The sequence below is a fragment of the Candidatus Eisenbacteria bacterium genome, from assembly GCA_020847735.1.
Classification (GTDB): Bacteria; Eisenbacteria; RBG-16-71-46; order RBG-16-71-46; family RBG-16-71-46; genus CAIXRL01.
Genome location: JADLBL010000021.1, coordinates 57,672 through 226,485 on the forward strand (window position 1 = coordinate 57,672; position 168,814 = coordinate 226,485).

General features: G+C 69.0%; 138 protein-coding genes and 4 tRNA genes (1 of these 142 running past the window's edge). 107 read left to right on the forward strand and 35 right to left on the reverse strand.

Translation table 11 applies throughout. From position 1 onward, the window contains the following. On the reverse strand, positions 1-83 hold the beginning of the coding sequence (locus tag IT347_11135) for a cytochrome b/b6 domain-containing protein (protein MCC6350130.1). 730 nt of this gene lie to the left of the window's left edge; only the first 83 of its 813 coding nucleotides appear in the window; the start codon lies at positions 81-83; its stop codon lies beyond the left edge, outside the window. A gap of 210 nt (positions 84-293) precedes the next feature. Here IT347_11135 and IT347_11140 point away from each other — a divergent pair, with 210 nt between their 5' ends. The 6 genes from IT347_11140 to IT347_11165 all read left to right on the forward strand — a co-directional run bounded on the left by IT347_11140 (position 294) and on the right by IT347_11165 (position 10,210). Beyond that, entirely contained in the window at positions 294-1,220 is a 927-nt protein-coding gene (locus IT347_11140) for an acetyl-CoA carboxylase carboxyltransferase subunit beta (GenBank protein MCC6350131.1), read from the forward strand. A 22-nt stretch (positions 1,221-1,242) separates the two neighbouring features. Continuing rightward, positions 1,243-2,562, forward strand: a complete 1,320-nt coding sequence (locus tag IT347_11145) for a bifunctional folylpolyglutamate synthase/dihydrofolate synthase (protein ID MCC6350132.1) — start codon at positions 1,243-1,245, stop codon at positions 2,560-2,562. Further along, the gene (locus IT347_11150) at positions 2,559-6,086 is read left to right on the forward strand and encodes a hypothetical protein (protein ID MCC6350133.1); all 3,528 of its coding nucleotides are present in this window, start codon (positions 2,559-2,561) and stop codon (positions 6,084-6,086) included. The genes IT347_11145 and IT347_11150 overlap by 4 nt, the downstream gene beginning before the upstream one ends. Next, complete coding sequence (locus IT347_11155) at positions 6,073-7,344, forward strand: hypothetical protein (protein MCC6350134.1); 1,272 nt, start codon at positions 6,073-6,075, stop codon at positions 7,342-7,344. The genes IT347_11150 and IT347_11155 overlap by 14 nt, the downstream gene beginning before the upstream one ends. Positions 7,345-7,431: 87 nt before the next feature. After that, complete coding sequence (locus IT347_11160; protein ID MCC6350135.1) at positions 7,432-9,756, forward strand: copper-translocating P-type ATPase; 2,325 nt, start codon at positions 7,432-7,434, stop codon at positions 9,754-9,756. 115 nt (positions 9,757-9,871) lie between these two features. Then, positions 9,872-10,210, forward strand: coding sequence for a cupredoxin domain-containing protein (locus IT347_11165; GenBank protein MCC6350136.1), 339 nt, complete (start codon positions 9,872-9,874; stop codon positions 10,208-10,210). A gap of 58 nt (positions 10,211-10,268) precedes the next feature. On the opposite strand, the gene IT347_11170 is transcribed toward IT347_11165, so the two are convergent. Next, on the reverse strand, positions 10,269-11,090 hold the full coding sequence (locus tag IT347_11170) for a metallopeptidase family protein (protein MCC6350137.1): 822 nt from the start codon (positions 11,088-11,090) through the stop codon (positions 10,269-10,271). Between the two features lie 143 nt (positions 11,091-11,233). Here IT347_11170 and IT347_11175 point away from each other — a divergent pair, with 143 nt between their 5' ends. The 12 genes from IT347_11175 (at position 11,234) to IT347_11230 (ending at position 24,394) form a co-directional block, all read left to right on the forward strand. Beyond that, a complete protein-coding gene (locus IT347_11175) occupies positions 11,234-11,527 on the forward strand; it encodes a hypothetical protein (GenBank protein ID MCC6350138.1) in 294 nt (97 codons plus the stop codon). A gap of 215 nt (positions 11,528-11,742) precedes the next feature. Then, complete coding sequence (locus IT347_11180; protein ID MCC6350139.1) at positions 11,743-11,904, forward strand: hypothetical protein; 162 nt, start codon at positions 11,743-11,745, stop codon at positions 11,902-11,904. A gap of 78 nt (positions 11,905-11,982) precedes the next feature. After that, positions 11,983-13,170 carry a hypothetical protein gene (locus IT347_11185; protein ID MCC6350140.1) on the forward strand — a complete coding sequence of 396 codons (1,188 nt, stop codon included), beginning with the start codon at positions 11,983-11,985 and terminating at the stop codon, positions 13,168-13,170. Between the two features lie 202 nt (positions 13,171-13,372). Beyond that, positions 13,373-14,764, forward strand: a complete 1,392-nt coding sequence (locus IT347_11190; protein ID MCC6350141.1) for a pyridoxal-phosphate dependent enzyme — start codon at positions 13,373-13,375, stop codon at positions 14,762-14,764. Continuing rightward, positions 14,764-15,936: a PLP-dependent transferase gene (locus tag IT347_11195; GenBank protein MCC6350142.1), complete on the forward strand. Its 1,173-nt coding sequence runs from the start codon at positions 14,764-14,766 to the stop codon at positions 15,934-15,936. Before IT347_11190 ends, IT347_11195 begins: the two co-directional genes overlap by 1 nt. Before the next feature lie 281 nt (positions 15,937-16,217). After that, positions 16,218-16,430 carry a hypothetical protein gene (locus IT347_11200; protein MCC6350143.1) on the forward strand — a complete coding sequence of 71 codons (213 nt, stop codon included), beginning with the start codon at positions 16,218-16,220 and terminating at the stop codon, positions 16,428-16,430. A 148-nt stretch (positions 16,431-16,578) separates the two neighbouring features. Then, complete coding sequence (locus tag IT347_11205) at positions 16,579-17,553, forward strand: DUF4097 family beta strand repeat protein (protein MCC6350144.1); 975 nt, start codon at positions 16,579-16,581, stop codon at positions 17,551-17,553. Position 17,554: 1 nt separating this feature from the next. Next, positions 17,555-18,808 carry a hypothetical protein gene (locus IT347_11210; protein ID MCC6350145.1) on the forward strand — a complete coding sequence of 418 codons (1,254 nt, stop codon included), beginning with the start codon at positions 17,555-17,557 and terminating at the stop codon, positions 18,806-18,808. A 94-nt stretch (positions 18,809-18,902) separates the two neighbouring features. Beyond that, on the forward strand, positions 18,903-19,430 hold the full coding sequence (locus IT347_11215; protein ID MCC6350146.1) for a VTT domain-containing protein: 528 nt from the start codon (positions 18,903-18,905) through the stop codon (positions 19,428-19,430). Then, positions 19,414-21,459, forward strand: coding sequence for a hydantoinase/oxoprolinase family protein (locus IT347_11220; protein MCC6350147.1), 2,046 nt, complete (start codon positions 19,414-19,416; stop codon positions 21,457-21,459). The genes IT347_11215 and IT347_11220 overlap by 17 nt, the downstream gene beginning before the upstream one ends. Next, complete coding sequence (locus IT347_11225) at positions 21,456-23,165, forward strand: hydantoinase B/oxoprolinase family protein (protein ID MCC6350148.1); 1,710 nt, start codon at positions 21,456-21,458, stop codon at positions 23,163-23,165. The genes IT347_11220 and IT347_11225 overlap by 4 nt, the downstream gene beginning before the upstream one ends. 2 nt (positions 23,166-23,167) lie before the next feature. Beyond that, the gene (locus tag IT347_11230; GenBank protein ID MCC6350149.1) at positions 23,168-24,394 is read left to right on the forward strand and encodes a hypothetical protein; all 1,227 of its coding nucleotides are present in this window, start codon (positions 23,168-23,170) and stop codon (positions 24,392-24,394) included. Between the two features lie 62 nt (positions 24,395-24,456). Here IT347_11230 and IT347_11235 read toward each other — a convergent pair whose 3' ends face one another. Continuing rightward, positions 24,457-24,828 carry an N-acetyltransferase gene (locus tag IT347_11235; protein MCC6350150.1) on the reverse strand — a complete coding sequence of 124 codons (372 nt, stop codon included), beginning with the start codon at positions 24,826-24,828 and terminating at the stop codon, positions 24,457-24,459. 206 nt (positions 24,829-25,034) lie between these two features. Then, the gene (locus IT347_11240; protein MCC6350151.1) at positions 25,035-26,465 is read right to left on the reverse strand and encodes a glycoside hydrolase family 3 protein; all 1,431 of its coding nucleotides are present in this window, start codon (positions 26,463-26,465) and stop codon (positions 25,035-25,037) included. A 208-nt stretch (positions 26,466-26,673) separates the two neighbouring features. On the opposite strand from IT347_11240, the gene IT347_11245 reads away from it, so the two are divergent. From IT347_11245 to IT347_11260, 4 genes are read left to right on the forward strand one after another with little or no spacing between them, the layout of a single operon-like run. Beyond that, positions 26,674-27,297 (forward strand): hypothetical protein, encoded by a 624-nt coding sequence (locus IT347_11245; GenBank protein MCC6350152.1) that lies wholly within the window; start codon positions 26,674-26,676, stop codon positions 27,295-27,297. Continuing rightward, on the forward strand, positions 27,294-28,478 hold the full coding sequence (locus IT347_11250) for an aminotransferase class I/II-fold pyridoxal phosphate-dependent enzyme (GenBank protein ID MCC6350153.1): 1,185 nt from the start codon (positions 27,294-27,296) through the stop codon (positions 28,476-28,478). Before IT347_11245 ends, IT347_11250 begins: the two co-directional genes overlap by 4 nt. A gap of 20 nt (positions 28,479-28,498) precedes the next feature. After that, positions 28,499-30,118 carry a S41 family peptidase gene (locus IT347_11255; GenBank protein ID MCC6350154.1) on the forward strand — a complete coding sequence of 540 codons (1,620 nt, stop codon included), beginning with the start codon at positions 28,499-28,501 and terminating at the stop codon, positions 30,116-30,118. Then, positions 30,115-31,659, forward strand: a complete 1,545-nt coding sequence (locus IT347_11260; protein ID MCC6350155.1) for a glycosyltransferase family 39 protein — start codon at positions 30,115-30,117, stop codon at positions 31,657-31,659. The genes IT347_11255 and IT347_11260 overlap by 4 nt, the downstream gene beginning before the upstream one ends. A gap of 45 nt (positions 31,660-31,704) precedes the next feature. Here IT347_11260 and IT347_11265 read toward each other — a convergent pair whose 3' ends face one another. The 3 genes from IT347_11265 to IT347_11275 form a co-directional block, all read right to left on the reverse strand. Next, positions 31,705-33,777, reverse strand: a complete 2,073-nt coding sequence (locus IT347_11265) for a S9 family peptidase (GenBank protein ID MCC6350156.1) — start codon at positions 33,775-33,777, stop codon at positions 31,705-31,707. 87 nt (positions 33,778-33,864) lie between these two features. Further along, a complete protein-coding gene (locus IT347_11270; protein MCC6350157.1) occupies positions 33,865-34,665 on the reverse strand; it encodes an SAM-dependent chlorinase/fluorinase in 801 nt (266 codons plus the stop codon). Positions 34,666-34,852: 187 nt separating this feature from the next. Beyond that, positions 34,853-35,869: a glycosyltransferase family 9 protein gene (locus IT347_11275; protein ID MCC6350158.1), complete on the reverse strand. Its 1,017-nt coding sequence runs from the start codon at positions 35,867-35,869 to the stop codon at positions 34,853-34,855. A gap of 116 nt (positions 35,870-35,985) precedes the next feature. On the opposite strand from IT347_11275, the gene IT347_11280 reads away from it, so the two are divergent. From IT347_11280 to IT347_11355, 16 genes are all read left to right on the forward strand, one after another. Continuing rightward, positions 35,986-37,197 (forward strand): aminotransferase class I/II-fold pyridoxal phosphate-dependent enzyme, encoded by a 1,212-nt coding sequence (locus tag IT347_11280; protein ID MCC6350159.1) that lies wholly within the window; start codon positions 35,986-35,988, stop codon positions 37,195-37,197. A gap of 121 nt (positions 37,198-37,318) precedes the next feature. Then, positions 37,319-37,939, forward strand: a complete 621-nt coding sequence (locus IT347_11285) for a tetratricopeptide repeat protein (protein ID MCC6350160.1) — start codon at positions 37,319-37,321, stop codon at positions 37,937-37,939. A gap of 111 nt (positions 37,940-38,050) precedes the next feature. Continuing rightward, positions 38,051-39,205 carry a cysteine desulfurase gene (locus IT347_11290; protein MCC6350161.1) on the forward strand — a complete coding sequence of 385 codons (1,155 nt, stop codon included), beginning with the start codon at positions 38,051-38,053 and terminating at the stop codon, positions 39,203-39,205. Next, positions 39,202-40,335 carry a tRNA 2-thiouridine(34) synthase MnmA gene (mnmA, locus tag IT347_11295; GenBank protein MCC6350162.1) on the forward strand — a complete coding sequence of 378 codons (1,134 nt, stop codon included), beginning with the start codon at positions 39,202-39,204 and terminating at the stop codon, positions 40,333-40,335. The genes IT347_11290 and mnmA overlap by 4 nt, the downstream gene beginning before the upstream one ends. After that, positions 40,332-41,237: a class I SAM-dependent methyltransferase gene (locus IT347_11300; GenBank protein MCC6350163.1), complete on the forward strand. Its 906-nt coding sequence runs from the start codon at positions 40,332-40,334 to the stop codon at positions 41,235-41,237. Before mnmA ends, IT347_11300 begins: the two co-directional genes overlap by 4 nt. A 66-nt stretch (positions 41,238-41,303) precedes the next feature. Beyond that, the gene (locus IT347_11305) at positions 41,304-42,317 is read left to right on the forward strand and encodes an ABC transporter ATP-binding protein (GenBank protein MCC6350164.1); all 1,014 of its coding nucleotides are present in this window, start codon (positions 41,304-41,306) and stop codon (positions 42,315-42,317) included. Beyond that, the gene (locus IT347_11310; protein MCC6350165.1) at positions 42,314-43,138 is read left to right on the forward strand and encodes an ABC transporter permease; all 825 of its coding nucleotides are present in this window, start codon (positions 42,314-42,316) and stop codon (positions 43,136-43,138) included. The genes IT347_11305 and IT347_11310 overlap by 4 nt, the downstream gene beginning before the upstream one ends. Next, positions 43,135-43,977, forward strand: coding sequence for an ABC transporter permease (locus tag IT347_11315; GenBank protein MCC6350166.1), 843 nt, complete (start codon positions 43,135-43,137; stop codon positions 43,975-43,977). Before IT347_11310 ends, IT347_11315 begins: the two co-directional genes overlap by 4 nt. A 142-nt stretch (positions 43,978-44,119) precedes the next feature. After that, positions 44,120-44,205: transfer RNA gene (locus tag IT347_11320), tRNA-Ser, on the forward strand. Between the two features lie 10 nt (positions 44,206-44,215). Beyond that, positions 44,216-44,307, forward strand: a tRNA-Ser gene (locus IT347_11325). Between the two features lie 43 nt (positions 44,308-44,350). Further along, positions 44,351-44,427: transfer RNA gene (locus IT347_11330), tRNA-Arg, on the forward strand. Between the two features lie 63 nt (positions 44,428-44,490). Next, entirely contained in the window at positions 44,491-45,195 is a 705-nt protein-coding gene (locus IT347_11335) for a hypothetical protein (GenBank protein MCC6350167.1), read from the forward strand. Continuing rightward, positions 45,098-45,739: a nucleoside deaminase gene (locus IT347_11340; GenBank protein ID MCC6350168.1), complete on the forward strand. Its 642-nt coding sequence runs from the start codon at positions 45,098-45,100 to the stop codon at positions 45,737-45,739. Before IT347_11335 ends, IT347_11340 begins: the two co-directional genes overlap by 98 nt. 126 nt (positions 45,740-45,865) lie before the next feature. Beyond that, entirely contained in the window at positions 45,866-46,180 is a 315-nt protein-coding gene (locus tag IT347_11345) for a hypothetical protein (GenBank protein ID MCC6350169.1), read from the forward strand. A gap of 120 nt (positions 46,181-46,300) precedes the next feature. Continuing rightward, complete coding sequence (locus IT347_11350) at positions 46,301-47,836, forward strand: aminotransferase class V-fold PLP-dependent enzyme (GenBank protein MCC6350170.1); 1,536 nt, start codon at positions 46,301-46,303, stop codon at positions 47,834-47,836. A 55-nt stretch (positions 47,837-47,891) separates the two neighbouring features. After that, positions 47,892-48,083, forward strand: coding sequence for a hypothetical protein (locus tag IT347_11355; protein ID MCC6350171.1), 192 nt, complete (start codon positions 47,892-47,894; stop codon positions 48,081-48,083). Positions 48,084-48,110: 27 nt separating this feature from the next. On the opposite strand, the gene IT347_11360 is transcribed toward IT347_11355, so the two are convergent. Next, positions 48,111-49,022 carry a dienelactone hydrolase family protein gene (locus IT347_11360; GenBank protein ID MCC6350172.1) on the reverse strand — a complete coding sequence of 304 codons (912 nt, stop codon included), beginning with the start codon at positions 49,020-49,022 and terminating at the stop codon, positions 48,111-48,113. Positions 49,023-49,181: 159 nt separating this feature from the next. On the opposite strand from IT347_11360, the gene IT347_11365 reads away from it, so the two are divergent. The 3 genes from IT347_11365 to IT347_11375 all read left to right on the forward strand — a co-directional run bounded on the left by IT347_11365 (position 49,182) and on the right by IT347_11375 (position 53,869). Further along, positions 49,182-50,114 (forward strand): proline dehydrogenase family protein, encoded by a 933-nt coding sequence (locus tag IT347_11365; protein ID MCC6350173.1) that lies wholly within the window; start codon positions 49,182-49,184, stop codon positions 50,112-50,114. Between the two features lie 61 nt (positions 50,115-50,175). After that, a complete protein-coding gene (locus IT347_11370; protein ID MCC6350174.1) occupies positions 50,176-52,413 on the forward strand; it encodes a C1 family peptidase in 2,238 nt (745 codons plus the stop codon). Between the two features lie 139 nt (positions 52,414-52,552). Continuing rightward, positions 52,553-53,869, forward strand: coding sequence for an SMP-30/gluconolactonase/LRE family protein (locus IT347_11375; protein MCC6350175.1), 1,317 nt, complete (start codon positions 52,553-52,555; stop codon positions 53,867-53,869). A 23-nt stretch (positions 53,870-53,892) separates the two neighbouring features. Here IT347_11375 and IT347_11380 read toward each other — a convergent pair whose 3' ends face one another. Next, positions 53,893-54,345 (reverse strand): ferritin-like domain-containing protein, encoded by a 453-nt coding sequence (locus tag IT347_11380; protein ID MCC6350176.1) that lies wholly within the window; start codon positions 54,343-54,345, stop codon positions 53,893-53,895. A gap of 157 nt (positions 54,346-54,502) precedes the next feature. Between IT347_11380 and IT347_11385 the strand changes: the two genes are divergently transcribed. Next, complete coding sequence (locus IT347_11385) at positions 54,503-55,183, forward strand: phospholipase (GenBank protein ID MCC6350177.1); 681 nt, start codon at positions 54,503-54,505, stop codon at positions 55,181-55,183. A 104-nt stretch (positions 55,184-55,287) separates the two neighbouring features. Here the strand turns inward: IT347_11385 and IT347_11390 are convergent, their stop codons facing one another. Continuing rightward, positions 55,288-57,579 (reverse strand): protein kinase, encoded by a 2,292-nt coding sequence (locus IT347_11390; GenBank protein MCC6350178.1) that lies wholly within the window; start codon positions 57,577-57,579, stop codon positions 55,288-55,290. A gap of 250 nt (positions 57,580-57,829) precedes the next feature. On the opposite strand from IT347_11390, the gene IT347_11395 reads away from it, so the two are divergent. From IT347_11395 to IT347_11405, 3 genes are all read left to right on the forward strand, one after another. Beyond that, positions 57,830-61,402, forward strand: coding sequence for an FG-GAP repeat protein (locus tag IT347_11395; protein MCC6350179.1), 3,573 nt, complete (start codon positions 57,830-57,832; stop codon positions 61,400-61,402). Between the two features lie 214 nt (positions 61,403-61,616). Beyond that, the gene (locus IT347_11400; GenBank protein MCC6350180.1) at positions 61,617-62,288 is read left to right on the forward strand and encodes a methyltransferase domain-containing protein; all 672 of its coding nucleotides are present in this window, start codon (positions 61,617-61,619) and stop codon (positions 62,286-62,288) included. A gap of 137 nt (positions 62,289-62,425) precedes the next feature. Then, entirely contained in the window at positions 62,426-63,160 is a 735-nt protein-coding gene (locus IT347_11405; GenBank protein ID MCC6350181.1) for a hypothetical protein, read from the forward strand. A gap of 82 nt (positions 63,161-63,242) precedes the next feature. On the opposite strand, the gene IT347_11410 is transcribed toward IT347_11405, so the two are convergent. Then, positions 63,243-64,031, reverse strand: a complete 789-nt coding sequence (locus IT347_11410; protein MCC6350182.1) for a hypothetical protein — start codon at positions 64,029-64,031, stop codon at positions 63,243-63,245. Between the two features lie 336 nt (positions 64,032-64,367). On the opposite strand from IT347_11410, the gene IT347_11415 reads away from it, so the two are divergent. Beyond that, on the forward strand, positions 64,368-65,924 hold the full coding sequence (locus tag IT347_11415) for an FAD-dependent oxidoreductase (GenBank protein ID MCC6350183.1): 1,557 nt from the start codon (positions 64,368-64,370) through the stop codon (positions 65,922-65,924). A gap of 48 nt (positions 65,925-65,972) precedes the next feature. Here the strand turns inward: IT347_11415 and IT347_11420 are convergent, their stop codons facing one another. The 10 genes from IT347_11420 to IT347_11465 form a co-directional block, all read right to left on the reverse strand. Beyond that, positions 65,973-67,088: a tellurite resistance/C4-dicarboxylate transporter family protein gene (locus IT347_11420; GenBank protein MCC6350184.1), complete on the reverse strand. Its 1,116-nt coding sequence runs from the start codon at positions 67,086-67,088 to the stop codon at positions 65,973-65,975. Then, positions 67,088-67,315, reverse strand: a complete 228-nt coding sequence (locus IT347_11425) for a hypothetical protein (GenBank protein ID MCC6350185.1) — start codon at positions 67,313-67,315, stop codon at positions 67,088-67,090. Before IT347_11425 ends, IT347_11420 begins: the two co-directional genes overlap by 1 nt. Then, positions 67,312-67,857, reverse strand: a complete 546-nt coding sequence (locus IT347_11430; GenBank protein ID MCC6350186.1) for a Rieske (2Fe-2S) protein — start codon at positions 67,855-67,857, stop codon at positions 67,312-67,314. Before IT347_11430 ends, IT347_11425 begins: the two co-directional genes overlap by 4 nt. Next, positions 67,854-68,495 carry a 4Fe-4S dicluster domain-containing protein gene (locus IT347_11435; protein MCC6350187.1) on the reverse strand — a complete coding sequence of 214 codons (642 nt, stop codon included), beginning with the start codon at positions 68,493-68,495 and terminating at the stop codon, positions 67,854-67,856. The genes IT347_11430 and IT347_11435 overlap by 4 nt, the downstream gene beginning before the upstream one ends. Before the next feature lie 11 nt (positions 68,496-68,506). Further along, a complete protein-coding gene (locus tag IT347_11440) occupies positions 68,507-70,813 on the reverse strand; it encodes a molybdopterin oxidoreductase family protein (protein MCC6350188.1) in 2,307 nt (768 codons plus the stop codon). Continuing rightward, the gene (locus IT347_11445) at positions 70,806-71,969 is read right to left on the reverse strand and encodes an MFS transporter (GenBank protein MCC6350189.1); all 1,164 of its coding nucleotides are present in this window, start codon (positions 71,967-71,969) and stop codon (positions 70,806-70,808) included. Before IT347_11445 ends, IT347_11440 begins: the two co-directional genes overlap by 8 nt. 106 nt (positions 71,970-72,075) lie before the next feature. After that, positions 72,076-74,085 carry a 3-deoxy-7-phosphoheptulonate synthase gene (gene aroF, locus IT347_11450; GenBank protein MCC6350190.1) on the reverse strand — a complete coding sequence of 670 codons (2,010 nt, stop codon included), beginning with the start codon at positions 74,083-74,085 and terminating at the stop codon, positions 72,076-72,078. Between the two features lie 240 nt (positions 74,086-74,325). Beyond that, positions 74,326-76,188, reverse strand: a complete 1,863-nt coding sequence (locus IT347_11455; protein ID MCC6350191.1) for a CocE/NonD family hydrolase — start codon at positions 76,186-76,188, stop codon at positions 74,326-74,328. 397 nt (positions 76,189-76,585) lie between these two features. Further along, positions 76,586-78,160, reverse strand: coding sequence for a tetratricopeptide repeat protein (locus IT347_11460; protein MCC6350192.1), 1,575 nt, complete (start codon positions 78,158-78,160; stop codon positions 76,586-76,588). Between the two features lie 289 nt (positions 78,161-78,449). After that, positions 78,450-78,953: a VOC family protein gene (locus IT347_11465; GenBank protein ID MCC6350193.1), complete on the reverse strand. Its 504-nt coding sequence runs from the start codon at positions 78,951-78,953 to the stop codon at positions 78,450-78,452. Positions 78,954-79,164: 211 nt separating this feature from the next. Between IT347_11465 and IT347_11470 the strand changes: the two genes are divergently transcribed. Both IT347_11470 and IT347_11475 read left to right on the forward strand, forming a co-directional pair. Continuing rightward, entirely contained in the window at positions 79,165-80,409 is a 1,245-nt protein-coding gene (locus IT347_11470) for a radical SAM protein (protein MCC6350194.1), read from the forward strand. Position 80,410: 1 nt separating this feature from the next. Continuing rightward, entirely contained in the window at positions 80,411-82,327 is a 1,917-nt protein-coding gene (locus IT347_11475; GenBank protein MCC6350195.1) for a hypothetical protein, read from the forward strand. Positions 82,328-82,416: 89 nt separating this feature from the next. On the opposite strand, the gene IT347_11480 is transcribed toward IT347_11475, so the two are convergent. After that, positions 82,417-83,178 (reverse strand): hypothetical protein, encoded by a 762-nt coding sequence (locus tag IT347_11480; protein ID MCC6350196.1) that lies wholly within the window; start codon positions 83,176-83,178, stop codon positions 82,417-82,419. A gap of 112 nt (positions 83,179-83,290) precedes the next feature. Further along, positions 83,291-85,021 carry a DNA methylase gene (locus IT347_11485; protein ID MCC6350197.1) on the reverse strand — a complete coding sequence of 577 codons (1,731 nt, stop codon included), beginning with the start codon at positions 85,019-85,021 and terminating at the stop codon, positions 83,291-83,293. A 98-nt stretch (positions 85,022-85,119) separates the two neighbouring features. Here IT347_11485 and IT347_11490 point away from each other — a divergent pair, with 98 nt between their 5' ends. The 5 genes from IT347_11490 to IT347_11510 all read left to right on the forward strand — a co-directional run bounded on the left by IT347_11490 (position 85,120) and on the right by IT347_11510 (position 90,603). Beyond that, entirely contained in the window at positions 85,120-85,383 is a 264-nt protein-coding gene (locus IT347_11490; GenBank protein MCC6350198.1) for a helix-turn-helix transcriptional regulator, read from the forward strand. Continuing rightward, positions 85,383-86,855 (forward strand): HEAT repeat domain-containing protein, encoded by a 1,473-nt coding sequence (locus tag IT347_11495; GenBank protein MCC6350199.1) that lies wholly within the window; start codon positions 85,383-85,385, stop codon positions 86,853-86,855. The genes IT347_11490 and IT347_11495 overlap by 1 nt, the downstream gene beginning before the upstream one ends. Before the next feature lie 193 nt (positions 86,856-87,048). Then, positions 87,049-88,497, forward strand: a complete 1,449-nt coding sequence (locus IT347_11500) for a hypothetical protein (protein MCC6350200.1) — start codon at positions 87,049-87,051, stop codon at positions 88,495-88,497. A 41-nt stretch (positions 88,498-88,538) separates the two neighbouring features. Beyond that, the gene (locus IT347_11505) at positions 88,539-89,351 is read left to right on the forward strand and encodes a DNA adenine methylase (GenBank protein MCC6350201.1); all 813 of its coding nucleotides are present in this window, start codon (positions 88,539-88,541) and stop codon (positions 89,349-89,351) included. A gap of 394 nt (positions 89,352-89,745) precedes the next feature. Beyond that, positions 89,746-90,603: a hypothetical protein gene (locus IT347_11510; protein MCC6350202.1), complete on the forward strand. Its 858-nt coding sequence runs from the start codon at positions 89,746-89,748 to the stop codon at positions 90,601-90,603. Positions 90,604-90,637: 34 nt separating this feature from the next. Here the strand turns inward: IT347_11510 and IT347_11515 are convergent, their stop codons facing one another. The 3 genes from IT347_11515 to IT347_11525 form a co-directional block, all read right to left on the reverse strand. Further along, complete coding sequence (locus tag IT347_11515; GenBank protein ID MCC6350203.1) at positions 90,638-93,136, reverse strand: hypothetical protein; 2,499 nt, start codon at positions 93,134-93,136, stop codon at positions 90,638-90,640. 142 nt (positions 93,137-93,278) lie between these two features. After that, a complete protein-coding gene (locus IT347_11520; protein MCC6350204.1) occupies positions 93,279-94,934 on the reverse strand; it encodes a recombinase family protein in 1,656 nt (551 codons plus the stop codon). 47 nt (positions 94,935-94,981) lie between these two features. After that, entirely contained in the window at positions 94,982-95,236 is a 255-nt protein-coding gene (locus IT347_11525; GenBank protein ID MCC6350205.1) for a hypothetical protein, read from the reverse strand. A gap of 116 nt (positions 95,237-95,352) precedes the next feature. Here IT347_11525 and IT347_11530 point away from each other — a divergent pair, with 116 nt between their 5' ends. The 9 genes from IT347_11530 (at position 95,353) to IT347_11570 (ending at position 106,668) form a co-directional block, all read left to right on the forward strand. Further along, positions 95,353-95,709: a DUF3024 domain-containing protein gene (locus IT347_11530; protein ID MCC6350206.1), complete on the forward strand. Its 357-nt coding sequence runs from the start codon at positions 95,353-95,355 to the stop codon at positions 95,707-95,709. 140 nt (positions 95,710-95,849) lie between these two features. Then, a complete protein-coding gene (locus IT347_11535; GenBank protein ID MCC6350207.1) occupies positions 95,850-96,479 on the forward strand; it encodes a hypothetical protein in 630 nt (209 codons plus the stop codon). A gap of 591 nt (positions 96,480-97,070) precedes the next feature. Continuing rightward, complete coding sequence (locus IT347_11540; protein ID MCC6350208.1) at positions 97,071-99,308, forward strand: TerB N-terminal domain-containing protein; 2,238 nt, start codon at positions 97,071-97,073, stop codon at positions 99,306-99,308. Next, positions 99,305-100,654: an ATP-binding protein gene (locus IT347_11545; GenBank protein MCC6350209.1), complete on the forward strand. Its 1,350-nt coding sequence runs from the start codon at positions 99,305-99,307 to the stop codon at positions 100,652-100,654. The genes IT347_11540 and IT347_11545 overlap by 4 nt, the downstream gene beginning before the upstream one ends. Continuing rightward, a complete protein-coding gene (locus IT347_11550) occupies positions 100,626-102,860 on the forward strand; it encodes a DEAD/DEAH box helicase (protein MCC6350210.1) in 2,235 nt (744 codons plus the stop codon). The genes IT347_11545 and IT347_11550 overlap by 29 nt, the downstream gene beginning before the upstream one ends. A gap of 262 nt (positions 102,861-103,122) precedes the next feature. Then, entirely contained in the window at positions 103,123-103,599 is a 477-nt protein-coding gene (locus IT347_11555; GenBank protein MCC6350211.1) for a hypothetical protein, read from the forward strand. A 12-nt stretch (positions 103,600-103,611) separates the two neighbouring features. Further along, positions 103,612-104,487: an FRG domain-containing protein gene (locus tag IT347_11560; protein ID MCC6350212.1), complete on the forward strand. Its 876-nt coding sequence runs from the start codon at positions 103,612-103,614 to the stop codon at positions 104,485-104,487. Positions 104,488-104,560: 73 nt separating this feature from the next. Further along, positions 104,561-105,256: a hypothetical protein gene (locus IT347_11565; GenBank protein ID MCC6350213.1), complete on the forward strand. Its 696-nt coding sequence runs from the start codon at positions 104,561-104,563 to the stop codon at positions 105,254-105,256. Positions 105,257-105,711: 455 nt separating this feature from the next. Beyond that, positions 105,712-106,668: a hypothetical protein gene (locus tag IT347_11570; GenBank protein ID MCC6350214.1), complete on the forward strand. Its 957-nt coding sequence runs from the start codon at positions 105,712-105,714 to the stop codon at positions 106,666-106,668. Here the strand turns inward: IT347_11570 and IT347_11575 are convergent. After that, positions 106,645-106,986 (reverse strand): hypothetical protein, encoded by a 342-nt coding sequence (locus IT347_11575; protein ID MCC6350215.1) that lies wholly within the window; start codon positions 106,984-106,986, stop codon positions 106,645-106,647. The genes IT347_11570 and IT347_11575 overlap by 24 nt on opposite strands. 134 nt (positions 106,987-107,120) lie before the next feature. Here IT347_11575 and IT347_11580 point away from each other — a divergent pair, with 134 nt between their 5' ends. The 7 genes from IT347_11580 (at position 107,121) to IT347_11610 (ending at position 111,300) form a co-directional block, all read left to right on the forward strand. After that, positions 107,121-107,399, forward strand: a complete 279-nt coding sequence (locus IT347_11580; protein ID MCC6350216.1) for a helix-turn-helix transcriptional regulator — start codon at positions 107,121-107,123, stop codon at positions 107,397-107,399. A 260-nt stretch (positions 107,400-107,659) separates the two neighbouring features. Next, positions 107,660-107,926 (forward strand): hypothetical protein, encoded by a 267-nt coding sequence (locus tag IT347_11585; GenBank protein MCC6350217.1) that lies wholly within the window; start codon positions 107,660-107,662, stop codon positions 107,924-107,926. A 12-nt stretch (positions 107,927-107,938) separates the two neighbouring features. Then, the gene (locus IT347_11590) at positions 107,939-108,469 is read left to right on the forward strand and encodes a hypothetical protein (GenBank protein MCC6350218.1); all 531 of its coding nucleotides are present in this window, start codon (positions 107,939-107,941) and stop codon (positions 108,467-108,469) included. Further along, complete coding sequence (locus IT347_11595) at positions 108,456-108,971, forward strand: crossover junction endodeoxyribonuclease RuvC (protein ID MCC6350219.1); 516 nt, start codon at positions 108,456-108,458, stop codon at positions 108,969-108,971. Before IT347_11590 ends, IT347_11595 begins: the two co-directional genes overlap by 14 nt. A 118-nt stretch (positions 108,972-109,089) precedes the next feature. Further along, the gene (locus IT347_11600) at positions 109,090-109,608 is read left to right on the forward strand and encodes a crossover junction endodeoxyribonuclease RuvC (protein MCC6350220.1); all 519 of its coding nucleotides are present in this window, start codon (positions 109,090-109,092) and stop codon (positions 109,606-109,608) included. Between the two features lie 32 nt (positions 109,609-109,640). After that, the gene (locus IT347_11605) at positions 109,641-110,561 is read left to right on the forward strand and encodes a hypothetical protein (GenBank protein ID MCC6350221.1); all 921 of its coding nucleotides are present in this window, start codon (positions 109,641-109,643) and stop codon (positions 110,559-110,561) included. Beyond that, entirely contained in the window at positions 110,551-111,300 is a 750-nt protein-coding gene (locus IT347_11610) for a hypothetical protein (protein MCC6350222.1), read from the forward strand. The genes IT347_11605 and IT347_11610 overlap by 11 nt, the downstream gene beginning before the upstream one ends. Here the strand turns inward: IT347_11610 and IT347_11615 are convergent. Next, on the reverse strand, positions 111,287-112,438 hold the full coding sequence (locus tag IT347_11615; protein MCC6350223.1) for a pentapeptide repeat-containing protein: 1,152 nt from the start codon (positions 112,436-112,438) through the stop codon (positions 111,287-111,289). The genes IT347_11610 and IT347_11615 overlap by 14 nt on opposite strands. Before the next feature lie 159 nt (positions 112,439-112,597). Between IT347_11615 and IT347_11620 the strand changes: the two genes are divergently transcribed. From IT347_11620 to IT347_11640, 5 genes are all read left to right on the forward strand, one after another. Beyond that, positions 112,598-113,299: a hypothetical protein gene (locus tag IT347_11620; protein MCC6350224.1), complete on the forward strand. Its 702-nt coding sequence runs from the start codon at positions 112,598-112,600 to the stop codon at positions 113,297-113,299. Next, positions 113,271-114,113, forward strand: coding sequence for a PD-(D/E)XK nuclease family protein (locus tag IT347_11625; GenBank protein MCC6350225.1), 843 nt, complete (start codon positions 113,271-113,273; stop codon positions 114,111-114,113). The genes IT347_11620 and IT347_11625 overlap by 29 nt, the downstream gene beginning before the upstream one ends. A gap of 103 nt (positions 114,114-114,216) precedes the next feature. Next, entirely contained in the window at positions 114,217-114,708 is a 492-nt protein-coding gene (radC, locus tag IT347_11630; protein MCC6350226.1) for a DNA repair protein RadC, read from the forward strand. A gap of 12 nt (positions 114,709-114,720) precedes the next feature. Beyond that, entirely contained in the window at positions 114,721-115,134 is a 414-nt protein-coding gene (locus tag IT347_11635) for a hypothetical protein (GenBank protein MCC6350227.1), read from the forward strand. Positions 115,135-115,145: 11 nt separating this feature from the next. After that, positions 115,146-115,874, forward strand: a complete 729-nt coding sequence (locus IT347_11640) for a DUF932 domain-containing protein (GenBank protein MCC6350228.1) — start codon at positions 115,146-115,148, stop codon at positions 115,872-115,874. A 123-nt stretch (positions 115,875-115,997) separates the two neighbouring features. Here the strand turns inward: IT347_11640 and IT347_11645 are convergent, their stop codons facing one another. Further along, entirely contained in the window at positions 115,998-117,650 is a 1,653-nt protein-coding gene (locus IT347_11645) for a serine/threonine protein kinase (GenBank protein MCC6350229.1), read from the reverse strand. Between the two features lie 868 nt (positions 117,651-118,518). Between IT347_11645 and IT347_11650 the strand changes: the two genes are divergently transcribed. From IT347_11650 to IT347_11725, 16 genes are all read left to right on the forward strand, one after another. Then, a complete protein-coding gene (locus IT347_11650) occupies positions 118,519-118,962 on the forward strand; it encodes a hypothetical protein (GenBank protein MCC6350230.1) in 444 nt (147 codons plus the stop codon). A gap of 224 nt (positions 118,963-119,186) precedes the next feature. Next, the gene (locus IT347_11655) at positions 119,187-119,618 is read left to right on the forward strand and encodes a hypothetical protein (protein MCC6350231.1); all 432 of its coding nucleotides are present in this window, start codon (positions 119,187-119,189) and stop codon (positions 119,616-119,618) included. Between the two features lie 101 nt (positions 119,619-119,719). After that, on the forward strand, positions 119,720-120,781 hold the full coding sequence (locus IT347_11660; protein MCC6350232.1) for a hypothetical protein: 1,062 nt from the start codon (positions 119,720-119,722) through the stop codon (positions 120,779-120,781). Positions 120,782-122,399: 1,618 nt separating this feature from the next. After that, positions 122,400-123,071 (forward strand): hypothetical protein, encoded by a 672-nt coding sequence (locus tag IT347_11665; protein MCC6350233.1) that lies wholly within the window; start codon positions 122,400-122,402, stop codon positions 123,069-123,071. A 10-nt stretch (positions 123,072-123,081) separates the two neighbouring features. Beyond that, complete coding sequence (locus IT347_11670) at positions 123,082-123,366, forward strand: hypothetical protein (protein MCC6350234.1); 285 nt, start codon at positions 123,082-123,084, stop codon at positions 123,364-123,366. A 31-nt stretch (positions 123,367-123,397) separates the two neighbouring features. Next, positions 123,398-123,850: a hypothetical protein gene (locus IT347_11675; protein ID MCC6350235.1), complete on the forward strand. Its 453-nt coding sequence runs from the start codon at positions 123,398-123,400 to the stop codon at positions 123,848-123,850. 3 nt (positions 123,851-123,853) lie between these two features. Next, entirely contained in the window at positions 123,854-124,747 is an 894-nt protein-coding gene (locus tag IT347_11680) for an SH3 domain-containing protein (GenBank protein ID MCC6350236.1), read from the forward strand. Between the two features lie 21 nt (positions 124,748-124,768). Continuing rightward, positions 124,769-125,992 (forward strand): hypothetical protein, encoded by a 1,224-nt coding sequence (locus tag IT347_11685; protein ID MCC6350237.1) that lies wholly within the window; start codon positions 124,769-124,771, stop codon positions 125,990-125,992. A gap of 59 nt (positions 125,993-126,051) precedes the next feature. Further along, on the forward strand, positions 126,052-127,002 hold the full coding sequence (locus IT347_11690) for an alpha/beta hydrolase (GenBank protein ID MCC6350238.1): 951 nt from the start codon (positions 126,052-126,054) through the stop codon (positions 127,000-127,002). 124 nt (positions 127,003-127,126) lie between these two features. Then, on the forward strand, positions 127,127-129,307 hold the full coding sequence (locus IT347_11695; GenBank protein MCC6350239.1) for a hypothetical protein: 2,181 nt from the start codon (positions 127,127-127,129) through the stop codon (positions 129,305-129,307). Then, positions 129,301-130,161 carry a hypothetical protein gene (locus IT347_11700; GenBank protein MCC6350240.1) on the forward strand — a complete coding sequence of 287 codons (861 nt, stop codon included), beginning with the start codon at positions 129,301-129,303 and terminating at the stop codon, positions 130,159-130,161. Before IT347_11695 ends, IT347_11700 begins: the two co-directional genes overlap by 7 nt. A gap of 77 nt (positions 130,162-130,238) precedes the next feature. Continuing rightward, positions 130,239-130,994 carry a hypothetical protein gene (locus tag IT347_11705; protein MCC6350241.1) on the forward strand — a complete coding sequence of 252 codons (756 nt, stop codon included), beginning with the start codon at positions 130,239-130,241 and terminating at the stop codon, positions 130,992-130,994. Positions 130,995-131,664: 670 nt separating this feature from the next. After that, entirely contained in the window at positions 131,665-133,674 is a 2,010-nt protein-coding gene (locus tag IT347_11710) for a hypothetical protein (GenBank protein MCC6350242.1), read from the forward strand. Positions 133,675-133,679: 5 nt separating this feature from the next. Beyond that, complete coding sequence (locus tag IT347_11715) at positions 133,680-140,936, forward strand: hypothetical protein (GenBank protein MCC6350243.1); 7,257 nt, start codon at positions 133,680-133,682, stop codon at positions 140,934-140,936. A 1,132-nt stretch (positions 140,937-142,068) separates the two neighbouring features. Then, on the forward strand, positions 142,069-142,695 hold the full coding sequence (locus IT347_11720; GenBank protein MCC6350244.1) for a tyrosine-type recombinase/integrase: 627 nt from the start codon (positions 142,069-142,071) through the stop codon (positions 142,693-142,695). Between the two features lie 29 nt (positions 142,696-142,724). Further along, positions 142,725-144,377: a choice-of-anchor D domain-containing protein gene (locus IT347_11725; GenBank protein MCC6350245.1), complete on the forward strand. Its 1,653-nt coding sequence runs from the start codon at positions 142,725-142,727 to the stop codon at positions 144,375-144,377. Positions 144,378-144,908: 531 nt separating this feature from the next. Here IT347_11725 and IT347_11730 read toward each other — a convergent pair. Beyond that, complete coding sequence (locus tag IT347_11730; GenBank protein MCC6350246.1) at positions 144,909-145,094, reverse strand: hypothetical protein; 186 nt, start codon at positions 145,092-145,094, stop codon at positions 144,909-144,911. Then, on the reverse strand, positions 145,091-146,596 hold the full coding sequence (locus IT347_11735; protein ID MCC6350247.1) for a hypothetical protein: 1,506 nt from the start codon (positions 146,594-146,596) through the stop codon (positions 145,091-145,093). The genes IT347_11730 and IT347_11735 overlap by 4 nt, the downstream gene beginning before the upstream one ends. A gap of 423 nt (positions 146,597-147,019) precedes the next feature. Between IT347_11735 and IT347_11740 the strand changes: the two genes are divergently transcribed. From IT347_11740 to IT347_11795, 12 genes are all read left to right on the forward strand, one after another. Next, on the forward strand, positions 147,020-147,373 hold the full coding sequence (locus IT347_11740) for a hypothetical protein (protein MCC6350248.1): 354 nt from the start codon (positions 147,020-147,022) through the stop codon (positions 147,371-147,373). 68 nt (positions 147,374-147,441) lie between these two features. Further along, entirely contained in the window at positions 147,442-148,881 is a 1,440-nt protein-coding gene (locus IT347_11745; GenBank protein MCC6350249.1) for a ThiF family adenylyltransferase, read from the forward strand. Positions 148,882-148,886: 5 nt separating this feature from the next. Further along, a complete protein-coding gene (locus IT347_11750) occupies positions 148,887-149,246 on the forward strand; it encodes a hypothetical protein (GenBank protein MCC6350250.1) in 360 nt (119 codons plus the stop codon). Positions 149,247-149,249: 3 nt separating this feature from the next. Then, complete coding sequence (locus tag IT347_11755) at positions 149,250-150,803, forward strand: hypothetical protein (GenBank protein MCC6350251.1); 1,554 nt, start codon at positions 149,250-149,252, stop codon at positions 150,801-150,803. Between the two features lie 7 nt (positions 150,804-150,810). Then, a complete protein-coding gene (locus IT347_11760) occupies positions 150,811-151,107 on the forward strand; it encodes a hypothetical protein (protein MCC6350252.1) in 297 nt (98 codons plus the stop codon). Next, complete coding sequence (locus IT347_11765; protein MCC6350253.1) at positions 151,104-151,949, forward strand: replication-relaxation family protein; 846 nt, start codon at positions 151,104-151,106, stop codon at positions 151,947-151,949. Before IT347_11760 ends, IT347_11765 begins: the two co-directional genes overlap by 4 nt. Before the next feature lie 23 nt (positions 151,950-151,972). After that, positions 151,973-152,194 (forward strand): helix-turn-helix domain-containing protein, encoded by a 222-nt coding sequence (locus IT347_11770; GenBank protein MCC6350254.1) that lies wholly within the window; start codon positions 151,973-151,975, stop codon positions 152,192-152,194. A 3-nt stretch (positions 152,195-152,197) separates the two neighbouring features. After that, positions 152,198-153,190, forward strand: coding sequence for a tyrosine-type recombinase/integrase (locus IT347_11775; protein ID MCC6350255.1), 993 nt, complete (start codon positions 152,198-152,200; stop codon positions 153,188-153,190). 19 nt (positions 153,191-153,209) lie between these two features. Further along, positions 153,210-153,299, forward strand: a tRNA-Ser gene (locus IT347_11780). A 603-nt stretch (positions 153,300-153,902) separates the two neighbouring features. Further along, positions 153,903-155,282 (forward strand): IS21 family transposase, encoded by a 1,380-nt coding sequence (locus tag IT347_11785; protein MCC6350256.1) that lies wholly within the window; start codon positions 153,903-153,905, stop codon positions 155,280-155,282. Beyond that, on the forward strand, positions 155,282-156,124 hold the full coding sequence (locus tag IT347_11790) for an ATP-binding protein (GenBank protein ID MCC6350257.1): 843 nt from the start codon (positions 155,282-155,284) through the stop codon (positions 156,122-156,124). The genes IT347_11785 and IT347_11790 overlap by 1 nt, the downstream gene beginning before the upstream one ends. Before the next feature lie 120 nt (positions 156,125-156,244). Continuing rightward, on the forward strand, positions 156,245-158,989 hold the full coding sequence (locus tag IT347_11795) for an AAA family ATPase (protein MCC6350258.1): 2,745 nt from the start codon (positions 156,245-156,247) through the stop codon (positions 158,987-158,989). Between the two features lie 38 nt (positions 158,990-159,027). Here IT347_11795 and IT347_11800 read toward each other — a convergent pair whose 3' ends face one another. From IT347_11800 to IT347_11810, 3 genes are read right to left on the reverse strand one after another with little or no spacing between them, the layout of a single operon-like run. Continuing rightward, positions 159,028-160,497, reverse strand: a complete 1,470-nt coding sequence (locus IT347_11800) for a ThiF family adenylyltransferase (GenBank protein MCC6350259.1) — start codon at positions 160,495-160,497, stop codon at positions 159,028-159,030. Between the two features lie 3 nt (positions 160,498-160,500). Further along, positions 160,501-160,905 carry a hypothetical protein gene (locus tag IT347_11805; GenBank protein ID MCC6350260.1) on the reverse strand — a complete coding sequence of 135 codons (405 nt, stop codon included), beginning with the start codon at positions 160,903-160,905 and terminating at the stop codon, positions 160,501-160,503. Further along, entirely contained in the window at positions 160,902-161,198 is a 297-nt protein-coding gene (locus tag IT347_11810; GenBank protein MCC6350261.1) for a hypothetical protein, read from the reverse strand. Before IT347_11810 ends, IT347_11805 begins: the two co-directional genes overlap by 4 nt. 123 nt (positions 161,199-161,321) lie before the next feature. Here IT347_11810 and IT347_11815 point away from each other — a divergent pair, with 123 nt between their 5' ends. The 5 genes from IT347_11815 (at position 161,322) to IT347_11835 (ending at position 168,516) form a co-directional block, all read left to right on the forward strand. After that, positions 161,322-161,729, forward strand: a complete 408-nt coding sequence (locus IT347_11815; GenBank protein MCC6350262.1) for a helix-turn-helix transcriptional regulator — start codon at positions 161,322-161,324, stop codon at positions 161,727-161,729. Positions 161,730-161,751: 22 nt separating this feature from the next. Further along, a complete protein-coding gene (locus IT347_11820; protein ID MCC6350263.1) occupies positions 161,752-162,243 on the forward strand; it encodes an ImmA/IrrE family metallo-endopeptidase in 492 nt (163 codons plus the stop codon). A 57-nt stretch (positions 162,244-162,300) separates the two neighbouring features. Beyond that, positions 162,301-163,701, forward strand: coding sequence for an ImmA/IrrE family metallo-endopeptidase (locus IT347_11825; GenBank protein ID MCC6350264.1), 1,401 nt, complete (start codon positions 162,301-162,303; stop codon positions 163,699-163,701). Positions 163,702-163,722: 21 nt separating this feature from the next. Beyond that, on the forward strand, positions 163,723-165,405 hold the full coding sequence (locus tag IT347_11830; protein ID MCC6350265.1) for an adenylosuccinate synthetase: 1,683 nt from the start codon (positions 163,723-163,725) through the stop codon (positions 165,403-165,405). 1,155 nt (positions 165,406-166,560) lie between these two features. Then, positions 166,561-168,516 (forward strand): ATP-dependent helicase, encoded by a 1,956-nt coding sequence (locus IT347_11835; GenBank protein MCC6350266.1) that lies wholly within the window; start codon positions 166,561-166,563, stop codon positions 168,514-168,516. A gap of 54 nt (positions 168,517-168,570) precedes the next feature. Here the strand turns inward: IT347_11835 and IT347_11840 are convergent. After that, positions 168,571-168,814, reverse strand: a 244-nt coding sequence (locus IT347_11840) for a hypothetical protein (protein ID MCC6350267.1), incomplete at its 5' end; no start/stop codon positions are given.

Consider the following 168,814-nt stretch of genomic DNA (forward strand, 5'->3'; position numbering starts at 1 on the left):
AGGGCGTGGTGCTTGCGGGCGATGCGCACGGACTCGGGCGGCGGTGTCCGTGCGGCCGGAGCCCGGGCCGAAATCTCGGACATGCACGGCACTGTGAGGGGTACTCCGGGCACGGCGCAAGGCCGCCGCGGCGGGGCGCCGTCGCGCCGGCGCGGGCCGGCCGGCCGGTCCGGCGCCGCCGGGCGCGCGGGGCTGGCCCTGTCCCGTGCCGCCGTAATAAGGTGTCCCGGCCCGCGGCGGACGCGGGCCGGCGCCGACGGGCCGCCGCTCCCCGAAAGGGATTCCCGAACCGCATGTCGTGGCTCAAGCGCGAACGCACCGGCATCAAGAGCAGCCCCAGGCCCGAGCGCCCGGACCTTCCCGAGGGGCTGTGGACCAAGTGCGACAGCTGCGGGGAGGCCCTGTTCCAGACGGTTCTCGAGGAGAACCTCTGGACCTGTCCGAACTGCGACCACCACTTCCGGGTACCCGGCCGCCAGTACGCCGGCTACCTGCTGGACCCGGACAGCTTCGCCGAGCGGCACGCGGACCTCGAGGCGGCGGACCCGCTCGAGTTCCGTGACGCCCGGATGCGTTACCCCGACCGGCTCGCCGCCGCCCGCAAGGAGACCGGCGAGAAGGACGCGGCCATCGCCGGCGTCGCGACCCTCGGCGGTGTCCCGGTGAGCGTCGCGCTCATGAACTTCTTCTTCATGGGCGGCTCGATGGGCTCGGTGGTGGGCGAGAAGGTGGCGCGGGCGATCGAGGACGGCATGCGGGAACGCCGTGCCGTCGTCATCGTGTCGGCCACCGGTGGCGCGCGCATGCAGGAGGGCATCCTGTCGCTCATGCAGATGGCGAAGACGAGCGTGCTGCTCGCCCGCCTGCGCGAACAGCGGCTGCCGTTCGTCTCGGTGCTGACCGATCCGTCCACGGCCGGCGTGCTCGCCTCGTACGCCTCGCTCGGCGACGTCATCGTGGCCGAGCCGCGGGCGCTGGTCGGCTTCGCCGGCGCGCGGGTGATCCGCCAGACCATCGGCGAGGATCTGCCCAAGGGCTTCCAGCGCGCCGAGTTCGTGCTCGAGAAGGGCTTCGTGGACCGCATCATCCACCGCAAGCAGATGCGTGTTGAAGTGGGCGAACTGCTGCGCTACTTCTGGCATTCGACGCGCGGCTTCGCGCCCGAAGGCGGTTCCTCCCCGCACGCGTACGATCCCAACGCCCCCCGGTCGGACTCCTGAACTCCCGAACGGCAGCATCTCCGTGAGCTCGACGCTTCAGCGGCAGCTCGAAGCCCTCTACGGCCTCGAGCGCCGTCGCGACAAACTGGACCTCGAAGGCACCCGCAGCCTGCTCGGCGCGCTCGGCGACCCGCAGGACACCTTCCGCGCGGTGCACGTCGCCGGCACGAACGGCAAGGGCTCGGTGTGCGCGCTGGTCGAGGGCGCCCTGCGCGCCTGCGGGCTCGAGACGGGCCTGTTCACCTCGCCGCACCTGGTGGACTTCCGCGAGCGCATCCGGGTGAGCGGCCGCTGGCCGGACGAAGGTCCGCTGGCGGAGCGCCTGGCGGCGATCGAGGCGCTGCCCGTCGCGCGGGACCGGACGTTCTTCGAGGTGGCGACCGCGCTCGGGTTCGACTGGTTCGCCCGCCACGGCGTGCGCTGGGCGGTGGTCGAAGTGGGGCTGGGCGGCCGTCTCGACACCACCAACGTGCTGCGCCCGCAGGTCTGCGCGATCACCAGCATCGGCCTCGACCACGCGGAGGTCCTCGGCGACACGCACGAGCGCATCGCGATCGAGAAGGCGGGGATCCTCAAGCCCGGAGTGCCCGCGGTCTCGGGAGTCGAGCACGACGTCGCCGCGAGCGCCGTCGCGCGCGTCGCCCGCGAGGTCGGCGCGCCGCTGCACCAGGCGCGCGACCTGGTGGACGTGACGCACGCGCAGTACGGCGGCTGGGGCACGCGACTCACGGTCGAGTGCGAACCGTGGGGGACGTTCCGGCTGCAGACCACGCTGCGCGGCCGCCACCAGCGCGCCAACGCGCGCGTCGCGCTCGCGGTGCTCTCGCTGCTGGCCCGGGGCGGCGTTCCGATCTCGCTGAACGCGCTGCGCGAAGGCTTCGCCCGGACGCGCTGGCCGGGCCGGCTCGAGCCCTCGCCCGCGGTGCGACGGCTGTGGTGGGACGGCGCCCATAATCTCGACGGCGTTCGCGAGCTGGTGCACGCCTGGCGCGAGGACCTGGGTTTCGAGCCGCCGGTCGCGATCGTGTTCGCCTGCGGGCACGACAAGGACGCGCGCGCCATGCTCCAGCGCCTGCAGGCGTTCGCGCCACAGGCCCGCCTCGTGCTCGGCCGCACGCGCAGCGAGCGGGCGTTCGAGCCGGCGCGGCTGGCCGCGATCGCCCGCGGCCTCGGGATCGAGGCCGAAACGGCGCCGGGAGTGCGCGAGGCCCTCGCTCCGTGGCTGGACCACGGCCCCGACGGCCGCGGGACCGCGCCGGGCCGCGTGCTGCTGTGCGGTTCGCTGTTCGCGGTCGGCGAGGCGATGGAGGCGTTCGGCGGCGCGCCGGGCGAGCAGCAGTGAGCGCCCGGGCCCGCCGCCACCGGGCGGCGGCCGCGCTGGCGCTGGCGCTGGCGCTGACCGCGCCGGGCGCGGCCGCGGCGCCGGCCGAGCCGCCGTTTCACATCACCGCCGACAACATGACCGGCGGCCGCACCGAAGCGGGCGACGTCCTGTTCCTGAACGGCAACCTGCGGGTGACGCGCGGCAAGACCGTGCTGACCGCCGACAACGGCCGCTACGAGCGCAGCAACGGCCTGATCGACCTGACGGGGAACGTCCGCCTGGTGGACAGCACCACGACCGTGACCTGCCGGCACGCGACCTTCTCGGAGAACGACGACCGGCTCAACCTGGACGGCGACGTGGTGATCGTGGACCGCGAGGCGGTGTTGCGCGCGCCCTACGGCTGGTACGACCGCTCGACCGGGACGGCCCATCTCGGCGGTGGCGTGACCGGTCACGAGAAGAAGCAGCGGCTGAGCGCCGACGAAACCACCTACCTGCGCGACTCGATGCTCGTGAAGGCGCGCGGCAACGTGCATGGCTGGGACGACGAGAACGACGTCGAGCTGGCGTCGCAGCGCGTGGACTTCGACCGCCGCTCGCGCGTCGCGGTCGCGACCGGCGGGCCGGTCATGACCACGCGCGACAAGGACGGCGCCGTCACGACCATGACGGCGCTGCTGCTGCGCCTCGACTCGGCCCGCAAGATCGCCGAGGCGGTGGACTCGGTGCAGGTCACGCGCGACACCATGCGCGTGCGCGCCAATCGCGCGGTGTTCAACGACTCGACCGGGCACGGCTTCCTGTACGGCAGCCCGCGCGCCTGGGACAACGAGACGGTCGTGACGGGCGACACGCTCGAGACCGTCGCGGTGGACCGCCGCCTCGAGCGGGTCGTCGTGCACGGCGACGCGGTCATGGACTACGCGGGCGGGCGCGCCGACAACGCCGGCGAGACGAGCCGGCTGACCGGGCGGCGCGTGGACGTTTTCGTGACCCGCAACCGCATCGACAGCCTGCTCGCGGTCGGGGCGGCGCGGAACGAGTACACCGCCCCGGCCACGGCGGGAAGGACGCAGGAGCGGAACCTCGCCAACGGCGACTCGATCCTCGTGTGGTTCAAGGACCGCAAGGTGGATCGCGCGCGCGTCGTCGGTCACGCGCAGGGCGAATACCGCTCGCCGGTGGACCCGAAGGACTCGCTCGCGGTGGCGAACGAGGTCGTGAAGTACGACGGCCGGGTGATCGAGTTCGTGGTGCCGAAGAACCAGATCGTGCTCGAGGGGCAGGCGCACCTCACCTACCGCGAGCTCGAGCTGAGCTCCCGGCGCGTCGAGTTCGACAGCGAGAAGCAAACGCTCGTCGCCCAGGGCAGCCCGGTGCTGCTCGACAAGGGCGACCGCGTGGACGGTCACCTGATGACCTACGACCTGGAGTCGCGCACCGGCACCATCTACCAGGCCGAGACGAAGTACGAGCAGGGGCTCTACCGCGGAGACCGCATCCGCAAGGCGGGCGAGAACCAGCTCGACGTCCTGCACGGGTCCTACAGCACCTGCGACCTCGATCATCCGCACTATCACTTCGCGGCGCGGCAGATGAAGATCTACCTGAAGGACAAGCTGGTCGCGAAGCCGGTGGTCTTCTACTTGCGCAACGTGCCGGTGCTGGCGCTGCCGTTCTACGTGTTCCCGATCAAGCCCGGGCGGCACTCGGGCTTCCTGTTCCCGACGTTCGAGTTCGGCTTCAGCAACCGCACCGGGCAGTTCCTGCGCAACGCCGGCTACTACTGGGCGATCAACGACTACATGGACCTGTCGCTGTCGGGCGACTACTACCAGGCGCAGCCGGCGTGGGCGATCCGCGGCGAGGGCAACTACAAGCTCCTGTACGCGTTCGACGGACGCTTCAACGGCCGCTTCGAGCACAACGACGCGACGCGGCGCGACGACTACGTGTTCGAGGCCGACCACCAGCAGGACCTGACGCCGCGCACCCGGCTCGTCGCCCGGGGCAACTTCACCTCGAGCCGCGACTACAGCGCCAGCCCGCTGTCGGGCGCGACGCTCGCGCAGCGGCTGAACCGCTTCCTCAACTCGAGCGTCTCCGTTTCGCACAACGCCGACTGGGCGGCGTTCAACGGCGCCCTGAGCCGCATCCAGGACCTCGACGCGGACGAGGCGATCAAGGATCCCGACGGAACCGGCCCGCTGCACGGCCCGGACCCGGGCACGTTCGCGTCGCTGCCGAACCTGACGACCTCCACCCCGAGCTTCGCGTTCGTGCTGCCGACCCGGACGCTCGGCAGCTGGGGGCTCTTCAAGGACACGAAGGCCGAGACCGCGCTCGCGACGACCTACTTCAGCCTGAGCGCGAACTTCCTCAGCTACGGCACCCGCCGGGCGTTCGTCGCCGGGCGCACGTACCTGTACGACTCGCTCGGCGCGATCCGCGACTCGACGACCACCCTCGGCCAGCAGCGGACGCTCCGGCGGGGCTTCCAGACCTCGCTGTCGCTGTCCGACTCGCGCCGGCTGTGGGGCTGGCTCAACGCCTCGCCGACGCTGTCCAGCAACGCGGCGGTGTTCGATTTCGACGAGCTCGGGCACCGCATCGTGCCGGCCGCGACGTGGTCGAGCCAGCTCGGGCTGAGCAGCACCTTCTACGGCACCTTCAAGCCGCCCGTGCCGAAGCTCGCCGGCCTGCGCCACATCGTCACGCCGAGCGCGGCGGTCGTGTACAGCCCCGAGTTCAAGTCGCTGCAGTACCGCGACACGACCGGGACGCTCCGGAACCGCTTCAACAGCTTCGGCGGCATCGGCGTCTCGGGCTTCGAGGCCGCCTACCTGCAGTTCGGCGTGGACCAGCGCTTCCAGCTCAAGTTCCGGGACGGTGACAAGATCACCCGGCTCGACAACCTGCTGTCGTGGATGACGAGCGGCACGTACGACTTCCTGTGGAGCAAACGGCACGCGCCCGGCACCCACGCCTTCGGACCGCTCAACTCCTCGCTCGTCCTGCAGCCGCCGGGCATCGCCGCCGGCGCGCTGTCGAGCGTCGTGGACGTGTATTCGCCGCGGCCGCTGCGCACGCTGTCGTACAACATCGGCGTCAACCTGGCGAGCAGCGGCGTCCGGCGGCAGCCCGCCGCGCTGGCGGTGGACCAGACTCTGCGTTCCGATCAGCTGGTCTCCGACGACGACTTTCGCGAGTCGTGGCGGCTGTCGGTCGCGTATTCCTACAGCGGCGGCTACGCCGGCCCCTCGTGGAGCGCACAGAAGTCGGCGAACGCGGTGCTCGCCTACGAGCTCTCGCCCAACTGGAAGTTCGACTATTCGACCGCGCTCGACGTGACCCGCCGCCAGATCCTCTCGCAGCGCTTCAGCCTGACCCGCCGGCTGCACTGCTGGGACGCGGTCTTCACGCGCTCGTTCATTCCGGGCGGCGAGGCCGAGTACTACTTCCGGCTCGGGGTGCACGACCAGAAGGAGATCTACTTCGAACGCGGCACGCGCGTGCAGAGCTTTGGTGGCATCCAGTAGCCGGGGGCGCGCGCGGCTCGCGTGCGACGCCTGCGCGGTCGGGGCATGGATCGGCCCGCTCCCGGCCCCGCGGGGCGCGGCCGGAGAGGACGGCGGGCGCGAAAGCCGCGACGCCTGGTGCGAGGCCTGCCAGCGCCCGCAGCTGCTGGCCGCGGGAGCGGCGCCGACCTGCCCGGCGTGCGGCGGCGCGCTGACGACGGGCGCGCCGCGCTTCGCCGAGCTGTGGGGCCGGCTTCAGCACCTCGACGCCACGCTCGCCGCCTGGGAGGGCGACGCCGGAGCGCTGATGGCGCTGCTGCCCGCGCGGCCGCGCTTCCTGACCGACCTGACGCCGCCGCCGGTGCGCGACGGCGACGCGCCGCCGCTGGCGGAGGCGCTGGCCGCCGCGGCGCGCGGCGCGTGGAGCGCGGTGCTCGCGGCCGGCGGGAGCGACGAGCCCCGATCGCACGCGGCGCGCGCGATCGCGCGCGAGCGGCTCGGCGACCCGGGCGGCGCGCTCGAGGAGTGGACGAGGGCGCTGGCGCTGGCCGAGGACCCGCGGGCCCGGCTCGCGCGCGGCGCGCTGCACGCGAAGGCCGGGGACTGGGAGTCGGCGGCCGCCGACCTGCGGCTGGCCGGTGACGGCCGCGAGGCCCGTTGGAACCGAGCCTCGCTCCGCGTGCACCGCGCAGTGCTCTCGACGCCCGGCCGGCCGGACGCGCAGGCCATCGCGGAGGCGCGTGCCGAGGCGGGCGCGGCGCCGGATTACTGGAGCGAAGCCACCGTGGGCCGGCTGGCCTTCGCGCTGCTGGCCGAACGCACGCTCGCCCGGCGCGAGGGCGGCGAGCTGGGCGATCCCGACCTGGTCTCGCTGCGCGAGGGCGAGGACCTGCTCGAGCACTCGACCTTCTGGGACCGCGCCCTGGTTCTGGCCGCCTGGGCGCGCCTCGGGCCGGAGGGCGCTGGCGACGCGGCGCGCGTGGCGCAGCCACTGGCTCGCGAGCTGGCCGCGGCGCTGCTCGCCGAGCCGCCGATGCGGGGGGCCGCGCTCGCGGACGCGAACGCGGCCGTGGCGGGCGCCTGGGACGCGATCGCCGCCTTCGAGCCGCGCGCGGCGCGCGCCGCCATCGCGCCATGGCTCGCCCATCCCGCGCTGCGCCGCTACCGGCTGCCGTGTGCCGCGTGCGGGCGGGGCTCGATCGGGCTCGAAGCCTGGGACGACGCGGCCGGAGAGGCCGAAGGGGCCGGGGGCGCGGGCGCCGCGGTTCCGCCCGTGTAAGGTTCCGGCCTAGGAGGCGTCGGCCGTGGCGGGAGAGGAATCCCCACCCGAAGCACGCGACTCCAACCGGTACGGAAAGGTCCGATCATGTCCTTCGTTCCCCTGCAGACCCTGCGCCGCGAAACCCAGACGCCGCCTCCGGTGGTGGACACCGTGCGCCTGCGCGTCTCCGGCATGCACTGCGCCTCGTGCGTCGCCCGCGTCGAATCGGCGCTCGCTTCGGTGCCGGGCGTCGCTTCCGCGGCGGTCAACCTCGCCACGCATCGCGCCGAAGTCGGGCTCGCGGGCGTGGTGGACGCCGGGGCGCTGACGGCCGCCGTCCGCGGCGCCGGCTACGATGCGCACGTCGTCAGCACCCCGGTCGCCGACGACGCCGAGCGGCGCGAGCGCGACCTCGAGGTGCGGGACGTGCGCCGCCGCTTCGCCATTGGGCTCGGATTCGGCGCGGTCGTGTTCGTGCTCGCGCACGTGGACCTGGTCCTGCCCGGGCTGCTGCGCCTGCGGGGCGACACGTCGAACCTGCTGCAGCTGCTGTTCACGATTCCGGTCCAGTTCGTCGCCGGCTGGGGATTCGTGCGCGGCATGGTGAAGGGTTTCGCCCGCCGCGCCCCGGACATGGACACGCTCGTCGGCCTCGGCACGCTGACGGCCTTCACCTACTCGGCGGTCGCCACGCTGTGGCCGGCCGCCGTCGGCGAGCATCACGGCGCGCACGTGTACTTCGACACCGCGGTCACCATCGTCGTGCTCATCCTGCTCGGGCGGCTGCTCGAAGCGCGCGCGAAGGCCCGCGCCTCGCGCGCCATGCGCGCGCTGCTCGACCTGCAGCCGCGGACCGCGCGGCGGTTGCGCGATGCCGCGGACACGGCGGGCGAGGACGTGCCGCTCGACGCGGTGCGGTCGGGCGACCTGCTGATGGTGCGGCCGGGCGAGCGCGTGCCTGTGGACGGCGTGCTCGAGGACGGCCGCTCGGCCGTGGACCAGAGCATGCTGACCGGCGAGAGCATCCCGGTCGAGGTCGGGCCCGGCTCGCGCGTGACCGGCGCGACGCTCAACGGCACCGGCGCGTTCCGCATGCGCGCCGATCGCGTCGGCGCGGATTCCATGCTCATGCAGATCGTGGCCATGGTGGACCGGGCCCAGTCGAGCAAGGCGGCCGTCCAGTCGCTGGCCGACCGGATCGCCGCCGTGTTCGTGCCCGCGGTGATCGCGATCGCGCTGCTCGCGTTCGTCGTCTGGCTCGCGACCGGCGCCGGCCTGACCACGGCGCTGCTGCGGCTGGTCGCGGTGCTGATCGTCGCCTGCCCGTGCGCGCTCGGCCTCGCGACCCCGACGGCGATCATCGTCGGCACGGGCAGGGGGGCGGAACTGGGCGTGCTGGTGCGCGACGCGCGCGCGCTCGAGGCGGCGGCAGGCGTCGGCGCGGTGGTGTTCGACAAGACCGGCACGCTGACGCGTGGCGCGCCGCAGCTCACCGACGTGGTGACGGCGCCGGGCGTGGATGAGGTCCGGCTGCTGCGCGCCGCCGCGACCGCCGAGGCGCGCAGCGAGCACCCGCTGGCGACCTCGGTCGTGCGCGGTGCGCGCGAGCGCGGCGTCGAGCCGCTCGAGACGGAGGACTTCGGCGCCACGCCGGGCCGCGGCGTGTGGGCGCTCGCGGGCGGGCGCGCGCTCGTCGCCGGGCGAGGGGCGATGCTCGCCGACTACGGCGCCGACGACTCGCCACTGGCGCGCGAGCGCGAGTCGCTCGAATCGCGCGGGCGCAGCGTCGTGGCGGTCGCCGAGAACGGCGAACTGCTCGGCCTGCTCGGGCTCGCGGACACGCCGCGCCCGGACGCCGCGGCGACGATCGCGGCGCTCGGCCGCGACGGGCTCGAGGTCTGGCTCGTCACCGGCGACCACGCGCGCACCGCGCAGGCGATCGCCGACGGCGCCGGCATCGCCCGCGAGCGCGTGCTGGCGGACGTCCTGCCGGCCGACAAGCGGGCGAAGGTTTCGTGGTTGCAGGCGCAGGGCCGCCGCGTGGCGATGGTCGGCGACGGACTCAACGACGCGCCGGCGCTCGCGCAGGCCGACGTCGGGCTGGCCATGGCCAGCGGCACGGACGTGGCGATGGAGGCGAGCGGCATCACGCTGGTGCGCGGCGAGCTGATGGCCGTGCGCGACGCGCTCCGGCTCGCGCGCCGCACGATGCAGGTGATTCGCCAGAACCTGTTCTGGGCGTTCGCCTACAACGTCGTCCTGATCCCGGTCGCCGCCGGCGTGCTCGCGCCGCTGCTGGCGGGCAACGGCCCCGGCGGCCCGCTGTGGGGCTGGCGGGGCACGCTGCACCCGATGCTCGCCTCGCTGGCGATGGCCCTGTCCAGCGTCAGCGTCGTCACGTCGTCGCTGCGCCTGAGGCGATTCTCCTGAGGATCGTGCGCGGACGCCGGCGGGAATGCTATCGTCCGCGCCGGACGTCCGCCGCGCACCGCGCGGCGCTTCCGACCCACGCAAGGCCGCGCGCGGCGCGGCGGGAGGTGGTGGCATGAAGCGAACACTCGCCGGCATGGCGGCCCTCGCCGCGGCGCTCCTGCTCGCCGGCTGTGCGGCCTCGAACGGTCCGAAGGAGATCCAGGTCAAGGCCAGCGCGGACGGGTTCGAACCCGCCCGGGTCTCGTTCAAGGCCGGGCAGCCCGCGGTGCTGATCATCACGCGCACCGACGACGCGACCTGCGCGACCGAGGCCATCTTCGTCGAGACCGGGCTCAAGTACGACCTGCCGCTCAACGAGGCGGTGCGGATCAGCATCCCGACCGACAAGCCCGCCACGTTCCACTACGCCTGCGGCATGAACATGTACAAGGGCGAGGTGGCGGTGAAGTAGGAGCGCGACAGCTCGAGGCGGACCGGCCGCGGACCGTGCGCGCTCAGGGCCGGCGTCGCTACGCCAGCCCCCAGTCGTCCAGCTCGTCCTCGTCGAGGCCCATCAGGTGGCCGACCTCGTGCCGGACGGTGATGCGGATCTCCTGCTCCAACTCCTCGCGGTCGCTGCACGAGCGAAGCAGGTTGCGACGGAACAGGTAGATCGCGCCCGGCGCCTCGGGAGGCTCCGAGGTCGAGCGGGCGAAGATGTGCCGGCCCGCGAACAACCCCAGCAGGTCGGGAGTGAGCGGCGGCTCCTCTCCGGTGAGCATCGTGCGATCGGGCAGGTCCTGGACCAGGACCGGCAGTTCGTCGAGCTTCGCCCGGACCGGCTTCGGCAGCTCTGCGACGGCCTTCTCGACGAGCTCGTCGAACTCCCCGGCCGGCACCTCGAGCGCCGGCGGAAAGCCTTCCGGGTCGATCTCCTGCGCCTGCGTGGCGGCGGCCGCGGCGCCCTCGGGATCGCCGAGATGTTCCTTCACCCGCGACAGCAGATCCCAGGCGTGCGCGTAGTCGGGGTGGATCGCGAGCGAGCGTTCGGCGTCGGCGAGCGCCTCCTCGAAGCGGACGAGGTCGTAGTGCGCGGCGGCGCGCAGGTAGAAGTAATGGGCGGGGTCGGCCGAGCGTTCCGCGCCGTTGAGCGAGGCGAGCGCTCGGGCCGCTTCGCCCTCCTCCAGGTGGAGCGTGGCGTCCACGATCCTCAGGTCGGGCTGGCGAGGGCGCTTGCGCAGCAAAGCGTCGAGCGCGACGCGGGCCTCGTCGAGTTCGCCTTCGTCCATGAGATCGTGGATGCGCTCGACCTGGACCCAGTCGAGTTCGCTGAGCGCGTCGTAGGAGGCCATGGGGCGGTGACACTAGCGCGGACGCTTCCCGAACCGCCAGCCGGGAGTGCCGCCGCGCGACGGCGCCGGTCGCGAGCGGCGTCGCGCGGAGGCTCTGCTACAGTGCCCGTCGGACCCCGCGAAGTCCGCGAGGAGGAGGCTGCATGACCCAGACCCGCACGTTGAACCGCCTGCGCCGGCAGCACTGGCGCTCGCTCGAGAAGCTCTGCCGCGAGGCCTACCAGGACGGCATCGAAGCCGGGCTCGCCCGCGCCCACGGACAGCGCCGGCGCGGGCGGACGATCCGCGCCGACGCGACGGTCGAGGGCCTCGTCCGGCTCATCGAGCGCCACTTCGGGCTCGACCGCTACGGTTTCGAGGTTCGAATCGTGCATGCCGCCTCGGGCCGCCGGGTTCCCGGCGCGAGTCTCCTGCGGCCGTTCCGCATCGAGGACTGAGCTGGTCGCTCCTGTGCTCACGAGGCAGGCGAGGCGGCCCCGGGGAGCCGGCGAACCCCGCGGCGCGAAGGACGGGCCCTGTCCAGACCCCGCCAAGTCACCTTCCGGTCGGGCTCGACTCTTGACCGGGGCGGGGCCGTCTCCCTAGACTTCCCCGCAACTTCCGTTCGCGCGGCGTGACCGCCCCCTTTCCTCCTTCGGAGAACACCCCGCTCATGAAGTCGCTCGCCGTTCGCCTGACCGCGCTGCTCGTCGCCCTCGTCACGATGGCGATGCTGGCCGGTGCGGCCTCCAGGTCCGCGAAGATCCTCGAGCCCGACAAGCTGGTCATCCTGTCCACGACCGACGTCAAGGGCAAGACCAGTCCCTGCGGCTGACACACGCCCAAAGGGGGCCTCGCCCGGCGGGCGAGTTTCGTTGACAGCATCGCGGTCCAGTACGGCCAGTATCTGCTCGTGGACAACGGCTTCTTCTTCCCCGAGGCCGAGGACTGGGAGCAGGACGCCTGGTTCCTCATGGACGCCATGAAGCTCCTGCACACCGACGCCGTGAACGTGAGCGAGAAGGAGCTTCGCTACGGCCGCAGCTTCCTGCTCGCGAACTGGAAGCGGTCGAAGCTGCCGCTGGTGTCCGCGAACCTGTGGGACAAGACCACCGGCAGGACGCTGGTGGACCCGTACGTGATCGTGAAGAAGGGCACGGTGACGGTCGGCATCTTCGGCGTGACCAGCGACAAGGTGGACCTCGGCATGTCGCGCGATTCGCTGAAGGTTTCCGACCCGACCGAGGCCGCGAAGCGCACCGTCGCGGAGCTGCGCAAGAAGGGCGCGACGGTCGTGGTGCTGCTCTCGCAGCTGGGCAAGGTCGAGAGCGAGGATCTCGTCGCCACCGTGGACGGCATTGACGCGGTCATCGTCGGGCGCAACATCGCCGTGATGCCCAAGGGTCGGCTCATCAAGAACACCATCGCCTGCTACGGCGGCGAGCAGGGCCAGTACATCGGCCGGACGATCCTCACGCTCGACGCGCAGAAGAAGATGGTCAATGGCGACTGCGAGACCTTCCTGCTCGGTCCCGAAGTGGGCGAGAAGCCCGAGATCCTCGCGCTCGTCAAGAGCTTCGAGGACGCGTTCAACGACTTCCTGCGCAAGAAGGAGAAGGAAAAGCAGGTGGCGACCGACGCGGCCCGGCTCGAGGGCGGCGCGGAGACGGCGGTGGACCACTACGTCGGCGACCAGGTCTGCCAGCGCTGCCACCAGGCCGAGTACGACCAGTGGAAGACGACGCTGCACGCGAAGGCCTGGCAGACGCTCGTGGACGTGAAGAAGGACGCGGACACCGAATGCATCAAGTGCCACGTCGTCGGCTACCAGCAACCCGGCGGCTTCCGGACCGGCGACGACGCGGCGAAGCTCGGCAACGTCCAGTGCGAGGTCTGCCACGGCATGGGCACGCAGCACGAGGCCTATCCCGCGCAGGCGCGAAAGATCACCGAGGCGACGTGCAAGCAGTGCCACACCACGGACAACAGCCCGACGTTCGACTTCGCGACCTACGAGCCGCACATCCTGCACCGCGTGCCGGCGGACCTGCCCAAGCTGCCGGACAATCCGAACAAGGCGAAGATGATGCAGGGCCACTGAGCCCGCGGCGGGACGACGGCCCCCGGACATGCGTCCGGGGGCCGTCGCGCTTTGATTCGCCCGCGCCGGCCTTGACGCGCCCGAGCGGGGCCGCCTAGTTTGTCGCCCGGCCCAGAGCACGCGGCCCCGCCTCCTTCCTCGCGGGGTGCGCCGGCCGACTCCGACGCCTCATCCCTCCCGCGCAAACCTCAGCGAGGCTCCCGTGAGCAAGGTCCTCGACGGCGTCCAGTACTTCGAGTCCATCCTCGACACGGTCGGCGGCACGCCGCTGGTGCGGATCCGCGAAGTCGCGAAGGGCCTGCCCTGCCCGGTGCTCGGCAAGGTCGAGTTCTTCAACCCGGGCGGGAGCGTCAAGGATCGCATCGGCCTCGCCATGGTCGAGGACATGGAACGCCGCGGGCGGCTGAAGGCCGGCGGCACGATCGTCGAGTGCACCTCGGGCAACACCGGGCTGGGGCTCGCGATGGTCGCGGCCGTGAAGGGCTACCGGGCCGCGTTCTGCATGCCCGACAAGGTCTCCAGCGAGAAGGTGAATCTGCTCAAGGCCTTCGGCGCCGAGGTCTTCCTGAGCCCGACGGCGGTCGAGCCGTCGCACCCGGATTCGTACTACTCGGTCGCGCGGCGCATCGCCACCGAACGCCCGGGCGCGGTGCTGATGGACCAGTACAACAACCCCGCCAACCCGGCTGCGCACTACGCCACGACCGGCCCCGAGTTGTGGAAGCAGACGGCCGGCCGGATCACCCATTTCGTCGCGGGCATGGGAACGGGCGGGACCATCAGCGGCACCGGCCGCTACCTCAAGGACCAGAACCCGAAGGTTCAGGTGATCGGCGCCGACCCGGTCGGCTCGATCCTCAAGCACTACAAGGAGACGGGCCAGATGAGCGAGGCCCGCACCTACAAGATCGAAGGCGTCGGCGAGGACTTCATTCCGGGGGCCCTCGATTTTTCGGTCGTGGACCGCGCCGTGCAATGCGACGACTGGAACGGGCTCAACACCGCGCGCCGCCTCGCCCGGGAGGACGCCATCTTCGTCGGCGGCTCCGCGGGCATGGCGACCTGGGTCGCGCTCGAAGTCGCGAAGGCGTGCGGGCCGAACGACCTCGTGGTCGTGCTCCTGCCGGACACGGGCGAGCGCTACCTGACGAAGGTGCACAACGACGAGTGGATGCGCGACAACCACCTGCTCGACCTGTCGGCGACGCGCGTGGCCGGGCTGGTCTCGGGCAAGGCCTCGCGGGTGCGCCAGCTGATCTCGGTGGAATCGGGCGAGCCGCTGCGCCGGGCGCTGACGCTGATCGAGCAGCACGACGTGTCCCAGCTGCCGGTGATGCGCGGCGACGAGGTGGTCGGAACGCTGGAGGAGGGCGAAGTGCTGCGCACCGCGCTCGCCAATCCCGGCCGGCTCGAGAAGCAGGTGGACGAGTTCATGGCCCCGCCGCTGCCGATCGTCGGCGGGGACGAGCCGGCCGAGGCGGTGACGAAGCTGCTCGCCTCGCGCAACGCCGCGGTGCTCGTGCGCCACGGCGGGACCGTGTCGGGCATCCTGACGCGCTTCGACATGCTGCAGTTCATCGCGGGAGGCGAGTGATGGCGGGCGAGACGCTCGGTCCGGACGCGGGATTCGCGACCCGTGCGGTTCACGCGGGGCAGGAGCCGGACCTGGCGACGGGCGCGGTGATGACGCCGATCTACCAGACCTCCACGTACGCGCAGGAGTCGCTCGGTCACCACAAGGGCTTCGAGTACGCGCGCACGCACAACCTGACCCGCTCGGCGCTGGAGAAGAACCTCGCGGCGCTCGAAGGCGGGCGGCACGGCTTGAGCTTCGCCTCCGGCCTCGCGGCGACGAACGTCGTCATGCAGACGCTCTCCGCCGGCGACCACGTCGTCTGCGGAAACAACACCTACGGCGGAACCTTCCGGCTTTTCGACAAGGTCTGGAAGCGGCACGGACTCGAGTTCTCGTTCGTGGACTGCACCGATCCGGAGCGGGTGGAAGCCGCGTTCACCCCGCGCACGAAGCTCGTCTGGACCGAGACGCCGACGAACCCGCTGATGCAACTCGCGGACATCCGCGAGATCTCGGCGCGGGCGAAGCGCCGCGGTATCCGCACGCTCGTGGACAACACCTTCATGACGCCGTACTTCCAGCGGCCGCTCGAGCTGGGGGCGGACGTCGTCCTGCACTCGGTGACCAAGTATCTGAACGGCCACAGCGACATGGTCGGTGGGGCGCTGATCACCTCCGACGACGATCTGGCCGCGAGCCTGCGCTTCCTGCAAAACGCCGCCGGGGCGGTGCCGGGGCCGATGGACTGCTTCCTGTGCCTGCGCGGAACCAAGACGCTGGCGGTCCGCATGCGGCAGCACCAGGCCAACGCGCTCGAACTCGCGGCCCTGCTCGAGCAGCATCCGAAGGTCTCGCGCGTGTACTACCCGGGGCTCGCCTCGCATCCCCAGCACGCGCTGGCCCGCTCCCAGGCGTCCGGATTCGGCGGCATGATCTCGATCGTTCCCGGCGACGGCTCGCACGCGGCGGGCGAGGCGGTCTTCAACCGCTTCCGGCTCTTCACGCGCGCCGAGAGCCTGGGCGGCGTCGAGAGCCTGGTTTGCCACCCGGCCTCGATGACTCATGCCTCGGTGCCGCGGGAAACGCGCCTTGCGCTGGGCCTGGTGGACGGCCTGCTCAGGCTTTCGGTCGGCATCGAGGACGTCGCCGATCTGAAGGCCGATCTGGTGCATGCGCTGCAAATATTGTGATGGCAGCCACTTACCGGCAGTCTTCCGGGTGAAAAGTGCGAGATTCCAGTTGACAAGTGGGGAAGCCATCCCTAGCCTGCGCTCGCTTCACGTCGCGCGATGTTCTCGCTAGGTCCGCGCGCGCGCGGTGCATTCGGCTACGAATAGGACGAGCACAGGGAAGCTGCTTGCCACGCACCGCTCTCCGACCCCGGGCTGTTGAGATCACCAATTAACCTGACGAATCCCATGAAGATGCACGGCCGTCGCCGGAACTGCCGGCGCGGTGGACGTGAGAGGAGGTGACGAAGAACACGATGCGTAAGCTTTTCGCTCTCTCGATGGTCGCCCTGCTGGCGCTGACCCTCGCGATCGCCGCGCTCGGCTGTGGCCAGAAGGCGGAGGAAACTCCGGCTGCCACGGAAACCCCGGCTGCTGGGACGATGACGGACAGCTCGGCTGCCATGACGGATTCCGGCGCTGTGATGCAGGCGGATTCGACCGCGGCTCACTAACGCGGCGGATTCCCGACTCCGAAGGGGGAGACGCGATAGCGGCTCCCCCTTTTGCTTGCCTGCCGCAAGCCTCTACGGTGGCGCAACCTGCACGAGGGACCGGCCGTAGGCACGGCATCCGCCGCTCGGACGTTGAGGAGGTTCCGCCGTGAGACTCTGGACAGTCGGCCTCGTGACCTGCGCCGCGCTCCTCGCGGCGGCATCGCCCGCGCCCGCGTCGGTCCGCTACTCGGAGCGCAGCGATCAGACGCTCGAGGCGCGGGGCGTCCGGGCCCTCGACGTGGACAATGCCCGGGGGGACGTCGAAGTCACGCCCAGCACCGACGGGCGAATCCACGTCACGGCGCTCAAGACCTGCCGGGGCCGCGACCGGGCCGAGGCGCGGCGTTTCGCGGCCGATCTCAGCGTCACCAGCCAGGCCGAGGGTGCGCGCCGGGTTCTCAGGGTGAACTATCCGCGGCGGGTGGACGTTCGCGTCAACCTCTGGGACCTCCTGTCGGGCCGCGACGACGCCGGGGACTTCGGGCCGTCACACGAGGTGCGCCTGCGCATCGAAGCCCCTGCGGACCTCGAGCTGAACCTGCACGCCGTCAGCGGCGATCTCTCGACGGACGGCATGGCCGGCGTCCAGCGGCTGCGGACGACGAGCGGCGACTGCACGGTCGGGTCCGCCGGCGGCCGGGTGGACGCCGGCACCGTCAGCGGTGACATCCGCCTGCGGGGCACGGGACGCGCCCTCGCCCGCACCACCAGCGGCGAGCTGTCGGCGACGTTCGCGGGCCCGCTCGATGCCAGGTCCGTGAGCGGCGACCTGACGGTCGAATCCGCCGTGGACACGTTGACGCTCGCGTCCACCAGCGGCGATATCTCGGCGCGCCTTGCCGCCCGACTCGCGGCCGCGGACCTTACGAGCCTCAGCGGCGACATCGTCCTGGCTCTCGATTCGGGCTCCGGCGCCTCACTGGATCTGTCCACCGCGAGCGGCGACATTGATTGCGACGTGCCCGTGACCCTGACGGGCCACGGCAGGCGGTTCATGAACGCGAAGTACGGTCGGGGAGGCGCGGCCGTGAAGGCGCGCACGGTCTCGGGCGACCTGCACGTGACGAGCGGAGGGCAGTGAGATGAAGAACATCCGGGTGCTGTGGCTGTTGGCCGCGATCGCGCCTGTCGCCCTGCTGGCGGGAATCCGGGTCGCGTCCGCGCAGGAATCCATGACCTTCCGGCCCGTGCCGCCCGAAAGCGTCGCGATCCTCGAGCGCTCGGCGACCCGGCCGGTCACGCCCGCGAAGGACGTCGCCTCGGGCTTGAAGGTGAAGGTGAAAGGGCCCGGGGGTGTTTCGGTCACGGTGCCTGACGCACCCGCGGCGCCGGCGGTGCCGGCGGCACCGCCGGTTCCGCGCGCCGAACCGCTCGAGCGCACGGCCGAGATCGTCCGCTTCGGCGGCGACATCGAGGTGCCGCGCGAGCAGGCCGTGGACGGCGACGTGGTCAGCTTCGGCGGCGACATCCGCGTCGAGGGCGTGGTGCACGGCAGCGTGACGGCGATGGGCGGCGACGTGACGCTCGCCTCGAGCGCGGTCGTGGACGAGGACGTCGTGTGCCTGGGCGGCACGCTGCGCGAGGAAGCCGGCTCGATCGTGCGCGGTCAGCGAGTCACCGGTCCGAGCGCGGGGTCGAAGCGGCTGTGGTTCCCGATGTTCAACCTGCTCGGGACGGGCTTCCAGATCGCCGCGCACCTGCTCTGGCTGCTCATCACGCTCGGGCTGGCGTTCCTGATCGTGAAGCTGGCGCCGGGCCGCACGGCCGCGGCGCTCGAGTCGCTGCGCCGGGAGGCGGGCACGAGCTTCCTGATCGGCCTGCTGATCCTCGGCCTCATCATCCCGTCGGTGATCGTGCTGGCGATCGTGATCGCGATCCTGTGCATCACCATCATCGGCATTCCGCTGGCGGCGGCGGTCGCGATCGGCTACGTCGCGTTCTTCATCATCGCCGGCATCTGGGGGGCCGTGATCGGCTACGCGCTGCTCGGCTCGCAGCTCTTCTCGCGCCTCAAGGGTGGGACCGTGACGCTGGTGCAGGCCACGCTCTGGGGAGTGTGCGCGGTGCACGGCATGCGGATCGTCGGCGACCTGTTCTCGGTGATGCCGGTGTTCGGCTTTCTCGGCGGGCTGCTGAAGTTCGTGTACATCACCGCCCTGATGCTGCTCGGGGTCTTCGGCGCCGGAGCGCTGGTGCGTTCGGAATACCGGCGCCGGACGGTGCAGGACTGGTGGAGCCGGATCCGCGGCGGCCGGCCGCTGACCCGCGACGACGATCTGCCCCCGCCGCCCGCTCCTCCGGCGGACGAGATGCCCGCGTCGCCGCCGATCGCCTGAATCACCCGCTCCGTTCCGGCGGCCCGATCCTGCGCGCGAGGACCGGGCCGCGCGCGTTTGCGGGCCGCCGCGGCATGCGGCAGGGTGGCGCGCCATGACGGTGGACTCGCTGTGGATGCTGTGCCTGCTGCTGTTCCTCGACGGCGCGACGACGGCCGCGTTCACCACGCCGCTGCTGCTGGCGTACGCGAAGGCCTTCGAACCCTGGCAGGTGGCGCTCGCCGGCGGAGCCGCGAGCGCGGCCGGCAGCGTCGTCCAGCTCGCGATCTTCCGCTGGATGCTGGGGCACGAGCGGCCGTGGATGGGGCGCTTCCTGCCGTCGAAGCAGAAGCTGGAGGAGACGCTGAAGCGCTACCCGTCGGCGTCGTTCCTCGCCATCGCGGTCGCGCGCGCGACGCCGCTGCCGGACGCGCCGCTCAAGCTGGTCGCGGCCGCGATCGGGTACCCGCTCGAACGCTACTTCGTCGCGGTGCTGACCGGGGCGCTGCCCTACTACGCGCTGCTGGCCTGGGCGGGACACGAGCTGCCGATCCCGCCCTGGCTGATCGCCGCGCTGTTCGGCGTGGTGGCGATCGCCTTCGTCGTGGACCTGATCCGGAAGAGCCGTGCCGCGCCGCGCTGAACCGTCCGTGCCCGGCGCGACGCGCGTCGGCCCGCGGGCCCGCCCGGTCCGCGCCGCGGTGGCGATCGGCATTGACACCGGCGGTACGTTCACCGACGTGGTCGTGTGGGACGGCCGGCGCCGCACGGCGTTCAAGCTGCCGTCCACGCCGCGGGAGCCGGCGCGTGCCGTGCTCGCCGGCCTGGCGCGCGCCGGCGCGGGGCCGCGCACGCGCGTGCGTCACGGCTCGACCGTCGCGACCAACGCGCTGCTCGAGCGCAAGGGCGCGCGCGTCGTCTTCCTGACCACCGCGGGCTTCGAGGACGTGCTCGAGATCGCGCGGCAGGACCGCCCCGATCTTTACGCGCTGGCGCCGCGCCGGCCCGCGCCGCTGGTTCCGCGCGCGCGGCGGCTGGGCGTGCGCGAGCGCCTGGCCGCGGGCGGCGCGCCGCTCGTCGCGCTCAGCCTCGCCGAGGCGCGACGCGCGGCCCGGCGGGCGAAGGCGGCGCGGCCCGAGGCGGTGGCGATCGGGCTGCTGCACGGCTACGCCGATCCCGCGCACGAGCGGCGGCTGGCCCGCGCGCTGCGCGGCCTCGGCGTTCCGGTCAGCGTGGCGAGCGAACTGGCCCCCGAGATCCGCGAGTACGAGCGTTTCGCGACCGTGTGCGCGAACGCCTTCCTCGCGCCGCGGATCGCCGGGTACCTGGGGGCGCTCGGCGCCGCGCGGTGTGGCCGCATCGAGGTGGTGCTCTCGCACGGCGGCACGGCGCCGCTCGCGCGCGCGGCGCGCGAGCCGGTGCGCCAGCTTCTCTCGGGCCCTGCCGCGGGGTTGCGCGCCGCGCTCGCGGCGGCGCGCGCGTGCGGCTTCGGCACGGCGCTGACGCTGGATGTCGGCGGGACCTCGACCGATTGCGCGCTGCTCGGCGCGCGCGAGGCGGGCGGCGACGGCCTGCCACGCCGCCGGGCTCGCGAGGTCGGAGGGATCCCGGTGCTGCTGCCGGCGCTCGACGTCCACACGGTGGGCGCCGGCGGTGGTTCGATCGCGCGCGTGGACGCGGGCGGCCTGCTGCACGTCGGGCCCGGGAGCGCGGGCGCCGACCCGGGGCCCGCCTGCTACGGGCGGGGTGGACCCGCCACCGTCACCGACGCGCTGGCCGTTCTCGGGTTGCTGCAGGGCGAAACGCTCGGCGGAGGCACCCTGGCCCTCGATCGCGGGGCCGCGCACGCCGCGATGTCGAGGCTCGCCGAAGCGCTCGGGCGGCGCGACGCGCGGGCGGCCGCCGAAGGCGTGCTGGCCGTCGCGAACGCGCGCATGGAGGCGGCGCTGCGCGCCGTTTCGGTCGAGCGCGGCGAGGACCCGCGCGAAGCGGCCCTGGTCGCCTTCGGCGGCGCGGGCGGCCTGCACGCCTGCGCGCTCGCCGAGGCGCTGGGAGTCCGCGCGATCGTCTGGCCGCGGCACGCCGGCGTGCTGTGCGCGCTCGGCGCGCTGGAAGGGGGCTCGCGCCGCGAAGCCAGCCGCAGCGTGTTGCGCGCGGCGGACGACGCGACCGCGCTGGAGCGGGCGTACCGCGCGCTCGAGCGCCGGGTGCTCGCGGGCTTCGGCGCCGCCGAGCGGCGGGGCGTCCGGATCGAGCGCCGCGCCGAGGCGCGTTACCGCGGCCAGGCGCACGAGCTGAGCGTGCCCGGCGAACCGCTCGAGACGCTGGCCGAACGCTTTCACCGCGCTCACGAGCGTCGTTACGGATTCTGCGACCGCGCACGCGAGGTCGAGGTCGTGACGCTCGACGTGCGCGGCGAGCTGGCCGCGCCGCTGCCCGCCGAGCGGCCCGCGCGTGGCCGCGCCGGCCGCGCGCGGACCGTGCCGGTCCACGACCGCGGGCGCACGCGCGCCGCGGCGCTGTGGTCGCGCGCCTCCCTGCCGGCCGGAGCCCGCATCGCGGGGCCGGCCGTGATCGCCGACGAGGGCGCGACGCTGTGGCTGGCGCCGGCCTGGCGCGCCCGCGTGCACGAAGGCGGCGTGCTGGTGCTCGAGCGCCGGGGCCGGCGATGAGCCCGCGACGCGGGAGCGCGCTCCGCGCGCGCGGAGCGGGCGCCGGCCGGCCCGCGCCCCTGGACGGCGTCGCGCTGTCGCTTTACCAGGGACTGTTCGCGGCCTGCGCCGAGGAGATGGGCGCGACGCTCATGCGCGCGGCGCAGTCCCCCAACATCACGGAGCGGCTCGATCACTCGTGCGCGCTGTTCGATGCTCGCGCGCGGTTGATCGCCCAGGCGGCGCACATTCCCGTCCACCTCGGCAGCATGCCGCGCGCCGTCGAGGCGGCGCGCGCTCTCGCGCCGTTCACGCGCGGCGACGTCGTGCTGCTCAACGACCCGTTCGCGGGCGGAACGCACCTGCCGGACCTGACGCTGGTTTCGCCGGTCTTCCTGGCCGGAGACCGTCGGCCGTCGTTCTTCGTCGCCAGCCGCGCGCACCATGCCGACGTCGGCGGCTCGGCGCCCGGCTCGTTGCCGCTCGCTCGAGAAGTGTTCGAGGAGGGGCTGCGCATTCCGCCGGTCTTCCTGCGCCGTGCCGGGCGGCCCGTGCGGGATGTCGAGGCGCTGGTGCTCGCGAACGTGCGCACCGCCGCCGAGCGTCGCGCCGACCTCGCCGCGCAGCTCGGCGCGCAGGCGACGGGCGAAGCCCGGCTGGTCGGGCTCTCGCGGCGCGCGGGCGCGGAGGCGCTGCGCGCGGCGGCGGCCGCCCTGCTGGCGTCCACCGGCCGGCGCACCCGCGCGGCGCTCTCGCGCCTGCCGCGCGGGCGCTGGCGCTTCGCCGACGTCCTCGACGGCGACGGGCTCGGCTCGGGACCACTGCGCATCGCGGTCGCGCTGTCGCTCGACGGCCGCGCGGCCCGGCTCGACTTCACGGGCACGGCGCCGCAGGCGCGCGGACCGGTCAACGCCGTGCTCGCGGTGACCAGGGCGGCGGCGCTCTACGCGATCCGCTGCGCGCTGGGCGAGGATCTTCCGGTCAACGACGGGCTGCTGCGCTGCGTCGAGGTGCGCGCGAAGGAAGGCTCGCTCGTCCACGCCCGGCTGCCGGCGGCGGTCGGCGCCGGCAACGTCGAGACGAGCCAGCGCATCGTGGACGTGGTGCTGGGCGCGCTCGCGAAGGCCCTGCCGGGCCGCATTCCCGCGGCGAGCAGCGGGACGATGAACAACCTGCTGATCGGCGGAACGGACCCGCGCACCGGCGGGCCCTTCGCGTACTACGAGACGCTCGCCGGCGGGCACGGCGCGGGCCCGACGTGGGACGGCGCGAGCGCGCTGCAGGCGCACATGACGAACACGCGCAACACGCCGATCGAGTCGCTCGAGCACGCCTATCCGCTGCGCGTCGCCTCGCTGCGCGTGCGCGCGGGCAGCGGCGGCGGGGGGCGACGGCGCGGCGGGGACGGGATCGAGCGCGCGATCGAATTGCTCGCGGACGCGCGCGTCACGGTGATCGCCGAACGCCGCGACCGCGGACCGTGGGGACTCGCCGGCGGAACGGCCGGCCGGCCGGGCGCGGCCACCCTGCGGCGGCCCGGCCGCGCGGCCGAGCCGCTGCCGGCCAAGTTCACGATTGACGCCCCGAAACACGCGGTGATAACCGTCACGAGCCCCGGTGGTGGTGGCTGGGGCCGGATCGCCGCGGACCGGCGTTCGCGGCGCCGCGGCGTGACGCGAAGCGAACGGAAGCGGGCCCGACCCAAGGAACGCCCGACACGGAGGTAGCCATGCTGCGCCTGCCGCGACTCGCACCGCTGCTCATCCTCGCCGCCGCGCTGTCCGGTCTGGCCTTTCTTCCGCGCACCGGCAAGTCCGTGCCGCTCTACGCGGCGCGCACCGGCCTGATGTGCCAGTCGTGCCACTTCGATCCCAACGGCGGCGGGCCGCGGAACGAGTTCGGCTTCGCCTACGCGAAGAACCGCCATTCGCTCGAGCCCGACACCACCGGCGAGTGGAAGGACCTCGCGCTGCGCAACCGGGTCGGCGACGACTTCCCGCTCTACTTCGGGCTCAACCAGCGCTTCATGCTGCTCGCCAGCCGCCAGGACGAGCCGGTCGGCGATCCCATCGACCGGGTCGGTTTCTGGAACATGCAGAACTCGATCTTCGTGACCTTCCAGCCGCACCCGCGGCTGACGCTCGTTTACAACCTCGAAGCCGTGGGGTCGAATGTCGAATCGCGCGACGCGTTCGCGTTGCTGGGGCTGGGGGCCGAGAGCTACCTGAAGGCGGGGCAATTCCGCAATCCCTTCGGGCTGCGGATGGGGGACCACACCGTCGCGACGCGCAATTCGTTCCTCGACTACCAGACGCAGGGCCGCTTCCTGCCCTACGACCCGCGCCGCGTGGACCGCGGCATCGAGCTGGGGGGCACGCACGGGAACTACTTCGCCCGCGCTTCGTTCACCAACGGCACGAGCGCCAACACGCCCCCGCGCGACGATCAGCATCCCCAGACCGTGGCCGCCAAGCTGGGGTACAACCGGGCCGGCTACCAGGGAGGCGTGTCGGTTTACGACTCATGGGCCCGCAGTTCGTTCGATGCCTCGCGCAGCAATCGCGCGAGCCGCTGGGGCTGCTACGCGCTCGCGCACCACGGCCCGGTCGCGCTGCTCGGCGAGATCGCGGCCGGGACCGACCAGGCGTGGGCCGCGGGTGCGGTGAGCCGCACGAACAGCCTCGCGGGCTTCATCGAGGCCGACTGGGCGCCGCATCGCGCCTACAACCTGCGCGTGCGCTACGACCGGCTGGAGCTGGACCGGTCGAGCGACGAGGCCGTGGACGCGCTCAACAGCTGGAACCGTTACGCGCTCGAGGGCGAGTGGGTGCCGGTGCCCTTCGCCGAGCTGCGCTGGACCCTGCGCGTGATCGACCCGATCGCCGAAAGCGATCCGTTCGGCACCGAGCTGAAGAGCGAAAAGCAGGCGTACCTGCAACTGCACCTGTCGTACTGAACCGTTCGCGGCCCGGGATCCTTCCGCGTCCCGCGCGTCGGGCCGCCACCCGTTTGCGAGCCTCAGGCGCGCGGGCGCCGGCGCTCGCCGGGCGGCTGACCTCCCTCGGACTCCCAGCGCTCCATGGCGGTCCGGTCGAGGGCGGACGCGGCCGGCTCCAGATACTCGCGGTGCTTGCGCAGGTACGCCTGCACGAACGGACAGACCGCCTCGATGACCAGTCCCTCGGCCCTGGCGTGCTCCAGCCCCGCGTGCGCGAGTTGCTGCGCCATGCCCCTGCCGCGGAGGACTTCGGGCACGTAGGTGTGCAGGAACTCGATCCTGCCGGGCGCGAGCCGGTACTCGAGCACGGCGGCCTCCGCGCCGCTGCCGGCGCGGAATCTCTGTCCGGCGACGTCGTGGGTCACCGTGATTTCTTCCCGCTGCGCATGCATGAGCGACTCGTGCTCCGGGAAGCTTCGTGGCGCTTCGCTTCATCCGGAGATTCGAGGACGCGGCCGGAGCGGCCTTCGACGCGCGCGACTCTATCACCACCGCGTCCCGGCGGGTCCCGGCGTTCCCCGACCGGCTCACGCCGGCCGCACGGCCGAGCTCCGGCGCCCGCGCGCTTGCATCGGCGTGCCCTGTCGGAGGCGCGGGGTCAGGCCGGGCGGCGCAGCTCCGCGAGCCGCGCCGCGACGACGCGGCGGGTGAGGGGGGTGCAGTCGCAGGCCGACAGACGGACGGCCGCCTCGGGCACGTGCGCGAGGAACGCGTCGTTCTGCAGCCCGACGAGGATCGTCGGCCGCGCGGCGCAGCGGCCGCGCAACGCCGACAGCGCCTCGCCCGCGAGGGGCACGCGCTGCGCGATCGCGATCACCTGCGCGGCGGGAGCCGCTCCTCCGACCGGCACGCCCGCCGCCGCGATCTCGGAGGCGAGCGTCGGGCCGTGCTTGAACCCGGGCTCCTCCACGCTCCATGAGCCGGCGAACGCGGCGGCGGGCAGCGCGCCCTCGAGCCGCAGCCCGCGCGCGACGATGCCCGCGAGGCGCGCCTCCCAGCCGGCGGGGGTGAGCGACTCGAACGGCGTCGCGAGCTCGGCGTCCGAGGGCGCGGGCCGGCCCGCGTCGAACGCCGCGAGCCGCGGGCGCGAGGCGTCGAACCGCGCGCGCCCGATGCGTCCCTCCACGAGCGCGTCGGCCAGCTCGAGCCGCGCGCGGCGCACGCCCTCGCTCCAGTTCGCGTACAGCAGCAGGTCGCAGCCGGCCGCGAGCGCGAGCGCGCCGGCCTCGGCCGGCGTCCGGCCCGCCGCCGCTCCCTGCATCTCGAGCGCGTCGGTCACGCACACGCCCGCGAAGCCGAGCCGCTCGCGCAGCAGCGTCGAGGCGATCGCGGCCGAAAAGGTGCCCGGTTGATCGGCGTCGAGCGCCGGATAGACCACGTGCGCCGTCATCACCGAATCGGCGGCTGCGAGGTGCGCGCGGAAGGTCGCGAGCTCGCGCGCTTCGAGCGTCGCGAGGTCGGCCCCGCACACGGGCAGCGCCAGGTGCGAGTCGGTGCGCGTGTCGCCGTGCCCGGGAAAGTGCTTGAGGCAGCTCGCGACGCCGGCGGCGCGGAGCCCCGCGAGCACCTCGGCGATCGCCCCTCCGGCCGAGGCCGGCGTCGTGCCCCAGGCGCGCGGCCCGATCACGGGGTTGTCCGGCTCGCTGTGGACGTCGGCGACCGGAGCGTAGTTCCAGTCGAACCCCAGCGCGCGCAGCCGTCGCCCCGTGACCTCCGTGAGCCAGGCGATGTCTCCGGGCGCGGCGCCGCGCGCGAGCAGCGCCGCGTTGGGTGGCACGACGAGGTGGCCGGCGAGCTGCGAGACCCAGCCGCCCTCCTCGTCGAGCGCGACGAAGATGCGCCTCGAACCGGCCAGCGCGCGCAGGCGGCGGGTCAGTGCGCGGAGCCCGTCGAGGTCCGCGAAATCGCGCGCGAAGACGATCACGCCGGCGGGTGGATAGGCCGAAAAATCCCGCTCCCACGCGGGCGTGAGGCCTCCGGGCGGCAGGCCGAGGACGGTGCGACGGGCGATGGCGCGCTGGGCATCCATGGGGGCGCGCAGCGTGCGTGAGCCCCGCGGACGTGTCAACGACGGGACACCCGCCGTGTCGGTACGCTGCGCCTGCCCGTCCTCGCGCGCGGGCACGCCGCGCGGCCCCCGTCCGTCGGTGGTTCGGCGGCGGTCGTGCAAATCGCTCGTTGGGCCGCGCCCTCCGGCGGTCTACACTCCATGCGAACCTTCCCCGGCCCATGACCTCATGGAGGTCCCGCTGACCCCGAACCCATCGTTCCGCGCCGTCCTTCTCGCGCTCGCGCTGGCCGCGCTGCCCGTGGCCGCGGCCGCCGCCGCCCCGGCGGGCAGGAGCGGCCCCTCGGCGGCCGCGCCGTCCGGCGAGTTCACGATCCTCTACGGCGACGACCATGCCTTCGGCATCACGCCGCCGGCGGGCTGGAGCGTGGACGACACCTCCGGCCTCGGCTCGCGCATCCGCGTCGTGCTCTACCCGCGGGGTCAGAAGTGGAACAGCGCGCCGACGGTGATGTACGTGAATCCGCTCCATCAGAAGGTGGAGGCGCGCCGCACGCTGCGGCAGATGATCGAGCACGACGTCGCCGAGTTCATGAAGCAGGCGCCCCGGGGCCGCGTCACCGCCGGCCGGCCGCTGCGCACCGGCAAGGCGCAGGTGGCCGAAGTGCGTTACTTCGCGCCCGCGGGCGAGCAGCCGCTCGAAGCGGTCGCCTACGTCCCCGAGCAGGACCTGGTGATGCTGCTGGTGCTGCAGTCGCGCGACGCCGCCGGCTTCAAGAGCGCCCTGCCGGCCTTCGAGTCGCTCGTCGCGAGCTACCAGTTCGTGGCGGGCGGCATCCAGACGCCGCGATGAACGGGCCGCGCGTCTCGCGCCGCAGCCTGCGGTTCACCGAGAGCGTCATTCGCGAGATGACGCGGCTCGCCAACGCGCACGGCGCGGTCAACCTGTCGCAGGGCTTTCCGGACTTTCCCGCCCCCGAGCCGCTCAAGCAGGAGGCGACCCGCGCGGTGCTGGCGGACGTCAATCAGTACGCCATCACCTGGGGGGCGAAGCGCCTGCGCGACGCCCTGGTCGCCAAGCACCAGCGATTCTCCGGCCTGTCGTTCGACCCCGAGCGCGAGGTGACGGTCTGCTGCGGCGCGACCGAATGCATGGCGTCCACCCTGCTCGCGCTCGTGGATCCGGGCGACGAGGTGATCGTGTTCGAGCCCTACTACGAGAACTACGGGCCCGACGCGATCCTCTCGGGCGCGACGCCGCGCTTCGTACGCCTGCGCGAGCCCGACTGGGCGTTCGACCCGGCGGAGCTTTCGGCCGCGTTCAACGACCGCACGCGGGCCATCGTCGTGAACACGCCGAACAATCCGACGGGCAAGGTGTTCTCCCTCGCCGAGCTCGAAACGATCGCGGCCCTGTGCCGCAAGTGGAACGTGATCGCCGTCACCGACGAAATCTACGAGCACATCGTCTACGAGGGCGAGCACCGCTCGCTGGCGGCCCTCGACGGCATGCGCGAGCGCACCGTGACGATCTCGGGGTTGTCCAAGACCTGGAGCGTCACCGGCTGGCGCATCGGCTGGTGCCTCGCTCCGCCGGCGCTCAGCGACGCCGTGCGCAAGGTGCACGACTTCCTGACCGTCGGCGCGCCCGCCCCGCTGCAGGAGGCGGCGGCCGTGGCGCTGTCAATGCCCGACGAGTACTTCGCCTCGCTCGCCCGGGGCTACCGCGAGAAGCGCGACTTCCTCGTGCCGGCGCTGGCCGCCGCGGGCTTCGGCGTGTTCGAGCCGGGCGGCGCCTACTACTGCATGACCGACATCTCGGACTTCGGTTTCGACGACGACGTGACGTTCGCGCGATTCCTCGTGACGGACGTGGGCGTGGCCGCCGTGCCGGGCTCGAGCTTCTACTCCGATCCGGCGTCCGGCCGGCAGCGTCTGCGCTTCCATTTCGCCCGGAAACGCGAGACGCTGGCCGCGGCCGTCGAACGGCTGCAGTCCCTCAAGGCCCGCGCCGCGGCGGGCCGGATCCGCTGACCCGGGGAGTTCCGATCACCATGCCGAAGAATCGCTCGAACCTCGGGCCGCTGGCCGTCGCGATGGCGCTCTCGCTCCTGCTCGGCTTCGGCCTCGCCCGCGCCCTGCGGGCGACCGACGACCTGCGGAGCAACCTGGACCTGTTCGGCAGCGTGCTCTACATGGTGCAGAACAACTACGTGGACGTGCCCGACAACGAGAAGCTCATCATGGGCGCGATCAACGGCATGCTGCGGACGCTCGATCCGCACACGCAGTTCCTGCCCGAGAAGCGCGCCCAGCAGATGGACGAGACGTTCCACGGCGAGTACTCGGGGATCGGCGTCCAGTTCGACATCATGGACAACAAGATCGTCGTGATCTCGCCCATCGAGGGCACGCCGGCCTTCCGCCTCGGCATCCGCGCGGGCGACAAGATCTTCGAAATCGACGGGCAGCCGCTCAAGAAGGGCCTCACGAACGACGACGTGTTCAAGGCGCTGCGCGGACCGAACGGCAGCACCGTGCAGGTCACGATCGAGCGCGAGGACGAGACCGAGCCGCTGCACTTCACGATCGAGCGCGCCAAGATCCCGATCGAGAGCGTGCCGTACGCGTTCATGATCCGCCCCGGCGTCGGTTACGTGCGCATCGTGCGATTCGCGCAGACGACCGGCGACGAACTCGAGAAGGCGCTCGACCAACTCGAGGCGCAGGGCATGAAGAGCCTGCTGATCGACCTGCGCTCGAACTCCGGCGGCCTGCTGTCACAGGCGGTGGACGTGCTCGACCAGCTCATCCCGGCCGAGAAGCGGCTGGTCTACACGCGCGGCCGCATTCCTTCGGCCAACGCCGACTACTACTCGACGACCCGCCCGGGCAAGTGGACGCAGGGCCCGCTCATCGTGCTCGTCGAGCACGGCAGCGCCTCGGCCAGTGAGATCGTGTCCGGCGCGGTGCAGGACCTCGACCGAGGCCTCGTCGTCGGCATCAACACGTTCGGCAAGGGGCTCGTGCAGAACCAGATGAACATGTCGCAGGGCAAGCTGCTGCTGACCATCGCCCGCTACTACACGCCGAGCGGCCGCGGCATCCAGCGCGATTACGGCAAGTTCGGCGACCAGTCCGAGTACCAGATGGACGCGTTCAAGGAGGACGTGCCGTCGGATTCGGCTCTGCACGCGCGGCCGAAGTTCAAGACGGCCGCCGGCCGCGTCGTGTACGGCGGCGGCGGCATCTACCCCGACGTCGTCATCAAGGACCCGCCCAACCTGACGCGCCCGGAGGTCGAGTTCATCACCAAGCGCGTCGGCTTCGAGTTCGCCACCCATTACTGGCTGCCCCGGCATTCGGCCGAGAAGCTGACGCCGGCCTCGTTCGACCCGCGCTTCACGTTGAACGACGCCGAGTGGAAGGACCTGCACGGCGTGCTCGACCAGAAGAAGGTGGCGATGAACGACTCGACGTGGACCGCCGAGAAGGGCTTCATGCTGCGCCAGGTCCGCGCCGAGCTCGCCAGCGCGCAGTTCGGTTCGCTCGAACGCTACAAGATCGCGATCGAGGACGATTCGCAGCTGAACGCGGCGCTCGACCTCTTCCCCCGCGCGCAGAAGCTGATGGCCGAGGCCGCGCAGGTGCAGAAGAAGTCCCCGGCGCGTTGAGCCGTCGTTCGCGCAGGATCGACACCCCGGCGGACCGCACCGCCGGGGTGTCGCCGCGTCCGGCGGGCTCGTGGCCGGACCGCCTGCTCGAAGGCGCGGCGGCGCTGCTCGCGCTGACCGTGATCGCGCGCCTCGCCGTGTTCGCGACCGGGGCGCGGCTCACCTCGGACGAGTGTTTCCACGCCTGGATGTCGGAGTGGATCGCGGCGCACGGCACGCTGCCGGCGACCGTCGAAGGGCTGTACGGCGGCTTCAAGTACTTCTACCCGCCGCTGTTCCATCTGCTCGGGGCGCTGGCCGTCCGGCTCTTCGGAGCGCCGGCGTTCCACGAGCTGAACGTCGTGCTGCTCGCGGCCCTGTTCGCCGCGACGTGGTTCGCGCTGGCGCGGATGTACTCGCGCGCGACCGCCGCCATCGCCGTGCTCGCGCTCGCCGCCTATCCCGGGCTCGTGCTGCAGGGCGTTCGCCTGTACGTCGAGTGCCTGAGCGCGGCGCTCGCGGTGGGCATGGTGCTGGCGCTGCTGGCCACCGGACAGCGGCCGACGCGGACACGCGCGGTGCTGCTGGGCGTGCTCGCCGGACTCGGCGTGCTGGCGAAGCAGTCGGGCCTGATCGCCCTGCCGGTGCTCGGCGCGCTGGCGCTGCTCGCGCTGTGGAGCGGCCGGCGCGAGCACGTGGTCGCGTACGCGCTCGCGCTGGCGGTCGCGTGCGCGCTTGCGGCGCCGTACTGGATCCGCAACGCGGCGCTGTTCGGCAGCCCGCTGTATCCCGTGTTCGGGCGCGACCTCGATCCGCGCCTGCTCGAGCTGAACGTGAAGGGATTCTCGCCCGGCTGGGGCCGCTTCTTCACCGCCACGCTCCAGCAGGCCGGCTGGATCGTGCCTGCGCTGGTCGGCGCGGGCCTCGCGATCGCCGCCGTCAGCCGCCGCTCGCTCGAGCACCCGTTGCTGCTCGGCGGCGCGCTGCTCCTGGCGCTGGCGCCGCGCGTGCCGATGCTCGATTCGCGCCACGCGATCCCGCTCGTCGCGGTGCTGGTCGTGCTGTCCGCCGTCACCGTCGCGGGCGCGCTCGAACGCGCGGTCGTGGCGCGCCGGACGCTGCTCGCGGCGCTGCTCGCCGTGACCGCCTGGGGCGTCGTGACCCTGCCCAACCTGCGCTCGGGGCTGAACCTCGCCGCGTCCATGGACGAGGTCTGGGCGGCGATCCGCGCGAACGTGCCGCGTGACGAGACGATCCTGTGCATCCAGACCTACGACACGTTCTACTACACCGGGCGACGCGCGACCTGGCCGATCCCGTGGGGGCAGGTGGACCCGCCGGTCGAGATGTTCGACGAGAAGGACCCGGCCACGATTCTCGCGCAGCTCCGCCGCCACCGCATCGACTGGCTGCTGGTGCCGACTGTGGCGCGCGCGACCGTCTTCAACTCTGCCAACTTTCCCTACGGATTCATGCTCGGGCTGCAGCGGCTCGGCGAGCAGGGAAAGCTCGACTACGTGTGGGGCCGGCGCGACCTCGCGCTCCTGCACGTGAAGCGCTGACGGCGCCCCCGCCGCGGCCGTTCGCGGCCGCCGTCCGCCGCGGCCCTACGCGGACGGCGAGACCCCGGCGAGCCCGACCGTGTGCAGGATCCAGGCGTAGTCGAAGGCCACGTCGCGCAGCGCGTCGTAGCGCCCGCTCGAGCCGCCGTGTCCGGCGCCCATGTTGCACCTGAGGAGCACCGGGTGGGAGTCGGTCTTCAGCGCGCGCAGCCTCGCGACGTACTTGGCGGCCTCCCAGTAGCCGACCTGCGAGTCGTTCAGGCTGGTCTTGACCAGCATGGCCGGGTAGGCCTTGCGCTCGAGGTTGTCGTAGGGCGAGTAGCGGCGGATCCAGCCGTACTGCTCCGGGTCGCGGGGGTTGCCCCACTCCTCGAACTCGCCGACGGTGAGCGGCAGCGATTCGTCGAGCATCGTGTTGACGACGTCCACGAACGGCACCTGCGCCAGCACGCCCCGGAACAGTTCGGGCCGCAGGTTCGCGACGGCGCCGACGAGCAGCCCTCCGGCGCTGCCGCCCTGGATCACCAGCCGGTCCGGCCGGGTCCAGCCGCCGTCCACCAGCGCCTGCGCGCAGTCCACGAAGTCCGTGAACGTGTTCATCTTGTTCGCCATGCGCCCGGCGTCGTGCCACGGCTTGCCGAGGTCGCCGCCGCCGCGGACGTGGGCGAGCGCGTACACCATGCCCCGATCCACGAGCGAGAACCGATTCGAGTTGAACGTGACGTTGCTCGGCATGCCGTAGGAGCCGTAGGCGTACAGCAGGCACGGCGCCGAGCCGTCACGCGGCAGCCCACGGCGGTGCAGGAGCGTGACGGGCACGCGCACGCCGTCGCGGGCCGCGACCTCGATGCGTTCGCACTCGTAGTGCCGCGGGTCCCAGCCGCCCGGCACCGCGACCCGCTTGAGCAGGGTCGCCCCGAGCGTGACCAGGTCGAGGTCGAAGACGGACGGCGGGGTCACGAACGACTGGTAGGAGTAGCGGAAGCTCGCCGTCTCGAAGTCCTCGTTCGCCGCGGGGCCGACCGAGTAGGCGGCCTCGGGGAACGCCGCGCGCCGGAGTGCGCCGCTCGCGGGGTCGAGCGCCGCGAGATGCGGCAGCGCGTTCTCGCGCTCGGCGAGCACGACGTGATCGCGAAAGCAGTGGAGCCCGGCCACCATGACCGAGGCGCGGTGGGGTACGACCTCGCGCCAGTGGTCGGGGTCCGGCATCACCTCGGGGGCCGTCACGACGCGAAAGTTGCGGCCCGCGTCGTTGGTGCGGATCCAGAACTCCTCGCCGCGGTGGTCGAGGTCGTATTCGACGTCCTGCCGCCGCGGCGCCACGACGCGCCACTCGCCGTCGGGCCGGTCCGCGTGCAGTACCGCGACCTCGCTGGTGGTGTGGCTCGAGCGGTTCTGGACGAGCCAGCGTCCGCTGCGCGTGAGCGCGACGTGCACCTCGAAGCGTTCGTCCGCCTCGACGTGGACGAGCTCGTGCGCGCCGCCCGGGCGGTGACGGAAGAGCCGGTCGCTGCGCTTGGAGACCGGATCCTCCTGCGTGTAGAAGAGCGTCGAGCCGTCGGCGCTCCAGGCCACGCTGGTCACGCGCTCGGCGAGGCCCGGGTTCGTGGCGCCCGTGACCAGGTCCTTCACGTGCAGCACGTACTGCCGGTAGCCGGTCGCGTCGGTCGTGTACGCGAGCCGGTTCGCGTCGGGGCTCGCTTCGTAGTCGCCGAGCGCCAGGAACGCGTGTCCGCTGGCGAGCCCGTTCAGGTCGAGCACGATCTGTTCGCCGTCGCCCCCGTACGGCCGGCGGCAGTGGATCGGGTACTGCAGGCCCTCGACCGTGCGCGCGTACCAGAGCCAGCCGCCACGCCGGTAGGGGACGGTCAGGTCGGTCTGCTGGATGCGGCCCAGCATCTCGGCGTACAGCTGCTGCTCGAGCGGCTGCCAGTCGCGGGTGAGGCGCTCCGTCCAGGCGTTCTCGGCCTCGAGATGGGCCAGCACGCGGGGGTCGGACTTCTCGCGCATCCACGAATACTCGTCGTCCCGCGCCTCGCCGTGCAGTTCGGTCGGGTGCGGGATGCGCTCGGCGACGGGAGGGGCCGCGGGCGTGGCGGCGGTTTGCGGTCGGGTCATGTCGGGCGTGATCGCGTCGGTCTCGGGAGCGGCCGGGGGTGCCGCGGGCATGGAACCGCGGCAGCATGGCGGCGCGGCCGCGCCGGCTCAAGTCGAAAGATGGACGCGAACCGGATCGTCGAGCCCCATGCCCAGCCGGTCGGCGGCGTCGCCGCCCACCTGCGCGATCTCCAGGCGGCCGCTCGAGCCGACGATCGCGAGCAGCGTTCCGACCGGCGCGTCGCCGTACGAGCGCGCGAGCCCGCGGATCACCCTTCCGGGCAGCGTCACCACGAGCCGCTGGTCGGGCGGGCCGCCGAAGGACTCGCGCAGCGCCTGGTCGGTCAGGTCGGTGAGCGCGTTGCCGAACCGGTCAATGAACACGATGCGGCCCTCGATCGCGTCGCCGTCGCGCCGCGGATGCGGCTGTCGCAGCCGCACGGGATCGGTGACGCGCGGCCCGAACCCGGCGAGCGGGGCACCGAGCGCGAGGTGCGCCGCGACGGGCGCGAAGACGTCGCGACCGTGGAACGTGCGGCTCACCGGCCGGCGGAACCAGCGCTCCTCGAGCAGCGTGTGCGCCTCCGCGCCGGGGGCCGCGAGCGCCCACTCGAGCAGGCCGTTGTCGGGGCCCACGAAGTGCTGCCCGCGCGCGGACACCGCGAGCGCCCGCCGCGAGGTGCCGACGCCCGGGTCCACGACCGCGAGGTGCACGGTGCCGGCCGGAAAGTCGCCGGAGGCGGCCTCGAGGATGAACGCGCCGCGCACGATGTCGCCGGGGGAGATGGCGTGATTCAGGTCCACGACGATCGCCTCGGGCGCGAGCGCGCCGAGCACGCCGTGCACCACGCCGACGAACCAGTCCTCGTGGCCGAAGTCCGAGGTGAAGGTGACCAGCGGACGAGACATGGCATTGCTCCGTGTCGGGGGTTGGCGCCGCCGCCGGCCTCGGGGCGCGCGTCGCGGGCGCAGATTAGCACGCGCCAATGCCCGCGGTCCGTGCTTCGCGCGCGGGCGCTCGCGCGGGTCGCGGCGTGCGCGGTCGGGGCCGCGCGAGGCGCACGCCGCGCGCCGGCCGACCGGGCCGCGGCGCGCGTCAGCGCGCGGCGGGCGGGGACTCCAGCATCGGCTCGAGCAGCACCCAGGCGCCGTCCACGTCCAGGCGCGTGAGGCATCGCAGGTCGTCGCACTGGTCGCGGTCGCAGGGGCTGCACTCGACCCGGGCCCAGTGCGCGCGGTGTCCTTCGGACTCCGGGTAGGGAAAGAACATCGCCGGCCGGTTGCGGCTCATGAGCCCGAGCGTGCGCGCGCCGCCCGCCACCGCGGTGTGCAGCGGGCCGGTGTCGCCCGAGACGAACGCCGCGCACAGCGACTGCAGCGCCACGAAGCGCGGCAGCGGCCAGCGCTCGATCGCGAACGCCCGCCCGGCCGGCAGCGCCGCCACGCACTCGCGCGCGAGCGGCTCCTCTCCGGGGCCGGCGGTGAAGAGCGCGCAAAGATCCGCGCGCGCATCGAGTGCCCGGGCGGCGAGCGCGACGAAGCGCTCGGGCGCCCAGCGCCGGGTCGGCCAGCGGGCGCCGGCATGGAAGCCGGCGAGCAGCGCGCCCCGCGGGACACCGAGGTCGCGCAACCGAGCGGCCGCCTCCTCGCGGCGCGCGTCCGAAACGTGCAGGCGCGGCGTCGCGGGTCTCGCCGGGACCGGCCAGCCGAGCGCCGCGAGGGAGGCGAGGTGAAAGCCGGTCGCCGACAGCGTGCGCGGCCGCGCGTGGTGCGTGTAGAGCGCCGATCGCCAGCCCTTGTTCGGGTAGCCGACGCGCGCGCGGGCGCCGCTGGCGTACGACCAGAGCGCGGTGCGCGGGTTGCAGAAGCAGTCGAACAGCAGGTCGGGCGCGAAGGCGCGCAGACGCCGGAAGATCTCCACGGTCTCGCCCGCTGAGGGTTTCGCGGGAACGCCGATCACCTCGTCCACGCGCGGATCGCCGGACAGCAGGGGCGCCAGGGCGCTCTCGACGACGTAGCCGACCCGCGCCTGCGGGCAGGCCGCGCGCGCCGCCTCGAGCAGCGGCAGCGTCAGGCAGACGTCCCCGAGGAAGCGCGGGCGGACGAACAACATTCTGCGGACCGACGCGGGTTGGACGGGCCTCACGCGGCCCACCTTGGCTAGAATGGGCCCCGATCGCAACCGCACCCGCCGCGCCGCACGCCGGGCGCCCGACCCGAGGAGGGACCGTGAGCCACGAGAACGAAGCCCCGCGCCCCGCGAACGAGACCGACGCCGTGCACGGACCGCACGGCGCGGGCACCGGCGCGGTGAGCACGCCGATCGTCCGCAGCGCGACCTTCACGTTCGGGAGCCTCGAGGCGATGATCGAGCAGCAGACGGCGGGAACCGCGGGCGCCTTCTACCAGCGCCGAGGCCACCCGACGATCCACGCCACGGAGGAGCGGCTCGCGCACCTCGAGGGAGCCGAGGCGGCGCTGTTGTTCCCGTCGGGCATGGCGGCGATCTCGAGCGCCTTCCTGTCCGTGCTCGGAGCCGGCGACCACGTCGTGTGCGTGAACCCGTGCTACGGCGGCACGCAGGCGCTGCTCGCGTGGGGCGAACAGCGCCTCGGCTGGAGCTTCACGCTGGTGGACGCACGCGAGCCCGGCTCGTGGCGTGAGGCCTTCCGCCCGAACACGCGCCTGCTGCACCTGGAATCCCCGATCAACCCGACGCTCACGATCCTCGACCTCGCCGGGGCCGCGCACCTCGGGCACGAGTTGGGCGCGGTCGTGACCTGCGACAACACGATCGCCTCGCCGCTCGGACAGCGCCCGCTGGGACTCGGTGCGGATCTGTCGCTCTACAGCGCGACCAAGTCCATCGGCGGCCACAGCGACTTGCTGGCCGGTGCGGTCATGGGGGGCGCCGCGCGCGTCGCCGAAGTCGCGCGGGTGCGCGAGGTCTTCGGCCCCGTGCCCGATCCCGACACGGCGTGGCTGATCGAGCGGAGCCTCAAGACCCTGCCGCTGCGCGTGCGGGCCGCGAACGCCAACGCGCTGGAACTGGCGGGCCGGCTCGCGGGGCACCCGCGGGTGGCGCAGGTCTTCTATCCCGGACTCGCCTCGCACCCGAACCATGCGCTCGCCGCCCGGCAGATGCGCAACGGCTTCGGTCCGCTGCTGAGCTTCGAGGTGCGCGGCGGGGCGGACGCGGCACTGCGGGTCGTGAACCACCTCGGCCTCATCCGGCACGGCGCGAGCCTGGGCGGGGTCGAATCGCTGGCCTCGCTGGCGGCGTGGACGTCGCACAAGGTGATCGGTCCTGAGGGACGCCGGCGCGCCGGGATTCCCGAGGGCCTCGTGCGGGTCTCGGCGGGCATCGAGAACGTCGAGGACCTCTGGGCCGACCTCGATCGGGCGCTCGCGCTGGCCGCCGCCGCCGCGACCAGCCGCTGAAGCGCGCGCGCTCGTCAGGCCCGCGTCAGGTCCGGCGCCGCGATTGCCGGGAGGGCGCGGCCGCATGCTAGACTTCGCGCCGCTTTCCGCCGCCTTCCCGAGCCTACGGAGGTCCCCGACCGTGAAGCGCCTCGTCGCGACGTTCCTCGCGCTGCTGGGTATTGCCGCCGCCACCCCGGCCTTCGCCGCCGACGCCAAACCCGCCGCGACGCCCGCCGCCGTGGACAGCCTGGGGCTCCTCGAGAGGGCGGTCGCGCGCGACTCGAGCAAGTTCGACAATCTTTACCGGCTCGGCGTGATGTACCTGGACCGCGAGCGCATGGTCGAGGCCTCGAAGGTGCTCGGCAAGGCGAACCAGCTGCGGCCGAACGACCTGAAGACCATGGTCAATCTCGGCATCGCGGCCGACGCGCTCGGCAGCGCCGACATCGCGCAGGGCTGGTACGGCAAGGCGCTCCAGGTCGCGCCCGACGACTCGGTGGCGATGTGCCGCATGGCCAGCTCCAAGTACGCGCAGGGCAAGTTCGACGAGGCCATGGGACTGCTGCGCGAACTCATCCGGCGCAAGCCGAACGCCTACTGCGCCTACTTCACGCTCGGCGTCTCGTTCGCCGACGCAGGGCTCTACCGCGACGCGATCCGGCAGTGGCGCAAGGTCGTCGAGCTGGCGCCGACCTCGCCCGAGGCCGTGAGCGCGAAGGAATCCATTGACGTGCTGGAGAAGTTCCTGCAAGGCCACTGAGCCGCCCGCCCACCGGACGCATCCCGCGAGCCTTCCGCCGCGGCGCACCGGCCGGTGCGCCGCGGTTTCGTTCCCGCCCGCACGATCCACCCTCCGTTCCGGGAGGCCACGATGATCTACCTCGACCACAACGCCTCGACGCCGGTGCGGCCCGAGGTCGCCGACGCGATGCACGCGGCGCTGCGCGATCTGGGCGCCAACCCCTCGAGCGCGCACCGCGAGGGCCAGCGCGTGCGCGCGGCGGTCGAACGCGCGCGCGAGCAGGTCGCGCGGCTGGTGAACGCGCGGGCCGACGAGGTCGTGTTCGTCTCGGGCGGCACCGAGGGCGACCACCTGGCGGTGATGGGCGGGGCCTGGGCGCGGCGTGACGCCGGGCTGCGCGTCGCCTACGCGGCGATCGAGCATCACGCCGTGCACGGCGCGGTGGACGTGCTCGCCGAGATGGGCTGGCAGCACGAAACGCTTCCGTGCGACGGCGACGGCCTCACCGTGCCGGGGGCGGTGGACGCGCTGCCCGCCGACACGACGATCGTCTCGCTGATGTTCGCCAACAACGAGACCGGTGTGATCCAGCCCGTCGCCGAGATCGTCGCGCGCGCGAAGGCGCGCGGCATGCTGGTCCATTGCGACGCGGTGCAGGGTGCGGGCAAGGCGGTGGTGGACTGCTCCGCGCTGGGCGTGGACTACCTGGTGCTCTCGGCCCACAAGTTCGGCGGACCCAAGGGCGCCGCGGCGCTGATCGCCCGGCGCGGCGCGCCGCTTTCGCCGCTCTTTCGCGGCAGCGGGCACGAGCGCGGCCGGCGCGGCGGCACCGAGAACGTGCCCGGCATCGTCGGCCTCGGGCTGGCCGCCGAACTCGCCGGCGCCGAACTCGCGGTCGAGACGGCGCGCGTGGGAGCGCTGCGCGAGCGCTTTGAGCGGGCGCTGCTCGCGGCCGTGCCGGACGCGGTCGTGCACGGCGCGCGCGCGCCGCGCCTGCCGAACACGCTCGGCGTCTCGGTTCCCGGGGCGCGCAGCGACCACATGCTGCTCGCGCTCGATGCGCGCGGCATCGCCGCCTCGGCCGGCGCCGCCTGCGCGAGCGGCGGCGTCGAGCCTTCGCCGGTGCTGACGGCGATGGGTGTGCCGCGCGAGCTCGCCGTGTGCACGATCCGCTTCTCGCTCGGGCGCACGACCCGCGAGGCCGACGTGCAGGCGGCGGTTCCGCTCGTCGCCGACGCGGTGCGCGCCGCCCGGGCGGCCGCGCCGGCGGGGACTTCCGCGTGACGAAGCTGCGCGTGCTCGCGGCGATGAGCGGCGGCGTGGACTCGGCCGTCGCCGCGGCGCTGCTCGCCGAGCAGGGCCACGAAGTGACCGGCGTGACGCTGCGGCTCGCCTGCTACGGCAGCACGCCCGCCAGCCCGCGGGCCTGCTGCACGCTCGACGCGCTCGACGACGCGCGCCGCACCGCCATGGCGATGGGCTTCCCGCACCACGTGATCGACGCCGAGGAGGTGTTCCGGCACCGCGTGCTGCAGCCCTTCGCGGACGGCTACGCGAGCGGTCGCACGCCGTATCCGTGCGCGCTCTGCAACCAGCACCTCAAGTTCGGCGACCTCGTGACCCGCATGGAGCTGACCGGCGCCGACGTGCTGGCGACCGGCCACTACGCGCAGGTGCGCGAGGCGGCGCCGGGGGAGTTCGGGCTCTACCGCGCCGCGGATCGCGCCAAGGACCAGACCTACGCGCTGGCGCTGGTGCCGTACGCCGCCCTCGCGCGCGTGCGCCTGCCGCTCGGACCGCTCGAGAAGTCCGAGGTGCGCGCGCACGCGCAGCGCCTGGGACTTTCCGTCTGGGACAAGGTCGAGAGCCAGGACCTGTGCTTCGTACCCGACGGCGACTACGCGGGCTACCTCGAGCGCGCGATGGGTGAGACGCGCGGCACGCGGCCTGGCGCGTTCCTCGATGCGACCGGCGCGCGCGTCGGCACGCATCGCGGCCTGATCCACTACACCGTCGGCCAGCGCAGGGGGCTCGGCCTGAGCGCGGCGGAGCCGCTCTACGTGCTCGCGCTCGATCCGGCGGCGAACACGGTGACGGTCGGCCCGCGCGCGCAGCTCGACGCGGCCGGACTCGTGACCGGACGCGTCCACTGGCTGCTGCCGGCGCCGCCCGCCGACGGCGCGCGCGCGCTGGTTCGCATCCGCTACAGTCATGCTGGCGCGATGGCGACGCTGCACGCCCGCGGCGACGGCGTGCTCGTGCGCTTCGACGCGCCGCAGGCGGCGGTGACGCCCGGGCAGCTGGCGGTGTTCTACGACGGCGAGCGCTGCCTGGGAGGCGCCGAGATCCTCCACGGCGTCGCCGGAGCCGGGGCCGCGCCGACGACGGGGCGCGCGGGAGCGCCGGCCGCTTGAAGACGCGCACGCTCGCGCGCTGCCTTGCCTGCGGCCACGAGGGGGATCTGTGGCCGCTGGCGATGACCTACCGCTGGGAGGGCGTCGAGTTTCCCGCGGCCGAGTGCCCCGCATGTGGAATGCGCTTCCTGCGCGTCCAGCCCGAGGGCGACTCGCTCGCCGCGCTCTACTCGGCGGACTACTTCCAGACCGACTTCCGCTGCGGCCGCAGCGCGGCGCACTCGTTCGACGAGGCGTCGTTCCGCGCCGAGAACGAAGGGCTGCTGGCGCGCTTCGAACCGTATCGCGGAGCGGGCCGGCTGCTCGAGGTGGGCTGCGCCTCGGGCTGGCTGCTCAAGCACGCGGCCGAGCGCGGCTGGCGCGCGACCGGCGTGGAGCTTTCGGCGGACGCGGTCGCGCACGCGCGCGGGCTCGGACTCGACGTGCGGCAGGGGACGCTGGCCGACGCGGCGCTGCCCGCGTCGTCGTTCGACCTCGTCTACATGGGCGACGTGCTCGAGCACGTTCCCGACTGCCGCGAGGTCGTCCGCGAGGTGGCGCGCGTGCTCGCGCCGGGCGGGCACTTCTTCCTGCGCGGGCCGGCCACGACCCACTCGCTCGCGCGCTCGCTCGCGCTCGCCGCCTGCGGCGCGATCGGCCGGCCGATCGTCCTGCGCGAGCCGCCCTATCACCTGTGGGAGTTCACGCCCCGGCCGCTGGCCGCACTGCTCGCGCGCGAGGGGCTCGAGGTCGTGGCCCTGGAGCAGGCGAAGATCCCGCCCGGCCGCGCCCACGGCCGCAAGAGCCTCGTGCAGCGCGCGGCGATGGCGGCGCTCGACGCCGTCAACGTGCCCCTGACGCGCGCGTTCAACGTGCTCGGCGACCGTCTGGTGCTGATCGCCCGCCGTCCGCGCGGCGCGTAGGGCCCCGCGCGGGCCGCCCCGCGCGTCTTGGTGCGGCCGCGAGCGCGCTGCTAGGGTCCGCCGGCCATGTCCGCGCCAGCGTCCGATTCCGCCCCCGCCGTCGAAGCCTGCGGTCTGCGCCGCGACTTTCGCACCTCGCGGGGGGCGCCGGCGGTGACCGCGCTCGCCGGCATTGACCTGCGCATCGAGCGCGGCGAGGTCTTCGGACTCCTCGGACCGAACGGCGCGGGCAAGACCACGGCCATCAAGATCTTCAACACGCTGCTCTTTCCGACCGCCGGCGAGGCGCGGGTCGCCGGCTTCGACGTGGTTCGCGAGCCGAACCAGGTGCGGCGCCGCATCGGTCTCGTCTCGGGCGGCGAGAACTCGGGCTACGGCATCCTCACGGTGCGCGAGTGCCTGTGGATGTTCTCGCAATTCTACGGTGTGCCCGGGTCGCTCGCGCGTCCGCGCATCGAGGAACTGATCGGGGTCGTGGGGCTGACCGGTCAGGCGGGCACGCGCATCAATCGCCTGTCCACCGGCCAGCGGCAGCGCATGAACTTCGCGCGCGGGTTCGTCTCGGACCCGGAAATCCTGTTCCTCGACGAGCCGACGCTCGGCATGGACGTGAACGCCGCGCGCGTGCTGCGCGAGTTCGTGCTCCAGTGGGTGCGCGAGCGCGAGGGTCGCACGGTGCTGCTGACCACGCACTACATGGCCGAGGCGGATCAGATGTGCGACCGCATCGCGATCATCGACCGCGGCCGCGTGCTCGCCTGCGACACGCCGGCGACGCTGCGGCGCTCGGTGCAGGGCGGTCAGCACGTCGAGCTCGAGGTGCTGGCGCGCGTGCCCGGGACGCCGCCGGCGGGCGAGGTGCTCGGCATCCCGCTCGCCTGGGGCGCGCCTCATCCGGAGCGCGGCACGCTGTCGCTCAAGCTGACGCTCCCCGAAGGCGGCGTGCTCGGCGACGTGCTGCGCGCGCTGGAGGAGCGCGGCTGGGCGGTGCAGGGCGTCTCGACGCGCGAGACGAGCCTGGAGGACGCGTTCCTCCGCATCGTCGGGCGCGGCCTCGACGACGCCGGGGCGCCGGCGTGAGCGCGTTTCTCGAAGCCCTTGCGCTCGACGCGCGCGCCGCGTACGCGCGCGCCTGGGTGCGGGTCGTGGGCTCGTTCCGCCAGCTCGACTGGATCATCTCGGACGCGGTGCTGCCCAACCTGGGCATGTGCGCGTTCGTGCTTCTGTACCGGGCGCTCGGCGCGCCGAAGAGCTACGAGGCGCTCGCGGTGATCGGCGGCGTGCTCTCGACCTTCTGGATCAACGTGCTGTGGGGAATGGGCGCGCAGCTCTACTGGGAGAAGCAGCAGGGCCAGCTCCAGCTCTACTTCGCCGCGCCCTGCTCGCGCATGGCGATCCTGACCGGCATGGCCGCGGGCGGGCTCGCGGCGACGATCCTGCGCTCGGGCGTGGGCGTCGCGCTCGGCCTGTGGGTCTTCCAGGTGCGCCTCGAGCCGTTCTCGCCCTGGCTCTTCACGGCGGTCTTCCTGCTGACGATGACGGCCCTCTACGCGCTCGGCATGACGCTCGCGAGCCTGTTCCTGCTCTACGGACGCGAGGCGTGGCACACCTGCAACGCGCTCATGGAGCCGGTGTACTTCCTCTCCGGGCTCTATTTCCCGATCCGCACGCTGGGCGCACTGGGGGCCGTCGCCGCGGGCGTGCTGCCGCTGACGCTGGGCGTGGACGCGCTTCGACAGGTGCTGCTCGGCGAACAGGCGCACGGCCTGCTGCCCGTGCACGCCGAACTGGCGGCGCTCGCGGGCTTCACGGTGGTGTTCCTGTTCGCCGCGCGCTTCGCGCTCGGCTGGCTGGAGCGGCTCGCCAAGCGCGAGGGCCGGCTGACCCTGAGGTGGCAGTGAGCGCGGCGCTCGCGCGGGTGCGCGTCGCCGCCTGGCTCGGCTGGCAGGTGGACTCGAACTGGGCCGACCCGGCGCTGTTCGTCATCTACGTCGTCGCCCGGCCGCTCGCGGTCTCGCTCATCCTCGTCGCCATGTACTGGGCGGTGAGCGGGCAGGCGCTGCATTCGGCGGCGTTCGCCGGGTTCTTCGTCGCGAACGCCTTCCACTCGTACGTCAACACCGTGGTCGTGGATCTCGGCTGGGTCGTCTTCTCCGAGCGGGAGGAGTACGAAACCCTGAAGTACGTGTACGCCTCGCCGATGGGTATGCCGACGTTCCTGCTCGGCCGCTCGGCGATCAAGTTCGGGCGCGGCACGATCAGCGTGCTGCTCTCGCTCGCGCTGGGATGGTGGGCCCTGGGCGTGCGCTGGGACTGGAGCGCCGTGCAGCCGCTGCCGCTCGCGCTCGCCCTCGCGCTCGGGCTGTTCGCGACGCTTTGCGGGGCGATGCTGCTCGCGGGCGCCTGCCTCGTGCTGACGCGCGCGGCGATCGTCGTGCTCGACGGAGTGACGCTCGCGCTCTACCTGCTGTGCGGGGTGATCTTTCCCGTGGACCTGCTGCCGCCGCCGCTGCGCGCACTCTCGCTGCTGCTGCCCTGGACCTGGTGGTACGAGGCGATCCGCCGCTTCCTGCTCGGCACGACCGCGAGCACGACGCTCGCGGGCCTGTCCGACGCGCAGCTCCTCGGCGGATTCGCGCTCGTCACCGCCGGCTTCGCGGTGGTGGCCGGATGGTTGTTCCGCTGGTTCGAGAACCGCGCCCGCGCGCTCGGGAGGCTGGATCAGACGACGATGTTCTGACGTCCGCGCGCCGCGAGCGCGTTGCCCCCTCCGGCGTGGCGCCGCCCGAGCTCCGAACGTCCCACCATGCCCCGCGTGGCTTGCCTGCCGGGCGTCGAACGGCTAGATTCCGTCGCCGCCGGTGGTGGGAGGCCGAACTCGCGGAGGGATGGCCGAGTGGTTTAAGGCGGCGGTCTTGAAAACCGCTGAGCGAAAGCTCCGTGGGTTCGAATCCTACTCCCTCCGCCAGCAACGACATGGAGAGGTGGCCGAGTGGCTGAAGGCAGCCGCCTGCTAAGCGGTTGGTCGGGTAAAACTGACCCGGAGGTTCGAATCCTCTCCTCTCCGCCACACGCGAGCCGTCCGAGGTTCGCCGCCGCCTCACGGTCGAGGCGGGCCCATAGCTCAATTGGATAGAGCGTCTGACTACGGATCAGAAGGTTGGGGGTTCAAATCCTCCTGGGCCCGCCATGTCTCTCCCCGCGCCGCCGGGCGCGGTGTGGATCCACGCGCTCCCCGCGCCGAGGTGACGACATGATCCGTGTGCTGACCTGCCTGCTGCTCCTCGCCGCGGCGCTCGCGGCGCCCGCCGCGGCCCAGAAGGGCGGCAAGAAGGTGGACCTGTTCTGGACCTCGCCCGAGTTCGCGGTCCACGAGCCGCGCACGATCGCGATGCTGCCGGTGGCCACCTACGACAACAACACCGAGGCCCGCAAGAACGCCGAACTCGCGATCGGCCGGGCGCTGCGCGGCACCGGCTACCGCTGGGTGTCGGCGCTGGTGACGCGCGACCGGATGTTCAAGGCGGGCGGCGACTCCCTGCTCGAGGCGTTCAACCATCGGTTGCTCGAGGAGCCGCGGCTCGACTCGCTCGAAGCGCCGGGCTACGCGCGCATGATGTTCGCGAACGCGCTGCTGACGGTCCGCGTGGATCGCTACGAGAAGCTCGAGATGGAGTACAACCAGGCGGGCAAACCCACCACGACCGTCGCCCTGACCGCGGCCCTGGTGGATTCGAGCGGCCGGCTGCTGTGGACGGCCAGCGGATCGGAGACGGCCGAGGGTCTTTACCACGACCCGAACACGAATCCGGTCGGGATCGACGCCAGCGGGCTCAACAACCGGCCCATCACCACGCAGGGTGGCGCGCCCAGCTTCTCCGAGACGCTCGGCAAACTGCTCGCCCGCTGGGTTCCGAACTTCCCGGCGAAGCCGGCGGCCGCCACGCCCGCGAACTGAACGCGTGATCGTTCCCGACGACGAAGCCGGGATTCGCGCGGCGCTGCGCGAGGCGGGCGAATCGCTGCGCAAGAACGAGGTGCCGGTGGGCTGCGTGATCGTGCACGACGGGTTGATCGTCGGCCGCGGCCACAACCAGGTCGAATCGCTGAAGGACGCGACCGCGCACGCCGAGATCCTCGCCATCGGCGCGGCGTCGAACGCGCTCGGCGGCTGGCGCCTGAGCGACTGCACGCTCTACGTGACGCTCGAGCCGTGCTCGATGTGCGCCGGCGCGATCGTGCTCGCGCGGCTCGGGCGCGTCGTGTACGGCGCGGCCGACCCCAAGGCCGGCGCGTGCGGCTCGGTGCTCGACGTGCTCGGCGAGCGACGGCTCAACCACCGGGCCGAGCTGACGGCGGGCGTGCTGGCGGGGGAATGCGGCGAGCTGCTGCGCGAGTTCTTCCGCCGCCGGCGCAGGGCGGCGCTGCGCCTCGCCGAGGCGGGCGGGCTCGCCGGCGACGAGCCCGGGGCGGACCCGGCCGGCGGGGACTCCGGGGCCTGAGCCGAACGCACCACGCCGCGGCAGGAGTCGTCCGGCGGCGCCCGCAACTCTGGCCGGGCGTCCCGCGCCTGCGATAGACTTCGCCCGCGAAGGCGGGAGCCGGGCGCGCGAAGAGGGAGGCGGTTCATGCGCAGGTGGCTGATCCCGGTGCTGTTGCTCTCGGGGGCGACGTTCGCGACCGCGCCCCAGGCGGCGAGCTACAAGGGCCGTCGCGTGGACGGCCGATGGTTCGAGGGACGTGTCGTCAACACGACCTTCGGCGCCTACGACTGCCAGGTGCGTTTCAGCGGCGAGCGGGCGCTCATCCGCCTGCCGGCGCTCTCGCTCCAGCTCGAGGGCTTCCTCGAGGACGAGATCATCGCCGACCCGCACGACATCACGGTCGAGGACCCGCGACGCGGAGTCTTCTGGACGCTCAGCGTGTTCAACCTCGGCAGCTGAAGCCCGCACGTTCCGCCCGCGGCGGCCAGGTCCCGGGTCGGGCGCCTGCGCCGCGCTCGCGGAGGGGCGGTTCATGACTTAGCATGACCGCCTGCGCTCCCGCCCCGGAGGATTCCGTTCATGAGCACCGCCGCTCCCGAACCGCTCGTTTCGCTGTCGGGCGAAGTCCCCCTGCGGCCCTTCGAGGCCGCCGGCGCGGCCGGCGAGGAATCGTTTCTCGCACGCGTTCGCGACGGCGTGCTCGGGCACGACGCGCGCATCGAGACCCCGCGGGGAAGCCAGCCGCTCGCCTACTTCGACTACACGGCTTCGGGCCGCTTTCACCGCGAGGTCGAGGACGCGCTCAACCTCGGCGTGCTGCCCTACATGGCGAACACGCACACCGAGACGAGCGCGACCGGCCGGCTGATGACCCGGCTCTACGAGCGCTCGCTGCGCCGCATCGGCGCGTACCTGAACGCCGGGCCCGACGACGTCGTGCTGCCGGTCGGCTCGGGCTCGACCGGGGCGGTGAACCGACTGATCCAGGTGATGGGCCTGCGCCTGCCGAGCCAGCTCGAGGACCGCTGGCATCTTTCGGCCGCGATCCCGGCGAGCGAGCGGCCGGTCGTCTTCCGCAGCCGCATGGAGCACCACAGCAACGACATCAGCTGGCGGGAGACCATCGCCGAGACCGTGTACGTGCCGTTCGACGCGCACGGGCGCGTCTCGCCCGAGCACCTCGACGCGCTGCTCTCGGGCTACGCCGGCCGCGCGGTCAAGATCGGGACGTTCTCCGCGGCTTCGAACGTGACCGGCATCCGCAACGACGTGCACGCGCTCGCGCGCGTGCTGCACCGGCACGGCGCGTGGGCGTTCTTCGACTTCGCGGCGGCCGGGCCGTACGTGGACATGGACCTGCACCCCGCCGGAGCGGACGGGCGGCCGGACCCCGAGGCTTCGCTCGACGCGGTGTTCCTGTCGGTGCACAAGTTTCTCGGAGGACCGCGCTCGCCGGGGCTGCTGGTCGCGAACCGCCGGCTGTTCTCGAACCGCGTGCCGGTCGAGCCGGGCGGCGGCACGGTGCTCTACACCGCGCCCGACGAGCACGTCTACCTGAGCGACGCTTCGCACCGGGAGACGGGTGGCACCCCGTCCATCGTCGGCACCATCCAGGCGGGGCTGGCCTTCGACCTCAAGGCCTCGATCGGCGAAGCGCGCGCACGGCGGACCGAGCACGAATGGCTGCGGCGCTTTCTCGCCGAGTTCTCGGATCACCCCTCGATCGAGATTCTCGGCGACCTCACCGTCGAGCGGCTCGGCATCGTCTCGCTCATCTTCCACGGGCTCCATCACAACTTCGCCGTCGCGCTGCTCAACGACTACTTCGGGCTGCAGGTGCGCGGCGGCTGCATGTGCGCGGGCCCCTACGGGCACGACCTGCTGGGGATCGACGACCAGGTCTCGCGGGGCATCCGCCGCGAGCTGGAGCACGGTCACTGCGGCCTCAAGCCCGGCTGGGTGAGGGTGAGCTTCTCGCCGGTCACGCGCGAGCAGGAGTTCCAGACCCTGCTCGAAGGCGTCCGGTTCGTCGCCCGGCAGGGCCGCCGACATCTCGACGATTATCAGCTCGACGACGCGACCGGCGAATGGAAGCTGCGGAGCGTCGTGGCGTGAGCCACTCCCGGGTTCCCCCGCGGCGTCGCGCGAGCCGGCCCGCGGACGTGCCGACGTGCGCACGCTGACCCGCCGCGCCGCCGCGACGGTGGTGGCGATCGCCCTGCTGCTGTGGGGCGCGGACAACATCGACCGCGCGGGAGTTCTGCAGTGGCTCGGCTACGCCGCGCTGGCGCTGGGAGCCCTGGTCGCCTACTACGCCCTCACCGGCCGCACGCTGCTTCCCGGGCGCGACGAGGGCGAGTAACCCCCGGGCCGGCAGGGACCCCGCGCTTCAGCGGCGCGGCTTCGCGTTGAAGCCGGCCCGCAGGAACGAGAGCGCCAGCGGCCACGCCTCCTGCGTCGCGCGCAGGTTGGCTCCGTCGCGGCCGTCCTGCTGGCGCAGGAAACCGTGGCCCGCGCCCGCGAACTCCCGGTGCTGGTACAGCCTGAGCTTCGCGCCGGCGAGCACGCGGCGGGCCGGCTCGATGGTCGCGTTGACGCGGGCGTCGTCGCCGCCGTAAAGCCCGAGCACCGGAACGCGCAGCTTCAGCAGGCTCGCGCTGTCGGGAGCGGAGCCGTAGAAGACGACCGCCGCATCGAGGTCCGGCCGGCTCGCGGCGTAGGCGAAGCACGTCGAGCCGCCCCAGCAAAAGCCGACCGCCGCGCTGCGCCCGTTCGCGGCCGGAAGCGACTTCGCCCAGGCGCGCACGGCGTCGAGGCGCTCCGCGGCCGTCGCGGGCTTCAGGCGGCGGATCGCGGCGACGACGCTGTCGCGGCCCGGAAACGACGAGGTGCCGCCGCCGCCGGGCCCGAGGCCGGAGAGCAGATCGGGGGCCACCGCGATGAATCCGCTGCGCGCGAGCTGGTCGGCGAGCGCGCGAATCCAGTCCGTGAGCCCGAAGATCTCGTGAATGATCACCACGACCGGCGCCTTGTCGGAGCGCTCGGGATACGAGATCCAGGTGTTCAGCGCCGAGCCGTCCGGCAGCTTCACGTCCTGGTACTCGCCGTGCCGCGGCGAATGCTCGAGCTCGTCCTTCGCCGCCGCTTCGCCGGCCGGCAGGTTCGGATCGCGTGCCGGCGCCGCCACGGCCGGGTCGGTCGCCGCGCCAGGATCGTGGTCGTGCCCGCCCATGCCCTGGGCGGGCGCCACGGCGGGAAGGAGCAGGAGGGCGGAGAGCACGAGCGGGGCCGAAGCGCGCATGACGTTCCTTTCGTTCGGGGTCGGGCCGCCATCATTGGCGGAACGGGCGCAGGCGGGCAACGGGAATCTGGACCGCGGAGCCGCGGCGCGGCCGCGGCGATCACCGCTGGCGATGCGCGTTCGGACCGGGCTACAGTCCGCCGACTCCTCGGGGGCCCCATGCCGCTGATGCGCAAGGTACTGCTGTCGGCTTCGCGGTCGCGCTGGCTGAGCGAGCGCGCGATGCGCTCCCGGGTCGTGCGGCGGGCGACGCGGCGGTTCATGCCCGGCGAGCGGCTCGACGACGCGCTCACGGCCACGCGCGAGCTCGAACGCGCCGGGATGCCGACCATCCTGACGCGCCTCGGCGAGAACCTCGAGAGCGAGGCGGACGCGCGGGCGGTCGGCGACCACTACGTCGAGGCGCACGAGCGCGTGCGCGCGGCCGGGGTGAACGCCGAGATGTCGGTCAAGCTCACGCAGCTCGGGCTCGACCTGTCGCCCGCGACGGCCCGCGCGAACCTCGTGCGCATCGCCGCCGCCGCCGCCGCGCAGGGCCGGACGGTCTGGGTGGACATGGAGGGCTCCGCCTACACACAGGCGACGCTCGATCTCTACCGGAGCGCCCGCGCCGAGCGCGCCAACCTCGGCATCGCGGTGCAGGCCTACCTGCGGCGGACCGCCGACGATCTGGAGGCGCTGATCGCCGCGGGCGCCGCGATCCGGCTGGTCAAGGGCGCCTACGACGAGCCGGAGCGCATCGCGTTCCGCACCCGGAGCGAGGTGGACGCGAACTACGTGCGGCTCGCCGGGCGCCTGCTCGCAGGCGAGGCGCTCGCCGCCGGGGTGTTCCCGGCGTTCGGCACCCACGACGAGCGCATCATCGAGCACCTGCGCGCGCATGCCGCGGAGGCCGGCGTGGCGAAGGAGCGCTACGAGTTCGAGATGCTCTACGGCATCCGCCGCGAGCTGCAGGCGCGGCTCGCGGGCTCGGGGCATCGCGTGCGCGTGCTGATCAGCTACGGCGAGGCCTGGTTCCCGTGGTACATGCGCCGGCTCGCCGAGCGACCGGCCAACGTCTGGTTCGTGGCGCGCAGCGTGTTCGCGAGGTGAGCCGGATGCCCGGGTTCCCGATGGCGACCCGCCCCGCCGAACGCTCATCCGGAGGCAGCGCATGAGTCCGACCCGCAGGAGCGCGCGCACGCGCGCACGCACGTTGTCCGTCTCGGTTCCCGACGACTTCGCGCGCTGGCAGCGCCCGTCGGCCCCGGCCCTCCGCGTCGCGAAGTCGGTGAAGCGCGCGCGCGGGCGGTACCTGCTCGCCGCTCGGCCCGACACGGTGGACTTTCGCGACCGCATGTACCAGGCCTCGCTCGTCGAGGTGCCGCGCGAGCGCCCGCTCGAGGACTTCCTGCGTCTCGGCCTGCCGGTGCTCGATCAGGGCCGCGAGGGCGCGTGCACCGGCTTCGCCCTCGCGACCGTCGTGCACTACCTGCTGCGCACGCGCGCGCCCAGCGGCGACGCCGCCGGGCGGCGGCGCGAGCGGGACTTCGACCGCATCGAGGTCAGCCCGCACATGCTCTACCGCATGGCGCGCCGCTACGACGAGTGGGCGGGCGAGGACGACGACGGCTCGAGCGCGCGCGGGGCGATGAAGGGCTGGTTCAAGCACGGCGTCTGCTCGCTGTCGGCGTGGCCGGCGGCGGATCCGGGCGTCGCGGACACGCTCCTGACCGACGCGCGCGCCCGGGATGCGCTCGCACGACCGCTCGGCGGCTACACGCGCGTCAACCACCGCGACCTCGTGGCCCTGCACGCGGCGCTCGCCGAGGTCGGCATTCTCTACGCGACGGCGTGGGTGCACGCCGGCTGGGAGGCGGTGAAGTCCGATGGCCGCGTGGACCCGCGGCGCGACCGGGGCAACCAGGGCGGCCATGCGTTCGCGATCGTCGGCTACGACCGGGACGGATTCTGGCTGCAGAACTCGTGGGGCGGGCGCTGGGGGCGGAGGGGCTTCGGCCACGTCACCTACGGCGATTGGCTCAAGAACGGCACGGACGTGTGGGTGGGGCGCCTCGGCGCGCCGGTCGGCCTCGCCGCCCGCACGCCGGCCGCGCTGGAGACGGCGGCGAGCCTGGCGGGCGGCGGCGTGAAGACGCCGCTGGCGATCGCCGATCTGCGGCCGCACGTCGTCAGCATCGGCAACGACGGGCGGTTGCGGAACTCCGGGATCATGGCGTCGGACGCGCAGGCGGTGCACCAGCTCTTCAGCGACGACTTCGTCCGGATCACGAAGGGCTGGAAGAAGCGCCGGTTGCTGCTCTACGCGCACGGCGGGCTGTGCGACGAGGACGGCGCGCTGCACCGCATCCAGGACTATCGCCGCGCGCTGCTCGAGGCCGAGGTCTATCCGCTCGCGTTCGTGTGGAAGACGGATTACTGGACGACGATCCGCAACGTGCTCGAGGACGCGCAGCGCCGGCGAAAGCCGGAGGGCATCCTCGATGCGACCCGCGACTTCCTGCTCAACCGTCTCGACGACGCGCTCGAGCCCGTCGCGCGCGCCGCGACGGGCAAGCTCGAGTGGGACCAGATGAAGCAGAACGGCCTCGCGGCGACGCTGCAGGCGAACGGAGGCGCGCGGCTGGTGGCCGAATACGTGCGCCAGCTCGCCGCGCAGGGCGTCGAGGTGCACGTCGCCGGGCACAGCGCCGGAAGCATCTTCATGGCGCCGCTCGTGCGGCTGCTCGCGACCCGCGGCGCGGTGGACTGGACCGGCATGCCGGACGCTTCGGGCCTCGCCCACGCGGACTCCGAGCCGGGGCTCGGCGTGCCGATCGAGAGCGTCACGATGTGGGCGCCCGCGTGCACGATCGACCTGTTCGCCCGCTGCTACAAGCCGGTCGTGGACGCGCGAGGGGTCGGGCGCTTCGCGCTCTTCACGCTGACGGACAAGGCCGAGCAGGACGACCACTGCGCGCACGTCTACAACAAGTCGCTGCTTTACCTGGTCTCGCACGCGTTCGAAGCGACGGCGCGTAATCCCCTGATCCCGGTCGGCGCGAAGGGCCGGAACCTGTTCGCCGCTGGCGTCGGGATCCTCGGCATGGAGTGGTGGCTCACGCGACACCCCGAGACACGGAACTGGTTCCAGCGGCTGGACGGCGCGAGTTCGATGGCCGACGAGGGCGCGGCCGTCTGGGTGCTGTCGCCGAACGCCGTCGGCGAGGGTTCGCGCAACGGCGCGGGGGCGAAGCACCACGGCGACTTCGACGACGACGGCGCGACCGTGCAGGCGACGCTGGCGCGCATCCTCGGCCGTCCGTCGCTGGCGGCGGGCGCGCTCCGGCCGACCTTCGAGCGGACCGCGGCGTCGCGCCGCGACCGGCGCGAGGCCTACAACCGGAAGTAGCTCCCCGGCCGCGCGGCGATTCGTTCGCGGCGATCGTCCGGCGCGGCACGCGGGCCGGCGCCGGCGCGCTCGCGTCACGCGGCGCCGCGCTCGTCACGGCGCGTGCGCCGGGGCTCCGGGCCGTGCGAGAGTGCGGGGCATGAGAGTTTCCGCGCTCCTCGCACTGCCCGCCGCGGTCGTTCTCGCGACGATCGCCCTCGTCCCGGCGCCGCGCGCGGCGGAGACGTCCGACACGCTGAGCTGGCAGTGGCACCTGCGGGCGGCGCGTGCGGCGCTCGCGTCGGGCGATGACGCGCTGGCGCGAGCGCACCTGATCGCGACGGACTCGCTGTCCGGCGGGCACACGGGCGCCAGGTCGGCGCTGGCGACGCTGGCGGCGCGCGCGGGCGACCGCGAGGGCGTGCTGCGCTGGCTGGACGCGTTCGCGCGGACCGGCCTGACGCGCGACGTCGGGCGCGACACGCTGTTCGCGCCCTGGCGGCAGGACAGCGCGTTCCGCGCCATCGCCGCGCGCCTCGCGGCCAACGCCGCGCCGGTGGGGGACCTGTCGCCCGCCGTCGCGCTCGGCGACGCCTCGCTGCTCGCCGAGGACGTCGCGTGGGACGCGCCGCGCGGGCGCTTCCTCGTCAGCTCGATCCACCGCCGCCGGATCCTCGCGGTGGACCGCGCCGGCAGTGTCACCGGCTTCACCGAACCCGGCGCGGGCATGACGTGGGGAGTCTATGGACTCGCGCTCGACGCCGCGAACGGCCTGCTGTGGGCGACGACCGCCGCGGGGCCCGAGTGCGACGCGTACAGTCCGTCCGACTCGGGACGCACGGCGCTGTTCGCCTGCGACCTGCGCACCGGCCGGCTTCGGCGGCGCGTCGAGCTGCCGCGCGCGGCCGCGCGCCAGGTGCTCGGCGACCTCGCGGTCGGACCCGACGGCACGGTGTACGCGAGCGAATCGCTGGGCGGCGCGCTCTACCGACTGCGCCGGGGCGGCGGGACGCTCGAGACGCTCGTGCCCGCGGGCGAGTTCGTCTCGCCCCAGGGCTGCGTTCTCTCGGCGGACGGCGCCCGCCTGTACGTGGCCGATTACGCCCGCGGGATCGCCGCGGTGTCGCTGGCGGGCGGCGGGGTGACGTGGCTGCCGCGACCCTACTCGCTCTCCTCGGGCGGCGTGGACGGCCTCTACCGCGACGGCGATCGGCTGATCGCGATCCAGAACGGCCCGAACCCGAAACGCGTGCTCGAGCTGTCGCTGGATTCGGCCGGCACGCGCATCACCGCCTGGCGCGTGCTCGCGCAGGGCGGCGAGCGGCTGGGCGAGCCGAACCACGGCACGCGGGTCGGACGCGAGTTCTACCTGATCGGCGACAGCGGCTGGGACCGCGTGGGCGAGGACGGCCGGCTGCGCACGGGCGCGGACTCACGGCCGCCCGTGCTGCTCAGGCTGTCGCTCGACCACCGCTGAAGCCGGGCCCGGCGGACACGGGGTCAGAGCGGCCAGTCGCGCAGGATGCGTTCGGTGTCCTCGAAGTGTCCTTCCTCGTCGGCGACGATGTTCTCGAGGTGCACCTGCAGGCCCTTGTCGCCGGACTGCTCCGCCTGCTTCGCCCGCCTGGTGTAGTCGGCGCGGGCGCGGCGCTCGGCCTCGAGCACGGCCACCAGCATGTCGTGGTTGGTGTGCGCGACCGGCACCGGGCGCGGAACGGTGGTCGGCTCGCCGCCGAGGGCGACGATCTTGTTCGCGAGGAACTGGGCGTGCGCGGTCTCGCCCGGGACCTCGGAGAGGAAGAACTGCGAAAGCTGCGGCCGGTAGGGGCCGGTCGTCTTCGCGGCGTAGGTCATGTACTGGATGATGGCGCTGAGCTCGCCCGCCAGATCCTCGTTGAGCAGGGCGATCATCTTCGCGTTCCGGTTCACGGCGGACTTCTTCCTGGCAGCCATGTGGAGCCTCCGTGGTGACCCCCGAAGGGGTGCGGGGTGGGTGCGGCGACGTCGCGAACCTACACCCATCGCACGCCCGGCGGCCCGCGGGGTTGTCCGGAGGGGAAACCGCACGACGTGCCGGCGCGACGCCGCGGCGGTAGTATCGCGCGCGTTCATGCCCGACGACTCCCACGATCCGCTGCTGCGATTCGCGCCCGCCACCGTGCACGGGCGCTACTTCGTGCGTCCGCCCGCCGGGACGGGCGGCGCGTGCTGGCTGGTGGGATTTCACGGCCAGGGGCAGACGGCCGAAGCGTTCTTTCCATCGCTCGCGCGGGTGCCGCGCTCGGGTCGCTGGCTGGTCGCCTCCGTGCAGGGACTCAATCGCTATTACTCCGGCAGGTCCGACGCCGTCGTGGCCAACTGGATGACACGGCAGGATCGCGAGCAGGCGATCGCCGACAACGTCGCCTGGGTGGACGGCGTGTGCGACGCGCTCGAGCGCGAGTTCGGCCCTCCACGCGCGATCGTCTTCGCCGGCTTCTCGCAGGGCGTCGCGATGGCCTATCGGGCCGGCCTGCTCGGCCGGCGGGAGTGCGCGGCCATCATCGTCTCGGGAGGGGATGTGCCGCCCGAGTTCGCCGCCGGCACCCCGCGCCCGTGGCCGCGAGTCCTCGTGGCGACCGGCGATGGCGACGGCTGGTTCACGCCCGCGCGGCTCGAAGGCGACCTCGCCATCGTCCGGCTCTCGCGCCCCGACGCACGCTGGCTGGTCTTCGAGGGCGGGCACGAGTGGAGCGAGGCGCTCAGCGAAGCGGCGGGCGGCCTGCTCGCGGAGATCGAGCGCGGGGCGTAGGACGCGCCCGGTGCGCGGACCCGGGCCCGGGCCGATGCCGCCGAACGGGCTTCGGGTGCGTCCTTCCGCCGCGAACTCCCGGATCGTCCGGTGACGCCGCGCGGCTAGCCTCCGTCGAGCCCCATGCGCTTCACCAGCGCGGGGAAGCGCGGATCCTGGCGAATGCCGTCGAGCCGGGGATGGACGCGCAGGAAGACGAGCCCGGTCGAGCCCTCCTCGAACGCGGTATCGAGCCAGCGAAACGCGTCCTCCACGTCGCCCAGGCAGGCGTGCAGGACGGCGATGCCCCATGCCGAGACCACCTGCCGGCCGCGGGCCGCGGTCAGCTCCGCCAGCATGCGTCGTGCTTCGGCGGCGTCGCCGCGGCTGACCGCGAGATGCGCGAGTCCGAAGTTCGGCCCGGCGACGCCGCCGGCGAGGCGCCGGCCCTCTTCGTACTGCTCGTGCGCCTCGTCGAAGCGCCCCAGCGCCTCGAGCGTGCGCGCGAGGTCCGTGTGGGCCCCGTCGAAGCGCGGGTCCAGTTCGATGGCCTTGCGATACCAGTTCGCGGAGGTCTGGAATTCGCGGCCGTAGTAATAGGCGTCTCCCACGGCGGTGTGCAGGACCATGGACAGCGGATCGAGGCTCACCGCCTTGAGCATGGCCGCCTGCGCCTGCGGGTGCTGTTCCAGGCAGTAGTGGGCGCGGCCGAGGACCTGCCAGGCGTTCGCGAGCCCGGGGTTCAGCTCGATGGCGCGCCGAAGTTCCGCGAGCCCGCCGGCCATGTCCTGACCCCGAAGCCGCACCTGACCGAGCACGACGTGCGCGGCGGCGAGGGTTGGATCCAGCTCGAGCGCACGCTCCGCCGCGCGGCGCGCCTGCCCCATGGCCGCGGCCGGCGGGGCCATGCCGCGCGAGGCGCGCGTGGCGTGGCAGTCGGCCAGTCCGGCCCAGGCGGGGGCGTGGCCGTCGTCCAGCTCGAGCGCGCGCTCGAAGTGGCGCACGGCCAGCTCGATCGCCTGCGGAGACGTCGCCTCGGCCACGTGCGCGCCCTTGAGGTACTCGAGGTGGGCCTCGGGGTTGACTTCCCGGCGCTGCGCGAGCCGCGCGGCCTCGCCCGGACTCACCCGCAGGGTGATCTCACGGGCGACCGCCGCGGCCACGTCGCTCTGCAGGTCGAGCACGTCCTCGAGCTTGCGGTCGTAGCGGCTGCTCCACAGCGTCCGGTCGGCGCGCGCCGAGACCAGCTGCACGTTGATGCGCACGCGGTCGCCCACCAGCAGCGCCGAGCCTTCGATCACCGCGTCCACGTCGAGCTCGGCGGCGATCTCGGTCACGGACTTCTGCACGCCCTTGTACTTCATCGCGCTGCGCCGCGAGATGACGCGCAGGCTCTCGAGTCGGGCGAGATCGGAGATCAGGGCCTCGGTCATGCCGTCGGCGAAGTACTCCTGCGCGGGGTCGCGCGAGACGTTGTCGAGCGGCAGCACGGCGAGCGAGCGGATCGAGGCGCCCGCGGCGGTTCCGGCCGCGGCGCCGGCGGTGGCCGGAACCACCGCGCCGGCCGCGCGCAGGCGCGTCAGCTCGCGGACGATCTCCGTGGCATCGGGGAAGCGGGCCCCCGCGTCCTTCGCGAGGCAGCGCTCGACGAGGCGCGCGAAGGCTTCCGGCAGGTCGGGCCGCAGTCCGGGCAGTGGCGGAGGGGTGTCGCGCAGGATCGCCGAGCTGACGTCGGCGAGCGTCTCCGCCGCGAACGGATGCCGGCCGCTCGCGAGCTGGTAGAGAACGATCCCGAAGGCGAACTGGTCGGTGCGCGCGTCCACCGGGCCGCCGCGCACCTGCTCGGGGGCCATGTAGGGAAGCGTGCCTGCGCCCTGGCCGACCAGCGTGAAGGCCTGGAGCGTGGGGGAGTTGCTGTCGGACGGTCTGCTGGCTTCGCCGGCGGGGCGGGAGAGCCCGAAGTCGAGGACCTTGACGCGGCCCTCCGTCGAAAGCATCACGTTGCGTGGTTTGAGATCCCGGTGCACGACGCCGCGCGCGTGGGCGGCCGCGAGCGCCTCGGCGAGCGGCAGGGCCAGCTCGAGCAGCGGGATCAGCGCGAGGCCGCCGCGCGCCGTGAGCGGCTCCAGCGTCTCGCCCTCGATCAGCTCCATGGTCAGGAAGCGCACGCCGGCGCTCTCCTCGATCGAGTGCAGGACGACGATGTTCGGGTGGCTGAGCGCGGCGACCGTGCGCGCCTCGCGCTCGAAAAGCGCAAGGCGTTCGGGGTGGTCGGCGACCGACTCGGGCAGGACCTTGATGGCCACGTCCCGGCCCAGCTTCGTGTCGCGCGCACGCCAGACCTCTCCCATGCCGCCCGCGCCCAGAGGGGCGAGCACCTGGTAGTGGGCGAGCCGCTGTCCGGGCTGGAGCGGCATGGTCGGGATCTCCGGGGGGGGGCGGGATGAAGGAGCAGGAACCGCGCGGACCGTGCGGTGCGGGGAGCGGCCGGGCGGCAGGATAGCAGGGGGATCGGAGCCCGGCAGCCCGCCTGCGGCCCTTTTCGTGACCGCCGCTGGATCGCGTGTGACGCCCACCGCTTTGCGGCATTCCAGAAAACGTCCGGCACCCGCCGGACGACTCGCCGTGCGAGTTCTCCTGTCCGCCCCACCCGCCCCGGGAGGCCCCATGATCTCCTCGACCGACACCACCCGCCCCCTGCGCGCGGCCCTCCGCGTGGCCGGCGCCATTTCCCTGGCGCTCGCGCTCGCAGCGCCCGCCTTCTCCGCCGAAACCCCGCCCACCGAGCTCGTGATGCCGAAGCTGTGGGAACCCGACCGCAGCGCACAGGCGTTTCCCGGGCTGGCCGAGGTCATGAGCGGCGAGGGGTCGGGCGCGAACCTCACCGCGACCCGCATGGGCGCGCTCGCCGCGGGCCTCAAGCCGCCCGCGCAGCCGTCGCTCGTGGGCACGACTCCCGGCTGGGCGTACGAATCGAACGTCGCGAGCCGCTACCTCGGCAGCTACGCGCACCCGCTGGGCGACCTCAACGGCGATGGCTACGGCGATTTCGCCGCGACCGGAAACGTCAACTCGTTCAACACCGCGCTCTACGTGTTCCTCGGCTCGGCGTCGGGGCCCGCGCTCCAGCCGGGCTTTCCGGTCACGACGCTGCCCGCGGACGCGGCGATCTGCCCGGCCGGCGATGTCAACGGCGACGGCTTTGCCGACATGGCCATGTTCTGGCCGAACAACGGTAACCTGCGGCTCTACTTCGGCAGCGCCGCCGGCCTCAGCATGTCCGGCTTCAACACGCTCAACGCGCACTTCCCGGCGCTCTCGCTCGGCATGAGCGGCGGGCCGGCGGGCGACGTGAACGGCGACGGCTACGGCGACGTCATCTTCGGCATGCCCAACTACGGCTCGATGTTCCCGTGCGGTCCCGCGACCGGCGCCGGGCTGGTCGAGGTGATGTACGGTTCGGCCACCGGACTCACGGCGAGCAGCAACTGGTACGGACCGGGCTGCTTTTCGGTGGGCTCGGGGGCGGGACTCGGCACCTCGGTCGCCGGCGCGGGTGACGTGAACGCCGACGGCTACGACGACATCATCGCCGGCGCGCCTGGCGCGGATCTGCAGTTCGTCGGCGTGGTCGGCAAGGCCTACATCGTGTACGGCTCGGCCAGCGGCCTGCCGCTGATCAATGGCTTCAGCAACGTCGGCTCGATCTCCTCGGGCACCACGATCGCCGGCCAGCACCTCTTCGGAACGTTCGGCAACTCGGTCGCGGCCGCCGGCGACGTGAACGGCGACGGCTACGCCGACGTCGCGGTGGGCTCGCCCTACGACGACAACTACGGCACCGACTCCGGGCTGGCCTCGATCTTCCGCGGCACTTCGGCGGGCGTGGACACCGCGACCGCGAACCGCCTGTGGTGGGACAGCTCCGGCGTTCCAGGGGCGATGTTCGGTGTTTCGCTCGATCCGGCCGGCGACGTGAACGGCGACAGTCATCCCGATCTGCTGATCGGCGAGACCTCGCGCTGGGACCTGCTGCAGAGCGCGGGCAGCGTGATGCTGATCCAGCAGACCCTCGCCAGGCCCAGCACCTACGCGACCGCGCGCACCGCGGGCGACGTGAACGGCGATGGGCTCAGCGACGTGCTCGTCGGCGACACCTACTGGACGAACGGCGAGAACCTCGAAGGGCGCGTGTCCGTCCACTACGGCGCCGGCGGGGCGCCCTCGACGTTCGCCAACTGGTCCGTCACGCAGAGCGCGATCGACAACCCGAACCTCGGCTGGTCGGTGGCGGGCGGCGACGTGAACGGTGACGGCTACGAGGACGTCATCGTCGGCTGCCCGACCTGGTACGACTTCACCACGGGCGGCAGCTACAACAACGGCCTGCTGATGGTGTTCTACGGTCACGTGACGGGGCTGTCGGCTTCCTACGACTGGTTCTACTTCGGCGCCAACGGCGACCAGACCGGCCTCTCGGTCGCGACCGCCGACGTCAACGGCGACGGCTACGCCGACATCCTCGCCAGCGCGCACACCGCGGCGGGCAACAGCGGCCTCGTGCGCGTGTGGTTCGGCAGCTCGAGCGGGCCCTCGGTCTCTGGCCCCAACCAGACGCTCACTGCCCCGGCCCCCGGCGGCTACTTCGGAGCCTCGGTCGCGGCCGCGGGCGATGTCAACAACGACGGTTATCCAGACGTCGTCGTGGGCGCGCCGAACGCCGAGGACCCTGTCACGCCGATCAGCGACCAGGGCGTCGCCTACGTCTACCTGGGCGGCGCGGGCGGCGTGGTGACGCCGCCGGTGTGGTCGCGCGCGGGCGGGCAGGTGAACTCGCACCTCGGCCAGAGCGTCGCCGGCGCCGGCGACGTGAACGGCGACGGGTACGCCGACGTCGTCATCGGCGAGCCGGACTTCGACTCGGTGGATCGGTTGGGCAATCCCTACCCGGACGCCGGACGCGTCCACATCGCGTACGGTTCGGCGGGCGGCCCCAGCGGCTCCTACTTCATGAACACGTTCGCGTCCTGGCGCTTCGGCGCCAGCGTCGCGGGGGCCGGCGACGTGAACGGCGACGGCTACAGCGACATCATCGTCGGCGGTCCGTCCGCCACGAACACGCTCCCGGGCGAAGGCGTGGCTCGCGTTTTCGCCGGCGGCCCATTCGGCCTTGGCGGCCTGCTGTGGTCGCAGTTCGGCGGCGAGGCGAACGGCGGGTTCGGCTCCGCGGTCTCCTCGGCCGGCGACGTGGACGGCGACGGGCTGAGCGACGTGCTGGTCGGCGCCGTGTTCCAGGACATGGGAGGCCCGCAGGATCAGGGCCGCGCCTACGTGTACCGCGGCCCGCTGCCCGCGGGCGCAAGCCCCGTGTGGACCGCGAGCGGCGGCTCGACGTTCGCGAACCTCGGCCATTCCCTCGCCAACGCGGGCGACGTGAACGGCGACGGCTGGAGCGATCTCGTCTTCGGCCTGCCGGGCTACAACGGCACCGGCTACCGCCAGGGCATTGCGCGCACGTACTACGGCTGCGGTTATGGCGGCGCGTTCCAGATCGGCCGCGCCTACCGGTTCACCGCGCCTGCCCACCAAATGCAGCCCTCGACGATGAGCGATCCGGGCGGCGTGTACCTGCTCTCGACCGGCCGGTCGTCGGCGGGCCGCGCCAAGGTGCGCCTGCAGTATCGCGTGGATCCAGTGGTCGGACTGCCGGGTGGAGCCACGGCCGGCTTCACGGGCTGGTACGCGACCGGCGCTCCGGGCGCGTACGGCAGTCTGGCGGGCATGATCGCGGGCGCGGGCGGTCTCACCGCCGGCGTGCCCTACGCGTGGCGGATGCGCACGCTTTCCAACAACATCTACTACCCGACGGGGCCGTGGCGCTCGCCCGAACGCAGCGGCCGGCGCGAGACGGATTTCCGCACGCCGGGAACGTTCCTCGACGTGGCCGACGGGCGCCGTCCCGCCGAACTCCTGCTCGCCGACGTGCGGCCGAATCCGATGCGGACCTCGACCTCGGTGGTGTTCTCGCTCTCGAAGCCAGGTCCCGTATCGCTGTCGGTGCACGACGTGATGGGGCGCCGCGTGCGCGTACTGTCGCGCGGTGACCTCGGCGCCGGCGAACACCGGATCGCATGGGACGGCGCCGGCGACGACGGCCGGGCGGTGAGCGCCGGCATCTACATCGTGCGGCTGGAAGCCGAGGGCCGTGCGCTGAGCCGCAAGGTCGTGCGCATGAAGTGAGACGGGCGTCCGGGCGCGCGGTCATGGGCCGTGCGCCCGGGGGAAACGGACGTCTCACGAACGGCGGCCACCCTCGCGGGTGGCCGCCTCGTTCGCGGGCTCCACGCCGCCCGGCATTGGTGGCTCGCCCCCAACTGCGGTAAGACTCGGGCGAAATCCCAGGCGCGCGCCGGGCCTGACGCCCCGCGCGGCGCCGGGGCGCGGGGAGGCAGGAATGCGCGAGTCGCCGTGGAGCGCGCCGGGAACCGTCGCCGGGTTCGCGCAGTCGCCGCCCAATGCCGTGCTCATGCGCTTCGCCGGGGAGCTCCGTGCCGCGGGAGCGCACCGTGCGCTCGACCTGGGCTGCGGCGCGGCCCGCAACGCGGTCCCGCTCGCCGAAGCCGGATGGGAAGTCTTCGGGCTCGACGATTCCATGCCCATGCTCGACGCCGCGGCGCGGCGTGCCCGTGCGGCCGGCGTCGCCGCGCGCGTACGACTTGCCTGCGCCACGATGGACCGCCTGCCCGTGCGCGCCGGCAGCTTCGATCTCGTGATCGCGCACGGCATCTGGAACCTCGCGCGCGACGGGGAGGAGTTCCGGCGCGCCGTGCGCGAGGCGGCGGCCGCGGCCTCGCCGGGCGCCGGACTGTTCGTCTTCACCTTCTCGCGAAACACGTTCGGGCCCGAAGCCCCGCCGGTGCCGGGAGAGTCGTTCGTGTTCACGCAGTTCTCGGGCTCGCCGCAGGTGTTCCTGACCGGGGCTCAGCTCGTGACCGAGATGGCGGCCGCCGGGTTCGAGCCGCACCCGTCGGTGCCGCTCACGGAGTACAACCGCCCCCCGGCCGGCGCGCTTCGCGCCGGCGGCCCTCCGGTCATCTACGAGGCGGCGTTTCGCCTCGGGGCCTGACGCCGCGGGCCCCGGCGGCGGTCACGCGGCTGCAAACCTTCGAGAATCGTGCTTGGTTCCCCAGGCCGCGCCGGTGCATCCTTTCCGCACGGGCGCGCGGGCCACTCCCCGGTGCGGCGCGCCGAAAGGAACGCGTCGTGAATGGACCGATGAGAGTGGGATTCGTGGGGCCGATCGCGCTGGCCGGTGCTCTGCTCGCGGCCGCGCTCGTGCTCGTCGCGGGCAGCGTCCAGGCGCAGGGAGAGGGTCGCGCCTGGCGCATGAAGGCCGGCGGTGGAGAGCGCTCCGGCGGCGGCGAGGCGCGCTGGAAGGGCGACGGCGGCCGCGTGCGCGGCGGCGGTCCGGGCTGGAGCGGAACCCGGGGCCAGGGTGGCGGCGATGTTCGCTGGAAGGGCGACGGTGGCCGGGTGTGGAACGGCGGCGGCACGCACCGCGACTGGGTGTCGCGCGGCCGCGGTCACGACCACGGCGGGTTTGACGGCTGGCAACACCCGCGCGGCACGTCGCGCTACTACCGCGGGCGCGCCTGGTACCCCCGCACCTCCTACTACTACCGCCATCCACGCCCGCGCGCCTACTTCAGTGTCGGCATCGGGCTGCCCTATTACTGTCCGATCCGCTACCGCAGGGTCGTCGTGCGGCAGCCGGTGGTGAGCCGGTACGAGGACGGGATCAGCGTGGACAACCTGCCGCCGGCGGGTTGCTACTACTGGGATCCTTACTGCGACCGGGAGTTCCCGGACCTCGACAGCTACACCGATCATGTGGACCGGGCCTCGCACCGCCAGACGATCGAGATTCGCGATCGCGACCGGGGCGGGTACGTGCGCACGCTGGTCCTCGACGACGGCTTCTGGGTGGTTCAGGGATAGACCCGCCGGTCCGGCGCCAGGAAGAGCGAGACGCCCGCGCGGGGGATCGCGCGGGCGTCTCGCGTCATGGCGCGGCGCGCTGCTACGGATCGCGGCGGCGGATCTCCGACTCGCGCTTGCGCGCCCAGGCGTCCAGCCAGCGCACCCAGCCCGGCGGCGGCGGAACGGCGAAATCCTTCGCCGTCGCCACGCGGCCCTCGAGCAGCAGTTCGCGGGGCTGATGGTAGGTGCCGAACACCCAGTCGGCGATCGGCAGCGAGAAGAAGCCCGAGATCGCCTCGTTGCACGAGATGTTGGCGTGGTGCATGTGATGGAAGCCGTAGATGCGCCGCCACAACGCGCCGAAGCGCGGGTGTTCGGTCGCCTGCTTCCACCACTCGTAGGGCCGGTGCTCGACGGCGTGCAGGATCTCGTAGAGGCACATGGACCAGGTGATGGCCGCGTACCCGCCCATCAGGACCGGAGCCTTCGGCAGCAGGAACTGGATCAGCAGCAGCAGCGGCGTGAAGAACGCCCAGAAACCCAGGATCGCGTACCAGGGGAACGCCGAGTCGAGGTGCTGCTCCTCCTCGATGATCGGGTAGCGGTTCAGGACGTAGCGGTCATGCCCCTCGGGCGCGGGCTGCAGCTTGATCGGGGTCAGGCCGTGGTGGCTGCGGTGCGCGTTCGCGAACCACCGCAGACGGGTCGAGGTCACCGCGTGCAGGACGTAGCGGTGGAACACCCACTCGAAGAAGCACAGGAACAGGTGCCCGGCGAGGAACGCCAGCGCGAGCGGGCCCCAGCCGGCGGCGAACTGCCGCGCCCACACGTCCGGCAGCAGGAAGCGGAAGGCCACGAGCAGCAGCGCGTACTGGCCGAGCGCCAGCACGGCGAACCAGAAGATCGAGAACTTTTCCTGCGTGCGGGCTGGCGTGTTCAGGGGGACTCCGGCGGGTGCTGGCGGCGGGGAAGTCCCCGGCGGCCCTGGGGCACCCGGGACCGCCTCGGCGGCCGATGCGATTGCGTTCGGTGCTTCGTTGACGCATGAATGTTGCCTGATCCGGCGAACGGGTCAAGCGTGCTCCGACCGGCGCGGCCTCGGCGACGACCGGCGGTGTCGCGGCGGCGGTGGCCCGCAATGACCGCGCACCGAGCCGCGCACGCGGGCATCGAGACAACAAGAGCCGCGCAAGGCGGCGCCATTCGTTCTCAACGGGAGGAAGCCATGAGCCAGTCCGGCGCACCGGAGCAGGGAGCCGACCTCGCGAAGGGGGTCGCGTTCGCGGATCTCGCCGACGGCGGCATGATCGCGGGCCACGTGAACGGCGAGCCGGTGCTGATCGCCCGGCGCGGCGACGAGCTGTTCGCTATCGGCGCCTCGTGCACGCACTACGGCGGCCCGCTCGGCGAGGGGATCGTCGTCGGCGACACGGTGCGCTGCCCGTGGCACCACGCCTGCTTCAGTCTGCGCACGGGCGAAGCCGTGCGCGCGCCGGCGCTCGATCCGGTGGCGCGCTGGAGCGTCGAGCGGCGCGGCGACCGCGTGTACGTGACCGGCAAGCTGCCGGCCGCTGCCCCGCGGCGCACGCTGCCGGCCGGAACGAATGCGCCCGAGTCGGTCGTCATCGTCGGCGGCGGCGCCGCCGGAGCTTCGGCCGCCGAGACGCTGCGGCGCGAGGGCTACGACGGCCCGGTCACCATCCTGAGCGCCGACGCCGACCCGCCCTGCGACCGGCCCAATCTGTCGAAGGGCCTGCTCTCGGGTGGCGCGACGGCGGAGGCCGTCGTGCTGCGTGCGCCGGCCTTCTACCGGGACCTGCGCGTCGAGCTGAAGCTCGGGGCGCGCGTCGCCGGGCTCGACACGGGCCGCCGCACGCTGCGGCTCGAGAGCGGCGAGCGCCATGCGTACGGCTCGCTGCTGCTCGCCACCGGTGCGGACGTCGTGCGGCTCGAGGTTCCGGGCGCCGACCTGCCCCACGTGCGTTACCTGCGCAGCTTCGCTGACGGGCGCGCGCTGCTCGAGCGGGCAACGGCCGCGAAGCGCGTCGTCGTCATCGGCGCCAGCTTCATCGGCCTCGAGGTGGCCGCCTCGCTGCGCACGCGCGGCGCCGAGGTGGATGTCGTCGCGCCGGGCCGGGTGCCGATGGAGCGCGTGCTCGGCGGGCGCGCGGGCGCGGGCTTCCAGCGCCTGCACGAGAAGAAGGGCGTCCGCTTCCATCTCGGCACGAAGCCGGCCGCCATCGCGGCGGACTCGGTGACGCTCACGAACGGCGAGCGGCTTGCCGCCGACCTGGTGGTGGTCGGCATCGGCGTTCGCCCGTCGCTCGAACTGGCCGAGCGGGCGGGCCTCGCGATCGAGCGCGGCGTGCTCGTCAACGAGTTCCTCGAGACCAGCGTCCCCGGCATTTTCGCCGCGGGCGACATCGCGCGCTGGCCCGACCCGCTCAGCGGCCAGCGCATCCGTGTCGAGCACTGGACGGTCGCGCAGCGGCAGGGCAGGACGGCAGCGCTCAACATCCTCGGGCGGCGTGAACGCTTCACCGCGGTGCCCTTCTTCTGGACCGAGCAGTACGACCTTTCGCTCGTCTACGTCGGCCACGCGGAACAGTGGGACGCGGTCGAGTTCGAAGGCGAGGTGGACCAGTACGACTGCGGGATCACCTACCGCCTGGGCGGAAGGAAACTCGCCTATGCCAGCGTCTATCGCGATCACCCGAGCCTGCGGGCCGAGGTCGAAATGGAAGCCGCGGTGGAGGCGCTCGCCGGAGGCGTCAGCCGCTAGTTCCGAAACCAACGGCGTCCGGACGCCGCCGCCGGCCCTGCCGTTCGCCTAACGGGCGGCCGGCTCCGCGTCGAGCGCCCGCGGACCGTCTCCGTGGTGTCCGCCGTGGACAAGGTGCCGGACCAGCCCGATGGCGGTGATCGCCCAGAGCGCGAGCGCGAGAGGCAGGAAGACGCGGGCGAGCGCCTCGAGCGGCGCGAAGGGCAGCGCCTGCGCCAGGCGCCAGGTCGCGGCGGCGTACATGCCGAGCGGGAAGACCATTCCCCAGTACTGCGGATCGTAGGCGAACGGATAGCGCCGGACGGCGTGCCGCCAGATGCCAAGCATCATCAGCAGCGGCACCCACCAGGTGCCCGCGGCCCAGAAGAACAGCGTGAAGCCGAGCAGGAACGGCCGGAGTTCCGCGAGCAGCGGTGAGGCGTCACGGGCGAGCAGCAGCGCCGAGCCGGTGAGGGTCGTGATCGCCACCGCGCCCATCGTGATCCAGTAGGTCGGCGTGAGCGCGACGCTCAACAGCGACACGAACGTGAAGCGGTAGAAGATCAGGGTGATGATCGCGAGGTAGAGCATGCAGCCGATGAGGAAGAAGACGATCGCGCCGAACGCCACCTCCTCCTTAGGCCAGCCGAACGGCGTCCGCAGGGTGATCGCGAGCACCGCGACCGACTGCGTCGCGACCGTCGCGATCAGCCAGGCGCCGTTGATCCCGCGCTCCAGCGAGGGCTTGATCCGCCGGACGATGACGATGGTGAAGAACGAGTACATCACCACGGCCCACAGCACGAGCCCGGCGGCGAGCAGGACCTGCGCCGGCCCGCGCCAGCCGCCGACGATCAGGCACTGGCTGCCGAGCACGCAGGTGCCGGCGACGGTCGTGAAGAAGCCCGAGCCGCGCGCGTGATCGGCGAGGTCGGCGAGCAGCCGCCGGCGATGGAACACGGCGCGGGCGAGCGTCATCAGCACGAGGATCGCGTAGACGGGCAGGTTGACGGCGAGCAGCGCCACGGCCACCGCCCGCCAGCCGAGCAACTCGCCGGCGATCGAGACGATGCCCGTGGCCATGACGAGGGCGAAGTAGCCGGGGAAGAGCCCGGCCACCGCGCGGGCGAGCCGTCCGGAAGGCGCGGAATCGTCGGAAACCGGCAGCAGATCGCCGGTCGTCATCACCGCTCGACCCGGTAGACGTAGCGCAGCAGGCCGAGATTGAGCAGGAAGCAGCCGAGACTTGCGGCCGCGGCGGGCAGCGCGACTCGCCGGTCGCCGCCGAGGTAGGCGTTCATGGTCGCGGTCAGCAGCCACAGCTGCAGCGCCACCACGAGCGCGGCGATCGAGACGATCCCCGAAAGGATCAGCAGGCGCTGGGCGCGCGAGAAGCGCCGCAGGCGGCTCACGACGTGCGCTCCGTGACGCCCACGGCCCACACGACCCCGTCGCGCACTTCGAGGTCCACGCGCGGCAGCGGCCGGCGCGGCGGGCCCGAGAGCGGCCGGCCGGTCGCGAGGTCGAAGTTGCCGTTGTGACACGGGCAGTGGAACCGGCCCTGCTCGACCTGCGGCAGCACCGGACAGGAAAGGTGCGTGCAGCGCTGGTCGTAGGCGACGACCTGGCTTTCGGCGAGGCGCACGAGCAGCCGCGGCTCGCCGGGCCCGGGATACTCGAACTGCAGCGAGCCGCCGATCGGCAGCGCGTCGAGGCGCGTGATCGGCTTCTCGGGGAAGCGCGCGCGGGCGTCGGTGAGGCTCCTGGCCAGAATCCACGCCTGCCCGGCGACGAACGCGAAGCTCGTCAGCGTGAGGAACTTGATGAACTCGCGGCGGGCCACGTAGTGATCCTGCGGAACATCAATCGGAAAGTCGCGCCGCCATTGCGGCTGCTCCGCCGCCGGCCGGCCGTCGGGAGGGATCGTCAGCTCGTCGGGATCGCGCAGGCTCACGGTTCGCTCTCCTGGTAGAGGTTCGCCAGCAGCGGATCGGGCGGGCTGGCGGGGGCCGTGGATTCGAGCGGCTCGGTGATGGCGAGCAACGGCTCGGCGTGGTTCTTCGGCACCAGCATGCGCACGCGCGTCGTCACGACCTGTGCGCCGAATCGGAAGGTGGTGAGCGGCCGGGACGCCGGGCGGAGCGCCTCGATCTCCTCGCGCGTGCCGAAGAACAGCGCCTGGCTCGGACAAACGGAAGCGCACATGGGCTTGAGGCCGCGCGAGGTGCGGTCGTAGCACATGTCGCACTTCATCATCAGGTTCGCCTCGTCGTACATCTTGGGAACCCCGAACGGGCAGGCCAGCACGCAGTTGTTGCAGGCGATGCAGCGCGGCTTGCGCGCGGTCTGGACGACCCCGTCCTCGGTGCGCTTGATGGCGTCCGCCGGGCAGACCTCCGCGCACGTCGGCTGGTCGCAGTGCATGCAGACGACCGGCACGGTCTGGGTCGAGCGCGAGCGATCGATGAAGTCGAGCTGGATCATGGACACGCCCTTGTGCGTGTCGCACTCCGAACAGGCCTGGACGCAGGCGTTGCAGCCGATGCAGCGCGCCGGGTCGAGGTAGAAGTGGAGTTCGCCGGGAACGGGCATGGCGTGCTTCCTCAGGCCCCGGCCGTGGGCCGGGCGGGCGCGCGGCGCGGGGACGAGGCGGCGGCCGCTTCGCGCGCCTCGTCGGCGGTCGCGGGCTGCAGCCGCGCGGCGCAGGCCTTGAACTCGGGGATCTTCGAGATCGGATCCTGCGCCGAAATCGTCAGGCGGTTGACGCTGCGCCGGCCCGGCCAGTGGTAGGGCACGAAGATCGTGTCGGGCCGGATCGTCGCGACCACCCTGGCGCGCAGCGTGAGCCGTCCGCGCCGCGTCTCGGCCGTCACCCAGTCGCCGTCGGCGATGGCCAGGTGCCCGGCGAGGTGCGGATGCAGCTCGATGAACGGCTCGGGGTCCATGTCGAGCAGCGGCCCGATGCGCCGCGTCTGCGTGCCGGAGAGGAACTGGCTGATCACGCGGCCGGAGGTCAGGATGAGCGGGTAGTCGGCGTCGGGCACTTCGGCCGGCGGCGTGTAGGTGGAGACGTTGAACCGCGCCTTGCCGTCGGGGAAGTAGAACGGCCCCGAGCCCTTCGCCACGACGTTCCACGATCCCGGCTCGAACAGCCGCGGCGTTCCCGGATGGTCGTCGGCCGGGCACGGCCAGAAGACGCCCTGCTGGCGCTCGATTTTCTCCCAGGTGATCCCGGAGTAATCCGCCACGCCGCCGCGCGAGGCGGCGCGCAGCTCCTCGAAGATCTCGCGCGGGCCGGCGAACGTGAGGCCGCGCTCGCGCCCAAGGGCGCGGGCCAGGTCCTGCACGATGCGCCAGTCCTCGCGCGCCTCGCCGGGGCAGCTCACCGCCTTGTTGATCTTGATGACGCGACCCTCGGCCGTCGTGACGGTCCCTTCGTCCTCCTCGTGCAGCGAGCCGGGCAGCACGAGGTCGGCGTGGCGGGCGGTCTCGCTCATGAAGAAGTCGATGGCGACGTAGAACTCGAGCCGGTCGAGCATCGCCCGCACGAAATCGCTGTCGGGAAGCGACACCGCCGGGTTGAAGCAGATGGACAGCAGCCCGCGGATCTCGCCGCGCTCGACCTTGCGGAAGATCTCGTAGGCGTCCACGCCCGGCTGCGGCAGCTCGTCGGCGCCAATGCCCCAGATCCCGGCGACGAACTCGCGAGCCTGCGGGTCGGCGAGCTTGCGGCCGCCGGGAAGCTGGTCGCACTTCTGGCCGTGCTCGCGGCCGCCCTGTCCGTTGCCCTGGCCGGTGATCGTCGCGTAGCCGCAGAACTCGCGCCCGATCCGGCCCGAGGCCAGCACCAGGTTGATCGCGCCGAGGACGTTCTGAACCCCGTGGCTCGAATGCTCGATGCCGCGGGCGTGCATCAGGAAGCTGGTCTTCGCCGTTCCCCACCATTCGGCCGCCCTGCGGATCGCCGTCTCGGCGATGCCGGTCGTGCGCGCGGTGCGCGCCGGCGTCCATTCGGCGACGTGCCTTTCGACCTCGTCGAAGCCCACCGTCGAGCGGGCGATGAAGTCGCGGTCCAGCCAGCCGTTCCCGATCATCAGGTGGAGCACGCCGTTGAACAGCGCCACGTCGGTGCCGGGCCGGATCGGCAGGAACAGGTCGCAGGTGCGGGCGATCGGCGTCAGGCGCGGATCCACCACGATCACCTTCGCGCCGCGCTCGCGCGCCTGCCAAACGTAGTCGGTGGTGATGGGTGCGCACTCGGCGACGTTGGCGCCCGAAATCCACACGACCTGCGCGCCGAGGATGTCGCTCCACGGATTCGCCGCCCGGTCCACGCCGAACGCCTTGCTGTTGCCGGCGCCGGCCGAGACCATGCACAGGCGGCCGTTGTAGTCGATGTTCGAGGTCGCGAGCGCCATGTGGGCGAACTTGCCCATCAGGTACGCCTTCTCGTTGGTCAGGCTCGCGCCCGAGAGGATCGCCATCGCGTCGCGGCCGTGCGTTTCCTGGATGCGGCGGATCTCGGCGGCCGCGCGCTCGATCGCGCGCTCGTAGGCCATGGGCCGGAAACCGCCCGGCGCCGTCCCGTCGCGTTCGAGAGCGGTGAGCAGCCGGTCGGGGTGCGAGCCCTGCAGGTAGCGCTTGATGCCCTTGGGGCAGAGCATGCCGCGGTTGAACGGGAAGTCGTAGCGCGGTTCGAAGCCGACCACCTGCTCGTCCTTGACCTTGAGGCGGATGCCGCACTGCTGGCCGCAGAAGCAGCAGTGCGTGTCCACGACGCGGTCGGGCTCGACGCCGGTGTCGAGCCGCTGGCCCGCCGACCATGCCGGGTGCGGTCCGAACGGGTCGCCCGCGGGCGGATCGAGATGCGTGTGGCGCGCGGCCGGCGGGGCCGCGACAGGTTCAGCCATGGAAGTTCTCCGCGTCGGAGCGGCCGAGAGGCCCCTCGCCGATGCCGGGGTTGACGTGCGCCGGCGCGGCGCCCGGCGCGACGAGGATTCCGCCGCGCACCCCGCGCCATGCCGCCCCCTGCGCGGTGGCGAGCAGCGCGCGGCGGCACGGCGGGCAGACACGCTGGTAGTGGTCGGTCCCGCCGCCGCCCGTGCTCTGGATCCGGTAGTCGAATCCCAGGCGGCGCTCGACCTCGATCAGGTCCTCTACATGCATCTTCGACGTGAAGCCGTGCCCGCAGCGGGCGCAGTGTTCCAGCGCCTCCTCGCGCCCGACCTCCTTGTAGAAGCGGACCGCGATCTGCGCCGGGCGCTGGAACACGTGGAAGAACTTGCCGAACGGCAGCCACAGGAACGTGAAGATGACCGTGATGGCGTGCAGGATCGCGAGGAAGTCGTAGGCGTACCCGTGCATCCACGTGTAGCTCGCGGTCAGCATCAGCCCGGTCAGGCTGACCGCGAACAGCAGCACGAGCGGCAGGAAGTCCTCGGAGAAGCTCTGCAGCGCCGCCGCGCCTTCTTCGCGCATGCGCCGGCGCATCGCCAGCATCACGCCCGCGATCACCAGGAACGAGGCCCACACCAGGCCGTGGAAGAGCAGGAAGGCGAGGAGCGAGTCGCTCGGGAAGGCGAACGCCGGAAAGCCGAAGACGATCAGGCGGTACACCGACGGCGAGCCCGCCACCGACTCGAAGGCGAGCCAGCCGAACACCAGCGGGAAGGTGATCGCGACCGCCAGCACGCAGCCCCAGAAGAGCAGCACGTGGGTCAGGCCGCGCAGTCGGCCGCGCGCCCAGATGAAGCGGTTGAGGGCGATGTCGGCGAATGAATGCGCGGCCAGGCCGCCGAGGTGGCGAAAGCGACGCCCGCGGCGGAAGAACACCTGCCAGCCCCGCCGCCAGTAGAAGTCGGTCGGCGGCCGCTTGAGCCACATGGCGTAGCGGTAGGTCAGGCCGAAGGTGGCGAACAGCGCCGCGAACGTGTAGGCGACCAGCGCGGCGTCGAAGTGCGCCAGGTTGCGCGAACCGACGACGATGAGCGCGCCCAGCACGAGCGTCGCGGCGACGCCCCAGGCGATCGGTCCGGCCGAGTCGCGGCGTGAGTTCGTTCGGTTCATGACCTCGCGAGACCTCCGTGTGCGGCTGCGCCGCGAGCGTAACCCGCGCGAGCGGCGCATGGCCAATCGGTGAAGGCCGTCCCCGGTCGGCAGGGCCCGCGGGCCGTCAGGCGATCAGCCCGCACATGAGTTGTTCGAACATCCCGAACGTGAGGGACTGCGGTCCGTCGGAGAGCGCCTGCTCGGGATCGGGGTGGATCTCGATCATGAGCCCCTGCGCGCCCGCCGCCAGCGCCGCGCGGCACAGCGGCGGCACGAAGCGCCGCACTCCGACCGCGTGCGAAGGATCCACGAGCACCGGCAGGTGCGTGCGCTCCCGCAGCACCGGCACCGCGCTCAGGTCCAGCGTGCTGCGCGTCGCGGTCTCGAACGTGCGAATCCCGCGCTCGCACAGGATCACCATCTGGTTCCCGTGGGCGAGGATGTACTCGGCGGCGCCCAGCAGTTCCTCGATGGACGCGCTCATTCCGCGCTTGAGCAGGACGGGGCGGTCCACCCTGCCGACCTCCTTGAGCAGCGAGAAGTTCTGCATGTTGCGGGCGCCGATCTGGAGCACGTGGGCCTTCTCCGCCACCGGCCCGACGTCCGCCGGGTGCAGCACCTCGGTCACGATCGGCAGTCCGGCCTCGGCGCCTGCCTCTGCGAGCCAGTCGAGCGCTTCGTAGCCGTGGCCCTGGAACGAGTACGGCGAGGTGCGTGGCTTGAAGCAGCCGCCGCGCAGCAGGCCGCCGCCCATCTCCTTCACGACCCGCGCGCAGGCGCGGACCTGTTCGCGGGACTCGACCGCGCACGGGCCGGCGATCATCACCGGCCGCGGCCCGCCGATCGTGACGCCCGCCACCACCACGCGCGTGTCCTCGGCGCGGTGGTTCCGGGAGGCCAGCGCTTCGTCGTGCTTCGCTGTGGCCGGCCTCGTCGCGGCGGGCTGCGGCGGCGTGGCCGCCACCGCACGCGAAACCTTCGGCCGCGGCTGAGCGGGACGCGCCTCGGCCGTGGTGCGCGACGGATAGGACCCCAGCGCCTTCACGTAGCCGCTGCGGGCCTGAAGCTCGCGCACCGCGCGGGCCACGTCGGGATCGGCCAGGTTGCCATCGAAGTCCACGTAGAAAAGGTACTCCCACGGGTTGCGAGGCCGCGGGCGCGACTCGAGCTTGGTCAGGTTGAGGTGATGATCCGCGAACACGCCGAGGCAGGAGAGCAGCGCGCCCTGTTCGTGGCGCGTGGTGAACAGCAGCGATGTCTTGCATGGCACGCGCAGATCGCAGACGACGGGCCGCTTCGCGACGATCGCCATGCGCGTGAGGTTCTCCTTCTGGTCGGCGATGCCGCGCGCGAGGACCACGAGGCCGTACAGCCGTGCGGCTTCCTCGCTGGCCACCGCGGCCTGGGACAGATCCTGCTCGTCGCGGACGCGGCGGGCGGCCATGGCCGTGTCGGTGAACGCCTCGACACGACACTCGCCGAGCCCCGCGAGGAAGCGCCCGCACTGACTCAGCGCCACCGGGTGCGAGAAGACCCGCCGAATGCGCGAGAGCGGGACTGGCTCGAGGGCGAGCAGGCAGTGCTCGACCTCCTGGATCTCCTCGCCCACGAGGGCCAGGTCCATGCGGGCCAGCAGGTCGTACGACTGGGTGACGGATCCCGAAGTCGTGTTCTCGAGCGGGAGCACGGCGTAGTCCAGCTCACCGGTCACCACCGCCTCGAGCATCGGTTCGAAGCCGTCGTAGCCGAGGTAGGTGGCCTCCTCCTTCCGCGGCCCGAAATGTCGCCTCGCCGCGCCATGGCTGTAGGCCCCTTCGCTGCCCTGGTAGCCCACCCGGATCGCACCCGCCGCGCCCGTGCCGGCAGTGAGCAGCGCGGACTCCTGGGTGCGCACGGAGTGCCCGAGGATCTCCCGGAAGAGCCGCGTCACCAGGAAGCCGTCGAGGCCGGCGTCGCGGGCGCGCTCCACGGCGCGGGTCAGCACGTCCTCCTCGCGGGGCAGGTCGCGCAGGGCGCCGCCGCTTTCGAGCTTGAGGCGCGCCACCTCCCGGACCAGTCCCTGGCGCGCGGCCAGGGCGTCCACGAGGGTGGCGTCCACCGTCTCGAGCTGCTCACGCATCGTGTTCAGGTCCATCGTCCTCTCCTCGAAGGAATGCGAAAGGCCCGCTCCCGGGTGATTCGGGAGCGGGCCTTTCTGTGGCCGTTCGGCTGAAGGAATCGCTACAAGCGTCCTCCGCCCGCTCCCCTGGAGCGGGTAAAGAGGAAGCCGAAGGTCAGCCGGTCGCGCGTCATGGGACCGGTATTTTCCCCGGCGCCGCGCGGAAACGCAAGCGACTCGCTGTGTCCGGCGACGCCGGAGCGCCGGCCGGTCCGCCTACCGCTGCCCGGAGCCGGACCTTCGCGCCGGGGCCGAAGCGGGCGCCGCGAGCGGCAGGCTCAGGCGGCTGGAGTGCAGCACCTCGATGTGCGCGACACGCGCGTCGGCGATGTTCTCGTAGCCGATCCGGCCGCCGGTGTTGAAGTTCTTCTGGAAGAACGCCGAATTGAGCGGCGCGATCGTCAGCCGCAACCGCGCGCCCGCCGGGATGCGCCACGCCGACCAGTAGAACTCGAACGGGATGTCCACCGTCTCGCCCGGCTTCAGCAGCTCCGACTGGAAGGGGCCGTTGCGGAATCGCGCCCGGCGAATGTCCTCGCCGAGGCGCACCGCCGAGCCGTCCGGCGCGATCATCAGCACCTGCGCCCACAGGTCGAAATCCGGCGCGTCGGCCCTGACGCGCAGGTTCAGTCGCATGTGCCCCGCGACTTCGACGTCGTGCGCCAGCGGCTCGGAGTGGAACACGACCGCCCGCTTCTGGAAGTCGCGGAACTGGCTGGTGAGGCCTTCGTCCGGGAGGGAGGAGAGCATCGCGAGCTCGGGCAGCTCCCGCGGGTCGCTGACAATGACCGTCGGCGGTTCCGCCGCCGGTGGCTCGCCGACCAGACTGCCCGAGTGGAACACGTTCAGCGGCGCGTGGTCCGGCGCCGAAAGATAGAAGCCCAGCGACTCGCCCGACGACGCGGCCGCGAGCGAGGCGGCGTGGCGCCACTCGTCCGCGCCCAGCATGAAGTAGTTGACCTTGTCGCGCAGCAGTGCCGGCTTCGGGCCGCGCCCGAGGATCCAGTCGCACCAACCCGCGTGCAGCGCCTGCATGTCGAGGACGGCGGAGTCCGGAATCGTGAGCCCCATGATGGATTTTGCTGGGCGCTGCGTTCCGCCGTGGTCCCACGGCCCGATCACGAGGACGCTGCGGTCCACCTGCGCCGTGGGCGCATGCGCGAAATAGCTCCGGTAGTAGCGCAGGGCTCCCGGCTGATCGTCGTCGAAGAAGCCGGTCGCGGTGAGGATCGGAAAGCGCATCGCCGCGTAGTCTTTCGCCGCCGGTTCGGCGGCCAGGTTGAACGCCCGGTCGCCGACGTGATCGAGCCAGGTCTTCATGAAGGACTTGCGGAGTCCGGCCGAGTCCGCCATCCACCAGTCGTCCGGAGCGATGCCGATCGCTTCGTCCAGCTCGCTGAACGGGCGGTACCCCGCGTACTGCTCGAGCATCTTGCCCTGCCAGTACGCCGCATTGTCAATGAAGCCGGTGTTGAGGGAGCGGCCCGAGGTGTAGCCCACGATCACCGCCGACCACGCCTGCGGGATGCCGTTGGTGTTCGGCACGTCCCAGCCCGGATAGATCGGAGCGAAGGGCGTGATGCCACTCAGGTGAGGGGGCCTCTGCGCGGCCGTGCGCCACTGCGTCATGCCGACGAACGAACCGCCGTACATGAACACGTGACCATCGCTCCACGGCTGACGAGCGATCCACTCGACGAGGTCATGGCCGTCGCGCCCGACCTGCAGCCCGAGGTCGTCGCTCTTGACCCCGCCTGAGCGCCCGCGCCCGCGCACGTAGGCGAGCACGAACACGTAGCCCCGCCGCGCCATCGCGACCGGTTCCCCACGACGGCCGCCGTCAATGTCGTACTGCGTGAGCTCGAGCACCGCCGGCGCCTTGCCGGCCAGCTTCGAGGGTCGGGTGATCCAGGCCTCGAGCTCGACGCCGTCCCGCATCGGGATCATGCGGCTCAGCTCGATGTCGTAGCCGGGGCCGACCGACTCCGCCGACGCCCCGAGGGCGGCGGTCGTGCCCGCCAGCAATCCCGCCGCCACGAAAACCCGAATGCCCCACAGCCGTGCGAGCACGCCCTTCATGAACGCTTCCTCCTGATCGCGGCACCAGGCCGTAGTCAACGCCCTGCGGAAACCTCGAGCGCCAGCCTAGCGCGCGACAGCGCGTTGCCGCCAGATCGCCGCCCCGCTCGCAGGGCCTTGCGGAAACCCCGCAGGTTCGTGTATCTACGCCCGCGGAGAGGTGCGAGAGTGGTTGAATCGGGCGGTCTCGAAACCCGCTGCGACGCATTTGACGCCTTCCCGCCTCGACGACCGGAACACCGCCAGACACACGTAGTTGCCCGAAGCCCCATCGAGTTAGCCTCGGTGGGGTTCGCCGTGCAGACTGGTCCCTCGTGGACCGGAGTGGCCTCATTTGGTCGCTCATGTCGGCACACTTCCGGCACAGTGCTGCGGCGACATTCGGCCCAGCGGCGCTTCAAGAGGCAGTCGTGCGCGCGGCCAGGCTCTCAAGCAGTGCGGCGCCGCGCGCCAGCGTCAACGCGTGCCTCCGAAGATCCTGCGGGAGCGCGCGCCGGATCTCCACTAGCCACTTAGCCGTCCCGGCTCCTGCCGAGGCGAGCCCCGGACTTGGGACACCGGCAGCCTCCGCGAGCATATCGCCGTGTCGGGACAGCGCGTCAGCGAGCACGTAGCGGTCAGGTGACCGCTTCAGGATCAAGAGGCACTCGGCCAGATGTCGCTCCGCCGTGTGCAGCCTGCCCGCGCGGGCCTCCGTGAGCGAGAGGTTGGCCAATGTCTGCGCCGTCCCGCGGTCGTCGTGCAACCGCCGCTTGATCGCCAGTGAGCGCCGGAAGTTGATTACCGCGTCGGAGTACCGCCCCTCGGCCGCACAGGCCTCCCCGACGTTGTTCAGGATCCTGGCCCTCCACACGCGGATTCCCTCCTTGGCCGTACGCCCTCTCCGCGTACGTGCGAACCGGGCAATCGCCCGCAGGCCTCGCCGGTAATCCACGAGTGCGCTTCTCGCATCCTGATTCGGGCCCTCGATGGCGAGTAGGCCGCGCAGCACGTAAGCCCATGAGAGCGAATCCGCCTCGCGCGGAAGGCGGATCGCGGACTCGCGAAGGGCCGCCGCCAGCAGGCGGGCAGATGGCTCGAATCGCCCCGCCATGCGAAGGCAGTCCACGGCGATGAACGTGGACTTGAGCCGGGTGTGCGGATCGAGCCGGCGGCGGTACCACGCCAGGACCCGCGGCGCGTCCTCGTAGTGCCCCGTCCTCGAGGCGAGATTGAGGAGCGCCGCACAGCGCTGGCCCGCGCGCAATCGCACGACCGGCGCGATCCGGGGGCGGGAGGAGGCGCGCTCGCGGCGGGCCCTCACGCGAAGCAGCGACTCGAGGCTGCCCCGTGCCCAGCGAAAGACCGGCGCGAGCCCCGCCAACGCCCGTGGCGGCTGACCTGCATAACTCAGGAAGCAGATCTCACGGGGCCTCCCCTCGGCGATCGCCTCAAGCACGTCCTGGTCCCTCGCGGAGTAGCCCAGCACGAAGAGGCGCCCGTCCCGGATCGCCCGCCTGAAACTCCGCACCGCTCCCGGCACGGTCCGGGCGAGCCGGAAACTGCGGTTCTGGATCCGTGACGGCCGCAGGACCGACCCGTGCAGGTGCACGACGCGAAGAGCCCGCGCCTGTTCGAAGCAGACATCGAAGTTCGTCGTGAAGACGACGGGGAATAGACCGGCAAGGGCTCTGTGGCAGGCGTTGGGCCGCAAACCAGTCAGCCGTCCGACCATGAGCGAGTCCAGTTCGTCCGAGGCGAACGAGGAGACGTCCTGCAGGAGGCTCTCGGGTAGAAGTCGCCGGTAGGCCTGCGTGTGCATGAGGCTACGAAGCCAGCGCCGCGAGTTGCGATCTGACAACAGTGCCGCGACGCACTCGTCCCTCAGCTTGTCGCCGAGCGGTGCGTTGGTGGGCGCGAGCCTGGATACGCCGGCGCCACAGAGCACCCATCCTCCAGCCTGCATCCGTTCACGGAACGCGCCCAGCGTCATCCTGCGAACTCGTCCACCACCAGACCTGCCATGGGTCATGGTTCTCTCGAGGAGCGAATGATGAGCTGCGAGGACCTTCGCGCGTCACCGCGCGAGCCATTAGTGCTGGCGAGTGCCGTTTGCCCTGACTTCAGCAGTTAAGCTGTTCCACGCCGACTGGAAGTTGAAGGGGGCAACCCGGAGAGGACGAGCAAGGCACTACCGAGCAGACACCCACACCAAATGCGCGTGCTGGCGGCGTCGCGCCTACAAGATGAAGACCCTTAGTATCGCTCCCTGGCGGGCGGTTCTAGCACACAACTGACACAGTCGTCGCCCCGCCTCTCGCCGGCAGTGATAACTTACCCAGAGAGACTGGCCGCAGCTCCAACTCGATGCCGTTGATGATCCATGTCTTCACAAACACCCGAGTGGCACTATCTCGTCGCTTTGCGACAAGCTCTCGCCTTCCCGGCCAGTCCCGCAGCCACTGCTCGTAGTCACTCACGACAAACGCACAATGCTCGATACCAGGCCGCAGGTCGCGAGGCGCTTCCCGCAGTTTGGGTTCGAATACCTCTACCAGCGGCATCTCCCACCCACCGCCGCGCAGCGGACGACGTAGGCGCAGTACGCAGTTCCTTCGCCCGTCGATGCTCTCGCGGCGCACTGGCAGCGCATACGCTCCAACGGTCCGCACGACGTCGTCAAACTCCCGTGCAGACCGCGCCTGCAGTCCGAGATGGTCGCCTGCGAAGCGCGCGCTTGTGAGGTCCACGCCTTCGAGTAACGCGACCGTCAAGGCCAGTCGCATGTACCGTGACGCACACCGCGCCAGAGTCCTCCATGTTGTGATGCCATATATATCCACACCATGCATGTCTACATGATATCGCACACTGGCGCCCTTGTCCCCGACCCACCGAGCCGCGTGTCGTTCCGCCGATGGCTAGACAGGGCGGTAGGCGGCGGCTACACTGCTGGATTGCGCGTAACCGGTCGTCAACTGAACACGTGAGGTCGCCATGGCGCAGTGCCGCATTCTCCTCGTCTGGCCCCCGAAGGTGGAGTACGTCTTCTCAATCCAGAAGCACTTCACCTACTTTGGTGAGACTGCGGCGTTCTTGGGAAGGGAGCCCGATGTCGAAGTCACCGTCCTCGACGGAACGGCCCTTCAGCACTTCGCTTGGGCGTTCATCGAGGCCTATGCGAGCAAGTTCGACTTCGTGCTCGTCTACACTGACCTGCACAACAGCCTCCAGGCCATCCGCGCGGCGCAGGAGTGCAAGCGGATCTCACCGGACTCGCAAGTCGTGTCCTTTGGGGAGGGGACTGCGTTTGCACCACGCACCTACGTTGAGCACGGTTTTGACGCGGCGATCGTTGACGCCATGTACGAGCGCAGTGCCCTTTCCTACATCCGATGGCGTCGGGGAGATCTCGCGGTAGATGGGCTGCACGGCGTCGTGTACGCTGATAACGGAGCGGTGCAGGAGTGCCCGCCTCGGCTGCCGATGACGATCGACGACATCGCGTTCCCTGCGTTGGACCTGCTTCCGGTGGCACGATATGTCGAGATCAGCGGCCGAAATCAACTGTGCTTCACCGTCGCGCGGGGGTGCCCGTATCGCTGCCCGTTTTGCCGCGTCCCAGTCGCTCAGGCCGGAGGTGTGGCGTACCGCGATGCTGAGGCGGTGCTTGACTACATGGAGCAGCAGCGCGCGCGATGGAACTCGATGAAGCTCATCGCCCCGACGTTCACGGCTGATCGGGAGTGGGTGCTAGACTTCTGCAGTCGAGCTGCCGCCCGGCAGTCCGTCGGTAAGTGGATCGTCACGACTCGCCTGGAACGACTTGACCAGGAACTGCTGAGAGCGATGGCACAGGCTGGCTGCATCGCGATAGCCTTCGGGCTGGAGACCCTGGACGTGCGAACCCAAGAGCGTATCGGGAAGCACGTCACCGAGGATGAGCTGAGGAGCCAGGTGGCTCTCATTCACGACGCAGGAATCATTCCCAAGGCGTTCATCATGCTTGGGATTCCAGGGCAGACACGGAGCGAAGTGGAGGCGACGTTTGCCAAGCTTCGTGAGCTCCGGGTCGAGATTCGACCAAAGGAGTACTATCCGTACGAGGTCTTCTCGGCCGCAGCCGACCCGATGGCTCTCTTCGAACGCTTCGACCGACAGGGAGTCTACCGGTCCCCGATGCCTGGTGTGACCGCGGCGCAGTTCGTCTCCTGGCTCCGGGACCGCACGAGTGTCCGCTAGATTGAAGCGGATCGAAGTCGAGGCGGAGAGCGCACTCGCCGGGTTGGGCGCGTTCTGCGAGACGAGTGTGCTGCACTCGACGCACGACGGCCACGCCACGGCTGGCTTCTCGCTGGATCTTGCAGGTGGAACGAGGGGCCGAGTGAGCATCGGCGGGGCCTGCTTGGGGTTGTCGCTGTTCTCCTTCCTCGGCGAGCGCAAGGCGGGGATCGGTGATGCGATCGAGACCTACATCAGGCACCAGTACCTTCCTTGGGGTGGATGGTCGATCACCGCCTTGCGCCGAGACCGTGTTTCGCTTGTCTATACGACGAGCTTCGCCATGCAGGCCTTGGCGCGGTGGAACCGAGATGGTAACCGTGTGCTCCTACGGGATGCTTGGGCCTGGCTTCAGAACGCTCAGAACGCGGATGGAGCGTGGGGGCCGTGCCCCGGTGAAGACAGTCACCTCTACCCCACGTGCGAAGTGCTCTTCACTGCGGCGCTCCTCGGTGATCTGGTGCCACCCGGGGTCGTCAATCGCGCGCTGAAGTGGCTGATGCGGCGCCGAGTGGGACCCTGTTGGACGGACGACTGGCAGCTCCCTTCAGAGTACCTGACTGCTCTTGCGTACCGAGCCGCGACAGCGCATGGGGTCGAGTTCGACGCGAGAGCATCTCGCCAGTGGCTCCTTGAGCGATCACGTGAAGTCGTAGATCGGCGTGAGTGGCGCATGATGATCCCGATCGAGGGAGGTCTGCTTCAGGAGCCGATCTCCGAGTTTCCACGAGCGGCCATCTTCGACGTCCTGTCGCAAGATCGCCACTCATACAACGAAGCTGGCTTCACCGAGCTTGCGCGATCGCTCCTTGGAGCCCGTGACGCCCTGGGGGTATGGCGACACCCCCCAGGTGGTCACGAAGCACCGGCCTTCTTGAACTACCACGTCGCGAGCGGCATCGCTGGGCTTCTGCGGAACAAGGGCGCACTGCATCGTTCGCGCACCGCGGCCCGGTCCGCCGCACCGCTTGGCGATGCGCCGTGGCAGCGGCTCTTGCCGGAGGAGGCACGCGTTCTACGTGAGGAAAGTCTCAACATCTCGTCGTTCCGTGTCGTCGGCTCGTACGCGAGGTGCGACGACGTTGTTCGTCGCCGACTCACCGACGTGACCACGCAGATGCTGGACGCGGTTAAGCGCACAGACAAGTCGCTCGCGAACTACCTGTTCTGGGGTCATCCCGGTCGTGGCAAGAGCTACCTCATCGAGCAAGCGGGGGCATTTGCCTTACGGATTGGAGTCGCTTCCGCCTTCGAGAAGATCGTTCTGCCAGAACTGGATGAGGCGGGACTCTCCCGCCGACTAGCGGAAACCGGTGGCGCGCACACTAGGTCGATCGTCCTGATCGACGAATGCGATGGCAAGCTTCATGAGAAGTGGCCGTTTCCTCTACTGCTGCCCTATCTCGAGGCAAGGCAGAAGGGAGGCGGCAGCCGGGTTGTTGCGCTCGTCGGAAGCTGCGGCGAGAGCATGTCCGCGATGACATCACGGATCACTGAACGCGCGAAGGACGCAAAGGGCCCTGACTTGCTAGACCGCATCCCAGAGGAGAATTGGCATGAGATTCCAGATCCTGATGCCGGAGACCGCGTCGTGATATTCCTGAGCCAGATGCTTGCGGTCGCGGCGGAAGAGGGTCGCCGGGTCACGGAGGTCGAGAAACTCGCACTGCTCTATGTGATGCGACATGCGGGCCTACAAAGTGTTCGACGCCTGACTCAGTGTGCGACCGATGCAGTGCGGCGCGCGGGAAGCAGTCCTATCGTGTGCTACGACCATCTGTTTGAGCCCGGAGACGACACCAACAAGTCATTCTACAATACGCACATCGCTCTCATCCGGACTTTGGGTAGGCCCTGCATGCGAGTGGCTGCAGAGTGAGCCGATTAGGCCAATGTCGGCTGGAGGCTGGCAGTCGTGTTCACAATGAATAGGACTTGCGTGCCCGTGACTATGGCAGCGTGCGGTGGTCAGTAGAGCCTCTTCAGCGTGAATCGGCTCCCCTTCAAACGTCCGACGTAGACAGACTTGAAGCTCCGGTGATGGTCTTGGACGCCCTGCCGTGCCTCCACGATGGCCGCCCGCGAGATCTCGGAGAGAACCGTTTTCACCACGAGAGTGAGCTCCGGCGTCAGATGGCCGTGCCGTTGACGCTTTGTTGCAACGGCTGGGAGCACCTCCTCGTGAAGCTCCGGAATCCGGCAGCCGAGTCGGTCATCCCCGGAGACCAGAGCGCGGGCCGCGCGACGCGTGCTGTCCGCGTGGACAGTCACGTCTGAGAGCGCGGCAGCCACGGGGTCCGCGTACGGGTGGCGCCCGGCTCGCAGGGCGACCATCGGGGCTTCGATGATCGGGGTTCCGTGCACGATGTGGTCGCGCACGCGCTGGGCGAGTTCCTTTCCGAGTGTCTGACGCTCGCGGCGGGTCGTGGGCAGGCGTCGGCCGCGAAGCGACACCCCTAAGCCGGAGACTCCAAGCTGGCGGAGCTCACCGTCCAGCGCGTGGCGAACGTCGCGCAGTTCGGCGCCGGCCATCGCCATCCGTTCGGGAACGACTTGCGCGTGGCTCACGCGCCGGAGGAGAGCACCGCTTCGATCACGGGCTTCGATGTCCCAGCGCTCACTCCTCGACGAGATGTCCACGCAGACCACCGGCCGCCGGAGTTCAAGTGGGAGGACGCGTTCGAGGGCGCGACACAACGCCGCCGCAGTTGTCGGGTCAAGATCGGCCATGTCGCTGGTCCTCCATACCGCCCAGTCCGCGGTCTGGGTTGGCCCGGGCGCATGTGGGCTCGACACTAGTGAAGACTTGCGGAGCTCACGAGCGAATCGACCGTGAGCGCAATCACTTCCGTTCCAGATGGCCCGTTCGCTGGTTCACCGAGAAGCCGAGCGAGCGCAGCGTTGCGAGCACCTCGCTTAGGTGAAGCGACTCGAGGTCGATGTCCCGCCGCACAGCCGCGCGAATCACGTGAAGGTACGCGGTGCTCGGCGTGCGCAGGTCCTTCGCTCCAGCGGCGCTGAGGATCTCGGCGATCGTCTCGCGCGCCGAACTGACCCGCTTCGCTCGTGGGTGGATGGCCTTCATGTCCTTACGGAGCGTGATCACTAGGTCGGCTGTCACGACGTGCTCAGTTCCGCTGGCGAGTCCCTTGACCGAGCGCTGGCCCTTGTCGAGAAGGGCCGTCTCGTCGGGTTCGATCGCGAACCCGCTGGTCCGGATGGCGCGCTGCAGCATGGCCCAGACCTCGCCGCGGCTGTTCGAGAAGACGATTGAAACCGCTCCGCCTGGCTTCAGTACTCGTGCGCACTCGCGGAGTGCGCCTGTGAGGAGCTCTTCATAGGCCCTCGCCGACTGCACGTGCTTGGAGCGCTCGGTCTGGACCACCGCTTCCTTCCGTGGATCGGTGACTTCCCCAAGCCAGGCTTCCTGAAAGAGGCTCATGTCGCTGTAGAAGAGGTTGCTGCCGAAAGGCGGATCGGTGAACACGTAGTCGATGGATCCGTCTGGCAGGTGCATCAATGCATCGGCGGACGCTGTCGTGTATCGGACACGTGAGGGGCGGTTGAAGAGCGTGTCCGCACCGGATTCCTCGAGCAGGTGTTCTTGGGCGCGGAGCGCTGCCGAGACCTTCCGCTCGAAGAGCTCGAAGATGTTCCACTCGTAGAAGACCGGCGCGATGTAGTAGGTCTGGTTCTGCGCGTTGAGCGGCCGCTTCGGGTGCCACTGGTAGCGCTTCGACGCCCGCGGCAGGATGGCCGTGAACGCAAAGAGGAGCTTGCCGCGCAGGCCCTCGTCCTCGACCGCCAGGATCGCTTGATGGAGGGCGGTCAAGGCCACAGCGTTGCGGGGGGAGAAGAAGCTGGCCGTGGAGGTGTTGCCGTGCCGGCCGAGCGCAGAGCGCCGGTACATCTCCCGGTCCTCCTCAATCGGCAGGTTCGGGGTGAGCTTGCGCAGGGGGCTGCGTGCGGCGCTGGCGCCGAGGCGCAGGTCTTCCGGCGCGAGAGGACGCGGCTCCTTGTTGCCGCACGCAGTGCAGGTCACGTACATGAGCACCGGCCGCTCATCGATTCGCTGTGCGCGACGCTTGTCGAATCGAACGTGGCAGGCCGGGCACCTACCACCGCTTTGCCATCGGTTGGCCGCTAGCAAGTCGTAGTACGGAACCTCGGCCTGGCAGGCCGGGCAGGCGTAGACGAACGACCAGACGATCTTCCCAAAGGGAGACTGCTGCCCGCATGCGGCACAGGCGGCCAAGTAGTACTTCCCCGTCTTCGCCTCGGCTTGCTCCACCACTCTGGCGGCCGCGCGCCGAAAGCCCGCCGGATCGACGATGTTCAGAAGGTTCCGGCCGATGTGCTGCCCTAAGACGCTGATGTCACTCAACTCGGCGTTCCGGCCCAGGATGTGGGCCGCCACACCAGTCATACCCGATCCAGCGAAGGGATCGAGGACCGTATCCCCGGGCCCCGTGTGGCGCTCGAGGAACGGCCGGATAGCGGCTTCGGGAACCTTGGTCAGGTAGCCGTGGGCGTTGTAGATCGGGTCCGTGCGTGGCGCGACGATGAGGTTCATAGTGTCTTGCTGCCCAAGTGGTTAGGTTGAACGTGCGGGGGCAGATGTGTAACTTATAGTCTGTAGACGTATGTGTGTCAAGCACCTACCGTGCAACCATGCCGCGAAGCCCCCTGCCGCGATCGGGTTCCCCTACCACCCCGCAAGTCCTTGTTGGCCACAATATCCGCCGCCTGCGCGTTAGCGCCGGGCTGTCACAGGAATCCTTGGCTTCGCTGGCCGGACTCCACCGGACCTATCTGAGTTCCATCGAGCGGGGTGAGCGGAACCTCACTGTGGCCAACATCTACCGCATTGCCGCGGCCCTCGGCGTCGACGCCAGGGATCTCTTGGCGCCGATCGGGCGGAAGGAGACGCGGTAGTGGCGCTGAAGGCCAGCGAGAGCTTCATCCGCTACGTCACGATGGGCGCGGCCAGCGCTCACCGGGCCGTCGAGCTTCTCAACCAGCGCGGCCACGACGTCCGCGAGCTCGAGCGCTACGCCACCTGCAACAAGATCTGGCAGACGAAGATCAAGCGCCTGCGCATGCCGGACCTCTCTTGCCTGCGTTGCGGTCGGCGGTTCGAAGTTCGCGCGAAGACGAAGCTCGAAATCAAGATGAGCGACAGCCCGACCGTGGCCGGTCGCGAGTGGGATGCCGGGCTCCGCGACGAGGACGTGGTCATCTTCGTGCGCTGTGACGGCCAAGCCACGCCGCCAACTCCCGCCGAGCAGATCGCTGGCTTCGAGGTGGGGCAGCTGCGGGCCTGCGTCGACCGTTCGCGGCTCGGACCTCCGAAATCAGCGGGAGAAGGGGCCGAGCGAGATCGGACATGGCCCGCGATTGTCCCTTCCTCGAGCGGCCATGTGCTGTTCGTCGGGGACGAGAAGATCTCTCTCCGGCTCGACACTGGCCGACAACAGACGTTCCAGTTGCGTCGTCGTGGGGCTGAGCTGCTGACTCCCTACGTCGGTGTCGGCGAGCGCATCCAAGGCGAGGTGCAGTTCCTAGCCGGCGCCCCGGCTCGACCAGCGTCGCTTGATTGCAGCGGCGGCGCCTGGGATCCCGTGCGCGGGCTGACCGAGAACGACACCATGAATCGCTTCTCGGCCGTCAAGGCGGCCGGACTTCTGCAGCGAGCCGATGCGGCCGACGCATTGCTTACCATCGCCCACACCGATCCCGATCAGCGCGTTCGACTGGAAGCCGCTGGCAGCTTGCTGCGGTTGAGTCATCCGGGTGCTGCCGATGCAGTGCTGGTGCATTTCGATGCGCCCGAGCGGCCCGACCTCCGCATGGAGAGTGTGCTGCTCGTTGGCGAGGTACGCACGACGGCCGCCAAGAGCCTGCTCGAAACGATGCTGGGCCGACTAGTGGTGGGCACCGAGGAGGAGCTTCGTGCCGCGATTATCTGGTCCCTCGGCCTGTGCGGAGCCGGCGATGTGATTGTTCCGTACCTCAGCGATCCTTCCGACAGCGTGGCCGGACACGCTGCCGTCGCGCTTGGTGCACCGCTGTCCTCCTCGATTCGCGCTCGGCTGATCGCTGTTCTGGCCTCCGGCGATACGCGTGCCGTGGCCAGTGCTGCTTGGGTGCTGACCCGTGACGGAACGGACGTGGTCGGGCCGCTGTTGGAAGCCAGCCAGGATCCCACCGTGCGGGGCTGGGTCGTCTCCATTCTGGGCCGTCGCTCTCCCGCGGAGATCAGCCCGCGCCTCGAGGCGTACCCCGAGATAGGTCAACTCGTCGCTCCTTGGTGGAACCTTTGGCCAGGCAGCAACTGGTCGTCGGCTCCTGAAGGTGTGCGGGTACTGCAGGACTTGGCTCAGCAAGAGATCTTTCAGGCCATCTGAGCACCACCAATGCGTCTTGCTCCACGAGGCCCGTCGGCCTCGTCGACGAACTGCGGCCGTGCTATCATGCGTCCAGTATGCCATTTAGGCCGCCTCGCCCTCATCACACCACTGCTCAGTTTCCGTCTTCGAGGGTCTTGGAGTCGGCGCGCCTCGTGGGCACATGGGCATTTCTCCAAGGAGGGCGAAGTCGATGAGCAGCAGCTGGTCCACCAAACGCTTCCCCGTCGCAAGCCTTCACTTGGACAAGAAGAACCCTCGGCTCGGCCGCGAGACGCTTGCGAGCGCTCCCCGCGAGATCATTCAGTACCTGTTTGACCACGACAAAGCACTCGAGGTGGCTGACAGCATAGCGACTCGGGGGTTCTTTCCGAACGAGCCCTTGCTTGCGGTCAAAGAGGACGGTCGGCTGGTGGTCGTCGAGGGCAATCGACGGCTTGCGGCCCTGAAGGCGCTTCGCGAACCGGGACTTCTCACCGGGTCCTCGTCTCGCCAGGTTGAACGTGTCGCTCGCAAGCTTACCGATCCGCAGTCCATCCTTACCGTGCCGGTCACGATTGCCCCCAACCGGCGCGCAACAGATCGGCAGATTGCAGGGCGACACATCGGAACGCCGGTGCTTGCGTGGCAAGCTGAGAACCGGGCGAGCTTTATTCTCGACAAGCTTGAGGAGGGGTACTCGAACGATCAGCTCAAGGACGAACTCGGCTTTACGTCCTCAGACATACAGAACGCGCGACAGACGAGGGCGATCGCGGAGATGGCGCGGTCGCTCGAACTCTCCGACGAAGTCAAAGCCAAGCTTGAGAGTCCGAGGGCCAAGGTCTTCACCACACTTGAACGTGTCTTCGACTCCTCCGTCGGCCGGGAGTACTTGCGCGTGCAGCCCGATCTGGATCATGGGATTCGGGGGACGACGTCAAGGTCGGAGTTCCAGCGCGCGTTCACGAGGTTGGTGACAGACGTTGCGCTTGGTAAGCAATCGTCACGCACACTCAATAGCGCCGACAACATCCGCGACTACTTTGAGTCGTGGAAGCCGGGTGAACTGCCGGCGGCAAAGCAGGGGGCCTTTGTTCCCGCAGATATCATTCAGGGTCGCTCAGTCGCTTCCTCGCCGAGACGAACCGCCGCCGCCACTCCGACGAGTCGCACGAAGCAAGTAACCCCCTATGTATTGCCGCGTGACCTGCGCGTGCGAATCAACAATCCCCGTCTGATCGACATCCGCAGCGAGCTCGTCAAGCTCGATCGGAGCAAGTTCCCCAACGCCGGGGCGGTGCTCCTGCGCGTGTTCCTCGAGCTATCGGTCACGGACTACTTGAAGCGCACTGGCGAAATGGACTCGCTGGTCAAGAGGCTTCGGGAGATGAACGCTCTGCGGTACGGCACTCCAACGATGAAGCAAATGCTCCCGGAGATCATCCGAATCGCCAAGGCAAAGCTCCCGGCAGGAGAGGCGCTGAAGGTCGAAAAGGCACTCACCTACAACCCGGCCGCGGCATTCTCCATCAGCGAGCTCCATTCGTTCGTGCACGACACCGACGTGCCGAGCGAGCGCGATATCTGGCAGTTCTGGATGCGAACACAGGCGCTATTCAGGCTCATGCTCGAAGACGACGTAAAGAGCGCGAAGCCGTGAAGACGAGTAGCCCCCTACGATATCCAGGCGGCAAGTCAGCGATGGCCGGCCTCCTAGGTGGGATCCGCCGACTCAATGGTCTGGGGGCGCTATCCCTTGCCGAGCCTTTTGGCGGCGGCGCGGGTGCTTCCCTGACCCTCCTCTATCAAGAGGAAACGCCGGAGATCTTCATCAACGACGCTGACGACTCGATCCACGCATTCTGGTGGTCAGTTCTGAATCGCCCTCGCGAGTTCCAGCAGACGCTCAAGAGCACTCGCGTCAACATGACCGAGTGGCGAAGACAGCGCATCATCTACCGACAAGCGACGCGGCAGTCCCGGCTGCGTAAGGGCTTCGCAACCTTCTACCTGAACAGATGCAACCGGTCCGGGATCATCGCGAACGGCGGTCCGATCGGTGGGATTGACCAAGCCGGACCCTGGCGACTATCGGCACGGTACAACAAGGACACGCTGCTCGATCGCTGTAAGAAGCTCGTCGAGTACCGAAGTCGCATCCATGTATCCGGCCTGGATGGTCTAGAGTTCCTATCTCGGCTCGACCAATCATCTACGATGCTGTTCATCGATCCGCCGTACTACGAGAAGGGGAGGACTCTCTACCTGAACGCGCTCAGTGACGCCTACCATGAGTCACTGGCGCAATGGCTCAAGAGTAGGAAGAACGTGGCGTGGGTCGTGACATACGACGACTGCGACGCGATCCGTCGTCTCTATCGCGGCTGGGCTACCGTCCGGCCTTTCTCGTTGAGGTACACGGCGACGGAGCGTCGTAGCGGTCGGGAGCTACTCATCACGCCGAAGTGGCTTCGCCTTCCGCGTAAGCAGGCATCGGAAACGATCGCTTGGTGAACGGCGCCTTGGTGGCGCGGCCATTCACTCGGCCGTGTCCTCGCCAAGCTCCGGCCGACGTCGTTTCTGTCGTACACCGGCCTTGGGCAACTCACGAGATTGTTCGACGCCGTGGCGGCCGAGGTGCCGGAGCTGCCACAGGTGCGAGCGTCCGTGCAGACGATCGACCTGCTCCGGACCACGTGGATCACGCGAGGGCCGACCATGTGGCCGGTGGAACGGCGAGGCTCCCGGGGATCTTCGAGGACTGCTTGAGAATCGTTCGACGACTCTAGCTGTCATCAGGAACTCCGCCCTCGGCCTTTACGGCGCCAGCCGGGCTGCTATTCTTCGCTCATCACCAACCCACATCATGCGCCCATTGCTTTCGAGAGCGACACGAAGGACCTGATCCATGCGTGACAAGCCCTACTATTCCGTCAGAACAGGGAAGAACCTCAGCGGTGGAGCGCTTGACTTGCCGACCACACTCCGCGTGTTCGGCGGCATCCACCAGACACTCGAAGATGAGGGCTACTTCCAGGAGGCCCTCGGCTACGAGTGTGTGGACGCGGGTTCAGTTCCAGGGACTGTGGGCAAGGATGTCGAAGGCTACGTACTCCTTGAATTGCGGAAGTCGGATCTCTTGCCTGTCCGCACCCAGGTCGACCACTACCGCGAGGATGACCTCTTCGACGTGGTCGAGTTCCTCTACGAGCACGTTTCCAAGCCGGTTGATCGGCACTACCACTCCTTCAATGACTGCGGCTGGCACTGCACCTCGTTCGACCGCAGCGAGGGGCGGGCCGAGTTTCGAGAGAAGATGAATCGGATCCTCAGGCGTTACGCCGACGGTTTCGAGCTCTCGGTCGACGGGGAGGTGCTTGGACTTCCCGATGCAGGATTCGAGGCGCTCATGGAAGCTGCACTCCCGGTCGCTGACCCCGAGAACATCGAGGCGCGTGTGGACGCGGCGCGCAGAAGGTTCCGCCGATACAAGGCGTCGCTGGATGAGCGACGTGACGCAATCCGAGACCTCGCCGACGTACTCGAGTACTTGCGACCGAAGCTGAAGGGTATTCTCGCCTCAAGGGACGAGAATGATCTGTTCAACCTCGCAAACAACTTCGGCGTGCGCCACCACAATGCCCTGCAGAAGGTCGGGTACGACCGTGCCATCTGGTACAGTTGGCTCTTCTACTACTACCTCGCCACGATCCACGCTGTTGTGAGGCTCATTCGGAAGAAAGAGGAAACGGACGGCAGGGTGTAGCGAGCTTCGGTCGATCGAGCAGTAGCGCGCACACCTATAGTGCTTCAACTGCCGCGAGGAGCCGCTTCACCTCATCATGGTAGTAGGCGACGTCTTCGGAGATCGGGCACATCAGATGGAATGTCCCCGTATTGTGCAAACCACCAAGCCGACTGATTCCTGAATGCAGGTCTTGCAGCGCATCGATCAGCTCGGGTGGCACGGTCCGGATCTTCTTCAGCCCAGCCCAATCGGTGTGGAGAGCTTCGGGATCGAAGAGCGTCCGCACGCCATGCAGGATGCGCTTGTCGATCAAGACCTCAATCGCACGCCGGGTCAGGAGAAAGCATAGCTCGACCGAATGCTGGTCCAGCGAGCCTGTTCCCAGCATCGCTTGAACGCGATCGAGCAGGTCATTCGCGGTGTCCTTCACGGAGTAAGGGGACACGATGCCGGAGGTGCCCTTGAACGACTCCACCATGTAGTACATAGGGCCACGGCCCGCCATGCCCCTGAACTGCGGGTGGTTCTTGGCGGCTTCGACCAGGCACTGGAAGACATGCTTGTTGTGTGTAAACACAATCACCTGACGGTATTCGGTCTCATCGAGGACCCTATCGGCGACTTGCGCAATGCGCTCCGTGTCCATGCTGCTGAAGGGATCATCGACGAGGAGCACCTCACCCGTGCCACGGTGAGAAAGTTCGGACAAGCAATCAGCGAGCGCCCAGGTAGCAAGTTCGCTCTCGCTGAGGGTCTTGCGAGGTTCTCGCCCATGGACCGCGTAGCGCCTCTCCGTCACGCCCGATGGCGAGGCGGCTTTGAGCCGGAGAGGAAGACGCAGGCGGAGGCGTGAACACTCTGAATCGAAGCGTTCCCTGAAGGCAGCGAGGCCAAGGGCATTCATTGCCTCGGTCCTCGCGGTACTCCAGCCGCGTTTCTGAGTTTCCACCTCCGCCAGGGCTGTGCGAACGGATTCTAGGATCGCCTTCAGCCCCGAAAGTTGAACGAGCTTCTCCGTGTTCTCCTTTGCGAAGCACCGACGCTCGGCCGTCGTTAATAACGGCGCCAGCTTCGCTCGGGCCGCAGAACGCGATTCAGGTGTGGCAAGTGAGGCCAGGGTCTGGCGCTCGCCCTCGAGTTCTCGGGCTACGTCAGCTTTGCTGGAGTCAATGCGTTCACGAGATGGAAGCTCATTTGGCCACGTTGCTTCCTCGATGAGTGCAGGATCTAGCCCAAGGCGGTCAGACAATGAGCGAAGGGCCCCATGCGCTTCGTCGATCTGGGTTGCCAGGGCTGACATGCGCGTGGTGCGAGCGCCACCGACCTCCTGTCGAACACTCTTCAAGAACGCGACCGCCGCCTCGGAGAGACTCTGGCCGCAGTAGATGCAGCTGTCTGAGCCGCTTGGGTAGTCTGCCGACCGCTCCGCGGTGATGACGGACTCGCCTGCCACAACGAGGGCCCGCCACGCCGAGGTGTCCTTGAGTTCAAGCGGCCGCGCATCGAGCAATCCGCGAAGGCCCGCCCGTTCAGCCTGCCTGAGGTCGTCCAACTCCTTCGATGCTGCCGTGAGAGCCGCACCGCTGTGCGTCTCATCGCCAAGCAGCGCCAAGGACTTCGATTCGGCTTCGAGTTCCATGATGCGCTTTCGCGCAGTGGTAGCAGACGCCTCGGCCTGATCGAGGCGGGTTAGCTGTTGTTTGAGTTCGTCCCGCTGCTTTGCGAGTGCCAGCGCATCCACGGTCGCGACGTCTCCGATGTCGGCGACAGCAGCTTCTGCTCGTGGCACGTCCTCAAGATCGAACAGCGCGTCGCGTCCAGCCGTGGCGGCTGTTCGGACTGCAGCGAGGCCGCCTTCAAATGATCGTAGTGCAGCCGTTCCGACATCGAATAGGTCCAGCCCCAAGTGCTGGGGGGCCTCAAGCGTGAGCTGCACGCCGTACTTGTCGACGGTATCCTTATCGAAGAGTCGAAGTGCTACGGGTGTCGCTGGGGCAGCATCCGATGACCATGAGGCGTCGTCGCCGCCTGCGAAGTTGATTGGATTCGCGCGCACGTCAGCGAGCCGGCAGATGCGGAACTTCGCCTGACGAGTCAAGGCGAAGCGGTCCTGCTTCGGATCTTCGTTTGCGCGGCCGGGAACGTCGCCATGCTCGATGGCGCTGCCAAGGACGGCCATTGCGCTGGCGAGGCTGGACTTTCCGGAGCCGTTCCTGCCGTAGAAGACGGTCAGCCAGGGCGAGAGGGGAATCGCCTCCGGGTAGTCGCCGAGGGCGCGGATGTTGTCGCATGCGACGATCTGGAGGATGCAGTTCGGCGCGCCGCTGGGAACAGCAGTCGAGGGTCTGGTCGTGCTGACAGGCGAAAGCGTTGGCTGTGCAAGCCCGAGCTTCGCCAATGGCACAGTCGCGCACCAATGGTCAAATGCCTTCTGGTGTGCAGGTGCGCCGTCTCGCACAGCGTCTGCGAGCACGGCTGGCCAGGTGCCATTCTTCGTCTTGGGGATGTAGTCCTTGGCCTCTTTGTTGGGTTGTGGCGCGTCAACTGTCATGCTGGAAGCACACCACCAATCGTCTCGTCTGTCCAGAGGCGCTGTCGTTCGGGAAGCTCGAGGAATCCGCGTGAGGCAATCGCCACTCACGGGCCTGAGCTCGTCGCCGGAGAGACTGCCGCTATAGCGCTAGTCCGTCTCCCTATCCAACTTCCGCGCATCGTGGCACAATAGCCTTCTCGCGGCTTCTCCTCGCCCACCGGGTGAGCGTCCCGGTCCTCCGTAGCTTCTCTTCCGTCGGGTCGATCTCCGCGAAGATCGGCGGAATCTGGAAGTCGTGCGCCTCGATCCAAGTTCGCAATCGCTCCACCACGGTGCACCAAGAGCGAGTGAGTCCTGCGTTCTCGAAGAACGACCAGGGTTCGTTCGCTTTGTAGAGCGCTTTTCGGTCCCGGACGGTCGGGTTCGCGCAGATGGCGTGGAAGATCTGCCGGCGGCGAACCGCGTCCCCTTCCCGGAAGGCCTGCAGGAGCGAAGCGCTGAAGTTCAGCGCGCCTTCGACGCGCTTCAGGAGTTGCTCCGGCGTCGGGGCGGGCTGGTCGAGCCGGAGGCGCAGCGTGGCCTGACGGTCCAGCAAGCCGAGGCGCCGGCGCTCAAACGTCGCGTCATCGACCTGACCGCGGAGCTTCAGGGTCAGGAGCGCGTCGGATTCCCGGACCGCATCGGCAAGGGATTTCTCCATCTCGCTGCGCTGGGCGGTGCGTTCATTGATCGTGGCGTCGAGCTTGGGTCGGATGTTGTCCTTGATCCAGTCGAGTGCAGCCGGCGGGAGCGTCAGCCGCCGCAGGTCGGCTTCCAACTGTCGCTCGAGTGCGGCTTCCGGCAGGCACGGGTTCGGGCACGGTTCCCCACCCGTGCGTCCCCGGCAGCGGTAGTAGACGAAGCGCCTCCCCGAGCGCTTGACGTGCTCTTCCGGATTGAGCTTTCGACCACACAGGCCGCAGGTGAGCAGGCCCGCGTACGCGAAGACGTGGTGGACGAAGTGCGTCCGGGTCGGGCGGCCGAGGATCGCCTGCGCCTGTTCGAACTCCTCGGGCGTCACCATCGGCGGGTGAGCTCCGCGGTACGCCTCCCCGTTCCTCAACCGAATCAGGCCCATGTAGTAAGGGTTGGCGAAGAGCTTGAAGACCGCCTGGAAGCAGAGCGGCTTACCGCCGAGGCGAGCGGTCTTGCGAGTGCGGAGGCCGTGATCCTCGGCCCAGCGGGCGATCTCCATCGGGTTCATCCGGCGGGAGAGGAGCCGATCCCACATCTCGCGGACGATCGGGAACCGGTCCGGGTCCTTCACGACCACCGTCGTCGACTTGGAGCGGTCCTCGCGGTAGCCGATCGGCGGGCGGAAGTTGGGCCAGCCCTGCTGGAAGCGGGCTCGGTTGCCGCGCCGGACGTTCGCGCGGAGGTCATCGATGAACTTGGTCGCGATGCCAAGCTCGAAGTTTCCGAGGAAGCGGTCGTTCCCATCGGCGGTGTACTCGCGCTCGGGAGTGATGACGCGCGTGAGCTTGCCGTCGGCTAGCGCCTGAAGGACGGTGCCGTGGTCGAAGTGGTTCCGGGCGAGGCGGTCCATCTTCCAGCACAGCACGCCCGCGATCTCGCCCTTCAGGACCCGCTTCATGAGCGAGCCGAAGATGGGCCGACCGGGCGCCTTGGCCGAGCGGGCCTCGGTCAGGACTTCCCGGACATCGAGCCCGCGGCGCAGCGCCAGGACCTGGAGTTCCTGGACCTGAGAGTCGATCGAGAGGACTTGGCGGTCGTCAGACTCCGTGGACTTGCGGGCGTAGATGACGTGGGTGGACATGTGGCGGTGAGGTTGCCATTCAGCAATTCCTCAAGACGGCGCTCCGGTCAAGAGCGAGGATGCGCGAACTCTGCGAACGACTCGCCGGCCGCCGGCATCGCGCCGTGTCCCTGCAGGAGCATCTCGACGAGCGCGAGCAGGGCGATTGCGCGGCCCCATGCTTCGGGCAGCGACAGGCTGACGCCGCATTCGCGCTCGAGAATCGTCTGGAAGCGGCGCACCTCGGCTTCGCTCAGGCCGGCGCCAAAACGCCTGACCAGGGGCGGTTCAGGTGCGTGATCGAAGGCGACGGAATCGGCCATGCCCTCAGCATGGCCGCTTGATCGCCCCATGTGCAGGGGGTGGGAAGCACGGAACCACGGCAGCCCTGTGGACGGGCGCGCACGTCTCCCGACCGCCTGGGCATCGTCGCCGGAGCGTGTACGGTCTGAACATGCTGTCGGAGGCGCAGGCGCGTGAAGTCGAAGCCGTGCTCCGCGAGTTCTGTCGCGGCGAGCCGCCGCCCCACGTACGGCCGGAACTCGAGTACGCCGTGCGCATCGAGGGCAACGCTGTGACGCTCGTCGAGCTGCGTTCGGCCTTCCGTGCCGAGATCGACCGCACCGAGTCTCCGGTGGCGAGATTCCGCTTCATAGCCAAGTACGAGCTCTGGCAACTCTACTACCGGGACCGAAACATCCGGTGGCATCGCTACCCTCCGGCGAGGCCCGTGAAGCGACTCGCCGTACTGTTCGCCGAAGTCCGCCGCGATCCGACCGGGATCTTCTGGGGGTAGCAGGCGGGTATGAAGACGAGTCGGCCGTTCGCACCGGGATCGACCATGCGGCTTGGACGGAATCACAAGTCGCGGTAGGGTAGGGCCTCAGGCAGAAGGTCCTCGCATTCTCGTGCTGGGTCCCTACCCGGAGGTTGGCCGTGAAGCTCTATGCAGCGGTCCTCGCCTCGATCATGCTGACCTCGGCCGCTGCGCATGCCGTCCCGATGCCGCAGCCCACGCCTATGAGCCGGACGGTCTTCACGGGCTCGGCAGCGGTCGAAGCGCTCAGCTCGACGTACTACGAGGTGAGCATCGACTCGGACCGAATGACCTCGCCCACGCTCTCCGGTCGGTTGACGGCCATGGGCGGCTCGGGCAATGACATCGTCGTGCTGGTCATGTCGGATGCGGACTTCATGAACTGGAAGAACGGGCATGAGGTCCGACCCCTCTTCAACTCCGGGCAGGTGACGGTGGCCGATCTTGATGTGGCCTTGCCCGGTCCGGGAAGCTACCGGTTGGTGTTGTCGAATCTGTTCTCCTCCATGACCCCGAAGACTGTGTCCGGGCAGGTGCGTTTGCGCTGGGTGCAGGCCCCTTCGCCGGAGGAGGTCGCGGCCGCCAAGGCGGCCAACAAGGCGGAGCTTGAACGGGCGCAGCGGGATGAATCGAACACGTTGCTCATCGGGCTGCTGGTGGTGCTCGTGCTCGGCGGCCTCATCGGCGGGCTGATCGTCTGGATGGTGGCCGCTCGGAAGACTCAGCACCCCGCTCCGCCGCAGCAGTGATCGCGGGGCCGGGCAAGGAGGTGTCGCAGTCGCCAAAGGTGATCTGGCAGCTCTGAACAGCCGGGAGAGGAGGCGAAAAGAGTGAGCACGCAGGGAGCGAAACAGGGAGCGAGCAAGACACCCGCACGGGCGAAGACGGTGGCAGGGAAGCGTACGCCGGCGAAGTAGCGAAACATGAAGCCCCGGAAGCAAACCTCGCCCGCCGAGCGTCAGCGGCTCCTCGCCGTCGCTCCGCGCGAAGGCCTCATCGCCCTCGGCGTCTAGGAGCGCTTCGGCGTCAAGCCTGTGACGTGCTACTCGTGACGGAAGGTGAGCAAGAGGTCGGCGCGGAGCACTGCGTCCGTGCTCGCGGGCGGCATGGGCGACCAAGCTCGCGCAAGCGTGCAATCACGCGTGTTCACACCCCCAATCGCAATCGTCCGCTAGGAGGTCGCAACCTGCCTCGATGTCGTTCTGTCGGCCCATTCCCTACGTCGTCGTGCCCGGGCACTCCGTCGCGTCGCCAGAAGATGAGCCCATCACCGCAACTTCGGACCCTTGGGCAAAGGAAGTGGGGAGAGTGAGCGGCCCCATCAGATCGGGTGAGTGCTGATGGAACTACTTGTTCTGCTCGGCGTCGCTTCTGCAGCCTGGTTCGTCGCGATGGTCGTTCGCGAGTCTCGGCGTGGCAATGCGGAGGATGACCTGGAAGCCACGCCGCGTGAGCATGCGGTCGAGCTCGCTGCCACGGGCTCGCGGCTTGCTCCGGCCGCCCCTGCGCGGGTCCGCAAACCGGCCCGCTGGATCCCGGCGGGGATCTCGACAGAAGTTCAGGGCTATCTCCTGCCCGGCGGACTCGTGTACGTCGGTGAGGACCTGCAGCAGGTCAGTGGATATGGACTCGAACCTGCGCTCGTTGACCCGACGCGTCCGGTCGATCGCGCAGCTCCGGATCGTATCGGCGCGGGCATGCCGTACTGGCCGACCTATGACGGACTCACGCCGCAATCCCGGGCGGCATTCCTGGAGTGGCTAGCAGGCGGACGCCGTGTCCCGGACTTCGGTATCGGATATGTCTTCCTGTTCTTCTATGGACTCGAACGACGAGTACTGCTCGATGCCTCGCGGTCCGATGAGGCGAAGGTCGATCTGCCGGCGATCCGACAGGAAGTGGCTGAACTTCTCGCGGTCTACGGCTCCAACCGTTCGTTCGAGCGCTATGCCGCCCAGCTCCTCAATGTGCTGGACGTGACCCTGGCCGGCGACCGGGAACTTGCGCCGCCGACCGCCGGACGAAGCTACGAGATGCCACTCTCGCTCCGTGTCGGTCTCGGCAGGATCATCGCCGCCGAGCGACCCATCCCGGCGAGGTGGGCGCTAGCCTGGTTGCTGCATCACCCGGAGGCCGTCCTGCGGACGCCGTCGCGGCGGTGCGCCGCCGAGTTCCAGGCGCTCTTCGCTGCCCGCTACGCCCACGAGTTCGGAGCCGGATTGATCGTCAAGGTGCCCCGATCGAAACTCGTGGCGAGCGTGCAACCGGCCAGCGCTTCCTTCGGTGGACCGATCACCATCGCGTTCGATCTCCCGGACATTGCGCGTCTCGACTCACCGCTGAGCAAGCTCCGGAAGCTGGGCGAGGCCTGCGAAGCTGACCTTGAAGCATACAGCCGTTGGGTTGGCCGCAATCCTGACGCGCCGAAGACCCTGGCCGCCGTGGCGCTCCTGCCGGCGGAACTGGTGGCAACCCACGATGGCGCCGAGGCGCGGGAGCTGTGGCGGTGGATTGGGGATCTGCTAGCGGGAACTCCGGTTGGCTTCTGCGACGGCAGAGACTTGCTTGAGCGGTGCGCATCGCTGTGGGGCGAGAAGCTCGCCAAGGCCGAGGCCGTGCTGCTGGCGCAGCTCCTACAGAAGGGAGGATACGGCCTCGAGCCGGACGTCCGATTCGGCGGCAGTGTCCTCGCCGCAGGCGACCACGTCGCGCTGTTCCAACTCGAGCCCGACGCACCGGCCGCACCGAGCGCCGGATACGCCGCCGCGACCATCCTGCTGCAACTCGCGGTCGCCGTCTCGGCCTCCGACGGATCGATCTCCGAACACGAACGCGATCAGCTCGAAACGCATGTTGAGCAGAGCCTGGCGCTCACTGATGCCGAACGGCGACGGCTGTCCGTCCACCTCGCCTGGCTGATGCGTTCTGATCCGCGACTGACTGGCCTCAAGAAGCGGCTCGAAACATTGGACGCTGGGCAGCGCGCTCTCGTCGCCGACTTTGTGGTCAGCATCGCTGGGGCAGACGATCGGATCGCGCCAGCCGAGGTGAAGACCATCGGGAAGATTTTCGCGTTGCTAGGGATTCCCGAGGAGGAGGTCTACGCGCGTCTGCATTCGGTGACGACCGAGGGGCCGCGGTCGGAACCGCTGCCTGTCGTGCTGCCAGGTGCACTGAGCAGAGGGTTTGCAGTTCCGCCGCCTCCCGCACCAAGGAGTGGGCTCGCCCTGGACATGGACGCCGTGGCGGCGAAGATCGCCCAGTCCGCTTCGGTGGCAGCGGTCTTGAGTGAGATCTTCACCGATGATGCGGCCAGCTCGGCCCCGATACCCCAGGCTGATTCGACCTCGCCGAGTGGCCTCTCACCAGCGTACACTGCGCTGCTTGTGGCGCTTATTCAGCGGAACACGTGGAGCCGCGACGAGTTCGAAGGTCTGGCTGGGCAACATCAGCTGTTGCCGGATGCGGCCGTCGAGGTGCTCAACGATGCCGCTTTCGAGCGGTGCGGCAGCGCGCTCATCGAGGGGGATGACCCGCTCGAACTCGACCTGAGCGTGGCGAAGGAGTGCTTGGCGTGACGAATGGGTCCATCCGACCGCGTGAGCGTGATGCCATCCTGCAGTCGTTGCGGGCAGGCGTCGTGCCGCGCCTGGGCTTGCAGCACATCCAGGTCGGACGTGCGAGCGAAGTGACCGCCCTGATCGACGACCTCGACCGCCTCTCCGATGGTGGTTCCGCCATTCGCTTCGTCATTGGTGAGTTCGGGTCGGGCAAGACTTTCTTCCTGAGCTTGGTGCGGACGATCGCGCTCGAAAAGAAGTTCGTCGCCGCCCAGGCGGATCTGACGCCTGATCGGCGTCTCCACGCGACCGGCGGACAGGCCCGTGCGCTCTACCAGGAATTGGTCCGCAACTTCGCGACCCGCTCCAAGCCGGAAGGCGGGGCCTTGCCGGCCGTGGTTGAACGCTTCGTCGCCTCGGCGATTGAGCGAGCGACGACGCAAGGTGTGAAGCCGGAGGCCGTCATCCGGGAACGCCTGGCCTCGCTGTCCGAGATGGTCAATGGCTACGACTTCGCCAACGTCATCGCCGCATACTGGTCGGGTCACGACAGCGGGAACGAGGCCCTACAGGCGGATGCCATTCGATGGTTGCGCGGCGAGTTCAGTACGCGCACGGATGCGCGCGCGGCGCTCGGCGTGCGTACGATCGTCGATGACGCCACCGTCTACGATCAACTCAAGCTCCTGGCTCGCTTCGTTCGGCTGGCCGGGTTTGCCGGGCTCCTCGTGTGCTGGGATGAGCTCGTCAACCTCTACAAGCTGGCCAACACGCGCGCCCGGAACACCAACTACGAACAGATCCTGCGCATCCTCAACGACTCGCTGCAGGGATCGGCGGAAGGCATGGGCGTGCTGCTGGGCGGCACGCCAGAGTTCCTGCTTGATCCGCGGCGCGGGCTCTATAGCTACCCGGCCCTGCAGTCCCGGCTGGGCGAGAACCGCTTCGCGACGAATGGGCTGATCGATTATTCGGGACCGGTCATGCGTCTGGCGAACCTCAGTCCGGAGGACCTCTACGTGCTGCTGACCAAACTGCGGCACGTCTACGCGGCGGGCGATCCAGCCAGCTACGCCGTACCCGACGAAGCCATCAAGGCGTTTATGCTTCACTGCTCCCAGCGGATCGGCGACGCGTATTTCCGCACGCCACGAAACACCGTGACGGCGTTCATCAACCTCCTCGCGATTCTGGAGCAGAACCCCGCCGCTTCCTGGCAGCAGCTCCTCGGTGGGATCGAAGTACAGCCGGAGTCGAACCCGGACCTGGCACCGCTTGAGGACGAGACGGCTGACGAGGCCCCGAGCCCCATCACGGGCAGTCCGGCCGACGGCGATGACGACCTCGCCTCCTTCAAGCTCTGAGGGCGAAAGGCCGTCGTCCGCCTTTGGCCGGCTCCATCCGCTCATCCAGCGTTGGGTCTGGGACCAGGGCTGGACGGATCTTCGGGAGATTCAAGAGCGAGCCGTTGCTCCGATCCTACGTGGCGACTGCGACGTCCTGATCGCCGCGGCCACGGCTGGAGGCAAGACCGAGGCCGCCTTCCTGCCGCTCCTCTCTCGCGTGCTGACGACCGCCGACCGCGCCGGCGTGCGAGTGCTCTGCGTCAGTCCGCTCAAGGCCCTCATCAACGACCAGTTCGGACGTCTCGAGCTGCTGTGCGAACGGCTCCAGGTCCCGGTGCACCGCTGGCACGGCGACGTCGCCTCGACCGCCAAGCGTCGCCTGCTCGCGGACCCGACGGGGATACTATTCATTACGCCGGAGTCCCTCGAAGCGCTGTTCGTGCTTCGCGGCACGGCCCTGCCCGCGCTCTTTGCGGGCCTCGAGCGTGTGATCGTTGACGAACTCCATGCCTTCATCGGCAGCGAGCGCGGGCAGCAACTCCAGTCTCTGCTGTCGCGGCTTGAGCTGGTGCTGCGTCGCCGCGTCCCGCGCGTTGGCCTGAGCGCCACGCTCGGCGACATGCATCTGGCAGCCGCATTCCTCCGGCCGGGTCGAGAGCTGCCCTGCGAGACACTCGTTTCAAGCGAGCGCGATCACGAGGTCAGGCTCCAGATTCGTGGCTATCGCGTGGATCCATCCGATCCAAGCGGGCAGCCCGAGGGGTTCCCCATCGACCTTGTCGAAGCCGCCGGCGTCGATAGGGTGGCGGAGCATTTGTTCGGCAAGCTGCGCGGCTCGGACAACCTCATCTTCGCCAACAGCCGTCGCCGCGTGGAGGTGCTCGCGGACCGCCTGCGCCGGCTGAGCGAGGCGGCACACGTGCCGAACGAATTCTGGCCGCACCACGGCAGCCTGGCGCGGGAGTTACGCGACCACGCCGAAACCGCCCTCAAGGACCCGGCCATCCCAGCCTCGGTGGTGTGCACGACCACCCTCGAGATGGGCATCGACATCGGCACGGTGGAGATGATCGCCCAGGTGGGTGTGCCGCCGTCGGTGGCGGCGTTGCGCCAACGGCTTGGCCGATCGGGCCGGCGCGGCCAGCCCTCGGTCATGCGCATCTATGTCGAGGAGCCGAAGCTGTCCCCGGACAGCCCGCCCCAGGATCAGCTCCGCACGGAACTCGTGCAGGCCGTGGCCATGGTCCGACTGCTCGTGGCGGGATGGTGCGAACCGCCGAGCATCGGCGCCCTCCACCTCTCCACGCTTGTCCAGCAGGTCTTGTCCCTGATTGCTCAGTACGGCGGGTGCGGGGCCGCCGACGCCTGGCGGATCCTGTGCCGTGACGGTGCTTTTCGAAGAGTGGACCAGGCGACCTTCGCCGCGCTCCTGCGGGACCTTGGACAGCACGATCTGATCGTCCAGGCCACCGACCACACGCTACTGCTGGGTGGGCGTGGCGAACAGCTAGTCAACCACTACAGCTTCTACTCCGCATTCGTGACCGAGGAGGAGTACCGGCTCGAATCGGGTGGCAAGGCGCTCGGTAGCATTCCGATCTCGCATCCGCTTACCGAGGAGAGCTACGTCATCTTCGCCGGCCGTCGCTGGCATGTCGTACACATCGACATCGAGCGGAAGGTCATCGAGCTCGCCCCGGCCCCGGCGGGCCGTGCCCCGCAGTTCACCGGGTCCGGCGTGGAAGTGCACGGACGCATTCGCGAAGAGATGAAGGCCATCTACTCCTCGAGCGACACGCCGACCTTTCTCGACCCGAGCGCGGCAGAGCTGCTGCGGGAAGGGCGAGCGGCGTTTCTGCGCTACAAGCTCGACCGCACGAGCTTCGTAGAGTACGAGAGCAACGTGGCGTTCTTCCCGTGGGCCGACGACATCGTCGTCAATACGATCGTCGTCATGCTCCGAAAGCTTCAGCTGCCGGTTGCTCGCGATGGCATTGCCGTGATCGTCAGCGGGATTGGCAGAGATGAGCTTGTGCGGAAGCTCGCACGCACAACTACGATTGCAGATCCGCAATTACTGGCAAGAGCCGTGGTGAATAAGCGCTCCGAGAAGTACCACCCGTTTCTCGGGGACGAACTGCTGGCGCTCGACCACGCGAGTAGCAAACTCGATGTCCCCGCCGCCCGGCGGGTGATCGATCATCTCACGCATTACGCACCCTGACGGGGCAGGCGACGCGTAGCGCCCGAGATGCCGTCGGCTCGCAGGCCGCGACCCAACCACACGTTGCCCACACTTCCGCTCGATTCACCGACGTGCCCCCGGTGAAGGTACCAGCCCCTACGTGAGTCCGATCGCCCCGGTACGGGACGTGTGAGTCCGCCACAGGCTGAGTCGGGCCGCAGCGCCGTCGATGCTAGACGTGTCTCCTATGATGACCTATCGTCCGACACGGGCCACATCCAATCCCCCGGAGGAAACACCCATGGCCACGGAAGCCACGCAGGAAGCGGCGAAGTCGACGTCCACCAACTCGGCGAAGCGTTCGGGTCGCAAGGCGGCTCCGGCAGATGCACGCAAGAAGCCAGCGCCGAAGAAGGCGTCGAGGAAGGCAACAGCCAAGCGAGCCCGCCGCAAGCAGTCCAGCGCCGGCGAGCGGCAGCGCATCCTGGCGACGGCGGAACGCGAAGGGCTGACCGCGCTGCAGGTCCAGAAGCGCTTCGGCGTGAAGCCGGTGACGTACTACTCGTGGCGGAAGAAGGTCGGGTTGAAGGGGCGGCGCGGCCGGAAGCCGGCGAAGTCGGGACGGCCCGGGGCGGGCGCAGGTCTCCTTCGTGGGCCTGACCTCGCTGGACAGGTTCGGCAGGCGCTGCGGGCGGAGATCGCCCGGATGCTGCCGGAGCTGATCCGGAGCGAAGTCGAGGGAATGATCGGCGGGACGGGCGGTCGGCGCCGGAAGTGACCGAGGGCGAGAGTGTCGACAGACAAGTTGAATTTGGCCAGCGTGGACGGTTGGGATTCGACACCCGTCGAGTCTGCTGAAGCACTGCTTTCCGCACTACTCGAACTTCGCGGAAGGCGCTGGCTGTTCCGAGGGCAGTCGCGACCGCACGGCACCATCTTCCCCTCGATCGACCGCTGCCCGATGGAGAAGTTCGAGCGCGTCCAGAAGCTCGCTCTCGAGCGTCAGAGCATCGACACCTTCCGCTCCGCCGCGAAGGTGTTCGGCCACCCCGGAGAAGAAGTCGCGCGCGTGGACGACATCATTGCCCTCGCGGTCCTGCGTCACTACGGCACCCGCACGCGGCTGCTCGACTGGTCGCGATCACCCCACGTCGCTGCGTTCTTCGCGGCATGCTCGAACCTGGATGCTGACGGCGAGGTTTGGGCGTTCGATGAACCTCTTTACGAACCCGAAGGGCATAAACAGTGGCAGAAGTGGCCAGAGTGCACGGTCGACGGTGACGGGCAGACGTTCCAGGCACACCTCACCGCGTTTCTCGCGGAGGAGCCGCCCGACTGGTTCATCTGCGTTTTCTACGATCACCTGTTGGCACCACAGCTCAACGCTTTCCCACGGCAGGTTGCCCAAAGCGGTGCCTATTCCATGACCGCGCGCTTCGGCCAGGACCACGCAGTCCACATCGCCCGACTTCTCGGCGACGACTCTCACTGCAAGCGGTTCGTGCTACCAGCCCAGCAAAAGCCGGATGTGTTGCGCCAGCTACTCGAAAAGCACGGGATCTGGCGCGGGGCTTTGTATCCCGATGCTGCCGGAGCTGCCGAGACCGCAGGTGCACTATTCCCGCGCTGCCCGACCATGTGCGCACCCCACGAGCGGAAGCAGTAATCCGTCCCGTGGACGGAGGACCGAGGCCTGACCAATGAAGTACCGAGATGGGCGAGTTCAGAAGTTCCATGTCGTGGACGAGAAGTTCCAAGAGGCCGACTTCTTCTTCGAGAGGTTCGCGTCCCCAAAGGAGAGCACTCAAGAGCGTCGCTTCTTCCTCAGCGCATTCGCGTCGGCCGCTCGGAGCGTCACCTTCTGCGTTAAGTGGGCGATGACTGGTATCCCCGGTTTCGATGAGTGGTATGAGCCTTGGCAGCGGCGGTTTCGTGACAACCCCGCAGCCAGGTACTTCCAAGGACTTCGGAACGAAACGCAGAAGCGTGGTTCGAACCCGGCGTATCGCTGGCTCTTCGATGACGACACGGCAACCGACGAGCTGTTTGCATTCCACATGTACGGCGAGCCGGATGCTCCCGCCCCAACGAGCGACCTCGCGAGTGCCGCTCGCGAATACATGCGGCTGATCGCCGAGTTGCTGTTCGAGGCCTACTCGAAGTTCGGTCACTTCATTGACCGCGACGTCGCGTGGACCGTGGAGGGCGCGGCCCGAGCGGGAATCACGGTCGACGAGATCACAAGACAGGCCCACGGGATCGTCTACGGTCGCGGGAGTGACGAGGAACGCCTCGCCCGCGCTCGCCGCAATGACTTCGGATCCCAGATCGATGGCCTCCTCCTGAAGTGGCTCGGACATGATCGGTTCGGCTCCCCGGCTGCGCGAGCATCGAGACCAGGCAGCGCCATGCGAGGCTCACGAACGAGGCGGTGATGCCGCAGGCGGCCAAGTTCAGAGGGCGGAGGACGGCAAGTGCAGCCAACTAGCAGAGAGGCACAAGCAGTGCGAGACGCGTTCGACGACGTTCGTAGGGCGTTCAAGCGGCTTGAGGACGGTCGGACGCTGAAGCAGGACATCTACGTGCAGGAGGGGATCGAGAGACTCAAGCGTGCGCTTCGCGACTTGGAGGATGCGGTCGATCAGCTTCGTTAGCTGGCATGCGACCGTAGCCACCAGCGCAATCATGCCCACGCGGACCATTGCGGCGAGTGCCACCGTGACCCCACGCAATCCGAAGTCGCACAAGTGAGTTGCCCGCCCGCCGCATCGAGGGATGTAGAGCGTGAGCGAGTGTTCCGTAGGCCGATGTCACCAACGCGCCCGATCGGCGCTCCCACTCGCGGACTGAGAGCCAAACGTGCAGATACCGCATTCCACGGAGCGACGCCGTGCCGACCGACGCCCATCCCAACATCCTCGACCGCGAGATCGCCGTCAGCCATTCAAAGCCGGCGAGTGAGAGCGCGGCCCAGCTGATTCACGAGATAACCAACTTCGGCACGCAGATCCTGCAGCGCTCGCAGGTCGCGACGATGCAGGACGCGGAGGCGAGTTTCGCTCCCCTCGCGCTCTACCGGCACATGCTGGAGTTGACGGACGCGGTCGAAGTGCTGGTCAGGAACAGCTGCGTCGTACCAGCGGCGCCCTTGGTGCGGGCGAGCTTCGAAGCCCTGCTGGCCCTCGCCTTCATCCACCAGGATGACGCCGCGTTCCGCAGTCGGTCGTTGGCGTGGTCGTACATGGACGCAGTGCAGCGCGTGCGCTCACTCGAACGATGGGTGCCGGGGTCTGCCTTACATTCCGAGTTCGAGCGCGAACGGCAGCAGGATCCGTTCAAGGACTTGCTCGGGAATCCCGAGCCGGAGCGTCTGACGAGAGAACTGCAGATGGCCCGAGCCATGCGGGACGAACCGAGCTTTGCTCCCTGCGCGGCCGAGCTCGAGCGTATGCGACGCGCAGGCAGGCGTGGAACTCCGCCGTGGTACGCCCTCTTCGATGGACCCGGGTCGCTCAAGGAACTCGCCGAACGTGTTGGACTCCTGATGCACTACCGTTTCCAGTATCGGCACTGGTCCAAGTTCGTGCACGCGGCGGACCCGTCGCAGTACGTGGACGCGATGCCGGACGGGCGGGTGGGTGTCCGCCCGCTCCGGCAGGCGAACGAGGTCCTGAACATCACGCAGAGCGCGGCCAACCATGCGATTCACGCGATGTGGCTCACAATCCGGAGGCTCTGCCCGCAGGAGAATCCCGCCGCCCGAGAGTGGTACGCGCGCGAAGTGAGGCCGTCCCTCGTTGCGTTGAGACAAGCGCTTCGGGCGTCACGACGCTGGTCCAAGCCCTGAGCCGGTCGGCTGCCCACGCGCCCTCGACGGCCGGTACGGCACGCGCCTGATCGTGCTCGCCAACGCCCGATTCGTCGCCAGGTAGTCCGCCGGCGCCGGCGGGTTCCGCCGGATCCGGTGCGCGAGCCACGGGGTCGCCGCCCAGGCGGGGAGCTTCGCGCGGAACCCGACCTCGTGGTCGTAGAAGTCGATCTGGCGCGCGAGACGCTCCTGCGCGTACTTGCGCAGGTACAGCAGGGCCGTCCGGCCCCTAACGCCGCGCTCGATCAGGGCGTCGAGCAGCAGCAGGGATCTTCGGCTGAGGCGGGGGGTGTGCATAAGGTGTGGGCGTATGAAACGGCACCTTATCAGGACCGCCGGTGCTGTAAAGCAGTGGTTATCCACAGCCATGCGCGCCAGTGCGTGAGTTCCACCCCCTGTCCGGCGCCGCTTCGGGTGAGTATCATGGCGCTATGCCGCCGCAACGCTCCCCGCGGTTCCCCCGAGTTCCACCCAAGACCCCGAACGAGATCCGGGCGTACCGGCTCAGGCTGAACCTCACCCAGCGGGACGTGGCGGCGCTCCTCGGCATCCGCCCGAGCACCGTGTCCACGTGGGAGCGGGGCCTCGCCTGCCCGGCAGGCCCGGCGCTCCTGGGCCTGGCCAAGGCGCTGAACACCCTGGCCGAGGCCCTCTACCCGCAGTTCTACCGCCGACGCGAGGACGCCACGCCGGTCGCTGCACGGCCGTGAGCGCCGGAGTTCTGGCCGCGCTCGCGACGCACGCCAACCCCCGCGGCCTGGTGCTCGCGCACGAGCGACGGCTCCGGGCGGCCACCGGGCTCGGGCGGTCGGCGATCGCCAAAGAGGTCTCGCGGCTCGCAGGTGCCGGTGCCGTCCGGGTGCTCTCCCCGCTTCCCTTCCTTGTCTGCAAGCTCCTTTCGTGGTCTGGTGAGCGCCCTCCCCGGACACGGCATCCGCAGCAATCAGGACCGATGCCGCGATTCGTGCCCATGGATGTACCCGTCAGCAGCGCTGCTGCAGGGATATATAAATACAGCAAGCAGCAGCTGGATGGGGGTGCGGGGGAAGGGGCGCTGCTGGGCCGCGTCCTGGCCGTGCTCGGCCCGGAGGCCGACCCGGCGGAGTTCCGCGAGCTCGTCGCGCAGGCCGATCCCGACCTTGTCCGCCGGTGCCTCAGGCGCGTGCAGGCCACGCGGGCGATCCGCGTCTCGCGGGCCGCGCTCTTCCGCTCGCTCCTCGGCCGGCTCCGCCGCTGACTTCCTCACCCCATGCCCACGCCCTCGTCCATCCGGTTCACCCTCGACCGCCGCCTCCTGCGCCATCCGCGGGCCTACCACCTGCGACGCATGCGCATGGGGATCTGGCTCTACCTCGACCTGCTGGGCCGGCTGCCGGCCGGCGCTGACACGCTCGAGATCGAGCCCGCGGCGGTCGCGGGCGAGCTGGGGGTCGAGGAAGGGTTCGTGCGCTCCTGGCTCGGGCACCTGAACAAGGCCGGGTACCTCGACGCCGCCCGGCTCAATGGAAAGGTCCGCGTCACTGTGAAGCACGCGGCCGTTCCGGAGGAACCTCGGCCGGCGCCCAAGCCCACGCGCTTCTTCACGGCCGCCAAGCTCCAGCGGGCCCTGGGTGATCCGTCGAACGGGGACGCATTCGAGGCCGCGCTCGGGGAACACGCCGACGCGGCGATCCGCAAAGCGCTCGCCGGTGCGCTGGCCGTGCCGGAGCACCAAATCCGGCGCTCCCGCACCGCGCTCTTTCTCTATCTGCTCAAGCAACACGCCCATGCCCCACACTGACCGCACCATCCTCGCCTTCGATCCCGGGCTCCGCGAACTCGGATTCGCCGCGATCGCCGGCCGTCGACTCGTCGCCGGCGGGGTCATCGCGCTCCGACTGGTCCCGAAAGCACGGCGACTCGCGGAAGCCCGCCAACGCATCGCCGCGCTCGTCGCCGCCCACCGGCCCAGGGTGATCGTGGTCGAGCGGACCTACCGCCACCCCGTGCCGTGGCTCGACGATCTCCACCGGTTAACGCTGTCGGCAAGAAGACTGGCGAGGACGCGGCGCATCGCATTCGCCACCTACTCGCCGCAGGCCGTGCGCAAGGACGTGGCCGGCAACGGCAAGGCGAAGAAGCCCGAGGTCGCGATCGCCGTCGCCCAACGCTTCCCGCAGCTCCGCGTCTACCTCACGCAGGACCGCCGGTGGAAGGAGCGTTTCTGGCTCAACATGTTCGACGCCGTGGCGCTCGCCCTCCGCCATCAGGCGCAGACACAACCGCCCTCCCGCAGCCGGTGATCCGGCTGGCAACTGGCGCGTCAGGCTTGCCCCGGCGCCACCGCTCCCGGCCGTCGTTCCCGAGCAAGGGGAGACGGCGGGCGGCCCTCGGGAGGGCCTTCGATTCCCTCACCCGTCAATGCACACGAATCCGCCCACCATCCTTGGCCTCGATCCCGGTACGCGCTTCCTCGGCGCGGCCGTGCTGCGTGGCCGAGAGCTGCTCGCCTACGGCGTCCACGAGCTCAAGAACGGCGAGCGGCCGTACGACGTCATCGGCCAGGCACGTCGCGTGGTCTTCCGCTACATCGAGCGGCACGCGCCGCAGGTCGTGGCCATCGAGGCGCCGTACTTGATCGCGACCGAACGCGGCGCGGTACTCACGACGCTGGCGCGCGAGCTCCACGAGAGGGCGAAGGAACTCGGGCTCGAGGTGGGGGAGCGCACACCCGAGCAGGTGCGCGCGGCGGTCACGGGCAACCCTAGGGCGACCAAGTACGAGGTGGCGCAGAGGCTCGTGGCGAGCGGGTTCGGCGAACTAGCTGCACTCGCGCCGCAGAGGCCCAAGACGCCGGCGCTCTGGCTCACGGCCAAAGAGCGGTACTGGCTCCACGCGTTCGATGCCTTGGCGCTTGCCACCACCGGTTCGGCCCCGTAGCCTCGCTCGATCCGCCGACATAGGAGGCCAGAGTGCCCGCCCGCCGCCACGTCTTCCTTACGGAACAACAGCGCGCCAGTTTCGAGGCCCTAAGTCGGGCCTGGGGCGGCTCGCACCGGATCTTCTATAACCTGCCATTCGAGGCCGTGTTCGATCTTGGTCTCGTGGCAGACGCGAACTTCCGAACCGCCCTCACGTCCTCCAGCATTCCCTACACGCTCTGCGAGCGCGACGGCGCGCCGCGGCTGTGCGTCGAGTTCGACGAACTCGGTGAGGGCATCAGTATCGGCGACTCGTATGAGTCCACGCTGCCCACATCGGCGCAGCACGGACGGCTGATTCGACTCAAGTTGGCCGTCGCGCGTGCGAACGGCTTCCCGTACGTCGTCGTCTCCTCGATGTACTTCAATGCGCTCTCCGAGCAGACCGAGAGCTCGATCCTCGACGGCATCATCGGGGAGGTCCTCGGGGGCCAAGTGGTACGGGAGCGGGTGGCTTCCTTCAGCCCGGCGGAACTCAACCTGTCCCCGGAAGAATTCGAATCCCTGGCCGATGCGGAGCGGGCAGAACTCGTGCAGGACTGGGTGACCGGCCTCGAGGTTGAAGCCGAGCTGGCATTGAATCCGATTCATCGCCGCACCTCCGAACTCGCCGCCCGCGCCGGCCATCCGCCGCATGCGCGCATGGGCCTCACTCGACCCGAGCCTCCACCGGGTGCATCGTTCGAAGAGCGCCTCGAGGCGCTCCAGCACGCGACCCACGAAGGCGGTCGGGTGTGGGTGGGGGATGGTCCGGACGGGCGCGTCGAATGCGACGTGTGGCTTTCGCGCTTCGACCTCCCGGGGTACTCGGGGCTCGCGATCGCTCAGGAGATCGCATACCTCTGTGCCCTCGAGCTGTTCATCACTCGAGAGCCACAGGCGCCAACTCGGCCGCACGGCGATGACGATTGACTCAAGTTCGACGCGTACGGCGGGCGAGCCGGGCATCCTGGACTTCGGCCCCGTCGTCCTGATCTTCACTCGGGACGAGAAGGTGATCGTCCAGGTCAAAGGGGAGTCGAAACACCTGACGATTCACCTTGGTGGGCGTTCGGGCGTGCTCGACGCGCACCTGACCGACGGTGGCGAGCACCCTTCCCACCGGACGCTTGGTGGGCTGCGCCTCACGGATCTTGGCGCAGCGCTCGAGCAGGCGCAGCCGACGCTGGAAAGAATCCTCGAACGATTGATACGCCGCACCATCCGGCGGGTGCGGTTCGGGTGGCTGCGCCATCAGGGACTGCTCGCCTTTCGAACCTGGCCGAGCGGACCGGAGGGCTTGTACGAGCTTGGGCATCGACGCGGTCGGCGATGGCGCGTGGATCTCGATCTCGTGTCCCGACACTTCGCCGGGCCGCTCACGCGGCTCGAGGTCGAGGCATCGACGACCGTGGCGTACTTTCTCATCAGGCGGGGAGCAGTGTCGGACCTGCCTTACGGCATCCTGTTTAAGCTGCCATTCCCGGATGGATCCGTACACTACTGCTGGGTGAAGACGAGCCGGATGCTCGCGGAGATTGAGAAGCTCTGGATCGGGTACCGGCCCCTCGTCGAGAAGTACTTGCTCACGCCGGATGAGGTCCTGTCTGCAATCGACGCGACGCGTGTCGCGCAGCCGGATGACACACGCACGACTGCTAGCCGCGGATGACCTTCTTCGCGAAGCTCACGACGAAGAGGCTCGAGAGCAGGATGCCGAGCAGGGCTTCGCAGCCCGCGAGGTACTCTCCAGCGGCGCCCGTGGGATAGCGGTTGCCGTAGCCGAGAGTAGCGAAGGTGATCAGGCTCAGCGAGAGCCCGTCGAGGAAAGGGCGCAGCGTCAACGGCCAGGTCAGCACCGTCCGCGTCGCATCCGGGTTCCTGATCCCGGCCAGCGGGAAGACGACGAGGCCCCAGACGAGGATGACCCCGAGCGCCCATCGAAACGTCCACGTCGGGCGCTCCCCGTACCCGCAGAGCGACTTGAAGAAGATGGTCCAGACCAGCCGCCGGCGCCAGGAAAGCTGGCGGCGGATGCTCTCCATCTCGCGATAGAAGAACTCCCCTGCCGCGTGGTAGTCGCCGGCGTCCTGCCGGTGCTGCTTCAGGCCGCGGTACGCCGTCTCGGCATTCGAGTGCAACCCCTTGCGTTCGGTCGCGAGGATGTGGTCCCGCCCCCAATCGACGCCATCCAGCCGCGTGCCGTTGTCGAGCTCCGCGTCCCAGAACTCCGCGCCGGCCAGCACGGATCCCTCGAAGTCGCAGCCGAACAGGTGGGCGCCCATGAGGTCGGCCCCCGACAGGTCGGTGGCCGCGCAGAAGGCCGCCTCGAGGTGGGCCGATCGCAGGCTTGCGCCCCTGAGGATCGTGCCCTGCAGGTACGCGCCTGGAAGGTAGGCGACGTCGAGCACGGCCCCGGAGAGATCGAGCGGACCGTGGGGCCCGTCGAGGTGCGTGCCGGGCCCGCCGCCGCTCAGGAATGCGCCGCCCAAGTAGACGCCCTGCTTCACGGCCGCTTCGAGGCGTGCCTTCAGGTCCAGGTCGCCGGCCTTGTCGGGGTCGCTCCTGTGCCAGTAGCAGAGCCTGTCGCCGGCTCGATCCTGAGGCAATCCGCACTTCCGGCCCCGGGGCAGCAGGAGTCGAACCTGACCACTCGGTTCCGCCCGGTTGATCTGCACGTCGACCAGGAAGACGTATTCGCAACGCCTCCCGTCCGGCCCGTGGTTCACGAACTCCGGCCCAGCGTCGGGCACGCCCGTGGGAGCGCGCCGATCAGGCACCTGCTGGGTGTTGCGTGCGCGACGCTTCACTCGCTGCTCCCTGAGATGGCCTGGCGCGATTCGTCCACAGGCTGGTGCGTGGAGGCGCGCGTCAGCCCCCCTACAAGACACCTCGGTGGCGAATTAGACTGCCAACCGCGACTCTGGATTGTTGCCGCACCACCCGCCCCCTGACAAGGAGGCCTTCCCATGAAGGCCCAACCGCCACCTCCCCGTAACGGGGACCCCGCCGAAGCCCGCGAAGGCGTCGCCTACGCGGAACTCCTCAAGATGGCCCACGAGGAGGGCCTGAAGTCCATCGCCACCGAACTGCTCCTGCAGCCCTCGGAGGACAACGGCCGCCAGTGCATCGTCAAGGCGACCGTCGAGACCGAGCGCGGGCGCTACGAGGGCCTCGGCGACGCCGACCCCGGCAACGTCGAGGACTTCCTCGTCCCGCACCTGATCCGCGTGGCCGAGACCCGGGCAAAGGCCCGCGCCCTCCGCGACGCCGTCAACGTCGGCGTCATCTCCCTCGAGGAGCTGGACGGCGTCCGCCTGGACCGAGGCTCGAACCCCGGACCGGGTGCCTCGCCGCCCCGGCCTCCGCGCCACACCCGCACGGCCCCGCCGGCTGCGCGCCCGCGCAGCAGTGCTCCCGCCCGCCCCGCGTCCGCGGGCAACGGCGACGAGCGCATGAGCGAGGCCCAGCGCCGGTACCTGTTCCGCATCCTCGCGGGGCAGGGCTACCAGCGCGAGGCCGCCGAGGAGCGCCTCCGGGAGCTCTTCGAGGTCGACGCCCTGACCGGGATCACCAAGGTCGCGGCGACGCAGATGATCGATCGGCTGCTGAACCCCGTCCCCGCCAGAGCGGGAGGCGGGAATGGAGCCGACGCGCGTCCTCAGCGTTAGCCAGGTCAACGCCTACCTCGGCTGTCCCCTCAAGTACCGCTTCCAGTACGTGGAGAAGATCCCGAGACCGTGGCGCGTCGCCGCCATGGCCTTCGGCACGTCGGTCCACGCCGCCGTCGAGTGGTTCCACAAGGAACGGCTCGCCGGACGAAGCCCTGAGCTGACGCAAGTCGTCCAGGTCTTCGACGCCGACTGGTACGCGCAGAACACGGAGCCGCTCGTCTTCTCCGAGCGCGAGTCCCGCGAGGGTCTCGCCGAGAAGGGACGGGCCATGCTCCAGCTCTACGTGGAATCCACGAATGGCGTGAAGCCGATCGCGGTCGAGCAGGGCTGGGAACTGGACCTCGCCGATCCCGAGACCGGGGAACTCCTCGACGTCCGCTTGCGCGGCATCATCGACCTCATCGAGGAAGGTGACGTTCTCGTGGACCTCAAGACCGCCGGCCGGACACTCGAGTCCGGCGGCCTGGAGCGCCACCTGCAGCTGTCCACCTACGCCCTCGCGTTCCTGCTCCTTCACGAGCGGATGCCGAAGCTCCGGCTGGACATGCTGCTCAAGACCGCCAAGCCCCGACTCGAGCGGCACGAGACCACCCGCTCGCTCGAGGATCTGTCCTGGACCGCCCGGCTCATCCGCGAGGTCTCGCTCGCCATCGAGACCGAACACTACTTCCCCAACCCGTCCTGGCGCTGCACCGAGTGCGAGTACTTCGCCCACTGCCAGCAGTGGCGCGGTACCTGGCCGCTGCCCCAGGACGACGAAATCATCGTCATCGAAGACGGGGAAGGTGTCGGCGAGATCGCTGGCGCGTAAGGCCCGAAGGGGTCGTCGCGTGCTATCGGGGGCCACGGACGGCCGTTGATCGGCCGAAGCGTCCGCGACTCGTCGCACCTTCCCTTAGTCCCACGTTCGTTTCATTCCACCCGGGGCTCCGTCGCGTCTCTGCTGCGGGGCCCTTCTTCATTCCCGCCCCTGCTGGAGAAGCCCGGTGTACGTCCGTGAACTCACCCGCCGCCGCTATCGGGGGAGGAAGCCCGTCCCGATCCGCGGCCCGGAGGATGTCGTCAGGCTGCTGCCGCGCCTCAAGCGGCTCGAGCGAGAGCACTTCCTGGTCGTGCTCCTGAACGCCCGCCACGAGGTGGACGCCGTCGAGACGGTCAGCGTCGGATCGCTGAATGCCTCGATCGTTCACCCGCGCGAGGTGTTCAAGCCGGCCGTGCTGGCCTCGGCCGCCTCAGTGGTGCTCGTGCACAACCACCCCTCGGGCGATCCCGAACCGTCCGAGGAGGACCTCTCGATCACCAAGCGCCTCGTCGAAGCCGGGGAACTCCTCGGCATCGGCGTCCTCGATCACGTCATCGTCGCTGCTCGCGGTGTCGTCTCGTTCCGCTCGCGCCAGCTGCTCTGAAGGAGGTGCCCCATGGGCTACACCGTCGAACTCGAGGACGCGGACCTGCGGTGCCGCAGCCGCGAGGCCGCCGAGGCCGCGGCGGAGATCGTCAATGCCGATCCGTGGGCGAGTCCCTACCACCTGCAGGTCTCGCCCGTCTGCCGAAGCAACCCACCAAAGGACGCCAACTGGTCGCTGGAGGTCTCGCACTTCCAGGGTGACCACTGGCACGACGACGAGGCCCGCCGACTGTGGGTGGCACTCGCTGCCTCCCTGGCCGACGGCGCGACGATCGAGTTCCAGGGCGAGGGCTTCGAGCGCTGGCGGATCCGCTGGGAAGGAGGCCGCGTCTTCGAGGAATACGTCACCGAGATCGTCTGGGCCGTGGCCAGCGAGCTCACGTCCACGCCCGTTCCACCGGCCCCCGCGAAAGCCGCACCCTGAAGGAGGAAGTCATGTCCAGCTCACTCACCGTTCACCGCGGCGGCTGGGCCGCCACCCGGGGCGATCTCGCCTCGGTCGAGGTCCCCGAGCCCACCGAGTCCTACGTCCCGGTGCCCTACGGGCGTCTCGTCGAAGAGGTCCACCTGCACCTGCCGCGCATCGGGCTCGCGGTCGTGGACGAGCGCTACGCGCTCGCTCGCCACGGGAACCAGATGTTCGGAGTGCTCACCTGCCGTAACGGGAACGCGAGCGACTGGGGCCTGGCCGTGGGGCTCCGGTCCAGCTACGACCGCTCGCTCAGCGTTCAGCTCGTGGCCGGCTCCAGGGTCTTCGTCTGCGACAACCTGGCCTTCCACGGCGAGACCAAAGTGTCCCGCAAGCACACCGCGAACGTCTTCCGCGACCTGCCGAGCCTCATCTACGACATGCTCACGTCGGTGTCGGCGATGAAGGAGAACCTGGCGGCGGAGATCGAGCAGATGAAGCGGCGGACGCTGACGGTGGCGCTCTCGCACCACCTGATGGTCCTGGCGCTGCGCAGCGGCGCCCTGCCGGCCTCGCAGCTTCCCAAGGTCATCGAGAACTTCGACGACCTCGACAACCCCGAGTTCGAACCGCGCAGCGCCTGGGCGCTCTTCAACGCCTTCACCGCCACCATCGCCAGCCGCCACCCGCGGCAGCAGATGGAGGGGACGCTGAGGCTCACGAAAGCGTTCCGCGAGGGGCTCTCGCTCAACTAGTTCGTTTCACCGGGGCCGTCCAGCGATGGATGGCCCCGCTTGCTGCCGTCCTTCGTCCGGTTCGCCGACAAGCAAGTGCATGCCAACCCAACTTGTTCCGAACAGGACACCAGCCCGCTCGCCCTAAAGCGCACGCTGTTCCGCCAAGGCGATCAGGGCTTGTACCAATCCGACGGTCGCCGACGCCAGCGTGACCAACGTCAAGAGAAAGGCAATCTGCTTCTCGCGGCGCACATACCAGGGCGAGAGCTTCGAACTGAGTTTGTCGAGGATCTCGACCGCCTTCATGAGTGCATCTTGGCGCTCGCCTGAACTCGTCGAGTGCCTATACTCCGTGACCATTGCCGCCATGCTTAGGGTCAGGATCCTCTCGTCTGCCCTTTCGCACTGTGCCAGCAGCGAACGAATTTCAATCGCGATCGAGTCAGACAGGCTCGTCACATTGCGGGTTCTCGACAGTAGCGCAGTCGCGACTTGTTGATTCTCTGAACGCTTGCGAGCGATCCAACCTCGGAACACGGCGATGCTGGCAACCCCAGCACCCGCGAGGAGCATCGGAGGAATCACGCCTCGCGCAACTCGTTGGAGATTGGTACGGGGAGTGACCCACGCGATGAAGACGAATGCGAGCATCAGAATCGGCAGCGACACTAGAACCAGCGGCATCCGCCCTAAGCGGTCGGAAAACGACTTCGAGAAGCTGCCGCGATGGGGAGCGGCAAGTACGAGCGTCCTGTCCAAGCCAACAGTCTCTGGCTTCGCCGGGACCTCAGGCAGATCTCGCCGCGCAGCAGCGGGTGCCGAGGCAGATGGTGCAGTTGCTGGCGCGAACGCCATTGGCGGATCGAACCACTGAGCTACGGGGAGAGCCTCGATCATGTCCAGCAAGGCTGAACCGTCGTGGGGTCGCTTCGCCGGATCCTTCTGCAAGCATCTTCGGATGAGCTCATGCCAGGCCTCAGGCAAACCCTCCCGTGCTAACTTGGGTGGTGGCGAGTTGAGGATCTTGGCTACGACCTCGGCGTAGGTATCGCCGACATAGGGCCGGACGCCACCGAGAACCTCAAAGAGTACCAGGCCGAAGGCGTAGACATCTGCGGCAGGACCCTGTGCTTCGCCGAGAAGTTGCTCGGGAGACATGTAGGCCGGGGTCCCAAAGACTTGGCCGGTGACCGTGAGTGAGGTCTCGCGCTGCAACCGGCCGGCGATTCCGAAGTCCGCGAGCTTAGCCTCTGTGAAGGCGGAGGTGCCGTCACGCCTTGGAACGAGGACGTTGCCGGGCTTGATGTCCCGGTGCACGAACCCAGCGGCGTGGACCTCACGAATCGCGAATGCCATGGATCGCGCGAGACGAGCTGCCGCCTCGATCGGCAGCGGCCCGCTCGCGGCCAGGAGCCGCTGCAGAGAGGAGCCGTCCACCCATTCAAGAGCCACGTAGGGGGCTCCCTCACTCTCACCGACGTGGACGACGCCTACGACGTGGGGGGAGTGGATTCGCGCAAACGCTTGGTAAGTGTCCATCACGACCTTCGCGAACGACGAATCCCAAGCTGTTTCCACAAGCGGCCGGTAGTCCTTCAGGGCGACAGTCTGGTCGACGTGCAGGTCGTACGCCTCGTAGACCGAAGAGTGCGCCCCGAGTCGGACGCTCCGCGTGATCAAGAACCGCTTGTCAACCGTCGAGCCCGGCTGCATCAGCGACCTCACGATGGGGGCGTCGGTACAGCGCGCCTGTGTCCAGTCTCCGAAGGTGGCATGGCCGCGCAGTCTGCGCATTTCGTCGCCTCGCCGCCACATCGAACTCGAGGTGTGGCTCGACTGGTGCCATCGGTGCATGTCCGGCGCCTGCCACACATCTGCGCGGGCCGCGGAAGAGGCTGCGCATAGCCTTGAGGCAGACATGCTGGGCTCGCCGTCCGCGTCCCACCCCAGCGTCTGCCCCGCGACGCCCGGGTCGTGGCGACTCGAAGCGACGACTTGGGCAACCCGAGTTCGTTCCCCGGTCCGCCTGGGCGCTCCCCAATGCCTCCACGGCCTCCCTCGGCCGGTGCCAGTCGCGGCAGCAGACGGAGGCAACGCTGCGGCTCACGTAGGCGTTCCGCGAGGGGCTCTCGCTCAACTAGATCGTTCAGCCGCTGGGGCCGCCTTCACCTGACGGTCCCGCTTACCGTCGCCAAGGTGCGCTGGCCGGTCGTTGCCGGCCGAGGTGGGCAGCGGGGCCCCGCCGATGTTCGTTTCAGGCGGGACCAGTTCGCAATGGCGGTATTGCACTGTATACGATTTCAGCTCGCGCAGTGCGGGCCACAATACTCGGTCACACTTCCTGTGAACATTTCCTGTCACGTGGCCGAGGAGCCATCGACCTCATCGAGTACACCGACCTCGGGATCCAATCGGTCACGGCCGCGTGGGGCGTCTACCGACAGGTTCCCCACCCCGAATGTGGACCGCCCCCGGATCACGTCGGTGTGCAGGCGCAACAGGTGTGCGCGAGACAACGACAGCGGTGCGAGACATCCCCCCGGCGCTCACAGTGGATTCTGGCAAGACATGCCCGAGTCCAGGCAGGGAAGCCACGGGTGGCGGCCCGATCGGGCCGCCAGCATGCCGGCCGGGCGCGTGCCAGGTCGGCGGAGGATCGCCCATGCGCAGGTTCCTGATCGCCGTCTTCTCGCTGTCCGCCCTCACGCTGCTCGCGTCGCAGGCCATGGCCGACGTCTGCGCCCCGGCCAAGGTGACGGACCTGACGGTGTCGAACACCGGCTTCCACTCCGTCCGGCTGACCTTCACCGACCCCGGCGACGACTGCTCGACCGGGACGGCGACTTCGTTCGAGATCCGGGTGTCGAGCTCGCCGATCACCGAGGAGAACTACTACAGCGCCTCCGTCCTCGCGACGGGCAGCCCGGCCGGCTCGGCCGGGACCAGCGACTGCAACGCGCCCTACAACGCCACGCTCCTCGGCTGCAACTCGACCTACTACTTCGCCATCACCTTCACCGACGAGTCCGGGAACCGCTCGCCGGTCAGCAACTCGCCGAGCGGCACGATCGACCCCTGCAACTCGCAGCAGATCTCCGACTGCTAGAAGGCGCCGGCGCGGGCGGGGTGCGATCGGCCCGGCCCGCGCCGATCTCGTCCGGGCGCAACCGGACACGACGCTCGACGAAGTGATCGGACAAACCGGGTGAAGTACCGGGCAGACCCGGGGCCCCGCACTACCCTTGAAGCCAAGGAACCACAGCTGCGGCCCCTCGACATGGCCGCCGACAGACCCTCCGCGCCTGGACGCGGTCGGGTGGAGGACTACCCATGCGCAAGCTGATGCTGTCTGTACTGTCGCTCTCGATTCTCGTGATGTTCGCGACGCAGGCGCTGGCCGACGACTGTGCGCCGGCCAAGGTGACGAACCTCGCGGTCGGGACCGGCAAGACGACGGCGGTGTTGGAGTGGACCGATCCGGGGAACGACTGCAACACCGGCACGGCGAGCTCGTACGAGATTCGTCGCTCAAGCTCGACGATCACCGATACGAACTGGCAGTCGGCGACGGTGGTCGCGACCGGAACGCCGGCCGGCAGCAACGGCACCGGGGACTGCCGCCAGATCACGGGCCTGACCTGCGAGCAGACCTACTACTACGTCATCTTCCACTTCGATGCCGCGGGCAATCGTTCGCCCATCAGCAACTGCGTCTCGGGCACGCAGGCCAGCTGTTCGTTCAGCCCCGAGGTGGACTGCTAGGCCTCCCCCGACCCCCTCGGGCGGCCCGTGGTGCGGGCACGGCACGCCGTGCGCGAACCTGCACCACGCCGCCGGGGAGGCGGCCGGCGAGGGCTGACGCCATGCACAGGCTGGTCGGAGTCGGCGGCGGCATCGGGCTGGCCCTGCTCGCCATTGCACGCGTGGGCGACGCAGGCACGCTCGAGGCGCGATACGAGGACCTGGTGCTTCGCCTCGGCGTGTCCGACACCAGTACCGCGACACTCGGGATCTCGGCAGCGCAGCGGACGCAGGCGCTGGCCTTCGAGCGGCGGTGGCAGACGGCGACGCTGGTATTGATTCGGTTGCTGCGGCATTGCCTGTCCGCACGGGCCGCCTCGGCGGCATCCGCAGAGGCGCCATCGACGCATCCGACGATGATCGAGTCGGATGGGCCTGTGCCGAGCGTTCGGGGAATGCTCGCGGCCTACCGCATGCCGCGGCCCGGATCAGCCGGTCCACCACGCAGCTGCGAGGCGCTCGCGGCCTGTCTGGATAGCGTGGTTTCGTACGGGAATGGGGGCCTTGAGCTCGCGATTCGGGTATCCGCGCCGGAGGCTCCCTTGATCGAGTCGCTCACCGGGTTGCAGCGTGCGCTCGAGCGTACGGAACGCGCCGCTCTGCGTCTTCACCTGCGCCTCGGGCCGCCAGTGGATTCTATCGCCTGGGAGTCTCAGGGACAGGAGAGGTCGCTGGCCGAGCGGTGGCACGCGGTGGATTCGCTCGAGCGCGCCCTCCTGCGTGAGCGCGGCGCAAGTTCGGCGGAGCTGGTCGGTTACGTGGACTGGATCGAGCGAGGCGGACTGCGGCTCGGGTGCGCGGGCTCTCCGGCCAGTGGATTCTGGGCAGCCGCTGCCGAGGCCGTGCGCTCGCTTCTGCCGCCCGGCGGCGGGGCGGACCCCGTGAGCCCCACAGCGCTCGGGATGAGCCAGGCGTACTGGCCCGGCCCTCCGGGAATCCTCGGCGAGGCGTCGGAAGAGGAGTGGTATGACGCGATGGGCCGGAGGATCTGGAGTGGACGGGGCTACCCGAATCTGAACGGATCTGGCAACGGCCCGACGCAACCGTTGCCCCGCGGCGTGTACTTCGTCCGCGACCCCGGCCGATCCCGGCGAGGATGCAGGCGCGTCGTGGTGCTCAGGTGAGGAACGTGGCGTCCACCCGCGCTGCGGGAAGTGCGTTCCGCGCGATCGGGCCCTCGACGACGCCATCCGGATGGGGCAGGCGGCAGAAGTCGAAGGGGGCGGGCCTCGATCGCCAAGCGCCGAGCCCGCCCCAGGGTGGCGGTCGGGGGGAAGACACCGCCACGTCGGGCAATTCTGCGGAATTCGGATTCGACCGTCCATGGTTCCTTTGGCCCATGTCCCGTGTCGCGCGACGCATGCCGGACCTGGCGGGAGCCCGGCGCCCCGCGCGATGCCCACCGGCGAGCCGATGGTCGGGCCGACTCTCCGCACGAGTGCGATTCAAGGCGGCAAGGACGACGGCGTAAGGCGCGTGGGCTCAACGTGAGTCCATCCTCTCGAACGAAGCGCCTGTGGACGTGACGCGTGCCACTGCAGCCCGGTCGGCGGTCGCCATTCGCGAAGATTGGATGAACGTGGCACCGATCATGCGTAGGCTGCGTTCCGGGTAGAGGCGAGCGGCCGGTGCGGATCGGTCGGGCGGCCCCCCGACCGGGACGGATGTCGGGGAATGGGGGCGCGAGGCCCTCGTTCGGGAACGGCCGAAGTCGTTCGTGATTCGGCATCGGCGGGCAGACAGCATCGAGCGCAGGCGCCGTCGTTCGAGCGTTGATCGTGGGTATCTCCGAGGAGCCCGCGCCGGCGCGAGTTCGACGGCGCTCTGCCGTTCTGGCAGCGAGGCAGCGCCGGAGTGGCATCATCCGCATCCTGATTGGGAGCGAAGGATCGAACCGTGCCCGCGCATGTGCGAGCCAGGTTGCACGAGCCCGTCCGGGTGAATCGGGCCGATCGCCGACACGGTCCGGCCGATCGCCAGCGCATCTTCTCGACCGCCTTGGCCGACGGCCTTCCGGCCAAGAACGTTCATCGCCGCTTCGGGGGCAATCCGCACACCCACGACGTCTGGAGACGAAAGCACGGCCCGCGCGGCCGGCGTCGGTCGAGGGCGGCCGCCGTCATGTGAGACGGTATGTCGGTCGGATCAGCCTGGCCGTCCCGACCCCCTGCAGGCGGACCGCTTCGGTGCGCTCTGCATGAACCTCCGGGTTGCGCGCGGTCGGCGACTTCGATGCTGCATGTACCGACGATCATCGCGCCGGTCATCGACGCCGGTGACTCGGATTCGCGCCTCGGAACTTGCTGCGTCCGCCCTCACGCCTGACCTTCGGCCAAGAGTGAGGGTCGCGGCGTGCTGAATGCGCGCGGTTCGCCAGAGGTCCGCGCTCAAGGCGATCGTCCACTTCGGCCGCCCGGCGTTCACGTTGCCGAATTCCCGCGGCAGGTCCACACGCCCGATATTTCTCTTGACCCGTTGCCCGGACGGACGGAGAGTTCGCATCGTTCGGGGCGGCGACATCGATACGCCCCTGAATAGGGGTGACCGGTATCCGCCATTGCCTTTGCGGATCCGCTGGCCGCTCCGATCCAACAGCCGTTGTGGTCCTGGCGTCGCAACCCCCGAGTGACGGCGTGGAATGGGAGGACTCCCGTGTCCATGTGCCTCGGCGTGCGTTCCGCGAGACAACCTGCCTTCGAAAGACTCCGGGGGAATTCGTCGCGGGCCGACGGACTGCGCGTCGTGCTCGCCTCACTCGCCTGCGCGATCGGCCTGGCGGGGCTTGCCACCGGCTGCGCGACGATCCCGAAGGAGGCCCCGGAACTCTCCCTCGAGCTCGGGCGCCGGATCAGCGCGATCGAGGTCTCCCACCTCGCACTGCTCGGCCGGTATTTCGACGAGAAGCGGGCTTCGGTGGATCGCTACATCGACGAGGTGTGGATCCCCACCTACTCGGAAGAAGTCATGAGCGAGCCGGCGGTCGCCGCCATCTGGACGCGCGTCTGCCGCGAAGGGACGGACCGCGACCGGTTGGAGTTCCTGAGCCGGATCGGACCCAGGATCCAGCGCCGGATCAACGAGCAACGCCGGTCCATGATCGCACCGCTGGACGAGCTCGAGCGGGCGATCGCCGCGCAGCTGGGGCGCGAGTACGACCAGACGCGGGCGATCAACGGCACGCTGACGAGCTTCCTCGCCTCCGCGGCCGAGGTGGACGCCAATCGTCGGCGGTACCTGGAGATGCTCGGACTTCACGACGAGAAGGTGGCGGGCGTGCTCGAAGAGGTGGACGAAGTCGTCGACGACCTCTCCCGCGACCTTGAGAAGGCCGCCGAGGCCTCGAAGAGGGCGGAGGACTTCCGGCAGCGCATGCAGGGCGCGGTCGCGAAGGCCAGGGCCACATTCAGCAGATAGGAGCGGAGCGATGCCGATCGACTGGGACGAGGCCGAAAAGCAGATCGACGAGGCACTGGACGCAGCCCGAAAGCGCACCAACGACAAACTGGCCGCCACGATCTCGTCGCTCACCCGCCTGACCGACGCGGAGGTCAAGAAGCTCTTCCCGACCCCCGCCGACGTCGAACAACTGGCCACGCTGATGAAGGTCGTCAAGTCCGCGGATGATCGCAACAAGAAGCTCAACCAGATCATCAAGAACGTGGAGAGCATGGCCGGGGCGATCCTCACCATCGTGGACCGATTCGCCTAGACCCACTCGCCCACCCGCAGGGAGGCCGCAGATGGATCCCAACCTCTTCCACCTCGACTGGGAGCGCACCTTCGAGGTCTTGAGCGCGATCGTCATCCTGGCGTTCGTGGCCGAGCGCGCGTTGTCGGTCGTCTTCGAGAACCGCCTGCTCCTGCCGCTCTTCGCCGGCAATGGCGTCAAGGAGCTCACGGCGCTAGCGGTCGCGTTCTTCGTCTGCCGCTACACGGAGTTCGACGCCCTGCGGATGATCGTCCTCGGGGGCACGTCCGAGTGGCCGGGCCAACTCCTCACCGCCGGCATCATCGCGGGCGGCTCGAAGGGCGCGGTCATGCTCTTCCGCGACGTCCTCAAGTGGCGAAGCTCGGCCTACCAGGAGTACCTGGACCTTCGCGGGGCCGGTGTCCCGTCGATGGAGGCCGCGAAAAAGGTGGCCGGCGGCCGCAAGGCCGATGGCGGCGCGGCGGTCCCGCCGGAGAAGAGGTAGCCCGTGCGCGCCGGCCGTCTCACGTTCCTCCTCGCCCTCTGCCTGCTCGCCGCCCCGGCGAGCGCCGACTACCTCAAGACCTCGCGGACGGCGGTCGTCCGGCAGGAGCACGAGTCCGGTTCGACCGAGGTGGCGCGACTGCCCAAGGGCGAGGCCGTCGCACTCATCGGCTCGCGCCAGAGCGCTGGGTACTACCACGTCCGACTTGCGGACGGCGCGGATGGTTGGGTCTACCGCACGTTCGTGCGCCGCTTTCCCGGCCCGCTGCCCGGCGCGAGCGGGGGCGAGACCGAATCCCCGACGCCCGGCGCCGGCGCCCTCGACGCCTCCGCCTTCGCTCCCAGCGACTGCCCGCCCGAGGGCGACACCCAGCTTCCGCAACTGCGCGAACTCAACCGCCTCAAGAATCGGGTGATCGGCCCGGCGCCGTCGGCGGTCGTCGGCACGCCGATCGAGGACCTGGTGTATCCGGGCGACGACCGCACGCGCTGGTCCACCGGCCGGGCGGTGGAGGTCGTGGGCTACGTCCACGACGTCAAGGTCGGCGGCATCGAGACCTGCAACTGCCGCGCGAAGGACGCCGAGGAGCGCGACACACACATCGAGCTCGTCCAGACCCCGGAGGCGACCGACGTGGACGAACGCCTCGTGGTCGAGGTGACGCCGACCTGGAGGCGCTTCATGCGCACGACGCGGGGCGTGGACTGGTCCACCGCCGCGCTCAAGGGCTCGATCCTCGGCAAGTGGGTGAAGGTGCGCGGCTGGCTCCTGTTCGACACCCAGCACGTCCAGAACGCCACGAACACGAACCCTGACGGCTCGAACCTGTGGCGGGCCACCTGCTGGGAAGTGCACCCCATCACCGGGCTGGACGTGGTGGCGGCGCCGGTGCAGTAGGCGGAGGAGGCGAATACACGCATGAACGAGATCCCGGCGGACGAGGGACGGCGTGCCTTCGATAGCCGCTTCACGGTCGGCACGATCGTCACGGGCATGGGCATCGGGCTGGCCGGGCTCGGCCTGTACGCGGCGTGCACCGCGAGGCTCCCGCAGGCGGGCGTCATCGCCAGCTTCGGCCTGCTCACCGCCGGCGCCTCGCTCGCGGTCGGCGGCCTGCTCGGATTCCTCTTCGGCATCCCCCGCTCGCTGCAGCACGACGCGCCGGCCGGGCCGGCGCCCGCTCCTGAGACCGGCGCTCCGACCGGCACCGACAGGACCGGGGCCGGCTACCGTGTGAACACGAACCTCGAGCAGATCTCCGACTGGCTGACGAAGATCCTGGTCGGCGTGGGACTCACACAGCTCGTGACGCTGCCCGCATTCCTGAAGGGCACCGGCGAGTACCTCAGGTCGGGCTTCGGCGGCGGCACGGGCAGCGATGCCGTCGCGCTGACCGTGGTCCTGTACTTCGCGACCTGCGGCTTCCTGCTCGGGTACCTGTGGACGCGCCTCTTCCTGACCGGGCAGTTCGCCGAGTCCGACCTCGCCGCCCAGGCCAAGGAAGCCCGGACGGCGGCCGCCAGGGCGACGGAGCGCGTCCAGGAGCTCGAGAGCCAGGCGAAGGCGGACGCGCGGGCGCTGACGCTCGCCTACCAGCAACTCGACAGCCAGCAGGGCATCCCGACGGTCGATCAGGCCGAGCTCACGGAGGCGATCCGGCGAGCCCGGGCCGAGACGCGCACGCAGATCTTCTACCGCGCCTCGGGCCTGCGCGCCACGAGCTGGGCCAAGGACAAGCCGCTCATGGAGCAGACGATCCCGATCTTCCGCGCGCTCATCGCGGCGGACGAGCAGGACGTCTTCCACCTCAATCACGGCCAGCTCGGCTTCGCGCTCAAGGACCAGCGCCAGCCGGATTGGGTCCAGGCGGAGGGCGAGCTCTCCCGGGCCATCGAACTCAGGGGCGACTGGCGCGTCGGAGGCTGGCTCTTCTACGAGTTCAACCGGGCCCTGTGTCGCATCGCGCAGGATGATGCGTTCCAGACCGACCGGCCGTCCGGCCCCGAGCGGCGCGCGCTGATCCTCGCGGACCTCAAGGAGGCCGCCCACGATCAGCACGTTCGCAGCATCATCCTGCGCGAACCCGTGACCACGAAGTGGATGAGCCTGAACGACGTCGAGGAGGCCGACCTCGACGGGTAGGCCAGCGGCCGGTCGTGTGGGCACCCGGAGCGGATGGGGGACTTGTGCCACGGTACTGGATGATCTCGAATCGGAACGTGACGCCGAACGGCCTGGGCAGGACTCGCAAGGCGCTGTCGTATTGGGTCACCGACGGCCCGGCGGTGGAGGAGTTCCGCAGTTGGGAGAAGGTCTCCGCCGACGCGTTTCAACGCATACTGGCCGAAGCGGCCGGGGCCTACCCGCTGCTCGAGATGGAGCAGCACGAGGAGCAGAAGCACGTCACGCTCTTCGTCCACGGCTACAACAACACTTGGGATGGCGCGGCGCGGGCCTACCGCTCGATCGCCGACCACCTCTTCACCGGCCAGGCCTCGATGGGGACCTGCGTGCTCTTCACCTGGCCCTCGAACGGCAGCCCGGTCGAGTACCTCGCCGACCGCGGGGATGCGGCGGCCTCCGCGCCCGACCTGGCCGGTGTGCTCGAGGCGCTCTACGACTGGCTCGTCGAACGCCAGACCGTGGCCGTGCGCCGGCCCGAGCTCGCCTGCCGCGCCAAGACGTCGATGATCGCCCACAGCATGGGCAACTACGTCCTGCAGAAGGCCATGCAGGCGGTCTGGACGCGCAAGAACCAGCCGCTCCTCGTGAGCCTCCTCAACCAGCTCCTGATGGTGGCGGCCGACGTCGACAACGACCTGTTCGCAAGCGGCGAAACGGTGGACAGGAGCGACGGCGATGCCATCGCCAACCTGACGTACCGCGTCAGCGTCCTCTACACCGGGCTGGACGAGATCCTCGGCGTCTCGGCGGGCCTCAAGCACTTCGGCAAGCGCCGGCTCGGCCGCAGCGGCCTGGATCCCGCCGGCCGCGTCCCGGACAACGTCTGGCAAGTCGACTGCACCCGGTACTTCGACCCGAGACCACCGCACCACGGGGCCTACTTCACGACCCCGGCGGTTCTCGATCTGATGAGACAGATCCTCCGCGGAACCGATCGAGGAGTCCTGACGTCGCAGTGGTTTCGATGATCACGGCTCGCCCGAACCCGGTCGCAGGGCAGGGCTGAGCAATGAAGCTCCGACAGTTCAGTCGCACGGGAGCATGCGGCGTGTCGCCGCCGGCCCGGCTGCGTCGAACGAAGTGAGAGGTCGCATGGCTGACGAAGCGGTCCCCGGCGACACCCAGTGGCGAGCGTTTGTTCGGCAGTTCACGCGGCGACTGCGATTCACCGCTCGCGAAGCCCCCGGCCAGGCCATGGGGATCCTCAGCCTGTGCGTCGTCCTGCTGGCCCTCGCTGCGCTCTGCGGACGGACCGCATACCTGCTCTTCACGGAGTACTACGAGGCCGTGCAGGCGCAGGTCTCCTCGATCACGCGGCAGGCGGAACCGCGCTCCGACCTCGAGTACCCGGCAGTGACCTCGGCCGTGCTGGCGCCGGTCAACGCGAACCTCTCGAAGTGGTCCATCGACAGCCTGGCGCCGGCCAATGGACATCGTGCACGCGCGATACTCCGGACCGCCCAGCTCCTCATGGAGACGGCGGTTGACGCAGGAGCAGCGGGCCCCGACGTCACCGACCCGACGCTCTCGGCGACGATCGAGCACATCGGGCGCGAGGCCGGCTTCGCTCGAACCGCAGGCTGGACCGAGTCGGCGCTGGAGCACGTTCGCATGGTCCGCGATGCCCCGCTGGGCAGCGTCCGCGCCATTCCTCCCGACAGCACGTTGCCGCTCCGGGTCCGCCTGCAAGGACCGTTCGGAACCGAATTGGGCGCGAGGCTCCCGTCGCTCGGTGCATCCACGACCCTCCTGATCCCTTCGACGTTCCTTCTGCCGCGCTGGCTGCTCTCGAGCCCCGAGCCGCGGGAGAGGTCGGGGGTGGCGGACTCCATCCGTCACGAGATGCTGACCGCAGTGGCCGTGTCGCGGCTACTCGAAGACGCGCTCTCGCTCTGTCTGCCACCAGACTCCGCGCGTTCCGGCGCCGACGAGAACGCGCCCGAGATCGTGCAGGCCTACTTCATCTCCGACCGGTCGGTGCTTCGGATCTGGCCGGCGCAGGACCCGAACCAGCTGGGCGTCAACCGCTACTGGGCTGCGGCGCACTACATGCAGCAGTTCTACTCGAAAGAGTTCGAGGGCAAGGACTGGTACGAGTCTCCGCCCTACATCGACCTCGGCGGCAACGGGATCGTGCGGACCATGTGCCAGACGGTCTCGGCCGCATACCGGCAGCGCCCCGGTCGCCTGGTCGGCATCGTGGCCGTCGACTACCGACTTCCGACCACCGTCTACCTGGACTCGCTCGCCGAGCACAACATGCTCTTCGAACTGCACCAGATGGCCGTGCCCTCGGGCTCCACGCTTGGCGATGTCACCAACGAGGAGCAGGTCGAGCTGCTGCGTGCGGCTCGCGCGAATGGGCGGCGCCACCCGCCGCACAAGCCGCGGTGGGGACCGGCGCGCAGTGGCGACCGGGCGCGGCTCCTCGACCTCGCGAGGCAATACGCTGCCCGGGTCACGCCCGCTGAGGCGCGGAGTCGACTGGGCCTCCTCCGCGGGTTCCCCGACCCGGTCTTCATCCTGCCGCTGGCGCGCGGGCCCGGCGGCGCGATGCGCTTCCTCCTCCTCGAGCCGCGCACCCCGCGGCTGCCGGCGGACGTCTACGCCTACGGCCTCCTGGGGATCGTCCTTCTCGTCACCGCGAGCGGGCTGCTCGTCTGGTGGAACCGGCACGCCACGGGCGAGCTCGAGCGACTTCGCCAGGCGACGTTCATCCGCAATCTCCAGTGCGGCGTCATTCGCGTCGATGCCGACGGCTACATCGTCGAGGCCAATCAGGTGTGCGAGTGGCTCTTCGGCGTCACCATGGAGCAGCATGGAGAGCGCGCGCCCGACCTGCGCGGCCGCCGGAAGTTCCGCGACCTCATCGGGGATTGGATCATCCCGGCCGACCCGGCACGTCCGCATTCGCTGGGCGAGCGAGTCGAGCGCTTCGTCGATCACGAGGCCAGGCACCGCGGCCGGCTGGAGTCGACGAGCTACTTCGCCTTCACGCGTCCCCGAACCGAGGCAGATCCCGAGGATGCGCGCGAGTCGTCCGTCCTGTTCATCTCCGGAGGGCCGATCATCCAGCAGCCGCCGGCGCATCCTCGGCGACCTTTCCCACTCGCCGGTTTCGGCCTCTGGGCCGCGCCGGGCGGGGCCGAGGGGGGTCGGGACTTCCGAGTCCAGACCGGCGGCGTCGTCAGCCGCGTCACGGACGAGGCCACCCTCAAGGCCGCGCGCGACCAGCTTGCGGCCGATCCACGCACGAGGGCCGACGGATGCTAGCGCCCCTGATCGACTACGTTCTCAGCCCGACCGTCCTCGTGGGCCTCGGTGCCAGACTGCTCACCATCCTCCTCCGGCACCGCATCTACCTTTACGCCACGGGGGTGCCCGTCGGCGCGACCGAGGGGACGCTCCGCCACGTCTTCGTGCTGCAGAACATGGAGCCGAACGACTTGCAGGTCCCGTTCCAGATCCAGGTCAGCACCGTCAATGGAGCCGGGCACATCAAGTCCGTGCGACTCTACTGCGGAAGGCAGGGTCCCTTCGGGCAGGTGTTCGAAGAGAGCGGACACGAGCGGCACGTGTTGACGTCGCCCGACTTCAGCGCACTGGAGACCTGGAAGGTCGTGTGCGAGACAAACGAAGACGCCGAGGAGATTCGGCTGATCCTCGCGGGTTGGGACCTCCGCCGCCGGATCCGACGCTGGTGGGCACCGGCGATTCCGCAGGGCGGGCTGCGCATCACGAGTCGCCGCGGCGAGCCCACCCGCGCCTACTCCCGCGAGCCGGAGACCATCTTCTGGGTGGCCGTCCTCATGCTCGTGGTCGGCTACGTGGCGGCCGTGCGACTCGGGGCGGGTGTCGAGCCGCCTACCGGATGGGTCTGGCCGTTCCAGCAGATCGTCGACTACTGGTACGGCCTCGGCGCGAAGTGGCGCCCCGGGCTGGACTGGCCGATCCTCGCCGCCCTCCTCGTCCTCGGGTGGATCGTCCGGCGGATCGCCGACCGCGGCCATTGGCGCGAGGTGGCGTTGGGATACCTCGAGGACAAGCACTGGCGAAGCCTGCTCAGGATCCGACCGGCGTCCCAGGATGAGAAGGCCCTGGCTTCGAAGAAGGCCGACGCGCCGTAAGCCTGCAACTGGCGCGGGGGCCATCCGGATCCTCTGCACCAGACACCAACCCACCTCGGTTGGGTAAGGGAGTGAGCATGTCGAACGAAACGCAGAACGAGGGTGCGCCCACGACCACTCAACAGGAGGCGGCCTTCGAAGCGCTGCGCAAGTGGCTGGAGAACCCATCGACCGGGGTCGAAGACCAATGGCGGACGATCGGCGGCGACGTCTACGCGCGCAAGTACGTGTTGATCGCGGCGCGGGACGCCCTCCAGGCAAGCGGCGTTCCGAATCCACTGAAGCATGCCGCCACCGATGTCCTGGTAGAGAAGGCGCAGAGCGAGCTGACCGAGCGCGCCACCTACCTGAACATCTCCGGCGGACTCGCCTACCTTGTCGCCCTCGGCGTGCTCTTCTACGGTGCGTGGGTCCTGGACCGGCACGCGGCGACGCTCGTGAGCGCGAAGGATCTAAACGGCATGGTGCTGACGTTGGCCATCTTCCGCGCTTCAACCTCCGCAGCCCTCGTCTTCGCGGCGATCTACTACTTGATCGCGCTGGCTCGCGCCCTCATGAGCGAGGGGACGCTGCTCCTCAACCGCCGTCATGCGCTGCGTTACTTGCGACTGTGCGTCTACCTCTCTGAAGGCAACATCACGCTGCCGCAGTTGCGGCAGATGGTCAACTGGAACGCTGAATTCGCCACGGCCTTTGGCGCCATTGACGCAGAACGCGTCACGTCGGGCTCTCCGCTGGCGAAGGTCGTCGACGCGCTTGGACTCAGTCTCAAGACACTGGCCAAGCTGGTCCCCGAGGTGGCCAAACACGGAGGTCTGAGTAGAAAAGCATAGCCACTCACGTTCGGCATCCAGTCTTGCCTATAGCATACTGCCTGCATCTATTGACATTACTTCGCGGGGCATGCTAGTCTTCTCTGTCGCTCGTTCCTGGAGACATGCTGCGCAATCTCTGCGCGGCAGATGCACCAGGAGTGAGTATGAGTTCGTTGTTGTTCCCGGGCTTGGTCGTTGGCACGATGGTCTTCGGAGGTGGCGCTCTCTATTGGCTCCTGCTGAGTAGGCGTGCCCGAGACGCCCGCTCGGAGACAGGGCTGGTGGGATCGAGCCTCATGTTGATTGGATTCCTCATCGTCGCGGGTTGCCACTTCTTCGCGAGTCTGTTTGTCCGACGGTAAGCGCGCAACGAGGATGTCCTTAGCGCCCGACTGTGAAAACAGTTGGGCGCCTTTGCGTTAGCGTGGCGCGAGCCCCACGTAGCCCCCGGGTCCGAGCGGGCGAGCAGGGCGCTGGACAGATTCAGACTCGAGGCGTAGGCCTGTGGCCTCGCGGTCCGGGTCGTACGTGATCTGCAAGGTGCGCTCCGACGGTCTGGAGGTGCGTGGGAGGTTTCGAACGAGTAAGACGCGAGCAGCGTGCGATTCAAGGCGGCGCCGCCTGTGCTGGAATTGCGACAACCAATGTCGGGGACGCGTTCACGTAGCGTCGGAGTCATAGAATCCACTTGCAGATGGAACTGCCCCTCGATAGCTTCCGTTCATCGCGCCGCCCCGACGCGAGACGCCTCGATTCAACGGGTCGAGTCGCCATCCGCCTTCGTCTCGCTGCAAGGAGTACGAGCATGAAATCGGGCCGCCCTGCCTGCGATCCGCGCGTGTGCATTTCCGCGTGGCCGCTGGCGCTTGCCTGTCTCTGCACGCTTGCCTCCGTTTCCTCACCCAGCCGCGCCACCGAGTGCATGGACGTCCGCACGGGACGTTCATTCGCCGTGCTCAGCGCGCGCTACTCGAGTTCCGGCACAGGCATCACCGGTGAATCACCGCTCGGCCGTCTTTGCGTGGGCGCGCTGCGCGCCACGCATTCGGTCGCGGTCGCTGACGGCGCCGACGGTGCGTTCGTTGTCTGGATCGAATCCGCCGGCGAGGACTGTGACCTGCGCGCCCAGCACGTCGGCGGCGACGGCTCCGCCGCGGCGGGCTGGCCCGACGGCGGCGCCGTTGTCTGCGCGGCCCGCGGGACCCAAACCCAGCCGGCCATGGCGCTGACCGTTGACGGCGGAGTGTGGCTCGCGTGGAAGGACTACCGCGACCCGCAGCGCAGCGCGGTCTACCTGCTAAAGCTCTCTGCGGCTGGCGAGCCAGCGAGCGGCTTCCCGGCTGACGGGCTGCGGGTAGGGGCTTCTGGAGCGAGCGCCTCGGATCCGGCCATCGTGCGCGATCCTTCCGGTGGCGCTTGGCTGACCTGGCAGCAGGGTGGTAGCGGGGCGCGTGAACTGCGAATGCTCCACTTCGGCGAGGGTGGCACGGTTTCTCCCGACTGGCCGAGCGATGGCCGCATCGTCGCCGAGTCGGGCCAGAATGCGGTGCGCCCGGTGGCAACGGGAGACGCCGAAGGTGGCGTGATGCTGACCTGGGTTTCCGAGGCCCCCGGCCAGAGCCGCCTCCGGCTCTCGCGGCTTGATGCTTCGGGCCGGACCCGGGCCGGCTGGCCGAGCGACGGCCTTGAACTCGCCGCGTCGGCGCTCCGACTGCGCACCGTCGCGCTGGTTGCCGACACGAGCGGGAGCTTCGTCGCTTGGAACGACGCCGGCGACGACTCGACCCGGTCGCTCCTCGCCCGTGTGACGCCTGACGGCGCCCTCGACCCGAACTGGCCTTCTGGCGGTAGGGTGATCGGAGCCGGCGACTTCGCGTCCACGCCATCGCTGACTTCCGATGGCGCTGGTGGGGCATATGTGGCCTGGATCGGCCATGCCGGCGAATCGGCGCCGGGAGACGTGCGACTCGTTCGCCTGGACGGGCGCGGCCACGAGGCGACCGGTTGGCCCGCGGGTGGCGTCCGCGTGACGGAGACGGCGCTGGACGAGCACCGCCCGAGACTGCTCGCGCTTCCGGACGGCGTACTGGTCTCGTGGGGGCAGGACGAATCCGGAGGCCACGGCACGGTCCTGAGCGCCGCGCTGGCGGGCCTCGGCGCGCTGCCAGCGCTCCAGTCAGTGGAGAAGTGGCCGGATCTCGTGCGTCTCTCCTGGCGGGGTGCCGCCGATGCAAAGTACGCCGTGCTCGTCGAGCGCTCCGGAGAAGGCGAGGAGTGGGCGCTCGTCCGCGAGCTCGCCCGCGACAGCAAGGGCGACCTCGTGCTCGAAGACCCGGAGGTGGCGCCCGGCGAGGCGCTCACCTATCGCCTGAGGCTTCGCACCTCCGATCTCGACGTGGTGACGGGGGAAGTGCTGGTGGAGGTGCCGGCCGCGACCCCGCTCGCCATTCGCGGCCTGGCGGTCGAAGGCGGGGTGCTCCACCTCGCCTACTCGCTGCCCTCACGTGCGGAGACGCGCTTCGAGCTCTTCGACGTGCAGGGGCGCAGGCTGCTGCGCGACGTGCGGCAGCACGAGCACGCGGGGGAGCTCACCCTCCAGTGGCCCAAGCCCCCGGGAATACGAGCAGGCGTCTTCTTCGCGAGGCTGACGCAGGCGGGTGAGTCCCGGACGCGGCGCTTCGTCCTAGCGGGGAGGTGAGCGCCATGACCACGAACCTCCGTCGCCTGCGCCCGCTGATTGCGGCTTGCACGCTGCTCACGATCTCCCTGCTGGCGCACGGGCCGGCCAGCTCCCCGCAGGCCTCGGCAGCCTGCGCGGACACCGTCCTCGTCCGGACCGTCAAGCGCTACTCGCTCACCAGCGGCTCGCAGGTGACGCACATCGACACCTGCACGGCCATCGCCGTGCCGGGACGGCGCTTCCTGCTCGAGGTACTCCGACCGAGCGCGTCGAACCCGCTCGATTCAGCCCGGGTGACGTATGGCGGCATCGAGTACCTCGGCACCCACGACGTCGACGCCTCGAACGTGCTCCTGAGCCGTACGATCACACCAAAGGGCACGGCCACGCTCAAGGTGACGCTCTACGGCAGCGCCGGTGCCAAACTCGACCTGCGCATCACCCAGGTGTCCGAGCCGCTCTTCCAGGCGGCCTCGCAGTCCGGCTTCAACGGCGCCAGCAGTTCGGCGGACAAGTGGTACACCCGCTACTTCAGCCCGGTGGACGGCGTGCCGGCCACGCCCCACGTCATGGTCCTGACGAACGGCAACGTCGACTCCACGGGCACGGCGCGGACGCTCGAGTCCGAGGTCTGGCTCAACAGTCAGCAGGTCATCTTCCCGGGCGAGGTGACGCGCGGGCGGCCCTACCTCGCCCGCAACGTGACCCTGGAAGACGACAACACTCTGGAGGTGAAGCTCCAGGGCAGCCAGTCCGGCAAGACGATGTCGGTCAAGTTCTACGCCACCGACGTGACGCCGCCGGACCTGGTCGTCGTCGCGCCGACCGACTCGCTGGTGACTCGGGCGGCGAAGGTGCTGGCCACGGTGCAGCTCGCCGACTCGCAGACGGGGACGCGGTTGTGGGCGGATGGCACCGAGCGGACGCTGACGAACGGCACCTGGAGCGACTCGCTGGCGCTGCCTGCGCAGGACGGCATGACCACGTTCACGTTCGCCGGCATGAACGGCGCCTGCCTCACGGACACCGTGCGGCGGACGGTCATCCGCGACACGCAGGCGCCGACGCTCGACGTGCTCGCCCCGGCACCGAGCGGCACCGCGGTCGCCTCGGCCTCGGCGCAGGTGCAGTTCCAGGTCCGGGTTGCGGACGCCACCAGGACCATCCTCTGGCTGGACGACGCGCCCGTCGACACCCTGCCCATGGGCGCGGCCGTCGACACGTTCGAGGCCGACGTTCCGCTCGACATCGGGCCCAATGGGATCCTCGTGCGCGCCACCGATGCGGCCGGGAATACCGCCGGGTTCAAGCACTTCGTCTTCCGTCTGACGGGCGAGGACGCCCACGAGGACAGCCTGGTGGGCGAGACGCCGATCGCGCTCACGGAAGTGGGCTCGTTCCGGGACCAGATCGCGTTCCTCTTCCAGGGTGCCGACCCGGTGCAGACGATCACCCACCCGGAGAGCATCGCTGTCGGAAGAGAGGCCGTGCTGCGCGGATTCGTCGTCGCCCGCGACTTCGGCCCCCTACCCAACGTCAAGGTCGCCGTCAAGGACCACCCCGAGTTCGGCTGGACCGAGTCGCGCGAAGACGGCCGGTTCGACCTCGTCGTGAGCGGCGGCGAGACCTACACGCTGCGCTTCACGCTGGGCGAGTTCCTCGAATCGCAGCGGCAGGTGCTCGCACCACCGCTCGACTACGCCGTGCTCGACACCGTGGCCATGATCGGCCGCAGCCAGCGCTGGTACTACGCCGACACCTCGCAGTCCTGGCACATCGTGGGACGGTTCGAGTCGGATGCGAACGGGGACCGCTACATGTACGTCCACGTCCCGAACGGAGCGCTCGCGACGGTGACGCCGGTCGGCGGCGCGCCTGCGACATTCGACAAGTACCGGATCCGGCTCAAGGAGTTCACCGTGGGCTCGGGCGGCCGGGACGCCATGCCCGGAGAACTGCCGCCGACGACGGCCTACACGTACTGCGTCGACATGAGCCTCGTCGAGGCCGACTCGATCCTCGACAACCACTACCCCGGCAGCACCGCCCCCGAGATCACCTTCAGCAAGCCGGTCATCACGTACGTGCGGGAGTTCCTCGGACTCCCGGTGGGGACGGCCGTGCCCTCGGGCTACTACAGCCCCGCTCGCGGCGTGTGGGTAGCCGACCCCGACGGCGTGATCCTCAAGATCCTGTCGATCGGCGGAGGCTACGCGACGCTTGACACCGACGGGGACGGCCAGGCGGATGACGGGGCGAAGCTCGCCAGCGCCGGGATCGACTCGCTCGAACTGGCCCGGATGACGGCGAACTTCGGGCAGAATGACATCCTGTGGCGGGTGCCGGTGACGCACTTCTCGAGCCACGACTACAACTACAACTACGGGCCGGAGCCGGACGGGAGCGGCCCGAATGCCGCAGGGGTCGGTCCCGGCGTTCCGCCCATCGAAGACCCGGACGAGACGTGCAACTGCGTCATCGAGAACGAGAACCGCGTCCTCGGCGAGGCCATTCCGGTCTCGGGGACGCCGTACGCGCTCAACTACCGCAGCAACCGCGTGCCCGGCGACCGCGCGAGCTACTGGCTGCGCGTGCCGCTCACGGGCGCGACGGTGCCGGCCGGGCTGTGGCGGGTGCACCTGACCGTCGACGTGGCGGGTAGGCACTACGAGAAGATCTACACCGGGCTCGGCTCCAACGAGTGGCGCATGTTTACGGACTGGGATGGCCGGGACGGCAACGGCCGGCGCGTGCCGGGCTCCGTGACGGCGACGGTCCGAATCGGCTACGAGTTTGGCGCTTCCTACGCCACGACGAAGTCCGGGAGCGGGCCGAGCTGGAGGAACTCCTCCAGCGTCGCGACTCGGTCGGGGTCGGCGGCTGCGGGCGACCGCGACGGCGGCAACATCGCCTGGAGCACGCAGAAGGTGAGTCTCGGCGCGCCGAGCATGGCCTCGGCCGGCCTGGGCGGTTGGACGCTGAGCCCGCACCACTTCTACGACCCGAGTGGCCGCGGAGCGCTCTACTTCGGCGACGGCAGCACCCGATACGGAGAAGCGCGGCGACCGATCATCTCGAGGTTCGCGGGGAACGGGCTCAACGAAAGCATGACGTGGCCACCCAATGGATCCCGACTTAGCGTCGGGATCTACCCGTCCGGGGATCTTGCCTTCGGACCCGACGGGAGTCTGTTCTTCATTGGCGCAAGCAACTACCTCGGCTCGGGCAGACCCTACATAGGCCGGATTCGGCCCGACGGGACCGTCGCGATTTGGGCCGGCAGTAACGTGGCAAATGAGGGCCAGACAGATACTATCCGTACTGGGGAACCAGCGGTGGGGCAGCGGTTCATCGGCCCGCTTAGCATGGCTGTGGGCGGAGACGGCTCAGTCTACGTTGCTGACAAGGAGTGGCGGCAGATCTATCGCATCAGTCCCACCGATACGATCTACGTCCTTGCCGGTCGTTACCAGCTCGGGTATGGCACATTCGTCGACGGATCGACCGCGGCTAGCAGTGCTTTGAGCGCACCCTGCGCGATTGCAGTCGAGCCCGACGGGAGCGTGCTCTTTGCCGATGATAGCTGGCGCCGGATCGTCCGGATCACGACGGACGGCCGCATTCGTGGGGTGGCGGGCAATGGTAGCACCACGCCGATCGGCGACGCGGGCAAAGCAGACTCGCTGGCTGTCTATTCCGGCGGAGGCAATGACGTACGGGATATCGAGGTCGACAGAGTTGGGAATATCCACTTTCTCGTGGCCGGCCGCCTGTACGTCGTAAGGCCCGATGGTCAGATGCGTCGGCTGCCCGCAAGCGTGGTGCCCGACCACGGTCCCGATAAGCTCGCTTTGGGCCCCGATGGAGGGATCTACGTAACACAGAAGGAATATAGCGGCGTGTACCGAATTGAGTCCGACCGTGCGAGCACCACGCGCCTCGCAGGGGGGTACACCAACTATCCTCCGGAGCTCCCAAGGACGTTCGACCTCACGGAGGGCGCCGACGCCATCGGTACGATGCCGTTCACCCTTGGCGGGATCGCCGTCGATCGTACGGGAGTGGTGTACATCAGCGAGACGTCGCAGACGGGCGGTCGAGTGAGCGGCATCCGCCGTATCGCCCCGCCCGTGCACGATGCCGTGAACGGCGAGTTCGTCTACCCAAGCCAGGATGGTCGCGAGGTCTACTACTTCACGCCCGGCGGCCGGCACAAACGCACGAAGGATGCGTGGACCGGGGTGACGCTCCACACGTTCGGCTACGACGCCGCCGGGCGACTCACGAGCGTCACGGACGCCAACTCGCTCGTCACTCAGATCATCCGGGACGCGAACGGCAACCCGCAGGCCATTGCCGGGCACTTCGGTCACAGGGACTCGCTGGCCGTTGACGGGAACGGCTACCTCTCGCTCGTCCGCAACGAGCTGAGCAACGAGCAATACGTCCTTGACCACAACGCCGACGGGCTGCTCGAGACCTACCAGAATCCACGCGGAAAGACGCAGCAGTTCCGTTACCGCACCGGCTCACCCGGACTCGGGATGAGCGTGCAGGGCGACGGCCGCCTGGACACAGACACCGATGCGGCCTCGGCCGAACTGACACTCGGCTACTCCGTGCAGGACGCACTCCGGACAGTGACGCGCACAACCGAGCTCAACCGCACCACGACCTACCAAATCACCGAGTACATGAACGGCCTGCGCCGACGGCTGACCCGTTACCCGGACAACAGCTACACGTACAGGAGCGACAGCTCGTCGGCTGAGGGATACACGAACACGACGGTCACTCCCCCGGTCCGGCGAGAGGTCGGCCGCTCGGGCGAGGAGACGCTGACCTATCCGAAACGTGACAGCCGGTTCGGGACGCTCGCGCCCATACCCGCCATACGGACGACGCGACTGCCCTCGGGCCGGATCCGCACCACCGAGTACGCTCGCACGTACGGAGGAAACGGCCAGTTCTCCGAGTCGGTCCGACTCAACCAGGCCCAGCAGACCTACGCGACGAGCTTCGACTCATCGACGGGATTGCTGACGCTGACCACGCCGGCGCAGCGTACGAGCAAGTTGTGGCTGAACGAAAAGGGGAGGCCGAGGAAGGTCGAGACCGGAAACCTGATCACTCCCGTGGAACTCGGATATGACGGCTCGGGTAGACTATGGCACCTCTCCCAGGGCGCACGCGCCTGGCGGTACTCCTACGACGACCGCGGGCGGCTCGAGACGGTGACCGACACGCTTGGGCGCGTGAGCAGCTACCAGTACGACGCTGCCGACCGCGAGTCGCTGCTGACGCTTCCTGGGAACCGCGTGCTGCGGTTCCGCTACGATGCGAATGGAAATCTCCTCGGGCTGACGCCGCCGGGTGGCGATGAGCATGAGTTCGCCTACACGGACGTGGACCTCAACGAAGTGTACACGCCTCCGGCTGTGGCCGGGATCGCCGACCCGGCGACTCGGTACACGTACAACGCCGACCGGCAGCTCACGGACGTGGAACGTCCTGACGGCAGCCAGGTGCGGCTGCGTTACAGCAGCTCGCGCGGATGGCTCGACTCGCTCTCGATCGCGCGCGGACGGACAACGCTATCCCACGGTCCGACGGGACAGCTTTCGGTTGCGCTGAGCCCGGACTCCGTCATGAGCACGTACGCTTGGGACGGGCCCGTGCTGATCCGCGAATCGTGGAGTGGTAAGGCTTCAGGGGCGGTCGCCCGAAGCTTGAATATCGCGTTCGCCGAGAGCACGCAGACGGTGATCGTGGGGAGCGACAGCAGTTCGGTCGTGACCTACACCTACGGAGACGCCGACGGGCCGCTCACGGGAGTATCGATCGCGGGCGGCACGGAGAGCATCACCCGGCGCAGCGCCGACGGGCTCATCACCGGCACGAGCCTAACCGCCGGCGGGGGCACCGTCTCCAGCACGCTCGACTACAACGTCCACGGCGAGCTCTCCAGCCTCAGCTACGCGTGGCCGGGGGGTGGGGCGTTCGCGCAGGAGATCGAGCGAGATGCGCTCGGGCGCATCACGCAAATCACCGAGACCGCTGACGGCTCGACGTACGTGCTCGAGTACCACTACGATGCCGCCGGCCGCCTGGACGAGGTCAAACGCGAGGGCGCGGTCGTGCGCAGCTACGTCTATGATGACAGCCTCGCGGGCAACGGCAACCGGACGAAGGAGAAGGACGGATCGGGGGCGGTGCTCGCGATCGGGAGCTACGACGCCCAGGATCGCCTGACGAGCTACGGCGGCACCGCGTACGAGTGGACGGCCAACGGCGAGCTGGCGCGCCGGATCGCCCCCGGTCCAGACACGACGCGGACCACCTACGACGCGCTTGGCAACCTGACCGGCGCTCACCTGCCGGGGGTGACGGGCGACAGCCTCACGTACTTGATCGATGCCAGCAACCGACGCGTGGGCCGGCTCGTCAACGGGCAGCGCACGCACACTTGGCTCTACGCGAACCGTCTGAACGTGGTGGCGGACCTAGACGGCGATGGTGCGCTCCGCCACCGCTACGTGTACGGCACGCAGGCCCACGTCCCCGACCTGCTCGTGCACGCGGACACTCTCTACCGGCTGATCACCGACCACCTCGGCAGCGTGCGCGCTGTCGTGCGCGTCAGCGACGGCGAAGTGGCCCAGCGCATCGACTACGACGCCTGGGGCGCCCAGACGACGGGCAGCAACCCCGGCTGGCAGAGCCTTGGCTTCGTAGGCGGGCTGACGGACACGAGCACAGGGCTCGTGCGGCTCGGGGCGAGGGACTACGACCCCCGTGTCGGGAGGTGGACCTCGAAGGATCCAAGCGGCCTGCGTGGCTCAGATATCAGTCTGTACGCCTACGCCCTGGGCGCACCGACGAACTACCTCGACTCCAGTGGGCACGATCCCGAGCGCGCCGCCGACCTCGGTGAGAACATCCTCGAGTACATCATCTATTGCAGTATTGTGGCTGATTCGGTGTGGAACGAATCTCGCAAGATGGTGTTCGCGTCGGGGCGAGAGCAGAGCGATTATCTGCACTCGGCAACGGCATGCAAGATCACGGAACGTTACGGCCCTATTGGAGGATGGACGGCCTCGTATCTGAAGGAGGGGCGTAGTACAATTGACTATTGTGTGGAGTGCGTGACCAACCTCCTGCGCGGAAACCGAGCCCGGCCGCCCGGTGAGTTCTGGGAGGACACGCGGAAGGACTTGGATGCGGCCGGAGCCGGAATTCGTGAAGCGCGCACGCCAAGTCCTCAGACAAGACCCTAGGGGTATCCAATGCCTCGACGATCAGTCAGCTTGGCCCAGCGCTGGCGGATGCTCGTATTTCTGACACTGAGTTGTGGACTCTTGTTCTCCTGTTCGGTGAGCCATGTCGCCGTGCTCATCCAGGGGGACGGCTCCACCCTCGGAAGTACCGTTGTGCTCGACGGGAGGGTGAGCGGCACGATGCAGGCTGTCGAAGGCACGATGCCAGACATTTACATCATAGATGGCACTGTGGATAGCGTCGGCAAAGCTATACAAAGGAGAGTGAGTTGTGGGCCTGGCTATGCTGAGTGTCGCGTGCGGGCCCTGCGAGGGGTGCACGTGTTTAGGCTGGTCAGCGTAGCCGGAGACACTCTCGAAGCGCGGGTGTACTTCACTGGAAACGCGCTCGTACGAGCATCGTTTGTAGCAGGTGGGGTACAGGCCCTCGAAGGCTCATGACTCGTAGTTGCTGTATTAGAAAGTGGCCAAGCGCGACCACGGAAGGAGAGATTCAAGGGAGCTGCATGGGGTTGACCCCAAGGCCGGAGGAATGCCCAAGAGGAGTGAGTGGAGGCGCGGTGCTGAAGTTCAATGTCGCGGAGCTGGACGGCGACGGTGCACTGCGGGCCACCGTTACGCCTACGGCACGCAGGCACACGTGCCCGACCTGCTGGCGCGTGCGGCCTGTCGTCCGCTCCCGTCGGCATGTCAGCGGTTGATGCCTGTGCCGCGGCCTCCAGACCCCGTGTGCCGTTTATTGCGAAGGCTGCACCCGGCGTACACGCCCGTGTCTCGCCTGCGGATCCGCTCGTGCCATGTCAGGGCGCCCGTTGGCGACGAACCATGCCGGACACCCGAGCGTCAGGCGGCCCGAAGGGCTTGGCGAAACGCACCGGCGGTGCCATACTTCATGACGTTGATCAAGTGCGCCCTCTAGCAGAAGTGCGCACTCCCTGGCTCCGCGGCACGGTTACCCCCGAATCTCGCTGCGTCCGAGCCGCCCCTGAGCCAACCGGAAGGCTCGGGGCTGCCCGCCAACTGAGCAGAAGGAGCCCGATTCCGCGGGCTCTCGCTGACCGAGCTCGACTGACTGCGCCCTTCTGCTAAAACGCGCAGTGAGAGCCACCCGGCGATCACGCTCCTCCCGACGTTGTCCATCCCGCCGCTCCCGCATCAACGACCCCCGCGCTACCTGACCCAGACGGAGGTCGGGCGCTTCTTCGCAGCGATCGCGAACGTGCGGGACCGGGCGCTCTTCGCGCTCATGTACCACCATGGCCTGCGCGTGGGCGAGGTGCTCCTCCTACGGCGGGGAGACCTCGACCTCGAGCGCGGGCGCCTTCTTGTCCGGCGCTTGAAGGGCGGAGCCTGGAGCGAGCAGATCCTCTTCGCCGGGACGGCGACGCTCCTCCGCGCGTACGTGGCGGACCTGTCCGGTGGGCCTGACGACTCGCTCTTCCCGGGCCGGTTCGGGCCGCTCCAGCGCCGGCAGATCCAGTGCCGGTTCGTCCGCTACCGCTCGCTCGCCGGCCTGCCGCCGGACCGCACGACGCACTCGCTGCGGCATTCGATCGCCACGCACCTGCTGGAAGCCGGCGCCTCGCTCGAGTTCGTCCAGGACCACCTCGGCCACCAGGACGTCCGCAGCACGTCCGTCTACGCCCGCGTCACCGACCGCATCCGCGAGTCGCAGATGCGGGCCTTCGAACGCTCGCCGCTCATCGTACAGCTCGATTCCGGCCGCGACCGCCCGGGAGGGACGGTTCGGCCGGAGTGATCCCCTCCACCGCCCCTTCGAGGTGCAGCATGCGAGCCCTCCGAATCCTTTCCGCCGTCGCGACCCTCCTTGTGTTCGGGCTGCTCACGAACTGCTCGAAGAAGTCCGCACCAACGGCACCGCCAGCGAGTCCGACGTGCAGCATCAGCGAGACCTCGCTCGCGTTCGGGATCGTTCCACTCGGATCGAGTGCGGACCGCAGCTTCACGATCTCGAACACCGGCACCGGCACGCTGGACGGCACGGCCGGGACGACTTCCCCCGGGTACGTCGTGGTCGGAGGCGCCTCGTACAGCCTCGGCGCCGGACAGGTGGCGACCGTGACGGTCCGCTTCACTCCCACGGGCTCGGGCTCGCACCCCGGGACCATCGCACTCTCCGGTTCCGGCTGTGGGTCGGTGGCCTGTTCGGCGACTGGCGGACCTTCCACCTGCCAAGTGGCGCCCACGACGCTCGCCTTCGACACGGTCACGGTCGGGCAGAGCGCCACGCGGACCTTCTCGATCACGAACGTGGGGACGGGCACCCTCGCCGGCACGGTAAGCGTCGCCTGCCCCGACTTCGCGCTCGTCGGCACCGGCGCCTACAGCCTCGGACCCAGCCAGGCGGCGACGTTCACGATCCGCTTCTCGCCGACCTCGGCCGGCCCGATGTCCTGCACGGTCAACACCGGGCTTCCCACCTGCTCCTCGGTCTCCTGCACCGGCAGTGGCGCGGCGGTCAACCCGGCCTGCGAGGTGTCGCCGAACGGCCTGCTCTACCCCAGCGTGCCGATCGGGGACCGGGCCGACGCCACCTTCACGATCCGCAACACCGGCACCGGCACGCTCTCCGGCACGATCGACGTGCCCGGGCCGTACTTCACGAACCCCGGCGCGTCGAGCTACAGCATCGCCGCCGGGGCCAGCCAGACGTTCGTCGTGCGCTTCACGCCGACGCACGTGGCACCCGAGAGCTGCGACGTGACCACCGGCACCGGCTGCCGGCCAGTCCGCTGCTGGGGCAGTGGCCTCATCGGCTGCACGCTCGATCCCGACACCCTCGACTTCGGCTACGTCCACTACGGCGAGCGCGGGTATCGGACGTTCACGATGTCCAACTACACCAACACCACGCTCTCTGGGAACCTCTCAACCACGGGATGGTTCGATGTCCGGAACAGCGCCGGCGGCAGGACGTACTCGATTCCGCCGCACGGCTCCGCCTGGTTCGGCGTCACCTTCGATCCACCGTCCCGGTGCGACACGGAGGTCTTCACCGGGGCCGTGCTCACCACCAGCTCGATCTGCAACCGGGTGGGCCTGCGCGCCGTCGCGACGTACCGCTGTGACTGCACCGTCAGCCCGACCACGTTGGATTTCGGCAACGTGGTGATCGGCGACGCCACATCGTCGCTTCCGGTCCAGATCACGAACTCGACCCGCGAGGGAGGGCTGACCGGGGCCGTCCGCGTCGTTGCCGGCGACTTCGTGGCCAGCCCGAGCTACACCTGCCCGGCGTATCCGCCCGGGAACTGCGCCGTCTGTACCGCGACCATCGGCGTGAGCTTCCGGCCGCAGCGGCTCGGGCCGCAGATCGGAAAGGTCGTGGTCGAGAAGCCGGCGGGTTGCCTGGGCGCCGGTGCCGCCTGCGACACGATTACCTGCACCGGAACCGGAGTGACGGCGGCGGCTCGTCGCTGATTGTCATCCGCCGCCGTGCCGAGCCGGACGGAGGCGACATCTGGGACTTCAAGTGGGCGTTGTAATGGTCGGGAGGCGCCGACCGGCATTCACCACGTCCGGCGGTCATGACCACATCGGCGATTCGGAGCGAGGCCGTCCGACCGCGCGGCGACCCAATTCCGTCATTCCGCGGGAGCCGGAAGTCCTGCTCGGGCTGACGCAAACCCAAGCGCGCACGATGTCGTATATCCATATGGCTCTTGACATTACGGGACAACAATGTTACACTACTCCATTCGTCCATCCAGTTCGATACTCGGTGACTTCCTCAGGTTCGGCCGTCCGCAGCCACGGTGCCGGTCTCGGGCCCCTTGGCTGCGGGCGATGCGCATGCCGCGCCTCCTCAGCAGCGGAGGACGCGCGATGACTGCACGAACCGACAGAACATCCGAACTGCTCGTTGAACTTAAGTGCCCGGGGATCCTCGACGTCACGGCCTGGTTCGAGCACGACCGACGCGGTCCACCGAGCATCCGAATCCTCGTGACATCACATCGCAGGCAGCACCAGGTTGAGGGGGTCGTCGCCGGTTTCGCGGAGCGGCGAGGCGCCAGCATGAACCCCGCCGGCACGCTCGTGGACAGCGTTGCCCTGTCTCTCCCAGCCCTGCGCGCACACCCTCGACGCAGGGCTGTCGAACTCCTTGGCGAGCTGCTTCGGGACTTGCACCGTCATTTGTGAGGGGTTCGTCCTGATCGGGGGCGACGAGCATCTGCTCGTCGCCCCCTTCTTGCATCTACGGACTCCACCCCAGTGCTCGTCGAATCGACGTTCGGTGGCGTTGGTGAGGAGAACCACGCCAGTTGTCGTGAGTCCAGGTGCAGGAGACGATCAAGGTCCGGCATCGCGCCAGCAAAGTCCGCAGGCTCTAGGTAGCTCACCCCTCCCCGCAGAGGTTGCGAGCGATGGCGCATCGTCTCAAAGAGCGCGCGAGAAGCAATGCTCCTCACAAGCACGTCAGCGACCGGACGGCCGTCGGCCCGCCGCGAGGCCAGCGTCTCGGCTCTTCTGATCAGGTCCGCGGGAAAGAACCCCCCATGTGCCGACATGTGCCTGTTCGCCGCCGCAGCGAGTTGGAAGATACAGGCGGCATGATACTGGAGCGAGGCGCTCAGCAACTGCGCGTCACCCGCGACTTGCGCGATGCTGAAGGCCTCCCTCAGGAGCAGTTCGGCGCGCTCAAAGCGAGGCCTCGCCTCCTCCATGCTCGCCGAGGCGCGGGCCTCGCATAGAATCAACAGTGCGCGCAACACCTGCGTGCGCCCCCGATCAACGTGTGAAGTATCACCGATGAGGTGCTCCGCCTCATCGAGGTCCTTGTTGCACTCCTTGATGACCTTGTCGTCGAGTTCCTCCATCAAACGGGTGATGCGGTCATGGTACGCACAATGCACGCGGGCGATCCGAAGACGCGCATCGAGCAGTCTGTCGCGCGGGCCGCGGTGCGGTAGCGGTGATCGTATGAGCGCGGCGGCCCCGGCCCCTGCGGCCGCGTACTTGGCGGGCTTCCCCGCCTCCAGGCTGAGGTCCAGTCGGACCCAGCGCAGGTACCTGACGAGGTAGCGCCGGTCGTAGCGGCTGCAGGCCTGCGAGCATGCGTCGGCGAGCAGTTCCTCGGCAGCCGGATTGTCATCGCCGACCGCTGGGGTGTTGACTCCGCCCCGGAAGGAGGACAGGTACCCAGCGTATTCGGGTGTCCACCGGGCGAGATCCTCCCGAGTAGGAAACGCATCAGCGGCCTGATCGACGAGTGCGATTGCTTCTTCCCAACGCCCCTTGAGCGCAAGAGCGCGGGCCGCCCCCTCCTGAATCGCGACGAGAACATCCCATGGGTCGGCCGGCATCAGGTAGGGCTCCCACAGGTCGCGCTCAAGGAAGCTGCGGGCCTGTGATGCAAGCCACGCCCGGCAGTCGGGAGGAGGGGGTTCGGCGAAGCGGAATGCTGCCCTTCCCTCCGCAATGGTCGCGTGCGACTCCAGCCGAAGCTCGGGGAACTCGCTCAGCAGCCGTCTGCGCGCCCGGGCGAAGCCGCTGCGGTTGGCCTCCGAGAGGTTGCCGCGTCCCGGGTCCTCGAAGTGCCGTCCGTACTTGGCGAGGTGATCCTGGGTGATCCAGCCGCCAGCGAACATCTCAGGCCACTGGGCGGCGAGGGTGGCGAGGGCAAGCGTGTCACCCACTTGACCCTCGAGCATCGCCAGTCGCCTCGAAAGACCAGCGCGAACTTCGCCCTTCCCTCGATTCTCGCCACATCGTGCCACACCCTACCTCTCCTATCGTGATTCCAGGTCAGGACGGGCCGGCCGCAGCTGGGGGTCACGTGAGCCAGCGCCAAGGGCTTGACGCGCATGAGCCTGGCGACGGGCAGACCCGGCAGGCGGCCGGAACGTCCTCGACCATCGACCGATGTTCATGACTTCCCCATGCCAGATGCGAAAGGAGGTGGTCCGCATGGTTGCCCCGCTGATGCCCAAGCTCAAGGGGGACGAGGATGGCAAGAAGCCGTTGATCCCGCCCGGAACCTTCCGACGCTGATCCACCAGCCCTCTCCACCCCCCGGTGGAGGCCCCTCGGGGCCTCCACCGGGACCCATCGAGGACGTGATGAGTCTCGCACAGATGCTCGGCCTCGCGCAGCGCCCGTCGACGTCCGCGGAGGATTTCTCCGGCACCGTCATCTATCGCTCGGAGGACGGCACGACCGACTTCAGCTTCCGGATCGCGCGTCACGGCGATAGGTACCGGATCTACATCCTCGACCAGCCCCTCTACCACGGCAGGGCCGACGACCTCCACAGTACGCACCGCTACCACAGTCCGACCTCCGGACACTACATCTGTTGGGACGGCCGTCTGGAATCCCTCGACGACATCCTCTACGTGGCCAGCGAGTGGGCCGAGCGCACGCTCCGCTACGTCCGCCACGGGACCCCTTTCGACAATCGGAGGACCAGATGAAGCTCTCAAGACTCAAACCAAGGGCGCGGGCGCCAAGACCTGCGCCGCGCATGTCCGCCGCTGCGACCATGCCCGAACTCCGCATCACCGAGCTCGCCTACGAGCAGTTGAGGGCCGGCCTGAGCGCCGGGGCGCCGGAGCGCGGCATGGCCCTGTTCGGATTCGCCGGCGACGGCGTCGTCCGCCAGGTCGTGCTCGACGACACCGCGCAGTGCACCGGTGCGAGCTACACGCCCGACGTCGCCCGGCTCAATCGGCTGTCCGACGAAGTGTTCACGCCGGCCGGGCTCGTTCTGCTGGGCTTCGCACATTCGCACCCGGGCGCGCTCTCCCGGCCCTCGGGTGCCGACCTCGAGTACGCGGCGGCCATTCTCGCGGCATTCCCCACGCTGCCGAACCTGCACCTTCCCATCGCGACTCTCTTCAACGGTTTCGCGATCCACCCCTACGTCGCAGTCCGCGCCGCCCAGGGCGTGCGGATCGAGCGGGCGAAACTGACGCCGATGCGGGAGGCCCTGGCGCCGGCCGTACCCGCCACACCGCAGGTTCCGCCGCAGGCACCATCGTGGCGAACGCGGCTCGGACTGCCGCACCCCGCGAAGACCCAGGCTCCGTGGTGGGAGGCCGAGGCCTTCGCCCGCGTGCGGACCGCCTACGACCTGGGGCGGCTCGCGCACAGCTGCATCTTCGTGGTCGGTGTGGGCGGCGCCATGGCGGGCATCGAGGACCTCGCGCGTTGCGGCGTCGGGCGGATCGTGCTCGTCGACCCCGACCGCGTCGCCGAGGCGAACCTCGCGACCCAAGGGGTCTGCCGCAGCGACCTCGACAAGCCGAAGGTCGCGGTCCTCGGCCGGCGGATCCGGGCGATCAACCCGCACGCAGAGGTCATCACGCGCATTGCCCGGCTCGAGGACATCGGCGAGGAGGAGTTCGCCCGGTTGGTCGGTATTCGGGATCCCGAGCGGCCGCGGGCGGTCGTCCTGCTCGGAATGACGGACAGCTTCGCGGCCCAGGCGCGGGTCAACAGGCTCAGCCTCACGCATGCGATCCCTTCGGCGTGTGCGCAGTTGTACGAGCGCGGCCTCGCGGGCGAGGTGACGTTCGTGCTTCCCGGCGTGAGCCGGGGCTGCCACCGCTGCCTGCTCGAGCCCCGGTACCGCGCGTACGACGAGGGATTCGAGAACGCCGTCACCTCGCACGGCTCACCCATCAGCTCGACCGAGCGGATCAATTCGATCGTGGCCTTCCTGACGCTCGCGATCCTGCACCACGGTTCAGGGCATCCGCGCTGGGACGGGATCGCGCGCGAGCTCGCGACGCGCAACCTGATCCAGTTCCGCATGCACCCGGACGCGTCCCTCGGCGGGTTCGGCGCCGGCACGGATCCCATGTCGCGCTTCGACGCCGTCAGGTCGTGGCGGCTGCGCTCGCTCGACGGCGCAGGCGGCCGGCCCCGCTGCCCCGATTGCGGCGGGACCGGGGTTCTCCGCGATGCCACCGCGCGGTGACGGCGATGCTCGAACGCTTGATGAAGTCCGTCTTCGTCCTGACGCTCGCGCTCCTGCTCGGACTGGCCTTCCTCAAGATCCTGGCGGAGGTGGCGCGAATGGGGCCGTCAGGGCTGATCTCGGGGATCGTGCATACGACCTCGGCATTCGGCGCGGTGCCGGGCCTGCTGCTCGCCCTCGTTCTGGTGGTCGGCGTCGTCATCCGCGGGAAGGACGCCCTTGCTCGTCTGCACGGGAGGGGCCGGCACGGGGCCGACCCCGGCGCTCGCTACGCCCGCCGGCACTCCGTTACCGGGGATCCCCCGGCCAGTCGCGGACGCGGCGACATGCCACATCGCAGGGGCCGTCGCCACGAGGTCGACTGAGTGATGCGCTGCCTCCTGCAGCTTGCGCAACGAATCCTCGTGGGTGATCCGCGGACACTCGCGCGTGAGGCGGAGCGCAGGGCGTGGCTCGCGGGCGATCGCGACGCGCGGCAGTTCGCCGCGCAGCTCGCGCCGCGTCCCGGCTCCGACGATGTCGGGGTGGGCCACGTGACGTTGCGCGACGGCCGCAGGAAGGCGGTGGCCCTCACGCGGGGGTTCCTCCGGCAGTCGCATCTGGCCATCCCGTGCGGATCCACGGGCTCGGGTAAGACCACGATGGCGGTCGAGTTCCTGGATCGGGTCCTGGACGATCCCGGCGAGCGGCTCCTTGCCATCGACCCCAAGGGCGATGTCTCGAGCGCCCTGCGCGAGCGGTACTTCCCGGCCCGTGCCGCGGGTCCTGATGGCGGGGCGTTCGCGGCGCGACTCCGCTACCTGCGGGCCTTCGCCGGCGGCCAGCCACCGCCGCTGCGACTGACCCTGCCCGAGCCGGGAGTGGCGCCGAACGTCCAGGCCATGAGCCTCGGCGTTGCGCTCGCGGAGGCGGCCGGTGTCGAACTGAGCCTGCCCGCGGTGCACACGTTCGCGAAGCTCGCCCGCGTGGCCATCGAGCGGGGCGCGGCGCTGACCGAGATCGTCCGGTGGATTGCGCGGCCCGAGTTGTTCGCGCGGATCGCATGCAACTCGCGCGACGAGGAGATCCGGCAGTTCGGTGCGCACGGGTTCCAGCACGAACACAAGGGTGTCCTGCGATCGCTCAAGGCCCGCATCGAGGGCGTGCTCCTTCTCCCGAGCGTGCGGGCCGCGCTGGAGGCGCCCGGCTGCATCGACTTCGCGCGGTCGCTCGAGGAGCATCACCTGCTCATCGACCTGTCCAATCCGCCCGCAGGGGAGGAGGCCGCCGTCCGCATGTTGGGCGGGCCCCTCATCGGCAGGTTCACGCGCGCGATCCTCAACCGCCGTCTCCACGCCGACTCGCCGCACGTCTGGCTCGCCATCGATGAGGTCCAGGAAGTCCTGACCAACGGAGGCTACGAGGCCTCAAGTCTGGACAGAATCCTCGCCCTGAGCCGCGCGAGGCGAGTATCGCTTCTGACCATCAACCAGTTGTCAGCACAGCTCCCCCGCAGGTTGCGTGAAGCGATCCGCGCCAACACCGGCGCGGAGCTCTTCTTCAGGGCAAGCGAGGCGGACGCCAAGCTGCTATCGACCGTGCTGCCAGTGCCCGAGGACGCCGAGCGGCCCTCGGAGGCCCGGCGCGCCCTGATCCGACGGATCATGGGCCTGCAGCGCCGGGAGGCTGCGCTGTGGGTCAAGACCGCACGGGTGCCGCTCGGGTTCATCCGGGCGCCAAAGGTCGACTTCGACGAGCTGGACCGCCGTGCGGCACGGCTTGCGCCAGAGACGCGCGCGCGGTTGGGCGAATGGCCCGCGCATGAGGTTCAGGACCGGCGACTAGCTCCCGTCGCGTCGCCGCCCGAGCCCGTGAATGAACCGGCAGAGGTCGTGCCGCCGTTCCCGGACGACCCGGGCGGCGACTTCCCGGGGCTGGGGTGAGGCTTCCATGAAGGAAATGCGACTCGTTCTCAACGCGGTCGCCTGGACGTTCGTCACGTTCGTGATCGGGCTGCGCGCGTGCGTGCGCGGCATCCAGCTTGCGGTGCGATCGCCCCAGGTGTTCCGCACCGAGACGCGCTGCCCGCGAGGGCACCGCGTTGCGCTCCACGGGACGTACGCGTGCGGTCGCTGCGGAGCCCAGTTCGAGGGCGGTGCGTTCGACCCTTGTCCGGGCTGCGGGGCGCTGGCGCACCACGTCTCATGCCCGCGATGTGGCCTGAGCTTGCTGGATCCCCTGCGATGATCCGGCGACGTGCACGCGATCAGCGCCGCCCCGGCGTCCGCATCGTCCTCGGTCCCCGGGACGAGGCCCTGCTGCGTGGTCTCGCGCGGTTCAGGATCGCGACGACGGGCCAGCTCGTGCGGATCTTCTTCCGGGACGTCCGCAGGGACACGGCGGTCCCGCGCTTGAGGAGGCTCTACGACGCGGCAGTGCTGGACATCGTTACAGCCCCGCGGAACGGCGAGAACGTCTACGCCGTCGGCAGGGCCGGTCGCCGCTGGCTCGAGGACCGCGGTATCGCCTGCGGCGCCGCCCCGCATGGCTCGCTCGCGCACCCCCTGACAGTGGTGGACGCGTGGGCGGCACTCGCGAGCGCGTTGCACGGTGGCGTCGACGTGAGGCTCGTCCGATTCGTTCCGGACTGGCAGGGCCGTGCTGAGGCGGCCGGGACCGTGGCCAGGGTCGTGCCGGACGCGACCATCGACCTCGCGGTGCGGCGGGCGAGTCAGCGCGCCCTGCCGGTCCGCGTGTTCCTGGAGGTGGACCTCGCCACCGAGCGCGCCGGCGTTCTGGGGCGCAAGCTCACCGCCTACGGGCTCGAGCGGGCCGGGGAGGGTGTCGGGCTCGCGGTCGTGCTCGCGGATGCGGGAGATCGGCGTGTGGAGACCGTGAGGCGGCTCGCCGCGGAGCACTGGCCGTCGTGGTCGGTGGTCTGTCGTCGGTCGGAGTGGCCGGACGCGCTCCTGGCCCACGAGGCCCTGGCTCCCCTTGCAGCCTCCCCTGACGGCGAGGGGGGGCCGGTGGACGCAACGCACTGCGATGCAACGCCGGGCTCGAGCCAAGGGGAGGGGCCTTCTCGATGAGAGATGGCAACTCGGTCCACATCATGCCCGCGGTGAGCGAGCCCGCCGCTGTCCGGCGCGGCGGCGTCGGCGAAGCCGCGCCGCGCCTGCTCACGCTGCCCGAGGTGGCGGCCTTCCTGCGCGTCAGCCCGAAGACCGTCCGACGGCTCGTGGCGGGCCGGAAGATCCGCTGCGTTCGGGTGGGCCGCGTGCTACGGTTCCGGCAGGCGGATCTGTTCCGGTTCGTCGAGGCAGTAGAGGAGTAATCGATGCCTCGACTACCCAGCAACATGATCAAGCGCGGAAGGGTGTTCTACTTCCGGCAGTTGGTCGGCGGCCGTGACCGACGCATCTCGCTCGGGACCGACTACGACGAGGCACGTCGCCGACTTCGTTCTTTGAAACGCGATGGTGTGCCACAAGCCTCCGGAACCGTCGACGACGCGGCGCGGAGGTGGCTTTCGTCGTACGTCCCCACCGTGCGCGGGCCGCGGGACGAGCGGCTCGCCGGGCAGCGCGTCAGGGACTACCTGGCAAGGTTCCTCGGCCACAAGCTCCTGGGGCGCCTCGGTGCTGACGACATCCGGGCGTACCGGCTCTGGCTCGAGAAGCAGCACCTGAGCCCGCAGTCGGTGAAGCACGTGCTCTCGGACCTGCGGTGCATGCTCAACTGGTGCGAGGACTCAGGGCTCGTGGAGCGCTCGCCATTCCCGCGGCGCGTCCTGCCGAGGATCCAGGAGCGGGCACCGGACCGGCTGTCGGATCAGGAGGTTGAGAAGGTGTGCGGCCTGGCCGACCCCTACGGGTTCATCTGCAGGGTGCTCGTGCAGACGGGGCTCCGGTGGGGGGAACTGGTCCGGGCCACGACCGCGGACCTCGCGGGTGGGATCCTCGTCGTCCACCTGACCAAGTCGGGGAAGGTGCGGCGCGTGCCGCTGCCGCCGGGTCTGCATGCCGAGCTGCGGACGCGCGTGGGGAAACTCTCGCCGCTCAAGTGCGCGGACGGGTTTGCCCTCCAGGTGCGGAAGCGGACCGGGATCGATCGCTTCCACGCGCACCAGCTGCGGCACTCGTTCGCGTGCCGGTGGCTGGAGGCGGGCGGTTCGCTCGCGGCGCTGCAGGAGATCCTGGGCCACGCCTCGATCGTCACGACGCAGCGGTACGGGCGTCTCGGCGAGGCGCACGTGCAGGCGGAAGCGCAGAGGATTCAGGGACAACTCGGCACACCACACGGCACACCTGCCTTGCACCACAGCCGCTAAGTGTTGTAAACACACGCACGGAGAGGTGCGAGAGCGGCTGAATCGGGCGGTCTCGAAAACCGTTAAGGGCGCAAGCCCTTCGAGGGTTCGAATCCCTCCCTCTCCGCCAGCTTGCGCGGAAAAGCCGCAGAAACCGCTTGGAACGGCCCTGGTCCTGAGGATCGGGGCTGTTTCCGTTGAGGGCAGGAGCGGTCAGGCGAGGACCCGAGAGGACGGTCAAGGGGTACCCCCGGGGTACCCCGCCGGGTTGCCGCAGAGGACGACCCTGTGACCTGGCGATGCAGGACGGGGCCCCGACCCTGGCATCCGCCCGAGGATTGGTCACCCTACCGTCCCCTCCAACGGGATTCGAACGCAAGACCCCACCGAAGCCACCGTCGGAAAGAGTCGACCAAAGTCGGAAGGACAAGGACTTAGGCGGGACACCGGCGGCGGGGACCAACAAGAGTAGACGCTCTACGGGGACAGTTCGGGGACAATTGAGGGACAGCAGAACACCAAGTCCCCAGAGACGCCTGAGGCTCTCCGCTGGCCGCACCCCCTCGGCTTCGCCTTGCGGCCACCTCTTATGCGGGTTCCGGAAATTCTGACCACCCCTTTTCCGGAAACTCTGACCACCTGAGGGAGGCTGTGGGCTCCGATAGCCTGCCGCCCGTCGCGAGCGCGGATGAACCGCGCCGCCGCCGGGAGGCGAAGGAGGATGATCGGAGCCATGGCCAGACATCGAGTGCAGGTGTTGCGCGCCGCAGGCAAGACGCTGAAGCAGATCGTGGCGGAGACCGGGGTGTCGCAGTCGAGCGTGCAGCGGATCGGGCTGGAGCCGCCGCTCGAGACGGTCGCCGACCTGGTGCGGGTCGGGCGGCGCGGGGTGGGGCGGCCGAGCGTCGCCGAGCCGTGGCGCGACCGGGTGGCCGCCGTGCTCGCGGCTGAGCCGGAGCTGCCGACGGTGGAAGTCCTGCACCGGATGCGCGAGGAGCGTTACGCGGGCGGGAAGACAGCCCTCTACGAGCTGGTGCGCGAGTTGCGGCCGCATCCGACGACGCCACTGGTGCGCTTCGAGGGTGTGGCGGGCGAGTTCTCGCAGCACGACTTCGGGCAGGTCGAGGTGCGCTACGCCGACGGCGGCCACGAGCGCGTGCATTTCTTCGTGTCGCGACTGAAGTACTCGCGCTGGGTGGACGTTCGGCTGGTCGAGAACGAGGGCGTCGAGTCGCTGGTGCGGAGCCTGCTGGCCGGCTTCGCGAGCTTCGGCGGCGTGCCGCTGGTGGCGGTGTTCGACAACCCCAAGACGGTGGTCCTGAGCCGCGAGGGCGGGCGGATCCAGTGGAACGACACGTTCGGCCAGACGGCGCTCGACTACCGCTTCGCACCGGAGCTGTGCACGCCGCGGCGCGGGCAGGAGAAGGGCTCGGCCGAGAACCTGGTCGGGTTCGTGAAGAACGGCTTCTTCAAGGTGCGGCGCTTCCACGATCACGAGGATATGGTCGCGCAGCTTGCCGCCTGGCATGTCGAGGTGAACACGATGCGGCCGTGTCGCGCCACGGGCGTGACGCCGGCGGCGCGGATCGAGGCCGAGCGCGAGCGGCTGCGGCCGCCGGCGATTGACCCGAGCGAGTACGCGCTGCGCTTCTCGGTGTTCGTCGGCCCGACGGGGCTGGTCAGCTTCCAGGGCTACCGCTACTCGATGCCGCCCGAGGCGATCGGCATCCCCGGGATGCTGTGGCTCTACCCGGAGCGGGTGCGGATCGTCGCCGGGCGCTTCGAACGCGAGCACGGCCGCGTGCCCGAGCAGGGCAAGGACTCGATCCATCCCGAGGACCGCACGCGGCGGCTGGCGCAGGTGGCCGGCAAGCGCGGGCGGCTGTACCTCAAACGCCAGGAGATCCTCGACCTGGGACCCGCGGCCGAGGCGTTCCTCACCGAGATCGTCCACCGCCATCGCTTCACCTGGCAGGGCGAGGTCGAGCAGCTCCACGGCGCCCTCGTCCAACACGGGCCGGCGGCGCTGCACCGCGCGCTCGCCGCGGCTCACGCGCGCGAGCTCTACGGCGCCCCGCACGTGCTGCGACTGCTGGCGAAGGAGGTGGCGTGATGCACGCGCTCGATCTCGACGGCATGCTGCGCCGGCTGCACCTGCCCACCGTGCGCCGGCTCTACCCCGAGTGCGAGCAGCGGGCGGAGACGGAAGACCAGTCCTATCGCGACTTCCTCGCCACGCTGATCGCCGAGGAGGTCGCCCACCGCGCCCAGACTCGCATCGAACGCTCGGTTCGCAAGGCCCGCTTCCCGTTCCTGCGGACCATCGAGGACTTCGACTTCACCTTCCAGACCTCGGTGCGCCTGCAGCTGCTCGGCAGCTACCTCGGGCCCGAGCTCGTGACCGAGGGCCGCAGCCTCGTGCTATGCGGGCCCTCGGGCACCGGCAAGACCCACCTCGCGATCGCCGTCGCCTACCGCGCCATCCAGAACGGCTACGAGGCGTTGTTCACGAGCGCCGCCGGCATGATCGAGGACCTCTCGAGCGCTTCACGTCGCGGCGAACTCGCGCGCGCGCTCGCGTACTACACGCATCCGCCCGCGCTCGTGATCGACGAGGTCGGCTACCTGACCGTCGGCGGCGACGCGGCGAACCTGATGTTCCAGGTCGTCAACGAGCGCTACCTGCACCGGCGCCCGATGTTGTTCACTACCAACAAGCCGCTGGCGGCGTGGGGGCTGGTGCTGCACGACCCGGATCTCGCCGAGGCGATCCTCGATCGCGTCCTCGAGCGCGGTCGGCTGGTCGAGCTCCGCGGTGCGTCGTATCGTACCCGCCACCTCAAAGCCGTTGACCACCGGAGCGCGGCTCCCGAAGTGGTCAGAATATCCGGAAATCAGCGGTCAGACTTCCCGGAACCCACATCTTACATTCACGCATTCTGCGCTCGAAAGTGACCAACCAGTGCCGCGAGCCGCAAGGGTGCCCGCCGACACGCTAGCGTTAGCAGAGAGGTTGCCTTGGACAGTGGGGCTCATTTCCACAAGTGTGACCTGCAGGTCCACACGCCGCGCGACTTGAACTGGCAGGGTGCAGGCGCGACCTCGGAAGATGAGCGAAAGGCGTACGCAGCTGAGTTCGTGGCGGCATGCCGCGCCAGGAAACTTCAGGCTGTCGGGATCACCGACCACCACGATGTCGCCTTCATCCGGTACATCCGTGAAGCCGCGGCTCAAGAGACAGACGAGCAGGGCAAACCGCTGCCGGACCTGGAGCAGCTGGTGGTGTTCCCTGGCATGGAGCTCACCCTAGGGATTCCGTGCCAGGCTTTACTCTTGTTCGACTCGGACCTCCCAACCGAGTTCCTGCCGCTTGCCCTGCCCGCGCTAGGCATCACGCCAGCCGACGATGCGGCAGAGAAGCATGCTCAGATCAAGAAGCTCGACATAATGAGCTTCCAAGCCCTCTATTCAGCGCTCGACAAGATTGAGCCCTTACGTGGGCGGTTCATCGCGTTTCCGAATGTTGACGATCAAGGCTACCAAAGCCTCATCCGTAAGGGGTTCGAGAAACACTATGCAGATATGCCTTGCGTCGGTGGGTACGTTGACGGTCTCCTGCCCGTACCGCCGAAGGGCGACGGCATGCGGCGGATTACGGGTGGGCAAGACAAGAACTGGGGGAATAAGGCAATCGGTGTCTTTCAAACATCCGACTGCCGGAGTCGTGCGCTCGAGACCCTGGGGACACATGCAACCTGGATCAAGTGGGCCCGGCCAACCGCCGAAGCGCTGAGGCAGGCATGTCTCGCGAGCCACTCTCGGATTACGCACAGCGCTCCGACGGTGCCGCCGGTTCAGATCACTCGGGTTGAAGTAACAAACAGCAAGTTCTTGGGTCCGATTACGCTCGACTTCAATCCCCAGTACAACGCGATTATCGGCGGAAGAGGCACAGGGAAGTCGACGATTCTCGAGTACATCCGGTGGGCGCTCTGCGACCAGCCAGTCCAAGCTGATGATCCCGCAGAGCTGGCGGATTACGAGCGCCGCCGTCAAGGGCTCATCGACGGAACTCTCCTGCCGTTGGACGCAGTGGTTGATGTCGTGTTCCTGCTCAACGGCGTTTCCCACACTGTTCGTCGAAAGGCGTCAGGCGAACTGACTCTTCGTATCGGAGATGCCGCCTTTCAAGGGTGCACCGAGAAGGATGTGCGAGAACTGCTTCCGATTCGTGCCTACAGTCAGAAACAACTGAGCGCCGTTGGCGCGCGGCTCGATGAGTTGCGACGGTTCGTCCATGCCCCAATTCAGCCTGAGCTCGATGCGGCATCCGAGGGCATCGACAACGTAGCCGTGAACCTGCGCGGTGCATTCGAGCGGCTCGTGCGACATCGCGAACTTAGCGCCGAAATCAGCGCACATGACATCGAACGCCGTTCACTCGGCGAACAGGTTGCACACCTACGCGCCACGCTCGCTGGCCTCCCTGAGGCCGACGCGGCAATCATCGATAGGCAACCGAGCTACGAGGCCGAGCAGCGTGCTATTCAGACGCTTGAGCGTGAAGCGGCCGCAGCCAAGACGGCGCTCCAGTCAGCCCAAGCGGAACTGTCGCGCGTTCCTTCTCCTTTGGCCCAGAACGAATCAGCGAACAAGGCGCTGGTTGAGGGCGCACACGAGGCCTTCGGTCAATGGGTACGTCAGGCGAAGGACAGAATCGATGCGTTAGTTCTGGAGCTTGCGACTCCAGCCGCGGGCTCTTCATTGAAGCAGTACGTCGAGCTGCTTGGTCAATGGCGTCAGCGCCGCGATGCACACCGAGTGGAGTACGACGACGCCGCATCGCGAGCAAGCGTGCACGAGGAGACGCTTCGCGGTATCCAGGGGCTCGAAGGACGTTTGGCCGACCTCAATGCTCTTGCTGATCAGAAGAGCGATGATCTCAAGCGTTTGGGGGATCCGAATGCTGAAGTCTTGCGGCTTCGTGCTGAATGGAGGGATGCACACGCGAATCGCGCGACTCTGCTGGAGAAGCAATGCTCGGCGCTTACGTCGATAGCAGGATCTCGTCTCAAGGCCAGTCTTCGCAGGTCTGGTGACACGGAACCGCTGGCTGAGAAGCTGAAGCAGGTCATGAAGGGAACGACGATACGCGGCGATCGGATTGACTCCCTTGTGGAATCTCTCGGGAGTGCAAGTAACCCGTTCGGGGCTTGGCAAGACGTGCTGAGTGAACTGCTAGAGCTTGCTTGGGTTCATGTCGAGGAGGAAGCCACCGCGCAGTTGCCGTCCGTCCCGCGGCTCGACGCGGCCGGGTTCACCCAAAAGGCAAAGGTCGCCATGGCCCGCCAGCTTGAGCCGGACGCGTGGGTTGATCTGTTGCTCTTTGACGTGAAGGACCTGCCTGTATTTGAGTACATGGTGCGCCCTGGCGACTTCCTACCGTTCGCGGACGCCTCTCCAGGCCAACAGGCCACGGCGCTGCTTTCGATCTTGCTGCTGGAGGGTGGGCCGCCACTGCTAGTCGACCAACCGGAAGATGACCTCAATATGCGGGTCATTAACGAGATTGTGACGACCCTCTGGCAAGCAAAAATCCAGAGGCAGATCATCTTCAGCAGCCACAACGCGAACCTCGTGGTGAATGGGGACGCAGAGCTCGTTACTTGCTGCGACTATCGGACAAGCGCAACGGAACACGGCGGCCGAATTAAACTCATGGGCGCTATCGACGTCCCGATGATCAATAGAGAGATTGCAGAGGTAATGGAAGGCGGCGAGGCAGCGTTCAAGTTGCGTTACAAGAAGTACGGCTTCTAGCTTCTGCTTATGCATTTGTCTCGCGGGCCATGGCTAGCCTAGAGATCAGCGAACGGCATGTCCGCGTTGTCGCCTTGACCCTCAAAGGGGTTGCAGTGGCGACATCTGGGATCGCGGTGTCGCGGCACCTCTGCGAGCGTACCCGGAATCATGTCGTAGTACAGCTCCGTCACCGCGCGCCTTGAGAGTATGAAGATCAAGTCTTGCAAGCGTAGTTCCACCAGGGCCGACGTTAAGCTGTTCATCGGCATCACGCTGGGTGCGTGTTCGGGGCCGAGACCTTCAACGTAGCCGCGGTGTCGATCTGCTGCTCTATCTTCCACGGTGCGAAAGGCCTTGCTCAATTTCATTGAGTCGAGATGCCCGGAGCACCACAGACACGCGTGGCCTGGACCAACCGTGTTGATGCGGACGGCCCCGTTCTCGACGACCCCGTGTTCGCAATGCGGGTCATCCTCTGCGGTTGAGGCGATGACGCTGCCACCGTCGATTACCGGAATGAAGTGCGCGTAGGAGAGGCGATTCAGAAAGTGGCGAGGCCGAGGATCGTCCACGAGCGACAGAATGATGTCCGCATCTAGAAGTCTGGGCAGTTCTGATGACCGACGAAGATCGCGATCGCTGTGACGTACGCGGATGTCTCGCTGTAGCGCAAATGTACGGAGCGCCGCGGCAAGTACCGGCGCCTTGTGTCGCCTCGCACGCGCATCGTCGAAGGTATAGACGGACGATCGGTTGATGTTGACGTCCGTGATGACGTCGGGGTCCCAGAGGCTCACTGCCCCCACGCCCCAACGGGCGATGTGATCTGCGACGATCGATCCGACGCCACCGTTGCCGGCAACCACGATATGTAGGTCGGCCAACTGACGCTGCCCTTCTCTTCCGAAGACTCGAATGGAGCGGTCCGCGAATTCCGGGACGTCCTCGCCTTCGGCGCGAGGATGGTCGATCGTCCTCTGCGCTTCGAAGGCATCGGCCGCAATCGTCCTCACTCTATGAATCGGATCGAAGACGCTCTTGCCATCGACTTGAGACCACCGAATGGCGCGACCGCGCAAGGCGCCGCGCGACGCGACGAGAGATAGAAGTGGAGCCCCAGGTGGCAGAAGACCGACACCAAGGAAGCACTCGCCCAGATCCTTGTCGGTGGAGTCATCCGTGACACTCCAGACCGGTGGGCCGCTTCCGCCCGGGTGGGTATGCAACACGCAGAGTCCAACGAGGCCATCCTGTCGGCGCGCGATGTCCACAGCGCGGTTCCAGTACTTCGCCGTCAGACTGACGTTGCCCCACTTGTCGTGCTCCAGATCACCACGCTCTGGGGTGATGGCCTTCTGAACAAGAAATGTAGCGCGCGTGGCTCCGCTGCTCCGGCGCACCAAAGCAAGCAGGGCTCCCTCACGCGGAGCAAACTCGAGCGCCCCGCCCCAAACCGCTGCCCGTGTGGGAGCAGTCCAGGCGATTTCAGCCTGCAGGTCGGTTGCAGCGGCGGTAGGTGCGGCCACGGTCTAGTTCTTTCTTAGAAACCGGCCTTCCAAGGTCGCAAGGTGGGTTTCGAGGGAGTCGCGGGTCGGGTCAAACTGTGGGCCCTTGGGTCCCCAGGAGAACTTCATCCACTTCTCCCCAAGTAGATCGGCATCAGCGTTGGTTGCCTGTGGCTGGCCCTTCGACTCCATTACGGTCAACGTCCGAGGCTTGATGTAGAAACCGGAGGTATCGGGAACGGCGTCGGGATAGATGGCCGGCACGAGGAAAGCGAGAGCCTCGATCACGTTCGACGAGTAGACCGCCGCGACGGGCAGGGTGTACGGCTCGAGGATGACGGCGACTTGTTCGCCGACATCCTCGCACCGAACCTTCGATCCGGGTCGACTGAGCCGACCAGCTTCATCTCGGATTCGCTCGCGGCTCATACGCGCATGCCCGCCGAGTAGTCGGTCCCTTTGAGCATCGCCCGGAAGTGGTCGCCGGGCTTCACGTGGACCGTGCTCGTCAGCGGGATCTCGTCTCCGACCTGCCCCCCGTGCTCGTTGTACAGGCGGTACTTCTCCGGGTCGAGCCCGACTCGCTCGAGAATCTGGGCCGCGGTGAGGTCCTCGCCGTGCGGCTCGACGTGGCCCTTCCGGTCTCCAACGTGGAAGAAGGGTCCGCCATCGCCGGGCGACTGAGCCGCTTCCTTGGCGGCCGGGTTGTTCTGAACGCTCATAGCCTCTTTCCTTGCAGGGCCTTGGTGAATCGAGGCTGCCGGCCCACGTGAGCTGCCTCTGCGGGCATTGTCGCGCGATTGGTCGCGGTCTGTCAAGTAGACACATGCATATCGCATCGTCAGATGAACAAACTGTTTGTTCACTTGACACCCAGAGGTCGATTGGGATACTGTTCACGCGTGCCAAGAACAACCGCCCCAGCACTCTACCGACAGATCGGCGATCGGATCGCTGCGAAGCGGCGCGAGCGCCGTCCGCTGATGAGCCAACAAGGACTCGCAACCGCGGCAGGCGTGTCGCGAGCGACCATCGTGAACATCGAGCGCGGGCGCCACCGAGTGCAGCTCCACGTTCTCTACGACATCGCCCGCGCACTCGGGGCAGGCGTCCAGGATCTACTCCCGAGGCTCTCCGCCTCGGCGCCGCCGCCGCTTCCCCAAGACATCCTAACTAAGCTAAAGCCCGATGAAGTGGCTTCGGTAGGCCGCTTGCTTGAGGACACTCACGGAGGCCAACATGGCGAGCAATAGGATTGCGAGAGCCGCACATGAGGTGCTGCGTGAAACCGACACGACGAAGGCGCCGGTACCTGTCTTCGATATTGCCCGAAGGCTTGGGGTTGTTCTTCGCGTCGGCCCTCTTCCTGAAGAGCTGAGTGGTTTCTTAGTCCGCGAAGGCGGGAAAGTGGTCATCGGAGTGAATAGCCTTCATCCAAAGCAGCGGCAAGCGTTTACCGTGGCTCACGAACTTGGGCATTTGAGGCTTCACCGCGACGATAGCTTCGTCGATCGAGGGTTTTCGTTCTACTTTCGAAACCAACGATCAAGTCAGGCTGTCGATCAGAAAGAAGTCCAGGCAAATCAGTTTGCCGCTGAGCTGCTGATGCCAGCGCATCTGCTAGAGCCCCTGCTCAACGGAAGGTCTGTCGACGTCGGCGATGAGCATTTCATCAGTTCTCTCGCCAAGCAGTTCCAAGTGAGCAGCCAGGCAATGACCTTCCGACTCATAAACCTGGGAAAGGCCAAGCGAGATACTGGAAACTGAATCGCGGCATCCCGGTCATCAAATCTTCGAGCATTCCCACCGATAGGAGTCGACCGCATGACCAATGCCTCCGCGGGTAAGGATCGCGGATCCGGGCGCTGGACGAACCGATCCGTCAAGGCGTTGGCACAGGACCGCGACCCAGTGCAACTCATTATCGCCCTCGCTCGCCAGACGGCGATTGAGGCCCTCGACAAGGGATGGATAGGGCCTCCATTTGATCCGATTTCGCTCGCCGAAATCCTGGGCCATGAAGTCGCCGCGAATACCGACATTCGCGACGCTCGAACGGTGCCCGCCGCTCGCGGCAGAGTTAGGATCGAGTTCAATCCGAGCCGGCCTCGTGGTCGAATGCGTTACTCGATTGCGCACGAGATCGCCCATACGCTATTCCCTGATGTAGGGGAACGAATCAGGAATCGCGCTGCACACGCCGAGCTCCAAGGCGATGACTGGCAGCTTGAGGCCCTATGCAACATCGCTGCGGCAGAACTGCTCATGCCTTACGGTGCTCTAGCCATGCAGCGCCCGCAGGACTTGACTGCTCATGCGATTCTCGAGCTTCGCAAGCGCTTTGATGTGTCCACTGAAGCCCTTGTTATTCGTCTTGCTGAAACGAGCGAGGGGCGTGTCGCCGCGTTCTGCGCTTCTCCAACCTCTACCGCAGTCGAGGGAGTTAAGTACCGCCTTGACTACGTAATCGGGTCAAACGGCTGGCGGCCAGGCGGACGAAGCACTCGGTTACCGGACGACTCGGCGATCCGTGAGTGCACGGCGATTGGCTACTCTGCACGTGGCTTGGAGACGTGGTGGGAAGACTTGGGCAAGATGCAAGTCGAAGCAATAGGCATTCCGCCATATCCAGGGAGCGGGTTGCCGAGAGTCGTTGGATTGTTGAGGGTGTCCGATCGCACTCACTCGCATCCCGCGATCAAGTACGTTCACGGCAACGCGACGGATCCACGCGGCAGTGGTCTTCGGATGGTTGTGCAAGTCGTCAACGATAAGACTGCGAACTGGGGTGGTGGAGGCTTCGCAAGTGCGGTGCGAAGGGCCTGGCCAGTAGTTCAGCGGGACTTCAAGGAATGGGCTGAAGGTCAGCGCTCGGCATTCAAGCTGGGAGCTGTTCGCCTGACTGAAGCGGACGACCGGACGCTTGTCGCCAGCATTGTGGCGCAGCATGGCTACGGTCCCTCGCCAAGACCGCGTGTGCGCTACACAGAGCTTCGGGAGGGATTACGCCAAGTGGCCCGCCTCGCGATCGATCGTGGAGCGACGATCCATTTACCCCGCATCGGAACGGGACAAGCTGGCGGGAGTTGGAACGTCGTCCGCGACTTGGTCGTCGAGACGCTAATCTCCGCGGGACTTCACGTAACGGTCTACGATTTGCCCGGATCATCGGCGCCCGCCGAACCCCAACTTGGCTTGAGCCTCAGCCAGACGGAAGACGCCTAACTCGACCTTAGTCAGGGCCGCATGGCGAGACCTTCTACTCCGATACCTAGCCATCCTGCAGGGAGACAGACCGGCCTTCTGCCTGGGCAGCTGATTGTGCTGTCAGGGCCCGTGTCCGCCGGAAAATCAACGCTCGCTGCAACGTTGGCGGAGAAGTTCGGAGTCACGCACTTCAAGACCCACGAAATGATCCAACGGTTGACGGGCGCCCCGTTGGATCGGGCCGCGTTGCAGAAGGCCGGCGAACGACTCGACCGCAAAACGAATGGCCGGTGGGTCGCTGCTGAGATCACCCGGGTCCTCGGGGAGATGTCCGATGCGAGCGGCTCATCCGTCGAATCGCGTCGAGTACTTGTCGACTCCTCGCGGCTGCTGAGCCAAATCGAAGCGCTCCGTCAGGCTTTCGGCCAGCGCGTCGTGCACATTCATCTCACTGCGCCCGAAGCAGAGTTGCGTCGCCGCTACCTCACGAGACGGACTGCAATGCGAGAGCTTCCGTCCTATGCAGCCCTGCGGAGAGATCGCACCGAGGCGGTAATTGACCGGTTGAAGGCGTCAGCCGACATCGTCATCGACACCCATCGCAACACTCGCGATGACGTTGTCGTGCGTGTGGCATCGCAGCTTGGCTTTTACGGGCGAGGCTGTGAGCGATTGGTTGATGTTCTAGTCGGCGGCGAGTACGGCAGCGAGGGCAAAGGGCAAATCTCCGCCTATTTGGCCCCGGAGTACGACGTGCTTGTCCGTGTTGGTGGTCCCAATGCCGGCCATCAGGTATTCGAAGTGCCCACCCCTCGGACGTGGCACCACCTTCCCTCCGGTACCGCGCGCAACCCTCGCGCGCAAGTTGTCCTGGGACCGGGCGCGGTACTTCGGGTTCCGAACCTGCTGGCAGAAATTGCGAGTGCTGAGGTGTCCTACAAGCGACTCTCAATCGACCCGAAGGCAATGATCATCTCTGACGAAGACATTAAGGCGGAAACTGGGCTCAAGGCATCGATCGGTTCAACGGGGCAGGGGGTCGGATATGCAACGGCCCGAAAAGTTCTCCGCGGCGGCGGAACAGATCGAGTGCTTCTTGCCAAGGACGTCCCCGCACTCCGACGCTACGTTCGAGACGCCCTCGAGATACTTGAGAATGCGTACGCGAAGGGGCGCCGTGTCTTCTTGGAGGGAACGCAGGGTACGGGGCTCTCCCTCCACCACGGAGAGTACCCACACGTTACATCGCGCGACACCACCGTAGGAGGGTGTCTTGGCGAGGCCGGGATTTCCCCGGCACGAGTGCGCCGAATCGTAATGGTCTGCAGGACCTATCCTATCCGGGTTCAAAGCCCGCCGGGGAAGACCTCAGGCAGAATGAGTCGCGAGCTGAAATGGGCGGAAATCGCTCGGCGATCGCGCATTCCACTCAAGGAGCTGCGCAAGAACGAGCGCACCTCAACGACGAAAAGGAAACGACGCGTCGGTGAGTTCGACTGGGTCTTGATCCGAAGAGCGGCCTCGCTCAATGGCCCCACGGACATCGCGCTGACGTTTGCCGACTATATCGACGTCCAGAACCGGAAGGCGCGTCGATTTGATCAACTCTCACCCGAAACCCTTCAGTTTATCGCAGAGCTTGAACGCGTGGCCTCCGCGCCCGTCTCCTTGGTGGCAACGAGATTCGCTTTCAGAAGCATCATCGACCGGCGAATGTGGTAGCGGCGCCCCTCTACCCGAAAGGACCTAGATGCCGTTCGACTCGGAGGTCTTCGCAGCGCGAAGGCCCTACCTCTTTCACCTGACGGCGCGAAGCAATGTGGCCCGCATTCGGGCTGCTCGTCGACTGCACAGCATGGTTGTCCTGGCGCGCAAGGCTGGCAGAGAGGATCTGTTGAACGTCCGGCGTCGGGAGCACGTTCAACTCAGCGTTCAGGGTAAAGCAGTGCACATCAGGGACCAAGCCCCACTTCACGAGAACAACATGTCCTTGGAAGACGGCTGGACATTCCCGCAGTTCGTGCGCGACCTCAACGAGCGCGTGTTCTTCTGGCCCGGGGGACTCTCAGGCCCAATTGCCCACGGACTCCGCCACTTTGCCCGGTATCGGGAAGAGCGCCCAGTGCTGCTGCGAATCCCCACCGATGGCCTCTTCGCTGCCAATAGCGGTGTGCGTCCACTCTATTGCCGCTACAACTCCGGATCGCCCCGTTGGAGTCGCGGCGTAGCATCACCTCGCGGGCCGGCCACATTTGTGCCCTCTAATCAAGCGACGTTCTCACCATCCAGCGTGGTCGAGGTGGCTTTCATGCGTGGCGCCGTGCTACCCAATGGTTCGGAGGTCGGCAACGGCCCGTCTGGACCGTGGCGTCGTTTGTTCTAGTGCGGTCGAGCTGTTCCAGACTCTGCACCGCACGCCTGGCCTTGGCCTTCCTACGCCGCTTCGACCGTTCCTGTCACACTCCTCACATGGTCCACTCCCAGCTTCAAGTCCGGCAGGTCGAACTCCTCTGTTTCAAAGAGCCAGGTTCGGGGACGAACGCAAGAGGTCCGCCAGTTTGCGCTGAAGGCCACAGAATCCGCTTGGAACTCACCGGGCTCTTCGTCGCCGTGGCAACTGAGATCCCCAAGCTCCCGCAGGTCCGGGCGCCGGTGGAGGAGATCGAGCGGCTGCGCACGACTTGGATCACGCGCGGGCCAACTGCGTGGCCGGCGGAGTTGAAGAAGCTCCCGGGGATCTTCGGGGATTGTCTGCGATTGATCCGAAGTCTGACTCCAGCCCGAGCCGATCAGGTGATGAAGCTCGAAGCAGCCCTCGGCTAAGTCGTGACACCGCTGGATCTTGACGCTTACTGTTGACGGCTCTACCGTATCAGCATGTCAGATTCCATTGATCAAGTTGTCGTAGTTCCCGCCTCCGGGTTCGCCCCAACCGTCGAGCAGGCGGCGATCCTCGCGCACCGGCCCGGGCAGCACGCCCGTGTGCTGGCAGGACCAGGAACTGGTAAGAGCGCCACGCTCGTAGCCCTCCTTACTGAGCTCTTGAATACGAGCCCCGCACCTCGGGTAAAGCTCCTCACATTCACGAGGGCGGCGACCGCGGAGCTCGCTCAGAAAGTCTCGATGCATCCTTCGACCGCCGCATTGCGGCCGAGCACGATGCACTCCTTCGCCCTGGCAGTGCTGATGCAGAACCAAGGCGCCGGAGAACTGCCCTTCCCGCTTCGAATCGCCGACGACGCCGAAGACAGCGAAATCGTGCTTCCCTCTCTGGCTCGTCGACTTGGGGTCAGTGTGACACGGGTAAAGGAGTTCATCCGGGAGATGGCGGCGAACTGGCAATCCCTGCGAGCCGACGAGGACCCAGCGATCAGCCCGGAGGAGCGGGCACGCTTCCTTGGCGGGTGGAACGAACACCGGCGGGTCTTCGGATACACGCTCCTGCAGGAACTTCCGTACGCCCTCAACAAGGCACTGGCCAACCACCCGACCTTGAGCGGAGTGAGCTACGACCTGCTCATCGTCGACGAGTACCAGGACTTGAACGCCTGTGACCTGTCGGTCCTGAGGCAGATCGCCGATCGAGGATGCTCCCTGATCGGAGCCGGCGACGACGACCAGTCGATCTATTCATGGCGCAAAGCCGACCCGGCCGGGATTCAGGGCTTCGTGACGGCGTATTCCGGGGCTGCCGACTACCCGCTCTCTGTCACACAGCGCTGCGGGCGGAGGATCATTGAGTGGGCGACGGCAATGATCGAGGGCGACGCTGGTCGTTCGACCACGCGGCCCCGACTGTCGTGCAGAGCGGACGCGACCGACGGCGAGGTTGCACTACTCGCCTTCGCGAACCAAGAGGCCGAGGCCAAGGGGGTCGCGAAGCTCGTCGAGGGGTTCATCGGCGACGAGATCGCGCCCGAGGACATCCTCGTGCTCTTGCGGAGCGACTACAATCAGGCCTTCAGCAAGCTGATCAAGCAGGCGTTGTCCGACCTTAACATCGTCTCGGCTGACCCAGGGTACATCGACCGAGTCCTTGGCGACCGAGCGAATCGGGAACTACTGGCCCTCCTTCGACTCATGTGTAACGGGAATGACTCGCTCGCGTGGGCGACCGTTCTTCACCTCACACCGCGGGTGGGTAACCGGTTTGTTGATCACGTCTATGATCGTGCCCGAACGGTGGGCCGCAGCTTCGGCGAAACGCTGCTTTCTGAGCGCCAGTCTGGATTCATCGGCGCGCCAGCTATTTCATCCAGACCGGCTATCGCGGCGATCGATCGGGTTCTGCAGTTGATCGCGACCCATGCTGTGCCAGAGGAAAGACCGGCGAACGGCTGGGGTGCTTGGATTCTTGAACTTGCTCAGCAGCCGGGAATGCCACAGCCTACTGCGGAACTTGCGACGTTGGTGGTCGATCTCGACACAATGGCCGAGGGTGACATCGACCTCGCGCGCTACCTGAGCCAGATGCGGCCCTTGGGCAAAGATCGCGCTTCGACCATCGGGACAGGCGTGCGGATCATGACCATGGGCATGTCGAAAGGGCTCACAGCGAGAGCAACGATCGTCGCCGGAGCGGAGGAAGGAGTCGTCCCTCGCCCCGACCAGGATCCGAGTGAAGAACGACGGCTGCTGTACGTCGCCATGACGCGCTCGAAGGAACGCCTCATCGTGACGTGGGCGAGGCAGCGCACGGGTCCGACCGCGCGTGCTGGTGCTGCGCGAGTCGTGTCGCCTCGAACGTATTCAACTTTCTTGCAGGGGTGCCCGGTAGAGTCTGAAGATGGCCCTACTTACGTGTCGCGACGGTGGCCGAGGACCACAAGTTAGCCTGGCCGCGACGCCTCATGCGGGTGTAAGGGCGTGACGATCGCCTCGCCCTACCTAGGCGGTCTTCGCGATTCGTGCTTTACTATCGACGCGCACAGAAGACCAATCGATCTCTGGCATGTAGAAATCAGGGTTTTCGAGGAGCCAGGTTCGAACGTCTCGTACAGTGGTGCACCAGTCAGAATCTGACCCCGTCGCCTTGATGAGCGTGAACGGTTTCTTCGCGTCGTAGAGCGCCTTCCGCGCGGTGACGCGGTAGTTCGACCCGATCGTTTCCAGAACCTGGCGCTGCTGAACC

Coding starts and splice junctions, on each gene's coding strand:
- IT347_11555 (MCC6350211.1), top strand. CDS start 103,123: ATGGCCACGGAAGCCACGCAGGAAGCGGCGAAGTCGACGTCCACCAAC.
- IT347_11835 (MCC6350266.1), top strand. CDS start 166,561: ATGTCAGATTCCATTGATCAAGTTGTCGTAGTTCCCGCCTCCGGGTTC.
- IT347_11785 (MCC6350256.1), top strand. CDS start 153,903: ATGGCCAGACATCGAGTGCAGGTGTTGCGCGCCGCAGGCAAGACGCTG.
- IT347_11240 (MCC6350151.1), bottom strand. CDS start 26,465: ATGGATGCCCAGCGCGCCATCGCCCGTCGCACCGTCCTCGGCCTGCCG.
- IT347_11775 (MCC6350255.1), top strand. CDS start 152,198: ATGCCTCGACTACCCAGCAACATGATCAAGCGCGGAAGGGTGTTCTAC.
- IT347_11760 (MCC6350252.1), top strand. CDS start 150,811: ATGAAGGAAATGCGACTCGTTCTCAACGCGGTCGCCTGGACGTTCGTC.
- IT347_11815 (MCC6350262.1), top strand. CDS start 161,322: ATGAACAAACTGTTTGTTCACTTGACACCCAGAGGTCGATTGGGATAC.
- IT347_11500 (MCC6350200.1), top strand. CDS start 87,049: ATGAGCAGCAGCTGGTCCACCAAACGCTTCCCCGTCGCAAGCCTTCAC.
- IT347_11365 (MCC6350173.1), top strand. CDS start 49,182: ATGCCGCTGATGCGCAAGGTACTGCTGTCGGCTTCGCGGTCGCGCTGG.
- IT347_11600 (MCC6350220.1), top strand. CDS start 109,090: ATGCACACGAATCCGCCCACCATCCTTGGCCTCGATCCCGGTACGCGC.
- IT347_11235 (MCC6350150.1), bottom strand. CDS start 24,828: ATGCATGCGCAGCGGGAAGAAATCACGGTGACCCACGACGTCGCCGGA.
- IT347_11180 (MCC6350139.1), top strand. CDS start 11,743: ATGAAGTCGCTCGCCGTTCGCCTGACCGCGCTGCTCGTCGCCCTCGTC.
- IT347_11660 (MCC6350232.1), top strand. CDS start 119,720: ATGCACAGGCTGGTCGGAGTCGGCGGCGGCATCGGGCTGGCCCTGCTC.
- IT347_11175 (MCC6350138.1), top strand. CDS start 11,234: ATGACCCAGACCCGCACGTTGAACCGCCTGCGCCGGCAGCACTGGCGC.
- IT347_11460 (MCC6350192.1), bottom strand. CDS start 78,160: ATGACGCTGGGCGCGTTCCGTGAACGGATGCAGGCTGGAGGATGGGTG.
- IT347_11575 (MCC6350215.1), bottom strand. CDS start 106,986: ATGCACACCCCCCGCCTCAGCCGAAGATCCCTGCTGCTGCTCGACGCC.
- IT347_11305 (MCC6350164.1), top strand. CDS start 41,304: ATGTCCGCGCCAGCGTCCGATTCCGCCCCCGCCGTCGAAGCCTGCGGT.
- IT347_11290 (MCC6350161.1), top strand. CDS start 38,051: ATGATCTACCTCGACCACAACGCCTCGACGCCGGTGCGGCCCGAGGTC.
- IT347_11830 (MCC6350265.1), top strand. CDS start 163,723: ATGGCGAGACCTTCTACTCCGATACCTAGCCATCCTGCAGGGAGACAG.
- aroF (MCC6350190.1), bottom strand. CDS start 74,085: ATGGACCTGAACACGATGCGTGAGCAGCTCGAGACGGTGGACGCCACC.
- IT347_11520 (MCC6350204.1), bottom strand. CDS start 94,934: ATGTCCACCCACGTCATCTACGCCCGCAAGTCCACGGAGTCTGACGAC.
- IT347_11215 (MCC6350146.1), top strand. CDS start 18,903: ATGACGGTGGACTCGCTGTGGATGCTGTGCCTGCTGCTGTTCCTCGAC.
- IT347_11585 (MCC6350217.1), top strand. CDS start 107,660: ATGGATGTACCCGTCAGCAGCGCTGCTGCAGGGATATATAAATACAGC.
- IT347_11335 (MCC6350167.1), top strand. CDS start 44,491: ATGATCCGTGTGCTGACCTGCCTGCTGCTCCTCGCCGCGGCGCTCGCG.
- IT347_11270 (MCC6350157.1), bottom strand. CDS start 34,665: ATGTCTCGTCCGCTGGTCACCTTCACCTCGGACTTCGGCCACGAGGAC.
- IT347_11385 (MCC6350177.1), top strand. CDS start 54,503: ATGCCCGACGACTCCCACGATCCGCTGCTGCGATTCGCGCCCGCCACC.
- IT347_11245 (MCC6350152.1), top strand. CDS start 26,674: ATGGAGGTCCCGCTGACCCCGAACCCATCGTTCCGCGCCGTCCTTCTC.
- IT347_11265 (MCC6350156.1), bottom strand. CDS start 33,777: ATGACCCGACCGCAAACCGCCGCCACGCCCGCGGCCCCTCCCGTCGCC.
- IT347_11515 (MCC6350203.1), bottom strand. CDS start 93,136: ATGACAGTTGACGCGCCACAACCCAACAAAGAGGCCAAGGACTACATC.
- IT347_11750 (MCC6350250.1), top strand. CDS start 148,887: ATGCTCGAACGCTTGATGAAGTCCGTCTTCGTCCTGACGCTCGCGCTC.
- IT347_11595 (MCC6350219.1), top strand. CDS start 108,456: ATGCCCCACACTGACCGCACCATCCTCGCCTTCGATCCCGGGCTCCGC.
- IT347_11690 (MCC6350238.1), top strand. CDS start 126,052: ATGATCTCGAATCGGAACGTGACGCCGAACGGCCTGGGCAGGACTCGC.
- IT347_11650 (MCC6350230.1), top strand. CDS start 118,519: ATGCGCAGGTTCCTGATCGCCGTCTTCTCGCTGTCCGCCCTCACGCTG.
- IT347_11490 (MCC6350198.1), top strand. CDS start 85,120: ATGCCGCGAAGCCCCCTGCCGCGATCGGGTTCCCCTACCACCCCGCAA.
- IT347_11165 (MCC6350136.1), top strand. CDS start 9,872: ATGAAGCGAACACTCGCCGGCATGGCGGCCCTCGCCGCGGCGCTCCTG.
- IT347_11170 (MCC6350137.1), bottom strand. CDS start 11,090: ATGGCCTCCTACGACGCGCTCAGCGAACTCGACTGGGTCCAGGTCGAG.
- IT347_11445 (MCC6350189.1), bottom strand. CDS start 71,969: ATGAACCGAACGAACTCACGCCGCGACTCGGCCGGACCGATCGCCTGG.
- IT347_11685 (MCC6350237.1), top strand. CDS start 124,769: ATGAACGAGATCCCGGCGGACGAGGGACGGCGTGCCTTCGATAGCCGC.
- IT347_11210 (MCC6350145.1), top strand. CDS start 17,555: ATGAAGAACATCCGGGTGCTGTGGCTGTTGGCCGCGATCGCGCCTGTC.
- IT347_11140 (MCC6350131.1), top strand. CDS start 294: ATGTCGTGGCTCAAGCGCGAACGCACCGGCATCAAGAGCAGCCCCAGG.
- IT347_11645 (MCC6350229.1), bottom strand. CDS start 117,650: ATGCGCAGACTGCGCGGCCATGCCACCTTCGGAGACTGGACACAGGCG.
- IT347_11255 (MCC6350154.1), top strand. CDS start 28,499: ATGCCGAAGAATCGCTCGAACCTCGGGCCGCTGGCCGTCGCGATGGCG.
- IT347_11525 (MCC6350205.1), bottom strand. CDS start 95,236: ATGGCCGATTCCGTCGCCTTCGATCACGCACCTGAACCGCCCCTGGTC.
- IT347_11655 (MCC6350231.1), top strand. CDS start 119,187: ATGCGCAAGCTGATGCTGTCTGTACTGTCGCTCTCGATTCTCGTGATG.
- IT347_11695 (MCC6350239.1), top strand. CDS start 127,127: ATGGCTGACGAAGCGGTCCCCGGCGACACCCAGTGGCGAGCGTTTGTT.
- IT347_11435 (MCC6350187.1), bottom strand. CDS start 68,495: ATGCCCGTTCCCGGCGAACTCCACTTCTACCTCGACCCGGCGCGCTGC.
- IT347_11755 (MCC6350251.1), top strand. CDS start 149,250: ATGCGCTGCCTCCTGCAGCTTGCGCAACGAATCCTCGTGGGTGATCCG.
- IT347_11420 (MCC6350184.1), bottom strand. CDS start 67,088: ATGACGACCGGCGATCTGCTGCCGGTTTCCGACGATTCCGCGCCTTCC.
- IT347_11275 (MCC6350158.1), bottom strand. CDS start 35,869: ATGTTGTTCGTCCGCCCGCGCTTCCTCGGGGACGTCTGCCTGACGCTG.
- IT347_11455 (MCC6350191.1), bottom strand. CDS start 76,188: ATGAAGGGCGTGCTCGCACGGCTGTGGGGCATTCGGGTTTTCGTGGCG.
- IT347_11505 (MCC6350201.1), top strand. CDS start 88,539: ATGGCCGGCCTCCTAGGTGGGATCCGCCGACTCAATGGTCTGGGGGCG.
- IT347_11375 (MCC6350175.1), top strand. CDS start 52,553: ATGAGAGTTTCCGCGCTCCTCGCACTGCCCGCCGCGGTCGTTCTCGCG.
- IT347_11480 (MCC6350196.1), bottom strand. CDS start 83,178: ATGGCCGATCTTGACCCGACAACTGCGGCGGCGTTGTGTCGCGCCCTC.
- IT347_11620 (MCC6350224.1), top strand. CDS start 112,598: ATGAAGGCCCAACCGCCACCTCCCCGTAACGGGGACCCCGCCGAAGCC.
- IT347_11610 (MCC6350222.1), top strand. CDS start 110,551: ATGACGATTGACTCAAGTTCGACGCGTACGGCGGGCGAGCCGGGCATC.
- IT347_11700 (MCC6350240.1), top strand. CDS start 129,301: ATGCTAGCGCCCCTGATCGACTACGTTCTCAGCCCGACCGTCCTCGTG.
- IT347_11225 (MCC6350148.1), top strand. CDS start 21,456: ATGAGCCCGCGACGCGGGAGCGCGCTCCGCGCGCGCGGAGCGGGCGCC.
- IT347_11370 (MCC6350174.1), top strand. CDS start 50,176: ATGAGTCCGACCCGCAGGAGCGCGCGCACGCGCGCACGCACGTTGTCC.
- IT347_11415 (MCC6350183.1), top strand. CDS start 64,368: ATGAGCCAGTCCGGCGCACCGGAGCAGGGAGCCGACCTCGCGAAGGGG.
- IT347_11360 (MCC6350172.1), bottom strand. CDS start 49,022: ATGCGCGCTTCGGCCCCGCTCGTGCTCTCCGCCCTCCTGCTCCTTCCC.
- IT347_11825 (MCC6350264.1), top strand. CDS start 162,301: ATGACCAATGCCTCCGCGGGTAAGGATCGCGGATCCGGGCGCTGGACG.
- IT347_11725 (MCC6350245.1), top strand. CDS start 142,725: ATGCGAGCCCTCCGAATCCTTTCCGCCGTCGCGACCCTCCTTGTGTTC.
- IT347_11350 (MCC6350170.1), top strand. CDS start 46,301: ATGAGCACCGCCGCTCCCGAACCGCTCGTTTCGCTGTCGGGCGAAGTC.
- IT347_11580 (MCC6350216.1), top strand. CDS start 107,121: ATGCCGCCGCAACGCTCCCCGCGGTTCCCCCGAGTTCCACCCAAGACC.
- IT347_11470 (MCC6350194.1), top strand. CDS start 79,165: ATGGCGCAGTGCCGCATTCTCCTCGTCTGGCCCCCGAAGGTGGAGTAC.
- IT347_11590 (MCC6350218.1), top strand. CDS start 107,939: ATGCCCACGCCCTCGTCCATCCGGTTCACCCTCGACCGCCGCCTCCTG.
- IT347_11400 (MCC6350180.1), top strand. CDS start 61,617: ATGCGCGAGTCGCCGTGGAGCGCGCCGGGAACCGTCGCCGGGTTCGCG.
- IT347_11705 (MCC6350241.1), top strand. CDS start 130,239: ATGTCGAACGAAACGCAGAACGAGGGTGCGCCCACGACCACTCAACAG.
- IT347_11390 (MCC6350178.1), bottom strand. CDS start 57,579: ATGCCGCTCCAGCCCGGACAGCGGCTCGCCCACTACCAGGTGCTCGCC.
- IT347_11380 (MCC6350176.1), bottom strand. CDS start 54,345: ATGGCTGCCAGGAAGAAGTCCGCCGTGAACCGGAACGCGAAGATGATC.
- IT347_11730 (MCC6350246.1), bottom strand. CDS start 145,094: ATGACGGTGCAAGTCCCGAAGCAGCTCGCCAAGGAGTTCGACAGCCCT.
- IT347_11790 (MCC6350257.1), top strand. CDS start 155,282: ATGCACGCGCTCGATCTCGACGGCATGCTGCGCCGGCTGCACCTGCCC.
- IT347_11640 (MCC6350228.1), top strand. CDS start 115,146: ATGTCCAGCTCACTCACCGTTCACCGCGGCGGCTGGGCCGCCACCCGG.
- IT347_11250 (MCC6350153.1), top strand. CDS start 27,294: ATGAACGGGCCGCGCGTCTCGCGCCGCAGCCTGCGGTTCACCGAGAGC.
- IT347_11510 (MCC6350202.1), top strand. CDS start 89,746: ATGCGTGACAAGCCCTACTATTCCGTCAGAACAGGGAAGAACCTCAGC.
- IT347_11195 (MCC6350142.1), top strand. CDS start 14,764: ATGGCGGGCGAGACGCTCGGTCCGGACGCGGGATTCGCGACCCGTGCG.
- IT347_11765 (MCC6350253.1), top strand. CDS start 151,104: ATGATCCGGCGACGTGCACGCGATCAGCGCCGCCCCGGCGTCCGCATC.
- IT347_11550 (MCC6350210.1), top strand. CDS start 100,626: ATGACGACCTCGCCTCCTTCAAGCTCTGAGGGCGAAAGGCCGTCGTCC.
- IT347_11440 (MCC6350188.1), bottom strand. CDS start 70,813: ATGGCTGAACCTGTCGCGGCCCCGCCGGCCGCGCGCCACACGCATCTC.
- IT347_11770 (MCC6350254.1), top strand. CDS start 151,973: ATGCCCGCGGTGAGCGAGCCCGCCGCTGTCCGGCGCGGCGGCGTCGGC.
- IT347_11670 (MCC6350234.1), top strand. CDS start 123,082: ATGCCGATCGACTGGGACGAGGCCGAAAAGCAGATCGACGAGGCACTG.
- IT347_11395 (MCC6350179.1), top strand. CDS start 57,830: ATGATCTCCTCGACCGACACCACCCGCCCCCTGCGCGCGGCCCTCCGC.
- IT347_11465 (MCC6350193.1), bottom strand. CDS start 78,953: ATGCGACTGGCCTTGACGGTCGCGTTACTCGAAGGCGTGGACCTCACA.
- IT347_11810 (MCC6350261.1), bottom strand. CDS start 161,198: ATGAGCGTTCAGAACAACCCGGCCGCCAAGGAAGCGGCTCAGTCGCCC.
- IT347_11715 (MCC6350243.1), top strand. CDS start 133,680: ATGACCACGAACCTCCGTCGCCTGCGCCCGCTGATTGCGGCTTGCACG.
- IT347_11485 (MCC6350197.1), bottom strand. CDS start 85,021: ATGAACCTCATCGTCGCGCCACGCACGGACCCGATCTACAACGCCCAC.
- IT347_11805 (MCC6350260.1), bottom strand. CDS start 160,905: ATGAGCCGCGAGCGAATCCGAGATGAAGCTGGTCGGCTCAGTCGACCC.
- IT347_11635 (MCC6350227.1), top strand. CDS start 114,721: ATGGGCTACACCGTCGAACTCGAGGACGCGGACCTGCGGTGCCGCAGC.
- IT347_11675 (MCC6350235.1), top strand. CDS start 123,398: ATGGATCCCAACCTCTTCCACCTCGACTGGGAGCGCACCTTCGAGGTC.
- IT347_11345 (MCC6350169.1), top strand. CDS start 45,866: ATGCGCAGGTGGCTGATCCCGGTGCTGTTGCTCTCGGGGGCGACGTTC.
- IT347_11740 (MCC6350248.1), top strand. CDS start 147,020: ATGAGTCTCGCACAGATGCTCGGCCTCGCGCAGCGCCCGTCGACGTCC.
- IT347_11540 (MCC6350208.1), top strand. CDS start 97,071: ATGGAACTACTTGTTCTGCTCGGCGTCGCTTCTGCAGCCTGGTTCGTC.
- IT347_11160 (MCC6350135.1), top strand. CDS start 7,432: ATGTCCTTCGTTCCCCTGCAGACCCTGCGCCGCGAAACCCAGACGCCG.
- IT347_11230 (MCC6350149.1), top strand. CDS start 23,168: ATGCTGCGCCTGCCGCGACTCGCACCGCTGCTCATCCTCGCCGCCGCG.
- IT347_11625 (MCC6350225.1), top strand. CDS start 113,271: ATGGAGCCGACGCGCGTCCTCAGCGTTAGCCAGGTCAACGCCTACCTC.
- IT347_11745 (MCC6350249.1), top strand. CDS start 147,442: ATGCCCGAACTCCGCATCACCGAGCTCGCCTACGAGCAGTTGAGGGCC.